The sequence below is a fragment of the Knoellia sp. LjRoot47 genome, from assembly GCF_964253435.1.
Lineage (GTDB): Bacteria > Actinomycetota > Actinomycetes > Actinomycetales > Dermatophilaceae > Knoellia.
Window position 1 is genome coordinate 1 of sequence record NZ_CAXUQS020000002.1, and the last position, 229,224, is coordinate 229,224.

Annotated in this window: 215 protein-coding genes, 5 tRNA genes, 1 pseudogene and 1 riboswitch (1 of these 222 only partly in view); of the genes and pseudogenes, 76 read left to right on the plus strand and 145 right to left on the minus strand. The window is 71.3% G+C overall.

Translation table 11 applies throughout. The features are described 5' to 3' along the window. Positions 1-9 precede the first annotated feature (9 nt). Positions 10-732, minus strand: coding sequence for a VOC family protein (locus tag ACSQ11_RS14705; RefSeq protein WP_436006825.1), 723 nt, complete (start codon positions 730-732; stop codon positions 10-12). 112 nt (positions 733-844) lie between these two features. Here ACSQ11_RS14705 and ACSQ11_RS14710 point away from each other — a divergent pair, with 112 nt between their 5' ends. The 3 genes from ACSQ11_RS14710 to ACSQ11_RS14720 all read left to right on the plus strand — a co-directional run bounded on the left by ACSQ11_RS14710 (position 845) and on the right by ACSQ11_RS14720 (position 2,881). After that, the gene (locus ACSQ11_RS14710) at positions 845-1,360 is read left to right on the plus strand and encodes a putative immunity protein (RefSeq protein ID WP_436006827.1); all 516 of its coding nucleotides are present in this window, start codon (positions 845-847) and stop codon (positions 1,358-1,360) included. A 34-nt stretch (positions 1,361-1,394) separates the two neighbouring features. Next, on the plus strand, positions 1,395-1,988 hold the full coding sequence (locus ACSQ11_RS14715) for a GrpB family protein (protein ID WP_436006829.1): 594 nt from the start codon (positions 1,395-1,397) through the stop codon (positions 1,986-1,988). A gap of 80 nt (positions 1,989-2,068) precedes the next feature. After that, entirely contained in the window at positions 2,069-2,881 is an 813-nt protein-coding gene (locus ACSQ11_RS14720) for a DUF72 domain-containing protein (RefSeq protein WP_436006831.1), read from the plus strand. Between the two features lie 19 nt (positions 2,882-2,900). Here ACSQ11_RS14720 and ACSQ11_RS14725 read toward each other — a convergent pair whose 3' ends face one another. Then, the gene (locus ACSQ11_RS14725; RefSeq protein WP_436006833.1) at positions 2,901-3,212 is read right to left on the minus strand and encodes a hypothetical protein; all 312 of its coding nucleotides are present in this window, start codon (positions 3,210-3,212) and stop codon (positions 2,901-2,903) included. Further along, a complete protein-coding gene (locus ACSQ11_RS14730; RefSeq protein ID WP_436006835.1) occupies positions 3,209-4,081 on the minus strand; it encodes a phosphotransferase family protein in 873 nt (290 codons plus the stop codon). The genes ACSQ11_RS14725 and ACSQ11_RS14730 overlap by 4 nt, the downstream gene beginning before the upstream one ends. Positions 4,082-4,364: 283 nt before the next feature. Here ACSQ11_RS14730 and ACSQ11_RS14735 point away from each other — a divergent pair, with 283 nt between their 5' ends. Both ACSQ11_RS14735 and ACSQ11_RS14740 read left to right on the plus strand, forming a co-directional pair. After that, on the plus strand, positions 4,365-4,775 hold the full coding sequence (locus tag ACSQ11_RS14735) for an N-acetyltransferase family protein (protein WP_436006837.1): 411 nt from the start codon (positions 4,365-4,367) through the stop codon (positions 4,773-4,775). A gap of 3 nt (positions 4,776-4,778) precedes the next feature. Then, positions 4,779-5,303 carry a nitroreductase family deazaflavin-dependent oxidoreductase gene (locus ACSQ11_RS14740; RefSeq protein WP_436006838.1) on the plus strand — a complete coding sequence of 175 codons (525 nt, stop codon included), beginning with the start codon at positions 4,779-4,781 and terminating at the stop codon, positions 5,301-5,303. 43 nt (positions 5,304-5,346) lie between these two features. On the opposite strand, the gene ACSQ11_RS14745 is transcribed toward ACSQ11_RS14740, so the two are convergent. From ACSQ11_RS14745 to ACSQ11_RS14765, 5 genes are all read right to left on the minus strand, one after another. Next, positions 5,347-5,658 (minus strand): DUF1905 domain-containing protein, encoded by a 312-nt coding sequence (locus ACSQ11_RS14745; RefSeq protein WP_436006840.1) that lies wholly within the window; start codon positions 5,656-5,658, stop codon positions 5,347-5,349. Between the two features lie 228 nt (positions 5,659-5,886). After that, complete coding sequence (locus ACSQ11_RS14750; RefSeq protein ID WP_436006842.1) at positions 5,887-6,678, minus strand: N-acetyltransferase family protein; 792 nt, start codon at positions 6,676-6,678, stop codon at positions 5,887-5,889. A gap of 8 nt (positions 6,679-6,686) precedes the next feature. Continuing rightward, entirely contained in the window at positions 6,687-7,310 is a 624-nt protein-coding gene (locus ACSQ11_RS14755; protein WP_436006844.1) for an L-threonylcarbamoyladenylate synthase, read from the minus strand. Positions 7,311-7,313: 3 nt separating this feature from the next. After that, the gene (locus ACSQ11_RS14760) at positions 7,314-7,778 is read right to left on the minus strand and encodes an OsmC family protein (RefSeq protein WP_436006846.1); all 465 of its coding nucleotides are present in this window, start codon (positions 7,776-7,778) and stop codon (positions 7,314-7,316) included. After that, on the minus strand, positions 7,775-8,320 hold the full coding sequence (locus ACSQ11_RS14765; RefSeq protein WP_436006848.1) for a DUF1697 domain-containing protein: 546 nt from the start codon (positions 8,318-8,320) through the stop codon (positions 7,775-7,777). The genes ACSQ11_RS14760 and ACSQ11_RS14765 overlap by 4 nt, the downstream gene beginning before the upstream one ends. Positions 8,321-8,346: 26 nt before the next feature. On the opposite strand from ACSQ11_RS14765, the gene ACSQ11_RS14770 reads away from it, so the two are divergent. Then, positions 8,347-8,958, plus strand: coding sequence for a histidine phosphatase family protein (locus ACSQ11_RS14770; RefSeq protein WP_436006850.1), 612 nt, complete (start codon positions 8,347-8,349; stop codon positions 8,956-8,958). Positions 8,959-8,998: 40 nt separating this feature from the next. On the opposite strand, the gene ACSQ11_RS14775 is transcribed toward ACSQ11_RS14770, so the two are convergent. Next, complete coding sequence (locus tag ACSQ11_RS14775; protein WP_436006852.1) at positions 8,999-10,480, minus strand: glutamate-cysteine ligase family protein; 1,482 nt, start codon at positions 10,478-10,480, stop codon at positions 8,999-9,001. Between the two features lie 143 nt (positions 10,481-10,623). Here ACSQ11_RS14775 and ACSQ11_RS14780 point away from each other — a divergent pair, with 143 nt between their 5' ends. Then, positions 10,624-11,802 carry an exonuclease SbcCD subunit D gene (locus ACSQ11_RS14780; protein ID WP_436006854.1) on the plus strand — a complete coding sequence of 393 codons (1,179 nt, stop codon included), beginning with the start codon at positions 10,624-10,626 and terminating at the stop codon, positions 11,800-11,802. Next, a complete protein-coding gene (locus ACSQ11_RS14785; RefSeq protein ID WP_436006856.1) occupies positions 11,799-14,951 on the plus strand; it encodes an AAA family ATPase in 3,153 nt (1,050 codons plus the stop codon). The genes ACSQ11_RS14780 and ACSQ11_RS14785 overlap by 4 nt, the downstream gene beginning before the upstream one ends. A 67-nt stretch (positions 14,952-15,018) precedes the next feature. Here ACSQ11_RS14785 and gcvP read toward each other — a convergent pair whose 3' ends face one another. From gcvP to ACSQ11_RS14835, 10 genes are all read right to left on the minus strand, one after another. Next, complete coding sequence (gene gcvP / locus ACSQ11_RS14790; RefSeq protein WP_436006858.1) at positions 15,019-17,907, minus strand: aminomethyl-transferring glycine dehydrogenase; 2,889 nt, start codon at positions 17,905-17,907, stop codon at positions 15,019-15,021. 74 nt (positions 17,908-17,981) lie between these two features. Further along, a riboswitch (glycine riboswitch) is annotated at positions 17,982-18,079 on the minus strand. 73 nt (positions 18,080-18,152) lie between these two features. Further along, positions 18,153-18,728 carry a MerR family transcriptional regulator gene (locus ACSQ11_RS14795; RefSeq protein WP_436006860.1) on the minus strand — a complete coding sequence of 192 codons (576 nt, stop codon included), beginning with the start codon at positions 18,726-18,728 and terminating at the stop codon, positions 18,153-18,155. A 146-nt stretch (positions 18,729-18,874) separates the two neighbouring features. Next, positions 18,875-19,375, minus strand: a complete 501-nt coding sequence (locus ACSQ11_RS14800; protein WP_436006862.1) for a bifunctional nuclease family protein — start codon at positions 19,373-19,375, stop codon at positions 18,875-18,877. Positions 19,376-19,392: 17 nt separating this feature from the next. Continuing rightward, positions 19,393-20,091 (minus strand): transcriptional regulator FtsR, encoded by a 699-nt coding sequence (gene ftsR / locus ACSQ11_RS14805; RefSeq protein WP_436006864.1) that lies wholly within the window; start codon positions 20,089-20,091, stop codon positions 19,393-19,395. Continuing rightward, positions 20,072-20,575, minus strand: coding sequence for an FHA domain-containing protein (locus ACSQ11_RS14810; protein ID WP_436006866.1), 504 nt, complete (start codon positions 20,573-20,575; stop codon positions 20,072-20,074). Before ACSQ11_RS14810 ends, ftsR begins: the two co-directional genes overlap by 20 nt. A gap of 89 nt (positions 20,576-20,664) precedes the next feature. Next, positions 20,665-21,054: a glycine cleavage system protein GcvH gene (gene gcvH, locus ACSQ11_RS14815; protein ID WP_436006868.1), complete on the minus strand. Its 390-nt coding sequence runs from the start codon at positions 21,052-21,054 to the stop codon at positions 20,665-20,667. A 22-nt stretch (positions 21,055-21,076) separates the two neighbouring features. After that, entirely contained in the window at positions 21,077-22,669 is a 1,593-nt protein-coding gene (locus ACSQ11_RS14820) for a DUF881 domain-containing protein (protein WP_436006870.1), read from the minus strand. Positions 22,670-22,679: 10 nt separating this feature from the next. After that, the gene (locus ACSQ11_RS14825) at positions 22,680-23,012 is read right to left on the minus strand and encodes a small basic family protein (protein ID WP_436006872.1); all 333 of its coding nucleotides are present in this window, start codon (positions 23,010-23,012) and stop codon (positions 22,680-22,682) included. After that, positions 23,009-23,920, minus strand: a complete 912-nt coding sequence (locus tag ACSQ11_RS14830) for a DUF881 domain-containing protein (protein WP_436006874.1) — start codon at positions 23,918-23,920, stop codon at positions 23,009-23,011. The genes ACSQ11_RS14825 and ACSQ11_RS14830 overlap by 4 nt, the downstream gene beginning before the upstream one ends. Next, on the minus strand, positions 23,917-24,519 hold the full coding sequence (locus ACSQ11_RS14835; RefSeq protein WP_436006876.1) for a CDP-alcohol phosphatidyltransferase family protein: 603 nt from the start codon (positions 24,517-24,519) through the stop codon (positions 23,917-23,919). Before ACSQ11_RS14835 ends, ACSQ11_RS14830 begins: the two co-directional genes overlap by 4 nt. Positions 24,520-24,555: 36 nt before the next feature. Here ACSQ11_RS14835 and ACSQ11_RS14840 point away from each other — a divergent pair, with 36 nt between their 5' ends. The 3 genes from ACSQ11_RS14840 to ACSQ11_RS14850 all read left to right on the plus strand — a co-directional run bounded on the left by ACSQ11_RS14840 (position 24,556) and on the right by ACSQ11_RS14850 (position 27,478). After that, positions 24,556-25,695: a MalY/PatB family protein gene (locus ACSQ11_RS14840; RefSeq protein WP_436006878.1), complete on the plus strand. Its 1,140-nt coding sequence runs from the start codon at positions 24,556-24,558 to the stop codon at positions 25,693-25,695. Then, on the plus strand, positions 25,692-27,314 hold the full coding sequence (locus tag ACSQ11_RS14845; RefSeq protein ID WP_436006880.1) for a phospholipase D family protein: 1,623 nt from the start codon (positions 25,692-25,694) through the stop codon (positions 27,312-27,314). Before ACSQ11_RS14840 ends, ACSQ11_RS14845 begins: the two co-directional genes overlap by 4 nt. 90 nt (positions 27,315-27,404) lie before the next feature. After that, positions 27,405-27,478: transfer RNA gene (locus tag ACSQ11_RS14850), tRNA-Pro, on the plus strand. A gap of 82 nt (positions 27,479-27,560) precedes the next feature. Here ACSQ11_RS14850 and ACSQ11_RS14855 read toward each other — a convergent pair. The 14 genes from ACSQ11_RS14855 to ald form a co-directional block, all read right to left on the minus strand. Then, positions 27,561-29,648 (minus strand): ATP-binding protein, encoded by a 2,088-nt coding sequence (locus ACSQ11_RS14855; RefSeq protein WP_436006882.1) that lies wholly within the window; start codon positions 29,646-29,648, stop codon positions 27,561-27,563. Beyond that, a complete protein-coding gene (locus ACSQ11_RS14860) occupies positions 29,645-31,102 on the minus strand; it encodes a glycosyltransferase family 2 protein (protein ID WP_436006884.1) in 1,458 nt (485 codons plus the stop codon). Before ACSQ11_RS14860 ends, ACSQ11_RS14855 begins: the two co-directional genes overlap by 4 nt. After that, positions 31,099-32,211 (minus strand): HEAT repeat domain-containing protein, encoded by a 1,113-nt coding sequence (locus tag ACSQ11_RS14865; RefSeq protein ID WP_436006886.1) that lies wholly within the window; start codon positions 32,209-32,211, stop codon positions 31,099-31,101. Before ACSQ11_RS14865 ends, ACSQ11_RS14860 begins: the two co-directional genes overlap by 4 nt. Further along, positions 32,208-32,591: a response regulator transcription factor gene (locus tag ACSQ11_RS14870; protein ID WP_436006888.1), complete on the minus strand. Its 384-nt coding sequence runs from the start codon at positions 32,589-32,591 to the stop codon at positions 32,208-32,210. Before ACSQ11_RS14870 ends, ACSQ11_RS14865 begins: the two co-directional genes overlap by 4 nt. Positions 32,592-32,733: 142 nt before the next feature. Then, positions 32,734-34,215: a ribosome biogenesis GTPase Der gene (gene der / locus ACSQ11_RS14875; RefSeq protein WP_436006890.1), complete on the minus strand. Its 1,482-nt coding sequence runs from the start codon at positions 34,213-34,215 to the stop codon at positions 32,734-32,736. Positions 34,216-34,266: 51 nt separating this feature from the next. Next, positions 34,267-34,956: a lysophospholipid acyltransferase family protein gene (locus ACSQ11_RS14880; protein WP_436006892.1), complete on the minus strand. Its 690-nt coding sequence runs from the start codon at positions 34,954-34,956 to the stop codon at positions 34,267-34,269. 50 nt (positions 34,957-35,006) lie between these two features. Continuing rightward, entirely contained in the window at positions 35,007-35,714 is a 708-nt protein-coding gene (gene cmk / locus ACSQ11_RS14885) for a (d)CMP kinase (protein ID WP_436006894.1), read from the minus strand. A gap of 60 nt (positions 35,715-35,774) precedes the next feature. Beyond that, a complete protein-coding gene (locus ACSQ11_RS14890; RefSeq protein ID WP_436006896.1) occupies positions 35,775-36,881 on the minus strand; it encodes a prephenate dehydrogenase in 1,107 nt (368 codons plus the stop codon). Next, complete coding sequence (locus ACSQ11_RS14895) at positions 36,878-37,801, minus strand: pseudouridine synthase (protein ID WP_436006898.1); 924 nt, start codon at positions 37,799-37,801, stop codon at positions 36,878-36,880. The genes ACSQ11_RS14890 and ACSQ11_RS14895 overlap by 4 nt, the downstream gene beginning before the upstream one ends. Further along, positions 37,798-38,454 (minus strand): SMC-Scp complex subunit ScpB, encoded by a 657-nt coding sequence (scpB, locus tag ACSQ11_RS14900; protein ID WP_436006900.1) that lies wholly within the window; start codon positions 38,452-38,454, stop codon positions 37,798-37,800. The genes ACSQ11_RS14895 and scpB overlap by 4 nt, the downstream gene beginning before the upstream one ends. Continuing rightward, on the minus strand, positions 38,447-39,391 hold the full coding sequence (locus ACSQ11_RS14905) for a segregation and condensation protein A (RefSeq protein ID WP_436006902.1): 945 nt from the start codon (positions 39,389-39,391) through the stop codon (positions 38,447-38,449). Before ACSQ11_RS14905 ends, scpB begins: the two co-directional genes overlap by 8 nt. Before the next feature lie 4 nt (positions 39,392-39,395). Beyond that, positions 39,396-40,328 (minus strand): ParA family protein, encoded by a 933-nt coding sequence (locus tag ACSQ11_RS14910; RefSeq protein WP_436006904.1) that lies wholly within the window; start codon positions 40,326-40,328, stop codon positions 39,396-39,398. Positions 40,329-40,420: 92 nt separating this feature from the next. Further along, positions 40,421-41,371: a site-specific tyrosine recombinase XerD gene (xerD, locus tag ACSQ11_RS14915; protein ID WP_436006906.1), complete on the minus strand. Its 951-nt coding sequence runs from the start codon at positions 41,369-41,371 to the stop codon at positions 40,421-40,423. A gap of 35 nt (positions 41,372-41,406) precedes the next feature. Beyond that, positions 41,407-42,522 (minus strand): alanine dehydrogenase, encoded by a 1,116-nt coding sequence (gene ald / locus ACSQ11_RS14920; RefSeq protein WP_436006908.1) that lies wholly within the window; start codon positions 42,520-42,522, stop codon positions 41,407-41,409. A 56-nt stretch (positions 42,523-42,578) separates the two neighbouring features. On the opposite strand from ald, the gene ACSQ11_RS14925 reads away from it, so the two are divergent. Then, positions 42,579-43,190: a hypothetical protein gene (locus tag ACSQ11_RS14925; protein ID WP_436006910.1), complete on the plus strand. Its 612-nt coding sequence runs from the start codon at positions 42,579-42,581 to the stop codon at positions 43,188-43,190. On the opposite strand, the gene hisS is transcribed toward ACSQ11_RS14925, so the two are convergent. Together hisS and ACSQ11_RS14935 are read right to left on the minus strand one after the other, a co-directional pair. Continuing rightward, entirely contained in the window at positions 43,153-44,499 is a 1,347-nt protein-coding gene (hisS, locus tag ACSQ11_RS14930; protein ID WP_436006912.1) for a histidine--tRNA ligase, read from the minus strand. The genes ACSQ11_RS14925 and hisS overlap by 38 nt on opposite strands. Then, entirely contained in the window at positions 44,496-45,197 is a 702-nt protein-coding gene (locus ACSQ11_RS14935) for an MBL fold metallo-hydrolase (RefSeq protein ID WP_436006914.1), read from the minus strand. Before ACSQ11_RS14935 ends, hisS begins: the two co-directional genes overlap by 4 nt. 57 nt (positions 45,198-45,254) lie before the next feature. On the opposite strand from ACSQ11_RS14935, the gene ACSQ11_RS14940 reads away from it, so the two are divergent. Together ACSQ11_RS14940 and ACSQ11_RS14945 are read left to right on the plus strand one after the other, a co-directional pair. After that, positions 45,255-46,043, plus strand: a complete 789-nt coding sequence (locus ACSQ11_RS14940; protein WP_436006916.1) for a peptidylprolyl isomerase — start codon at positions 45,255-45,257, stop codon at positions 46,041-46,043. Positions 46,044-46,045: 2 nt separating this feature from the next. Further along, positions 46,046-47,695 carry a DUF349 domain-containing protein gene (locus ACSQ11_RS14945; protein WP_436006918.1) on the plus strand — a complete coding sequence of 550 codons (1,650 nt, stop codon included), beginning with the start codon at positions 46,046-46,048 and terminating at the stop codon, positions 47,693-47,695. Between the two features lie 210 nt (positions 47,696-47,905). Here ACSQ11_RS14945 and ACSQ11_RS14950 read toward each other — a convergent pair whose 3' ends face one another. The 10 genes from ACSQ11_RS14950 to pdxT all read right to left on the minus strand — a co-directional run bounded on the left by ACSQ11_RS14950 (position 47,906) and on the right by pdxT (position 58,500). Further along, complete coding sequence (locus ACSQ11_RS14950) at positions 47,906-50,200, minus strand: RelA/SpoT family protein (RefSeq protein WP_436006920.1); 2,295 nt, start codon at positions 50,198-50,200, stop codon at positions 47,906-47,908. A 9-nt stretch (positions 50,201-50,209) separates the two neighbouring features. Beyond that, positions 50,210-50,770 (minus strand): adenine phosphoribosyltransferase, encoded by a 561-nt coding sequence (locus ACSQ11_RS14955; protein ID WP_436006922.1) that lies wholly within the window; start codon positions 50,768-50,770, stop codon positions 50,210-50,212. Between the two features lie 2 nt (positions 50,771-50,772). Beyond that, entirely contained in the window at positions 50,773-51,972 is a 1,200-nt protein-coding gene (gene secF / locus ACSQ11_RS14960; protein ID WP_436006924.1) for a protein translocase subunit SecF, read from the minus strand. Positions 51,973-52,030: 58 nt separating this feature from the next. Continuing rightward, positions 52,031-53,854, minus strand: a complete 1,824-nt coding sequence (gene secD / locus ACSQ11_RS14965) for a protein translocase subunit SecD (protein WP_436006926.1) — start codon at positions 53,852-53,854, stop codon at positions 52,031-52,033. A 1-nt stretch (position 53,855) separates the two neighbouring features. Beyond that, on the minus strand, positions 53,856-54,158 hold the full coding sequence (gene yajC / locus ACSQ11_RS14970) for a preprotein translocase subunit YajC (RefSeq protein WP_436006928.1): 303 nt from the start codon (positions 54,156-54,158) through the stop codon (positions 53,856-53,858). A 476-nt stretch (positions 54,159-54,634) separates the two neighbouring features. Continuing rightward, positions 54,635-55,822, minus strand: a complete 1,188-nt coding sequence (gene ruvB / locus ACSQ11_RS14975; protein WP_436006930.1) for a Holliday junction branch migration DNA helicase RuvB — start codon at positions 55,820-55,822, stop codon at positions 54,635-54,637. A gap of 11 nt (positions 55,823-55,833) precedes the next feature. After that, complete coding sequence (ruvA, locus tag ACSQ11_RS14980; RefSeq protein WP_436006932.1) at positions 55,834-56,439, minus strand: Holliday junction branch migration protein RuvA; 606 nt, start codon at positions 56,437-56,439, stop codon at positions 55,834-55,836. Then, positions 56,436-56,948: a crossover junction endodeoxyribonuclease RuvC gene (ruvC, locus tag ACSQ11_RS14985; RefSeq protein ID WP_436006934.1), complete on the minus strand. Its 513-nt coding sequence runs from the start codon at positions 56,946-56,948 to the stop codon at positions 56,436-56,438. Before ruvC ends, ruvA begins: the two co-directional genes overlap by 4 nt. 85 nt (positions 56,949-57,033) lie before the next feature. Continuing rightward, positions 57,034-57,792, minus strand: a complete 759-nt coding sequence (locus tag ACSQ11_RS14990; protein ID WP_436006936.1) for a YebC/PmpR family DNA-binding transcriptional regulator — start codon at positions 57,790-57,792, stop codon at positions 57,034-57,036. A 105-nt stretch (positions 57,793-57,897) separates the two neighbouring features. After that, positions 57,898-58,500 (minus strand): pyridoxal 5'-phosphate synthase glutaminase subunit PdxT, encoded by a 603-nt coding sequence (gene pdxT / locus ACSQ11_RS14995; RefSeq protein ID WP_436006938.1) that lies wholly within the window; start codon positions 58,498-58,500, stop codon positions 57,898-57,900. A gap of 63 nt (positions 58,501-58,563) precedes the next feature. On the opposite strand from pdxT, the gene ACSQ11_RS15000 reads away from it, so the two are divergent. The 5 genes from ACSQ11_RS15000 to ACSQ11_RS15020 all read left to right on the plus strand — a co-directional run bounded on the left by ACSQ11_RS15000 (position 58,564) and on the right by ACSQ11_RS15020 (position 63,897). After that, positions 58,564-58,812, plus strand: a complete 249-nt coding sequence (locus ACSQ11_RS15000) for a hypothetical protein (protein WP_436006940.1) — start codon at positions 58,564-58,566, stop codon at positions 58,810-58,812. A 74-nt stretch (positions 58,813-58,886) separates the two neighbouring features. Beyond that, positions 58,887-59,414, plus strand: a complete 528-nt coding sequence (locus ACSQ11_RS15005; protein WP_436006942.1) for a GNAT family N-acetyltransferase — start codon at positions 58,887-58,889, stop codon at positions 59,412-59,414. Beyond that, positions 59,411-60,670: a kynureninase gene (locus ACSQ11_RS15010; protein WP_436006944.1), complete on the plus strand. Its 1,260-nt coding sequence runs from the start codon at positions 59,411-59,413 to the stop codon at positions 60,668-60,670. Before ACSQ11_RS15005 ends, ACSQ11_RS15010 begins: the two co-directional genes overlap by 4 nt. Before the next feature lie 18 nt (positions 60,671-60,688). Next, positions 60,689-62,977 carry an FdhF/YdeP family oxidoreductase gene (locus ACSQ11_RS15015; protein WP_436006946.1) on the plus strand — a complete coding sequence of 763 codons (2,289 nt, stop codon included), beginning with the start codon at positions 60,689-60,691 and terminating at the stop codon, positions 62,975-62,977. After that, the gene (locus ACSQ11_RS15020) at positions 62,977-63,897 is read left to right on the plus strand and encodes a formate dehydrogenase accessory sulfurtransferase FdhD (protein ID WP_436006948.1); all 921 of its coding nucleotides are present in this window, start codon (positions 62,977-62,979) and stop codon (positions 63,895-63,897) included. Before ACSQ11_RS15015 ends, ACSQ11_RS15020 begins: the two co-directional genes overlap by 1 nt. 97 nt (positions 63,898-63,994) lie before the next feature. On the opposite strand, the gene ACSQ11_RS15025 is transcribed toward ACSQ11_RS15020, so the two are convergent. From ACSQ11_RS15025 to thrS, 9 genes are all read right to left on the minus strand, one after another. Further along, a complete protein-coding gene (locus tag ACSQ11_RS15025; RefSeq protein WP_436006950.1) occupies positions 63,995-64,561 on the minus strand; it encodes a hypothetical protein in 567 nt (188 codons plus the stop codon). Positions 64,562-64,750: 189 nt separating this feature from the next. Further along, positions 64,751-65,686 (minus strand): pyridoxal 5'-phosphate synthase lyase subunit PdxS, encoded by a 936-nt coding sequence (gene pdxS, locus ACSQ11_RS15030; RefSeq protein WP_436006952.1) that lies wholly within the window; start codon positions 65,684-65,686, stop codon positions 64,751-64,753. A gap of 21 nt (positions 65,687-65,707) precedes the next feature. Further along, positions 65,708-66,301, minus strand: coding sequence for a hypothetical protein (locus tag ACSQ11_RS15035; protein WP_436006954.1), 594 nt, complete (start codon positions 66,299-66,301; stop codon positions 65,708-65,710). Next, positions 66,301-67,491 carry a glycosyltransferase family 4 protein gene (locus ACSQ11_RS15040; protein WP_436006956.1) on the minus strand — a complete coding sequence of 397 codons (1,191 nt, stop codon included), beginning with the start codon at positions 67,489-67,491 and terminating at the stop codon, positions 66,301-66,303. The genes ACSQ11_RS15035 and ACSQ11_RS15040 overlap by 1 nt, the downstream gene beginning before the upstream one ends. After that, entirely contained in the window at positions 67,488-68,438 is a 951-nt protein-coding gene (locus tag ACSQ11_RS15045) for a phosphatidylinositol mannoside acyltransferase (RefSeq protein ID WP_436006958.1), read from the minus strand. The genes ACSQ11_RS15040 and ACSQ11_RS15045 overlap by 4 nt, the downstream gene beginning before the upstream one ends. Further along, a complete protein-coding gene (gene pgsA, locus ACSQ11_RS15050; RefSeq protein WP_436006960.1) occupies positions 68,435-69,076 on the minus strand; it encodes a phosphatidylinositol phosphate synthase in 642 nt (213 codons plus the stop codon). Before pgsA ends, ACSQ11_RS15045 begins: the two co-directional genes overlap by 4 nt. Positions 69,077-69,102: 26 nt before the next feature. Beyond that, positions 69,103-69,669: an HIT family protein gene (locus ACSQ11_RS15055; RefSeq protein ID WP_436006962.1), complete on the minus strand. Its 567-nt coding sequence runs from the start codon at positions 69,667-69,669 to the stop codon at positions 69,103-69,105. Positions 69,670-69,936: 267 nt separating this feature from the next. Beyond that, entirely contained in the window at positions 69,937-70,398 is a 462-nt protein-coding gene (locus ACSQ11_RS15060) for a GNAT family N-acetyltransferase (protein ID WP_436006964.1), read from the minus strand. A gap of 23 nt (positions 70,399-70,421) precedes the next feature. Then, positions 70,422-72,407: a threonine--tRNA ligase gene (gene thrS / locus ACSQ11_RS15065; RefSeq protein WP_436006966.1), complete on the minus strand. Its 1,986-nt coding sequence runs from the start codon at positions 72,405-72,407 to the stop codon at positions 70,422-70,424. Between the two features lie 163 nt (positions 72,408-72,570). Here thrS and ACSQ11_RS15070 point away from each other — a divergent pair, with 163 nt between their 5' ends. The 3 genes from ACSQ11_RS15070 to ACSQ11_RS15080 all read left to right on the plus strand — a co-directional run bounded on the left by ACSQ11_RS15070 (position 72,571) and on the right by ACSQ11_RS15080 (position 75,662). Next, positions 72,571-72,900 (plus strand): putative quinol monooxygenase, encoded by a 330-nt coding sequence (locus ACSQ11_RS15070; RefSeq protein WP_436006968.1) that lies wholly within the window; start codon positions 72,571-72,573, stop codon positions 72,898-72,900. Positions 72,901-72,974: 74 nt separating this feature from the next. After that, positions 72,975-73,727, plus strand: coding sequence for an N-acetyltransferase (locus tag ACSQ11_RS15075; protein ID WP_436006970.1), 753 nt, complete (start codon positions 72,975-72,977; stop codon positions 73,725-73,727). 18 nt (positions 73,728-73,745) lie between these two features. Continuing rightward, on the plus strand, positions 73,746-75,662 hold the full coding sequence (locus ACSQ11_RS15080; RefSeq protein ID WP_436006972.1) for an alpha/beta hydrolase family protein: 1,917 nt from the start codon (positions 73,746-73,748) through the stop codon (positions 75,660-75,662). Positions 75,663-75,754: 92 nt separating this feature from the next. Here ACSQ11_RS15080 and ACSQ11_RS15085 read toward each other — a convergent pair whose 3' ends face one another. Genes ACSQ11_RS15085 through ACSQ11_RS15095 form a run of 3 tightly spaced genes read right to left on the minus strand, consistent with a single transcriptional unit; the run spans position 75,755 to position 79,305 of the window. After that, positions 75,755-76,615 (minus strand): MaoC/PaaZ C-terminal domain-containing protein, encoded by an 861-nt coding sequence (locus tag ACSQ11_RS15085; protein WP_436006974.1) that lies wholly within the window; start codon positions 76,613-76,615, stop codon positions 75,755-75,757. Then, complete coding sequence (locus ACSQ11_RS15090) at positions 76,615-77,952, minus strand: 3-oxoacyl-ACP reductase (RefSeq protein WP_436006976.1); 1,338 nt, start codon at positions 77,950-77,952, stop codon at positions 76,615-76,617. Before ACSQ11_RS15090 ends, ACSQ11_RS15085 begins: the two co-directional genes overlap by 1 nt. A gap of 3 nt (positions 77,953-77,955) precedes the next feature. After that, positions 77,956-79,305 (minus strand): acetyl-CoA C-acetyltransferase, encoded by a 1,350-nt coding sequence (locus tag ACSQ11_RS15095; RefSeq protein WP_436006978.1) that lies wholly within the window; start codon positions 79,303-79,305, stop codon positions 77,956-77,958. 53 nt (positions 79,306-79,358) lie between these two features. Between ACSQ11_RS15095 and ACSQ11_RS15100 the strand changes: the two genes are divergently transcribed. From ACSQ11_RS15100 to ACSQ11_RS15110, 3 genes are read left to right on the plus strand one after another with little or no spacing between them, the layout of a single operon-like run. Continuing rightward, a complete protein-coding gene (locus tag ACSQ11_RS15100; protein WP_436006980.1) occupies positions 79,359-80,081 on the plus strand; it encodes a TetR family transcriptional regulator in 723 nt (240 codons plus the stop codon). Positions 80,082-80,084: 3 nt separating this feature from the next. Next, positions 80,085-82,097 carry an acyl-CoA dehydrogenase family protein gene (locus tag ACSQ11_RS15105; protein ID WP_436006982.1) on the plus strand — a complete coding sequence of 671 codons (2,013 nt, stop codon included), beginning with the start codon at positions 80,085-80,087 and terminating at the stop codon, positions 82,095-82,097. Beyond that, positions 82,094-82,804, plus strand: a complete 711-nt coding sequence (locus ACSQ11_RS15110) for a class I SAM-dependent methyltransferase (protein WP_436006984.1) — start codon at positions 82,094-82,096, stop codon at positions 82,802-82,804. The genes ACSQ11_RS15105 and ACSQ11_RS15110 overlap by 4 nt, the downstream gene beginning before the upstream one ends. Here ACSQ11_RS15110 and ACSQ11_RS15115 read toward each other — a convergent pair. The 8 genes from ACSQ11_RS15115 to ACSQ11_RS15150 all read right to left on the minus strand — a co-directional run bounded on the left by ACSQ11_RS15115 (position 82,783) and on the right by ACSQ11_RS15150 (position 89,734). Beyond that, positions 82,783-83,904 (minus strand): NAD(P)/FAD-dependent oxidoreductase, encoded by a 1,122-nt coding sequence (locus ACSQ11_RS15115; protein ID WP_436006986.1) that lies wholly within the window; start codon positions 83,902-83,904, stop codon positions 82,783-82,785. The genes ACSQ11_RS15110 and ACSQ11_RS15115 overlap by 22 nt on opposite strands. Further along, entirely contained in the window at positions 83,901-85,184 is a 1,284-nt protein-coding gene (locus ACSQ11_RS15120) for a class I SAM-dependent methyltransferase (RefSeq protein WP_436006988.1), read from the minus strand. The genes ACSQ11_RS15115 and ACSQ11_RS15120 overlap by 4 nt, the downstream gene beginning before the upstream one ends. Continuing rightward, positions 85,181-86,557 (minus strand): FAD-binding oxidoreductase, encoded by a 1,377-nt coding sequence (locus ACSQ11_RS15125; protein WP_436006990.1) that lies wholly within the window; start codon positions 86,555-86,557, stop codon positions 85,181-85,183. Before ACSQ11_RS15125 ends, ACSQ11_RS15120 begins: the two co-directional genes overlap by 4 nt. Positions 86,558-86,661: 104 nt before the next feature. After that, on the minus strand, positions 86,662-86,919 hold the full coding sequence (locus ACSQ11_RS15130) for an Ada metal-binding domain-containing protein (protein ID WP_436006992.1): 258 nt from the start codon (positions 86,917-86,919) through the stop codon (positions 86,662-86,664). A 209-nt stretch (positions 86,920-87,128) separates the two neighbouring features. Then, positions 87,129-87,202: transfer RNA gene (locus tag ACSQ11_RS15135), tRNA-Val, on the minus strand. Between the two features lie 72 nt (positions 87,203-87,274). After that, complete coding sequence (locus ACSQ11_RS15140; protein ID WP_436006994.1) at positions 87,275-87,778, minus strand: TIGR02611 family protein; 504 nt, start codon at positions 87,776-87,778, stop codon at positions 87,275-87,277. Further along, the gene (locus ACSQ11_RS15145; RefSeq protein WP_436006996.1) at positions 87,775-88,626 is read right to left on the minus strand and encodes an aminotransferase class IV; all 852 of its coding nucleotides are present in this window, start codon (positions 88,624-88,626) and stop codon (positions 87,775-87,777) included. The genes ACSQ11_RS15140 and ACSQ11_RS15145 overlap by 4 nt, the downstream gene beginning before the upstream one ends. A 52-nt stretch (positions 88,627-88,678) precedes the next feature. Then, positions 88,679-89,734: a chorismate-binding protein gene (locus ACSQ11_RS15150; RefSeq protein ID WP_436006998.1), complete on the minus strand. Its 1,056-nt coding sequence runs from the start codon at positions 89,732-89,734 to the stop codon at positions 88,679-88,681. A 44-nt stretch (positions 89,735-89,778) separates the two neighbouring features. Between ACSQ11_RS15150 and ACSQ11_RS15155 the strand changes: the two genes are divergently transcribed. The 6 genes from ACSQ11_RS15155 to ACSQ11_RS15180 all read left to right on the plus strand — a co-directional run bounded on the left by ACSQ11_RS15155 (position 89,779) and on the right by ACSQ11_RS15180 (position 94,943). Then, positions 89,779-90,813 (plus strand): AMP-binding protein, encoded by a 1,035-nt coding sequence (locus ACSQ11_RS15155; protein ID WP_436007000.1) that lies wholly within the window; start codon positions 89,779-89,781, stop codon positions 90,811-90,813. Then, a complete protein-coding gene (locus ACSQ11_RS15160) occupies positions 90,810-91,943 on the plus strand; it encodes a thiolase family protein (protein WP_436007002.1) in 1,134 nt (377 codons plus the stop codon). The genes ACSQ11_RS15155 and ACSQ11_RS15160 overlap by 4 nt, the downstream gene beginning before the upstream one ends. A 64-nt stretch (positions 91,944-92,007) precedes the next feature. Beyond that, entirely contained in the window at positions 92,008-92,490 is a 483-nt protein-coding gene (locus ACSQ11_RS15165; RefSeq protein ID WP_436007004.1) for a DUF6328 family protein, read from the plus strand. Between the two features lie 84 nt (positions 92,491-92,574). After that, positions 92,575-93,036 (plus strand): pyridoxamine 5'-phosphate oxidase family protein, encoded by a 462-nt coding sequence (locus ACSQ11_RS15170; RefSeq protein WP_436007006.1) that lies wholly within the window; start codon positions 92,575-92,577, stop codon positions 93,034-93,036. Next, the gene (locus tag ACSQ11_RS15175; protein WP_436007008.1) at positions 93,033-94,319 is read left to right on the plus strand and encodes an acetyl-CoA hydrolase/transferase C-terminal domain-containing protein; all 1,287 of its coding nucleotides are present in this window, start codon (positions 93,033-93,035) and stop codon (positions 94,317-94,319) included. Before ACSQ11_RS15170 ends, ACSQ11_RS15175 begins: the two co-directional genes overlap by 4 nt. Before the next feature lie 42 nt (positions 94,320-94,361). Continuing rightward, on the plus strand, positions 94,362-94,943 hold the full coding sequence (locus ACSQ11_RS15180) for a CBS domain-containing protein (protein ID WP_436007010.1): 582 nt from the start codon (positions 94,362-94,364) through the stop codon (positions 94,941-94,943). A gap of 2 nt (positions 94,944-94,945) precedes the next feature. Here the strand turns inward: ACSQ11_RS15180 and ACSQ11_RS15185 are convergent, their stop codons facing one another. The 5 genes from ACSQ11_RS15185 to ACSQ11_RS15205 form a co-directional block, all read right to left on the minus strand. Then, the gene (locus ACSQ11_RS15185; RefSeq protein WP_436007012.1) at positions 94,946-95,374 is read right to left on the minus strand and encodes a pyridoxamine 5'-phosphate oxidase family protein; all 429 of its coding nucleotides are present in this window, start codon (positions 95,372-95,374) and stop codon (positions 94,946-94,948) included. Then, positions 95,374-96,261: a universal stress protein gene (locus ACSQ11_RS15190; protein WP_436007014.1), complete on the minus strand. Its 888-nt coding sequence runs from the start codon at positions 96,259-96,261 to the stop codon at positions 95,374-95,376. Before ACSQ11_RS15190 ends, ACSQ11_RS15185 begins: the two co-directional genes overlap by 1 nt. 144 nt (positions 96,262-96,405) lie before the next feature. Next, on the minus strand, positions 96,406-97,050 hold the full coding sequence (locus ACSQ11_RS15195) for a response regulator (RefSeq protein ID WP_436007016.1): 645 nt from the start codon (positions 97,048-97,050) through the stop codon (positions 96,406-96,408). Positions 97,051-97,095: 45 nt separating this feature from the next. Continuing rightward, entirely contained in the window at positions 97,096-98,046 is a 951-nt protein-coding gene (locus ACSQ11_RS15200; RefSeq protein ID WP_436007018.1) for a universal stress protein, read from the minus strand. Positions 98,047-98,086: 40 nt separating this feature from the next. After that, positions 98,087-99,787: a GAF domain-containing protein gene (locus ACSQ11_RS15205; protein WP_436007020.1), complete on the minus strand. Its 1,701-nt coding sequence runs from the start codon at positions 99,785-99,787 to the stop codon at positions 98,087-98,089. 215 nt (positions 99,788-100,002) lie between these two features. Between ACSQ11_RS15205 and ACSQ11_RS15210 the strand changes: the two genes are divergently transcribed. Beyond that, entirely contained in the window at positions 100,003-101,043 is a 1,041-nt protein-coding gene (locus tag ACSQ11_RS15210) for a zinc-dependent alcohol dehydrogenase family protein (protein WP_436007022.1), read from the plus strand. A gap of 48 nt (positions 101,044-101,091) precedes the next feature. After that, entirely contained in the window at positions 101,092-102,069 is a 978-nt protein-coding gene (locus tag ACSQ11_RS15215) for a magnesium transporter (RefSeq protein WP_436007024.1), read from the plus strand. A gap of 55 nt (positions 102,070-102,124) precedes the next feature. Here the strand turns inward: ACSQ11_RS15215 and ACSQ11_RS15220 are convergent, their stop codons facing one another. Together ACSQ11_RS15220 and ACSQ11_RS15225 are read right to left on the minus strand one after the other, a co-directional pair. After that, complete coding sequence (locus tag ACSQ11_RS15220; protein WP_436007026.1) at positions 102,125-103,801, minus strand: SulP family inorganic anion transporter; 1,677 nt, start codon at positions 103,799-103,801, stop codon at positions 102,125-102,127. Between the two features lie 6 nt (positions 103,802-103,807). Beyond that, positions 103,808-105,514, minus strand: a complete 1,707-nt coding sequence (locus tag ACSQ11_RS15225; RefSeq protein ID WP_436007028.1) for a formate--tetrahydrofolate ligase — start codon at positions 105,512-105,514, stop codon at positions 103,808-103,810. 100 nt (positions 105,515-105,614) lie between these two features. On the opposite strand from ACSQ11_RS15225, the gene ACSQ11_RS15230 reads away from it, so the two are divergent. From ACSQ11_RS15230 to ACSQ11_RS15240, 3 genes are read left to right on the plus strand one after another with little or no spacing between them, the layout of a single operon-like run. Then, positions 105,615-107,306, plus strand: a complete 1,692-nt coding sequence (locus ACSQ11_RS15230; RefSeq protein ID WP_436007030.1) for a M20/M25/M40 family metallo-hydrolase — start codon at positions 105,615-105,617, stop codon at positions 107,304-107,306. Between the two features lie 41 nt (positions 107,307-107,347). Next, a complete protein-coding gene (locus ACSQ11_RS15235; RefSeq protein WP_436007032.1) occupies positions 107,348-107,791 on the plus strand; it encodes a hypothetical protein in 444 nt (147 codons plus the stop codon). Further along, complete coding sequence (locus tag ACSQ11_RS15240; RefSeq protein WP_436007034.1) at positions 107,784-108,110, plus strand: hypothetical protein; 327 nt, start codon at positions 107,784-107,786, stop codon at positions 108,108-108,110. Before ACSQ11_RS15235 ends, ACSQ11_RS15240 begins: the two co-directional genes overlap by 8 nt. 68 nt (positions 108,111-108,178) lie before the next feature. Here the strand turns inward: ACSQ11_RS15240 and ppk2 are convergent, their stop codons facing one another. The 7 genes from ppk2 to ACSQ11_RS15275 form a co-directional block, all read right to left on the minus strand. Beyond that, positions 108,179-109,006 (minus strand): polyphosphate kinase 2, encoded by an 828-nt coding sequence (ppk2, locus tag ACSQ11_RS15245; RefSeq protein ID WP_436007036.1) that lies wholly within the window; start codon positions 109,004-109,006, stop codon positions 108,179-108,181. A gap of 51 nt (positions 109,007-109,057) precedes the next feature. After that, the gene (locus ACSQ11_RS15250; RefSeq protein ID WP_436007038.1) at positions 109,058-109,519 is read right to left on the minus strand and encodes an SRPBCC family protein; all 462 of its coding nucleotides are present in this window, start codon (positions 109,517-109,519) and stop codon (positions 109,058-109,060) included. A gap of 46 nt (positions 109,520-109,565) precedes the next feature. Then, the gene (locus tag ACSQ11_RS15255) at positions 109,566-109,763 is read right to left on the minus strand and encodes a CPBP family intramembrane glutamic endopeptidase (protein WP_436007040.1); all 198 of its coding nucleotides are present in this window, start codon (positions 109,761-109,763) and stop codon (positions 109,566-109,568) included. Positions 109,764-110,083: 320 nt separating this feature from the next. Beyond that, positions 110,084-110,158: transfer RNA gene (locus tag ACSQ11_RS15260), tRNA-Val, on the minus strand. A gap of 17 nt (positions 110,159-110,175) precedes the next feature. Further along, positions 110,176-110,246: transfer RNA gene (locus ACSQ11_RS15265), tRNA-Cys, on the minus strand. Positions 110,247-110,269: 23 nt separating this feature from the next. Continuing rightward, positions 110,270-110,342: transfer RNA gene (locus ACSQ11_RS15270), tRNA-Gly, on the minus strand. Between the two features lie 76 nt (positions 110,343-110,418). Next, positions 110,419-111,552, minus strand: a complete 1,134-nt coding sequence (locus tag ACSQ11_RS15275; protein WP_436007042.1) for a YihY/virulence factor BrkB family protein — start codon at positions 111,550-111,552, stop codon at positions 110,419-110,421. A gap of 115 nt (positions 111,553-111,667) precedes the next feature. Between ACSQ11_RS15275 and ACSQ11_RS15280 the strand changes: the two genes are divergently transcribed. Next, positions 111,668-113,311 (plus strand): acyl-CoA dehydrogenase family protein, encoded by a 1,644-nt coding sequence (locus ACSQ11_RS15280; protein ID WP_436007044.1) that lies wholly within the window; start codon positions 111,668-111,670, stop codon positions 113,309-113,311. A gap of 30 nt (positions 113,312-113,341) precedes the next feature. Here ACSQ11_RS15280 and ACSQ11_RS15285 read toward each other — a convergent pair whose 3' ends face one another. Beyond that, positions 113,342-114,229 carry a polyphosphate kinase 2 family protein gene (locus ACSQ11_RS15285; protein ID WP_436007046.1) on the minus strand — a complete coding sequence of 296 codons (888 nt, stop codon included), beginning with the start codon at positions 114,227-114,229 and terminating at the stop codon, positions 113,342-113,344. Between the two features lie 52 nt (positions 114,230-114,281). On the opposite strand from ACSQ11_RS15285, the gene ACSQ11_RS15290 reads away from it, so the two are divergent. Then, positions 114,282-114,986 carry a dihydrofolate reductase family protein gene (locus ACSQ11_RS15290; RefSeq protein ID WP_436007048.1) on the plus strand — a complete coding sequence of 235 codons (705 nt, stop codon included), beginning with the start codon at positions 114,282-114,284 and terminating at the stop codon, positions 114,984-114,986. Between the two features lie 76 nt (positions 114,987-115,062). Here ACSQ11_RS15290 and ACSQ11_RS15295 read toward each other — a convergent pair whose 3' ends face one another. The 4 genes from ACSQ11_RS15295 to ACSQ11_RS15310 form a co-directional block, all read right to left on the minus strand. Further along, positions 115,063-116,061, minus strand: a complete 999-nt coding sequence (locus tag ACSQ11_RS15295) for an LLM class flavin-dependent oxidoreductase (RefSeq protein ID WP_436007050.1) — start codon at positions 116,059-116,061, stop codon at positions 115,063-115,065. After that, the gene (locus ACSQ11_RS15300; protein ID WP_436007052.1) at positions 116,058-117,476 is read right to left on the minus strand and encodes a dicarboxylate/amino acid:cation symporter; all 1,419 of its coding nucleotides are present in this window, start codon (positions 117,474-117,476) and stop codon (positions 116,058-116,060) included. Before ACSQ11_RS15300 ends, ACSQ11_RS15295 begins: the two co-directional genes overlap by 4 nt. Positions 117,477-117,630: 154 nt before the next feature. Continuing rightward, complete coding sequence (locus tag ACSQ11_RS15305; protein ID WP_436007054.1) at positions 117,631-118,803, minus strand: alpha/beta hydrolase family protein; 1,173 nt, start codon at positions 118,801-118,803, stop codon at positions 117,631-117,633. Further along, positions 118,796-120,937, minus strand: coding sequence for an ATP-dependent DNA ligase (locus ACSQ11_RS15310; RefSeq protein WP_436007056.1), 2,142 nt, complete (start codon positions 120,935-120,937; stop codon positions 118,796-118,798). Before ACSQ11_RS15310 ends, ACSQ11_RS15305 begins: the two co-directional genes overlap by 8 nt. 123 nt (positions 120,938-121,060) lie before the next feature. On the opposite strand from ACSQ11_RS15310, the gene ACSQ11_RS15315 reads away from it, so the two are divergent. Both ACSQ11_RS15315 and msrB read left to right on the plus strand, forming a co-directional pair. Beyond that, the gene (locus tag ACSQ11_RS15315) at positions 121,061-123,472 is read left to right on the plus strand and encodes an ExeM/NucH family extracellular endonuclease (protein WP_436007058.1); all 2,412 of its coding nucleotides are present in this window, start codon (positions 121,061-121,063) and stop codon (positions 123,470-123,472) included. 92 nt (positions 123,473-123,564) lie between these two features. After that, entirely contained in the window at positions 123,565-124,005 is a 441-nt protein-coding gene (gene msrB, locus ACSQ11_RS15320) for a peptide-methionine (R)-S-oxide reductase MsrB (RefSeq protein ID WP_436007060.1), read from the plus strand. 136 nt (positions 124,006-124,141) lie between these two features. Here msrB and hemQ read toward each other — a convergent pair whose 3' ends face one another. Continuing rightward, positions 124,142-124,870: a hydrogen peroxide-dependent heme synthase gene (gene hemQ, locus ACSQ11_RS15325; protein WP_436007062.1), complete on the minus strand. Its 729-nt coding sequence runs from the start codon at positions 124,868-124,870 to the stop codon at positions 124,142-124,144. Between the two features lie 4 nt (positions 124,871-124,874). Next, positions 124,875-126,302, minus strand: a complete 1,428-nt coding sequence (hemG, locus tag ACSQ11_RS15330) for a protoporphyrinogen oxidase (protein WP_436007064.1) — start codon at positions 126,300-126,302, stop codon at positions 124,875-124,877. Between the two features lie 131 nt (positions 126,303-126,433). Here hemG and ACSQ11_RS15335 point away from each other — a divergent pair, with 131 nt between their 5' ends. Continuing rightward, positions 126,434-127,432, plus strand: coding sequence for a DUF4349 domain-containing protein (locus ACSQ11_RS15335; protein ID WP_436007066.1), 999 nt, complete (start codon positions 126,434-126,436; stop codon positions 127,430-127,432). Here the strand turns inward: ACSQ11_RS15335 and hemE are convergent. Together hemE and ACSQ11_RS15345 are read right to left on the minus strand one after the other, a co-directional pair. Continuing rightward, positions 127,421-128,449: a uroporphyrinogen decarboxylase gene (gene hemE / locus ACSQ11_RS15340; protein ID WP_436007068.1), complete on the minus strand. Its 1,029-nt coding sequence runs from the start codon at positions 128,447-128,449 to the stop codon at positions 127,421-127,423. The genes ACSQ11_RS15335 and hemE overlap by 12 nt on opposite strands. Before the next feature lie 103 nt (positions 128,450-128,552). Further along, positions 128,553-129,386, minus strand: coding sequence for an EamA family transporter (locus ACSQ11_RS15345; protein WP_436007070.1), 834 nt, complete (start codon positions 129,384-129,386; stop codon positions 128,553-128,555). 67 nt (positions 129,387-129,453) lie between these two features. On the opposite strand from ACSQ11_RS15345, the gene ACSQ11_RS15350 reads away from it, so the two are divergent. From ACSQ11_RS15350 to ACSQ11_RS15375, 6 genes are all read left to right on the plus strand, one after another. Further along, positions 129,454-130,038 carry a DUF3000 domain-containing protein gene (locus ACSQ11_RS15350; RefSeq protein ID WP_147066004.1) on the plus strand — a complete coding sequence of 195 codons (585 nt, stop codon included), beginning with the start codon at positions 129,454-129,456 and terminating at the stop codon, positions 130,036-130,038. Further along, the gene (locus ACSQ11_RS15355; protein WP_436007073.1) at positions 130,038-131,363 is read left to right on the plus strand and encodes an HRDC domain-containing protein; all 1,326 of its coding nucleotides are present in this window, start codon (positions 130,038-130,040) and stop codon (positions 131,361-131,363) included. The genes ACSQ11_RS15350 and ACSQ11_RS15355 overlap by 1 nt, the downstream gene beginning before the upstream one ends. A gap of 229 nt (positions 131,364-131,592) precedes the next feature. Beyond that, positions 131,593-132,804 carry a thiolase family protein gene (locus ACSQ11_RS15360; RefSeq protein WP_436007075.1) on the plus strand — a complete coding sequence of 404 codons (1,212 nt, stop codon included), beginning with the start codon at positions 131,593-131,595 and terminating at the stop codon, positions 132,802-132,804. A 1-nt stretch (position 132,805) separates the two neighbouring features. Next, complete coding sequence (locus ACSQ11_RS15365; RefSeq protein ID WP_436007077.1) at positions 132,806-134,944, plus strand: 3-hydroxyacyl-CoA dehydrogenase NAD-binding domain-containing protein; 2,139 nt, start codon at positions 132,806-132,808, stop codon at positions 134,942-134,944. A gap of 110 nt (positions 134,945-135,054) precedes the next feature. Next, positions 135,055-136,590, plus strand: a complete 1,536-nt coding sequence (locus ACSQ11_RS15370) for a helix-turn-helix domain-containing protein (protein ID WP_436007078.1) — start codon at positions 135,055-135,057, stop codon at positions 136,588-136,590. Positions 136,591-136,597: 7 nt separating this feature from the next. After that, complete coding sequence (locus tag ACSQ11_RS15375) at positions 136,598-137,737, plus strand: class I SAM-dependent methyltransferase (RefSeq protein WP_436007080.1); 1,140 nt, start codon at positions 136,598-136,600, stop codon at positions 137,735-137,737. Between the two features lie 6 nt (positions 137,738-137,743). On the opposite strand, the gene ACSQ11_RS15380 is transcribed toward ACSQ11_RS15375, so the two are convergent. From ACSQ11_RS15380 to ACSQ11_RS15405, 6 genes are all read right to left on the minus strand, one after another. After that, positions 137,744-138,493 carry a 3-hydroxybutyrate dehydrogenase gene (locus tag ACSQ11_RS15380; RefSeq protein ID WP_436007082.1) on the minus strand — a complete coding sequence of 250 codons (750 nt, stop codon included), beginning with the start codon at positions 138,491-138,493 and terminating at the stop codon, positions 137,744-137,746. After that, complete coding sequence (locus ACSQ11_RS15385; RefSeq protein ID WP_436007084.1) at positions 138,486-139,517, minus strand: branched-chain amino acid ABC transporter permease; 1,032 nt, start codon at positions 139,515-139,517, stop codon at positions 138,486-138,488. Before ACSQ11_RS15385 ends, ACSQ11_RS15380 begins: the two co-directional genes overlap by 8 nt. Continuing rightward, positions 139,514-140,383: a branched-chain amino acid ABC transporter permease gene (locus ACSQ11_RS15390; protein ID WP_436007086.1), complete on the minus strand. Its 870-nt coding sequence runs from the start codon at positions 140,381-140,383 to the stop codon at positions 139,514-139,516. The genes ACSQ11_RS15385 and ACSQ11_RS15390 overlap by 4 nt, the downstream gene beginning before the upstream one ends. A gap of 45 nt (positions 140,384-140,428) precedes the next feature. Then, positions 140,429-141,679, minus strand: a complete 1,251-nt coding sequence (locus ACSQ11_RS15395; RefSeq protein ID WP_436007088.1) for an ABC transporter substrate-binding protein — start codon at positions 141,677-141,679, stop codon at positions 140,429-140,431. A 155-nt stretch (positions 141,680-141,834) separates the two neighbouring features. Next, a complete protein-coding gene (locus tag ACSQ11_RS15400; RefSeq protein WP_436007090.1) occupies positions 141,835-142,587 on the minus strand; it encodes an ABC transporter ATP-binding protein in 753 nt (250 codons plus the stop codon). After that, entirely contained in the window at positions 142,580-143,395 is an 816-nt protein-coding gene (locus ACSQ11_RS15405) for an ABC transporter ATP-binding protein (protein WP_436007092.1), read from the minus strand. The genes ACSQ11_RS15400 and ACSQ11_RS15405 overlap by 8 nt, the downstream gene beginning before the upstream one ends. Before the next feature lie 162 nt (positions 143,396-143,557). Between ACSQ11_RS15405 and ACSQ11_RS15410 the strand changes: the two genes are divergently transcribed. Beyond that, the gene (locus ACSQ11_RS15410) at positions 143,558-145,414 is read left to right on the plus strand and encodes a helix-turn-helix domain-containing protein (protein WP_436007094.1); all 1,857 of its coding nucleotides are present in this window, start codon (positions 143,558-143,560) and stop codon (positions 145,412-145,414) included. Here ACSQ11_RS15410 and ACSQ11_RS15415 read toward each other — a convergent pair. Then, complete coding sequence (locus ACSQ11_RS15415) at positions 145,396-146,322, minus strand: alpha/beta hydrolase (protein WP_436007096.1); 927 nt, start codon at positions 146,320-146,322, stop codon at positions 145,396-145,398. The genes ACSQ11_RS15410 and ACSQ11_RS15415 overlap by 19 nt on opposite strands. A 189-nt stretch (positions 146,323-146,511) precedes the next feature. Between ACSQ11_RS15415 and ACSQ11_RS15420 the strand changes: the two genes are divergently transcribed. Together ACSQ11_RS15420 and ACSQ11_RS15425 are read left to right on the plus strand one after the other, a co-directional pair. Further along, a complete protein-coding gene (locus ACSQ11_RS15420; RefSeq protein ID WP_436007098.1) occupies positions 146,512-147,045 on the plus strand; it encodes a hypothetical protein in 534 nt (177 codons plus the stop codon). A gap of 60 nt (positions 147,046-147,105) precedes the next feature. Continuing rightward, entirely contained in the window at positions 147,106-147,573 is a 468-nt protein-coding gene (locus tag ACSQ11_RS15425; RefSeq protein ID WP_436007100.1) for a hypothetical protein, read from the plus strand. Between the two features lie 382 nt (positions 147,574-147,955). Here the strand turns inward: ACSQ11_RS15425 and ACSQ11_RS15430 are convergent, their stop codons facing one another. The 11 genes from ACSQ11_RS15430 to ACSQ11_RS15480 all read right to left on the minus strand — a co-directional run bounded on the left by ACSQ11_RS15430 (position 147,956) and on the right by ACSQ11_RS15480 (position 158,063). Continuing rightward, on the minus strand, positions 147,956-148,312 hold the full coding sequence (locus ACSQ11_RS15430; RefSeq protein ID WP_436007102.1) for a YciI family protein: 357 nt from the start codon (positions 148,310-148,312) through the stop codon (positions 147,956-147,958). A 124-nt stretch (positions 148,313-148,436) separates the two neighbouring features. Further along, positions 148,437-148,718, minus strand: a complete 282-nt coding sequence (locus ACSQ11_RS15435) for a hypothetical protein (protein ID WP_436007104.1) — start codon at positions 148,716-148,718, stop codon at positions 148,437-148,439. Between the two features lie 80 nt (positions 148,719-148,798). Continuing rightward, positions 148,799-149,434: a DUF1345 domain-containing protein gene (locus tag ACSQ11_RS15440; protein WP_436007106.1), complete on the minus strand. Its 636-nt coding sequence runs from the start codon at positions 149,432-149,434 to the stop codon at positions 148,799-148,801. Positions 149,435-149,504: 70 nt separating this feature from the next. Beyond that, positions 149,505-149,879, minus strand: a complete 375-nt coding sequence (locus ACSQ11_RS15445) for a hypothetical protein (protein WP_436007108.1) — start codon at positions 149,877-149,879, stop codon at positions 149,505-149,507. Between the two features lie 28 nt (positions 149,880-149,907). Next, positions 149,908-150,060, minus strand: coding sequence for a hypothetical protein (locus ACSQ11_RS15450; protein WP_436007110.1), 153 nt, complete (start codon positions 150,058-150,060; stop codon positions 149,908-149,910). Between the two features lie 89 nt (positions 150,061-150,149). Continuing rightward, positions 150,150-150,326, minus strand: coding sequence for a hypothetical protein (locus tag ACSQ11_RS15455; protein WP_436007112.1), 177 nt, complete (start codon positions 150,324-150,326; stop codon positions 150,150-150,152). Between the two features lie 109 nt (positions 150,327-150,435). Next, positions 150,436-152,304 (minus strand): 1-deoxy-D-xylulose-5-phosphate synthase, encoded by a 1,869-nt coding sequence (gene dxs / locus ACSQ11_RS15460; protein WP_436007114.1) that lies wholly within the window; start codon positions 152,302-152,304, stop codon positions 150,436-150,438. Between the two features lie 172 nt (positions 152,305-152,476). Beyond that, on the minus strand, positions 152,477-154,093 hold the full coding sequence (locus tag ACSQ11_RS15465) for a M4 family metallopeptidase (protein WP_436007116.1): 1,617 nt from the start codon (positions 154,091-154,093) through the stop codon (positions 152,477-152,479). A 130-nt stretch (positions 154,094-154,223) separates the two neighbouring features. Next, positions 154,224-154,655, minus strand: a complete 432-nt coding sequence (locus ACSQ11_RS15470; protein ID WP_436007118.1) for a hypothetical protein — start codon at positions 154,653-154,655, stop codon at positions 154,224-154,226. Positions 154,656-154,715: 60 nt separating this feature from the next. Beyond that, positions 154,716-154,955: a hypothetical protein gene (locus ACSQ11_RS15475; RefSeq protein ID WP_436007120.1), complete on the minus strand. Its 240-nt coding sequence runs from the start codon at positions 154,953-154,955 to the stop codon at positions 154,716-154,718. A gap of 153 nt (positions 154,956-155,108) precedes the next feature. Continuing rightward, positions 155,109-158,063 (minus strand): helix-turn-helix transcriptional regulator, encoded by a 2,955-nt coding sequence (locus tag ACSQ11_RS15480; protein ID WP_436007122.1) that lies wholly within the window; start codon positions 158,061-158,063, stop codon positions 155,109-155,111. 140 nt (positions 158,064-158,203) lie between these two features. On the opposite strand from ACSQ11_RS15480, the gene ACSQ11_RS15485 reads away from it, so the two are divergent. The 6 genes from ACSQ11_RS15485 to ACSQ11_RS15510 all read left to right on the plus strand — a co-directional run bounded on the left by ACSQ11_RS15485 (position 158,204) and on the right by ACSQ11_RS15510 (position 164,853). Then, a complete protein-coding gene (locus tag ACSQ11_RS15485) occupies positions 158,204-159,907 on the plus strand; it encodes a nitrite/sulfite reductase (RefSeq protein ID WP_436007124.1) in 1,704 nt (567 codons plus the stop codon). After that, positions 159,904-160,620, plus strand: a complete 717-nt coding sequence (locus tag ACSQ11_RS15490) for a phosphoadenylyl-sulfate reductase (protein WP_436007126.1) — start codon at positions 159,904-159,906, stop codon at positions 160,618-160,620. The genes ACSQ11_RS15485 and ACSQ11_RS15490 overlap by 4 nt, the downstream gene beginning before the upstream one ends. Then, complete coding sequence (cysD, locus tag ACSQ11_RS15495) at positions 160,617-161,564, plus strand: sulfate adenylyltransferase subunit CysD (RefSeq protein ID WP_436007128.1); 948 nt, start codon at positions 160,617-160,619, stop codon at positions 161,562-161,564. Before ACSQ11_RS15490 ends, cysD begins: the two co-directional genes overlap by 4 nt. A gap of 79 nt (positions 161,565-161,643) precedes the next feature. Then, complete coding sequence (locus ACSQ11_RS15500; protein WP_436007130.1) at positions 161,644-162,993, plus strand: sulfate adenylyltransferase subunit 1; 1,350 nt, start codon at positions 161,644-161,646, stop codon at positions 162,991-162,993. After that, a complete protein-coding gene (gene cobA / locus ACSQ11_RS15505; RefSeq protein ID WP_436007132.1) occupies positions 162,981-164,189 on the plus strand; it encodes a uroporphyrinogen-III C-methyltransferase in 1,209 nt (402 codons plus the stop codon). Before ACSQ11_RS15500 ends, cobA begins: the two co-directional genes overlap by 13 nt. 136 nt (positions 164,190-164,325) lie before the next feature. Continuing rightward, complete coding sequence (locus ACSQ11_RS15510; RefSeq protein ID WP_436007134.1) at positions 164,326-164,853, plus strand: DinB family protein; 528 nt, start codon at positions 164,326-164,328, stop codon at positions 164,851-164,853. Positions 164,854-164,958: 105 nt separating this feature from the next. Here ACSQ11_RS15510 and ACSQ11_RS15515 read toward each other — a convergent pair whose 3' ends face one another. Next, a complete protein-coding gene (locus tag ACSQ11_RS15515) occupies positions 164,959-166,269 on the minus strand; it encodes a hypothetical protein (protein WP_436007523.1) in 1,311 nt (436 codons plus the stop codon). A gap of 55 nt (positions 166,270-166,324) precedes the next feature. On the opposite strand from ACSQ11_RS15515, the gene ACSQ11_RS15520 reads away from it, so the two are divergent. Next, the gene (locus tag ACSQ11_RS15520) at positions 166,325-166,579 is read left to right on the plus strand and encodes a hypothetical protein (RefSeq protein ID WP_436007525.1); all 255 of its coding nucleotides are present in this window, start codon (positions 166,325-166,327) and stop codon (positions 166,577-166,579) included. On the opposite strand, the pseudogene ACSQ11_RS15525 reads toward ACSQ11_RS15520, so the two are convergent. The 6 genes and pseudogenes from ACSQ11_RS15525 to ACSQ11_RS15550 form a co-directional block, all read right to left on the minus strand. Then, positions 166,567-166,785, minus strand: a pseudogene (locus tag ACSQ11_RS15525) (hypothetical protein); the annotation flags it as partial. The gene ACSQ11_RS15520 and the pseudogene ACSQ11_RS15525 sit on opposite strands and share 13 nt — an antisense overlap. Further along, positions 166,785-167,780, minus strand: coding sequence for a hypothetical protein (locus ACSQ11_RS15530; RefSeq protein WP_436007136.1), 996 nt, complete (start codon positions 167,778-167,780; stop codon positions 166,785-166,787). The pseudogene ACSQ11_RS15525 and the gene ACSQ11_RS15530, both read right to left, overlap by 1 nt. A gap of 188 nt (positions 167,781-167,968) precedes the next feature. After that, positions 167,969-170,767: an aconitate hydratase AcnA gene (gene acnA, locus ACSQ11_RS15535; RefSeq protein ID WP_436007138.1), complete on the minus strand. Its 2,799-nt coding sequence runs from the start codon at positions 170,765-170,767 to the stop codon at positions 167,969-167,971. A 46-nt stretch (positions 170,768-170,813) separates the two neighbouring features. Further along, complete coding sequence (locus tag ACSQ11_RS15540; RefSeq protein WP_436007139.1) at positions 170,814-171,713, minus strand: hypothetical protein; 900 nt, start codon at positions 171,711-171,713, stop codon at positions 170,814-170,816. Further along, the gene (locus tag ACSQ11_RS15545; RefSeq protein ID WP_436007141.1) at positions 171,710-173,014 is read right to left on the minus strand and encodes a class I SAM-dependent RNA methyltransferase; all 1,305 of its coding nucleotides are present in this window, start codon (positions 173,012-173,014) and stop codon (positions 171,710-171,712) included. The genes ACSQ11_RS15540 and ACSQ11_RS15545 overlap by 4 nt, the downstream gene beginning before the upstream one ends. Next, a complete protein-coding gene (locus ACSQ11_RS15550) occupies positions 173,011-175,020 on the minus strand; it encodes an APC family permease (protein WP_436007143.1) in 2,010 nt (669 codons plus the stop codon). The genes ACSQ11_RS15545 and ACSQ11_RS15550 overlap by 4 nt, the downstream gene beginning before the upstream one ends. Positions 175,021-175,083: 63 nt before the next feature. On the opposite strand from ACSQ11_RS15550, the gene ACSQ11_RS15555 reads away from it, so the two are divergent. Together ACSQ11_RS15555 and ACSQ11_RS15560 are read left to right on the plus strand one after the other, a co-directional pair. Further along, a complete protein-coding gene (locus ACSQ11_RS15555) occupies positions 175,084-175,746 on the plus strand; it encodes a potassium channel family protein (protein WP_436007145.1) in 663 nt (220 codons plus the stop codon). 25 nt (positions 175,747-175,771) lie between these two features. After that, complete coding sequence (locus ACSQ11_RS15560) at positions 175,772-176,458, plus strand: potassium channel family protein (RefSeq protein WP_436007147.1); 687 nt, start codon at positions 175,772-175,774, stop codon at positions 176,456-176,458. A 123-nt stretch (positions 176,459-176,581) separates the two neighbouring features. Here ACSQ11_RS15560 and ACSQ11_RS15565 read toward each other — a convergent pair whose 3' ends face one another. The 7 genes from ACSQ11_RS15565 to ACSQ11_RS15595 all read right to left on the minus strand — a co-directional run bounded on the left by ACSQ11_RS15565 (position 176,582) and on the right by ACSQ11_RS15595 (position 181,416). Then, the gene (locus tag ACSQ11_RS15565) at positions 176,582-177,301 is read right to left on the minus strand and encodes a DUF3159 domain-containing protein (RefSeq protein ID WP_436007149.1); all 720 of its coding nucleotides are present in this window, start codon (positions 177,299-177,301) and stop codon (positions 176,582-176,584) included. Beyond that, the gene (locus tag ACSQ11_RS15570) at positions 177,298-177,666 is read right to left on the minus strand and encodes an OB-fold nucleic acid binding domain-containing protein (protein WP_436007151.1); all 369 of its coding nucleotides are present in this window, start codon (positions 177,664-177,666) and stop codon (positions 177,298-177,300) included. The genes ACSQ11_RS15565 and ACSQ11_RS15570 overlap by 4 nt, the downstream gene beginning before the upstream one ends. Further along, positions 177,666-178,445 carry a DUF3710 domain-containing protein gene (locus ACSQ11_RS15575; RefSeq protein WP_436007153.1) on the minus strand — a complete coding sequence of 260 codons (780 nt, stop codon included), beginning with the start codon at positions 178,443-178,445 and terminating at the stop codon, positions 177,666-177,668. Before ACSQ11_RS15575 ends, ACSQ11_RS15570 begins: the two co-directional genes overlap by 1 nt. Then, entirely contained in the window at positions 178,442-178,936 is a 495-nt protein-coding gene (gene dut, locus ACSQ11_RS15580) for a dUTP diphosphatase (RefSeq protein ID WP_436007155.1), read from the minus strand. The genes ACSQ11_RS15575 and dut overlap by 4 nt, the downstream gene beginning before the upstream one ends. A 54-nt stretch (positions 178,937-178,990) precedes the next feature. Further along, on the minus strand, positions 178,991-179,290 hold the full coding sequence (locus ACSQ11_RS15585) for a DUF4193 domain-containing protein (protein WP_035914068.1): 300 nt from the start codon (positions 179,288-179,290) through the stop codon (positions 178,991-178,993). A gap of 157 nt (positions 179,291-179,447) precedes the next feature. Beyond that, positions 179,448-180,296 (minus strand): inositol monophosphatase family protein, encoded by an 849-nt coding sequence (locus tag ACSQ11_RS15590; protein WP_436007157.1) that lies wholly within the window; start codon positions 180,294-180,296, stop codon positions 179,448-179,450. Between the two features lies 1 nt (position 180,297). Beyond that, positions 180,298-181,416, minus strand: coding sequence for a ferrochelatase (locus tag ACSQ11_RS15595; protein WP_436007159.1), 1,119 nt, complete (start codon positions 181,414-181,416; stop codon positions 180,298-180,300). Between the two features lie 115 nt (positions 181,417-181,531). Between ACSQ11_RS15595 and sepH the strand changes: the two genes are divergently transcribed. Continuing rightward, positions 181,532-182,704: a septation protein SepH gene (gene sepH, locus ACSQ11_RS15600; protein ID WP_436007161.1), complete on the plus strand. Its 1,173-nt coding sequence runs from the start codon at positions 181,532-181,534 to the stop codon at positions 182,702-182,704. Positions 182,705-182,827: 123 nt separating this feature from the next. On the opposite strand, the gene ACSQ11_RS15605 is transcribed toward sepH, so the two are convergent. Genes ACSQ11_RS15605 through ACSQ11_RS15620 form a run of 4 tightly spaced genes read right to left on the minus strand, consistent with a single transcriptional unit; the run spans position 182,828 to position 188,016 of the window. Continuing rightward, the gene (locus tag ACSQ11_RS15605) at positions 182,828-183,508 is read right to left on the minus strand and encodes a thymidine kinase (protein ID WP_436007163.1); all 681 of its coding nucleotides are present in this window, start codon (positions 183,506-183,508) and stop codon (positions 182,828-182,830) included. 11 nt (positions 183,509-183,519) lie between these two features. Further along, positions 183,520-184,689: an alkaline phosphatase family protein gene (locus tag ACSQ11_RS15610; protein ID WP_436007165.1), complete on the minus strand. Its 1,170-nt coding sequence runs from the start codon at positions 184,687-184,689 to the stop codon at positions 183,520-183,522. Continuing rightward, on the minus strand, positions 184,686-185,303 hold the full coding sequence (locus tag ACSQ11_RS15615; RefSeq protein ID WP_436007167.1) for a DUF5998 family protein: 618 nt from the start codon (positions 185,301-185,303) through the stop codon (positions 184,686-184,688). The genes ACSQ11_RS15610 and ACSQ11_RS15615 overlap by 4 nt, the downstream gene beginning before the upstream one ends. 46 nt (positions 185,304-185,349) lie before the next feature. Further along, positions 185,350-188,016, minus strand: coding sequence for a bifunctional acetate--CoA ligase family protein/GNAT family N-acetyltransferase (locus ACSQ11_RS15620; protein WP_436007169.1), 2,667 nt, complete (start codon positions 188,014-188,016; stop codon positions 185,350-185,352). Positions 188,017-188,047: 31 nt separating this feature from the next. Here ACSQ11_RS15620 and ACSQ11_RS15625 point away from each other — a divergent pair, with 31 nt between their 5' ends. The 6 genes from ACSQ11_RS15625 to ACSQ11_RS15650 all read left to right on the plus strand — a co-directional run bounded on the left by ACSQ11_RS15625 (position 188,048) and on the right by ACSQ11_RS15650 (position 195,927). Continuing rightward, positions 188,048-188,680, plus strand: a complete 633-nt coding sequence (locus tag ACSQ11_RS15625; protein ID WP_436007171.1) for a nitroreductase family protein — start codon at positions 188,048-188,050, stop codon at positions 188,678-188,680. Positions 188,681-188,747: 67 nt separating this feature from the next. Further along, a complete protein-coding gene (locus ACSQ11_RS15630) occupies positions 188,748-191,186 on the plus strand; it encodes a DNA gyrase/topoisomerase IV subunit A (protein ID WP_436007173.1) in 2,439 nt (812 codons plus the stop codon). A gap of 218 nt (positions 191,187-191,404) precedes the next feature. Continuing rightward, positions 191,405-192,784, plus strand: a complete 1,380-nt coding sequence (locus ACSQ11_RS15635) for an ABC transporter substrate-binding protein (RefSeq protein WP_436007175.1) — start codon at positions 191,405-191,407, stop codon at positions 192,782-192,784. A 116-nt stretch (positions 192,785-192,900) separates the two neighbouring features. Further along, complete coding sequence (locus tag ACSQ11_RS15640; RefSeq protein WP_436007177.1) at positions 192,901-193,917, plus strand: carbohydrate ABC transporter permease; 1,017 nt, start codon at positions 192,901-192,903, stop codon at positions 193,915-193,917. A gap of 3 nt (positions 193,918-193,920) precedes the next feature. Continuing rightward, positions 193,921-194,874 carry a carbohydrate ABC transporter permease gene (locus tag ACSQ11_RS15645; protein WP_436007179.1) on the plus strand — a complete coding sequence of 318 codons (954 nt, stop codon included), beginning with the start codon at positions 193,921-193,923 and terminating at the stop codon, positions 194,872-194,874. Positions 194,875-194,904: 30 nt separating this feature from the next. Continuing rightward, the gene (locus tag ACSQ11_RS15650) at positions 194,905-195,927 is read left to right on the plus strand and encodes a LacI family DNA-binding transcriptional regulator (RefSeq protein ID WP_436007181.1); all 1,023 of its coding nucleotides are present in this window, start codon (positions 194,905-194,907) and stop codon (positions 195,925-195,927) included. Positions 195,928-195,990: 63 nt separating this feature from the next. Here the strand turns inward: ACSQ11_RS15650 and ACSQ11_RS15655 are convergent, their stop codons facing one another. Both ACSQ11_RS15655 and ACSQ11_RS15660 read right to left on the minus strand, forming a co-directional pair. After that, positions 195,991-197,490 carry an APC family permease gene (locus ACSQ11_RS15655; RefSeq protein ID WP_436007183.1) on the minus strand — a complete coding sequence of 500 codons (1,500 nt, stop codon included), beginning with the start codon at positions 197,488-197,490 and terminating at the stop codon, positions 195,991-195,993. 182 nt (positions 197,491-197,672) lie between these two features. Then, positions 197,673-199,820, minus strand: coding sequence for a DNA gyrase/topoisomerase IV subunit B (locus tag ACSQ11_RS15660; protein ID WP_436007185.1), 2,148 nt, complete (start codon positions 199,818-199,820; stop codon positions 197,673-197,675). A gap of 291 nt (positions 199,821-200,111) precedes the next feature. Here ACSQ11_RS15660 and ACSQ11_RS15665 point away from each other — a divergent pair, with 291 nt between their 5' ends. Both ACSQ11_RS15665 and ACSQ11_RS15670 read left to right on the plus strand, forming a co-directional pair. Further along, positions 200,112-200,330 (plus strand): DUF7455 domain-containing protein, encoded by a 219-nt coding sequence (locus tag ACSQ11_RS15665; RefSeq protein ID WP_147066777.1) that lies wholly within the window; start codon positions 200,112-200,114, stop codon positions 200,328-200,330. A gap of 10 nt (positions 200,331-200,340) precedes the next feature. Next, positions 200,341-200,838, plus strand: coding sequence for a DUF456 domain-containing protein (locus ACSQ11_RS15670; RefSeq protein ID WP_436007188.1), 498 nt, complete (start codon positions 200,341-200,343; stop codon positions 200,836-200,838). Positions 200,839-200,909: 71 nt separating this feature from the next. On the opposite strand, the gene ACSQ11_RS15675 is transcribed toward ACSQ11_RS15670, so the two are convergent. The 7 genes from ACSQ11_RS15675 to ACSQ11_RS15705 all read right to left on the minus strand — a co-directional run bounded on the left by ACSQ11_RS15675 (position 200,910) and on the right by ACSQ11_RS15705 (position 208,830). Then, positions 200,910-201,308, minus strand: a complete 399-nt coding sequence (locus tag ACSQ11_RS15675) for a DUF3040 domain-containing protein (RefSeq protein ID WP_436007190.1) — start codon at positions 201,306-201,308, stop codon at positions 200,910-200,912. Between the two features lie 112 nt (positions 201,309-201,420). Continuing rightward, positions 201,421-202,674, minus strand: coding sequence for a DNA polymerase IV (gene dinB / locus ACSQ11_RS15680; RefSeq protein ID WP_436007192.1), 1,254 nt, complete (start codon positions 202,672-202,674; stop codon positions 201,421-201,423). A 6-nt stretch (positions 202,675-202,680) separates the two neighbouring features. Beyond that, positions 202,681-203,457 (minus strand): class I SAM-dependent methyltransferase, encoded by a 777-nt coding sequence (locus ACSQ11_RS15685; protein ID WP_436007194.1) that lies wholly within the window; start codon positions 203,455-203,457, stop codon positions 202,681-202,683. 103 nt (positions 203,458-203,560) lie between these two features. Further along, complete coding sequence (locus tag ACSQ11_RS15690; protein ID WP_436007196.1) at positions 203,561-204,067, minus strand: iron chaperone; 507 nt, start codon at positions 204,065-204,067, stop codon at positions 203,561-203,563. 77 nt (positions 204,068-204,144) lie between these two features. Continuing rightward, the gene (locus ACSQ11_RS15695) at positions 204,145-208,014 is read right to left on the minus strand and encodes a DNA polymerase III subunit alpha (RefSeq protein WP_436007507.1); all 3,870 of its coding nucleotides are present in this window, start codon (positions 208,012-208,014) and stop codon (positions 204,145-204,147) included. 91 nt (positions 208,015-208,105) lie between these two features. Further along, positions 208,106-208,507: an SAV_6107 family HEPN domain-containing protein gene (locus ACSQ11_RS15700; RefSeq protein ID WP_436007198.1), complete on the minus strand. Its 402-nt coding sequence runs from the start codon at positions 208,505-208,507 to the stop codon at positions 208,106-208,108. A gap of 5 nt (positions 208,508-208,512) precedes the next feature. After that, on the minus strand, positions 208,513-208,830 hold the full coding sequence (locus ACSQ11_RS15705) for a DUF6504 family protein (RefSeq protein ID WP_436007200.1): 318 nt from the start codon (positions 208,828-208,830) through the stop codon (positions 208,513-208,515). A 117-nt stretch (positions 208,831-208,947) separates the two neighbouring features. Here ACSQ11_RS15705 and ACSQ11_RS15710 point away from each other — a divergent pair, with 117 nt between their 5' ends. Both ACSQ11_RS15710 and ACSQ11_RS15715 read left to right on the plus strand, forming a co-directional pair. Beyond that, the gene (locus ACSQ11_RS15710) at positions 208,948-209,469 is read left to right on the plus strand and encodes a YbaK/EbsC family protein (RefSeq protein WP_436007202.1); all 522 of its coding nucleotides are present in this window, start codon (positions 208,948-208,950) and stop codon (positions 209,467-209,469) included. 272 nt (positions 209,470-209,741) lie between these two features. Beyond that, entirely contained in the window at positions 209,742-210,140 is a 399-nt protein-coding gene (locus tag ACSQ11_RS15715; protein ID WP_436007204.1) for a nuclear transport factor 2 family protein, read from the plus strand. A gap of 91 nt (positions 210,141-210,231) precedes the next feature. Here the strand turns inward: ACSQ11_RS15715 and metF are convergent, their stop codons facing one another. Further along, on the minus strand, positions 210,232-211,119 hold the full coding sequence (gene metF, locus ACSQ11_RS15720; RefSeq protein ID WP_436007206.1) for a methylenetetrahydrofolate reductase [NAD(P)H]: 888 nt from the start codon (positions 211,117-211,119) through the stop codon (positions 210,232-210,234). Positions 211,120-211,275: 156 nt separating this feature from the next. Here metF and ACSQ11_RS15725 point away from each other — a divergent pair, with 156 nt between their 5' ends. Continuing rightward, positions 211,276-212,340 carry a polyprenyl synthetase family protein gene (locus ACSQ11_RS15725; RefSeq protein WP_436007509.1) on the plus strand — a complete coding sequence of 355 codons (1,065 nt, stop codon included), beginning with the start codon at positions 211,276-211,278 and terminating at the stop codon, positions 212,338-212,340. A gap of 211 nt (positions 212,341-212,551) precedes the next feature. Here ACSQ11_RS15725 and ACSQ11_RS15730 read toward each other — a convergent pair whose 3' ends face one another. Further along, positions 212,552-212,923, minus strand: coding sequence for an Rv2175c family DNA-binding protein (locus ACSQ11_RS15730; RefSeq protein ID WP_436007208.1), 372 nt, complete (start codon positions 212,921-212,923; stop codon positions 212,552-212,554). Positions 212,924-213,046: 123 nt separating this feature from the next. Here ACSQ11_RS15730 and ACSQ11_RS15735 point away from each other — a divergent pair, with 123 nt between their 5' ends. From ACSQ11_RS15735 to ACSQ11_RS15745, 3 genes are all read left to right on the plus strand, one after another. Then, positions 213,047-214,180, plus strand: coding sequence for a LysM peptidoglycan-binding domain-containing protein (locus tag ACSQ11_RS15735; protein WP_436007210.1), 1,134 nt, complete (start codon positions 213,047-213,049; stop codon positions 214,178-214,180). A gap of 62 nt (positions 214,181-214,242) precedes the next feature. After that, on the plus strand, positions 214,243-216,207 hold the full coding sequence (pknB, locus tag ACSQ11_RS15740; protein ID WP_436007212.1) for a Stk1 family PASTA domain-containing Ser/Thr kinase: 1,965 nt from the start codon (positions 214,243-214,245) through the stop codon (positions 216,205-216,207). A 1-nt stretch (position 216,208) separates the two neighbouring features. After that, positions 216,209-217,144 carry a DMT family transporter gene (locus ACSQ11_RS15745; protein WP_436007214.1) on the plus strand — a complete coding sequence of 312 codons (936 nt, stop codon included), beginning with the start codon at positions 216,209-216,211 and terminating at the stop codon, positions 217,142-217,144. 75 nt (positions 217,145-217,219) lie between these two features. Here ACSQ11_RS15745 and ACSQ11_RS15750 read toward each other — a convergent pair whose 3' ends face one another. The 5 genes from ACSQ11_RS15750 to ACSQ11_RS15770 are packed head-to-tail and all read right to left on the minus strand — an operon-like array spanning position 217,220 to position 222,463. Further along, entirely contained in the window at positions 217,220-218,284 is a 1,065-nt protein-coding gene (locus ACSQ11_RS15750) for a threonine aldolase family protein (protein ID WP_436007216.1), read from the minus strand. A gap of 4 nt (positions 218,285-218,288) precedes the next feature. Further along, entirely contained in the window at positions 218,289-219,641 is a 1,353-nt protein-coding gene (locus ACSQ11_RS15755) for a class II 3-deoxy-7-phosphoheptulonate synthase (RefSeq protein ID WP_436007218.1), read from the minus strand. Positions 219,642-219,694: 53 nt separating this feature from the next. Continuing rightward, positions 219,695-220,441 carry a response regulator gene (locus tag ACSQ11_RS15760; protein WP_436007220.1) on the minus strand — a complete coding sequence of 249 codons (747 nt, stop codon included), beginning with the start codon at positions 220,439-220,441 and terminating at the stop codon, positions 219,695-219,697. Next, complete coding sequence (gene macS, locus ACSQ11_RS15765) at positions 220,438-221,652, minus strand: MacS family sensor histidine kinase (RefSeq protein ID WP_436007222.1); 1,215 nt, start codon at positions 221,650-221,652, stop codon at positions 220,438-220,440. The genes ACSQ11_RS15760 and macS overlap by 4 nt, the downstream gene beginning before the upstream one ends. Further along, positions 221,627-222,463 carry a lysophospholipid acyltransferase family protein gene (locus tag ACSQ11_RS15770; RefSeq protein WP_436007224.1) on the minus strand — a complete coding sequence of 279 codons (837 nt, stop codon included), beginning with the start codon at positions 222,461-222,463 and terminating at the stop codon, positions 221,627-221,629. Before ACSQ11_RS15770 ends, macS begins: the two co-directional genes overlap by 26 nt. A gap of 163 nt (positions 222,464-222,626) precedes the next feature. Here ACSQ11_RS15770 and ACSQ11_RS15775 point away from each other — a divergent pair, with 163 nt between their 5' ends. Further along, entirely contained in the window at positions 222,627-223,250 is a 624-nt protein-coding gene (locus ACSQ11_RS15775; protein ID WP_436007226.1) for a hypothetical protein, read from the plus strand. Positions 223,251-223,495: 245 nt separating this feature from the next. On the opposite strand, the gene ACSQ11_RS15780 is transcribed toward ACSQ11_RS15775, so the two are convergent. Genes ACSQ11_RS15780 through ACSQ11_RS15800 form a run of 5 tightly spaced genes read right to left on the minus strand, consistent with a single transcriptional unit; the run spans position 223,496 to position 227,551 of the window. Then, positions 223,496-224,404, minus strand: a complete 909-nt coding sequence (locus ACSQ11_RS15780; protein ID WP_436007228.1) for an endonuclease/exonuclease/phosphatase family protein — start codon at positions 224,402-224,404, stop codon at positions 223,496-223,498. A 22-nt stretch (positions 224,405-224,426) separates the two neighbouring features. Beyond that, a complete protein-coding gene (locus ACSQ11_RS15785; RefSeq protein ID WP_436007230.1) occupies positions 224,427-225,389 on the minus strand; it encodes an ROK family glucokinase in 963 nt (320 codons plus the stop codon). Next, complete coding sequence (locus ACSQ11_RS15790) at positions 225,386-225,790, minus strand: hypothetical protein (protein ID WP_436007233.1); 405 nt, start codon at positions 225,788-225,790, stop codon at positions 225,386-225,388. The genes ACSQ11_RS15785 and ACSQ11_RS15790 overlap by 4 nt, the downstream gene beginning before the upstream one ends. After that, positions 225,780-227,051, minus strand: a complete 1,272-nt coding sequence (locus ACSQ11_RS15795) for an ArsA family ATPase (RefSeq protein WP_436007235.1) — start codon at positions 227,049-227,051, stop codon at positions 225,780-225,782. The genes ACSQ11_RS15790 and ACSQ11_RS15795 overlap by 11 nt, the downstream gene beginning before the upstream one ends. 47 nt (positions 227,052-227,098) lie before the next feature. Then, positions 227,099-227,551, minus strand: a complete 453-nt coding sequence (locus tag ACSQ11_RS15800; protein ID WP_436007237.1) for an SRPBCC family protein — start codon at positions 227,549-227,551, stop codon at positions 227,099-227,101. Positions 227,552-227,674: 123 nt separating this feature from the next. On the opposite strand from ACSQ11_RS15800, the gene ACSQ11_RS15805 reads away from it, so the two are divergent. Further along, a protein-coding gene (locus ACSQ11_RS15805) for an AMP-dependent synthetase/ligase (protein ID WP_436007511.1) crosses the window boundary here: on the plus strand, positions 227,675-229,224 show its 5' portion. 241 nt of this gene lie beyond the right edge of the window; 1,550 of the gene's 1,791 nt are visible here — the first part of the coding sequence; the start codon lies at positions 227,675-227,677; the stop codon falls past the right edge of the window.

Consider the following 229,224-nt stretch of genomic DNA (forward strand, 5'->3'; position numbering starts at 1 on the left):
GCGCGACGGTCAGGAGGTGACGACGTGGACCTCGTTGCCGTCCGGGTCGATGACGACGACGACGGCGCCGTCGAGACCACTGGACCCCGGCTGCAGGCTGGCACCGAGCGCGACGAGACGGTCGAGCTCGGCGTCAAGGTCGGTGTCGGAGACCGCGACCTCGAGGTGGAACCGGTCACGCCCCAGCCGCGGCATGAGCGGCGGACCGCTCCACGTGATCTTCGAGCCGCCCGTCGGTGACTGGATCGCGGTCTCCTCGTCCTGGTCCCACACGAGCGGCCAGCCGAGGAACTCGCTCCAGAACAGGCCGAGCTTCCGGGACCCGTCGCAGTTGATGCCGCCGATGACGCCCGTGTCGGCGAGGAAGCCGTTGCCGGGCTCGATGACGCACAGCTCGTTGCCCTCGGGGTCGGCGAGGACGACGTGCCCGTCGTCCTCGGTCTGCCCGATGTCGATGTGCTGCCCGCCGAGCTCGAGCGCCCGCGCGACCGTGGCCGCCATGGCCGCGTCCGAGGAGCTGGTGAGGTCGAAGTGGATGCGGTTCTGCCCGACCTTGGGCGTGTCACCCTCGCGGAGGACGATCCGGTATGCCGTGCCGTCGTGGGGGAGCGCATGGACTTCCCCGGACAGGTGTTCGACGAGCTCCCATCCGAGGACCCCGGCCCAGAACCGGCCGGCGGCCACCGGGTCGGAGCACTCGATGCTGATGCCGTGGAAACGTGCCGTCGCCATGGCGCCACCGTAGGGACGCCACGGACGGGGCCGCAACGCGATTTCGCGTGCCGCGACCCGTCGATCGCGCGGCGTCTAGGGTGCGAGGCATGCCCGGTGCCGAGGTCACGCGATGATCCTGCCCGCGGTGCGCGACCCGCGGCTCGTCACCGTCCGGCGCGGTGGCAGCCTCACCGACGAGGACCACCACCTGCTCGCGCTGTGGGCGGCCGACTGCGCCGAGCACGTCCTACCGCTCTTCGAGTCGGAACGTCCCACAGACCGAAGGCCCCGGCACGCCATCGAGGCGGTGCGGGCCTGGACGCGCGGGGAGGTCGCGATGATGGAGTCCCGGGCCACCGGGGGACACGCGATGGGAGCGGCCCGTGACCTCTCCGGCTCGGCGAGGCACGCAGCATACGCGGCTGGTCAGGCGGCCTGCGTCCCGCACGTCGCCGAGCACGACCTCGGCGCCGCGGCCTACGCGATCAAGGCCGTGCGTGCGACGGCGCGCGGAGATGACGGGATTGCCCTCGGGCGGCTGGAGCTCGCGTGGCAGCGCGAGCGGCTGCCCGCGCCGGTGCGTCAGCTCGTCCTCGAGGACATGGCGCGTCGCGACGACATCTGCTGGTCGGTGTTCGGTGCCTGAGGTCGGCGTCGAGGCCGACGGATAACCTGCGCGGATGGATGCACCGCAAGGATCGCGCAGACGACGACGTGCCGACGTCACCGAGATCGAGCTCGTCGGTGGCATCGAGCGGCGCGAGCTGCACCTGGCCGAGCACGACCCGGCGTGGGCCGGGTGGTTCGCCGACCACGAGGCGCGGATCAGGGGCGCGCTGGGCGACACCGCCCTGGCCGTCGAGCACATCGGCTCGACCTCGGTCACGGGACTCGCCGCCAAGCCGATCCTCGACATCCTCGTGACCGTCGCCGACATCACGGCGGACGAGGACTACGTCGACCCGTTGGTGACGGCCGGCTACGTCCTGCGGGTTCGAGAGCCCGGGCACCGGCTCGTGCGCACCGAGCAGCGTGACGTGCACGTCCACATCCTCGAGACCGGCGACCCGGCGGCGATCGACTACCTGCTGCTGCGCGACCACCTGCGCGCCGACCACGCGGACCGACGACTCTACGAGGACACCAAGAGAGAGCTCGTGACGCGCGACTGGTCCGACATGAACGCTTACGCCTACGCCAAGACCGAAATCATCGAGTCGATCAAGGCCCGTGCGAGGGCCCGCACGGACGCTTCCCCCGACCCCTCCGTATAACGCCGATAATCAACATTATGTCAAGTAGAGTAGTGGGGATGCCGTTTATGCACTTTCGCACTCCCCTCTAGGGTCGAACCGTGATCCGGATCGGGGTGTCGGGCTGGAGGTATGCCGGGTGGCGCGGCGACTTCTACCCGACCGGTCTGCGCCAGAAGGACGAGCTCAGCCACGTCGGTGAACGCATGTCGAGCGTCGAGATCAACGGCTCGTTCTACTCGCTGCAGCGTCCGACGTCCTACCAGCGCTGGCGCTCGTCGGTGCCCGACGACTTCGTGTTCGCCGTCAAGGGCAGTCGGTACGTGACCCACATGAAGGCGTTGCGGGACGTCGAGACGCCACTGGCCAACTTCTTCGCCTCCGGGCCGCTCGCCCTGGGTCCGACGTTGGGGCCGCTGCTCTGGCAGCTGCCGGAACGGCTCGTGTTCGACGAGGAGCTGGTTGCGACCTTCCTCGGGCTGCTCCCCCGAAGCCACGGCGAGGCGGCGACCCTCGCCGCGCGTCACGACGACCGGATCGTCGACGAGCGAGCGTTCACTCAGGCCGAGGTGACGGCTCCCCTGCGCCATGCGTTCGAACCGCGCCACGAGTCGTGGAACTCGCCGACCGCCCGAGCGCTGCTGGCAGACCACGGAGCCGCCCTCGTGCACGCCGACACCGCAGGGCGCTTCCCGACGATGGGCGACGGGACCGCGGACTTCCACTACGTCCGTCTCCACGGTGAGCAGAAGCTGTATGCCGGCGGCTACAGCGACGAGACGCTCGACGCCTGGGCGGGTCGGCTCGTTCAGTGGGACGCCGCGGGCGAGGACACCTACGTCTACTTCGACAACGACATCGACGGTCGCGCTCCGTGGGACGCGCTGCACCTGCTCGACCGGGTGAGCCCCTAAGGGCCGGCACTCCCCCGCCTCAGCCGAGGCCGCGGTGCGAGCTCCACATCTGCGCGGCTCGGGTGGCCGCGGCGTCGATGAGTGCTGCGAGCTCGGGTCGGTCCGGCACCCGGAAGGACGTGTATCCGCCACGTCCACCCGCCATCGGGCGGCCGTACGCCTTGGCGGCGACGTGCCCGTCCGGCAGCAACCGCACGTTGATCGAGGTCAGCAGGAACTCCTCGCCGCGGCGCGAGTCGTGCCACTGGAGCGACTCGGGAACGGTGACGTTGATCGCCAGCGCGCTGACCTCCACCTCGTCGGCGCCCGGGACGGCAGCCGAGTCGTTCATGACACCTCCTGCGTCGAGTCGTTGTGCTGGAGCGCGGCCACGAGCATCCTCAGCCCCTGCGCCTCGAAACCCTCGTCACCGACCTGGTGGGCCCAGGCTGCGGTCGAGACCGCCTCACGCAGGAGCTGTCGACGCCAGGCCCGGGGCTCCCTCGGGTCCGAGCCGTAGCCCTCGACGAACGCGCGCTCGAGGTCCGGTCTCCCGACGAACTGCTGGACGGCCAGCCGGGTCCAGTCGGTGTACGCCGGACGGAGGTCGGCCCGGCCGAGGTCGATGACCCGGACGGTGCCGTTGTCGACCACCCAGTTGCGCGGCTGCCAGTCGCCGTGCGTCGGCACGAGCACGGCGACGTCGTCGGACCAGCGCTCGACCTCGGCACGCACGCGCTCGACCTGGTCCCTCGGGATCCGGTGCGGACGGTCGAGCCACGCGAGCGTCCGCTCCGTCTCCCGCCCCTCGTGACCGGGGTCCTCGACGGCACTCTGGCCGTGCATCCGGGCCAGCAGCGCACCGGCCTGTCGGTAGGTGTCGGTCTCCCCCTCCGCCCCACTCCCCTGGACCAACGACCCCGGCACCCACTCGGTGACGAGGATGCGCGCGCTCTCGTCAGCGAACCGCAGGACCGGCGCCGCTCCCACCGAGGTCCACGGCTCGAGCCACTGAGCGTGAGCCCGGAGCTCACGCACGAGGTGGTGGTCGTCCGCTGCCGCAGCCTTGACGGCATACGTCCTGTCGTCGACCGCGACCTCGAGCACGACCGTGCTCGTGAGCCCCCAGCTGTGGTCCCGCACGACCTGCGCACCGGGCAGCCACGCGTCGAGCAACCCCAGCTGACGCGGGCTCAGCCGGGACCTCAGGGGATCGGGCACGGCGCACCCTCGCAGCACGGGCGGATGTAGCCGCACCCGTCACAGCGCTCGTGCGAGGTCTCCCATCGCATGAGACGGCCACAGTTCGGGCACGGTTCGGTGAGATCAGCCATATCGTCAAGCCTATGGGCTTCCGCGTCATCCCCTGGGACCTGACTCGTGGGACGGCTTCGCCGACCTCGTCGACCGCAACAGCGGCATCTTCGGGGGCTGCTGGTGCATCGGCTTCCACCTCGACCGCGGTGAGCGCGGCCTCGACCACCGCGAGGCCAGGCACGAGCGGGTGCTCACCGACCGCGCCCACGCGGCCCTCGTCGTCGACGACGAGGGTGCGGTCCAGGGCTGGGCCCAGTTCGGTGACGTCGAGGAGCTGCCCGGGATCAAGCACCGCAGGGTCTACGACCAGGACCCTCCCCCGGTGCCGGACTGGCGGATCACGTGCGTCGTCGTCGACAAGCAGCACCGCGGGCAGGGCGTGGCCCGGCAGGCGGTCGAGGGTGCGGTGGACCTCATCGCGAGGGCGGGCGGCGGTGTGGTCGAGGCCATCCCCGAGATGACAGCGGGGAGAGACGCCCCCGGCCGGTTCCTCTTCAGCGCCACCCTCGAGCTCTTCGAGGACCTCGGCTTCACCCGGGTGCGGCAGGTCGGCAAGCACGCGCGGGTCGTCAGCCGTCGGCTCGAGCCGGTGAGCTGAGCCGTGGGGCTGGCGAGCGACCTCGGCTACCACCACAGCACGGCCAACCCCGCGCAGGCCGCGGTGCGATGGCTCGGCGGGACCCGCGCCGGCGGCTGGGTGTTCTCACGCACCCTGCGCCACCTCGACACCGCGGTCTCACGCCTCACCGGTGGCCGACACAGCGCACCCGGCCTCCTGACGGGGATCGCCGTCCTCACCGTCACCACGACCGGGCGGCGCTCCGGAGCACGACGCACGAGCCACCTCATCGCCACTCCCCTGGCCGGTGACCTCGCCCTGCTCGGCACGAACTTCGGCCAGGAGTCCACCCCCGCCTGGGTCCTCAACCTCGAGGCAGATTCGGAGTGCACGCTGACCTACCGGGGACGCAGCATCCGGGCGCAGGCACGCCCCGCCACCCCCGCCGAGGTCGACGAGGTCTTCGCCCGGGCCGCGACGTTCTACGACGGCTACCGCCGCTACCGCTCGCGCATCAACGACCGCAGGCGGGTGCGCGTCTTCGTCCTCAGTGAGAGCGTCGGCTAGTCGAAAACCGTTGCGGCACAGCGCGACCCGCCGTCATCGGTGCTCAGACCACCAGGTCGACCCGCAGCTCCACGGTCACGACGTCGCCGAGCTCGACCTGCTCGGCACGCCGCACCCTGTCCTTGAGCGGGACGACGTAGCCGCCGTCCTTGGGCCAGAGCGACGTCGTCCACGACGTGTCGCCGATGCTCACCGCGACGGGCACCATCCCCCATCCGTAGCTCACGACCTCGGCGGCGTCGCGCACCTCGTCACAGAGCTCGTCCGGGACGGACACGAAGTGGTAGGGCGCCGGGCCGCGCCACTCCCACACCTCGGCCTCGAAGGCGAGCTCGACGACGTCCGACGCACCCATGGCGACCACCGTAGGACCTGCGGAGGACACACAGCCCTGACCCGGCATACCAAGTCTTGACTGGCGACAGACCCGATGCTGACCGGAGCGTTCCTAGGTTGGTGCTGCGATGCCGACCAGGTGATCAGGGAGTTCGTCCTCGGCAGCGCGTCGACTGCGCGATTTCCTCCCGCGCGGTCCGAAGTCACCGCCACCGGTACCCAGGGGCTCTGAGCCGGTGGGGGTGACTCACGTCCCGGGCAGGTCGAGCAGGTGCGCGCGCTCGTGGCCGATCGGCGTGAACCCCTCACGCAGCAGGAGCGGCAGCGACTCGCCACGTCGCGCCTTGGTGATCGCGGTGTGGCACCGCGTCGTCGCGGCGAGGTCGAGACGCGCGGCGAGCATCGCGGCATACACGCCCCGTCGTCGCGCGTGCGGGAGGACGGCCGCCCCGATGAGCGGTGCGACCTGCCACTCGAAGCCGACGCTCGCCCGACCCACAGGCTCCCCGTCGAGCCAGCCCACGACCCAGGCGCTGCGCGCGTGGTCGAGGTCGTCGAGGACCTCGGCGAGCCAGGCGTCGCGATCAGGTGGCACGGGGTTGTCGAAGACGGCGGAGCCGATGGTGATGACGGCGTCGAGACCGGCCGCGTCCTGCACGAGCGTCACCGCCACCCCGGGTGCGAACGCCGGGACGACGCCGTCGACGGCCCGGGCCACGCAGACCTGGTCCTCGGTCGTCGTGGCACCAGCGTCGAGGACGAGCTCCTCGAGACCCGCGGGGGTCGAGTCGTCGCGGAACCACCACTCCGCGCCGCGCGCTCCGCGCTCGCGAAGGTATGCCGTGAGGTCCGCGAAGAGGTCCGCCGGCTCGCGCTCGGACGCGGTCCAGTGCACGACGAACGGCCGGTCGGGGTCGTCCGGGTAGTGGCTGACCAGGGCCTCGTCGTGGGGAAGCGTCACGTAGCCGCGGCTCGGGACCACCCCGTGACGCGTCATCGCGCGCATCACGAGCTCGGGGAACGGCTGGTCCGAGGTCACCGACCCCGTCACTCCTCGAAGCGGCTCGGGTCACCAGCCCCCACGCGCACGACCTCGGGCAGGTCGCCCGAGAGGTCGACCACCGTCGTGGGCTCGCTGCCGCACTCCCCCGAGTCGATGACGACGTCGACGACGTGGTCGAGCTCCTCCTTGACCTGCCAGCCGTCGGTCATCGGCTCGCTCTCGCCGGGGAGGATGAGCGTCGACGTGAGCATCGGCTCGCCGAGCTCGGCGAGCAGCGCCCGGACGACGGGGTGCTCGGGGATGCGGACGCCGACGGTCTTCTTCTTGGGGTGGAGCAGCTTGCGCGGCACCTCACCGGTCGCCGGGAGGATGAAGGTGTAGGGCCCCGGCGTGGACGCCTTGACCGCGCGGAAGACCGAGTTGTCGACGTGGACGAAGTGCCCCAGCTGGGCGAAGTCGGCGCACACGAGGGTGTAGTGGTGCTTGTCGTCGAGCTTGCGGATGTCGCGGATCCGGTCCTTGGCGGACTGGTTGCCGAGCGCCGCGCCGAGGGCGTAGCCCGAGTCGGTCGGATAGGCGATGAGTCCGCCGTCCCTCAGCGTCGCGACGGCCTGGGCGATTGAACGGGGCTGCGGGTCGACGGGGTGGACGTCGAGGTAGCGCGCCATCGCTCAGTCCTCGACCATCGTGACCGGGGTCCCGAGCTGGACCGCTCGGGAGACGGTGCAGAGGCGGTCGTGCGACTGGGCGATCGCGCGTGGCAGCATCTCGCGGGCCTTGTCGCCCTCGGGTCCCTCGGGGAAGCGCACCCTGAAGGTCACCTCGAGGTCGGTCATGTGGTTGCCCTTGACCGGGTCCTTGGCCTTGACGCCGGTGCTCGTGGCGGTGAACTCGGTCGGCTCTGCGCGCTTGCTCGTGATGAAGTCGACGTCGATGGCGCTACAGCCCGCGATCGCGGTGAGCAGGAGCTCGACCGGCGTGAAGTCGTCGGTCTCGCCCGTGCCGATGTGGAGCGTCCCGCCGCGCACGTTGGTCACGTCGAACTCGCCGTGGGCGGTCCGCGACATGGTCACCGAGCGGTGGCCCGTCCCCGTGCCGCCCGTCTCCTGCGCGACGCCGTGCTCGGTGTCGGTCATGTGGTGCTCCATTTCTCGTCGATGGCGCGCACGACCTTGAGGTCGCGAGCCGTGAGTGGGGTGCCGGCGAGCCGCTCGAGCTTGGCCCCGGCGAGCTTGGACACGGTGAAGGCCGTGTCGATCTCGAGCAGGATGTCTCGCCCCACGACGCGTGAACGTTCCGGAGTCGCGTCGTATGCCGTGAGCGCCTGTGCCGCGTCCTTGCTCACCTCGCCCTTGGCGAACGCGACGTAGCGCCGGGCACCCTCGGCGAGCAGCGGCGGCGTGGCGTCGACCGCCTTGCGGAGCGCTGCGAGCTCGGACGGCGACCGGACCATGGTCGGCACCTCGAAGCCGCGCCACTCCCCCAGCAGCTCCTCGAGGGCCGCCTCGACCTTGGCCTGGGACCGCATCGTCGACGACAGGGCGATGTTGCCCGTCTGGATGTGGGTCTGGACGTCGGTGAACCCCGCGCCCTCGAGCCGTTCGCGCAGCTCGGCCATGGGCACCTTGTGGTGAGGACCGAGGTTGATCGCCCTGAGGAAGGCGAGGTGGCGCGGCATACCGGGATCCTGCCAGAGTGACGACCATGACCGGCGCACCCGCTGTCCCCGAAGGACGCATCGTCCTCGTCCGCCACGGCAAGACGGAGTGGAGCGAGTCGGGGCAGCACACCGGGACGACCGACCTGCCGTTGACCGAGCAGGGTGAGGCGGACGCGGCGACGCTCGGCGAGCGGCTCACCGGCTTCGACTTCGGGCTCGTCCTGTCCTCACCCATGCAGCGGGCACGGCGGACCGCCGAGATCGCCGGGTTTGGGTCGCGGGCCGAGGTCGACGACAACCTCGTGGAGTGGGACTACGGCGCCTACGAGGGCCGCACGACCAAGGAGATCAGGGCTGAGCTCGGCTACGACTGGGCGGTCTTCGAGCACGGCGTCGTGCCGGGGACCACGCCCGGCGAGACCGTCGAGGAGGTCGCGGCGAGGACATCACGTGTGCTGCTGCGCGCGGCGCCGGTGCTGGCGTCACGCGACGTGCTCCTCTTCGGGCACGGGCACGCGCTGCGCATCCTCGCGACGGTGTTCCTGCGCGAGCAGCCCCGTGGCGCGGCCAAGCTGCTGCTGGACGCGGGGTCGGTGAGCGTCCTCGAGTACGAGCGCGAGCAGCCGGCGATCAAGCTCTGGAACAGCCTGGGCTGAGGTCGCTCAGCGTGAGCGGCCGCCCGAGGCCGGGGCTCGGTCAGGGCAGCGGCCAGGTGTGGACCGGCTCGTTGGTGGCCATGTGCTCGGAGTAGAGCGCGAGCATCTGGTGCAGCGCCGTGCGCCGGTCGCTGCCTTGGTCCTCGAAGCGGCGGACCGCGTCGGTCTGCCACGTGGCCCCGTTGACGCCGGCCCGGGCGCGGGCCTCGATGATCCCGAGGAAGCGGTCGCGGACGGCCTGCGAGACTCCCCACTCCTCGAGGCCCTCGTGGGCGAGCGGCAGCAGGTGGCGCAGGACGAGCTCGTCGGCGCCGACCTCGCCGTAGCCGGGCCAGTAGAGCCGCGACTCGATGCCGTCACGGGCGCCCAGGTGGAAGTTCTCCTCGCACGCGGCGAAGCTCATCTTCGTCCAGACGGGCCGCTCGGTGGAGGCGAGCTTGCGGACCGCGCCGTAGTAGAACGCAGCGTTCGCCAGGGTGTCGGCGATGGTCGGCCCGGCCGGCAGCACGCGGTTCTCGACGCGGAGGTGGGGCCGGCCCTTGACGATGTCGTAGATCGGCCGGTTCCAGCGGTAGACCGTGCCGTTGTGCAGCCGCAGCTCGGCGAGGTCGGGCGCCTCCCCCGCCTCGAGGCGGGCCATCGGGTCCTCGTCGGTCGTCTCGGCGAGCAGCGCCGGGAAGTAGCGCGAGTTCTCCTCGAACAGGTCGAAGATGCTCGTGATCCACCGCTCGCCGAAGAACACGCGCGGGCGCACGCCCTGGTTCTTGAGCTCGATGGGCCGGGTGTCGGTGGCCTGCTTGAACAGCTCGATCCGGGTCTCGGCGTGCAGGCGCTGCCCGAAGAAGAACGGCGAGTTGGCCGCGAGGGCCACCTGCACCGGTGACAGCGCCTGGGCGGCGTTCCAGTGGTCGGCGAAGTCCGCGGGCGTCACCTGGAGGTGGAGCTGGACGCTGGTGCACGCCGACTCGGGTGCGATGGAGTTGCAGTAGGTCGCGACGCGCTCGCCGTGCGGACCGTGGATGTCGAGGTAGATGTCCTCGCCGCGCGCCACGAAGATCGAGTCGTTGAGGGCGGTGTAGCGGTTGTTGTCGCTGATCCAGTCGCCCTCGTAGTGCTCGGGCATGATCGTCGGCAGGATGCCGATCGACACGAGCCGCGAGCCCACCTCGCGGGCCTTGGAGTCGGCGGCGTTGAGCGAGGCCCGCAGGTCCTCCTCGAGCTCGAGGGCGGAGTCGCCGGGGAGCGGGCGCGGCGGGACGTTGAGCTCGATGTTGTACTGCGCCAGCTCGGTCTGGTAGCCGGGGTCGGCGATCGCCTGCAGCACCTCCGCGTTGGCGAAGTGCGGGTCGTAGTCGCCGTTGACGAGGTTGAGCTCGATCTCGAGTCCGGTCATCGGGCGCTCGAACTCGAACTGGTCCTGCGTGAGCATCCGCTCGAAGACGTCGAGGTTCTGCCGCACCTTCTCGCGGTAGCGCTGACGCTCCTCGCGCGTGTAGCTCTGTGCGCTGACCTCAGCACCCACACCCATCACCTCCGGTACTCGTCGGCCACGGCGCGGCTCGAACGCCAACTCAACCACCATCCGAGCACAGCGCGCGAGGGGAACGTGACCGAATCCGCGTTTCGGTCATCGGCCCTGTCGGTGCGCCCACCTAGCCTCGAACCGTGCGCATGATCCACACCTCCGACTGGCACCTGGGACGAGCGTTCCACCAGGTGGGGCTGCACCGCGCCCAGTCGGCCTACCTCGACCACCTCGTCGACGTGGTCCGCTCGGAGTCCGTGGACGCCGTGCTCGTCTCGGGTGACGTCTACGACCGCGCCCTGCCCGCTCCGGACACCGTGGCCCTGCTCTCCGACGCGGTCGAGCGCCTCATCGACGCGGGCGCGGCCGTCGTGCTGTCCAGCGGCAACCACGACTCGGCCATCCGGCTGGGCTTCGCCTCGCGTCTCCTCGAGAGGTCGGGCCTGCACATCCGCACGAGCCTCGACGACATCGGACGGCCGGTCCTGGTCAAGGGCGTCGCCGTGCACCCCCTCCCCTACCTCGAGCCCTCGCTCACGGCCGGGCCGCTCGGCGCCACCGAGCGCACCCACGCCGGCGTCCTGCGCGCGGCCATGGACCGTGTGCGGGCCTCGCTCGCCGACGGCGGGCACGAGCGTTCGGTCGTCATGGCCCACGCCTTCGTCACCGGTGGTGCCACGAGCGAGTCCGAGCGTGACATCTCCGTCGGTGGCGTCGCCGCGGTCCCGCCCGAGGTCTTCGACGGCGTCGACTACGCCGCGCTCGGGCACCTCCACGGCCGTCAGGAGGTCGGCGAGGGCGTGCGCTACTCGGGGTCCCCGGTCGCCATGTCGTTCAGCGAGGCCCGTCACACCAAGGGGTCCTGGCTCGTCGACCTGTCCGGCGACGACGCCGACGTCGAGTTCGTCGCCGCGCCCGTCGAGCGTCCGCTCGCCCTGCTCAGCGGCACGCTGGACGAGCTGCTGTCGGACCGTCGTCACGACGCCGCCGAGGACGCGTGGTGCCAGGTCACGCTCACCGACCCGGTGCGCCCGCTGGGCGCGATGGAGCGGCTGCGCGTCCGCTTCCCCCACACCCTCGACCTCCGCTTCGCGCCCACGGGCGCGGTCACGACGATGAGCGCGTATGCCGCCTCGCTCACCGAGCGCTCCGACCTCGCCGTCTGCTGCGACTTCCTCGCGCACGTGCGAGGTGGCCACGGCCCCGACGACGAGGAGCAGGCCCTGCTCGAGGAGGCCGTCGAGGGCGCCCGGCTGCGTCGGTCCGCCGCCGACGGCGAGACGGGCGCGACGACCTCACGGCGCTCGGGGGCGGCGTGAGGATCCACCGGCTCCGGGCCACGGCCTTCGGACCGTTCCCCGACGAGGTCACCGTCGACTTCGACACGCTCACCGCGGCCGGGCTCTTCCTCATCCACGGGCCCACGGGCGCGGGCAAGACGAGCCTGCTCGACGCCATCTGCTTCGCGCTGTTCGCCGACGTGCCCGGCGTGCGCGACCGGCGTGGCATCGTCAGCGACCACGCTGCACCCACGGCGACCCCGTCGGTCGAGCTGGAGTTCACCTGTGGCACACGGCGGTTCAGCCTCCACCGCTCGCCGGCCCACACCCGGCCCAAGAAGCGCGGCACCGGCACGATCGAGAATCCCGCGACCGTGACGCTCTCCGAGCACGACGGCGCCGGCTGGCGGGTGCTGTCCCACCGCAACGACGAGGCCGCCGAGGTCATCAACGACGTGCTCGGCATGGGCAAGGAGCAGTTCGCCAAGGTGGCGATGCTCCCCCAGGGCGAGTTCGCCGCCTTCCTCACGGCCAAGGACGACGAGCGCCGCGCCCTCCTGGAGAAGCTCTTCGACATCTCGAGGTTCGCCGACGTCGAGGAGTGGCTCGTCGGGCAGCGTCGTGAGAGCGAGGCCGCCGTCGCCAGCCTCCAGGCCGGCATCGACACCGACCTCGCCCGGCTCGGCGATGTCGTGGCGGCGGTCGGGCTCGTGGGCGACGGCGGTGAGGCGGCAGCGGACGGCTCGGCCCACCCCGACGGCGCCCCTGCCGCCGCGACGGACTCCCCCGAGGCGATCCGGGCCAGGCTCGACGCCCTCGGGGCCGAGCTCGACGGACAGCTCTCCGAGGCGATGGTGGCGCTCGACGTGACCGCCTCCGCAGAGGCCCTCGCCTCGGCCGACGCGGAACGTGCCCGGGCCACCATCGCCCTCCGCGCGCGAGCGGCCTCGGCCAGGTCCACCCTCGCGATGCTCGACGTCGCCGAGGACGACCTCGCCGCCGTGCGTGAAGCCCACGAGTCCGGGCGCCGAGCCGCGAGCGTGCGCGGCCACCTCGACACCGTCCAGCGGGCCACAGCCGACGCCGCGCGGCACGAGTCGCTGACCCAGGCAGCCGCGCGACGCGTGCTCGCCGTCGTCCCGGAGGCGGACGACCCGGCGACGCTCGTGGCCGATCTGCACCTGCACGACGACTCGGTGCGCGAGCTCGTCCGCCTCGAGGCACAGTCCGTGGCCCGGGCCGCCCGCGTCCGGACGCAGCAGCAGGCCGTCGACCAGGCCGGTGTCGTTCTCGAGACCGCCGACGCCGACCGCGAGGCTGCCGAGGCTGCTGCCTCCGAGGCCGAGGAGCTGCTCGCCGAGTCGGTCGAGGCCGGTGCCGCGCTCGACGGCGCCGCCGCGGCCGCCCGCGCCGCCGACCAGCGGGTCCGGCTCGCCCAACGCGTCGTGACCGACGAGGCCACCATCGCGAGTCTCGCCGAGGAGTCCGCCGCGGCACGCACCGCCGCCCAGGATGCCCGTGACCACGAGCAGGACCTCGTCGCACGACGGCTGGCGCAGATGGCCGCCGAGCTGGCCGAGGGCCTGGTCGAGGGGTCGTCCTGCCCGGTGTGCGGCTCGCACGACCACCCGGACCCCGCAGCCGGGACAGACCGGGTCACCCAGGCCGAGCTCGAGGAGGCACGCGAGCACCACGCCGCCCTCGTGGTGGCGCACCAGCACGCGGTGTCGACCGCAGCCAGCGCCGCGGCACTCCTCGCCGACGCCCTCGGGACGCTCGGTGTCGACTCTGTGCGCGAGCTCGACCTCGCCGCTGAGCGTGCCGCCGCGCAGGAGGCCACCGACCGGCACGACACCGTCCGCCGTCTGGCATCCCAGCGACCGGCACGCGAGCAGGCCCTGGCGGTACGGCGCGCCGACGTGGCTCGGATCGACGCCGCGGTCAGCGCCGCGCGACGTGATCTCGCCCGTGCGACGACCGTCGCGGAGGAGGAGCTGCGAGCCGAGGAGGCCGACCTCGCCGCCGTCCGCGAGCTGGAGCTCGCGCACGCGCTCTGCCCCTGCCGTCCCGCGCAGGGCGCCACCGGCGCCGCTGGCGACGACGCGACCGCCGCATCGGCGGTGCCTGCTCGTGGGGGTGCCGACGCGGCGGTGCCGAGCAGCGCCGAGGCCCTGGCCCGTCGCCACCACACCCTGACCTCCGACGCGTCGGCGTGGCTCGACGCCCTTGAGCGCCGGGTCACCGCGGCGGCACGCCTCGACGAGGCGTCGGCGGCGGCGACCGCGGCGGCGTACGAGGCCGGGTTCGACTCCGTCGAGGCGGCCGCCCTGGCCCTCGTTGCCCCCGCGACCCTCGAACGCCTCGGCGATCGGGTCCGCGACCACGACCGGGCCCGTTCCGCGGCGCTTGCCGTCCTCGACGACGAGGCCGTGCGCGCGGCCGAGTCCGCCCCCGAGCCGGAACTCGAGGTGGTCACCGCCGCCGCTCAGCAGGCGCGGGCTGCTCTGCTCGACGCCCAGTCCGACCGGACCCGGGTCGCAGCGGCCGCCAAGGCCTTCGCCACGGTGCGGGCCAGCCTCGTCGCCGGCCTCGACGCGGCGGGCCCCACGCTCGAGCGCCACCACCGGGTCAAGGACCTTGCCGACACCTTCGCCGGTGGCGGCGTCAACAACACCCTCCGGATGAGGCTCACCTCCTACGTCCTCGCGGCCCGGCTCGACAAGGTCGCGCAGCTCGCCAACGAGCGGCTGCGCGTCATGGGTGACGGCCGCTACCGGCTCGAGCACTCCGACCGGCTCGCCGCGCGCGGTGCCCGCAGTGGGCTGGGGCTGCGAGTGCTCGACCAGTGGACCGGCGTGACCCGCGAGACGTCCACGCTGTCCGGCGGCGAGGCCTTCATGGCCTCGCTCGCCCTCGCCCTGGGTCTGGCCGACGCCGTGCGCGAGGAGGCCGGCGGGTTCGACCTCGGCACGCTGTTCGTCGACGAGGGGTTCGGCACACTCGACGACGAGAGCCTCGAGCAGGTCATCTCCGTGCTGGACTCGCTGCGCGAGGGCGGCCGTGCGGTCGGAGTCGTCTCCCACGTCGGCGAGCTCCGCAGCCGGATCACCAGCCAGCTCGCCGTCCGCAAGACCGCGAGCGGGAGCACCGTCGCCGTCTCTGCCCCGGGCGCCGAGAGCGCCGCCTGAACGACACGCGCCGCGTGACCCGAGCGGGTCACGCGGCGCGTTCTCACGGCATACGGTGCCGTGAGGGTCAGTCCTCGAACGCCTCCGGCGGCGGGCAGGAGCAGACGAGGTGGCGGTCGCCGTAGGCGCCGTCGATGCGACGGACCGGCGGCCAGTACTTCGCGAGCGGGTCGACGCCCTTGGGGAAGGCCGCCTCCTCGCGCAAGTAGTCGACGTCCCACTCCCCCGCCAGCGAGAGCGCGGTGTGGGGAGCGCCGCGCAGGACGCTGGACTCGGCGTTGCCGGACGCACCCGCGGCGTCGATCTCGGTGCGGATGGCGATCATCGCGTCGCAGAAGCGGTCGAGCTCGGTCTTGTCCTCGCTCTCGGTCGGCTCGACCATGAGCGTGCCCGCGACCGGGAACGACATCGTCGGGGCGTGGAACCCGTAGTCGATGAGGCGCTTGGCGATGTCGTCCACGCTCACACCGGTCTCCTTGGTGAGCGGCCGCACGTCGAGGATGCACTCGTGGGCCACGAGCCCGTCCTCACCGGAGTACAGCACCGGGTAGGAGTCGCGCAGCCGGGCCGCGACGTAGTTGGCGTTGAGGACGGCGACCTCGGTCGCCCGGCGAAGGCCGGCGCCACCCATGAGGCGGACGTAGGCCCACGAGATCGGCAGGATCCCGGCCGAACCGTAGGGCGCCGCAGACACCGGGCCGACGCCGGTCTCGGGTCCGGCCTCCGGGTCGAGCGGGTGGTTGGGGAGGAACGGCGCGAGGTGCTCGCGCAGCGCCACAGGACCGACGCCCGGACCTCCGCCACCGTGCGGGATGCAGAAGGTCTTGTGCAGGTTGAGGTGCGACACGTCCGCCCCGAACCGGCCGGGCTGGGCGAGCCCGACGAGCGCGTTGAGGTTGGCGCCGTCGACGTAGACCTGGCCGCCTGCGTCGTGGACCATCGCGCAGAGGTCCTTGATGGTGTCCTCGAAGACGCCGTGGGTCGACGGGTAGGTCACCATGATCGCGGCGAGGTCGTCGCGGTGCTCCTCGACCTTGGCCTTGAGGTCGTCCATGTCGACGTTGCCGGTGATGGTGTCGGTCTTGACGACGACGACCTTCATTCCGGCCATGACGGCGCTCGCGGCGTTGGTTCCGTGCGCGCTCGCCGGGATGAGGCAGATGTTGCGCGCGGAGTCACCGCGCGAACGGTGGTATGCCGCGATGGCCAGGAGGCCGGCGAACTCACCCTGCGAACCGGCGTTGGGCTGGAGCGACACGGCGTCGTAGCCGGTGATGTCGCAGAGCCACTCCTCGAGCTGGCTCACGAGCGTGCGGATGCCCTCGGTCTGGTCGAGCGGCGCGAACGGGTGGAGGTTCGCGAACTCCGGCCACGTGATGGCGAGCATCTCGGTCGTCGCGTTGAGCTTCATCGTGCAGGAGCCGAGCGGGATCATGCCGCGGTCGAGCGCGAAGTCGCGGTCGGAGAGCCGGCGCAGGTAGCGCAGCATCGCGGTCTCGCTGTGGTGGCTCGAGAACACGGGGTGGGTGAGGTAGTCCGAGGTGCGGTCGAGCGCTTCGCCCCAGCCCGGCTCGGCGATGGCGACCGAGGTCGGCTCGGCGACCCCGAAGGCCCGGGCCACGCCGGCGACGTCATCGAGGTCGGTGGTCTCGTCGACCGACACGATGACGGTGTCGGCGTCGTGCCGCCAGACGTTGGTGCCCTCGGCCAGCGCCGCGGCGACGACCTCGTCGGACTTGCCCGGCACGGTGATCGAGAGGGTGTCGAAGCGCGGGCCGGCTGCGACGTCGACGCCGCCGTCCACCAGGGCCGAGGCGAGGGCCTCGGCGTGGGCGTGGATGCGCAGCGCGATGGCGCGCAGGCCACGAGGGCCGTGGTAGACGGCATACATGCTCGCCATGACGGCGAGGAGGACCTGCGCGGTGCAGATGTTGGACGTCGCCTTCTCGCGACGGATGTGCTGTTCGCGGGTCTGCAGCGCGAGCCGGTAGGCCGGCGCGCCGGAGACGTCGACCGAGACGCCCACGAGGCGGCCGGGCAGGGTGCGCTCGAGCCCCTTGCGCACGGACATGTAGCCGGCGTGCGGACCGCCGAAGGCCATCGGCACACCGAACCGCTGCGTGGTGCCCACGGCGATGTCGGCGCCCCACTCCCCCGGCGCGACGGCGAGGGTGAGGGCCATGAGGTCGGCCGCGGCGGTGACGAGCGCGCCGGCTTCGTGGGCGGCGTCGGCCAGGGCGCGGTGCTCGCGCAGGCGGCCGTGGAGGTCGGGGTACTGGACGACGAGGCCGAACACGGCCCGACCACCGGCGGCCTGCGCCAGCGCGTCGGCGTCAGCCACCTCGGAGAGGTCGGCGACGACGATCTCGATCCCGAGCGGGAGAGCGCGGGTCTGCATGACCGCGAGGGTCTGCGGGAACACGGCCTTGTCGACGAGCAGCACCGCGTCGGCCGCGGCCTTGCTCGAACGGCGCATGAGAGTCATCGCCTCGGCGGCAGCCGTCGCCTCGTCGAGGAGCGAGGCGCCCGAGGTGGTGAGTCCGGTGAGGTCGCTGACGACGGTCTGGAAGTTGAGGAGCGCCTCGAGCCGTCCCTGCGAGATCTCGGGCTGGTACGGCGTGTATGCCGTGTACCAGGCCGGGTTCTCGAGGACGTTGCGCTGGATGACGGGCGGGACGACGGTGCCGTAGTAGCCCAGGCCGATCATCGACGTGAGGACCGAGTTGCGACCCGCGAGGGCCCGCAGCTCCTTGACGACGGCGGCCTCGGACGCGGCCGGGGCGATGTCCATCGCCCGGGTCGCCCGGATCGCGTCGGGCACGGCGGTCGAGGTGAGGTCGTCGAGGCTCGAGCGACCGATGGCCGAGAGCATCTGCGCCACGGCCGCGTCGTCGGGACCGATGTGGCGGCCGGCGAACGCGGGCAGGTCGGTCGGGCTGAGCGTGGTGTCGGTCATGAGGTGAGGCTCCTGGCGCACGGGACGGGCACGGGCCTCCCCATCTGTCGCGGCCTGGGCCGTCTCAGAGGTGCCTGATCCGTGCGGTCCTTTGCGCCTGAGAGGTTCCGGGGAGTTTGCCCCTTCGGCGCCCCGGTCCCTGTCGGGCCGAGGACTCTCCCGCACGGTTTTTGCGGCGCGCTCAGGGTAACAAAACGGTGCGTGCCCCGGAGGGCACGCACCGCTGGTGGTCGTCGTGGCGTCGGTCAGGCGAGCCGGGCTGCGCGTCGTGCGCTGAGCTCGTCGTCCGGGTGCGCCGCAGGGGCCTCGTCGCTCGGGCGCTCGCTCGGCAGGTGCGAGAGGTCACCCTCGACCTCGCGCCACACCTTGCCGACGGCGATGCCGAAGACACCCTGTCCGCCCTGGAGCAGGTCGATGACCTCCTCGTCGGAGGTGCACTCGTAGACGGAGGCGCCGTCGCTCATGAGCGTGATCTGGGCCAAGTCGTCGACCCCGCGATCACGCAGGACCTGGACGGCCCCACGGATCTGCTGGAGCGAGACCCCGGTGTCGAGCAGCCGCTTGACGATCTTGAGCGCGAGGATGTCGCGGAAGCCGTAGAGACGCTGCGATCCGGAGCCGGCCGCGCCCCGCACGGAAGGCTCGACGAGCGCGGTGCGGGCCCAGTAGTCGAGCTGGCGGTAGGTGATCCCCGCGGCCTTGCAGGCCGTGGGGCCGCGGTAGCCCATCTCCTCGTCGAGCTCGGGCAGGTCGTCGGTGAACAGCAGACCCTGGGCCGCGACCGGCACATGCCCCTTGGGGTTCTCTTCGATGGCGTTCACGCCGGCCTCCTGCTGCTCCACGATGCGCTGTAACTACATGGTCGTCGTTCTCTTGAGGGCGACGCTAAGGGGCGGAGGGGCAGGGGTCAACTACCACTGGACCCTAACCTCACGCGTGTCGTGAGTCACTTCAGTAACACTCAGGCTCAACTAGACGGTTGCTGTCCCGTGTCGAAGTCGTCCGCCGAGACGTGGTCGAGGAACTCCTTGAACTTCTCGACCTCGTCGTCCTCCTGCTCTCCGGCCATGGCGACTCCGGCCTCGTCGAGCAGCTCCTCGGACGTGACGATCTCGACGCCGGCGCGCAGGGCCAGGGCGATCGCGTCGGAGGAGCGGGAGTCGATGCTCTGGCCGCCACCGCTCTCTCCCCCGTCGATGTCGAGGACGGCGTGGAAGACGCCCTCCTGCAGCGAAGTGATCCGGACTCGGTCGATCGAGTGGCCGAGGTCGGTGAGGACGTTCTTGAGGAGGTCGTGGGTGAGCGGCCGAGGCGGCACCACCCCCTGCTGGGCGTAGGCGATCGCGGCAGCCTCAGCAGCACCCACCCAGATGGGCAGGTAGCGGCTCCCGTCGCGCTCGCGGAGCAGGACGATGGGCTGGTTCGTCGGCATCTCGACTCGGACCCCGAGGACGTCCAATGGCTTCACTGCTCCACCGTACGTCGTCAGGGTCGAGCCAGACCACCCTTGACCAGGGCGGCGTGGAGCTGCAGGCACAGCCGCGCCACCTGGGCCTGGTCGGCTGCCCGTCCCCCGGCCCGCCGCGTGCTCATCGCCTGCTCCACGAGGCCCACCTCGCGGTCCGCGGCCGTCCGGAACGGCCGCAGGTGCCGCGCCTCGATCCCGTATGCCGCGAGGCCGGCGGCCGCGTGCGCCGCCTGGAGCTCGGTGGCGGAGAAGTGCCCGTCGGCGTCGCTGTTGAGCACACCGAAACCCTCGAGCGAGGCGATGACGTCGGGCTCCAGCCCGGTGGCCTCGGCCAGCTCGTCGCGCGTGAGCCGCACGACCCGCTCGCTCCGCAGCTCGGCCTCATCAGGGACGTCAGGGTCGGACGCGGGCCGCGGCGGACGGGGCCGGGCATCACTGTCGACCGCCGGCTCGAGACCACGGTCGATCGCGTCCAGAGACTCACGGATGACCTTGAGCGGCCAGAACCGGTCTCGCTGGGCACGCAGGACGTAGCGCAGGCGCTCGACGTCGCTCGCGGCATACGTCCGGTAGCCCGCAGGCGTGCGCGCCGGCTCGACGAGACCCTCGGCCTCGAGGAAGCGGATCTTGGAGATGCTGATCTCGGGGAACTCCTCGCGCAGGGCGTCGAGGACCTTCCCGATCGTCAGCGGGCGGTCAGGCCTGCTTGGCGGCATAGAAGACCAGGCGGTACTTGCCGATCTGCACCTCGTCGCCGGTCTGCAACGTCGAGTCGTCGATCCGCTCACGGTTGACGTAGGTGCCGTTGAGCGAGCCCGCGTCCTTGACCACGAAGCGCCCCTCGGTGCGCTCGAACGTCGCGTGCTGGCGCGACACCGTCACGTCGTCGAGGAAGATGTCGCTCTCGGGGTGACGACCCGAGGTGACGACGTCGTCGTCGAGAAGAAACCGGGCGCCCGTGTTGGGACCGCGCAGGACGACGAGGAGGGCGGTGCCGGGGCGCAGCGCCTCGACGGTCGCCTGGTCGGCACGGGTGAGGACATGCTCGCTCTCGTGGACGACCTCGGACTGCTCGAGCCCGGGGACCGCCTGGAACTGCATCGTCGTCGACGACTCCGGCTCGCGGGCAGGCGCCGACTCCCCCTGCTGCGGGGTCGGCTCCGATGCGCGATCGGGCGTGTCGCGACTCTGGTCACTCATCTGTGCGGCTCCTCATATCGTCTGGAGCACTCACCCTAGATGACCACTCGAGGGATGACTAGGCATCCGGGCCCGAGAGCACCTGCGAATCAGCTGAGCTGTTGCTGGTAGGCCTCGACGTCAAGGAGGTCACCGACGGCGGCGGTGTCGCTGGGGCGCATCTCGTACATCCAGCCCTCGCCGTAGGGGTCGGAGTTCACGAGCTCGGGCGAGGCGTCGAGCGACGCGTTGACGGCGGTGATCTCGCCGGCCAGCGGCGCGTAGAGGTCGCTCACCGACTTCGTCGACTCGACCTCACCACACGCGTCGCCCACGGCTACGGTGTCGCCGACGGCGGGAAGGCTGACATAGACGACGTCACCGAGCGCGTCCTGGGCGAAGGAGGTGATCCCGATCCGCACGGTGTCCCCGTCGGCGGAGCGCACCCACTCGTGCTCGGCCGTGTAACGCAGGTCGCTCGGGTACTCGAGGTCGCTCATCGGTGAACTCCTTCTGGTCCGGTCAGGACGTGGTGGGGCTGGGAATGGGTCGAGCGTACTGAGGCTCGGAAACGCTCTGCAACGCGGACACCGTGACCTCGTCCTTGGTCTCGACGACGGCCTCGCCGCCGACGCTCCGGACGGTGTTGGTGACGCCGCCGGGGATCTCCATGGCCGACGCCAGGGTGGACCCGTCGCCGATCGCGGTGATGACGTAGGGCGCCGTGACGGCCTTGCCGGAGATCGAGATCCCGCCCTCACCATCGGTGAAGTACGTGTTGGCCACGATCCGCACGTCGTTGATCTCGACGGCCTCGGCGCCTGCGTCGCGCAGCTCCTGCAGCGTGTCGAGCAGCATCGGGGCCGTCACCCCGAAGTCGGGGTCGCGGACGGTGAGGACGATGCCGGGCCCCTTCGCGGGCGCCGTGCCCGTCAGGATGGCGAGCGAGTCGAGGCGCTGCTGGGCTGCCGTGCGCGCCTCGGTGAGGCTCGTCGTGTCGCTCTGGAGCCGGTCGCGGGAGAAGCGCAGCGTCTGGATCTCCTCGGCCAGCCGGTTCCCGTCCTGGTCGACGGTGTCGAGGATGCGGATGAGCTCGTCCTCACGCAGGTCCTCCAGGCCCTCGATGGAGGTCTGGCGCACCTGTGCGGCGATGGCGAAGCCCAGACCGATCGCGAGCAGCGTGGCGAGGACGTTGGCCTTGGTCGCGCGCGGTCGCGCCGCCCGACTCAGCCGGCGCCAGGCTCGCTGTGACGTCGTCGTGGGGCCGGGGCGGCCGGGATAGGGCTGCGAGTCGTCGACCGGTGCGAGGTCGGTGTCGTCCCCGGCTGGGGCGCCGCGGTCGGGCTCCCCCGGCTTCTCGTGGCGCCCGTGCCACGTGCCGCCGGCCGACTCGGGTGCGTTCGCGCGTGCCGAGGACGCCTCGGTGACGGACCGGTCCTCGGGCTCGCGGGTCGGTTCGGCCTCGTGGAACGGGTCGGACTCGGGCGACGGGTCGGACTCGGGCGACGGGTCGGACTCGGGCGACGGGTCGGACTCGGGCGACCGCTCGAGGACGGTCCGGGGCGCACGAGCCGTCTCATGGACCGGGGCCGGCTCCGGCTCAGCCTCGACGGTCGCCTCGGGTTCGCGGACGGGGTGGGTCGCCGGACCGGTCACGTCGGCCTGCGCCTCCTCCGCCTCGCGGGCTGCGGACATCGCCTGGGCATAGATCTGCAACTCGGGCTCGGGCTCGTGTGCCGGCCGATCCTCGGAATCTCGCTCCACAGGCGACTGCGGGCCCGGAGTGCCCTGCGCGCGCTGCTCGGGCGCCTCGGACTCGGCAGGCTCCTCGACCTCGACCGGCGGGTCAACCCGGGTGGGCTGGTCGAACTCGGCCCCGGCGTCCTGAACCTCCGCGGGAACCCGACTGGGGGCGACAGCCTCGGTCTCCGCGGGAACCCGACTGGGGGCGACACCCTCGGTCTCCACGGGAACACCGGTCTCCGGTGCCTCGGTCTCCGGCGCCTCGGTCTCCGTCCCGGCAGGTGTCGGTCCGGGCCGCGCGGGCCCGCCCTGCCACGCCGAGGTGCCCCCCGGGCGGCGGGAGGCCTTGGACTTCTTCTTCTTGGGGCTCACGACGACCGGCTCAGGCGTTGAAGAGATGGCGACGGATCGAGGCCACGTTGGAGAAGATCCGGACGCCGAGAACGACGACGACACCCGTGGAGAGCTGGCTGCCGACACCGAGCTGGTCACCGAGGAAGACGATGAAGGCCGCGACGACGACATTGGACAGGAATGAGACCACGAAGACCTTGTCGTTGAAGATGCCGTCGAGGACCGCGCGGACGGCACCGAAGACCGCGTCGAGCGCGGCGATGACGGCGATCGGCAGGTACGGCTGGAGCCACAGGGGAACCTCGGGCTGCAGCAGGACACCGACGAGCACGCCGATGACGAGACCCAGGGCAGGAATCACGAGGGTTCTCCTTCGGGCGAGGGCGTGGCGGCGTCGTCGAGCCTAACCGCGGGCGTCGCGGCCCGGGTCCCCAGCGTCGCCGAGGCGGGGATCGTCACCTGCTTGCGCACCACGGTGCCCACCCTGATGCCGAACGAGTTCTTGAGCGTCGCGAGGTAGGTGCCGCCGCTGCCGTCGGCGAAGGTGGTCGGCATCTTCGACGGGTTGCCGATCGAGGTGATGACGTAGGGACGCTTGAGCGGCCGGTAGTCGACGAGGATCGCCTCGCCGGCGAAGCGGATCGCCGCGGTCGACGTGAGCCGCTGGCCGTTGACGGAGACCGCCTCGGCCCCGGCCTGCCAGAGGCTGTTGGTGATGATCTGCAGGTCGCGCGCGATGACCTTGCCGTCGGTCGAGCCCTTCTCGCCGCGCGGGTCCGAGTTGGTGCCCTCCCCCTCGTTGCTCGGCGCGTCGTCCACGGTGACGACGAAGCCCGGGCCCTGCACGGGGACGGCGCCGGCGACCAGCGAGAGCCGCTGGACCCTCTGAGCCAGCACCTCACTGACGTCGCGCAGGGTCTCGGCGTCGAGCGCGGCGATCTCGGACCGGAGCGCACCGGCCTGGGCCGCCTGCGTGTCGACCGACTTCTGTTCGCGCTCTATGCGCTCGATGAGGCTCGTCTTGGTGCGCTGCTTCGTCGTCTCGCCACCGCGCAGCTGCATCGCGGCGATCCCGACGAGGACACCGATGACCACGGCGAAGATGATGAGCGCCGGCGACCGCAGCCCGGTGGCCCGTGGCAGCCCCGCCTTCTCGCGCCGTTCGGCCGCCGCCGCGTAGCCGGGGTCGAGGGGTCGCTCGAGCATCGAGGTGATGAGCGTCATCGACGCGTCCGGCCGCCGGGCCGGACGGGGTGAGGCCGCACTCACGGGGCACTCCGGTCAGCGATGAGACGACGCAGCTGCACGGCATACAGGATCCCGGCGACCCAGTAGAGGACGGTGCCCCACCAGGCGAAGCCCCACCCGACCGGACGCATGAAGGTCGCGAGCCACCCGTCACCGTCAGCCATGAGGAGCGCCGGGAAGGCGTAGAGCAGGTTGAAGGTCGCAGCCTTGCCGATGAAGTGGACCGGCAGGCCAGTCCAGCCATGGCGCTTGGCGATGAGCACGACGACACCCATGAACGCCTCGCGCGCGAAGAGCACGACGACCAGCCACCACGGGATGATGTCACGCCACGCCAGGCCGACGAGGGTGGTGACGATGTAGAGGCGGTCGGCGATGGGGTCGAGCAGCTGCCCGACGCGCGAGACGAGGCCGAAGTGGCGGGCGATCTTGCCGTCGAGGTAATCAGTGATGCCGGACGCCATGAGGATGACGAGCGCGATCGCGTCGTGCTTGGTGGCGATGGCCCAGATGAAGGCCGGAACCCCGAGGAGCCGCAGCGCCGAGAGGGCGTTGGGCAGCGTGAGGACGCGGTCGACGGGGGCGCTGTCGGTCCCCCGCAGGCTCTCACCGGCAGTCATGTCCTCAGCCTATGTGGTCGTGTCTACAGTCAGGTCATGAGTTCTCTCCTGACGGGTGATGCGACGACGTGGCGGTCCCGGCGGACCGGGGTCAAGTGGGGTGTCTACGGCTCCGACGTCCTCCCGCTGTGGGTCGCCGAGATGGATGCCGAGCCGTGCGCGCCCGTCGTCGACGCGGTCACGGCGGCCATGAACCGCGGTGACACCGGCTACCCGCTCGGCGACGAGTTCGTCGAGGCAGGAGCCGCGTTTGCCGCGGACACCTGGGCGTGGGACGTGGACCCGCGCCGGACCTCACCCGTCGCCGACGTCATGATCGGGCTCGCCGAGATCGTGCGCGAGACCACCGACCCCGGTGGTCCCGTCGTCGTCTCGTCGCCGGTCTACAACGCGTTCTTCGACTTCGTCGACATGACCGGGCGCACGGTCGTCGACGCTCCCCTGTCCCCGGCCGGCCGCCTCGACCCCGAGGCCCTCGAGCGAGCGTTCGCGCAGGCCCGTGCGGGAGGTGGGCGAACGGCATACCTGCTGTGCAACCCGCAGAACCCGACAGGAACGGTGCACACCGCCGAGGAGCTCGAGACGCTCGCGGGGATCGCGGCGGCCCACGACGTCACCGTCATCGCCGACGAGATCCACGCACCGATCGTCCACGACGGGGCGTTCACGCCCTACCTCAGCGTCCCGGGCGGCGAGCGGGGCGTGAGCCTGCTGTCGGCGTCGAAGGCGTGGAACCTCGCTGGCCTCAAGGCCGCCCTCGTCGTCACCGGCGCCGAGGCGCCACTCGGCGCGACCCTGCACGAGGTGCACTCGCACGGCGCCAGCCACCTCGGCCAGATCGCGGGCATCGCGGCCTGGACCCACGGGCGCGACTGGCTCGTGACCGTCACCCACGAGATCGACGCGAACCGTCGTCTCCTCGCTCGCCTCCTCGCGGAGCGGCTCCCGCAGGTCGGGTATGCCGTCCCGGCCGCCACCTACATGGCCTGGCTCGACTGCCGCTCGCTCGGGCTCGGCGACGACCCGGCCGCGGTGTTGCGGCAACGCGGACGGGTGGCGTTCTCGTCCGGGCCGTCGTTCGGTGAGACGGGGCGCGGCTTCGTGCGCGTCAACCTCGCCACCTCGCCGGAGATCCTCACCGAGGCCGTGGACCGCATGGCCGGAGCGCTGGCATGAGCGGCACCCCCGGCTCCGACGTCACCCGCTGGCTGCTCACCGCCGACGAGCGCGACAACCCGCACACGACGATCGACGACCACCACCCGGGCGAGCAAGCCTGGTCCACGGGCAACCACGTGCGCCCGCTCGTCGACGGCGCGACCTACTTCGCCGAGCTGTTCGACACCATCGAGGCGACGCGCCCGGGCGACCTCGTCCTCTTCGCGGGGTGGCGCGTCGACGGTGACCAGCAGCTCACCGATGACCCGTCGAGCACCCTGCTCGAGGTGCTCGACCGCGCCGAGGACCGGGGCGTCCAGGTCCGCGGGCTCATCTGGCGCTCGCACACCGAGCAGCTCGACTTCTCGGCCGAGGACAACCGCGAGGTGGCCGAGGAGCTGGCCGACGAGGACGACGAGCACGCCGAGGTGCTGCTCGACATGCGGGTGCGCCGTGGTGGCTCACACCACCAGAAGTTCGTCGTGGTACGCCACGGCGACGACCCCTCGCGCGACATCGCGTTCGTCGGCGGGATCGACGTCGCACACTCGCGTCGCGACGACTCCGACCACCGGGGCGACCCGCAGCAGCAGGCGCTCGCGGACGAGTACGGCCCGAGCCCGGGCTGGCACGACGTCCACTGCGCCATCACGGGCCCGGCCGTCGCCGACGTCGAGACGGTCTTCCGCGAGCGGTGGGACGACCCCTCCCCCCTGACCCCGGCGTGGCACTCGCGGGTGCGCGACCGCCTCAGCAAGGTCAGGCACGAGCCGACCCCGTTGCCGGAACGCCTGCCGCCACCGCCACCGGTCGAGGGAGGGACCCACGTCGTCCAAGTGCTCCGCACCTACCCCCACCGCCACCTGCGCCGGGCCTACCCCTTCGCGCCGAAGGGTGAGCGGTCGATCGCCCGGGCCCACCTCAAGGCCATCGCCCAGGCCCGCCACCTCATCTACCTCGAGGAGCAGTACCTCTGGTCCTCGACGGTGAGCCGGGCACTCGCCGAGGCCCTGTCGGCGAACCCCGAGCTGCACCTCGTCACCGTGCTCCCCCACCGGCCGGACCTCAGCGGCATGGCCGAGCTGCTCCAGCTCGAGGGCCGGTTCGAGGCGATCAAGCAGCTCACCGAGGCGGCACCGGACCGCTTCGCGGCATACGGGATCGAGAACCACGCGGGCTGGCCGGTCTACGTCCACGCCAAGGTCGTCGTCATCGACGACTGGTACGCGACGATCGGGTCGGACAACGTCAACCGGCGGTCGTGGAGCCACGACTCCGAGCTCGCGGCGCTCGTCGTCGACGACGCGGGGACCGACCACTCCCCCTTCGCTCGCTCGCTCCGCCTGCGCCTCGCCGCCGAGCACCTCGACCGTCCTCTGGAGGGTTCGGAGCATGATGCGGCCATGGCCGACTGCGTGCCTGCGGGCGGTCTTTTCGCGGCCTACGCCGAGGCTGCTGCGCGGCTTCAGGCGTGGCACGACGGCGGCATGGTCGGGCAACGTCCGGCCGGGCGTCTGCGACCGGTGCGCGAACCCGACATCGGGCGCTGGCCACGACGTGTCCTCGAGGTGCCCCAACGCCTTCTCGGCGACCCCGACGGGCGCCCGTTCGAGCTGCGTCGACGACGCGACTACTGACCGGCGCCCGCCCGGGCGGACCGATTCGGTCCGGGCTGTGCGCATGGGATATGGTTTCGTTCGCTCGCGCGGCAACGCGGGAGCAAGCCACGGGCTGTGGCGCAGCTTGGTAGCGCACTTGACTGGGGGTCAAGGGGTCGCAGGTTCAAATCCTGTCAGCCCGACACACGAAGGGCGGTCCACCGACAGAGTCGGAGGACCGCCCTCGTGCATTCCCGTGTGCGCGGTCGTGGTGGCGGGGCTGACTCAGGCGCCTTGGCCGACATCGGCCCACTCCCGTACCGACGGGGCCGTCGCCTCATCGGTCCGGCTGATCGGCAGGACGAGGACGACGGTCGTCCCCTCGCCCTCGACCGAGTGCAGCTCGAGCTCGCCGTGGTGGGCCTCGACGATGGCCTTGACGATGGCCAGGCCCAGACCGGTGCCGGGGATGGCCTGCGACGTGGCGTTGCTGGCCCGGAAGAAGCGCGAGAACATCCGCTCCATGTCCGCCTCGGGGATGCCGATCCCGGTGTCGCGGCACTGCACCCGCACGCGCGTCGCCTCGACGACGGCGGTGATGGTCACCGATCCTCCCTGCTGGGAGAACTTCACGGCGTTGCCGAAGACGTTGGTCAGGGCCCGACCGAGCTGGAGCGCGTCACCCGACACGACGCAGCTCTCGGGCATGTCGAGGACCTCGAGCACCACCTCGTTGTCGGTGGCCTGCGGCTGGAGGTCCTGGACGACGTCGGCCACGAGGGCCGAGAGGTCGACCGGGACGAAGCTCGGGTCGAGCCCACGGGTCTCGATCCGGTTGAGCACGAGGACGTCCTCGATGAGGCCGCGCAGCCGCTTGGTGTTGCGCTCGATGACGGTGAGGGCCTTGACCTGGGCGGGCTCGAGCTCGCCGAGGTCGCCGTCCTCGAGCATCTCGAGGTAGCCGGCGATCGAGGTCAGCGGCGTCCGCAGCTCGTGGCTGACCGTGCCCACGAACTCGTCCTTCTGGCGGTCGAGGGCCTCGAGCCGCTCGACGTGCTCGACCTGCTGCGCCCGCCGCTCCTCCGCCACGAAGGCGCGGGCGGTGTGCGCCGTCGCCTGCTGGAGGGCGGTGCGTTCGTGCGCCGTCCACTCTCGGGGCTCCGGCGACACGAGCAGCATCGCGCCGATGACGCCGTCCCCGACCCCGAACGGGGTGCCGAGCAACGCACCGGTGGGCACCTGGTCGGCGATGCTCTGGATGAAGGGCCAGTGGCGCAGCTCGTCGTGCTCGAGGTCGGAGGTCTCGAGCAACCGGCCTGAGAGCCACATGCCCTGTGCGATGCTCTCGCGCGAGACGGGCGGCTCGAGGACCATCCGCGACTCGTCGACCGCGTCCGTCGGCCACACGACGGCGAGGCGCCAGGTGGTGCCGTCGTGGTCCCCCATGGGTGTCGTGAAGATCAGCGCCGTGGTCCCCGTCGCCTCGGCCAAGGTCTCCGCCATGAGCCCCAGGGCCTCTCGGCCGGTGACCCGGCCTCGCAGCTTCGTGGCCAGCCCGAGGGTGACCTCGCGCAACCGTAGGGCCTCCCGCTGGTCCTCCTCGAGCCTTCGCGTGGTCGCGGTGAGGTGGTTGAAGTTGGTGGCGAGGGCACGCACGTCGAGCGGTCCACGGCCCTCGTCGGCCCGGGCGCTCGGGTCGCCGTCTCGCTGCCGGTCCACGACGCGGCGTAGGGCCTCGATGGAGCCGCTGAGCGATCGGGCGATGCGCCAACCGGCCCACAGCGCGATCACCGAGGCGACGAGCGTTCCGCCGATGAGCAGGACCAGCGCGCTGCGGAGCTCGCTGGTCGACGCCTGGCGCGCCTCGACCCGCCGCTCGCGCAGGTCGCTGCCGAGCGCGTCGTTGGCCGCGCGCACCTCGTCGAAGAGCTGCTTGCCGGTCATGAGGTCGAGGTTGCCCCCGGCGTCGAGGCGACCCTTGGACTCGTTCGCGTAGATCCACCAGGCGTCAACGGCGTCCGCCTGTGCGCTGATTCGATCGGACCACTGTGAACGCTCCGGGGCAAGCGCTGCACGCATGGCTCGCTGCTGGGCCACCGACCTCTCCTGCGCGCCGTAGAAGGGCTCGAGCAGGAGAGGGTTGGTCGTCGCGTCGTAGGCACGCAGGCCGGTCTCGGCGTCGGTGAGCGTCTGGAGCAGCGACGCGTTGGCGTCGGCGGCGGGCCCGAGGACGACCGCGAGTCGATCGACGTGTCGGGACGCTCCCACGACCGCGGCCGTACCCGTGAGCAGAGCGAGCAGCATGAGCCCGACGAGGAGGAAGACCAGGCGCCTGAGCCGCTGGGTGACGCTGAGGTCGCCCGTGAGCTTCACGGCTTGTTCCCCTCGCCGAGCCCGACGCGCGTCATCGTGCCCCAGACCTGCTTCTTGCCACGCAGGCTGGCCCACCAGCCCTGTAGGCGCCACCAGGCGGTGAGCTGGCGGTAGCCGATGTTCTCGGCGATGGCGGCCATGAGCATGGTCCCGAGGTCACGCCACCGTGCGTACTTGCGGAAGGTCATCTCCTCGAGGGTCATCGCGGCGAGAGTCACGAGGATGGCGTAGCCGTAGGCGACAAGCATGAAGAGGATCGCGAAGGGGACGTTGATGACGTCGAGGGCGAGGCCGAGGATGACGAGGAGAAGCCCCACGAACTCGAGCAGCGGAGCGATGAGCTCGAAGAACCAGTAGTACGGCACCGCCAGCATCCCGACCTTGCCGTAGCGCGGGTTGAACATCATGTGCTTGTACTTCCAGAGCGTCTCCCAGAGACCCCGGTGCCATCGGGCGCGTTGCTTCTGCAGCACCTTGGCCGTCGAGGGAACCTCGGTCCAGCACACCGGCTCACCGACGAACTTCACCCGGTAGTCGCGGCCCTCGCGCTTGAGGTGCTGGTGCACCCGCATGAGGACCTCGAAGTCCTCGCCGATGCTCTCGGTGTCGAGACCGCCGACCTCGACGAGGACGTCGCGGCGGAAGACGCCGAAGGCTCCGGAGATGAGCACGAGGGCGCCGAGCCGTGACCATCCCGCGCGCCCGATGAGGAAGGCACGGAGGTACTCGACGACCTGGATGCGAGGCAGCAGCTGGCGCGGCATGCGCGGTTCGACGAGCCGGCCGGCCACGACACGGCTGCCGTTCGCGGCCCGGATGACGCCACCGGTCGCGACCATGCGCGTCGGGTCGTCGGCGAAGGGCACCGTGACGGTCATGAGGGCATCGGGGTCGAGGATCGAGTCGGCGTCGACGAAGACGAGGAGCTCGCCTGCCGCCGCGTTGATGCCGAGGTTGACCGCGTCCGACCGGCCCGAGTTCGACTTGCGGATGATCGTCAGCGGGGTACGTCCGTTGCGCGGGACGTGGACCGAGAGCACCTCGGCCTTGACCGGCACGTCACGCGGGATCTCGCGGTCGACCTCGACGAGGTCGAAGGCCTCCTTGAGGACCGCGAACGTCTCGTCCGTGCTGCCGTCGTCGACGCCGACGACGTCGTGGTGCGGGTAGCGCAGCGAGAGCAGCGACTGGATGGACTGCACGATCCCGGCAGCCTCGTTGTACATGGGGACGACGAGGGTGACCGGTGGCACGAACTCGCTCGCCACGCGCTCCTGGCGGCCTGTCTGCTCGACCCGGCGCAGGTGGTGCACGAAGTCCCACGCGGCAAGGGCGATGAAGATCAGGTAGGACGTGTTGATGAGGACGAAGTAGACGAGGACCGGCCACTGGACGGCGGCGAGGACGTCGATGACGACCTCGCGCAGGCCGGGGATGATGTCGTCGGGGCTCATCGGGCTCCTCGTTCGCTGTCGCGCAGGTCGAGCATCTGCAGCACCCCGGCGACCGCGGACCTGGCCGTGGGGGCCGCGTCGTCGTCGGCGGCCACGGCGCGCAGGGCGGTGCGTCCGTGCTCGGACTGGGACAGAGCGGCGGCGGCCGTCATGGCGAGCGACCGGTCGTCATCGGCGAGGACTCCGACCATCGCCTCGACGGCGATCTCGCCACCGAGGTCACCGAGAGCCCTGGCCGCGGCACGCCGGACGGCCGGTGGCTCGTGCGGGGCGAGCAGCCGGGAGATGACCTCGACGTCTCCGGGCCGGCCCACCGAGCCGAGCGCCTCGGTCGCGCTGACCCGGACCATGCGGTCGGGGTCGTCGGCGGCGAGACGGGTCAGCTGCGGTGCGCAGCTGAGGAAGAGGCTGTGGCCCGCCACCGCGGCGGCGACGTTGCGCACGCCGGGGTCGTCGTCGTCGAGGCCGACGGACACCGCGGCCTCGGACTGGACGCCCAACTGGGTGAGGGTTCCCATGGCGACGGTCGCCGGGACGCCCGGCGCGGAGCGGCGTTCGCGCACCGCGCGCAGCACCGAGGCCGCGGCGCTCGGGCCTGCATCGGGGCCGAGGGCGCCGATCGACCTGGCGGCCACGATGCGCACCTCCCCGGAGCGGTCGTCGAGCATGCGGACGAGGTCGAGGGTGAGCGCAGGGTCGCGCAGGAGGCCGAGCGCTCGGGTGGCACGGGCGCGACGCACGCTGGAGCGGGATCCGAGGGCGCGCCGTGCCTTGTCGATCGTGTCGCGCTCGCGCAGGACCTCGACGAGGTCCTCCGCCGGCGCGCCCCTCACCTTGGTGAGCAGGTCGATGACGGCACGGTCGAGGTCGGCGCCGGCCGTGCGGTCGGCGGCGAGCCGTCGTCGCGCAGCTCCTGACTCGTCCTCCCCCGCCCCCACGGCGAGCAGGTCGTGGCGCAACGGTGCGAGCCGCTGCCTGGTCGCCTCGCGTCCGCGGGCGATCCGGATCCGGCTCAGCACCACGACGCACGCCAGCAGCACGCAGAGGACCAGCACCCCGACGAGGACCTCGTCGAGGAAGTTCAGCGAGACCGGCGGCTGACCGGTCACTGAGAGCGCGCGACGAGGGCCGACACTCGGTGGACCAGCTCGCGGGGGCTGAAGGGCTTGATGAGGTAGTCGTCGGCCCCTGTCGAGAAGCCCATGTCGACATCGGTGTCGCGGGAACGCGCCGTGAGCAGCACGACCCGCACCCCCTTGAGAGCCTCGTCGGCCCTGACCTCACGCAGGACGTCGATGCCGGACAGCCCCGGCATCATGACGTCGAGCACCGCCAGCTGGGGCGGGTCGCGACGGATCTCCTCGAGGGCGTCGACACCATTGACACAGGCCCGGACGGTGTAGCCCGACTGGGTGAGCTTGAGCTCGACCAAGTCCCTGATGTCGTCGTCGTCGTCGGCTACTACTACCTGAACCCCATTGGGTGGCACGCGGACCCCTCTCGTCGAGCCACCAGCGTATAGCCCCGAACTAGTTACGGCTGGTAATTGACGATGAAACCACCATGGGTGTCGACGCGTGGCTCACGGTGCGCTCCGGACGGGGGTCGTCCGGCGAGGATCGAGCGACCGCTCAGCGCCGAGACCGCTTCTCGCGCACCCTCACCGACACCTCGAGCGGCGTGCCCTCGAAGCCGAACTCCTCGCGCAGACGACGCTCGATGAAGCGGCGGTAGCCGGCCTCGATGAACCCGGATGCGAAGAGCACGAACCGCGGCGGCCGCGTCGAGGCCTGGGTCGCGAAGAGGATGCGCGGCTGCTTGCCACCACGCACCGGGTGCGGGTGCCCGGCGACGACCTCGCCGAGGAAGGCGTTGAGGCGGCCGGTGGGGATGCGGGTGTCCCACGACTCCAGCGCCGTCTCGAGAGCGGGCACGAGGCGGTCCATGTGACGACCGGTCGACGCGGAGACGTTGACGCGCGGCGCCCACGGGATCTGGACGAGCTCGCGCTCGATCTCGCGCTCGAGGAAGTGACGGCGCTCCTCGTCGGTGAGGTCCCACTTGTTGTAGGCGATGACGAGCGAGCGGCCGGAGTCGACGACCTGCTGGACGACACGGATGTCCTGCTCGGTGATCTGGGTCGACGCGTCGATGAGCACGACAGCGACCTCGGCCTTCTCGAGCGCGGTCTGGGTACGCAGCGAGGCGTAGAAGTCGGCGCCCCGGGTCTGGTGCACCCTGCGCCGGATGCCGGCGGTGTCGACGAAGCGCCACGTCTTGCCACCGAGCTCGATGAACTCGTCCACGGGGTCACGAGTCGTGCCGGCGACGTCGTCGACGACCACGCGGTCGGACTTCGCCAGCTTGTTGAGCATCGACGACTTGCCCACGTTGGGGCGACCCAGCAGGGCCACCCGACGGGGGCCACCGCGCTGGTAGGCGCCGACCGCAGACTTCTCGGGCAGGACGTCGAGGATGGCGTCGAGCACGTCCCCACTGCCCCGGCCGTGCAGCGCCGACACCGGCCACGGCTGTCCGAGGCCGAGGTTCCACAGGGCAGCGGCGTCGGCCTCGGTGCGCTGGTCGTCGACCTTGTTGGCGACGAGGACGACGGGCTTGCCGGCGCGCCGCAGCAGCTTGACCACGGCGGCGTCGTCGTCGGTCGCACCGACCACGGCGTCGACGACGAAGAGGACGGCGTCGGCGAGCTCGACGGCGATCTCCGCCTGCTCGGCCACGCGCAGGTGGATGCCCTTGGCGTCGATGGCCCAGCCGCCGGTGTCGACGAGCGTGAAGCGCTTGCCGGTCCACTCGGCGTCGTAGGCCACGCGGTCACGGGTCACACCGGGCACGTCCTCGACGACCGCCTCGCGACGCCCGATGATGCGGTTGACCAGGGTCGACTTGCCCACGTTGGGGCGCCCGACGACGGCGACGACGGGGACGGCACCCTCGTAGGCCTCGCTGTCGACGGAGCCCTCGCCCCGGTCGACGAGCGCGAGGTCCTCGTCGCTCAGCTCGAAGTCGTCCAGGCCAACACGCAGGGCATGCGTGACGGACTCGTCCAGTGACCCGTCGTCGGTCACGGTCTCGTCGGTCTCGGGGGTGTTCATGGCATCCATTCTCCCAGAGATCGCGTCATGCTCCGTCCGGCGCCGGGTCCGTCAGTCCCAGACGTCGGGCGGCACGTCGGTGGGCAGTGCGATGCCGTGCCGGTCGCTCGCCTCGCGGACGTGCTCCGCGAGCGAGACCCGGATCTCCTCGGCCGCCCGCTCCAGGCGCACCCGACCCGGTATGCCGGCAGCCCGCGAGACCGAGACCGGCTCGCCGAAGTCGACGACGAGCCTGCTGCGGAGCCTCGGCCACGAGGACGCGAGGTCCCCGGTGGCCCGGGTGCCGAGGCAGGCGACGGGGACGACGGGCGCGTGCCCCTGGAGCGCCAGCCACGCCACCCCCTTGCCCGCCTGTGCGAGGTCGCCTCGCCCCCTCCCACCCTCGGGGAAGATGCCCACCACTCCCCCGCGCTCGAGCACCCCGAGCGCGGACGTCAGCGCCGTGCGGTCACCGCGACCCTGCTCGAGCGGGATCTGGCCGGTGAGGTGCAACAGCGGGCCGACGCCGAGCTCGAAGGTCGAGGCGAGGACGAGGAAGTGGGACGGGCGGGGCGCCATCGCGAGGACGACGGCACCGTCGAGGTAGCCCGTGTGGTTGGCCGCGAGGATGACCGGACCGGACGCGGGGACCCGCTGCGCGCCGGACGCGTGCGCGGCATACAGGGAACGGACGAGACCCTGGCCGACGCGGTGGCCGAGCGTGGCCCGCCATGGTGCGGGACTGAGGTTCTCGTGCGTCACGGGCGGTGACGATAGTCCACGCCCGACGGACGAGAGGAGGTTCGGGCGGGTCAGTCCTCGGCGTGCCCTGCGAGCGAGGCGACGACGGCGAGGACCGCCTCGACGCTCTCGTCGAAGTCCAGGTCGGAGGTGTCGACGGTGACGACGCCGTCGGCCGCGACGGTGAACTGCGAGACCGCCGAGTCGTCACGGTCGCGGCGCAGGACCTGGTCGCGGGTCGCCGCGATGGCCGCCTCGTCGGCCGAGCCGTGGACCTCTGCGGAGCGACGACGGAGCCGGGCCTCCTCGCTGGCGGTGAGCAGCAGTCGCACGAGCGCGTCCGGCGCGACGACGGTGGTGATGTCACGTCCCTCGGCGACGACTCCCCCGGTCTCCTGCGCGATCGCGGCCATCCGGTCGCGCTGTGCCTGCTGGAGGATCGGGCGCACGCCGGTGTTGGTCGCGACCTTGGAGACCTCGGAGCTGATGGCGGTGGTGCGGATGTCGGCCGTGACGTCGGTCCCGCCGACGACGACCCGCTGGTCCTCCGGATCGGTCGAGAGCTCGAGCGGCAGGACCTGCGCGGCGGCGACGACGGCGCCCTCGTCGGTGAGGTCGACGCCCTGGTCGAGGCACCACCAGGTGAGGGCGCGGTACATCGCCCCAGTGTCGAGGTAGCCCACCCCGAGCTGCGCCGCGACCGCTTTGGAGACGCTCGACTTGCCGGACCCCGAGGGGCCGTCGATGGCGATGGTCAGGGGGGCGGGCTCGCGCGTCATGGCGGTCAGCCTAGGTGGTCCCACGGCGGGTCCGGTGCTCCGGTCGTGGCGCCCGGCGCCTCAGCCGTGCAGCCGCCAGCCGCGCTCCTCGAGACCCTCGGACAGCGCGGCCGCCGAGCCCGGGACGACGTCGATCTCGGCGAGCCCGAAGGCCTGCCCGAGGCCGTGGTCGAGGTGGAACTCCTCGATGTTGGTGCCGATCGACCCGACGTCGGCGAAGAGCCGCCCGAGCTGTCCCGGCTCGTCCGGGATGAGCACCCGGACGGTCGTGTATGCCGTCGGCGCGGCTCCGTGCTTGCCGGGGATCCGCGCATGGCCGGCGTTGCCGGCGGCGATGGCGCGGGCAAGCGTGCCCCGGGCGCCGGGGGGGTCGTCGTCGGTGCCGAGCGCGTCGAGAGCCGCGATGACGCCGTCGAGGTCGGTGGCCAGCGCCGTGAGGACGTCACGCACGGCGTGCGCGTTGCCCGAGAGGATCTGGGTCCAGAGGTGCGGGTCGCTCGCGGCGATGCGCGTGACGTCGCGCAGACCCTGCCCGGCCAGCGCCACCGACGAGTCGGCGAGGTGCTCGAGCCGCGCCGCGACGAGGCTGGCGACGAGCTGCGGCACGTGCGACACCGACGCCACGGCGGCGTCGTGGTCGGCGGGGTCGAGGGTGACGACCGCGGCCCCGACGCTCGACGCCACCGAGCGCACGAGCGCCACGGCGACCTCGGACGTCTCGTCGGTGGGCGTGAGCACCCACGCCCGCCCGTGGAAGAGGTCGTGCCGGCCGGACACCGCACCGTTGCGCTCGCGGCCCGCCATGGGGTGCGAACCGCAGAAGCGCGAGAGGTCGGCGCCGCGCGACCGCAGTGAGTCCAGGATCGCCACCTTGACGGACGCGACGTCGGTGACGACGGCCTCGGGCCAGCGTTCGAGCGACTCGGCGACGCAGGCCGCAGTGACGTCGGGCGGCGTCGCGACGACGACGAGGTCGGGCGACAGTACGTCCGACGCGGCACCGGGGGTCTCGCCCGCACCGAGGTCACGGGCCAGCGCCGCATTGGTGCTCGAGATGTCCTCGAGGGTCACGACGCCACCGGCGCGCGTCAGGGCGAGCCCCAGGCTCGTCCCGATGAGGCCGGTGCCGACGACGTGGACCCGGGGAGTGTCCGGCGCGTCGGTCACATCCCCGCCGCGGTGTAGAGGTCGCCGACCTCACCCTTGGTGAGCCGGCGGAACTTGCCGGGCTTGGTGTCGCCCAGCCGGATCGGTCCGACCTGGGTGCGCACCAGCGACAGCACCGGGTGGCCCGCCTCGGCGAGCATCCGGCGGACGATGTGCTTGCGCCCCTCGTGGAGGATCACCTCGACGATCGCCTTGCCGGGCTGGCTGTCGACGACGCGGAACGAGTCGACCTGCACCGGACCGTCCTCGAGCTCGATGCCCTCGCGCAGCCGCTTGCCGAGGTCGCGCGGGACCGGCCCGCGGATCTGGGCGAGGTAGGTCTTGAGGACGCCGTACTTCGGGTGCTGGAGCCGGTGAGCGAGGTCGCCGTCGTTGGTGAGGAGCAGCAGGCCCTCGGTGTCGGCGTCGAGGCGTCCCACGTGGAAGAGCCGCTCCTTGCGGTCGCCGAAGTAGTCGCCGATGTCGATCCGGCCGAGCTCGTCGTTCATCGAGGTGACGACGTTGAGCGGCTTGTTGAAGGCGAGGTAGACGCGCGACTCGTCGAGCGTGACGCGGACCCCGTCGACGTGGACGACCTGGTCGGCGTTGATCCGCACGCCGAGCTCGGTGACGGCCTGGCCGTCGACCTCGACCCGGCCCTCGGAGATGAGCTGCTCGCAGACCCGTCGGGATCCCACGCCCGCGGAGGCGAGGAGCTTCTGGAGGCGTATGCCGTCGGGGTCGTGGACGTCGACCGCCTTCGCCTTGGGGCGCTGGGGCAGCGAGGTGGGCTGGCTCTTCTTGGTCGTCCCGACACCGCGGGGACGACCGGCGCCACCACCGGCACCGGCGGGCGCACGACCACCCTGGGCAGGGCGGCCACGGCCGCCACCGGACGGCTTCTTCGCGGGTCCGCCGCGTCGGCTCTGCGGCGGGGTCATGACCGGCCGCTCTCTGCGATCTCGTCGAGCACGTCAACCTCCGGGAGGTAGGGAGCAAGGGCTGGTAGGTCGTCGAGCGACTGCAGTCCGAGCCGCTCGAGGAAGTAGGACGTCGTGCCGTAGAGGTTGGCGGTCGACTCCTCCTCGGACCCGACCTCCTCGATGAGGCCACGGGTGAGGAGGGTGCGGATGACGCCGTCGACGTTGACGCCGCGGACGGCCGCGACACGCGAGCGTGACACGGGCTGGCGGTAGGCGATGACGGCGAGGGTCTCGAGGGAGGCCTGGGTGAGCTTGGCCTGCTGGCCATCGAGCAGGAACTTGCTCACGACCGGCGCGTACTCGGGACGGCTGTAGACGCGCCACCCTCCACCCACCTGCCGCAGGGTGAAGCCACGCTGCTGCGCGGCATACCCCTCCTCGAGCTCGGCGAGGGCGGTCTCGACGTCGGGCACGGGGACCTCGAGTGCGGACGCGAGGGCGAGCTCGGTCACCGGCTCGTCGACGACCATGAGGACGGCCTCGACGGCGCTGCGCAGCCCGCCCGGGAAGTCGCCGACGTCGAACGCGAGCTGGTCCTGGGGAACGTCCTCGACGACGCCCTCCTCGAGGACGCCGTCCGCTGGCGGGTCGGTCACGGGTGTGTCAGTCATGGTCAGCCTCTCGCTGATCGGTGGTGGGTGCGTCGCCTCGTGGCGCGTCACCCTCGGCCGCGACGACGTCGAGGGGCAGCGCGTCGTCGTCGGCCCCCTCGGCCGGTGCGGCGTCGTCGAACTCGTCGTCGACGTCGATGTCGCCCTCCATCGAGCCGGTCCAGCGCACGGTGAGCTCGCCGAGGGCCTCGACCTGCTCGAAGGTGATGGCCGACTCGCGGAAGAGCTCGAGGAGCGCCAGGAAGCGCGCCACGATGACGAGCGTGTTGTCGGCGTCGCGCACGAGCGCGCGGAACGACGACGTGCCGTCGCGGCGCAGGCGCTCGCCGATGATGCTCGCCTGCTCGCGCACGCTCACGGCGGGCGCGTGGAGGTGGGTCAGGCCGACGGTGTCGGCGACCTTGGGGGTGAGTGCGCCGGCGGCGATCATCGCGAGCTGCTCCGGCGTGATCGTCATGATGAGCTCTGGAAGGAGCTTGGCGAACTGCGGCTCGAGACCCGCCTGGCGCGCGGTCATCCGCGCTGCCGTCGACATCCGGTCGTCGAAGGTGCGCGCGATGTCCTTGAACGCGCGGTACTGCAGCAGCCGGGCGAAGAGGAGGTCGCGCGCCTCGATGAGTGCGAGGTCCTCCTCGTCCTCCGGGCCGACCTGCGGCAGGAGCCGGGCAGCCTTGATGTCGAGCAAGGTCGCGGCGACGAGGACGAACTCCGAGGCCTGCGACAGGTCCCAGCCGTCACCGCCCTTGGCCTGCTCGGCCTTGATGTGCGCGATGAACTCGTCGGTGACCTTGGCGAGGGCGATCTCGGTGATGTCGAGCTTGTGCTTGGAGATGAGACCGAGGAGCAGGTCGAACGGACCCGAGAAGACGTCGAGGTGGACCTCGAAGGCCGTCGTCGCTGCCCGCCTCGTGAGAACGCCGCCGGGGGCCTCGGTCATGGTGTCAGGCTGCTCCGCCACGGGCGATGAGCTCCCTTGCGAGCTGACGGTAGGCGCCGGCCCCCTTGTGGGTGGAGTCGTAGGTCGTGATCGGCTCCGCGGCCAGGGTCGCGTCGGGGAACTTCACCGTGCGGCTGATCACGGTGTGGAAGACGCGGTCGTCGAAGTGCTCGACGACGCTGGCGACGACCTCGCGCGAGTGCAGGGTGCGCCCGTCGTACATCGTCGCGAGGATGCCGTCGACCTGCAGGCGCGGGTTGAGCCGGTCGGTGATCTTCTCGATCGTCTCGACGAGCAGCGCCACGCCGCGCATGGCGAAGAACTCGCACTCGAGCGGGATGAGCACACCGTGGGCCGCCGTGAGGGCGTTGACGGTGAGCAGCCCGAGCGAGGGCTGGCAGTCGATGAGGACGACGTCGTAGTCGTCGAGGACGGGGCGCAGGACGCGGGCGAGGATCTGCTCGCGGGCGACCTCGCCGACGAGCTGGACCTCGGCGGCCGACAGGTCGATGTTGGCCGGGATGACGTCGAGGCCCTCGACCTTGGTCTTCTGGATGACGTCGCGCACGTCGTGACCCCGCTCGGTGAGCAGGTTGTAGACGGTGACGTCGAGCTCGTGGGCCGGGATGCCGAGGCCGACCGACAGGGCGCCCTGCGGGTCGAAGTCGACGAGGAGGACGCGTCGGCCGTACTCCGCCAGGGCCGCACCGAGGTTGATCGTCGTCGTGGTCTTGCCGACGCCACCCTTCTGGTTGCACATGGCGATGACCCGCGCCGGGCCGTGGCTCGCCAGGGGCGCCGGCTCGGGGAAGGTCGGCAGCGGACGGCCGGTGGGTCCGACGGTGCCGACGGCCGCGTCCTCCGTCCCGGGCAGGTGTCCGTTGCGGCTCGCGGTGTCGCTCTGGTCGTGGGTCCGGGTGTCGACGGACTCATCCATTGAGGTCACCACGGCATCGATGTCTGACGAATCCATCTCTCTCCCGAACTGGCGTGCACGCGGTCAGCATCCCGCTGATCGGGACGACACTATCAGCGGGCACGCGGGTGGCTCTGGGCGTAGACCTCGCGCAGCTGCTGCACCGTGACGAGCGTGTAGACCTGCGTCGTCGTGACCGACGCGTGCCCGAGCAGCTCCTGCACGACGCGGACGTCGGCACCGCCCTCGAGCAGGTGGGTCGCGAACGAGTGGCGCAGCGTGTGCGGTGACAGGTGACCGGACAGCTGGGCCCGCTCGGCCGCCGCCCGCAGGATGGACCACGCGCTCTGTCGCGACAGGCGCGAGCCGCGCTGGTTGAGGAAGATCGCCGGCGTCCCGCGCCCCTTGACGGAGAAGGTGCCCCGCCCTCGGACCAGGTATGCCGTGAGCGCCTCCTTCGCGTACGACCCGAGCGGCACGAGACGCTGTTTGCCGCCCTTGCCCTCGAGACGCACCACACCCGAGTCGAGGTCGACGTCGTCGACGTCGAGCCCGATGGCCTCGGAGATGCGGGCACCGGTGCCGTAGAGCACCTCGAGCAGCGCCCTGTCGCGCAGCGACGCCGGCGTGTCCCCCACCGCTGCGGCGTCGAGGAGTCGCTCCACCTCGCCCACACTGATCGCCTTGGGCAGGCGCGACGGCGGTGGCGGGGGGCTCACCGCGGCCGCGGGGTCGGTCTCGACCTCCCCCTCGAGCGCGAGGAAGCGGTGCAGCCCGCGGACCGCGACGAGCGTGCGGGCTGCGGAGCTCGCGGCGAGCGGTGGGTGCTCCTCGTCGCCCTCGCGCAGCCGCGCGAGGAACTCGCTCACCTGCAGCTCCCCCACCCGCGCGGGGTCGTCGACGCCGATCGAGGCGAGGTATGCCGTCCACCTGCCGAGGTCTCGCCGGTACGCCTTGAGCGTGTTGGCCGACACCCCGCGCTCGACGTCGAGATGGGTCAGCCAGGACCGGACAGCACGGTCGACCCGGGTGGCCCTCCTTGCGTCCGGCGCGGTGGGGGTCATGACCTCCAGCCTGCCGGACGGGAGTGGTGCGCGGCTCAGCCGAGCACCTCGGCGAGCTCGCGGGACTCGAGTCCGTGGGCCTCGGCGACGGGTGCGCACACGATGTCGCCGGCGTGCGTGTTGATGCCCAGCGCCAGACCCGGGTCGCGACGCGACGCGTCGAGCCACCCCTGGTCGGCGAGACGCACGGCATACGGGAGGGTGGCGTTGGTCAGGGCCCAGGTCGAGGTGTTGGGCACGGCACCGGGCATGTTGGCGACGCAGTAGAAGACCGAGTTGTGGACCTCGTAGGTCGGGTCCGCGTGGGTCGTCGCGTGCGTGTCCTCGAAACAGCCGCCCTGGTCGACGGCGATGTCGACGAGCACCGAGCCGGGCTTCATCTGCGACACGAGCTCGTTGGAGACGAGGGTGGGTGCCTTGGCGCCGGGGACGAGCACGGCACCGATGACCATGTCGGCCTCCATGACCTGCTGCCGGATCGCCAGCGTCGAGGACGCGAGCCCGTGGACGCGGTTGTTGTAGCGCCAGAAGCTCATCCGGAGCTTGTCGAGGTCGGTGTCGAGGAGCGTGACGTCGGCTCCCATGCCGAGGGCGATGTTGGCGGCGTTCTGGCCGGACACGCCGGCACCGATGATGACGACCTTGGCGTTGGCGACACCGCCGACACCACCCATGAGGACTCCGCGGCCACCCTGCGGCTTGGTGAGCGAGTAGGCGCCCACCTGCGGAGCGAGGCACCCCGCGACCTCGGACATCGGGTAGAGCAGCGGGAGACCGCCGGAGGGCAGCTGGACCGTCTCGTACGCGATCGCGGTCGTGCGCTTGGCGACGAGCTCCTTGGTGAGCGGCTCGTCGGCAGCGAGGTGGAGGTAGGTGAAGAGCGTGAGGTCCTCGCGCAGCCGGTGGTACTCCTCGGCGATCGGCTCCTTGACCTTCATGACCATCTCGGAGTCGCCCCACACGTCGTCCGCGTCGTCGACGATCCGTGCGCCCTGCGAGACGAACTCGTCGTCCGTGATGGACGACCCGAGGCCGGCGCCCTTCTGGATGAGCACCTCGTGCCCGTGGGTCACCAGCTCGTGCACCCCCACTGGCGTGATGCCGACCCGGAACTCGTTGTTCTTGACTTCGCTGGGGATGCCGATGCGCACCGATGACTCCTTCGTCGTGGTCGCGGTGGATGTGCCGCAGTGCGAGTCTAGGGCGCGTGAAGCTCTATGCAGACCTGCCCGGACGCCGCCTCGCGCAGATCCTCGCCGACCTCGGCATCGTCGCCTGGGTGGTGCTGTGGGTCTGGGTCGGACGCCGCGTCCACGACGTGACGATGGCGCTGGCCGAGCCCGGTCGCCAGCTCCAGGGGGCGGGAGCCGGCTTCCGGGAGAAGCTCAACGCAGCGGGCGACGGTGTCGACGACCTGCCGGTGCTCGACGACCGCATCGCCGGGCCGTTCCGGTCCGCGGCCGGCGCCGGCACCGACATCGAGAAGGCCGGCACCGACCTGGTGAGCGCGGTCGAGCGGTTCGCGGTGCTCCTCGCATGGACGACGGCGCTCGTGCCGATCCTCATCGTGGGGATCTGGTGGGCGTTCGCGCGGGCGAGGTTCGTGCGCCGGGCCTCGGCGGCCCAGCGCTTCATCGACGCCGACGACGACCTCGACCTCTTCGCCCTGCGTGCCATGGCCAACCAGCCCATGGCCACGCTCGCGAAGGTCTCGTCCGACCCCAGCGGCGCGTGGCGCCGCGGTGACCGCGAGACCATCCGCGCCCTGGCCCTGCTCGAGCTCAGGGACTCGGGACTGCGGCCTCCACGGACGGCGTGAGGTCCTGCGCCGGCGGCTCCCACGACTGCGGGTCCGCGTCGACCTGGTCGCCGGAGCGGATGTCCTTGACCTGGTGCTCGACATCGCCTGAGCCCGGGAACCAGACGAACGGGATCCCGCGCCGGTCGGCGTAGCGGATCTGCTTGCCGAACTTCGCGGCGCTCGGCGCCACCTCGCACGGGATGCCGCGACCGCGCAGGGCCTTGGCCACCGCGGCGGACTCCGCCCGCGACTCCTCCTCGACGACGGCCACGAGCACCGCCGCCGGGGTCGCCCTCGACGCTGTGACGAGCCCCTTGGACAGGACCAGGCCCAGCAGCCGTGAGACACCGATCGAGATGCCCACACCGGGGTAGGTCGTCTTCCCGTCGCTCGCCAGGGCGTCGTAGCGGCCGCCGGAGCAGAACGACCCCCACGACTCGTAGCCCTCGAGCTGGGTCTCGTAGACCGTGCCCGTGTAGTAGTCGAGCCCGCGGGCGATCTTGAGGTCGGCGACGAGGGCGCCCGGGGCGTTGTCGAGGCCGCTCTGGATGACCGCGGCCAGCGCCTCGAGGCCCTCGTCGAGGGTCGCGTGCTCGACGCCCAGCGCACGGACGCGGTCGACGAACGACAGGTCCTCGGTGCGGATCTCGGCCAGGGCGAGGCACTGGTCGGCCTGCTCGGGCGTGCGGCCGGCCTCGACGAGCAGCGCCTTGACCTTGTCGGCGCCGATCTTGTCGAGCTTGTCGACGATCCGCAGCGTCCCCGCGACGTCGTCGATCCCGATGCCCCGGTAGAACCCCTCGGGAATCTTGCGGTTGTTGACCTGGATCGTCATCCGGCCGATCGGCAGCCGGGCGAAGACCTCGGCGATGACGAGCGGCATCTCGGCCTCGAAGTGCGGCGCGAGCTCGCCGACGTCGACGACGTCGATGTCGGCCTGGGTGAACTCGCGGTAGCGCCCCTCCTGGGGCCGCTCCCCACGCCAGACCTTCTGCACCTGGTAGCGGCGGTAGGGGAAGGCGAGCTTGCCGGCGTTCTCGAGGACGAAGCGCGCGAAGGGCACGGTGAGGTCGAAGTGCAGGCCCAGCTCGGGCTCGCGCGAGGAGCGCTCGGCGCCCGCGTCGGCGAGACGGGTGACGCCGTAGATCTCCTTGTCGGCGTCGCCGCCCTTGCCGAGCAACCGGTCGACCGGCTCCACGGCGCGCGTCTCGAGCGAGGTGAACCCGTGCAGCTCGAACGTCTCGCGGATGACGTCGAGGAAGTGCTGCTCGACGATGCGCTCGGACGGGAGGTACTCGGGGAAGCCGCTCAGCTTGGTGACCTTCACGCCGTCAATCCTTGCAGGTAGGGGTTGGAGCTCCGTTCACGCCGCATCGTCGTCGCGGGTCCGTGCCCGGGCAGGACGAGCGTGGAGTCGGCCAGCGGGAGCACGACGTCGCGCAGCGACCGCTGCATCGCGGAGCCGTCGCCGCCGGGTAGGTCGGTGCGGCCGATCGAGCCGGCGAAGAGGACGTCGCCAGAGATCATCGTGCGATCGAGCTCCTCGGGCGCCCGGACCCCTTCGGGAAGGCTCTCGAACCCGAACATCACCGACCCCTCGGTGTGGCCCGGGGCGTGCAGGACGTCGAGGTCGAGGCCGGCGAGCGTGAGCGCCTGCCGGTCGGTCACCTCGACGACGTTGTTGGGCTCGGACCACGTGGCCTTCGAGCCGAACTGCTGCTCGAGCATCCCGACGATGCCGGGGCTCGCGGACCCGAGCGGGTCGGACAGACGGTAGCGGTCGTCCGAGTGGATGTATGCCGCGGTGTCACCTCCGCAGACCGGCGTCACCGAGTAGACGTGGTCGATGTGGCCGTGGGTGAGCAGGACCGCCGTCGGCTTGAGCCGGTGCTCGGTGAGGACCTCGCGCAGGGTCTCCTCGATGCCGATGCCCGGGTCGACGACGACGCACTCCTGCCCCTCCCCCGTCGCGAGGACGTAGCAGTTGGTCCCGAAGGCCGCGGCGGGGAAGGCGATGGTCAACACACCGCAGAACCCTAGTCGGGTGCGCGGACGGCATACGGCCTCCCTAGACTTCCGCGGGTGACGAAGAAGCAGGAGCGCGACCGGGCACGGCGCCGATGGGAGAAGCAGCAGGCCACGGCCGCTGCGCGAGCCGCGAAGCGCGACCGCACGAGGCGGGTCGCGGCGATCGTCGCGACGGTGGCCGTCGTCGCTGCGCTCGTCGGTGGGCTCGCCATCGCCCTCAGGCCGGACGAGCCGGACAAGCCCCAGCAGACGGCAGCAGGGTGCGAGCAGCCGCCGGCGCCGCTCGGCACGGCGGCCAAGCTCGACCTCCCCGACAAGGCGACGGCCAAGGGCGCGATGTGGACGGCGACGCTCACGACGAACTGCGGTGACATCGTCCTCGACCTCGACGGCGCCAAGGCGCCGCAGGCCGTGGCGTCGTTCATCCAGCTGGCCAGGGCCGACTACTGGCTCCGCTCCCCCTGCCAGCGCCTCGGCGTCGGTGACGGCTTCAAGCTGCTCCAGTGCGGCGACCCGACGGGGACCGGTCAGGGGAACCCCGGCTACGGCTTCGGCGTCGAGAACGCCCCGAAGGACGGCACCTACCCGCGCGGCTCCGTGGCCATGGCGCGGACCCAGGACCCGGCCAAGGGCAACGGCGGGCAGTTCTTCCTCGTCAACGGCGAGACGAGCCTGCCGGACCCGAACGGATACACGATCTTCGGCACGATCACCAAGGGTTTGGATATCGTCGACAAGGTCGCCGCAGCGGGTGTCCAGCCCGGCGGCGAGTCGGAGACCATCGGTGCCCCCAACGCACCCATCAGCATCCTTCGGGTTGCGGTGACAGAGAAGAAGGCATAGCCGTGAGCGACGAGACGACGAGCACCACCCCCGCGGACGCACCCGGGCAGGAGCAGGTCCCAGCAGCTGCGCCCGACGGCGCGGCGGAGGTGACGACGTCGCACGAGGCCGAGGCGTCCGAGGCGCCGGTACCGGAGCAGGAGACCAGCGCTCCGGTCGAGGAGACCCCTGCTGCGGCTGAGCCCGAGGGTGCCGAGACGCCCACCGCCACCGAGGAGCACACCGACGCACCGGAGGCGGTTGTCTCGGACCCCGAGCCCGCCACGTCCCTCCCCACGCCCGCGACCCCGGCGCCTGCTCCCGCGGCGCCCAAGCCGGCCGCGCCCTCACCCGCGGCGCTGGCCTCGCGGATGGCCGCGCGCCCGACCCCGCCCGTGACGCCGGTAGTCCACGAGCACTCCGAGTCCGCGCGGTTCGGCCGGGTCGACGATGAGGGCCATGTCTTCGTCACCGTCGGCGACGAGGAGCGTGAGGTCGGTTCGTACCCCGGTGCCACGCCGGACGAGGCACTGCAGTACTTCGCCCGCAAGTACGACGAGATCGCCGCGTCGGCCGAACTCCTCGAGCAGCGGCTGGCCAACCCCGATGTCTCCGCCAAGGAGGTCGGCGAGGGCCTCAACACCCTCAAGCAGCACCTCGCCGACGCCCACGTCGTCGGTGACCTCGCCGCCCTCGACACCCGCGTCGCGGCCATCGAGACCGGCCTCGTCGCCAAGCGCGAGACCGAGCAGGCCGCCCGGGCGCAGGCTCGTGCCGCGGCAGCGGTCGAGCGCGAGGCCATCGTGGCCGAGGCCGAGGCCATCTCGGGCCAGGACCCCGAGCAGACCCAGTGGAAGCAGAGCGGTGAGCGCATGCGCGCCCTGCTCGACCAGTGGAAGCAGCACCAGCGCGGCGGGGCCAAGCTCGACAAGCCCACCGAGAACGCGCTGTGGCAGCGGTTCAGCCACGCCCGCAACCATTTCGACAAGGGCCGGCGCAGCTACTTCGCGCAGCTCGACTCCTCGCGCGCGGAGGCACGCGGCACCAAGGAGTCGCTCGTCGCCGAGGCCGAGGCGCTGTCCACGAGCAAGGACTGGGGCCCGACCGCTCGCGCGTTCAAGAACCTCATGGACCAGTGGCGCCAGGCAGGTCGCGCATCCCGCTCCGAGGACGACGCCCTGTGGGAGCGCTTCAAGACCGCTCAGGACGCCTTCTTCAACGCCAAGGACGAGGTCTCGGCCGCGGAGGACGAGGAGTTCCGCGCGAACCTCGCCGTCAAGGAGGAGCTGCTCAAGGAGGCCGAGCAGATCCTGCCCGTGACCGACCTCGACCAGGCCAAGGCACAGCTGCGCGTCATCCAGGACAAGTGGGACGCCGCGGGCAAGGTCCCCCGCGCCGACATCGACCGCACCGAGAAGGCCATCCGCCGGATCGAGACGGCGGTGCGGGAGCAGGAGGACAAGAAGTGGAAGTCCTCCAACCCCGAGGTCGCCGCCCGCGCCAACTCGCTCGTGACCCAGCTCCGGTCCTCGATCGAGTCGATCGAGGCCGACCTCGCCAAGGCCACAGCCTCGGGCAACGACCGCAAGGTCAAGGACCTCACCGCCAAGCTCGAGTCGCAGCAGGCGTGGCTCGCGCAGGCCGAGGCCGCCGGCGACGAGTTCGGCTCCTGACCCTCACCTGACGTTCAGTGGCGCGCCCCGGCTTCGGCTGGGGCGCGCCCTCGCGTCGTCCGTGCCGCGCTAGCGGCCCTCCACCCTGCGCGCCACCTTCCGTATGCCGTCCGCCTCACCTTCATCGGGCGCGCAGGCTTCCGGGCCGACGCACGTCCCGGACGACGCCACAGGCGCTCCGTACGCGAGGCCGTCCCGACAGAAGGAGCGTCAGGTCTGGGTGATGCGGTAGGCGTCGAAGACGCCACCGACGTTGCGCACGGCCTTGATGACGTGGTCGAGGTGCGAGGGGTCGCCCATCTCGAAGGTGAACTTGAGGGCTGCCACGCGGTCACGGGACGTCTGGACCGAGGCGCTGAGGATGTTGACGCCGCTCTCGGAGAGCACGCGGGTGACGTCGGACAGCAGCGCCGAGCGGTCGAGGGCCTCGACCTGGAGCTGGACGAGGAAGACGCTGTTGGAGGTGGGTGCCCACTCGACGTCGATGATCTTGTCCTGCTGGCGCAGCAGCTCACCGGCGTTGGTGCAGTCACGGCGGTGGACCGAGACACCCATGCCGCGGGTGACGAAGCCGAGGATGTCGTCGCCGGGGACGGGGGTGCAGCAGCGGGCGAGCTTGATCCAGACGTCCGACATGCCCTTGACGACGACCCCTGGGTCGCCGGCGCGGCGGCGCTTGGTGGAGATCGGGCGCGGCATCGTGACCTCGGCGAGGTCGTCGCTCGACTCCTCACCGCCCTGGGCCGCGACGAGCCGGGCCACGACGTGCTGGGCGCTGACGTGCCCCTCGCCGATCGCGGCATACAGACCGTCGATCCCGCTGAGCCGCAGCTCCTCGGCGACACCGGTGAGGGACTCCACGGACGACAGGCGCGACAGCGGCAGGCTGCGCTTGCGCATCGTCTTGACCAGCGCGTCCTTGCCCTGGTCGATCATCTCCTCGCGGCGCTCACGGGTGAACCAGTGGCGGATCTTGTTGCGCGCCCGCGCCGACTTGACGAAGCTCAGCCAGTCGCGCGACGGTCCCGCTCCGTCGGCCTTGGAGGTGAGGACGTCGACGGTGTCGCCGTTGTCGAGGCGCGACTCCAGCGGCACGAGGCGGCCGTTGACCTTGGCACCGATGGTGCGGTGGCCGACCTCCGTGTGCACGGCATACGCGAAGTCGACGGGAGTCGACCCGGCTGGGAGGCCGACGAGCTGGCCCTTGGGGGTGAAGACGTAGACCTCGCTGGCGTTGATCTCGAAGCGCAGGGACTCGAGGAACTCCCCCGGGTCCGCGGTCTCCTTCTGCCAGTCGAGGAGCTGGCGCAGCCACGCCATGTCGTTGGCGCCGGTGTTGCTCGTCGACGGTGAGTCGGTGCCGGCCGGGCTCTTCTCCTTGTACTTCCAGTGCGCGGCGACGCCGTACTCGGCGCGGCGGTGCATCGTGTGCGTGCGGATCTGGATCTCGACCGGCTTGCCCTCGGGACCGATGACCGTCGTGTGCAGCGACTGGTACATGTTGAACTTCGGCGTCGCGATGTAGTCCTTGAAGCGGCCGGGCACCGGCGTCCACCGGGCGTGCATCGCGCCCAGTGCGGCGTAGCAGTCCCGCACGGTGTCGACGAGGACGCGGACCGCGACGAGGTCGTAGATCTCGTCGAAGTCGCGGCCGCCCACGATCATCTTCTGGTAGACGGAGTAGTAGTGCTTCGGGCGGCCGGTGACGGTGGCCTTGAGCCGGGCCGCGCGCAGGTCTGACTCGACGCTCTCGCGCACGGTCGCGAGGTACTCCTCACGGGCCGGGGCACGCTCGGCAACGAGCCGGACGATCTCGTCGTAGACCTTGGGGTAGAGGGTCTGGAACGACAGGTCCTCGAGCTCCCACTTGATGGTGTTCATGCCGAGCCGGTGCGCCAGCGGGGCGTAGATCTCGAGGGTCTCTCGGGCCTTGCGCTGCGCCGACTCCTTGGAGACGTAGCGCCACGTGCGGGCGTTGTGGAGCCGGTCGGCGAGCTTGATGACGAGGACCCGGATGTCGCGCGCCATGGCGACGACCATCTTGCGCACCGTCTCGGACTGCGCGGCCTGGCCGTAGGTGACCTTGTCGAGCTTGGTCACGCCGTCGACGAGCATGGCGATCTCGGCGCCGAAGTCCTTCTCGAGCTGGTCGAGGCCGTAGTCGGTGTCCTCGACGGTGTCGTGGAGCAGTGCCGCGGCCAGCGTCGGGGGGGTCATGCCGAGCTCGGCGAGGATCGTCGTCACCGCGAGCGGGTGCGTGATGTAGGCGTCGCCGCTCTTGCGCATCTGGCCCTCGTGGGCACGCTCGGCGACCTCGTAGGCCCGCTCGATGACCGAGACGTCGGCCTTGGGGTGCGTCACCCGCACCGTGGTCAGCAGCGGCTCCAGGACGGGGTGGGCCGAGGGACGGGCCGAGCCGAACCGGGCGAGGCGGGCACGCGCGCGGGCGCGGTTGGAGCCAGCTGCCCCACTGCGCACCGGGATCGGCGTGGTCTCCTCTGCCATGGACGGAGTCTAGGCGTCCGCCGCGCCGCCGACGACATGCAGGGAGTGCACCGGCCGCTCGCCGAGAGCCTCCCGGCCGCCGAGGAACGCCAGCTCGACGACCGTGGCGAGCTCGACGACGTCGGCGCCGCAGTCGCTGAGCAGGTCCCAGGCCGCGATCGCGGTCCCACCGGTGGCGAGCACGTCGTCGACCAGAACCACCCGCTGACCGGGCGAGACCGCGTCGGCGTGGATCTCGATGGTCGCCGTGCCGTACTCGAGGTCGTAGGTCCGCTGCACGGTCTTGCCGGGCAGCTTTCCTGCCTTGCGGACGGGGACGAACCCGACCCCGAGCTCGAGGGCCAGGGCCGCGCCGACGATGAAGCCTCGTGCCTCGACACCGGCCACCGCGTCGACCGTGCCGTCCGAGTCCGTATGCCGTCGCGCCAGGGCGCGGATCACGTCACCGAACGCGTCGGCGTCACCGAGCAGCGGCGTGATGTCCTTGAACACCACCCCCGGCTTCGGGAAGTCGGCGACGTCCCGCAACCGGCTGGCGACGAGGTCGCTGATCGCCTCGGGTTCGGTCATCGTTACTTGCGACGCGACTTCGGAGGGCGCTTGGGCTGGTTGCGCGGTCCGGACTGGGCGTACTTGTGGACCTGGCGACCCGTGATGGTGGCCGACTCCTCGTCGTGGGCCATCGGCGCGCCCGAAGGGACGCCGTCGCTCGAGGGCTCCATCCCGGCCGACGTGGCACCGGCAGCACCGGCAGCACCGGCACCGGCGGGGGCCACCGCCATCTCCTTGGCGCGCTTGGCCTCGGAGCGGGCAGACCGCTTGTCGAGGTCGACGACCGCCGCGTCCTTGGTGCGAAGGCTCACGAGGAGCGGCGTCGCGAGGAAGATCGAGGAGTACGCGCCGACGAGGATGCCGATGAAGAGGACGAGGGCCAGGTCGAGGAGCGTGCCCGGACCGAGGAACAGGGCACCGACGACGAGCACCGCGAGGATCGGCAGGACGCCGATGACCGTGGTGTTGATCGACCGCACGAGCGTCTGGTTCACGGCGAGGTTGGCTGCCTTGGCGAAGCTCATCCGGCCGTTGGCGAACGCCTCGTTGGTGTTCTCCCGCACCTTGTCGAAGACGACGACGGTGTCGTAGATCGAGTAGCCCAGGACGGTGAGGAAGCCGATCATCGTCGCCGGCGAGACCTCGAACTTGCTGAACGAGTAGATGCCGACGGTGATGATGAGGTCGTGCACGAGCGCGATGAGCGCCGCCGCCGCCATCTTCCAGTTGCGGAAGTAGATCGCGAGCACGCCGGCCACGAGCACGAGGAAGATGATGAGCGCGCGCAGCGCCTGCTTCGTGACCGAGTCACCCCACGAGGGGCCGATGAAGGTCGCGCTGACGTTGTCCTCGTTGACCGAGAAGGTCTTGGCGAGCTGGGTGCGGACGTTGGCGCTCTCGGCGTCGTCGAGACGCTCGGTCTGGACCCGGACGGTGCCGGCGCCGAGCTTGGAGACGCGCACGCCCTGGGAGTCGTCGGCCGCACCGAGGGCGTCACGGGCCTTGGACTCGTAGTCGCCCGGGACCGACGAGCTCGTCACGCGGAACTCGGAGCCACCGCTGAACTCGAGGCCGAGGTTGAGCTTGTTGATGCCCAGGCCCGCGATCGCGATGGCCATGAGGACGAGCGAGACGATGTAGTAGGTCTTGCGCTTGGGGACGACCGGGATCGACTTCTTGCCGGTGTAGAGGTCGTTGCCGAGGTCGGCGAAGCTGATCATCGGGGTCCTCGCAAAGTATCGGAGTGACGCAGGAGCGCAGAACTTTGTGGGGTGATGTTCATGACCGGCTCCCTTCGGGGGCCGCGACGCGGGGCGGGTTCGTCGTGAACCGGCCGCGGCCGGCATACGAGGTCTTCTTCACGGCACCGAGCTTGTCCGGGTCGAGCCCAGACATCGGGTGTCCGCCGCGGAAGAACTTCCGGCGGGCGAGCAGCGTGACGAGCGGGTGCGTGAAGAGGAAGACGATGAGGATGTCGAGCAAGGTCGTCAGACCGAGGGTGAACGCGAAGCCGCGCACGCTCGAGCTCGCGAGGACGTAGAGGACGATCGCCGCGAGGAAGTTCACACCGTCGGCGATGAGGATCGTGCGCTTGGCGCGGTCCCAGCCGGTGGCGACGGCGCTCTCGAGCGAACGGCCCTCGCGCAGCTCGTCACGGATGCGTTCGAAGTAGACGATGAACGAGTCCGCGGTGAAGCCGATGGCGACGATGAGGCCGGTGACGCCGGCCATGTCGAGCCGGTAGTTGTGCGACCAGCCGAGGATCGTGATCGCGAGGTAGGTGAGGACACCGGCCGCGAGGATCGAGGCGATGGTGACGAACCCGAGCACGCGGTACTGGAGCAGCGAGTAGATCGTCACGAGCAGCAGGCCGACGAGGCCGGCGTAGAAGCCGTAGCGGAGCTGCTCGCTGCCGAGGGTGGGGCTGATCTGCTCACGCGTCTGCAGGTCGAACGAGATCGGCAGGGCACCGAACTTCAGCTGCTGGGCGAGGTCGCGGGCCTCGGTGATGCCGAAGCCGCCGGTGATGCTGGCCTTGCCGTTGGGAATGGCCTCGTTGAAGCTCGGGGCCACGATGACGCGCGAGTCGAGGGTGGCCGCGAGCTGGTTCTGCGGCTGCTGCAGCGGCACCATCTTGCGGGAGATGTCGGCGTACTGCTTGGCGCCCTCACCGTTGAGGGCCAGCTGGATCTCGACCGTGCTGGTCTGCTGGCCGTTCTGGCCGACCTGGTAGCCCGCGCTGGCGTCGGAGATCTTGTCGCCGGAGACGACGACCGGGCCGAGGATGTACTTGGCCGCGCCGTCCGCGTCGCAGGTGACGAGCGGCTTGGTGTCGTCGTCGACGAGGTTGGCGAGCGCGTCCTCCTTGGAGCAGTCGAGGGCGGTGAACGCGGCCGTGAGCTCGGGGGTGATCTGCTCCAGGCTCAGAGGGTCGGTGGCCGTGCCGCCGGAGGCGCTGGCGCTGGGGCTCGGTGAGGCGCTCGGGCGCGGGGACGCGCTCGTGCCGGCCGAGGCGCTGGGGCTCGGCGACGGGCTGGCCTCGGTCGTGAACGCGCTTGGCAGCGCGGAGTTGTTGGTCGCCGACGGGGCCGGGCTGGCCGCGGGGACGCTCGCCGACGGCGAGGGAACCGGGACGGCCGAGCCGCTCGGGCTCGGGCTGGCGGAGCCGCTGGGCGACGGCGAGGCGGAGGGCTGCGCCTGCGGCGAGCCGGCCGCGATCGCGAGGACCGGGCGGAACTGGAGCTGCGAGGAGCGACGGATCGCGTCCTCGGTGCGCTTGTCGGGCGTGCCCGGCATGCTCACGACGATGTTGCGACCACCCTGAGTGGTGACCTCGGCGCCGGCGACGCCACCGGCGTCAACGCGCTGGACGATGATGTCGCGGGCCTGGGCGATCTGCTGCGCCGAGACCTGCTTGCCACCGGTCACGCGCGGCTCGAGGATGATCTGCGTGCCGCCCTCGAGGTCGAGGCCGAGCTTGGGGGCGTAGCTGCCGTTGCTGAACTGGTTGGCCCCGAAGAGCAGGCCCATGAGGGCGATCGTCAGTACGGCCATGCCGGCGAGGGCACGCCGGGCGAACTTCAGGTGGCTCATCTGCGCCATGTCAGTCCACCTCGGGCGTGGCGTCGGCGGGGCGCTCGGCGCTCGGCTGCTTCATGCCGACGGCGCGACGGTCGACCGTGACCTGGACGCCGGTGGCGATCTCGAGGGTCACCACCGCGTCGTCGAGCGTGAGGATCGTGCCGTAGAGGCCCGAGGTCAGGACGACCGCGTCGCCCACGGACAGGCCTGCCTGGAAGGTCTGGACCTCACGCCCGCGCCTGCGCTGGGTGAACATGAGGAACGCCAGCAGCAACAGCGGCAGGGCGAGCACGAGCAGGTTGCCGAAGCCGGCACCGGAATTCATGAGAGTCCTTCGAGTGTGGGTGCGGGCCCTCATCGGGGCCGGGCGCGTCAGCTGCCCGGTCGTGGCCGGGCAACCGGGTCAGCATAGGTGACGTGGTCACTCTCGCCAACGCGTGACACTCCCCCGTGGTGCCCGCTCATCCACCCCAGTGGTGCTCTCCGCGCCATCCACCCGTGCGGAGAGTGTCTTTGCTCCCGCTCACGACGCACAGACACCCCCATGCGCTCCAGCCCTCCGACGCACAGGCCGGTTGCGTCACCGACTGACGCGAATGGGGGTGTCTTTGCGTCCGGGGGTGGATGCAAAGACACGTCTCGGACGGACAGGGTGCACGAGGCCCGGTTCGCGCGGCTGTGCGCCGCCCGTCCGACCTCGCGGGCCAGGGAGACGAGCGCGTATGCCGTGCGGCGATTCCGTGTGCGCCGTTGCGTATGCCGTGCGGCGATTCCGTGTGCGCCGTTCCGGATGTTGCGGGGTCAGCCGCCGAGGCGGCCGCCGCCCTCGTTGAGGGGCAGAGCCTCCTGCGTGGCGACGTCGCGGGGCGGGGTGAGGCCGAGGTGCGCCCAGGCCTTGGGCGCGGCGGCCCGTCCGCGCGGGGTGCGGACCATGAAGCCCTCACGCACGAGGTAGGGCTCGGCGACCGTCTCGACGGTGTCGGACTCCTCACCGACCGCGATGGCCAGCGTCGACAGCCCCACCGGCCCACCACCGAAGCGGCGGCACAGGGCGTCGAGCACCGCGCGGTCGAGTCGGTCGAGGCCCGCGTCGTCGACGTCGAACAGCGACAACGCCTCGTGCGCCGCCTCGAGGTCGACGTGCCCCGACCCGTGCACCTGCGCCCAGTCGCGCACGCGGCGCAGCAGCCGGTTGGCGATGCGGGGTGTGCCACGCGAGCGACCGGCGATCTCCTCGATACCGGACTCGTCGGCGTCGACCCCGAGCAGTCCTGCCGAGCGGCGCAGGATCGTCGTGAGGTCGCTCGCGTCGTAGTAGTCGAGGTGCCCGGTGAACCCGAAGCGGTCGCGCAGCGGTGCGGGCAGCAGCCCCGACCGGGTCGTGGCGCCCACGACGGTGAACGGCGGCAGCTCGAGCGGGATCGCCGTCGCACCCGGGCCCTTGCCGACGATGACGTCGACGCGGAAGTCCTCCATGGCGAGGTAGAGCATCTCCTCGGCCGAGCGCGACATGCGGTGGATCTCGTCGAGGAAGAGCACTTCGCCCTCGTCGAGCGAGGACAGCACCGCGGCGAGGTCACCGGCGTGCTGGATCGCGGGACCGGACGTGATCCGGATCGGGCGCTCGAGCTCGGCCGCCACGATGAGGGCGAGCGTCGTCTTGCCCAGACCGGGCGGACCGGACAGGAGGATGTGGTCGGGGACGCTCCCCCGCCGCCGGGCCGCCTCGAGGACGAGCGAGAGCTGGTCGCGCACGCGGGTCTGGCCCGGGAACTCGGAGAGACGCTTGGGTCGCAGCGCCGCCTCGACGACGCGCTCGTCGTCGCTGTCGGCCCCCGCGTCGACGATCCGCGCCGTGGCGTCCAGCGAACCGTCGCCGTAGCGACCCTCGGCATCCACCTCGCCCGAGTCGGATGCCTCGACGATGTCGGACCGGAAGCCGCGCACGCTGCCGCCGGGGTCGTCCTCGCTCGTCGACGTCGGTCGCATCGCGGGGCCCGTCATCGGCCGAGCTCGCGCAGGGCCATCCGCAGCAGTGCGGCCACGGAGGCGTCGGGGTCGGCGGACGCCGAGACGGTGGACACGGCATCGGACGCCTGCTTGGTGGACCAGCCCAGACCCACGAGCGCCTCGGCCACCTGGTCGCGGCGCTCGTCGCCGGAGGGCGCGACTGCCGAGGCGACGTCGGCACCTACGGGGGCGGACGGCATACCCACCTTGTCCTTGAGCTCGAGGACGAGACGCTCCGCGCTCTTCTTGCCCACGCCCGGGATCTTGGTGAGCGTCGCCAGGTCACCGGCACGCAGCGCGGCGCTCACCTCGTCGGGGGTGAGGACGGAGAGCATCGCCAGCGCGAGCCGCGGGCCCACGCCCGAGACGGTCTGCACGGTCTCGAACATGTCGCGCTCCCCCGCCGAGCCGAACCCGAAGAGCGTCAGCGAGTCCTCGCGCACGACGAGGGTCGTCGCCACCGTGACCTCGGCGCCCGTCCGCACGTCGGCCACGGTGCGCGGGGTGGTGTGGACGAGCATCCCGACTCCCCCGACCTCGACGACGAGGCGGTCGAGCCCGACGTGGCTGACCCGGCCCGACAGCGACGCGATCATCGCGCACCCGCCCTGGCGAGGGCGTCGAGGCGGGCGGTCGCGGCACCGCGCCACAGGTGGCAGATCGCGAGGGCGAGGGCGTCGGCCGCGTCGGCCGGTCGCGGTGGCGCGTCGAGCTTGAGGATGCGGGTCACCATCGTCGTCACCTGGGCCTTGTCGGCGCGACCGGAGCCGGTCACGGAGGCCTTGACCTCGGTCGGGGTGTGGAAGACCACCGGGATGTTGCGCTTGCCCGCGGTGAGCAGGGCGATGGCGGTGGCGTGGGCGGTGTTCATCACCTGGGTGACGTTGGTGTCGGCGAAGACTCGCTCCACCGCGACGACGTCGGGGCGGAACTTGGCGAGCCAGCCGTCGACCTCACGCTCGAGGAAGATCAGGCGCTGCGACGCCTCCGCGTCGGACGGCGTGCGCACGACGCCCACCGCCACCATCGAGGCCCGGCCGGCGCGACCGTCGACGACGCCGAGCCCGCACCGGGTGAGGCCGGGATCCATGCCGAGAACGCGCACGCGCGCCGCCTTCCGAGAGAACCGAACAGGTGTTCGGTGCCACGCTACACAGCGCGTGGGAGGGCGGCGCGCAGCAACACGCAGGTCACTCCTCGTCGCCCAGCTCCGCCAGCACGTCGTCCGGGATGTCGCCGTTGGCGAAGACGTCCTGGACGTCGTCGGAGTCCTCGAGGGCCTCGATGACGCGGATCATCTTCTTGGCCCCGTCGAGGTCGAGCGGCACTTGGAGGTTGGGCACCCACGAGGCCTCGGCCGAGTCGTAGTCGATGCCGGCGTCCTGGACCGCCTTGCGGACGGCGACGAAGTCGGTGGCCTCGGAGATGATCTCGAAGGACTCGCCGAGGTCGTTGACCTCGTCGGCACCGGCCTCGAGGACGACCTCGAGGATGTCGTCCTCGGTCTTGTCGCCCTTGGGGACGACGACGACGCCCTTGCGGTCGAAGACGTAGGCCACCGAGCCCGGGTCACCGAGCTGGCCACCGTTGCGGGTGAGCGCGGTGCGGACCTCGGCGGCGGCGCGGTTGCGGTTGTCGGTGAGGCACTCGATGAGGATGGCGACACCGCCGGGCGCGTAGCCCTCGTAGGTGATGGTCTCCCAGTCGGCGCCGCCGGCCGTGGCACCCGAGCCGCGCTTGACCGCGTTGTCGATGTTGTTGTTGGGCACCGAGCTCTTCTTGGCCTTCTGGATGGCGTCGTAGAGCGTCGGGTTGCCGGTCGGGTCGCCGCCCCCGGTGCGGGCCGCGACCTCGATGTTCTTGATGAGCTTGGCGAAGAGCTTGCCGCGCTTGGCGTCGATGGCGGCCTTCTTGTGCTTCGTGGTCGCCCATTTGGAGTGGCCGGACAAGGTGTCTCCTCGTGCTGTGAACGTGCAGGACTCGGCGTCGATCCTATGTCGTATGCCGTCCGCACCCGTCGCGACGCCATCGTGGGGTTCCGTCGTGGCGCGGTCTCAGGCGTGACGGACGACGTCGACGAAGAGCTGGTGGAAGCGGTGGTCGCCGGTGACCTCGGGGTGGAAGCTCGTGGCGAGGACGTTGCCCTGCCGGACCGCGACCGGGTGGTCCGCTCCCCCGACATCGACGCTGGCGAGGACCTGGACGCCCTCGCCGACCTCCTCGACCCACGGGGCGCGGATGAACACCGCGCGCACCGGCTCCGGGCCGAGCTCGCGGATCCGCAGGTCGTCCTCGAAGGAGTCAACCTGGCGGCCGAACGCGTTGCGGCGCACGGTGATGTCGAGCCCGCCGAGCGTCTGCTGGTCGCGGTGGCCGTCGAGGATGCGGTCGGCGAGCATGATCATCCCGGCGCAGGAGCCGTACGCGGGCATCCCGGCGCGCAGCCGCGCCACCAGCGGGTCACGCAGCTCGAAGATGCGGACGAGCTTGTCCATCGTCGTCGACTCACCACCGGGGATGACGAGGCCGTCGATCTGCTCGACCTCGCTGGCACGACGGACCGCGATGGCCCGGGCACCTGCCGACTCCAGTGCCCGGACGTGCTCGCGCACGTCGCCCTGGACGGCGAGGACTCCGATGGTGGGTTGCGGGCTCACGCCCGGAATCGTACGTGCGCCCCGCGGCCGAGCAAGACGGTCCCGCCGGCCTAGGGTGGACCGATGACGACACCAGCGACCGGGGACCAGAACGCCGACCAGCTCATGGAGGCGAAGGTCGAGGCGTTGCAGGCTGTGCTCGACCGGGTGCTCTCGTGGCGGGAAGGCGCTACCGAGGGCACCGTGCGCGAGGAGCTCGACTCGGCGCTCGACGAGGCCGGCATCGACCTCGGGGAGCCCGCGCGCGAGCGCATGGTCGAGCACATCCACGAGGGCAACGAGCACGTCGACGTCCGCACGTTCCTCGACTGAGGAGCCGGAGACCAGGCCTCGAGCCTTCGGCGCCGGTCGTCCGCAGGGCCGCGCGGACGGCATACCGTTCTCACGTGCCCGTCACCACTCGCCCACGTCTGTCCAACGACCTGCCCACCCTCGTCAGACTGCTCGGTGAGCAGCAGCCGGCGACGTCGTACCCGCAGCGCTGGCCCCTCCCCTATCCCGCCGAGGAGTTCATCGTCCGGCCCGGCGAGCTGGTGGCGTGGGTCGCCGTCGACGACGGCGAGGTCGTCGGGCACGTCTCCGTGACCGCCCTGCCGGACGGCCGCATGGCGACGGAGTGGGTCGAGGCGACCGGCCGGCCGCACGAGGGGCTGGCCGAGGTGTCGGTGCTGTTCGTCGCCGGCGGCCGGCGGGGGTCCGGCATCGGTGGGCTGCTGCTCGACGTGGCGCTCGCCGAGATCCGTCGGCGTGGGCTCACCCCGATGCTCGACGTCGTCGGCGAGGACACGAGCGCGGGCCTGTTCTACCGGCGGCGCGGGTGGCGGACCGTTGGCCGGGCGCGCCCGGCGTGGCTGCCCGACCACCGGCCGGACCTCGCGTTCATGCTGCTCGCGGATGAGAGGCTCGGGTCATGAGCCACACCGCCACGACGGCCTCCACACCGGAGACCCTGCGAGCCCGGGCCGTGGAGCTCGACGCCGAGCACGCCGCCACCGACCGGCGCGATGCCTTCGTCCTGCCCGACGGGGTGGTCTACCTCGACGGGAACTCGCTCGGCGCCCTGTCCGTCGCCGCCCGCGAGGCCACGGCCGACGCCATCTCGCGGCAGTGGGGCGAGCAGCTCATCCGCGCGTGGAACGAGTCGGGCTGGTGGACCGCGCCTGAGCGCGTCGGCGACCGGATCGCCTCGCTCGTCGGAGCGCCGGCCGGCTCGGTCGTCGTGGGCGACTCGACGACCGTCAGCCTCTACAAGGCGGTCCACGCGGCGGCGCGCCTGCGGCCGGGTCGCACGGTCGTGCTCACCGACCCCGACTCCTTCCCCACCGACGTCCACGTGACCCGCGGCGTGTGCGAGCAGCTCGGCCTCACGCTCGAGCTCGTGTCGCCTCGGGACGCGGTCACGAGGCTCGAGGGCTCCGACGACGTGGCGCTCGCGTCCTACTCGCACGTCGACTACCGCACCGGCGAGCTCTGGGACCTCGCGGCCATCACCACGGCGGCACACGACGCCGGCGCGCTCTCGTGCTGGGACCTCTGCCACTCGGCGGGAGTCGTCGAGGTCGGGCTGGCGGTGGGCCGGGCCGACTTCGCCGTCGGGTGTGGCTACAAGTACCTCAGCGGCGGGCCCGGCGCCCCGGCCTTCATCTACGTCGCCCCCGAGCACCTCGCCGCCTTCACCAACCCGATCCTCGGCTGGAACGGCCACGCGACCCCCTTCGCCATGTCACCCGACCACGTGCCCGCCGACGGCATCACCCGGGCCCGGGTCGGCACTCCCCCGGTGCTCGGGATCGCCGCGCTGGAAGGCGCGCTCACGGCATACGACGGGTTGGACATGGGCGACGTGAGGCGACGTTCGCTCTCGCTCACCGGCTTCTTCGTCGAGTGCCTCGACGCGCTCGGTGTCGACCTGCCCGTCGTCACGCCGCGAGACGAGACGCGCGGCTCGCAGGTGAGCCTGCGGCACCCCGACGCGTATGCCGTGGTGCAGGCGCTCATCGCCCGCGGGGTCATCGGTGACTTCCGCGAGGCCGACATCGTGCGCCTCGGGTTCGCGCCGCTCTACCTCTCGCACGAGGACGCGCTCGCGGCGGCCGTGCACCTGCGCGACGTGCTCGACGGGCGTGAGTACGAACGTCCCGAGTTCGCCACGCGTGCAGCGGTCACCTGACCGGGAGAGGATGGGGCCATGGCACGCAGAGCACCCAGGCAGGACGTCGGCGACGCCGACCTCGAGGTCGACGAGCGACGGACCACCGCCGCCGGGGTGCCCGCCGTTGCGCGCGCACTTCAGATGTCGGTCGGGCAGATGGGGACGGTCCGTTCGGCCCGCACCCTCCTCCGGCTCAACCAGGACAAGGGTTTCGACTGCCCGGGGTGCGCGTGGCCGGACCCTGCACCGGGCGCGCGCCACGTCGCCGAGTTCTGCGAGAACGGCGCCAAGGCCGTGGCGGAGGAGGCGACGCTGCGCCGGGTCGAGCCCGACTTCTTCGTCGAGCACTCGATCGACTCGCTTCGCGGGCGGTCCGACCACTGGCTCGGGCAGCAGGGCAGGCTCACGACGCCGATGCACAAGCCCGAGGGCGCCGCGCACTACGAGCCGGTGACCTGGGAGCGGGCACTCGAGATCGTCGCCCGGCACCTGTGCGAGCTCGACAGCCCCGACGAGGCGATCTTCTACACGTCCGGGCGTACGAGCAACGAGGCCGCGTTCGTCTACCAGCTGTTCGTGCGTGAGCTCGGCACCAACAACCTGCCGGACTGCTCCAACATGTGCCACGAGTCGAGCGGGACCGCGCTGCTCGAGACGATCGGCATCGGCAAGGGCACGGTCTCGCTCGACGACCTGACCTGCGCCAACCTCATCCTCATCGCCGGCCAGAACCCCGGCACCAACCACCCACGGATGCTGTCCACCCTCGAGCAGGCCAAGGCCGGTGGCGCCCGGATCGTGTCGATCAACCCGCTCCCCGAGGCCGGGCTCAAGACGTTCCACAACCCGCAGACCGTGCGGGGCGTCGTGGGCAGCGGCACTCCGCTGGCCGACCGCCACCTCGGCGTCCGGCTCGGCGGTGACCAAGCACTCTTCCAGGCCGTCGGGCACCTCCTCCTCGAGCGCGGGGCGGTCGACGAGGCGTTCGTCGCGGAGCACACGACCGGCTTCGAGGCGTATGCCGCGGCACGGGCCTTCGTGGACTGGCCGGCGACACTCGCCGCGACCGGGCTGACCGAGGACGAGATCCGTGGGCTCGCCGACGACGTGGCCAGTGCCTCGCGCGTCGTCGTCTGCTGGGCCATGGGCATCACCCAGCACCGGCATGCCGTCGCGACGATCCAGGACATGCTCAACGTGCTGCTGCTCGGCGGTCACATCGGGCGCGAGGGTGCCGGGGTCTGCCCGGTCCGGGGCCACTCCAACGTCCAGGGCGACCGCACCATGGGGATCTTCGAGCGGCCCGCGCCCGGCTTCCTCGACGCGCTCGACGCCGAGTTCGGGATCCGGGCGCCCCGCGAGCACGGCGTCGACGCCGTCGACACGGTCCGGGCGCTGCGCGACGGGCGCGCCAAGGTCTTCTTCGCGATGGGCGGCAACTTCGTCCGGGCGATGTCCGACTCCGATGTCACCGAGTCGGCACTGGAGCGCGCCGAGCTCACCTGTCACGTGTCGACCAAGCTCAACCGGTCGCACGCCGTCACCGGTCGAGAGGCGCTCATCCTGCCGACGCTGGGGCGCACCGAGCGCGACGACCAGCTCACCGGCGAGCAGGTCGTCACGGTCGAGGACTCGATGGCGATGGTCCACGCCTCACGCGGAAGGCTCGCTCCCGCCAGCGACACCCTGCTCAGCGAGGTGGCGATCGTCTGCGAGCTCGCGCGCCGCACCCTGCCCGGGTCCCGGGTCGACTGGTCCGGGCTGCGCGGCGACTACCGCCGAATCCGGTCGCACATCTCGCGGGTCGTGCCGGGGTTCGACCGCTTCGAGGAGCGCATCGCCGAGCCCGGCGGCTTCCAGCTGCCGATCCCTCCCCGGCAGCGCGAGTTCCAGGTCGACGGCGGTCGGGCCCGGTTCACCGTGCACGCGATGGAGTACCCCGCGTGTCCCCCGGGGCGCCTGCTCCTGCAGACCATCCGCAGCCACGACCAGTACAACACCACGATCTACGGGCTCGACGACCACTACCGCGGGGTCAAGGGCGGGCGACGGGTCGTGTTCGTCAACCCGGTGGACCTCGCCGAGCTCGGCCTCACCGACGGGCAGCTGGTCGACATCGTGTCCGAGTGGCGCGGGGTCGATGGTGATGCGGTGCTGACCGAGCGCCGGGCCGAGGAGTTCCGGGTGGTGGCATACGACACGGCACGCGGGTGTGCTGCGGCGTACTTCCCCGAGACCAACGTGCTCGTCCCCCTCGACTCGACGGCCAAGGGCAGCAACACACCCACGTCGAAGGCGGTCGTCGTCCGCCTGGAGGCACGCTGATGGGCCGGCTCACCTCACGCCACAAGGTGGTGCGGATCGACCTCGACGGCGAGGCCACCCGCTCCATCGACACCATCGCCGGCGAGGAGCCGCTCGAGATCAGGCTCAACGGCGCCACCTTCACGGTGACGATGCGCAGCCCGGGCCACGACGTCGACCTCGCGCACGGGCTGCTCCGGGCGGAGGGCGTGATCTCGGGCCGGGACGACGTCCTCGCCGCTCGCTTCTGCTCGGACCTCGACACCCTCAACGTCCTCAACCTCGACGTCCCCGGCCGCGGCGGCGAGCTCGCCGTGACCTCGACACGCAACCTCGCCTCGCTCGGCGGGTGTGGGCTGTGCGGCACCACGGCCGTCGACGCGGTCGACGCCGTCGTCGCACGCCGACCGCCGGAGGTGCTCTGGGAGGCGCGGACCGTCGCCGCTGCGCTCGAGGAGCTGCACTCGCGGCAGACGGTGTTCGCCAAGACCGGTGGTGTCCACGGCGCCGGGCTGGTGGTCGCTCCGGCCGAGGTCGCCGGTGCCGGTGACGCCGAGGGGTCCGGTGTCGCCGAGGGGTCCGGTGACGCCGAGGGGTCCGGTCACCCCAGCGGGGCGCGCACCGCTGACGACGCCACGGCCTCCCCCGGGCTCGCCCTGGTCCGCGAGGACATCGGGCGTCACAACGCCGTGGACAAGGTGCTCGGCGCAGCCCTGGTCACGGGTGTCGCGACCGAGGGCGGGCTGCTCGTCGTGTCGAGCAGGGCGAGCTTCGAGATCGTCCAGAAGGCCGCGGTGTCCTGCATTTCGGTGCTCGCGTGCGTCTCGGCGCCGTCATCGCTGGCGATCGAGGCGGCGGACCGCCTCGGGGTGACGCTCGTGGCGTTCGCCCGGGGGCGGCGGATGAGCGTCTACACCCACTCGCACCGCATCCCCCACTGACACGACGGCTCGCGACGCCGACCGCGCCTCACGACGTGGGAGATCCCGCGTTCCGAGGCAGGATGCGCGCAACGAGCCAGGTGCGGGCCGGCGCAGGTCAGCCGGGCTCGATGGTCGCGCCCGCCTTGTGCAGCAACCAGAGCAGCTCGTCGGCGTGGCGGCGCTGCCCGGCATTGGCCAGCGAGTTGCCGAGGGGGATCTCGATCGGCTCGTGGCTCACCGTGAGGTTGAGCCGCCCGGTCTGCTCGGAGTCGATCCACACCTCTGCCTGCGAGAACACGCTGTGCAGTCCGGCCCGCAGGTGGGTGACCGGCACCAGCCAGGTCGGCGTCGCCACCCCGGCGACGTGGAAGCCGAACCAGCCGTTCTCGAGGTGCACGACACCGCTCACGCCGTCCTGCTCCCGGTGTCCCCGGGGTGTGACCCTGGCGTTCCACTGGCCCACGGGGCTCGGCCCGATCGTCGACGGGACGCGACCCGCGGCCCACGCCGCCGGCGCGGTCGTCAACGGGACCCGGGGCACCCGCGACCTGACGTAGAGCGCGAGCAGGCCGAGGCCGACGAGGACGGGGAGCAGGGTGCCGAAGAGACCGAACCCGCCGAAGAGCCACTCGGCCGGGTGCGGCACCGGCGACCCGTCGATCCCACGACCCATGCTCGTCATGGGCAGAGGTTAACGGCGCCCGGTCCCCCGCCTGCGGAGTTTCGCGAGACCGCCGGCGGACGGCATACGGCGTGCAACGGATGGCAGACCGCCGCCGCCGTCCCGGTGCGGGACGGCGACGGCGGTCTGTGGGGTGTCGGGGTGGTCAGCGCCGGTGAGCACGGCGGCTCGACGAGGAGCCGCCCGGCGTCACCAGCCGCGCTCGGCCAGGCGGTGCGGCTCGGGGATCTCGTCGACGTTGAGGCCGACCATGGCCTCGCCGAGACCGCGCGACACCTTCGCGATGACGTCGGGGTCGTCGTGGAACGTCGTCGCCTTGACGATTGCCTCGGCACGCTGCGCCGGGTTGCCGGACTTGAAGATGCCCGAGCCGACGAAGACGCCCTCGGCGCCGAGCTGCATCATCATGGCGGCGTCGGCCGGGGTGGCGATGCCGCCGGCGGTGAAGAGGACGACGGGGAGCTTGCCGGCCTGCGCGACCTCCTTGACGAGCTCGAACGGCGCCTGCAGCTCCTTGGCCGCGACGTAGAGCTCGTCCTCGGGCAGGCCCCGCAGGCGCAGGATCTCGGCGCGGATCTTGCGCATGTGCGTCGTGGCGTTGGAGACGTCGCCGGTGCCGGCCTCACCCTTGGAACGGATCATCGCCGCACCCTCGGTGATGCGGCGCAGGGCCTCGCCGAGGTTGGTCGCACCGCAGACGAAGGGCACGGTGAAGTTCCACTTGTCGATGTGGTTGGCGTAGTCGGCCGGGGTGAGGACCTCGGACTCGTCGATGTAGTCGACACCGAGAGACTGCAGGACCTGGGCCTCGACGAAGTGGCCGATGCGGGACTTGGCCATGACGGGGATGGAGACGGCCTCGATGATGCCGTCGATCATGTCGGGGTCGGACATGCGCGACACCCCGCCCTGGGCGCGGATGTCGGCCGGGACGCGCTCGAGCGCCATGACGGCGACGGCGCCGGCGTCCTCGGCGATCTTGGCCTGCTCGGCGTTGACGACGTCCATGATGACGCCGCCCTTGAGCATCTCGGCCATGCCGCGCTTCACCCGGGTCGTGCCCGTGTGGGAGGTGGTCGTGGAGGCTGCGGAAGCGGTCGTGTCGACGGCGCTGGTGTCACTCATGCGCGCAAGTGTAGGACCGGCTCAGTCGACCACTGCAGGGGGAAGGTCGTCGTCGAAGTCGACCCGGTGCGGCAGGGCTGCGTGACCCGCGAGACGGAACACGCGCACCACCGCCTTGCGACGCACACGCCGCACCTCGCGGACAGCGTCGTTGTGGAAGCGGCGGGCCAGCTGCACCCTCAGGGCGGTCGACTCGACCCTGGCCAGACCCAGTGCCCCCGGGCTCTCGGCGTCGCTGCGCAGCGCCTCGACGGTCTCGGCCGTGAGCACCGCCCGGAGCGCCTCGGTGAGGTTGGTCTCGGTGTCCTCGCGCCCCGCGAAGGTCTGGCCGTCGAGCGGGTCCTGGCTCAGCGGCTGGTGGGTGTGGCGTTCGAGCGCCTCGCTCGCGGCGTCGGCGAGGAGCAGCGACGTGGCCGGGTCGACGGCGCCGCTCGTGGCGAGCTCGAGGCTGGCCTCGGCGCGCCGCACGAGCTGGGCGTCGAGCGCCGACACGGCGCCCTCGACCTTGGCGTGCAACCGGTCGAGCCGGGCCGCGGAGTACGAGAGGTACCAGGCGGCCCCGAGCAGCACCAGCGCGACCATCGTCGCGACCTGCAGGACGTCGATCTCGGTCATCAGGCCTCACCTCTCGCCGGCCAGCGCAGGCGGCCGAAGAGTCCGCTGCGGGTCAAGGACTCCGTCGGGGAGTTGTCGGCACCCTCGATGACGGTCTCGTAGACGGCCATGACCCGTTGGGCCACGACGTTCCAGTCGAAGGAGCGCGCCCGGCGCAGCCCGAGGTCGCGCAGCCTACGGCGTTCCTCCGGGTCGCGCACGAGCTCGATGACGGCGTCGGCGAGGGCGTCACCGTCGCCCACCGGGAAGGTCCGTCCGGCGGGCCCCTCACCGAGCACCGCGACGAACGCCTCCAAGTCGCTGGCGAGCACGGGCGACCCGGCGGCCATCGCCTCGACGAGGACGATGCCGAAGCTTTCACCGCCGGTGTGCGGGGCGACGTAGAGGTCCGCCGAGCGCAGCAGGGCGACCTTGTCGTCCTCGGAGACCGCCCCGAGGAACTCCGTGGCCGCTCGCACCCGCGGGTCGAGCGTGGCGGCGATCTCGTCCACCTCGCCGGGCCCGGCGACCACGAGCCGCGCGCCGGGGAGGGCGTCGAGGATGCGGGGCATCGCGGAGACGGCGACGGCCAGGCCCTTGCGCGGCTCGTCGATCCGTCCGAGGAAGGCGAGCGTGGGACGGTCCACGGTGCCGGACCACCGCGTCGTCGCGCCGTCGGGCGTGAAGCGGCTCGTGTCGACACCGTTGGGGATGATGTAGGCGTCACCTCCCAGGTGGCGGCGCACCGTCTGCCGCGCCTCCTCCGACACCGCGATGCGCGCCCGGATCTTCTCGGTCGACGGCCGCAGCAACGGGTTGGCCGCGTGCATCGCGCGCGACCGCAGGTTGGCGGTGTGGAACGTCGCGACGACGGGCTCGGCCGACGCCCACAGCGCCATGAGCGAGGCGCTCGGCGTGATCGGCTCGTGCAGGTGCAGCACGTCGAAGTCACCGTCCTCGAGCCACCGGCTCACGCGCGACGACGTCACCGGGCCGAAGGTCAACCGGGCCACGGACCCGTTGTAGCGCACCGGGACCGCGCGTCCGCACGACGTGACGTATGCCGGCAGCTCGGCTTCCGGGTCGTCGACCGGTGCGAGGACGCGCACCTCGTGACCCTCGGCGAGGAAGAACTCGGCGAGGTCGCGGACGTGGAACTGCACGCCCCCGGGCACGTCGAAGGCGTAGGGGCAGACGAGGCCGATCCTCATCTCGCGCCTGCCCGGGCGAGGCGCTCGAGATCGAGGTCCTTGGTGAACACGGGCTGGAGCATGTGCCAGTCGGCGGTGGAGGTGCGCACGGTCTCGCCGAGGGCGTCGGCGCACGACTGCGTCATGGCGGCGACCTTCTCGCGGGTGGTGCCCGACTCCGGCACGGGCACCGCGTCGTGGAAGGTGATGACGATGCCCCAGCCACCGTCACGGCGCTCGTGGCGGATCGAGACGGGGTGGAGCGGGCGCCGTCCCGCGAGGGCGAGGGCGGCCGGACCTGCCGCCATCCGCGCCGGCTCGCCGCAGAACTCGACCTCGACCCCGTCGCGCGAGAGGTCGCGGTCGGAGAGCAGCGGGATGAGCCCACGCTCTCGGGCGGCCTCGCGCAGCAGCGGGAAGGGTGCCGGTCCCCCGGTGAGCGGATGGATCGTCATGCCGAGCCCGGTGCGGAACGCGAGGAACTCCTCGAAGACCTCCTCGGGCTCGAGGCGCTCGGCGACCGTCGTCACCGGCCCGAGGTGCACCGCACCCCAGGCACCGGCCAGGTCCCAGTTGCCGAGGTGGCCGAGGAAGCAGACCACCGAGCCGCCGGCACCGAGCACCTCACGGATGGGCCCGTCGCCCTCGACCCGGACCCGGGCCGCGAGCTCGGCGGGCGTGAGCACCGGCAGCCGGAACGCCTCGCAGTAGTAGCGCATGTAGGCCCGCATCCCCTGACGCACCAGCGCGTCGAGCTCGGCGTCACCGAGCTCGGGTCGCACCGTCGCGTAGTTGGCGCGCATCCGCGAGCCCCCTCCGCGGGCGACGGTGAGGTCGGCGATCCGGTCGAAGAGGGCGTATGCCGTGCGCTCCGGCATACGACGGATGAGGGACCAGCCGACCCGGAAGCCGGCCACGGTCACGACGTCGGTGGCTCGGGAGACCACTGCTCCGGGGAAGCGGCTCACGCGACGTGGAGGGCCTGCCGGCGGACCTCGAGCATCCGCTGCACGACGGTGATGAAGCTCGCGAGGGCGAGCAGCGCGAGGACGACGGTGAGGAAGATCTCGGGCACGAACCAGCCGACGAACCCCGTGATGACGAGGACGGCGACGAGGCGCTCGGCGCGCTCGGCGATGCCGACGTTGGCCGTCATCCCCAGGCCCTCGGCGCGCGCCTTGGCGTAGGACACGACCATGCCCAGGATGAGGCAGGCGAGGGCGAGGGCGGCCATCACCCCGGGCCGCACCTGGAGCCAGCCGTCGGACCGGAGGTGCTGACCCCCGGCGTAGAAGAGGACGAGGCCGCCGAAGATGGACGCGTCGGCCACCCGGTCGAGCGTCGAGTCGAGGAAGGCGCCCCACGTGCTCGACCGGCCCGATCGGCGGGCCATGATGCCGTCGACGGTGTCGGAGAAGACAAAGGCCGTGATGACGAGGGTCCCGATGAGGAACTCCCCCTGCGGGTAGAAGACCAACGCACCGAGGCTGACGCCGAGCGTTCCCACGATCGTCACGACGTCAGGGCTCACCCCGAGCCGCAGCAGGAGCGAGGCGAGCGGGGTGAAGAGCTGTGTGAAGAAGGGGCGCGCGTACTTGTTGAGCATGGTGGCGCCAGCCTAGTGGGCGGCGCTCACTCCCCCGGCCAGGCCGCGGCGAGTCGGGCCCGCGCGTCCTCGAGCAGGACGGGCAGCGCCTTGGTCTGGCCGACGACGGGCAGGAAGTTCATGTCGCCGCCCCAGCGCGGGACGATGTGCTGGTGCAGGTGCGCGGCGACGCCGGCGCCCGCGACGTCCCCCTGGTTCATGCCGATGTTGAAGCCCTGGGGTCCCGAGGACTGCTGCAGCGACCGGATCGCCGACTTGGTGAGGGCGGTGAACTCGGTGGTCTCCTCGTCGGTGAGGTCGACGTAGAGGGACACGTGCCGGTAGGGGCAGACGAGGACGTGACCGGGGTTGTAGGGGAAGAGGTTCATGACGACGTAGCAGTGCTCGCCGCGATGGACGATGAGCCCGTCCTCGTCGTCGCGCTCGGGGGCGGAGCAGAACGGGCACCCGTCGCCGGCGTCCCGGGAGGGCCGCTCCCCCGTGATGTAGGCCATGCGGTGCGGGGTCCAGAGCCGGTCGAAGCCGTCCGGGACCCCGACGAGCTCGTGCTCGGCCTCGGTCGGGATGCCGTCTCCGGGGCTCTGGTCCGTCATGCGACCGATCCTAGACAGGACCGCTGGCGAGCCCGAGGAGGCCGTCACGTGGTGAGGGGGTGCGGCGCTCCGACCCCTGCACCGGAACGCCGAACCCCTTCACCACCTCAGACGTCGCTGAGGTGCCGGAGGTTGTCGTCCCGGAGCAACGTTCTCGAGGTCTGTGGACATCTGCCGCAGGAACGCCGTCGCGTTGTGGGTTTCCGCCAGCCGTCAGTCGTCAGCGGCCAGCCGCCGGGCCTGGCGGCGGACGCACCGTGAGCCGGGTCAGCGGTCGTCCGCGCGCCACTCCATGAGGGAGTCCGGCGGCTGCGTGAACCCCGCGCGGGCGTAGAGCGAGCGGGCTCGCGGCGCTGCGTTGAGCCGTATCCGGGACACGCCGTTCTCGGCACACCACTCCCTGAGCGCCTCGAGCAGACGGCCACCGAGACCGGCGCCACGCGCGTCGGCCGTCACGAAGAGCAGCGAGACGTAGAGCCAGCATCCGTCGGGTCGCCGCGAGCTCGGCAGCTTGGTGACGACCGACGCCGTCACCATCCCGAGAGGACGGCCGTCCGGGGCCTCCGCGAGGAACGTCACGCGTGCCCGGTCGGCCAGCCACGCGTCCGCGTGGCGGTCGAGGAACCCGGGCTCGACGACGGCCCCGCACTCACGGTCGTCCTGCAGCGTGAGCGCCGACACCGCGAACGCGTCACGGGGCTCGGCGAGGCGGATCGCGACGTCCTCCACTCGACCCACCTCGCCGACCCCGGTCAGACCTGGGCGCGGGACTCGACCGCGGCGAGCACCTCGGCGATGGCGTCGGCGACCGGCACACCGTTCTTCTGCGAGCCGTCGCGGTAGCGGAACGAGACGGCGCCCGCCGCCCGGTCCTCCTCGCCGGCGATGAGGATGAACGGCACCTTGGACTTGCTCGCGTTGCGGATCTTCTTGGGGAACCGGTCGTCGCTCTCGTCGAGCTCGATCCGGATGCCCTTGGCCTTCATCTGCTTCAGGACGTCCCAGAGGTAGTCGTTGTACTCGTCGGCGACGGGGATACCGAGCACCTGGACCGGGCTGAGCCACACGGGGAACGCACCGGCGTAGTGCTCGACGAGGACACCGATGAACCGCTCGATCGAGCCGAACTTCGCCGAGTGGATCATCACGGGCTGCTGGCGCGAGCCGTCGGACGCCTGGTACTCGAGGCCGAAGCGCTCGGGCTGGTTGAAGTCGTACTGGATCGTCGACATCTGCCAGGTGCGCCCGATGGCGTCACGTGCCTGGACCGAGATCTTCGGGCCGTAGAACGCGGCGCCACCGGGGTCCGGCACGAGGTCGACGCCGTACTTGCCGGCGGTCTCCTCGAGGACCCTGGTCGCGGTCTCCCACTGCTCCGCCGACCCGATGAACTTGTCGGCCTTGTCGCCGTCCTCGTCACGGGTGGACAGCTCGAAGTAGTAGTCGTCGAGGCCGAAGTCCTTGAGCAGCCCGGTGACGAAGTCGAGGAGGTGCTCGACCTCGGCCGGCGCCTGCTCCGGGGTGACGTAGGAGTGCGAGTCGTCCTGCGTCATCGCCCGCACGCGGGTCAGGCCGTGGACGACGCCGGACTTCTCGTAGCGGTAGACCGAGCCGAACTCGAAGAAGCGCAGCGGCAGCTCGCGGTAGGAGCGCCCGCGCGAGCGGAAGATGAGGTTGTGCATGGGGCAGTTCATCGCCTTGAGCCGGTACTCGGCGTGCTCGAGCTCCATCGGCGGGAACATCGTGTCGGCGTAGTAGGGCAGGTGTCCCGAGGTGTGGAACAGCCCGTCCTTGCTGATGTGCGGGGTGCCGACGTAGTCGAAGCCCTCCTCGATGTGGCGCCGGCGGACGTAGTCCTCCATCTCGCGCTTGATGACGCCACCCTTGGGGTGGAACACGGCCATGCCCGAGCCGATCTCGTCGGGGAACGAGTACAGGTCGAGCTCGGCCCCGAGCTTGCGGTGGTCGCGCTTCTCGGCCTCGGCGAGACGGTCGAGGTAGGCCTTGAGATCGTCCTTGGTCGGCCAGGCGGTGCCGTAGATGCGCTGCAGCTGCGGGTTCTTCTCGGACCCGCGCCAGTAGGCGGCGGCGCTGCGCATGACCTTGAACGCGTTGCCGAGGACCTTGGTGGTGGGCACGTGCGGCCCGCGGCACAGGTCGCCCCACGCGCGGGTGCCGTCACGGCGGACGTTGTCGTAGATGGTCAGCTGGGCGCCACCCACCTCGACGTCGGCGCCCTCGGCCTTGTCACCGGCGGAGCCGCCCTTGAGCCCGATGAGCTCGCACTTGTAGGGCTCGTCCTTGAGCTCGACGAGAGCGTCGTCGTCGCTGATCTCGCGCCGCACGAAGGTCTGGCCCTCGTTGACGATCTTCTGCATGACCTTCTCGAGGGCCTTGAGGTCGTCCGGGGTGAACGGCTCGGCCACGTCGAAGTCGTAGTAGAAGCCGTCGCGCACGGGCGGCCCGATGCCGAGCTTGGCGTCCGGGTTGACCTGCTGCACGGCCTGGGCGAGGACGTGGGCGGCGCTGTGCCGCAGCACATCCAGCCCGTCCTGCTCCTGCGCGGTCACCGGCTCGACGACGTCGCCGTCGGCGAGGACGTGCGCGAGGTCGCGCAGCTCGCCACCGACCCGGGCGACGAGCACGTCGCGCCGGCCCTCGAAGAGGTCGCCCGCCGTCGTCCCCGGGTCCACCGATCGCTCGTCTCCGGCGACGTGGACGCTGATCTGGGATGACACAGGCTTCTCCTGGGGTGGGAACTGCGGAAGGTATGCCGTGTGCGGACGTCCCGACACGGCATACCGATGCTATCCGTCGCAAAACGGCGGGCGCGACGCAGTTCCGGGCGCGCTCGATAGGCTCGGCAGCGCCGCACGACTCCCCCACTGCAGGAGGCACCCGTTGATCTTCATCACCGCCCGGTTCCGCGTCCGCCCCGAGCACGCCGACCAGTGGCCCGAGATCTCGCGCTCGTTCACGGAGGCCACCCGCGCCGAGCCGGGCTGCCTGTGGTTCGACTGGTCGCGCAGCCTCGACGACAGCACCGAGTACGTGCTCGTCGAGGCGTTCCGTGACGACGAGGCCGGGGCGGCGCACGTCGGGTCCGAGCACTTCCGCACCGCCCAGCAGGAGCTGCCTCCCCACCTCGCGGAGACGCCGCGCATCGTCAACGCCACCGTCGCGGGCACGGATTGGTCCGAGCTCGGCGAGATGGCCGTCGACAGCGACTGAACCGCCCGGCTCACGCGGGCGCGGCCGGACAAAACCGGGTGCGCACGGGGTTCCGCCAGCCCTACCGTCGGGGCATGGACCTCGTCATCGCCAGCCTCGAGGAGCGCCCGGACCTCGCTCCGCTGCTGCGGACGTTCGACGACCCGTGGCCGGAGTTCATGAAGTGGGACCCGGTGAGCGACCAGTACTACTCGCGCGCCGCCACGACGTTCGCGCCGTGGACTCTCGTCGCCTGGGACGCCGACGACCCCGGGCGGCTCGTCGCGAAGTCGCACTCGATCCCGTTCGCCATGGGCGAGGACCTCGGCCGGACGACACTCCCGGACGACGGCTGGGACGGTGTCATCACCTGGGCCTGGTACGACGAGGTCGCCGGCCGCGAGCCCACGCACGTGTCCGCGCTCGAGGTCGCGATCCGGCCCGACCTCCAAGGCACCGGACTGGCCTCGGTCATGCTGGAGGCCAAGCGCGAGAACGCTCGTCGCCGCGGCTTCCACGACCTCGTCGCACCCGTGAGGCCGAGCCGCAAGCACTTCGTCCCGCGCCTTCCGATGACCGACTACGTCCGCCGGCTGCGCGAGGACGGGCTGCCCGAGGACCCGTGGCTGCGGCTTCACGTCCGGATGGGTGCGGAGGTGGTGGGGGTCTGCCCCCGTGCCATGACGATCTCGGGGACGCTGGCCGAGTGGCGTCGCTGGACGGGGCTGCCCTTCGACGCCAGCGGCGACGTCGAGGTGCCGTTCGCGCTCAACCCGGTGCACGTCAGCGTCGAGCACGACCACGCGGTCTACGTCGAGCCGGGTGTCTGGGTGCACCACCACATCTGAGCACCTAGGTTGTCGGGCATGACAGCGCTGCCCTTCGGCTCCTGGCCCTCTCCCCTGTCCCCCGCCTCGCTCACCGCGGCCACCCGTCGCCTCGACGAGGTGCGCGTCGACGGCGACGACACCTACTGGGTCGAGTCCCGACCGTGGGAGGGCGGACGCGACGTGCTCGTCCGCCACGTGGGCGCGACCGACGAGGTCGTGGACGTCGTCGGTGAGGGTGTCAACGTGCGCTCCCGGGTCCACGAGTACGGCGGTGGAGCGTATGCCGTCCGCTCCGGGACCGTCGTCGTCGCGACGATGCCGGACCTGCGCGTGCACGTCGTCGAGGGCGACGGGGCGCTGCGGGCGATCACCCCGGAGGGTGGCTTCCGCTACGGCGGGCTCGTGCTCGGAGACGAGTTCGCCCTCGCCGTGCGCGAGGACCACTCCGGTGACGGCGAGCCCATCAACACGCTCGTCCGGCTCGAGCTCGACGGCGACAATGCCGACGGGGGCGTCGTGCTGTGGGAGGGCTCGGACTTCGTCTCGCGCCCCGCCCTGTCGGCCGACGGGTCCCGGGTCGCGGTCGTCACCTGGGAGCACCCCAACATGCCATGGGACACGACGACGCTGCGCGTGGCCGACGTCGGCTCCGCGTCCCGTGCGGTTGGAAAGGGTGGCGGGGGCGGCCTCGCCTGGGACGTCGTCGCCGGTGACGAGAACGTGTCCGTCGGTCAGCCGCAGTTCGCCGCGGACGGTGCGCTGTGGTTCGTCTCGGACGAGTCGGGTTGGTGGAACCTCAAGCGGCACACCGCTTCTGGCGTCGAGGCCGTGCACGAGGTCGCAGCCGATCTCATGACGCCCCAATGGGTGCTGGGCGTGAGCGACTTCGCCCTCCTCGACGACGGACGGGTGCTCGTCCACTGGTGGGCCGACGGCGTCGGCCACCTCGGCATCCTCGACCCCTCCTCCGGCGAGATCGCCGACATCGACGTCGAGGGCGTCCAGTTCGACCAGCTCCAGGCGGTCGGCGCCGAGGTGGCGTTCCGCGTCGGCACCCTGACGGACCTGCCCGTCGTCGCCCGCGGCCCGGTAGGTGGCCCCTTCGCCGTGGTCCGGAGCAGCCGCGACGAGGGTCTCGACCCGGCATACGCCAGCACCGCGCAGCGGTGGACCTGGCCCAACAGCGACGGTGACCCGGTGCACGGTGTCTTCTTCGAGCCCACCCACCCCGACGCCACCGGTCCCGAGGGTGAGCTGCCGCCGCTCCTCGTCTTCGTCCACGGCGGGCCGACGTCCGCCACCGAGGCCGGGCTGCAGCTCGCGCGCGCCTTCTGGACGACGCGCGGTTTCGCCGTGCTCGACGTCAACTACTCGGGCAGCACGGGGCACGGGCGGGCCTACCGCGACCGGCTGCTCGGTCGCTGGGGCGTCATCGACATCGACGACGTCGTCACGGGTGCCCGGTCGCTGGCGGAGTACGCCCGTGTCGACGGCGACCGGCTCGCGATCCGAGGCGGGAGCGCCGGTGGCTACACCGTGCTGCGCGCGCTCACGACGAGCGACGCCTTCGCGGCCGGCACGAGCTATTTCGGGGTCGCCGACCTCGAGGCGCTCGCCACCGACACGCACAAGTTCGAGTCGCGCTACCTCGACCGCATGGTCGGTCCCTACCCGGAGGCCAAGGACGTCTACGTCGAGCGCTCCCCCGTGCACCACGCCGACAAGGTGCAGGGCGCCGTGCTCCTGCTCCAGGGCGGCATCGACGAGGTCGTGCCCCAGGCGCAGGCCGAGGCGATGGCCGCGGGGATGCGCGCAGCCGGTGAGGAGGTCGAGCTCGTCATCTATCCCGACGAGGGCCACGGCTTCCGCGCCGCGTCGGCCATCGAGGACTCGGTGTCGCGCGAGCTCGCCTTCTACGGCCGCGTGTTCGGCTTCACCCCCGCCCTCGACTGATTGCCCCACCCCGAGGCATCCGAACGACTGATTGCCCTTGCGTGAGGGCTTCGCACCTCACGCAAGGGCAATCAGTTGGGGGTCGGGCCTCGTCAGGCGTGGGGCGTGTCGAGGGTGAGCACGAGGTGCTCGGTCTCGGGCTTGCGGGTCGACCGCAGGCCGGCGACGACCGGCGACTGGCTGCGGTCGACGACGAAGTCGACCGTGCCCGGCAGCAGCACCGGCTTCTTGAACCACACGTGCGAGGTGCTCGGTCCGTTGACCGACCGTCCGAGGGCGGCGAGCACCCGGGCCGAGGTCCACATGCCGTGGGCGATGGCCTTGGGGAAGCCCATCGCCTTCGCCGTGAGGGCGTGCATGTGGATCGGGTTGACGTCACCGGACACGGCGGCGTACTGCCTGCCGAGGTCGCCCGGGAGCGACCACTGCGCGGCGGCGACACCCGTCGGGATGGCCGGCGACTCGGCACCACGCTCGGCGTCCGGGTTGCTCTTGCCGCGCGCGAGGTAGGTCGAGCGACCGCTCCACACGGACTCGCCGGCGACGGTGACCTCGGTGACGAGGTCGACCTGCCGGCCCTTGGGGTGCTCGCGCAGGCCCTCGGCCGACACCGCCACGTCGAGGACGTCGTCGGCGGTGAGCGTGCGTCGCACCGTGATCGCGTTCTCGACGTGCACGAGCCCGACGAGCGGCAGCGGGAACGTCTTGCGCGCCATGAGCTCGGCCTGCAGCGGGAACCCGAGGATGTGCGGGTAGGTGTGCGGCAGGACGTCGTCGACGCCGAAGCCGCACAGCCGCTGGTAGTCCATGAGGTGCTGCCGGTCGACCGTGTGACCGGTGAGCACGAGCTCGCTGGCCGGCAGGGTCGAGCCGGACTTCTTGCCTGCGATCGCGGCCCGCACGAAGACCTTGGCTAGCGAGGGCGCGGTCTCGAACCGCTCCTGCTGCACCATCAGGCGCCCATGAGCATCTGACCGCAGACCCGCACGGTGTTGCCCGTGACAGCGCGGTTGGCGTCCCAGGCGAAGTAGCCGATGGTCTCGGCGACGTCGACGGGCAGGCCGCCCTGCGACAGCGAGTTCATGAGGCGACCGACCTCGCGCGTGGCGAGCGGGACCTTGGCGGTCATCTCGGTCTCGATGAAGCCCGGCGCGACCGCGTTGACGGTGACGCCCTTGTCGAGGACCCGCTTGTCGGCGGCGAGGGCCGACGTCATGCCGATGACCCCGGCCTTGGAGGCGGCGTAGTTGGTCTGCCCGCGGTTGCCCGCGATGCCCGCGATCGACGAGACGTTGACGATGTGGCCGCCCTCGTTGATCGCCGGGACGAGCGCCTCGTTCATCCGCAGGATCGACAGGAGGTTGACCTGGAGCACGGAGTCCCACCGGTCGGCCTCGGTGTTGGCGAGCAGCTTGTCGCGGGTGATCCCGGCGTTGTGCACGACGATGTCGAACCCGCCGTGACGCGCCGCGGCGTGCTCGACGATCTTGGCTCCGGCGTCCTCAGCCGTGACGTCGAGCTGGAGCGCGGTGCCACCGAGGCGGTTGGCCACCTCGGCGAGCGGGCCACCGGCCGCGGGGACGTCGACGGCGATGATCGTGGCGCCGTCGCGAGCCAGGGTCTCGGCGATGGCGGCACCGATGCCACGCGCGGCGCCGGTGACGACCGCGACCTTGCCGGCCAGCGGCTGGTCCCAGTCGGCCGGGGCGACGACGTCACCCACCGGCTCGCTCACGTGGAAGACCTGCGCCGAGACGTAGGCCGAACGACCAGAGAGCAGGAAGCGCACGGTGGCGTCGACACCGGCGTCGGCACCCTCGGCGACGAGGACGGTGTTGGCCGTGCCGCCGCCGCGCATCTCCTTGCCGATCGAGCGGACGATGCCCTCGACGGCGCGCCGGGCCGCAGCCTGGGCGACCGAGGTCGCGGACTCCGGCGGGCGCCCGATGACGATGACCCGACCGGTTGGGGCGAGCGTCTTGAGTGCCGGCGAGACGACCGCACGCAGGGTCTCGAGGTCGGCCGGCGTCTCGATCGCGGTGAGGTCGAGCACGACCCCGGCCACCGACGTCGACGGCTGCGAGGCGACCGTGACACCGGCGTCGGCGAGCAGGTGGCGAACCCGCTCGGCGACGGGGCCGTCGCCGTGGCCCGCGACGAGCACCTCGCCCGGGACGAGCGATCCGCCGAGCTTGTGACGACGCAGCCGGGTGGGTCGCGGCAGGCCCAGTGTGGTGGCGAGCTGCTTGCCGATGCCACCGCTGACGAACTGTCCGTAGTTGAACGCCATGGGTCAGGCTCCTTCGAGGATCGCGACGACGCCCTGGCCACCGGCGGCGCAGATCGAGATGAGGCCGCGGCTGCCCGGGCCCTTCTCGTGCAGCATCTTGGCGAGCGAGGCGACGATGCGGCCACCGGTGGCCGCGAACGGGTGGCCGGCGGCGAGCGAGCTGCCGTTGACGTTGAGCCTGCTGCGGTCGATCGAGCCCAGCGGCTTCTCGAGACCCAGACGGCCGCGGCAGAAGTCCTCGTCCTCCCACGCCTTCATCGTCGACAGCACGGTGGACGCGAAGGCCTCGTGGATCTCGTAGTAGTCGAAGTCCTGGAGCGAGAGGCCCTGGCGCGCGAGGAGGCGCGGCACGGCATACGCGGGAGCCATGAGCAGGCCCTCGTCGCCGTGGACGTAGTCGACTGCGGCGACCTCGCCGTCGACGAGCCACGCCTGGACGGGGAGGTTGTGCTCGGCGGCCCACTCCTCGCTGCCGAGGAGGACCGCGGACGCGCCGTCGGTGAGCGGCGTCGAGTTGCCGGCGGTCATCGTCGCGCCCTCGCCCTTGCCGAAGACCGGCTTGAGCTTCGCGAGCTTCTCGACACTGGAGTCCGGACGGAGGTTCTGGTCCTTGGCGAGGCCGAGGTAGGACGTCATGAGGTCGTCGAAGAAGCCGCGGTCGTAGGCCGCGGCGAGGTTCTGGTGGCTCGCGGCCGCCAGCTCGTCCTGCGCCTCGCGGGTGATGCCCCATTTCTTGGCGGTGATCGCCATGTGCTCGCCCATCGACAGTCCGGTGCGCGGCTCGGTGTTGGCCGGGGTCTCGATGCCGAGGTCGGTGGGACGGATGCGCAGGGCGCTCTTGGCCATGTCGACCGTGGTCTTGGAGCGGTTGATCCGCAGCAGCTTGCGACGCAGCTTCTCGGTCACCATGATCGGCGCGTCCGACGCGGTGTCGACGCCGCCGGCGATGCCGGACTCGATCTGGCCGAGCTTGATCTTGTTGGAGACGAGGAGCGCGTTCTCGAGACCGGTGCCGCACGCCTGCTGGACGTCGTATGCCGTCGTCTCCGGCGCGAGGCTCGACCCGAGGACCGCCTCGCGCGTCAGGTTGAAGTCGCGGCTGTGCTTGATGACGGCGCCACCGACGACCTCACCGAGACGCTCTCCGGCGAGACCGTGACGGGCGACGAGGCCCTCGAGCGCGGCCGTGAACATGTCCTGGTTCGACGCGTTCGCATAGGGCCCGAACTGCCGGGCGAAGGGGATGCGGTTACCGCCGAGGATCGCGGCGCGGCGGGGACTGGTTGGTGTCACCGGGGACTCCTGAAGGTCTGTCGGAGGGAGGACGACGTGGTCGCGTGGGACGCGCCACATATCCGGTACTGACGGTAGCAGGTATCGCCTTCCACCTGCTACGGTCCGATCTTGTGACCGGCACCACGAAGACGCAGCGCGACGAGGCGGTGGACGGACGGAGCAGTCGGTGGGAGAGCCACCGGGCCCGTCGTCGGACCGAGCTCGTCGAGGCGACCCTGCGCGCCATCCGCGCGCGCGGCGCCGGGGTCGGCATGGACGACATCGCCTCGAGCGCGGGCACGTCGAAGACCGTGTTCTACCGGCACTTCACCGACCGGGCCGGGCTCTACTCGGCCGTGGCGGAGCGGGTCAACCGGATCATCCTGCGCGACATCACGAAGGCCGTCGGTGACCTCAGTGCGTTCTCCGGCAGCGCCGCCCGGCGCTCCGCCGAGCCGCGAGCCCTGCTCGGAGCAGCCGTCGACGCCTACCTGTCCTTGGTCGAGACCGACCCCGAGGTCTACCGCTTCATCGTCAACGCTCCCCTGGTCCCGCCGTCCGAGCGCACCGAGACCATCGACCTCGCGTCGACGGTGAGCCGTGCCATGGGCGTCCAGATCGGGTCGCTCATCGCTGTCACCCTCGCGGGCGCCGGCCGCGGCACCGAGCCGGCCGAGACATGGGGTCACGCGGTCGTCGGCATGGTCCGCGCGGCCGGGGACGAATGGCTGCGGTCCGGGGCGGCTGCCTCGGGCACCTCGCGTGAGACGCTCAACGAACACCTCACCGAGCTCATCTGGGGCGGACTCTCGTCGGCCTGGCCGACCGAGGACGCCACACCCGACAAGGAGTGATCCGTGGACGACCTGAACCCGGACGAGGCCAGCACGATGACGGCCGAGACCACCGCCGCCCAGACCGCTGAGCCCGAGACCGACCTCGCGGCCGAGCTGTCGCGGATCCTCGACGGACGCTGGGGCGACGTGCGTCGTCGTCTGCGGGCCCACGACGACGTGTCGCGCTTCGCCCCTCCCACGAAGCCGCTCTCGATGGAGGAGCACCGCTCCTTCACCACGCGGCAGCTGCTCGCCCTGACGGACGAGGACTTCGCCTCGGCGGGCCTGGCCAAGGGCATGGGCGGCACCGGTGACTTCGGGGCGTCGGTGACCGCATTCGAGATGCTCGGCCACGGTGACCTGTCGCTGCTCGTCAAGGCCGGCGTCCAGTTCGGCCTGTTCGGAGGGGCGCTGGCGAACCTGGGCACCCAACGGCACCACACGGCATACGTCCCCGGCATGTTGGACGGCTCGCTCCTCGGCTGCTTCGCGATGACCGAGACCGGGCACGGGTCCAACGTCCAGCACCTCGAGACCACGGCGACGCACGACCCGTCGACCGACGAGCTCGTCATCCACTCCCCCAGCCCCGGTGCGCAGAAGAACTACATCGGCAACGCGGCCCGCGACGGGCGGATGGCGGCGGTGTTCGCGCAGCTCGTCACCGCCGACGGCGAGTCGCACGGCGTCCACTGCGTCCTCGTGCCGATCCGCGACTCGAGCGGTCGCCCGGTCGACGGCGTGACGATCGGTGACTGCGGCGCCAAGGGCGGCCTGCCCGGTGTCGACAACGGGACGCTCGAGTTCGACACCGTCCGGGTGCCCCGGTGGAACCTGCTCAACCGCTACGGCGACATCTCCCCCGACGGGACCTACACCTCCCCCATCGACAACACCTCGCGGCGGTTCTTCACCATGCTCGGCACGCTCGTGCGCGGGCGGGTGTCGGTCGCCGGTGGTGCCGGCGCGGCGACGCGGTCGGCACTCACCCTGGCGACGCGCTACGCCCTGCACCGTCGGCAGTTCGCGGCGCCGGGTGGCTCCGAGGAGCTCACGCTCATGAGCTATCGCGCGCACCAGCGCAAGCTGCTCCCGGCCATCGCCCGCAGCTATGCGCTCATGCTCGCGCAGAACGACCTCGTCGCGATGATGCACGAGGTCGCCGGACACGAGGGCGACGCTCCCGAGGAGCGCCAGCGCGAGCTCGAGGCGCGCGCGGCGGGCATCAAGGCCGCGGCGACCCGCCACGCCACCGACGCCATCCAGATGTGCCGTGAGGCGTGCGGCGGCGCGGGATACATGGCCGACAACCGCCTCACGGCCCTCAAGGCCGACACCGACGTCTTCACGACGTTCGAGGGCGACAACACCGTGCTGCTGCAGCTCGTCGCCAAGGGCCTGCTCACCGAGTTCCAGGAGACGTTCGAAGACAACTCGCCGCTCGCGATGATCGCGTTCGCGTCGCGCTTCACCGCCTCGTCGATCCTCGAGAAGACACCTGCGGCCGGGCTCATCTCCAAGCTCATGTCGCGCGCACCCAGCAGCGACGAGGACGGCGCCGAGCGCCACCGTGGCCGCCAGGTCGCCCTCTTCGTCGACCGCGAGAAGCACCTCCTCGAGGGCGTGGCGCTGCGGCTGTCCAAGGCGGCGAAGGCCGAGCCCGCCGATGCGTTCCGGATCTTCAACAACGCGCAGGACCACCTGCTCGCGGCGGCCGAGGCGCACATCGACCGCGTGCTCCTCGAGGCGCTCTGCGCTGCCGTCGAGGACTGCGAGGAAGGCGCCACCAAGGAGCTGCTGGACGACGTCACCGACCTCTTCGCGCTGTCGACGATCGAGAGCCACCGCGGCTGGTACCTCGAGCACGGGCGGCTCACCCCGGTCCACTCCAAGGCCGTCATCCACGACGTCGGGGTCCTGTGCAAGGACCTCGCGCCGCACGCCCGCACCCTCGTCGACGCGTTCGCCATCCCCGATGCGTGGCTCGGCGCCCCGGGCCTGCTCGACCCCCTGCCCACCGGGACCGACGCGTGAGCGAGGCGCCCGAGCCGCACGAGGCGCCCGAGCCGCACGAGGCGCCTGAGCCGCCCGAGGTCCCGCCGAGCCGGTGGTCCCTGGCGGGCGAGGGCACCCACGGCTACGGCGCCCGCTTCGCCGAGCTCGTGGCCGGTGGTGAGGACGTCGACGGTGAGGCGCGTCTGGCCGATGCCGTGGCGCCCCGCGGCGCGCGCATCCTCGACGCCGGCGCCGGCATGGGCCGCGTGACCGCCGCCCTGCGCGCCCGCGGCCACGTCGTCACGGGGATCGAACCGGACCGCACCTTGGTCGCGCAGTCCGAACGGACCTACCCCGGCATCGGGCTGCTGCCGCTCGACATCCTCGAGACGACGCCGGAGGTGCTGGAGGCACACGGGCGAGCCACGGCATACGAGCTCGTCGTCGCGGTCGGCAACGTCTTCATCCTGCTCGCGGAGGGCACCGAGCAACGAGCCCTGACGATGCTGCGCGGCCTGCTCGCCCCCGGCGGGCGGATGCTCATCGGCTTCCACCTGTCGTCGGGTCCGGCGGGCAGCCGCAGCTATCCGCCCGAGGAGTTCCAGCGCGACGTCGAGGCGGCCGGGCTCGTCGTGGACCTGCAGGCCGGCAGCTACGAGCTGCACCCGGCGAACGCGGAGTATGCCGTGTGGCTGCTCAGCGTCGCCGCGTCACCCGGTGGAGATCACTCGGCGGGCGGCGCCTGACCGACGCTGGCGCGCATCTCGTCGGAGGCGTCCCAGTCGTTGGCCTGCATGGCCGCGACCACCGTGTCGTCGCGGACCCACCAGGCCCGGAACGGCCCGCTGAAGTCTCCACGGGTGATGACGCGGTCGTAGCCGTCGGGCCCCGTGTGACCGAAATACTCCATGCCGAGGTCGTACTGGTCGGTGAAGAAGTAGGGCATCCGGTCGTAGGGCTCGGCCGCACCGAGGATCGTCGCCGCCGCCGCCTTGCCCTGCTCGATGGCGTTGTCCCAGTGCTCGACCCGCACGCGGCGACCGAGCACGGGGTGCTGCTCGTTGGCGATGTCGCCGACGGCGAGGACGTGGTCGTCGGAGGTGCGCAGGAGCTCGTCGACGAGGACGCCGTTGTCGACGTCGAGCCCGGCGGCCTCGGCCAGAGCCGTCCGCGGGGCAGCACCGATGCCGACGACGACGAGGTCTGCCTCGGCGAGGTCGTCTGCCGTCACCGAGGTCCCGAGACGCAGGTCGACACCGTGCGACCGGTGGAGGTCGGCGAAGTGCTGGGCGACCTCGGGTCCGAGCACCGCGAGCAGCGGGAGGTCGGCGCTCTCGTGGACGGTGACGGCTGCCCCGGCGGCGCGGGCGGCGGAGGCGACCTCGAGCCCGATCCAGCCGGCACCGATGATGTGCACCCTGGCGTCACTGGTGAGCGACTCCTTGAGGGCCAGCGAGTCCTCGACCGTGCGCAGGTAGTGCACCGGCCGGCCCGCCTCGTCGGCGAGCCGGAGGCGGCGGGGCTCGGAGCCGGTCGCGAGCACCAGCCATTCGTAGGGCTGTTCGCCGGCACTCGTGACGACGCGGCGCCCGGCGAGGTCGATCGTCTGGACCTCGACACCGGTGCGGACGTCGATGTCGTGCTCGCGCCACCACGCCTCGTCGTGGACGAAGGCGGAGTCGGCCTCCTTGTCGCCGAGGAGGACGGCCTTGCTCAGCGGCGGCCGCTCGTAGGGCAGGTGCTCCTCGACGCCGTAGATGACGACCTCGCCGTCGTAGCCCCGCTGCCGCAGGGTCTCGGCGACGTTGGCGCCGGCGAGCCCGGCGCCGACGATGACGACGCTCATGACGCCCACCACGGCCGCAGGGGCACTCGTGGCAGCGCTGACTCGTCCGGCCTGACGGCGAGCACCTGGTGCAGCTGGACGACGTTGCGCTCGAAGCCGCGCCGGCAGCCGGCGAGGTAGAGGCCCCACACCTTGGCGGTGCCCTCTCCGACCTCCTCGACGCACTCGTTCCAGTGCTCCACGAGGTTCTCGCTCCACCCCGTGAGGGTCAGGGCGTAGTGCTCGCGCAGGTTCTCCTCGTGCAGGACCTCGAAACCGGTGTCCTGCATCGTCGTGATGATCCGTCCGGAGCCGGTGAGCTCGCCGTCGGGGAAGATGTAGCGGTCGATGAACGCGCCGGTGCTCTTGGGCCGGTTGTCCGGTCGGGTGATGCAGTGGTTGAGCACGAGTCCGCCCTCCTTGACGTGGGTGAGCATCCAGCGGAAGTACGCCGGGTAGTTGCGCACCCCGATGTGCTCGGTGATCCCGATCGACGAGATGGCGTCGAAGCCGCTCTCGGTGACGTTGCGGTAGTCGTCGTGGCGCACCGAGGCGAGGTCTCCCAGACCCTCGCGCTCGATGGCCTCCTGCGCCCAGGTGGCCTGCTCCTTGGAGAGGGTGACGCCGAGGGCCCGGACACCTCGGCGGGCGGCGTAGCGGACCATGCCGCCCCAGCCGCAGCCGATGTCGAGCAGCCGGTCCCCGGCCTTGAGCCCGAGCTTGTCGAAGACGAGGCGGTACTTGTTGTCCTGGGCGTCGTCGAGGTCGGTCTCGTGGTCGGGGAAGACCGCGCAGGTGTAGGTCATCGTCGGTCCGAGCACGTGCTCGTAGAACCGGTTCGAGACGTCGTAGTGGTGCTGGATCGCCTCTCGGTCACGGCTGAACGAGTGCCGCAGGCCCTCGGTGACCCGACGCCAGCGCGGCAGCGCCTCCTGCCGTGGCGGTGGCGGCGGTGTCAGGCCGCGCGGACCGAGCACACGGGCGAGGTCGAGGACGAGCCGCGGGTCGGGCCGGCGGAAGTGCAGTCGCTCGAGGTCGACGAGCACGTCGTAGGGGTTGCCGGGGTGCACGCCCTCGACGACGAGGTCGCCCGTCGTGTAGGCCCGGGCCATCCCGAGGTCCCCCGGCGCCGTCGCGAGGTAGGAGACCGCGCGGTGGCTGGCGATGTGCAGGCTGCGCTGGGCGCTGTCCGGTCCGGTCTTGGACCCGTCGTATGCCGTGATCCGGACGGGGAGCGGCCCTCTCACCACCTCGTCGACGAGGTCAGCGATCGTTCGGGTCTCGCGGGTCGTGCTGGTCATGCGTGTCGCACCGCCTTGTCGTAGAGGTGGGGGAAGCGTCCGGAGGGGTCATGGGTCGCCTTGAGGACGGCATACGCGTCTCCGCCATAGAGGGCGTCGAACTGCTCGCGCGTGTAGAAGGACTCGGAGTAGAGGGACTTGTGGCCGTGCAGCTCGTCGACGCGCCGCTCGATGGCGCGGTTGGTCGCGCCGGGCTCCCGGCCCGGGACGCTGGACCAGAAGCCGACGTTGACGTAGGTCTCACCGGGGCGCAGGGGGTAGAGGTCCCAGGTCCGGTCGCTGCGAAGTCGCAGCGGGCACAACCAGATCGGCTCGATCGGCACGGTGTCGAGGAACCAGTGGAGGAACTCGGCGGTGTGCTCGAGAGGGATCTCGACGTCCTGGACGACGCGCTCGCGCGGCGGGTTGCCCTTGCGGGCCTCCATGCGGTCGGAGAAGTGGGTGCGCTGGTCGAGGGCGACGAGCTTCCAGTAGGCGCTCGAGCGTCGCCACCGCTTGGGCCACAGCCGGCGGACACGAGGGTTCTGCGCACCGAAGGCACGCGAGCACCAGAACCAGTCGGTGTCCCAGCGCCAGAGGTAGTCCAGCGTGGTGAGCAGGTCGCGCCTGGGCTCGGTGCCGTCGTGCTGGATCGACCGGTAGAAGATCTGCTGGCCGGTGTAGTCGCTCGTCGCACCGTCGTCGTCGCTGTGACGCGCGAGGGTGAGGTAGGCCTCGTCCGCGCTGAAGACGACGCCGTCGACGAAGTCGACCCGCTCCCCCTCGTGCTCGCGGGTCGCGACGACGTCGGCGATGGCGGCGCAGAGGGCGTCGAGGTCGTGGAACCGCACGTGGCGCAGGGCGACGTACCGCTCGACGGGTTCGAGCTCGATGAGCAGCCGGGTCGCGTAGCCGAGCGAGCCGTAGGAGTTGGGGAAGCCCCGGAAGAGGTCCGCGTGCTCGTTGTCGGGCGTCGCGGTGACGATCTCGCCACTGCCGGTGAGGATGTCCATCTCGAGGACCGACTCGTGCGGCAGCCCGTTGCGGAACGACGACGACTCGATACCGAGCCCGGTCACCGCGCCGCCGAGGGTGATCGTGCGCAGCTGCGGGACGACCAAGGGCATGAGGCCATGCAGGAGCGTCGCCGCGACGAGGTCCTCGTAGGTGCACATGCCGTCGACCTCTGCGGTCCGCCGTCCGACGTCGACGACGCGGACGCCGGTGAGGCCGGTGGTGTCGAGTCCCGGCGTGCGGGTGCTCGCGCGCTCGCGGAAGAGGTTGGAGGTCCGCTTGGCCAGGCGGACCCGCTCGTTCGGCGGGATGGCGGCGAAGCTGTCGAGCAGCCGCTGCTCCCCGGTCGTGCGTGCGAGGGCGGGGAGGGTGCGCTCCATGTTCCGCACGTTACGCCTGTGGTGCGACACCCGTCTGCCGACTTCCCGCAGGACGGACATCCCGTATGCCGTCCGCCCCCGTTCGGCTCGTCCGCTCGGCTCGGTCAGGCGGTGGCGTCACGCCAGTCCCGGTACTTCTCGGGCAGGCAGGTGTGGCACGGCCGGAACCCAGCAGCGACGGCCGTGTCCTCGTCGGCGAAGAAGACCCGGTGCGTGACGTACTTGCCCTTGGCGATCCACCGCAGCGCGCCCGGGCAGTCGAGCCTCCCGTAGACCTTGGTGCGTCGGTGACCGCCGAGCGTGCCCGGTGTCGCTGACTCGTACGGCTGCCCGTCGCGCCCGAGGAGCGTGTAGGTCGTCATGCCCTCAGCCTCGCATCGACTCCACGAGATCGGGCGGACGGCTCTTCTTTGCGCTCCACACGTGCCGTCCACCCGATCTCGACGTCGGTGGACGTGAAGGCGGGCCCCATCACGGGGCGCCCGAGCTTGTGAGGGTGGACGTGAAGGCGGGCCCCATCACGGACACAAGAAGGACCTGCTGGCGCGCCAGCGCCAGCAGGTCCTTCTTGTGGACGTGAAGGGACTCGAACCCCTGACCTCTCGCGTGTGAGGCGAGCGCTCTAACCAGCTGAGCTACACGTCCGGCGCCCGTCGCGAGGCGGGCTGGATGAGGATACCCGTCGCCTCTCCCGTCGACGAAATCGGGGCCGACGGGTCAGATGCGGGCGGTGGTGCGCATCCAGTTCTCGAGCCCGTCGGGGAAGAACCCCGGGATCCCGGAGAAGTGGAACGTCAGCCACAGCACGGTGGCGATGAACGCGATGCCGACGATGCCGGCCAGTGCCTTGACGGCGGGGTTCTGGCGCTTGATCCACCCCTCCCAGGCGCGCACGTACCGCTTGACGAACTCGAGGACGCTCTGCGCCCGCTCGAACTCGGTCGCCCAGATGGCCAGGCCACCGATGACGATGAGCCAGCCCGGCCCGGGGAACGGGATGAGCAGGATGCCGACGACCACGACGACGAGCCCGAGGGCGAACACGCCGATGCGGTAGACCTTGGCCGACGTCGGGTTGGCGCGGATGCGCCGGCGCCAGGCCCAGTCGTCGTCCTCGGAGTCGACGAAGACGTGGTGGTCCTGGTGCTCCGGTCGGGACTCACCGGTGGCCGCGGCCTCCGCGGGATCCGGCGACTCGTCACGCAGGTGCGACTCGCTCACGGGTCGATCCCGAGGTCGGCCTCCGCGGTGCGCCAGATGTCGACGACCTTCGCGGTGACCGGGCCGGGAGCCGGGGTCAGCTGGCGGTCGTCGACGAGGTGGACGCCCTGCATGTCACGCGAGGAGTTGCTGATGATGACCTCGTCGGCGCTCTGGAGGACGTCGAAGGGCAGCGCCTCCTCGACGACCTCGAGCCCGGCCTCGCGGCACCACTCGATCGCCAGCTCGCGGGTGATGCCCGCGAGGCAACCGCTGTCGAGCGGGGGGGTGCGCAGGACGCCGTCGGTGACGACGAAGACGTTGGACGCCGTGCCCTCGCACAGCTCGCCGCGGGTGTTGGCGAGGAGTGCCTCCTCGGCCCCGTTCGAACGGGCGTGCGTGATGGCGATGACGTTCTCGGCGTACGACGTCGTCTTGAGCCCGGCGGTGGCGGCACGTTCGTTGCGCACCCACGGGACGGTGACGACGGCGGCGGACGGGGCGTGCGCGGAGGACGGCGTCGACGCGATGACGATGGTGGGCGGCGAGTCGTGGCGGTCCGAGCTGAGCGGTCCTGCGCCGGCGGTGACGGTGATCCGGACGCGACCGAAGGCGATCGGGTCCTCGATCGACAGGACCTCCTTGACGCCCTCGCGCACCACGGCGTCGTCGATCGGTGGGAGCCCCAGCCCCGAGAGTGTGCGACCGAGACGACGCAGGTGCCGCGTCATCGCGAACGCCTCACCCTTGACGATCTTGCACGTCTCGAAGGCTCCGTCCCCGACGGTCACCCCGTGGTCCAGCGCCCGTATCGACGGGACGTCCGCGTCCACGACCTGACCGTTGACCCACACCCGGATATCGCTCATGGGTCGAGCATCGCAGATGTCACCTGCGCGCCCCATGAGGACATCCCCCGAGTCAGCCCTGAGCCGGGCCGCCGGGACGCCCCCGCACCTCGCCACGGGCCAGGGCCATGAGCCGCCGTGCCTTGAGCTGGGTCTCGCGCAGCTCGCCCGTCGCGTCCGACCCCCACGTGATCCCGGCACCCGTCCCGAACCTGAGCGCACCCGCGCCCGAGCCGTCCCGCTCGACCCAGAACGTCCTGATCCCGACGGCGAGGAGAGCCTCGTCCCGGTCGGCGTCGATCCAGCCGATCGCGCCGCAGTAGGGGCCGCGCGCCACCGGCTCGAGGTCGGCGATGGCCTGAAGCGCCGTGTGCTTGGGCGTCCCCGAGACCGACCCCGGCGGGAACGACGCGTCGAGCAGCTCGCGCCATGACGCCCCCTCGCGCAGCTCTCCCGACACGTCCGACACGAGGTGCACGAGCCCGGGGTGCTGCTCGACCCTGCACAGGGCGTCGACGCGGACGGTGCCGGGACGGCATACGTGCTGGAGGTCGTTGCGGACGAGGTCGACGATCATGACGTTCTCCGCGTAGTCCTTGGGCAGCATCTCCTCGGTCGTCGGCGCGGTGCCCTTGATCGGGCTCGACCGCACCGTGCCGCCACGTCGCTCGAGGTAGACCTCGGGTGAGGCGCACGCGATCTCGAGACCCGCCTCCGGGATGTCGAGCGTCGCGGCATACGGGGCCGGGTTGCCCTGTGCGAGAACGTCGCCGAGTGCCCGGACACTCACCTCCGCATCCACCGCGGAACTGAGGACGCGACACACGTTGACCTGGTAGACCGTGCCGCGCGCGATCCGCCCGCGGACCTCCTCGACGCCCGCGACGTATGCCGTGTCGTCCAGGCTCGCGGTCCACTCCCCCTCCACGCCGGACCAGTCCACGACAGCGGCGGCGCCGCCCGAGGAGCGGCGGACGGACGCCATGCGCACCGCGGTGAGGTCGCCCTCGAAGGTGATGACGACGGCCCAGAATCCCAAGGTGACGTCGTCGATGTCGTGGGTGACCGCGTCGATGCCGCTCGCCTCGATGACTCCCCCGTCCAGGGAGCTGAACCTCGCCCACGCCACGGCGACGATCGTAGGGGGTGGCCCGCGTGTGAGACCGTGGCCCCGTGCGTGAGAGTGCGGCCCGGGCGGCCCTGCGGGCGATGGGGGTGCTGCGTGAGCGCGACGGTCGCTCCTGGCTCGAGCTCACCACGTCGGGGACGAGCGCCGCGCCACGCACCGTGCTCCGGTCGCTCGCGTCCTGGGAGGACAGCTTCGGCCACGTGAGCCGGCTGACCGGGATCACCGACGACGACCGGGTGCTCGTGCCGGCACCCCCGAGCGGGTCGATGTTCGCGTTCGCCCACGCCCACGCCGCGCATGTGGGTGCGGAGGTCGTCGCGCTCGACCGCTGGAGCGTCACGGACGCCGCCGCTGCCCTCGCGGCGTGCACCGCCGCGCACCTCACGCCGGGCATGCTCGCGGCCCTTCTCGAGCGGGACCTCGGGACCCTGCGGACCGTCGTCTGTGCCGGCGCGAGCCTCCCCGAAGTCGTCCGACGGCGCGCGCACTCGGCAGGTGTCACGGTCGTCGACTACTACGGCGCGGCCGAGCTGAGCTTCGTCGCGATGCGGGTCGGGGCGCGGCTCGACCCCTTCCCCGAGGTCGAGGTCGACCTGCGCGAGGGCGTCGTGTGGGCCCGGAGCCCGTGGCTCGCCGAGGGCTATGCACCGGGGCAGACCGGTCCCCTGCGACGCGACGCCGACGGGTTCGCGACGGTCGGCGACCGGGCCAGATGGGACCCCGACACCGGTCTCGTCGTCCTCGGTCGCGGCGACGACGTCGTCACGACCGGTGGGGTGACCGTGCTGTGCGCCGACGTCGAGAACGCCGTGCGCTCGCTCCCCGAGGTCGAGGCCGTGGCCGTCGTCGGCACACCCCACGGCGGGCTGGGCGAGGTCGTCGAGGCCGTGGTCGTCGGCACCGGCGCCCTCGACCTCGGCATCCTCCACGAACAAGCCTCCGCCCTGATGACCCGCAGCCACCTCCCCCGACGCTGGCACCACTGGGACGCCCTGCCGCTCACCGCCGCCGGCAAGCTCGACCGCGCCGAGGTGCGCGCCCGGCTGCTCGCCGCCGCCCGTCCCGAGGAGCCTGCGTGAACGACACCACCCCCGTCATCGTCGCCGCCCGCCGCACCCCGATCGGCACGGCCGGACTGGCCCTCACGGACGTCGACACGACCGGCCTCGCCGCACCCGTGCTCGACGCCCTCCGGGCCGACCTCGACCACGCACCCGACCATGTCGTCCTCGGCAACTGCATGGGCGCCGGCGGCAACGTCGCCCGCGTCGCCTCGCTGGCCGCCGGCTTCGACGTCGCCGTCCCCGCCCTCACGGTCGACCTGCAGTGCGGGAGCGGCCTCGCCGCGATCACGACTGCGGCCGCGTTCGTGCGCGCGGGCATGTCGGAGGTCGTCCTCGCAGGCGGCGTGGAGAGCGCCAGCACGGCACCGTGGCGCATGTGGCCCCCGGTGGATGGTGCTGTGCCGCAGCGCTACTCGCGTGCGCCCTTCGCTCCAGCCGACATCGGCGACCCCGAGATGGGCGCCGCTGCGGACGAGGTCGCCTCGCGCTGGGGCATCACCCGAGAACGACAGGACGCGTATGCCGTCCGCTCCCACTCGCGCGCCGCCGCGGCTCGCGCCGCCGGGTGGTTCGACGACGAGCTCGTACCCCTCCCGCAGCTCGACCGCGACGAGCGCGTCCGGTCCAGCCTGAGCACCACGACGCTCGCCCGGCTCCCGTCCGCCTTCACGCCGGGTGGCACGGTCACCGCCGGCAACGCGTGCGGGATCAACGACGGAGCCGCCGCGGTCGCGGTGGTGAGCCAGGCACGGAGGCGGGCGGACGGCATACCGGGTCTGGCCTGTCTCGACTGGGAGACAGTCGGGGTCGACCCCAACCTGCCCGGCGTCGGACCCGTTCCGGCGATCCGGAACCTCCTGCGTCGCAACGGGACCACCCTCGACGACGTCGGCGTCATCGAGGTCAACGAGGCCTTCGCCGCACAGGTGCTTGCCTGCTGCGACGACCTCGGGCTCGACGACGAGAGGGTGTGCGTCGAGGGCGGTGCGTTGGCGCTCGGACACCCGTGGGGCGCCTCCGGTGCGGTCCTCGCCGTCCGCCTGTTCAGCCAGATGGTGCGTCGTGACGGCCCGGAGCTCGGGCTCGCCGCCATCGCCGTGGGTGGTGGCCAGGGCGTCGCGGTCCTCGTGCAGCGGGTGGGCTGACCGCCGCGAGTGTCCGGGTCCTGCGCGGCACATGTGCAGGACCCGAAGTGGGTACCGTCCGGTCATGGAGCCGGCACCGCGAGACCAGGACCGCGACGAGACCCCGACCGAGCGCTTCGACCGCAACTGGGACGAGCTGCTGCAGGAGCTGCGTGTCACGCAGACCGGGGTCCAGGTCCTCGCGGGCTTCCTCCTGACGATCCCCTTCCAGCAGCGGTTCACCGAGCTGACCTCGACGCAGCGGACGGCATACCTCCTCGCCCTGGCCACGGCGGTGGTGGCGACGACGCTGCTCGTCGCGCCGGTGAGCGCCCACCGCCTGCTGTTCCGGCGGCGGGCGAAGCAGGAGCTCGTCCGCTTCGCCGACCTGGCCGCCCGGGCCGGCCTCCTGGCGCTGGCCGTGAGCGTCGTCTCCGCGACGTTCCTCATCTTCGACGTCGTCCTCGGACGGGGAGCTGCCGTGTCCGCCGGTGCGGTGGCCCTCGCGCTCTTCGTCGTGAACTGGCTCGTCCTGCCACTCGTCGTGCGGAGCCGGCTCGACACCTGAGCCCGCGCCGGCCGCTGTCGCCCACCGCGCGGTCCGGGACCTTGGGCCCTGTGCGGTGGGGCCGGCCGTCGACACCCTGAGGTCATGGACACTCACGGAGGCGCAGACGACCCCGGCAGCGGGACCGGGACGAGTGGAGGCACGCGACCGCTGAGCACCGAGGAGTCGTGGGACCTGCTGCGCCAGTCGGTCGTCGGACGGCTCGCCGTCATCCACGACGGCGCGCCCGACATCTTCCCGGTCAACTACGCGGTCGACCACGGCACCATCGTCATCCGCACGGCGGGCGGGACGAAGTACGAATCGGCCCGCAACCAGCCGGTCGCGTTCGAGGTCGACGGCTACGACGTCGACGTGGCCGAGGCCTGGAGCGTCGTCGCGCGGGGTCGCGCGGTCGAGGTCAGGGACGTCGACGACTCGATCGCCGTGATGTCGCTGCCGCTGCTCCCGTGGGCGGAGGGCTCCAAGCCCCACCTCATGCGGCTGCTGCCGGACACGGTCACGGGTCGGCGGATCCACGTCGTCGGTGGGGTGCGCCGCGCGTGATCGCCTCGACGACGACCGCGCTGTCGGCCGCGCTGCGACGTGCGGCCTGGCGCCTCGACCGCCCCCTGAGGGTCGTCGCGGGTGGCAACGCCTCGGTGCCGTGGACGCTGCTGCGGGTGCTCGACGAGTCCGTCCACGACTACGAGCTGTTCATGCTCAACGCGCCCCACGGCATACCGTCGCGTGACGGGGTCACGTACGTGACGCCCTTCGTCGGACCGGGGATGCGAGGGGTCCCTGGCCTGTCCTACCTGCCCGCCCGTCTCTCGCACGTGCCCGCGCTCTTCCGCTGGTCCTTCGTCCCCGACGTCGTCCTCGTGACCGTGTCGTCACCCCGGGGCGTTGGCGAGGTGTCGCTCGGCGCCGAGGTCAACGTCCTCCCGGCCGCCATCGACGTGTGCCGTGCCACCGGCGGTCTCGTCGTGGCCGAGTCGCGCCCCGACGTGCCGTTCACGTTCGGCGACTCCGAGACGACCCTGACCGACCTCGACATCGTCGTCTCGGTCGCCGCGACGCGCGGCGCGGCGCGGACACCTGCCGCACGCTCCGCCGAGGTGGAGCGCATCGGTGCGCACGTGGCCTCGCGGGTCTCGTGCGGCGCCACGCTGCAGCTCGGCATCGGTCTCATCCCCGACGCCGTCGTCCCCCGGCTCACGCACCTGCACGGGCTCGGGGTGTGGAGCGAGATGGTCTCCGACGGCATCCTCGACCTCGACGACGCCGGCTCCCTCGACGCCGGGCGACCGGTCGTCGCGTCGTTCGCCGCCGGCAGCCCGAGGCTCATGGGCTGGCTCCACGAGAACCCGAAGGTGCGGATGCTGCGCACCGAGACGGTCAACGACCCCGGGCGGATCGCAGCCAACCCGGCCATGACGAGCGTCAACACCGCCCTGTCGGTCGACTTGTTCGACCAGGCCAACGCCAGCCACATCGGGTCACGCCTGCACTCCGGCTTCGGCGGGCAGTGCGACTTCGTCGTCGGCGCGATGGACTCAGCGGGAGGGCAGTCGGTCATGGCGCTGCGGTCGTGGCACCCGCGCGCCGAGGTGTCGTCGGTGGTCGGGCTGCTCGAGGCGCCGGTGACCTCGTTCCAGCACACCGCCGTCATCACCGAGCAGGGCATCGCCGAGATCTGCGGATGGGACTCCCAGACCCAGGCGCAGCACCTCATCGACGAGGCGGCGCACCCCTCGGTGCGCGACGAGCTGTGGGAGGAGGCCGAGGGACTCGGCCTCGGCGCGCTGCGACGCGCCGGGGCGAGGACCTTGTCGCGGCAGGGCTGAGACCAGCAGGCTGGGTACACCTGACGAAGGAAAGGAACCGCGATGCTGGTGTCCGAGGTCATGACCTCCCCCGCGCTCTCGCTCCCGGTCTCGGCCACGCTCGACGACGTCGTCGAGCTGCTCGGCGGTTCGGGGATCAGCGCGATCCCGGTGGTCGACGAGGCGGGGCGCTGCGTGGGGATCGTGTCGGAGGCGGACGTCCTCAGGCAGCCACTCCCCCGGGACCCGCGCGCCCACCTGTGGACGACGTCGGCGACCAGCGGGCCCTCACCCAGCCTCGACGAGGTCATGACGAAGGACCCCACGTGCGTGGCGCCCACCGACGACTGTGCCGACGTCGCCGCCCTCTTTGCACGCTCGGGGTTCAAGAGCATGCCCGTCGTCGACGACGACCGGCTCGTGGGGGTCGTGAGCCGCAGCGACATCCTGCGGGCGATGTCGGTGTCGAGCGCCTCGCTGGCGGACGCGGTCTCCAAGGCCGTCACGAGCGTCGGTATGCCGGAGCGCACCGTCACCGTGCAGTCCGGGCACGTCGTCGTGACGCCTACGGGCGACGGTCTCGATGACGCGGTCGTCGCGGTGGTGTCGACCGTCCCCGGGGTACGCAGCGTTCGGCTGGGCTGAGGTCAGGACGCTCGCAGCTCGCGACCCGTGATGGCGTCGGGACGGATCCGGACCCACACCGACAACGCCGGGTCACCGATGGTCCACGGCGCCCGGTCGCGGCTCTCGACGTCCGCGACGGCCGAGTCGTCGTCGAGGAGCGAGGCGGTGCCCGTGACGGTGACGCTCCACCCGGACCTCGTCGAGACGTCGTAGTCGTCGACCTCGTAGCTCATCGGGTCGTGGTCGGCGGCCGCCTCGATCTTGCTGCTACCGCTCGTCCTGAAGCAGACGTCGCTGCCGTGCATGACGTGGTGGACCGGGAGCAGGACGACCTCGCCGTCGTGGACGAAGGCCACCCGCCCGATGACGGTGGCGCCCAGGCGTTCGAGGCACTCGTCGGTACCCATGACCCGGAGGCCGCTGTGGTCCGTGGCTGCGTCGGTGTCCATCACGCCTCCCGGTGCTCGGCGTGGATCACTGCAAGGGGGCACGGACGGTCGCGGTGGAGCAGCCCCTGGCTCACCGACCCGACGAGCAAGCCGACGAAGCCTCCATGTCCCCGGCTGCCGACGACGATGAGCCGGGCGCCCTCTGACTGCTCGAGGACCGCTTCGACGGGCAGGTTGCGGCGGAGCACGGTGCGGAGCTCGACGTCCGGGAACTTCGCGGCCCACGGCGCGACCGCCTCGTCGAGCACCGACCGGTGGTGCTGCTCCAGCTCGGCGATGTGCTCGGGACGCAGCCACGCCGTGTCGAACGTGTCGGGGACGTCGAGTGTCCAGGCGTGGACCGCGACGACCGGGGCCTCGAGCTGGGTGGCGCGGTCGAAGGCGAAGGCGAGGGCCGCGTCGTTGGGTGACGACCCGTCCACGGCGACGACGATCGGTGCCCGGGTGCTCGCACCGGCATGCCGGTCGACCACGACGACCGGGCAGCGGGCGTGCGCCACGACCTGGGCAGACGTGGAGCCCTCGACCAGCTCGCCGAGCAGCGAGTGGTGGTGTCGGCCGACGACGACCATCTCGGCGTCCTCGGCGGCCGTCACGAGGACGGCGGCGGGAGTGCCGACGACCGACTCCGTGACGGTCTCGACCGTCGTCGACAGCTCGGTCACACGCTGCTTCGCCCGCACGACGACCTCACGGTCGAGGTCCTCGGGCCACGGTGCGGCGGGACCGAACCCGGGCGCCGTCGACCACAGCATCCCGCGGGCCACGACGACCTTGAGCGGACGGTCGAGCCGTTCGGCCTCGCGGACGGCCCACTCGAGGGCGATCTCGCCCTCGGGTGAGTCGTCGTAGCCGACGACAACGGGGCGGGTGGTCTGGGCGTCCATGGCTCCTCCTGCGCTGGTGGCTGCTGCTGCGTTCCCAGCCTCGCCAACACCCGCGCACACCCACAGGGCCCTAGGTCCCGAAGGCTCTGCCCCGAGCGGATGTCTTCGTCGCCGACGCTCTCCACCGCCGCGGCGTTCGCGCCGTCAGCCGGAGCTCGAGCCGTTCGACCCGTGCTTCGTGACGTAGATCGCGGCCTGGGTGCGACGCTCCAGCCCCATCTTCGCGAGCACCGACGTGACGTAGTTCTTCACCGTCTTCTCGGCCAGCGACATGGTCTCGCCGATCTGCCGGTTGGTCAGCCCTTCGGCGATGTGCTGGAGGATCCGGCGCTCCTGCGGCGAGAGCTCGGACAGCCGCGGGTCGTCGACGTCGTGGCCCCACTGCTTGCGCAGCCGCGCGACGACGCCCTCGTCGAGGAGCGACTCACCGCCGGCGACCCGCCGGATGGAGTCCACGAGCTGCGTGCCACGGATGTCCTTGAGGAGGTAGCCCGCGGCCCCCGCCATGACTGCGGCCCGCAGGGCCTCGTCGTCGTCGAACGAGGTCAGGACGATGCCGGCGACGGTCGGGTCCACCGAACGCACGTCACGGCACACGTCGATCCCGGATCCGTCCGGGAGACGGGCGTCGAGGACCATGACGTGCGGGCGCAGGGCAGGGATGCGCCGCGTCGCCTCGCCGGCGCTGGCGGACTCACCCACCACCTCGATGTCGTCCTCGATCTCGAGCAGCTCACGCAGCCCTCGGCGGACCACCTCGTGGTCGTCCAGCAGGTAGACCCGGATCATCGACATCCTCCTCGTGGTTCGGCCCATCGTAGGGTCCGCGCCGGCTCAGATCCCACGGCTTCGCACGACCGCCACCGGGAGCTCGGCCCGTCGCAGGACGCTCCGGCTCACAGAACCGAGCATGAGCCCAACGAACCCACCACCGCCCCGCGCACCGACGACGAGCAGCCCGGCGTCAGTGGCCTCGGCGAGCAGGACCTCGGGCGGGCTCCCCTGCGGTGTGCGCGTGGAGGTCGGCACCTCCGGGTGGTCCCGTGCGACGACCGCCAGCGCAGCCGACACGTTCGACACCGCGCGGTCGTACTCCTCACCCGCTGGGCCGGCGCCGGGCGCCGACGGGCCCCACAGCTCCGCCAGCCACGGCTCCACCTCGCGCCCGGACCAGGCCGAGACCACGACGAGCCCGACCCCGGCCGCTGCGGCGGCGCGCGCCGCGAACTCGACGGCCCGAAGCGAGGCTCGCGACGTGTCGACGCCGACCACCACGGGGCTCCCCTGCCCCAGCCCGAGGCGTCGCTCCCCCTGGACGACGACCACGGGACAACGCGCGTGGGCGCTCAGGGCGAAGGACACCGATCCCAGGCTGGCGTCTGGGCGCTCCGCCCGGCTCCTACGCCCGACGACGACCAGGTCCGCCGTCTCCGAGAGCGCGACGAGCTCGGCGGACGGTCGCCCGATCGCCCCCACGCTGCGCACCTCGAGCTCGTCGTGACCGCGTCGGGCCAGCGCCGCGCCCCGGTCCGCGACCCGCGAGACGGCCCGGCGCAGCGCACTGACGTCGGGACCCTGGCCCCGGCGTGCGTCGGTGGGGAGCAACGGGTCGACGGCGCACGCGACCATGAGCCGGCAGCCCTGCACGTCGGCCCAGTCTGCGGCCCACTCCAGCGCGGCCGCGGCCTCGGGGGTCTCGTCGTAGCCGACGACGACCGTTCCCTCGGGCCGGGTACCCACGTGAGCGTGGGGGGCGAGGACGGTGTCGGGGTGCAGCTCAGCCATGGCACGACTCTGCGTCGGGCCACTCGCCCTCGACAGGGAACTAGGTCCCGTTGCTCCTCGGCGCCGGGACCAGGGGCACCCGCCACTCGAGCGTGGCCCCCGAGTCCGAGCCCGAACCCACCCGGAACGTGCCACCGCGGCCCTCGGCCCGGCGGGCCAGGTTGCCGAGCCCGGATCGCACCACCCCGTCCGGAAGCCCTCGCCCGTCGTCGGACACGACCACGCTCACCTCGCCGCCGACCTCGACCTCGACGCTCACCGACGAGGCGGAGGCGTGTCGTGCGACGTTGCTCAGCGCCTCGCGCACCACTGCGAGCAGCTCGGCGGAGACCGCCTCGGGGACGTCGGCGATCGGTCCCGACATCCGCAGCTCCGGCGAGAACCCCAGGGTGACGGCCGCGTCCCCGCACACGGTCGCGATCTCCGCGCTCAGCGGCCGTCCGCCGGGGACCCGGTGGAGGGCGAAGATCGTGTGACGGATGTCGGAGATCGCCGCGTCGAGCTCGTCGACGGCCCGGTCCAGCTTGGCGCGCACCTCGGGAGGGCTCACCGGCGCAGCGGACTGCAGCGACATCCCCGTCGCGAAGAGCCGCTGGATGACGTTGTCGTGCATGTCGCGCGCGATGCGGTCGCGGTCCTCGAGCAGCTCGGACCGGGCGCGGTCGGTGCGAGCGCTCGCGGCACCCAGCGACACCGCCAGGCCTTGGCCGAGAACCTCGAGGTGGGGGCGCAGGTCGATGGGCTCCTCACCCTCCCAGTCGACGACGAGCACCCCCATCGGGCTCTCCCCCAACGCGATCGGGACCGACGTCCTCGCAGCCGCAGGGTCCCGCGGCTCCGAGTGCGCGGGCTCGAGCATCGACGCCAGCACCCTCGGGTCGCGGACGACGTCTCCCGTCGCCCAACCCGTCGGGGCGTCGCTCGCCACCGCCGCGACGACGACGTCGGACCCGTGGCGCAGGGCAACGGCGCAGGAGGTGGCCCGAGCCAGGTCGCGCACCCGCGTGGTGACCTCGCGGAGCACCTCGGACTGCGCGGTGCCCGCGAGCAGGGCCTGGGTGGCGTCGCCGAGCACCTCTCCCCAGAGCTGCTGCGTACGGGCGTGCTCGTAGAGCCGCGCGTTGTCGATCGCCACACCGGCCGCGGCCGCGAGCCCGCCGAGGATCGCCTCGTCGTCGTCGCTGAACTCCGGGGCCGAGCGCTTGTCGGTGAGATAGAGGTTGCCGAAGACCTGGTCACGGATCCGTACCGGCGCACCGAGGAAGCTCGTCATCGGTGGGTGGTTCGGCGGGAAGCCGTAGGAGTCGGGGTGCTCCCCGATGTTGCTCACCCGCTGCGGGTGCGGGGTCCTGATGACCATGCCGAGGAGGCCGTGCCCGCGCGGGAGGGGTCCGATGGCGGCGCGCTGCTCGTCGGTGACCCCGTGGGTCACGAACTCGACGAGCTCCTCACCGCTCGGACCGAGCACGCCGAGCGCGCCGTAGGTCGCATCCACGAGGTCGCACGCCGCGACGACGATGCGGTGCAGCACCTCCGCGAGCTCGAGGTCCGAGCTCACCGCGATGACGGCGTCGAGCAGCGAGCCCAGGCGCTCCTGCGAGATGCGCGCGCTGAGCGCACGGGCCCTGAGCTCGTCGACGAGGTCATCGAGCTCGAGCGACGACAACGGCCATCTCTGGCCCCCACCGTCGGGGACCTCGCCAATTGTCGACGCCGGCTGCGGGGAACCGAGCTCAGTCACGTGTCGATCGTATGGGCTCGCCGCTTGCGTCGTTCGGCGTTCCCGCACGACCCGTCGTATGCCGTCCGCCCACCTGCCGCTCCCGGTGCACCACACAGGGTCGTCCGCAGTGTGTGTGCTCGACGCACAGAGGGACTTCCGACCCTGTCCGGCGGGCGTGCCCCGCCGTGAACTGGTCCCGTGCGGCACCCGGCCGCCTCGGAAGGAGCTCGACCATGAAGGCACTCGTCTACCACGGCCCCGGACAGAAGGCGTGGGAGGAGGTTCCGGACCCGACGATCGTCGACGACACCGACGCGATCGTCAGGGTGGACGCGGTGACCATCTGCGGCACCGACCTGCACATCCTCAAGGGAGACGTCCCCGCCGTGACGGACGGCAGGACCCTCGGGCACGAGGCGGTCGGCACCGTCATCGAGGTCGGCTCCAGCGTCCGCAACGTCAAGCCCGGCGACCGGGTCCTCGTCTCGTGCATCACGTCCTGCGGTGCCTGTCGCTTCTGCCGTGAGGGCCGCTACGGCCAGTGCCTCGGTGGCGGCGGGTGGATCCTCGGCCACCTCGTTGACGGCACCCAGGCCGAGTTCGTCCGTGTCCCGTTCGCGGACACCTCCACCTTCGCCATCCCCGACGGGGTGAGCGACGAGGAGGTTCTCATGCTCGCCGACATCGGTCCGACGGGCTACGAGGTCGGCGTGCTCAACGGGCGCGTCTCCCCGGGTGACACGGTCGTCGTCGTGGGCGCGGGCCCGATCGGACTCTCGGTGATCATGGGCGCCAAGCTCTTCAGCCCGGCCCGGATCGTCGCGGTCGACCTGGCGGACTCCCGCCTCGAGGCAGCCAAGCAGTTCGGCGCCGACGTGACCGTCAACCCCTCCCGCGAGGACGCGGTGGCGATCGTGCGCGGCATGACCGAGGGGCTCGGCGCCGACGTCGCCGTCGAGGCCGTGGGCGTCCCCGAGTCCTTCGAGCAGTGCACCGCCCTGGTGCGCCCGGGCGGTGTGGTCGCCAACGCCGGAGTCCACGGGGTCCCGGCAACGCTCCACCTCGAAGACCTCTGGATCAAGGACGTGACGATCACGACCGGTCTCGTGGACACGTTCTCGACGCCGACGCTGCTCAAGCTCGTCGCGAGCCACCAGATCGACCTCGCGCGGTTCGTGACCCACCGCTTCGCCCTGGACGAGTTCATGGAGGCCTACGACGTGTTCTCGGCCGCTGCCGACACGCACGCGCTCAAGGTCGTCCTCACCCGATGACGGTCGCCCCGACCTCGGGGCGGTCACGGCGCAGAGCGGTGGGATGCCATGCCACGTGAGCACGCAGGGAGCTCGGCGCCCCGCGCCGCTCTCCGGCACGCGACGCTCGCGGTCCCCCGGACCTCACCGGGCGAGCAGGTGGACCACCTGCTCGCCCGGCTGCGTGGCGACCCGGTCGCCGCGGCGGAGTGCGTCGCGGTGTTCGAGGGTGAACGGCTCGTCGGGATCGCCCGCACCGGCGCCCTCGTGGCTGCCGGCCCCTCCGCGCGGGTGCGGGAGGTCATGGACCGCAACCCGCCGACCGTCTCACCATCCACCGACCGGGAGCCGGCGGCCTGGCGAGCCGTCGAGGCCGGCTGGTCCACGGTCGCCCTGGTGGACGACGCAGGTCGCTTCCAGGGCCTCATCCCGTCGGAGACCCTGCTCGCGCTGGTCCACTCCGAGCACGACGAGGACCTGGCCCGGCTGGGTGGCTTCGGCGGCTCGGCCGCGGCTGCCCGCTCGACGAGCGTCGAGCCGGTCGTGCGGCGGCTGCGTCACCGGTTGCCCTGGCTCGTCGTCGGACTCGTCGGTGCCCTGCTCGCTGCCGGGATCGTCGGCGGCTACGAGGAGACGCTGCGCGCGAACGTCCTCGTGGCCTACTTCCTGCCCGGTGTCGTCTACCTCGCCGATGCGGTCGGCACCCAGACCGAGGCCCTGGTGATCCGCGGGCTCTCCCTGGGCGTGAGCATCCGGCAGGTGGTCCGGCGCGAGGCCATCACGGGTGCCGTGCTCGGCGGCCTGCTCGGCGCGATCGCGCTCGTCGTCGTGGCGGCGGTGTGGCGCGACCGACACGTCGCCGTCGCCGTGGCGCTCGCCATCCTGGGAGCCTCCCTCATCGCCACCCTCGTGGCGATGGCCCTCCCCTGGCTGTTCCACCGCCTCGGCACCGACCCCGCCTTCGGGTCCGGCCCGTTGGCCACCGTCATCCAGGACGTCGTCACGGTCGCGGTCTACTTCCAGCTGTCCAGCTGGATCGTCCGCTGACAGGAACGCCACCGGGCTGCCCGGGGTCCCGACGACCCCTGTCGCACTCGTGCACTCACGACCTGCCCTGCGTCGGGTGCTCCGACGACCACGCGGCATACCCCTTGACCGCGGACGGCAAGGTCATGAAGATCCGGTCCTCCCCGACGCGGTCGACGAACCCGCTGCGCTCCAGGTCGGCGCGCAGCTCCTGCTTGACGCGGCCCAGCGCGAGGACGACTCCCCGCCGGCCGAGCTCCTCCCTCAGGTCCTCGAGGGTGTCGGACGCCGTCACGTCGACCGTGACGTTGGCCTCCATGTTGAGCAGGAGCCATCGGGTGGGCGTCGGCGCACCGTCGACTGCGGCCAGCGCCCGGGTGACGAAGTCGTGCGCGTTCGCGAAGAACAACGGCGAGTCGTAGCGGTAGACCACGAGGCCGGGCACCGGCCGCGCCGACGGGTAGTCGTCGACGTCGTGCATCCCCGCCACCCCCGGAACGTAGCCCAGGACCCCGTCATGGGGACGGGTCACGCGGTGCAGCAGGTCGAGCAGCGACAGCACGATCGCCACGAGGACCCCGGGCAGGATACCGGCGACGAGGACAGCGGCCGTGGTGCCGAGCGCGAGGACCCCCTCGGTGCGCCGGAAGGCGAAGATCCGCCGGAACTCCGCGACGTCGATGAGCCGGACCGCGGCATACACGACGAGAGCCCCGAGCGCGGCCGTCGGGAAGAGCGCCAGGACCGGGTTGGCCACGATGACGGCGAGGACCACCGTCACGAGGGCCACGAGCGAGTTCGTCTGGGTCCGGCCCCCACTCGCGGCGACGATGGCCGTGCGGCTGCCGCTGCTACTCACCGGGAACCCCTGTGCCACACCGGTGGCCAGGTTGGCGACGCCGAGTGCGAGGAGCTCCTGCTTGGCGTCGAGCCCGGCATCGTGACGCGGCGCGAAGGCCCTGCCGGTGAGGATGTTGTCCGTGTAGGCGACGACGGCGATGCCCAGCGCCGCGGGCAGCAGGGACCGCAGGTCGGCCACGCCGAGGTCAGGGAGGCGGGGCAGCGGCAGCTCGCGCGGCACCGGGCCGACGACGGCGACTCCCCGCTCCTCGAGGCTCAGGAACGCGACTGCCGCCGCCGACCCGAGCACGCCCAGCAGTGGCGTGGGGGCCCGGGGCATGAGCCTCGACACGACGAGGAGGAACGCCAGCACACCGAGGGCCAGGACGACGGTGGGGCGGTGCACCTCGTCGAGGTGCTCCACGACCGACGTCACCTCGGCGACGGTGCTGTCCCCGGTGACGACGAGGCCCGTCACCTTGCCGAGCTGGCTCACGACCATGAGCGTCGCGACGCCTGCCATGTAGCCGACGAGCACCGGTCGTGAGAGCAGCTCGGCGAGGAAGCCGAGCCGCAGCAGCCAGGCCAGCAGACAGAACCCGCCCACGAGGACGGCCAGTCCGGCGGCGAGCGCGGCGTACCGCACCGGGTCCCCGTCGGCGAGCCCGCCGAGCGCGACCGCGGTCATGAGCGCGGTGGTGGACTCGGGCCCCACCGCGAGCAGCCGCGAGGACCCGACGAGGGCATAGACGACGATCGCGGTCCCCGCCGCCCACAGTCCGGTCACCGCAGGCAGGCCCGCGACCCCGGCATACGCCATGACCTGGGGGACGAGGTATGCCGCGACGGTCACGCCCGCGACGACGTCACCCCTGAGCGACGACCGGTCCCCGATCCCCCGGGCGGCGCGCACGGCCGGTCAGAAGAGCCCGACGACGTTGCCGTCGGGGTCGAGATCGATGGAGGCGGCCGCAGGATGCCTGGGCAGGCCCGGCATCGTGCGCATCTCGCCGCTGAGGGCGTAGACGTAGCCGGCGCCGGCGGCGACCCGCACCTCCCGCACCGGCAGGCGCCAGCCCTGGGGGTCCCCGCGCAGCGTCGGGTCCGACGAGATGGACAGGTGCGTCTTGGCGATGACGACGGGGAACTCGCCGTAGCCCAGCACCTCGAAGCGGGCGAGATCCCTGGCCGCCACGTCCGAGAAGTCCACTCCGTCGGCGCCGTAGACCCGCGTCGCGACGGCCTCGATCTTGTCGCGAAGAGGGGCGTCGAGCTCGTAGGTGTGGCGCAGCTCGTGCGGGTCCGCGCACGCCTGCGCGACGACCGTCGCGAGGTCGGTGGCGCCCTTGCCCCCGTCGACGACATGGGTCGACACGGCGACCCGGGCACCGGCCTCCTGGGCCGCCTGCGCGACCACCGCGAGCTCGGAGTCGTGGTCCGTGGGGAACGCGTTGACGGCGACGACCGGTGGGATGCCGAAGGACCTGACGATCTCGATGTGCCGACGCAGGTTGGCCGTTCCGGCGCGCACGGCGTCCGGGTCCTCGAGCAGCATCTCCGGCGGCAGGGGCCGTCCCGCGACCACGGTGAACCGCCCCGAGTGCGCCTTGAGCGAGCGCACCGTGGCGACGAGGACTGCGGCGTCCGGCGCGAGCCCGGAGACCCGGCACTTGAGGTTGACGAACCGCTCCGCCCCCATGTCCGAACCGAAGCCCGCCTCGGTGAGGAGGTAGTCACCCGTGCGGATCCCGATCCGGTCGGCCACGACCGACGAGTTGCCGGTGGCGATGTTGCCGAACGGTCCGGTGTGCACGAGGACCGGTGTGTTCTCCGTGGTCTGGAGGAGGTTGGGCATGAGGGCGTCCTTGAGGATCACGGCCATCGCCCCGGCGGCGTGGAGGTCCTCCGCGGTCACGGGGCGGCCGCGGGTCGTGAACCCGACGACGATCCGTCCCAGCCTGGCGCGCAGGTCCGCGAGCGACGACGCGAGCGAGAGGACGACCATGACCTCGCTCGCCGCGGTGATGTCGAACCCCGACTGGCGGGGGACGCCGTCGATCCGGGCACCCAGGCCCTCGACGATGCTGCGCAGCGCGCGGTCGTTGACGTCGAGCACCCTGCGCCACGAGATGTTGCGCGGGTCGATGTCGAGCTCGTTGCCGTGGTGGAGCGAGCTGTCGAGCATCGCCGCGAGGAGGTTGTGCGCGGCCGTCACGGCGTGGAAGTCCCCGGTGAGGTGGAGGTTGAGCGTCTCCATCGGCAGCACCTGGCTGAACCCGGCCCCGGCGGCGCCGCCCTTGATCCCGAAGGTCGGCCCCATGGACGGCTGGCGCAGCGCGAGGGTGGCCCGGTGGCCGAGCTGCGCCAGCCCTTGGGCGAGACCGACCGCGGTGGTCGTCTTGCCCTCGCCGAGCGGGGTCGGGGTGATGGCTGTGATGACGACGTAGCGCGCCCGAGAACGGTCGGCCAGGTCCTGCTCGGCGGCCAGCGACACCTTGGCGACGTGCCGCCCGTAGGGCTCCAGGCGTTCGAGCGGTATGCCGGCCGCCCCGGCGACCGCCTCGACCGGCTCGAGGTGGGCGGCTCGCGCGATGTCGAGGTCCGAGGGCGGGGCGGCACTGGTCATGGCACCACGGTCCTCCTCCTCCCCCGATGCGTCACGGGACGTAGGGCCCGCCGCGCACCCCCCGACGGGCTATGGCCCCCTGCTCACGACGTGCCATAGCGTGAAGAGGATCAGCGTCGGGCTCCACACCCGACCCACGACGAAGTGGATGATCATGACCGAACCGCGTCGAGCCAGGACCCGAACGACCCGCATGGCGGCCCTTGTGGCCGTCGCCGCCCTCACGACCGCCCTGACCGCGCAGACCGCGTCGGCCAAGCCGTCGGAGGCGTGCACGAACCGCAACAACAACACGTACCAGAAGCTTCTCGAGTGCGTCACCGTCGACGGTGTGCGCGCCCACCAGGCCGCACTGCAGAAGATCGCCGACAACAGCAACGACCCGGTCTACCCGGGGACCCGCGCTGCGGGAACCGTCGGCTACGACCGGAGCGTCGACTACGTCGCCGGCCTCCTCCGCAAGGCTGGCTACCAGGTCACGCTCGACCCGGTCGACGTCACCTTCAACTTCCCGGCGAATCTCCGCCAGCTCACCCCGGCGCCGCCTGACGACTACGAGACCGGCGTCTTCACCGGCAGCGGCTCGGGTGAGGTCCAGGGCAACGTCATCCCCGTCGACATCGACCTCACGCCGACAGGAGGGTCCACGAGCGGTTGCGAGGCGGCCGACTTCGCCGGGCTCGACTTCAGCGGCCCGAGCGACATCGCGCTCGTGCAGCGCGGGACGTGCTTCTTCGGCACGAAGGCCTACTACGCCGAGCAGGCCGGTGCCGAAGCCATCGTCATCTTCAACGAGGGCAACACCCCGGAGCGTTCCGGCCTCATCGTCGCCGACGGCACGAGCATCGACGAGCCGATCCCCGGTGCCCCCGGACCGATCACCCACGGCATCCCGGTCGTCGGAGCGAGCTTCGCCGACGGTGCGCTGCTCGCGCGACCCGGCTCGACGGCATACGTGCTCGTCCTGCCCGCCGAGACACGCAACGACTACAACGTCATCGCCGAACTCCCCGGACGCAACACCGACAACGTCGTCATGGCCGGCGCCCACCTCGACAGCGTGATCGAGGGGCCCGGCATCAACGACAACGGCTCGGGCTCCGCCGCGCTGCTCGAGACGGCCCTCAAGATGGCCAAGCTCACGCCGGAGAACACGCTGCGGTTCGGGTGGTGGGCCGCCGAGGAGCAGGGCCTCGTCGGGTCGGCCGACTACGTCAACGGCCTGTCGGCCGCGGAGCGCGACCGGATCGCGATGTACATGAACTACGACATGGTCGGCTCGCCGAACGACATCTTCATGGTCTACGACGCCGACGAGTCGACGTTCGAGGCGCCCGTGCCGGTGCCGGCAGGGTCCGCGGCGATCGAGGACGTCTACGAGTCGTACTACACGAAGGTCGGTGAGCCGTACGACGACACCGAGTTCTCGGGTCGCAGCGACTACGAGGCCTTCATCAACGCCGGGATCCCGTCGAGCGGGCTCTTCACCGGTGCCGAGGAGATCAAGACGGCCGAGCAGCAGGCCATCTGGGGCGGCACGGCCGGTGACGCCTTCGACCCGTGCTACCACGCGGCCTGCGACACCTATGCCAACGTCGACCTCCACGCACTCGAGGTCAACAGCGACCTCATCGCCTTCGCGATGCTCACCTTCGCGTACTCGACCGAGTCCGTGAACGGCGTCCCCGGCAAGAAGGTCCCCGGCCCCGCGTTCACCCTCCCGGCCCCGGCCGGACCGCAGGGCACCTTCGCCGGCGAGGACGGAGGCCTCGCACACGGTTCCGGCGGCTGACGCCGGCCCTTTCCTCGACGGCCCCCGACGCGCACCGCCGCGTGTCGGGGGCCGTCGACCTTCCCGGTATGCCGTCCGGCCTCGAGTTCCGGGACCTTGGCCCTGTCGGCGAGGGCCACGGCCGCGGTGCACTGGTGCAGGAGGTCGAGGTCATGGGTGCGAGATGGCGGGCGGTGTGGGTCGCAGTCGCGGCCGTGCTGGTCCTGGCGGCGTGCGCCGCTGCGGGCAACGAGGACGCGGGAACGGCCACGGGTCAGCCGGGCTTCTGGCTCGGCCTGTGGCACGGGGTGATCAGCCCGATCACGTTCATCGTGTCGCTGTTCCGCGACGGCGTCGGGATCTACGAGGTGCGCAACTCGGGTGCCTGGTACGACTTCGGTTTCATGCTCGGTGTCTCCTTCGCCTTCGGGTCGACGGGACGTGCCGGTGCCGGCTCGTCCCGTCGCCGCGAGTCCTCGCGAGCGGGTCGTGGCGACCATGGGTGAGTGGCAGGAGCGTCGACCGCCGCGCGCGACCACCGTCGTCGGTGCGCTCTACCTCGTCGCCTCGGGGAGCCACGTCGGGCTCGTGAGCGCGGACCCGTCTGTCTACGAGTCGTTCGCCGCGAGAGGGCTGTTCGCGTTCGTCCGCTCTGGTTGGACCGACATCGTCATGGCCTCGCCGCGCCCGTGGATCTATGCCCTCGCAGCCGGCGAGGCGACCCTCGGAGCGCTCCTGCTCAGCGGCGGGCGCGCGGCGCGCGCCGGCTGGATCGGGGTGCTCGCCTTCCACGCCCTGCTGCTCCTGTTCGGCTGGGGGTTCTAGCTGTATGCCGTCCCCGCCGGCGCATTGCTCGCCTGGCTCGCGCATCGCGACTGGCCGGGGTTGGGGCGTCAGTCGGTCGAGCGGGAGCCGAGCGTCGCACTGTGGTCGGGCACGTAGGTCGCCTGCTCTCGGGGCGGGCGCTCGTACCCGCGCGGCGCAGGACGGTCGGGCAGCACCAGGGTCGGCGGTGGCACCTCGACGTAGGGGATCGTCGAGAGCAGGTGGGCGATCATGTTGAGGCGGGCACGCTTCTTGGAGTCGGACTCGACGACGTACCAGGGTGCCTCCGGGATGTCGGTGTGCACCATCATCTCGTCCTTGGCGCGGGAGTAGTCCTCCCAGCGGGTGATCGACTCCAGGTCCATCGGTGAGAGCTTCCACTGACGCATCGGGTCGCTCAGCCTCGACCTGAAGCGGCGTTGCTGCTCGGCGTCACTCACCGAGAACCAGTACTTGCGCAGGAGGATCCCGTCCTCGAGGAGCAGCCGCTCGAAGATCGGGCACTGGTGCAGGAAGCGCCGGTACTCGTCCGGCGTGCAGTAGCCCATGACGCGCTCCACCCCGGCGCGGTTGTACCAGGACCGGTCGAACAGCGTGATCTCGCCGGCGGCGGGCAGGTGCTCGATGTAGCGCTGGAAGTACCACTGGCCCTGCTCCCGCTCGGTCGGCTTCGGCAGGGCGGCGATGCGGACGTTGCGCGGGCTGAGGTACTCGGTGATCCGTTGGATGGTGCCGCCCTTGCCTGCGGCGTCGCGTCCCTCGAAGATCACGACGATGCGCTGCCCTTCGGCCTTGACCCACTCCTGGACCTTGACCAGCTCGGCCTGGAGGCGGAGCAGCTCGCCCTCGTATGCCGTGGTGCTGAGGGACCCGGCGTCTCGCGCAGGCGATGCCATGCACCGATCGTAGGGCGGTGCCCGTACGGCCGCCTGACTCTGGGCGAAACCTCAGTCGGTGACGAGGTCCTCGATCCGCTCGAGCGTCCTCTCCATGTTGCGCCGGGTCGTCGTGGCCATCCGGCGGACCGCCGGTCGACCGGGCCACGCCTCGGTGCTGATGTCCCACGTCTCCCGGACGAGAGTGCCGGCCTCGACGGGCTCGAGCTCGTAGCGCCACGTCCGGCCGGTGAACAGCAGCGAGAGGGGGAACGGTGCGAGGGTGCGCCAGGCGATGCGGCGGTCGTCGACGAGCTCGACCACCTCGTTGCGCGTCGAGTACCTCGCGCCCAGCTTCATGTCCATCCCGAACGAGTCGCCCAGCCGCAGCCGCCGCCCGCCCGAGCGTGCCCGCTGCACCGTGCCCGAGCCGTCGATGTCGAGGTGCCGGGCCGGGTCGACCAGCAGGTCGAAGATCTCGCCGGCGGAGGCGGGGATGAGTCGTTCGACGCTCACGCTGTCACGGTCGGTCATGGGGCTCAGGCTACGTGCGGCCCGAGCGGCGCCCTGCCTCGGGCCGTCACCACAGGCCGTACACGTCACCGGCTACGGCGCTGGCCACCACGCCCACGAGGCCTTGCTCGGTGTGCAGCATCCCGAAGAGAACCGACGACCCCACCACCGATGCCCCGAGCCCGGCAGGCCCCCGACCGAGGAGCTCGGTCAGGCGGGTGAGCAGGTAGCCCCGGAAGGCGACCTCCTCACCCAGCGCGGCCACGACCCACCCGGCGACGAGGTCTGCTCCGGGCAGACGATCACCCGGGGAGCACTCCGCGGTCTGTCGGCCGGGTGGTACACCCCCTTCGTCGGCAACACTCCCTACGTCGAGACCGCCTTCGAGCAGAAGGTGACAGCGGGCCGCCCGTCCTACACCTTCAGCGTGGAGATTCCGCGCTACACCTACGCGCGCGACTCCGCCGGCATCTACCGCCGGACCGCGACGACCGCCTGGGTGACGTACAAGCTCTGACGCCGCACCACGGCATACGCACGACGAAGGCCCCGGATCGCTGTCGCGGTCCGGGGCCTTCGTCGTGCTGGTGGGCGATACTGGGTTTGAACCAGTGACCTCTTCCGTGTCAGGGAAGCGCGCTACCACTGCGCCAATCGCCCGTGAGGGGTACTACTCGAGGTGGAGACGGGATTTGAACCCGTGTAAACGGCTTTGCAGGCCGCTGCCTCGCCTCTCGGCCACTCCACCATTGAGGGGTGGCTAACCCTCCGAGCGGATGACCGGGTTCGAACCGGCGACCTCAACCTTGGCAAGGTTGCGCTCTACCAACTGAGCTACATCCGCGCGACGCCCGAAGTTTCCTTCCTGCGTGCGGAGAGAAACTTAACCGATCCTGCGCGTGAACTCCAAACCGGCTCGGTCAGCGGCCGGAGCCGACCCTGATCCGGGGGATGACGAGGGTCTCGTCGTCGCTGATCGGGGTCAGCGGACGCCGGGCCGCCTGCCGTATGCCGTCCAGATCGAGGTCGTCGTCGACGTCGCCGTCCGCGGGCTCCGCGTCGTCGTCCACTCCCCCGCCGGCGGTGCCTGCGGCGGTCGTCGGCGGCGGCGTGGCGGGACTCCGCTTGGACCTCACCCACTCCGCCACCCGAGTCCGCAGGCTGCGCTGGTCCTCGGACGGCCAGAGGTTGCGGATGCCGGCGTTGAGGGCGGCGCCGATGAGGACGGCGATGGCGAGCATGTAGAGCCAGATGAGCAGGACGATCGGCGCGCTCAGCGGGCCGTAGATCGACGTCCCCCCGAGCGAGGCGGCGATGGAACCACGCACCGCGAACGACGCCACGACCCAGATGAGGAGGGTGAGCACCGCCCCCGGGACGTCGTGGGTCCACGGGCTCCGGACCGGCGTGGACACGTGGTACAGGCTCGTGAACGCCGCGATGACGAGCAGCGAGACGACCGGCCAGTAGAGCAGCGTGAGGAAGTCCAGCCGCTCCGGGAGGAACTGGCCGAGCAGCGTCGGCCCGATGAGCACGAGTGGGATCGTGACGATGCCGACGAGCAGCGCGACGACGTAGAGCGAGAAGCTCAGCACGCGCGTCGGCACGATCCCGCGCACGCCCGACTGGCCGTACATGATCGAGACGGTGTCGACGAGGACGTTGAGGGCACGCGACCCCGACCACAGCGACAGGACGAACCCGACGGAGATGAGGTCGAAGCGCCCCGCCGTGAAGACGTCGTCGACCGTGGGAGCGAGCGTCGTGGAGATGACGTCCGTCGTGAGGAAGCGCCCGGCGAACTCCGTGATCCCGTTGCGGACGGTCTCGACGGTGTCCGTGCCGAGCCAGCGGCCCACGTAGCCGACGCCACCGAACAGCCCGAGGACGAGCGGCGGCAGCGACAGCAGCGCGAAGAACCCGGCCTCGGAGGCGAGCCCCGTGACCCGGTAGCGCAGGCAGATCCGGATGGTCTCCACCGTGAGCCTGGCCAGCGCCTCGACGGCAGGGAACCGCGCCAGCCAGCGCCGGAGGCGTCGCTTCGCGTCGGTCACCCGTTCACGCTAGCCGCCCCACCTGCACGGACCCGACCGTGACACGGCCCGGCGGCGGACACGAGCCGGTCACATCTGACCCGTGCGCCCCGTGCCACGGGCTAGCGTTCGGGCCGTGCACACCCATGACGTCGCGAACCAGGTGCCCGACTTCACCGGGCACGACCTCTTCGGTACCGACGCCGTCGCCGTCGAGGCGGTGCAACGGTGGGGTCGGCCCGAGGACGTCCCCCGGCTGCACGCGCTGGGCGAGCTTGCCGGCAACCCCCTGACCCAGGCGTGGGCCGACGACGCCCACCGCGACATCCCTCGGCTGCGGACCCACGACCGCACCGGGCAGCGCGTCGACGAGGTCGACTACTCCCGCAGCTACCACGACCTCATGCGGGTCGCCGTCGGCCATGGGCTCACCGCCGAGGCCTGGACGCAGCCGGCCGACAGCGGCGCACACCTGCGACGTGCCGCCGGCTTCGTCACGTGGTCACGTGCCGAGGCGGGTCACCTGTGCCCCGTCTCGATGACGTATGCCGCGGCGCCCGCCCTGCGCTCGACGCCCGCCCTCGCGGACCGTTGGGTCCCGCTGCTCGCCTCGCGAGACTACGACCCGGCGTTGCGGGCGTTCGGCGAGCGGACGTCGGCGATCGCCGGGATGGGAATGACGGAGAAGCAGGGCGGTTCCGACGTCCGCGCCAACGCCACTCGGGCCGAGGCCTTTCCGGGCGGGCCCATCGAGGGTGGTGACACCTACCGGCTCACCGGCCACAAGTGGTTCTTCTCGGCCCCCATGAGTGACGTCTTCCTCGTGCTCGCGACGACGGCGGCCGGCGTGACGTGCTTCCTCGTGCCGCGGATCCTCGACGACGGGACCCGCAACGCGCTCCGCCTCCAGCGCCTCAAGGACAAGCTCGGCAACCGCTCGAACGCCTCCTCCGAGGTCGAGCTCGAGGAGGCGTGGGCGGTGCGGGTCGGCGAGGACGGGCGGGGCATCCGCACCATCATCGAGATGGTCTCCTCGACCCGGCTGGACTGCATCCTGGGCTCCTCGGCGACGATGCGGGAGGCGGTGACGCGCGCCCTGCACCACGCGCGCCACCGTTCGGCCTTCGGAGCCCGGCTGGTCGAGCAGCCCCTCATGCGCAACGTCCTCGCCGACCTCGCCCTCGAAGTCGAGGCGGCCGAGCTGCTCGGCCTGCGGATGGCGCACGCCGTCGACGCCGGCGAGAGCGACCTCGCCCGGCTCGGGGTGGCGCTCGGCAAGTTCTGGGTGTGCAAGCGGACGCCGCCGGTCGTCGCCGAGGCGCTCGAGTGCCTCGGTGGCGCCGGGTACGTCGAGGAGAACGGCCTTGCCCGGCTGTACCGCGAGGCGCCGCTCAACTCCATCTGGGAGGGGTCGGGCAACGTCGGTGCGCTCGACGTCCTGCGCGCCATGACCCGTGAGCCGGCGACGGTCGCGGCCCTCGCTAAGGAGCTGTCCGCCGCGCGCGGCCACGACCGGCGGCTCGACCGGGCCATCGACGCCGTGCCCGGGCTCGTCGCGATGGCGGCGACCGACCGCGGGCCGTGGCAGGCGCGCCGGATCGTCGAGCACCTGGCGCTGACCCTCCAGGCCTCGTTGCTCACCCAGCACTCCCCCACCGTCGTGTCCGAGGCGTTCATCGCCGGGCGGCTCGACGCGGACGGGCACGGCGCGACGTTCGGGTCGCTGGACGACCTCGGCGCGGCCGAGGTGACGCAGATCCTCGACCGCACCTTCGCCTGACCCCATTCGCCGTCGCTGCAGGGCAGCGGTTCAGGGCATCTGGGACAAGCGCCGCTGTTCGGCCTCGACGTCGAAGTCGGCCTCCGGCCACTGCGGGTCGAGCGCCTCGAGGTGCTCGAGCACGAGGTTGGTCACGGCGAGCCGGGCGTACCACTTGCGGTCGGCCGGGACGACGAACCACGGCGCGACGTCGGTCGAGCACTTCTCGATGGCGACCTGGTAGGCCTCTTGGTAGTCGGCCCAGTGGGCCCGCTCGTCGAGGTCGCCCGGGTTGTACTTCCAGTGCTTGTCCGGTCGGTCGAGCCGCTCGGCGAGCCGCGCCTTCTGCTCGTCGCTGGAGACGTGCAGCATGACCTTGACGATCGTCGTGCCGGACTCGACGACCGAGGCCTCGAAGTCGTTGATCTGCGCGTAGCGCCGCGACCACTGGCTGCGCGGGACGAGGTCGTGGACGCGCACGATGAGGACGTCCTCGTAGTGCGAGCGGTCGAAGACGCCGATGTCGCCCGGGCTCGGCAGGGCGTTGCGGATACGCCAGAGGAAGGGATGCCTCTTCTCCTCGTCGCTCGGCGCCTTGAACGCGGTGATGTCGACACCCTGCGGGTCGAACGACCCGACGACGTGTCGCATGATCCCGCCCTTGCCCGAGGTGTCCATGCCCTGGATGACGAGCAGCACCGAGCGGGTGCCGCCCCCACGCGACTCGGCGTAGAGACGCTCCTGCAGCTCGGAGAGCCGGTCGGCCAGACCCTCCATCGCCTTCTCGCCGCCGGCCTTGTCGCCGTCGAAGCCCGGCGTCGCGCGCGGGCTCAGCGCAGCGAGGTCGAAGCCCTCACCTGCGCGCAGCGCCTGGGTGAAGGTCGCCTGCTCGGTGCCCTTGCCCGTGCCGGACTTCTTGTCCCTGCTCTTCTTCGCCATCCCGGCATCCTGTCAGCCGTCGGACCCACCGTGGGGTGACAGACTCGACGTCGTGCGCCTGCTCCTCGACACGCGATCCGCCGCCAGCCCCTCCAGCCTCGCCGGTCAGGGCAGTGAGGTCGGCGACGACGACCTGACCCGACTCTATGCCTGGCCCTCGGACGGGGGCGTCCGAGCCAACTTCGTCAGCACCCTCGACGGCTCGGCGGCCGGGGGCGACGGCCGCAGCGGGTCGATCAACACCGACGCCGACGGACGCGTCTTCCACCTCCAGCGCGAGCTCGCCGACTGCGTCCTCGTGGGCGCGGGAACGGCACGGGCAGAGGGCTATCGACGTGGCGCGACCCCGATCTTCGTCGTGAGCGGTCGTGGGCACCTGCCCGAGTCACTCTCCGAGGGCGAGGGCAGCGTCGTCCTCGTGACCTGCGCGTCCTCCGGCCTCGAGCCGAGCGACGAGGTCTGGGTCGAGGGAGACGACGACGTCGACCTGCGTACCGTCGTGGCCCGCCTGAGAGATGCCGGTATGCCGTGCATCCTCGCCGAGGGCGGTCCCTCCCTCTTCCACGACCTCCTCGCCGCCGGGCTGGTGGACGAGCTCGCGCTCACGATCGCTCCCCGGCTCGTCGGTGGCGACGCCACGCGGGTCGTCGCGGGCACACCGCTCGACGGCGCCTCCGGGCTGGACGCCGAGATCGGCCACCTCCTCGAGGAGGACGGGTCACTCCTCACCCTCTGGCGCATCACCCCCGTTGCCTGAGTCGACTTATTGCCGCGGTGGGACGGCGAGCGCGAGCGAGCTGTCCCACCGCGGCAATAAGTCGCGTGTTCCTGGGTCAGTCGGTCGAGGCGAGGAGCTCGAGGGCGCGGAGCCGGTTGTCGAGGCCGGGCGCCGCGTTGGTCACCATGAGCTCGTCGGCCTGCGCGTGCTCGGCGAAGCGCTCGAGGTAGTCGCGCACCGTCGTGATGTCGCCGACGGCCGAGTACGTCATCATGTGCCGGGCCTGGGCGGCCACCGGCGAGTCCATGAGGGCGTCGACGGCAGCGTCGTCGAGGCGGCCGGCATACGCCGGGACGCGGGAGGCGAGCGAACGCACGCGTGAGCGAAGCACGGAGGCGGCCAGCGCCTCGGCGTGCTCCTGCTCGTCCGCGACGACGACGTTGAGTGCGGCGATGGCGTACGGCTCGGGGAGCTGCTCGGAGGGCCGGAACTCGCGGCGGTAGACCTCGATCGCCTGGACGAGCGCGTCGGGTGCGAAGTGGCTCGCGAAGGCGTAGGGCAGACCGAACCGGGCCGCGAGCTGCGCGCCGAACAGCGAGCTGCCGAGGATGTAGAGGGGCACCTTGGTGCCCCGCCCCGGGATCGCGTTGATCGTCGGCACGAGGCTCTCGTCGGAGAGGTAGCCCTGGAGCTCGAGCACGTCGTCGGGGAACCGCTCGGAGGCCCGCGGGTCAGCGCGCAGCGCGCGCATCGTCACCTGGTCGGTGCCGGGCGCGCGACCGAGCCCGAGGTCGATCCGGTCCGGGTGCAGCTCGGCGAGCGTGCCGAACTGCTCGGCGATGACGAGCGGCGAGTGGTTGGGCAGCATGACGCCGCCCGAACCGACGCGGATGCGCTCGGTCCGGGCAGCGACGTGCGCGAGCAGGACCGCGGTCGCCGCCGACGCGATCGAGGGCATGTTGTGGTGCTCGGCGAACCACAGCCGCTCGAACGTGCCGAGCGAGTCGGCCTTCTGCGCCAGCGTCACACTCGTCTCGAGGGCCTCGCCGATGGGCTGGTCGCGGCCCACCGTGGCGAGGTCGAGCAGCGAGAGCCGCGGTCCTGCGGGGCTCACGCGAGGACCGCCACGCGCTGCTCGTCGCGGGCCTCGGCGGAGTCCGTCTCGTCCTCGTCGAGCTCGAGCCGGGTGTCGGCGCCACCGAAGGTGTTGGCGTCGTAGACCGACTGGTCGAGCAGCCCGTTGCGCTTGGCCACGATCGTCGGGATGAGCGCCTGGCCGGCCACGTTGGTGGCGGTGCGGATCATGTCGATGATCGGGTCGATCGCGAGGAGCAGCCCGACGCCCTCGAGCGGGAGGCCCAGGGTCGACAGGGTGAGGGTGAGCATGACGACCGCACCGGTGAGGCCCGCCGTGGCAGCCGAGCCGACGATCGAGACGAACGCGATGAGCAGGTAGTCGGTGACGCCGAGGTCGACGCCGAAGAGCTGGGCGACGGTGATCGCGGCGAGTGCGGGGTAGATCGCGGCGCAGCCGTCCATCTTGGTCGTCGCACCGATCGGCACGGCGAACGAGGCGTAGTCACGCGAGACGCCGAGGTTGTGGGTGACGACGCGCTGCGTGAGCGGCAGGGTGCCGATCGAGCTGCGCGAGACGAACGCGAACTGGATCGCCGGCCAGGCACCGGCGAAGAACCGCACCGGGTTGAGGCCATTGGCCCGCGCCACGATCGGGTAGATCACGAGCAGGACGATGGCGCAGCCGATGTAGACGTCGGCAGTGAAGATCGCGAGCGGCCCGATGAGGTCCCAGCCGTAGTTCGCGACGGCGGAGCCGATGAGCGCGGCCGTACCGATCGGCGAGAGCTTGATGACCCACCACACGAGCTTGCTGAAGATCTCGAGGGCGCTGCGGGTGAGGTCGACGAACGGCTCGGCCTTGGCGCCGACGGCGAGCGCGGCGGCTCCGATCGCCAGACCGAGGACGACGAGCTGGAGGATGTTGAACGACGGGCTGGAGCTCAGCGCGCCGCCGTCCTCCGCGGAGGTCGACACCTCGAGACCGAGGAAGTTGCCCGGGATGATCGAGGTGAGGAAGTCGAGCCAGCTGCCGGTGTGGTCCGGAGCGGCACCGGCCGACGTGTCGAGCGTGGCGTTGGCGCCGGGGTTGGTCACGAGGCCGAGCGTGATGCCGACGACGACCGACGCAGCGGCGGTGACGGCGAACCACACGAGCGTCTCGCCCGCGAGCCGGGCCGCGTTCGTCACCTGCCGAAGGTTGGCGATCGAGACGATGATCGCGGCCAGCACGAGCGGGACGACGATGACCTTGAGCAGCTGGACGAAGATGCCACCGACGGTCTTGAGGGTCTCGGCGAGCCACGCTTGGTCGAGCTGGCGGGCGAGGAAGCCGAGGACGACGCCGACGGCGAGACCGATGAAGACCTGCGCCCAGAAGGGCAGGCCCGGACGCTTGGCGCGGGGTGAGGGTTCGGCCGCGGGCGCGACCGGCTCAGGGGTGGTGCTGGACATGACGGACTCCTGGGAGGAAGGGATGTGGGGCGGAGGCGGTCAGCGGCGACAGCGGTCGCTGGCGTCGAGCCTCAGGTCCACATGCAGACGCCGCCACAGGGCAGGAGTCATCGTCGGGGTGCACACAGGGGCGGCAACCGGGCCCGCGGCGGAACTATTCCCCGCTGACGAAATCGGTGACGACGCGTTCCCACCGCTCAGGATCGGTGTTCCACTCCTTGCAGTGGCGGGCCACCCGCCACTCCTCGAACGTCACGAGGTCCGGCCGTCGGGCCGCCAGCGCCCTCGACGGGCCCACCGGCACGAACTCGTCGTCAGCCGAGTGGATGAGCAGGATCGGGTGGTGCAGCTCGTCCGCCCGCCGCACCCAGTCGGTGAGGGCGACGTCCACCGATTCGTGGACCCCGACGAACCGCTTGCCCCAGGCCCGCCCCATCATCGAGCGCGAGAGGGAGCCGACGCCCTTGGGCAGCCGGTGCAGGTGGGCGTGGTGCGTGAGCACGTCGCCCCAGTCGATGACCGGGCCGTCGAGCACCACCTTCGTCACGACGTCGGCCGTCGGCGAGCGATCGAGGAACTGGAGCACGATAGCCCCGCCCATGGACCACCCGACGAGGAGGACCTCCCGGGCACCGGACCGGACGGCGTGCTCGACCGCCGCCTCGAGGTCGCGCCACTCGCTGAGGCCGAGGTTGTAGCGACCGTCGGGCCCGGCTGGCACGTCCTCGTCGTTGCGGTAGGTCGGGACGAGCGAGGTCCAGCCGGCGGCGTGCAGGGTGGGCAGCGCCCGCAGGGTCTCCTGTCGCTGGGCGCCACGACCGTGCACGAGCACGGCCCAGCGCGTCCCCGGACCGCCGGGCGCCGGGACGAGCCAGGCCGGCATACGACCGAGCTCTCCCTCGAAGGTGACCTGTTCGGTGGGCAGGCCGAGGGCCTGCTCCGGTGTGCCCACGTAGTGGTAGCCGTTGAAGCGGGCACCGCCGGGTCGCAGCTGGCCGGCATCGACGCCGAGGACCTCGCGCTCGACCGTGCCGGCCGCGACGTCGGTGGACGTCGGGTCACCGATGCGGACGTGTCCACGCCCGCCGTCGAGCCACAGGCCGTAGCGCCCCGGCACGACCGTCTCGTCCGTCGCCGACAGCAGGACTCGCCCGTCGCGGACCTCGAGGATCTCGGTGTCGTCGGGCCGTTGCCTCTCGGGCGTGAGGACGCGACGCGCGAAGTATGCCGCGGCCGCCAGCGAGCCGGCCGCGCTCGCGAGCGTCGTGGTCGCCCCCACAGCGGCCGCGGCGACGGCGGCGCGTCGCAGGCCCTTGGCCTCAGCCATCGAGGACGTCGGCGAGTTCGTAGGACACAGGCTCTTCGAGCTGGGAGTAGGTGCACGACTCGGGATCGCGGTCCTCGCGCCACCGCACGAACTGCGCGGTGTGCCGGAAGCGCACGCCCTCCATGTGGTCGTAGCGGACCTCGACGACGCGCTCGGGGCGCAGCGGGGTGAACGACAGGTCCTTGCCCGCGGCCCACCGGGACTGGGCGGCGTTCTGCGGTGTCCGGGTGCCCTCCTCCTGCTTGGCCCACGCCCACGGGTGGGCGTCGAAGTCGGTGACGAGGGGCTGCAGCTCCTCGAAGAGCTCCTTGCGCCGCGCCATCGGGAACGCACCGATGACCCCGACGCTCGCGAGCGTGCCCTCGTCGTCATAGAGCCCGAGAAGCAGCGAGCCGATGAGGTCGTCGCCGCTCTTGTGGGTGCGGTAGCCGGCGACGACGCAGTCGGCGGTGCGCTCGTGCTTGAACTTGTGCATCGTCCGCTTGTCGGGCTCGTAGGTGCCGTCGAGTGGCTTGACCATGACGCCGTCGAGCCCGGCGCCCTCGAACTGCTCGAACCACTGCCGCGCCTCGTCGGGGTCACGGGTGGCACGGGTGAGGTGGATGGGCGCCTCGACCTCGGCGAACGCCTTCTCGAGCTCGGAGCGACGGACGGAGAACGGCTCACCCATGAGGTCGCGCTCCCCCAGCGCCAGCAGGTCGAACGCCACGAAGCTCGCAGGTGTCTCTGCCGCAAGCTTCTTGACGCGGCTCGCCGCCGGGTGGATCCGCTGCTGGAGCAGGTCGAAGTCGAGCCGGTCCTCACCCGGGCGCACGAGGATGATCTCGCCGTCGACGACGCACTTGTCGGGGAAGTTGGCGAGCACCGCCTCGACGACGTCCGGGAAGTAGCGGGTCATCGGCTTCTCGTTGCGGCTACCGATCTCCACCTGGTCCCCGGAGCGGTAGATGATCGAGCGGAACCCGTCCCACTTGGGCTCGTAGCTCACGTCGCCCTCGACGAGCTTCTTGGACGGCTTGGCGAGCATGGGCGGGATCGGCGGCACGACCGGCATACCCCACTGCTCGCGCACCTCGGCGTCGCGCTCGGCCTTGGGCTTCATGTAGTCCTCGTCGGCGCGGTCGGTGCGCCGTTTGCTCGGCTGCACCCGCGGCGGCTCTCCCGGCATCTTGGGGTAGTCCGGGGGGAAGTTGAGCTCGCCGAGGCCGCGTTCGACGTCGGCGTCCCAGAGCGCGAGGGCCGGCCCGATGTCCCCGACCGACTCCCCCATCTCGGCCCAGGCGTCGCCTCGGTCGGCGAGGATACCGGGCACCGTGAGCACGGTGAAGTCGGAGGGTGTCACCGAGGTCAGCTCGGCCCAGCCCACGGGCATCGACACCGGCGCACCCGGCAGCGGCCGCGGGCTGTAGGCCGACGCGATGGTGCGGTCGCGACAGGCCTGGTTGAAGTCGACGAAGACCCTCTCTCCCCGCTCCTCCTTCCACCAGCTCGTCGTCACGAGGTCCGGCAGGCGGCGCTCGAGCTCGCGGGCGATCCCGATGACGCCGTGCCGCACGTCGAGGAACTCGTGCGTCGGCTTCACGCGGGCGAAGACGTGCACCCCGCGGTTGCCCGAGGTCTTGGCCCACCCGGTGAGTCCGAGCCCGGTGAGCAGCTCACGCAGGGCGAGCGCGGCCTCGACGGCGTCCTCGAACGAGCGACCCGGCTGCGGGTCGAGGTCGATCCGCAGCTCGTCGGGATTGTCGTTGTCGGCGGTGCGCACCGGCCACGGGTGGAAGGTGATGGTGTTCATCTGCACCGCCCACACCGCCGCAGCGGTCTCGTCGACGACGAGCTGCGCGTGCCTCCGGCCCGACGGGTAGCGGCACGACACCGTGCGGATCCAGTCGGGCATCCCCTTCGGTGGGTTCTTCTGGTAGAACTCCTCGCCGTCGATCCCCTCCGGGAACCGTTGCAGCGTCACCGGCCGGTCGCCGATCGCGCGGACCAGCGGCTCGCCCACCGCCTGCACGTATGCCGCGAGGTCGCCCTTGGTGATCCCCTCATCGGGCCACATGAGGCGGTCGGGGCTGGAGAGCCGGACCTCGCGGGTGCCCTCGGGTCCGTCGATCTCGATCGTCGTCGCGCCCGTCATGAGCACACCCTAGTGAGGCGGCTCGAAGAGTTTGCCCAATGCTGACGTGAGGACTACATACAAAACTGTGCAAACGGCATACGGTCGGGGCGTTCACTCCCTGCACCCCTGAAGGGCTCCTTCATGTCCGTGTTCTCCCGCAGAGCCTGCGCCGTCGCCGCAGCACCACTCGTCGCCCTACCGCTCGCCGGGGCCACCGCCCTGTTCGCCGCGGCCCCCGCCAGCGCCGCGTCCACGACCGTCGTCATCTCCGAGGTCTACGGAGGTGGCGGCAACTCCGGCGCCCCCTTCCAGAACGACTTCATCGAGCTCGGCAACCGCTCGTCCTCGGGCGTGAGCCTCGCCGGTTGGAAGGTCGAGTACTTCTCCGCCGCCGGCGGCTCGGGTGGCGCGACGACGCTGTCCGGCAGCATCGCCGCGGGCAAGACCTTCCTCATCAAGCAGGGTGCGGGCGCCGGTGCCGGCGCCGCCCTGCCCGAGCCCGACGCCTCCGGCACGCTCAACATGAGCGCCACCAACGGCCGGGTCGACCTCGTCGACCCGAGCGGCGCGCTCGTCGATCGCATCGGCTTCGGCACCGCCAACCTCTCCGAGGGCACCGCGACCCGGTCGCTGTCCAACTCCACCTCGGCCGCCCGCAACGCCACCTTCACCGACACGGACGACAACGCTGCGGACTTCACGGTCGGCGCGCCGACCCCGCAGGCCTCCGGCGGTGGCGGCGGCACCGACCCCGAGCCCGAGCCCCCGACCGCTGTGTCGATCGCCGAGATCCAGGGCACCGGCGCGGCCTCCCCGATGCAGGGCAAGCAGGTCCGCACCCGGGGCGTCGTCACCGCCGTCTACCCGACCGGCGGGTTCAACGGCTTCTACATGCAGACCCCGGACACCGGTGGCACGACCGACGCCACGCCCGGCGCGTCCGACGGCATCTTCGTCTTCGGCACGACCGACGCCACGATCGGCCAGTGCCTCGACGTCACCGCCACGGTCACCGAGTTCAGCACCCTCACCGAGCTCACCAAGCCGACCCTCACGGCCGCGACCGGCTGTGCTCCCGTGACGCCGACGCCGCTCGCGACCCTCCCGGCGACCGACGCCGAGAAGGAGCAGTACGAGGGCATGCTCGTGCAGCCCCGGGGCACCTACACGATCACGAACAACTACGGGCTGAACCAGTACGGCCAGGTCGGTCTGGCGGTGGGCGACGAGCCGCTCTACACGGCCACGGACGTCGTCCTCCCGGGCGCCGCTGCCACGGCATACGAGGCCGAGAACGTGAAGAAGTACGTCACGCTGGACGACGGCTCGAGCTGGGACTACATCCGCAACGCGACCGCGCAGGACTCGCCGCTGCCCTACCTCTCGCAGACCGAGCCGATGCGGACCGGCTCGCAGGTGACCTTCGGCAAGCCGGTCATCCTCGACTACCGCTTCCAGTGGAACTACCAGCCCACCGGCCAGATCGTCGGCTCGACCGACGCCGACGACCCGGTGACCACCGAGAACGACCGCGAGGTCACGCCTCCCGCCGTGGGAGGCGACATCCGCCTGGCGACGTTCAACGTCCTCAACTACTTCACCGACCTGGGCGAGACCGAGGACACCTACAAGAACTGCCCGTTCTACGCCGACCGCGACGGCACCCCGGTGACGACGAACTTCTGCGAGGTCCGCGGTGCATGGACCCCGCAGGCGTTGAGCGACCAGCAGACCAAGATCGTCACTGCGATCAACGGGCTCGCTGCCGACGTCGTCTCGCTCGAGGAGATCGAGAACTCGGCCGGCATCAGCTACCTGCCCGGCCAGCCGCGGGACAAGGCCCTCGCCACCCTCGTCACGGCGCTCAACGCCGCGGGCGGGCAGTGGGCCTACGTCCAGTCGCCGTCCGTGGTTCCGGCCAACGAGGACGTCATCCGCACGGCGTTCATCTATCGCAAGGACCGCATCCAAGCGCTCGACGCGTCGCAGATCCTGCTCGACCCGGCCTTCGCCAACGCCCGCTACCCGCTGGCGCAGAAGTTCAAGGCCAAGAACGCCGGCTCGCCGTTCGTCGTCATCGCCAACCACTTCAAGTCCAAGGGCTCGGGCGTGGACGACGGCACCGGTCAGGGCAACTCCAACCCGTCGCGCGTCGAGCAGGCCAGGGCCGTGAGCACCTGGGCCAACACCGTCTTCGCGGACGAGGCCGTCTTCATGGTCGGTGACTTCAACGCCTACGCGATGGAGGACCCGGTGCGCGAGATCGAGGCCCGCGGTTTCACCAACCTCGGCAAGACGTTCGAGCCGACGTCGGCGAGCTACCAGTTCGACGGGCGCCTGGGCTCCCTCGACCACGGCTTCGCCAACGCCAAGGCCCTCCGGATGGTCACCGGCGCCGGTGTCTGGGACATCAACGCCGACGAGTCGGTCGCGATGCAGTACTCGCGTCGCAACTACAACGTGACGGACTTCTTCGCCGCCACGCCGTACTCGTCGTCGGACCACGACCCGCTGGTCATCGGCCTCGACGTCAAGGGCCGCGGCCCCCGCTGACGACCCGTACCGCAGGGCGCGTGAGCGCCCGAAAGCCTGAACCGCGAAGGCCCTCGGGAACGATCCCGGGGGTCTCGTGGTTTGCTCATGACATGGAGTCCACCAACCACACGTATGCCGTCACCAAGTCCGACGAGGAGTGGCGCTCCGAGCTCAGCCCGGAGGAGTACGCCGTCCTGCGCCAGGCCGGGACCGAACGCCCCTACACGGGCGAGTACACCGACGCCAAGACCGAGGGCGTCTACTCGTGCCGGGCCTGCGGCGCGGAGCTCTTCACGTCGGAGACCAAGTTCGACAGCCACTGCGGCTGGCCGTCCTTCTACTCGCCGCTCGCCGGCGACTCGGTCCAGTTCCTCGAGGACGCCTCCCTGCCCGGCCGTCCGCGCACCGAGGTCCGCTGCGCCACCTGCGGCAGCCACCTCGGCCACGTCTTCGAGGGCGAGGGCTACGACACCCCGACCGACCAGCGGTTCTGCATGAACAGCATCGCCCTCACCCTGCGCCCGACCGACGGCGCCGGCGACAACGCCTGACCCACCCGTCGTCGCGGCCAGCGGCGCACAAAACCACGAGGGGCGCACCCATGGGTGCGCCCCTCGTCACGTTCTGCGCCGGTCGTGCCGGTGCGACGCCCACCCGGCCGCCCCCAAAGGCGCCGCCGGCCCGGGCTCAGCGCTGGCGGGCGATGAGGTCGGCGACGGCGACGCGCGGGCCCGTGAAGAACGGGACCTCCTCGCGCACGTGCAGCCGGGCCCGCGAGGGCCGCAGGTCGCGCATGAGGTCGACGATGCGGTGCAGGTCGTCGGCCTCAAACGCGAGGATCCACTCGTAGTCGCCGAGCGCGAACGACGAGATCGTGTTGGCCCGCACGTCGGGGTAGTCGCGCGCCATCTGGCCGTGCTCGCGCAGCATGTCGCGGCGCTCGGCGTCCTCGAGGAGGTACCACTCGTAGGACCGCACGAACGGGTAGACGCAGATGTAGTCGCGCGGCTCCTCACCGGCGAGGAACGCCGGCACGTGGCTCTTGTTGAACTCCGCCGGACGGTGCAGCGCCGCGTTGGACCACACCGACGACAGGTGCCCGCCGAACTCGGTGCGCAGCAACCGGTGGTAGGCGTCCTGGAGGTCCTCGATCCGCTCGGCGTGCCACCACACCATGAGGTCGGCGTCGCCGCGCAGGCCCGCGACGTCGTAGAACCCGCGCACGACGACGTCGCGCGACTCGAGCTCCGCCACGAGCTCCTCGACCTCGGCAGCCATCGCGGCCCGGTCGCCGTCGCCGAGCCGCTCGGTCACCTCGAACACCGACCACATCGTGTAGCGGATCGACTCGTTGATCTCGCGCATCCGCGCGGGGCTGGGCTTGCTCGGGGCGGGACGACCGGTCGGGGTGCTCATGGCCTCATTCTCGCGCCCGCCCCGCCAGCCCATCGAGGTGGGTGGTGGTCGCCTCGGCCGCGAGCCGCGCGGACGCGATGACAGCCGGGATGCCGACGCCGTCGTAGGCCGCCCCGGCCACGGCGATCCCCGGTACCTCGGCCACTGCAGCGCGCACGCGGGCCACCCGGTCGACGTGGCCGACGGTGTACTGCGGCAGCCCGCCGCCCCACCGCTGCACCTGGCTGTCGACGACGGTGAGAGGAGGGGCGCCGACGGCCTCGGCGATCTCGAGCGCCGCGAGCGCGACGAGGTCGGAGTCGTCCCGCTGGAGCGTCGCGTTCTCGCCCGCTCGCCCCACGGACGCCCGCACGTATGCCGTCCCGTCCCCTTCCGCGGCCAGCCACCCCCACTTGGCCGAGCTGAAGGTGCTGGCCTTGATGCCCCGGCCGTCGACGGGTGGCACGAGGAAGCCGGAGCCCGGCCACGAGGAGACCTGGGCCGCCGGGACCGCCAGGGTGATGACGGCGACCGACGCCATCTCGATCTCGCCGAGCGGTGCCGCGGCCGCCGGGGCGACCCCTCCGAGCAGTCGGGATGCCGCGGGCGGCGGAACGGCCACGACCACGGCGTCGGCCTCGACGAGGCGAGGCCGGGTCGTCGGGCCGGTGAGGACGGACCACCCCTGGGCCGTGCGCTCGACACCTCGCGCGATGACCCCCGACTCGATGACTCCCCCGCGCGCCACGACGTCGGCGGCGAGCAGCTCCGGCAGCCGCCCGACGCCTCCGCGCAACCCGACGAACGGCGGCCGCGACCTGCCCACCTGCGGGTCGACCGCCGGCTCGGCGAGCAGCGAACCACCGCTCGCGGCCGTCGCCCACACGGCGGGCATCGTCGCGCGCAGGGACAGCTCACGGGACCGGCCGGCATACACACCCCCGAGCAGGGGCTCGACGAGACGGTCGACGACGGCGTCACCGAGCCGCGCCGCGACGTAGTCGCCGACCGAGACGTCGTCGCCCACCTCGGGCGCCTCGGACTCCGCCCGCATCCGGTCGGCCTCCTCGTCGGTGAGCAGACCCGACACGTCGGAGCCGGCGAAGGGGATGCCGATCCTGGTGCGCGGCAACGGATGAAGCGCACCCCGCGACCACACGCGGGCCGATGTGGTCGTGGGGCTCACGACGTCGGACAGGTCGGCGAGCTCCCCCAGCAGGTCGACCGCCTCGGGTCGTACGGCCAGCATCGCCTCGGCACCGACGTCGACGAGGTGACCGGCGATCGACTCGCGGCGCAGCTTGCCCCCCACTCGGTCCGACGCGTCGAGGACGACGACCCGGGTCGTGGGGCGGGCGACGAGCAGGTCACGCGCGGCGGTGAGCCCGGCGAGACCTCCCCCGATGACGACGACGGTGCGGACCGTGGGGTCGATGCTGCTCTCTGGGGTCACCTCGCCACTCTCTCACCGGCCGTCACCACATCGTGACCCGAGTGTGCGGAACCGGTGACCGCCCGGGAGGAGTCTCACCCTCGACAGGCACACCGCCGTGCCGGGGCAGCCCGGAGGAATGGAGAGACACCATGAGCACCCACCTTCCTCGCCGGCGACGTCGTCGGGCCCACCGCGTCGTCGGCGCGGCGCTCGCCGGGCTGCTCACCCTGGGCGCACTGGGCGCCTGCAGCGGTGGCGGCGACGACTCGGCGAGCACCAGCGCGGGTGGCGACTCCGGCACCAGCGCGCAGCAGGACTCGGCAGGCAAGTCCGCCGACGGCGACACGGGCGGTCGTGCAGTCGACGCCGTGTCCCCCGAGTCCGCGCGTGCCAGCGCCGGGCAGAAGCTCGTTCGCCGCGCCAACCTGCAGCTCAAGGTGGGCTCGCTTCCGGGTGCGGCACAACGGATCCGCTCGATCGCCGCCCAGCAGAGCGGTGTCGTGGTGAGCGAGGAGCTCTACTCCGGCGAGCGCGGCGACACCTCCGGCTCGATCACGATCAGCGTGCCGTCCAGCTCGCTCGAGTCGACCATCTCGCTCATCGAGAAGGTCGGTGACGTCCAGTTCCGCAACAGCTCGAGCGAGGACGTCACCGGAACCTACGTCGACACCCAGGCACGCGTGACGTCGATGACCGCCAGCGTCGCCCGGATCCGTGACCTGCTCGCCAAGGCCTCGACGGTCAACGACCTCGTCGCCCTCGAGAGCGAGCTCTCCCAGCGCCAGGCCGAGCTCGACTCGCTCACGGCCCAGCTCGACAGCCTCAAGGACTCGGTGACGATGTCGCCGATCTCGATCACGCTCTCGACCGACGACTACGAACCGGTCGCCGCGGGCGGGTTCCTGTCGGGCCTGCGGTCCGGGTGGAAGGCGTTCGTCACGTCGGCCGCGGTCCTCGCGACCGTCGTGGGCGCGGTCCTGCCGTTCGCGGTCGCCATCGGGCTCGTCCTCGTCCCGGTGCTCTGGTGGGTGCGTCGTCGCCGGCTCGGGGCCGCGCCGCTCGCCGCCACGGCCGGACCTGCCGGACCCATCGGACCGTTCGGCCCGGCGGGACCCTCGGGACCGGTGCCCCCGGGGTCAGCGGGCTGAGTGCTCGTGCACGACCTCGACGATCCTCGTGAGGACGTCGGGGTCGGCGTGCGGCGGGACGCCGTGGCCGAGGTTGAAGATGTGGCCGGGGGCGACGCGGCCCTCGTCGACGATGGCGCGCACCCGGGCCTCGAGGACCTCCCAGGGCGCACCGAGCAGAGCCGGGTCGAGGTTGCCCTGCACGGCATACGAGTCACCGAGGCGTGCGACGGCATCGGTGAGCGAGACGCGGTAGTCCACGCCCACGACGTCCGCGCCGGCCTCGCCCATGAGGTCGAGCAGCTCGCCGGTCCCGACGCCGAAGTGGATGCGCGGCACGCCGAGGTCGGCCACCGCGGCGAGCGCTGCGGTCGAGTGCCTCTGCACGTATGCCGTGTAGTCGGCCCGCGGGAGCGCGCCCACCCACGAGTCGAAGAGCTGGATGGCGCTGGCGCCGGCCTCGACCTGCGCCCGGAGGAAGGCGCCGGAGATCTGGGCGAGTCGCTCGCAGAGGTCGTTCCAGAGCTGCGGGTCGCCGTGCATGAGCGCCTTGGTCCGCTCGTGCGTCTTGGACGGTCCACCCTCGACGAGGTAGGAGGCGAGGGTGAAGGGCGCCCCGGCGAAGCCGATGAGGGGGGTGCTGCCGAGCTCGGCGACGAGGCGCTGCACCGACTCGGTGATGTCCGGGATCATGTCCGGCGTGAGGTCGGGCAGCCGGTCGAGGTCGGCACGGGTCCGGAACGGCTCGGCGACCACCGGTCCGGTGCCGGGGACGATGCTGAGGTCGACCCCCACGGCGGCGACCGGGACGACGATGTCGCTGAAGAAGATCGCGGCGTCGACCTTGTGGCGGCGCACCGGCTGGAGCGTGATCTCGGTGACGAGGTCGGGCGTGCGGCACGCGTCGAGCATGTCCGTGCCCTCGCGCAGCTCGCGGTACTCGGGCAGCGACCGACCGGCCTGGCGCATGAACCACACGGGGGTGTGCGGGACCGGCTGGCGGGTGGCGGCAAGGACGAGCGGGCTGTCGGCGATCACGGCGCGATCCTCTCATCCGCGCACCGGCCCCCCGAACCCCGCTGATTGCCCCACGGTGAGGCGCCTCGCTGCGCTCCTCGCCTCACCGTGGGGCAATCAGTCGTCAGAGGGAGATGACGGCGGCGCCGGCGAGGGCACAGAGGACCCCGACCTGCTGGATCGCGCGCAGCCGCTCCCGCAGCACGAGCCGGGCGAGCAGGATCGTGGCGACGGGGTAGAGCGAGCCGAGCACCGCGGCGATGCTCACCTGCCCGCGCGAGGACGCGGTGGCGTAGAGCGCGTTGGCGAGCAGGTCGGCCGAGCCGATGAGGGCGAGCTGCGGGAGGTCCGCCCGGCGGGTGCCACCGACCGAGCGCGGCACCAGCGCCACGACGACGAACATCGTCACCGACGTGGCGCGCATCCCCCAGAGCGCCATGAGCAGGGACTCGCGCGCGGCCCGGTCGAGCGAGAACAGGGCCGTGCCGAAGGAGACCGCCGCGATGCCGGCCAGCAGGACCGGACGCGGTGACACCGCACCGGAGAGCTCGGGCCCGGACGCGAGGACGATGCCGATGACGGCGACGAGGATGCCGACCCACACCCACGACGACGGGGTCTCCCCCGTGGCCACGCCCAGCACCACGGGGACGACGACACCCATCGAGGCCACCGGCGCGACGACACCCATGGTCCCGCTCGCGAGCGCGGTGTAGAACGCGACGAGCCCCGTGGCGCCCGCGAGCCCCGCGAGCATCGCCCAGGCGAGCCACGCGCCGAACTCCGGCGGGTGCCCGAGAGCGAGCCGGACGAGCAGGACGCACGACAGGAGGACCAGCGCCAGCCCCTGCGTCACTCCCACGACGGCGATGGCCGGGAGGCGTTTGGCCACGAGCCCGCCGAAGAAGTCCGAGGTCCCCCAGACCGCCGACGACGCGAGCGCGAGGAGGGAGAGCACGCTGGCAGCCTAGGGCGACCGGCGTGCCCTGCCCCGCGAAGCCCGCCTCCCGGCATACCCTCATGGGGTGGCAACACGCTCCCTTCCCGGCCGCGAGTCCCCGGAGTTCACCGCGGCGCTCGAGGCCCTGAGGCACGTCCGGTTGCGTCCCGAGGTCCGGATCACCGAGGTGCCCGCCCCCCAGCGCATCGCGCCGTATGCCGTCGCCCTCACCGCCGACGTGCTCGGCTCCGCCGGCGACGACGAGGAGCTCGCGTCGGGTCGGTTCGTCCTCCTGCACGACCCGTCGGCGCCCGAGCCGTGGGGTGGCGAGTGGCGCGCGGTGACGTTCGCCCGTGCCGAGCTCGAGCCCGAGCTCGCCGCCGACCCCCTCCTCGGCGAGGTGGGCTGGACCTGGCTCGTCGACGCCCTCGCGGGCCGCGGCGTCGAGGCGACGGCCGAGGCCGGCACCGTGACGCGGGTCGTGAGCCAGAGCTTCGCCGGGCTGTCCGACCGCCCGGCCAGCGTCGAGATGGAGGTCCGCGCGTCGTGGACGCCGATCGGCCCCGACGCCGGCACCCACCTGCTGGCCTGGTCCGACCTCCTGTGCACCATCGCGGGCCTCCCCCCGCTGCCCGAGGGTGTCGTGGCCCTCCCCGGGCCGCGGCGCTGATGGGCTCCGACAGCACCGGCCCCGACGCCACGGTCGCGACGCGCGCCGACGACGCGCCCGCCGACGACTCGGCCCCTGACATGAGCACCGACGCCGACGCACCCGAAGCCGCGCCCGACGCCCCGCAGACCCCGCCGCCCATCCCGCTCGACGAGCCGGCCGAGGGCGTGCCCCACGTCGTCGAGACCGAGCGCGGCCTGAGCGAGGCGGCCGCCGCCATCGCCGCCGGCGAGGGGCCCGTCGCCGTCGACGCCGAGCGGGCGTCGGGCTACCGCTACGGGCAGCGCGCCTACCTCGTCCAGGTGCGGCGCGAGGGTTCAGGCACCTGGCTCATCGACCCCATCGCCTGCCCCGACCTCAGCCCGCTCGACGACGCGATCGGACGTGCGGAGTGGATCCTGCACGCCGCGACGCAGGACCTCGCCTGCCTCGCCGAGGTGGGCCTGCGCCCGCGCCAGCTCTTCGACACCGAGCTCGCCGCCCGCCTGCTCGGCCTCCCCCGCGTCGGGCTCGCCGCCGTGGTCGAGCACTACCTCGGGCTCGCCCTGGCCAAGGAGCACTCTGCCGTCGACTGGTCGACCCGTCCGCTGCCCGAGCCGTGGCTGCGCTACGCCGCTCTCGACGTCGAGGTCCTCACCGAGCTGCGCAACCTCATGGGTGTCGACCTCGCCCGACAGGACAAGTCCGAGTGGGCCCGTCAGGAGTTCGAGTCACTCCTGTCGTGGAAGCCGACCGAGAAGGTCGACCCGTGGCGGCGCACCAGCGGCATGAACACCATCCGCAGCCGCCGCGGCATCGCCGTCGTGCGCGAGCTCTGGTTCACCCGCGACGACATCGCCCAGGACCGCGACACCTCGCCCGGCCGGGTGCTGCCGGACGCTGGGCTCATCTCGATCGCCGCCGCCGCGCCGACCTCGGTGTCGGACCTGCCGAGCGGTCACCGCGCCATCAACCGCTACGGCCGCCAGTGGGTCGCGGCGGTCAAACGCGCGGAGGCCCTCGACGAGGCCGATCTCCCGCAGCGGACCCTGCGCTCCGACGGCCCGCCGCCCGCGCGCTCGTGGGCCGACAAGGACCCGGTGGCCGCGGCGCGGCTGACGGACGCCCGAGCCGAGCTCACGGCATACGCCGAGCAGCACGAGATCCCCGTCGAGAACGTCTGCTCGCCCGACCCCCTGCGCCGTGTCCTCTGGCGACCGCCGGCCACGCCGGACGCCGACGGCTTCACCGAGGCCCTGCTCGGGCTCGGCGTGCGCCAGTGGCAGGCCGACATCGTCGCGCCGATGCTGGCCCGGGCCGTCGAGGCCCACCCCGACGCCGACTGACGGCCCCTTGCGTCTGCGGAAGTGGTGGCTCTAGCAACCGAAGTCGCAGACGCAACGTATGCCGTCCGGCTGCGTCTGCGGAAGTGGCGGCTCTAGCAACCGAAGTCGCAGACGCAAGCGGGTCGGTGGGTGAGGTGACGGCTCTCACGGCCGACCGGCATACCCGACTAAGCGGGCGCTTAGTAGCCTGAGCGGAGCATCACCCATCTCCGACCAGAGAGGCCCCAAAGTGCCCCGCACCCTGAGTGAGGTCGTCTTCGTCGACGGCGTGCGCACCCCGTTCGGCAAGGCCGGCGAGAAGGGCATGTATGCCCAGACCCGCGCCGACGACCTCGTCATCCGCTGCATCCGCGAGCTGCTCAAGCGCAACCCCCAGCTCCCCAAGGACCGGGTCGAGGAGGTCGCCATCGCCGCGACCACCCAGACTGGCGACCAGGGCCTCACGCTCGGTCGCCTCGCCGCCCTGCTCTCGGGCCTGCCCAACACGACCCCGGGCTACTCCGTCGACCGCATGTGCGCCGGCGCGATGACCGCCGTGACCAACGTCGCGAGCTCGATCGGCTTCGGCGCCTACGACATCGCCATCGCCGGCGGCGTCGAGCACATGGGCCGCCACCCCATGGGCGAGGGCATCGACCCCAACCCACGCCTGCTCGCCGAGAAGCTCGTCGACCAGTCCGCGCTCTCGATGGGCAACACCGCCGAGAACCTCCACGACCGGTTCCCGCAGCTCACCAAGGAGCGTTCCGACGCGTATGCCGTGGGCAGCCAGACCAAGCTCGCGAAGGCCTACGAGGCCGGCAAGATCCAACCCGACCTCGTGCCGATGGCGACCCGCCACTCCGAGCGCGGCGCTGGTCTCGCCACGAAGGACGAGCCGCCGCGCCCCGGCACGACCGTCGAGGAGCTCGCCGGGCTCAAGACGCCGTTCCGCCCGCACGGCTCCGTGACCGCCGGCAACGCCGCAGGTCTCAACGACGGAGCGACCGCGTGCATCCTCGCCTCGGAGACCGCCGCCGAGGAGCTCGGCCTGCCGGTGAAGATGCGGCTCGTGTCGTTCGGCTTCGTCGGCGTCGAGCCCGAGGTCATGGGCATCGGACCGGTCCCGGCGACCGAGAAGGCCCTCGCCAAGGCCGGGCTCACCATCGAGGACATCGGGCTGTTCGAGCTCAACGAGGCGTTCGCCGTGCAGGTGCTCGCCTTCCTCGACCACTTCGGCATCGCCGACGACGACCCGCGCGTCAACGAGTACGGCGGCGCCATCGCCACCGGCCACCCGCTCGCCTCCTCCGGCGTACGCCTCATGACCCAGCTCGCCCGCCAGTTCGAGGAGCACCCGGAGGTCCGCTACGGCCTCACCGCGATGTGCATCGGCATCGGCATGGGCGGCTCCGTCATCTGGGAGAACCCGCACCACGCCGACTACGGGAAGGACGCCTGACATGGCCGACACCACCACCCTCGACGCTCCGGCGGCCGTCGATCGCGCACCGCGGGGCGAGGTCGTCACCCGCGCCCTCGTCCACGACGTCGCTCTCCCCGGCGACGGGGGCACCCTCGCCCTCGTCACCCTCGACAACGGCTTCGACCACACCAAGCCCAACACGTTCGGCCCCGAGGGCATCGCCGGCCTCCACGCCGCCGTCGACACCCTCCGCCAGCGCGCCGAGGCCGGCGAGATCCAGGCCGTCGGGATCACCGGCAAGCCGTTCATCTTCGCCGTCGGCGCCGACCTCTCCGGTGTGCCGACGGTGAGCAGCCGCGACCAGGCGCTCGAGATCGCCCGGGCCGGCCACGCCGCGTTCGCCGCGATCATGGACCTGCCCGTGCCGACCTTCGCGTTCGTCAACGGCGCCGCGATGGGCGGAGGCGTCGAGGTGGCACTGTCGTGCGACTACCGGACGATCAGCGCCGGAGTCCCGGCGATCGCCCTGCCCGAGACCTTCCTCGGCCTCGTGCCGGGGTGGGGTGGCTGCTACCTGCTGCCCAACCTCGTCGGCCCCGCCAACGCGCTCAAGGTCATCATCGAGAACCCGATGAACACCAATCGCATGCTCAGCGGACCCGCCGCCGCCAAGCTCGGGCTCGGTGACGTCCTGCTCGAGCCCGCCGACTTCCTCGAGGAGTCGATCGCGTGGGCCGCCCGCGTCATCTCCGGCGACATCACCGTCGACCGCCCCGAGGTCAGCCGTGATGAGGCCGAGTGGGCCGCCGCCCTCAAGGCCGCCAAGGGCCTCGTGCTCGCCAAGACGGCCGGCCGCTCCCCCGGTCCGCTGCGTGCCCTCGCGCTCGTCGAGGCCGCCCGCACCTCCACCCGTGACGAGGCCTTCGCCGCCGAGGACGAGGCACTGGCCGACCTGCTCCTCTCCGACGAGCTGCGCGCCGGGCTCTACTCGTTCGACCTCGTGCAGAAGCGGGCCAAGCGCCCCGCCGGCGCACCCGACAAGGCGCTCGCCCGCAAGGTCACCAAGGTGGGCGTCGTCGGCGCCGGCCTCATGGCCAGCCAGCTCGCCCTGCTCTTCGCCCGCAACCTCAAGGTGCCGGTCGTCATGACCGACCTCGACCAGGAGCGCGTCGACAAGGGCGTCGCCTGGGTCCATGGCGAGATCGCGACGTCCCTCGAGGCCGGCAAGATCGGGCGCGACCGCGCCAACCACCTCACCGGGCTCGTCACCGGCTCGACGAGCAAGGACGGCTTCGCCGACGCCGACCTCGTCATCGAGGCGGTCTTCGAGGAGATGTCGGTCAAGAAGCAGGTGTGGGCCGAGGTGGAGGCCGTCGTCTCTCCCGAGTGCGTCCTCGCCTCCAACACGAGCTCGCTCTCGATCACCAAGATGGCCGCGGACCTCCAGCACCCCGAGCGCGTCGTCGGGCTGCACTTCTTCAACCCGGTCGCCGTCATGCCGCTGCTCGAGATCATCCCCGGTGAGCGGACCGACGACGCGGCCCTCGCCACGGCGTTCGCCACCGGCAAGGGCCTGAAGAAGACGACGATCCTCGTCAAGGACTCGGCGTCGTTCATCGTCAACCGCCTCCTCGGCCGCTTCATGGGCGAGTTCAGCCGGATCGTCGACGAGGGCACGCCCGTCCCTGTCGCCGAGAAGGCGGTGGCCGGTCTCGCGCCGATGCCGCCGTTCGTCCTGCTCGGCCTCGTCGGCCCGGCCATCGCGCTGCACAACAGCGAGACCCTCCACCGGGCGTTCGGCGACCGGTTCCACGTCTCGCCGAACCTCCAGAAGATCGTCGAGATGAAGAAGCCCGGCTACTACCAGATGGTCGACGGCCGCCCCGTCGTCGACCCCGAGGTCGAGGCCGCCCAGGTCGCCCCCGAGAACCCTGTCGAGCTCGACGCCGCCCAGGTCCGTGAGCGTGTGCTGTCGGTGCTCGCCGAGGAGGTCGGCCTCATGCTCCAGGAGGGCGTCGCGCAGGCCCCCATGGACATCGACCTGGCGCTCATCACCGGCGCCGGCTTCCAGTTCTGGAACGGCGGGCTCACCCCGCTGCTGGACCGCGAGGGCATCTCCGAGAAGGTCGTGGGACGGCGCTTCCTGCCCGCTGGGGCGGCCAGCGTCCCGGCCTGACGACGGGAGGTGGGCGGACGGCATACCTGACCTGCAGGTATGCCGTCCGCTCCGCCTTTGCCCGACCACGCTGGCTTGCGTTATCTCACATATGACATACGCTGGAATGCATGACTGAGTCCAGCTACCTCACTCGAATCGGGACCCTCATCCGGGACGCCCGGCGCCACCAGGGCCTGACCCAGCACGAGCTCGCCGACAAGCTCGGCACCAGCCAGAGCGCGGTCGCCCGCATCGAGCAGGGCCGCCAGAACCTCAGCCTCGAGATGCTCGCCCGTGTCGGCGAGACGTTGGGCAGCGAGTTCGTCTCCCTCGGCCACAGCGGCCCCCAGCACCTGCGGATCGTCGGCGGCACCAAGCTGTCCGGCTCCATCCCCGTCAAGACCAGCAAGAACGCCGCCGTCGGCCTCCTCTGCGCCGCCCTGCTCAACAAGGGCCGCACCACGCTGCGCAATCTCGCGCGCATCGAGGAGGTCAACCGGATCATCGAGGTGCTCACCTCGATGGGCGTCAAGGTCCGCTGGCTCGAGGGCACGAGCGACCTCGAGATCATCCCGCCGGCGACCCTCGACCTCGCGTCGATCGACGTGGCCGCGGCCCGTCGTACCCGCACCGTGATCATGTTCCTCGGTCCGCTGCTCCACCAGTTCGACACGTTCTCGCTGCCCTACGCCGGTGGCTGCGACCTCGGCACCCGCACGGTCGAGCCGCACCTCATGACCCTGCAGTCGTTCGGTCTCGACGTCGCGGCCACGCACGGCTTCTACGAGGCCAAGGTCGACAAGAACACGCGCCCCGAGAAGGCCATCGTCCTCACCGAGCGTGGCGACACCGTGACCGAGAACGTCCTCTTCGCCGCGGCCCTGCACCCGGGCACCACGGTCATCCGCAACGCCTCCTCGAACTACATGGTCCAGGACGTCTGCTTCTTCCTCGAGAAGCTCGGTGTGACGATCGAGGGCATCGGCACGACAACCCTCAAGGTCACCGGCTGCGAGAGCATCGACGTCGACGTCGACTACTCCCCCAGCGAGGACCCGATCGAGGCCATGAGCCTCATCGCCGCAGCCGTCGTCACCGAGTCCTCGATCACCATCGAGCGCGCGCCGATCGAGTTCCTCGAGATCGAGCTCGCGACCCTGGACGGGATGGGTCTGCAGTACGAGATCTCGGACGAGTACCTCGCCAAGAACGGCCACACCCGGCTGGCGGACCTCACGATCCTGCCCAGCCAGCTCACCGCGCCGATCGACAAGATCGCGCCGATGCCCTTCCCGGGCCTCAACATCGACAACCTGCCGTTCTTCGCGCTCATCGCCGCGTGCGCCGAGGGCACGACGATGATCCACGACTGGGTCTACGAGAACCGCGCGATCTACCTCACCGAGCTCACCAAGGTCGGCGCCCAGGTCCAGCTGCTCGACCCGCACCGCGTCATGATCACCGGCCGCACCGCCAAGTGGCGTCCGGCCGAGGTCATGTGCCCGCCGGCGCTGCGTCCCGGCGTCGTCGTGCTCCTCGCGATGCTCGCCGCCAACGGCACCTCGGTGCTGCGCAACGTCTACGTCATCAACCGCGGCTACGAGGACCTCGCCGAGCGCCTCAACGCCCTCGGCGCGACCATCGAGATCTTCCGCGACATCTGACGCGGCGGTGACCGACTCCACCGAGATCGACTTCGGCGACCTGCGCCGCTGGCCCGACGTCGAGGCCAGCAACCTCCAGGCGTGGGACGCGACCGACCGGCTCGTCCTCGACGAGGCCGGACCGCTGCCCGACGGGACTGACGACGTCGTGGTCATCGGCGACACCCACGGGGCGCTGACGCTGGGAGCACTCGAGCGTGGCGCCTCGCGGGTGCGCGTGCACCAGGACGGCGTCCTCGGTGAACGGGCGCTGGTCGCGAATGCCCAGCGTCGTGGTCTCGGCCACGACGGATCCCGTATGCCGTTCGCCCACCACCGCCTCGACGTGTCACTCGTCGAGGGGGCGCGGGTCGTCCTGCTCCAGCTCCCGCGATCGCTCGACGAGCTCGACGAGATCGCCCAGCTGGTCGCGGCGCACGCCGGCCCGGACGTCCGGGTCGTCGCCGGCGGGCGCGTCAAGCACATGTCGCGCACCATGAACGACGTTCTCTCGCAGTCGTTCCAGCACGTGCAGGCGAGCCTGGCCCGACAGAAGTCCCGCGTGCTGCACGCGTCCGCTCCCCGCGCGGACGTGTCGTCGTCGTGGCCGCGACGAGAGCGCCACGACGACGCGCGACTCACCGTGGTCGCGCACGGCGGCGTCTTCGCCGGGACGTCGATCGACATCGGCACCCGGCTGCTCCTCGAGCAGATCCCCGCGATGCGCCCGGCCGAGCGCGCCATCGACCTCGCCTGCGGCAGCGGTGTCGTGGCGTCCGCACTGGCGCTGGCCCGCCCGGACCTCCACGTCCTCGCCACGGACCAATCCGCGGCCGCGACGGCATCGACGCGCGAGACCGCGGCCGCCAACGGCGTGAGCGACCGCGTCGAGGCGATCCGCGCCGACGGGCTCGAGACGGTGGAGTCGGCCTCGGCCCAGCTCATCGTGCTCAACCCGCCGTTCCACATCGGCGCCGCCGTCCACACCGGCCTTGCCGAGCGGCTGTTCGCCGACGCCGCCCGAGCCCTCGAGCCGCGCGGTGAGCTCTGGTGCGTGTGGAACTCGTCGCTGCGCTACCGCCCGATCCTCGACCGGATCGTCGGCTCGACGAAGCAGGTCCACCGCACGAGCAAGTTCACCGTGACGTCGAGCCGCCGCCGCGCCTGACCACGCTCAGTGGGCGGTCCAGCCGCCGTCCATCGTGAACGAACTGCCCGTGATCGAGTCCGATGACGGGCCGCAGAGGAACGCGGCGAGGTCGGCGACCTCGACCGGCTCGATGAGCCGCTTGACGGCGACCGGCGTGAGCATGACCTTCTCGAGCACGTCGGACTCCGGTATGCCGTGTGCCGCGGCCTGGTCCGCCACCTGCTTCTCGACGAGCGGGGTGCGCACATAGGCCGGGTTGATGCAGTTGCTCGTGACGCCCCTGTCGCCGGACTCGAGGGCCACGACCTTGCTCAGCCCCTCGAGGCCGTGCTTGGCGGCGACATAGGCCGCCTTGTAGGCACTCGCGCGCAGCCCGTGCACGGACGAGACGTTGACGACGCGACCCCAGCCCCCGGCATACATGTGAGGGAGGCAGGCACGCACGAGTCGGAACGGTGAGAGCAGCATGATCCGGTGGATCCGCTCGAACTCCTCGACCGGGAACTCGTGCACGGGTGCGACGTGCTGGATGCCGGCGTTGTTGACGAGGACGTCGACGTCGGTGGGCAGCTGCTCGTGAGCGCCGAGGTCGGAGAGGTCGACCACCCACGGGATGACGCGGTCGCTGCCGACGCGCGCGACCAGCTCGTCGAGCGCTCCCCTATCGATGTCGACGGCATGGACCTTCGCTCCACATGAGGCGAACCGCTCGACGACGGCGGCGCCGATGCCGCTGCCGGCCCCCGTGACGAGGGCGGTGCGCCCGTCAAGCATCGCGACGACCGGAGGACGTGCGGCTAGCCCGGGCGCGGGCGATGAGGTCCGCGCCGGTGCCCCAGATGCCCTTGCGGAAGAGCAGGACGATGAGCACGAAGATCGTGCCGGTGATGATGCCGATGCCGTTGAAGCCCGAGGATGCGAGCTGGTCCTCGAGGAGGACGACGACGGCGGCGCCGAGCGGGCCACCCCACAGGGTGCCGATGCCGCCGAGGACGGTGATGAGCACGACCTTGCCGGAGGTCTGCCAGATGAGCTCCTGGAGCGAGGCGAAGCCGTGGCTCACCGAGAAGACGCCACCGGCGAGGCCGGCGATGCCCGCGGAGATGACGAACACCATGATCTTGTAGCGCTCGACGTCGTAGCCGAGGGCACGGGCACGTGCCGGGTTGTCGCGGATGGCGAGCAGCACGCGGCCGAAGGGCGACGACACCGTGCGCCAGGCCGCGAACGCGCCGAGGAGGATGAGCGGCAGCGCGGCGTAGTAGAAGTAGAACGGGTCGGTCTCGACGAGCTCGATCCCGAAGAACGACTTGGGGATTCCCTGCAGGCCGTTCTCGCCGCCGGTGAGGTCACGAGCCTGGTTGGCAAGGAAGAAGAGCATCTGCGCGAAGGCCAGCGTGACCATCGCGAAGTAGATGCCGGTCCGCCGCACCGCGAGGTAGCCGGTCGGCACGGCAAGGACCATCGCGACGAGCGCGCCACCGAGGACGGCGACCGGGAACGGCAGGCCGCTACGGATCGCGATGAGACCGGTGACGTAGGCCGACGTACCCCAGAAGGCGGCGTGCCCGAAGCTCAGCAGGCCGGTGAAGCCGAGGAGCAGGTCGACCGAGATGGCGAACAGGCCCCACGCGAGGATGTCCATCGCGACCGGCGGGTAGATGTACCAGGGCAGGGCGAGCACGACGAGCAGTGCCAGGACGAGCAGCCCGGCCCGCAGAAACGGGTTGAGCTTGCGGTCGGGTGCTGCCGACGCCGCGGTCTCGACCCGCGTGGTGTCGGTGAGCTGGGCGCTCATGAGGCCTCCTCGCGGCCGAAGAGTCCCGCCGGGCGGACGAGGACGACCGCTGCCATGAGGACGAAGATGAGGACCTGCGCGAAGGACGGTGCGTAGGCCTGGCCGTACGCCTCGACGAGCCCGACGAGGAACCCGGCGACGACTGCGCCGAGGATCGAGCCGAGCCCGCCGATGACGACGACGGCGAACAGGATGATGATGAAGTTGCTGCCCATGTCGGCGGTGATGGCGCGGAACGGAGCCGCGAGGACTCCCGCCACACCGGCCAGGGCGATGCCGAAGCCGAACACCGGCGTGACCCAGCGCCCCACGTTGATGCCGAGGGCGCGGGTGCGCTCGGCGTCCTCGGTGGAGGCGCGGACGATCATGCCGATCCGTGTCTTCGTGAGCAGCAGCCACACGGCGACGCAGAGCACCACCGAGAAGAACGCCGCGAACAGCTGGTAGCTCGACAGGCTCAACCCGCCCACGTTGATCCGCCCCTCCAGTCCGGCCGGCAGCTGGTACGGCAGCCCGGAGACGCCGTAACGGCGCTTGACCAGGTCGACGATGAGCAGCGTGAGGCCGAACGTCAGGAGGAAGTTGTAGAGCGGGTCGAGCCCGAGGAGCCACCGCACGAGCAGCCGCTCGACGAGGATCCCGAAGAGGAACAGCAGGATGGGCACGATGACGAGCGCACCCCAGAACGGCACGTCGGCGACGTCGAGGAGGACGGCCGAGCCGACGGCCCCGAGCATGTACATGGCGCCGTGGCTGAAGTTGACCACCCCCATGACGCCGAAGATGACGGCCAGCCCCAGGGCGGCGAGGGCGTAGAACCCGCCCGTCGCCAGACCCTGCAGCGTGTACTGGATGAATGCGCTCATCGCCTACCTCTGATGACCTCTAGGAGTTCCGGTGGAGTCGGGTGCTCACATCGAGCAGCCGGACTCCGCCTCCGGCTTGAAGGCCTCGGCCGCGGGGATGGTGGCGACGATCTTCTCGTAGTCCCACTCCTCCTTGACCTCGGACTGCGGCTTGACCTCGGCGAGGTAGACGTCGTGGATGACGCGGTGGTCGCCCTTGCGGACCTCGCCGTTGCGCAGGAAGACGTCGTCGATCTTCTTGCCCTCGAGCTTGGCGACGACGTCGTCACCGGTGTCGGAGCCGGCCTCCTGGACGGCCTCGAGGTAGTTGAAGGCCGCGGAGTAGTTCGCGGCGTGTGCGAACGACGGGCGGGTCTTCGTCTTCTCCTGGAACTTGTCGGCCCAGGCGCGGTTCTTCTCGTCGAAGTTCCAGTACCAGGCGTCGGTGAACGTCACGCCCTTGAACTGGTCGGCGCCGAGGCTGTGGATGTCGGTGATGAACATCAGGCCCACGGCGAGCTTGATCTGGTCGCTGATGCCGGCCTGGTTGTACTGCTTGACGAAGTTGATGAGGTCACCACCGGCGTGCATGGTGCCGATGACGTTCGGGTTCCCCGTCGCGGCCTTGGTGATGTAGGTGGCGAAGTTGTCGTTGGGGAACGGCGTCGGGATCTTCTGGCCGACGGTGCCGCCTGCCTTGGTGACCTGGCCGTCGAAGGACTTGGTCATGTCCTGGCCGAACGCGTAGTCGGGGTAGACGACGTTCCAGTTCTTGCCACCGTTCTTGGTGAGCGTGGCGCCGGTGCCGTGGGCGAGCATGTAGGTGTCGTAGGCCCAGTGGAACGTGTACTTGTTGCACTGCGCGCCGGTGAGCGCGGTCGTGCCGGCACCGATGTTGATGTAGACCTTCTTCTTCGTCTTGGCCTGCGTCGCGACGGCGAGGGCCGCGGACGAGGTCGGGACGTCGAGGATGATGTCAGCCTTCTGGCGGTCGTACAGCTCCTGCGCCTTGGTGTTGGCGATGTCGGGCTTGTTCTGGTGGTCGGCGGTGACGACCTCGATGTTCTTGGAGACCGCGTCGTCCTTGTGCTTGGCCTTCCAGTCCTCGACGGCCATCTTCACGGCCTCGACCGAGTTGGGGCCGGACAGGTCCTTGTAGACACCTGACTGGTCGTTGAGCACGGCGAGGACGATCTTGTCGTCGCTGATCTTGCCGCCGCCGGAGGACGGGCCGCCGCCGGCGCTGCCGCAGGCGGAGAGCAGGAGACCGGAGCCGGCCACCATGGCCGCGAGGGTGGTCATTCTGGTGTGTCGCATGTTCCCCTCCTGGGGTGTGTATGCCGTGCCCGGCGGTCTGTGTTCGTCGTGCGGTTGTCGTGTGGTGCGGTCTGCCGCAGGGGTACGGCGCCGCGGGGTGAGCGTGGGTGTGAGCTGGTGCGGGATGCGCGGACGCGCAGCCGTGCGGACTCGGCCTACATGCCGAGGTGCTGGAGGAGCTCCTTGGTGCGGGAGCGGAACTCCTCGTTGGGGAGGCTCTCGACGATTTCCCCCTGGGCGAGCAGGTTGTGGCGGTCGGCCACCGTGCCCGCGAAGCTGACGTTCTGCTCGACGAGGAGGACGGCGACGCCCTGGCTCTTGATGTCGCGGATGATCTCGCCGATCTTGTTGACGATGACGGGGGCGAGGCCCTCGCTCGGCTCGTCGAGGAGGAGCAGCCGCGAGCCCGCACGCAGCGGCCGGGCCATGGCGAGCATCTGCTGCTCACCGCCGGAGAGCTTGGTGCCGGGGAAGTCGCGACGCTCGCGCAGCACCGGGAAGTGCTCGTAGATCCGGTCCAGGCTCCACGCCGACTCCTTGTCGACGACCGGCGGGAGGCTGAGGTTCTCGGCGACGGTGAGGGTGGCGTAGATGCCGCGGTCGTCGGGCACCCAGCCGAGTCCGGCGCGGGCACGCTTGTCGGCGGACCTGCCGTCGAGCGTGGTGCCGTCGAGGGACACCGAGCCACGGACGTTCTTGTGCAGGCCCATGATCGAGCGCAACAGCGTCGTCTTGCCGGCGCCGTTGCGGCCGACGAGGGTGACGACCTCACCGGGAGCGACGTCGAGCGAGACGTCGCGCAGGGCCTGGGCCTCGCCGTGGAAGGCCGAGAGGTTGTCGACGGTGAGCAGCGGTGCGGTCGTCGTCGCCGATGACGCGGTGGTCGTCGTGGTCGTCTGGTCAGCCATGCTCGCCTCCGGCGTCTCCGAGGTATGCCGTGATGACACGCTCGTCGTTCCTCACCTCGTCGTAGGTCCCCTCGGCGAGCACCTCGCCGGACTGCAGGACGGTGACGCTGTCGGCGAGCGAGCCGACGACGTGCATGTTGTGGTCGACGAAGACGACGGTGCGTCCCTGCGAGGCCTTCTTGACCAGCGCGATGGTGCGGTCGACGTCCTCGAGGCCCATCCCGGCGGTCGGCTCGTCGAGGAGCAGGAGGGTGGGGTCGTTGGCCAGGGCGAGCGAGATCTCGAGGGCGCGCTTCTGGCCGTAGGCGAGCGAGCCGGCGGTGACGCCGCTGCGGTCGGCGAGGCCGACCTCGTCGAGGAGCTCCATGCCACGGGCCTTGAAGCGGCTGAGCTGCTTGCGCGAGGACCAGAACCGGTAGCCGAGGCCGGTCGGCGACGCCAGTGCGAGCTCGAGGTGCTCGAGCAGCGTCATCTGCTCGAACAGGCTCGTGATCTGGAAGGATCGGGCGACGCCCATGTGGGCGATCTGCTCGGGCTGCTTGCCCGCGATGTCGTCGCCGCGCAGCAGAATCTGGCCGGACGTCGGTGACAGGAAGCCGGTGAGGAGGTTGAACAGCGTCGTCTTGCCGGCGCCGTTGGGGCCGACGAGCGCGTGGATCGTGCCCTCGGCGACGTCGAGGTTGACCGCGTTGACGGCAGTGAACCCGCGGAAGTCCTTGGTCAGGTCGACCGTCCTGAGCATGGCCGTCCCGGACGGGGCCGCGGACGTCGCCTTCGGGGACGGGGACGTCGATGCGCGTGGACTCACCAGCACCTCCTTGTGCTCCGCACCGCAGGAGTTCTGCAGGCGATGAGGCATCACCCTAGGGCGGGCCTCGCGCGGACCTCATGGGGTCCCGCACCACTGTCTGGCCGCGGTCGTGGTTCGCCGCACCATGCAACCTGCGCAGCGGGCCCCTAGGATCGGCGCATGCACGACGACGTGGATGCAGGGACGCGCCTGCTCGAGCTGCTCGCCTCCGGGGCGTCGACCGCCGACCTCGCCGCGCTCGACGTGGACCCGCACGCCCGTGACCTGGCCCTGCGCATCGCCGGTGCGTTCGACGTCCAGCGCCGCCGCGAGCAGCAGCTCGCCGCCCTCGTCGACACCGCGGGCGAGCTGGCGTCGATGAGCGATCCCTCCGTCGTCCTCGACGCGATCGTGCGTCGCGCCCGGGCCCTCATGGGGACCGACGTCGCCTACCTCACGCTCTACGACCCCGAGCACGAGGACACCTTCATGCGGGCCACAGCGGGGTCGGTGTCCGCACAGTTCCAGGTCGTGCGGCTCGACTTCGGCGCCGGTCTCGGCGGGCTCGTGGCCCAGTCCCGCAAGCCGTACTGGACCGCCGACTACTTCGACGACGCCCGCTTCAACCACACCCGCTCGATCGACGGCGCAGTCGGCGACGAGGGCCTCGTGGCCATCTGTGGCACCCCACTCATCGTCAAGGACGAGTTCGTCGGCGTGCTCTTCGCGTCCAACCGGACGCCGCGTCCGTTCACCCACGACGAGGTGGCCCTCCTCGGCTCGCTCGCGGCGCTCGCGGCGGTGACCATCGTCCAGGTGCGGGCGGTCGAGGAGTCCTCGCGCACGCTCGCCGCGCTCTCCGAGGCGACCGAGAGCGTGAGCCGGTATGCCGCGGGCATCGAGCGCGCCGCCGCAGCACACGACCGCTTCGCCGAGATCGTCCTCGAGGGCGGTGGGGTCGACGACCTCACCGAGTCCCTCTCCCAGCTCCTCGGCGGGTGGGCGCTGCTGCTCGATGACGACGGGGTGCCCCGCAGCGTGGCCGGCGAGGCTCCGACCGGCGACGCGCTGCACGCGCTGGCTGCCGACGTGGTCGAGCGCGCCGACGGCGGACGCCTCTCCCGCCTCGACGGCGACGTCTGGGCGATCGGCATCACGGCGACGGGCGAGCCCATCGGCTACCTCGCCATCGGTGACGTCTCGACGATGGACGACTCCGACGAGCGCACCGTCGAGCGGGCGGCGGTCGTCACCGCGCTCGTCCTGCTCGGGGAGCGCAACCGCGCGGAGGCCCGTCAGCAGCAGCGCACCGACCTCGTGGCCGGGCTGGTCGGTGGCCACGGGGACGCGGGGGTCCTCGTGCCCGCCGCACGCTCGGCCGGCCTCGACCTGCGCGAGCCGACGTGCCTGCTCGCCGTGCGCCGTGACGACGGCGGGCCGGCACGGTCGCTCGTCCTCGCCGTCAACGCCGCACTCGGTGGACAGGCCCTCGTGGGCGAGGTCGACGGGCACGTCATCACCCTCGTCGCCGGTGACGAACCCGGCTCTCTCGCAGGCGAGCTCGCCACTCGGCTCTCCCGCAGCCACGCTGTCACGGTCGGCGCGGCCGGGCCCGTCGACGAGTCGGACGGAGCGGTGCTCGCCGGCCTCGCGGAAGCCCACACCGAGGCTGTCCGGACAGCTGAGGCACTCGTCGCGCTGGGCCGTCGCGGCGACGGCGCGTCCGCGACCGACCTGGGGTTCGCGGGACTCATCGTGGGCACGCGACCCGAGGTCACGGCATACGTCGACTCCGTCCTGGGGTCGCTCGTCGACTACGACGACGCGCGGGGCACGGACCTCGTCGGGACGCTCGAGGCATACTTCCTCGCCGGGTCGAGCCCGCGCCACGCGGCGACGAGCCTGCACGTGCACACCAACACCGTCGCCCAGCGGCTGGAGCGGATCACGCGGCTCGTCGGCGACGGCTGGCAGTCACCCGAGCGGGCGCTCGAGCTCCAGCTCGCGCTCCGGCTGCGTCACCTCGTCGCCAGCTGACGGTCCACGGCGTCCGCGAGGCGCGTGATGGCGGACGCCTCGAGGATGACGGAATAGTGGTTCGAGTCCGGGACAGGGGTCGTGCGCAGGGCGGGCGGCAGCTGGAGTGCGCGCAGCCGGGCCTCGTCGTAGAGCCCTTGGGGTTCGTCGAGCAGGCCACGCTGCGCCCAGAGCACCTCGGTGTCGACTCCCTGCTCGACCGCGCGGTGCACCGCGGAGAGGGTGTCGGGGTCGGCGAGCACGTCGCGCCCGTCGGCCCGCACGGCGTCGAGGACGCAGCTCGAGTGCCACCCGTCCCCGGACTCGACGAGGTCGTGGTCGAGGTATCGACGCAGCCACAACCCACCCGGCCCGGCGAGCAGCGGCCCGACCGCCGGGTGGCGCCGCCAGAACGCGAGGTGGTCGTCCGGCGAGTCGAACACCATCGACAGCCGCGTCATGGCCGGCCCGATGACCGCGGTGAGCGCGGCGTCGACGTCCCGGCTGGCGGGAGCCGGGAAGCCGAGGCCTCCGTCGACGAGGACGAGGCCTCGATAGCGGCCAGGGACCTTGGCTGCGGCCGAGGCGGCGACGAACGCACCCATCGAGTGCCCGACGAGGACGGGGTGACCGCCGAACGCGGACGCGATGGCGGAGGTGTCGGCGGCGTGTGTGGCGATGCCATAGGGGCCCGGCACAGCGCTGCTCGCGGCGCGGCCGCGCAGGTCGGGTGCGAGGACACGGATGTTCCCGACGCCGTGGCGGCGGACGAGCTCGTCGGCGAGGGCCTGCCACGCAAGGCCGTTGGCGGTGATCCCGTGGAGTGCGAGGACGACCGGCACGTCGGCGCGCGAGGCGCCCGGAGTGAGGTCGTGCACCCCCAGGGTGCCGGTGTCCACCTCCACGGTGAAGGCCGGGTCGACTCGCACTGGCTCACCTCCGCGTCCCGGGCCGGCTCGGCGCCGCCCCCGGCGAGCACCGTATGCCGCCCGCTCCCCCTGGGCTCATGGGTCCCGGCCCCACATCCGGTCGAGTGTTGTGTGGCTCGCCCCCCGCTGCACCACGGCTCAAGGCGTCACGCAGGCCTCACCTATCGTTCTGCCATGCGGCAGGAGCTCATGGATGAGGTCGTCGAGACCGACTACGGCCAGATGGACCTGGTGTGGTCCGAGCAGGGCGGGTTCGACGGCGACGTGGAACGCTACTTCGCCGGCCAGACCAACGGTCTCGTCGGGGCAGGGGACTCGAACGGGGTGTACTTCCACCTGGGGCGGCGCTCTGGGGGTTCGCGTGTCCAGATCGCCCGGTTGGACTCACCGCCGGCGGAGCCCGGCGATCTCTGGGAGGACGTCGTCGAGGTGTCACTCGTGGTGCCCTCACAGCGAGCGGTCCGGATGACATCCTGGGCCGCGGAGTCCACGTGGGACCTGGCGGTGCCGGCGGGCGCGTACCGACTCCGAGTGAGCGCTCACGGGCGTGACGCCGGCGCCACGAACGAGTTCGCGGAGGACATGGTCGACCGCTACCTGCTCGAACTCTGGCCGGCGCCACCGGAGCCGGACGCGATCCTGCGCGTCGGCAGTGACGATGCTCGGTCCTGGCATGCGGAGTGGGGCTCACGTCGGGATGAGGAGAGCACGCACGTGCCGTGACCGTGAGCTCGTCCTGACGAGTTCCGGGCGGAACGGGTGGTGCTGCGGCAGTCTGTCGACGTGAGCGACAACTGGATCCGCCTCATCCCCACCTCCCCCTCGTGGCAGCCTGACCCTGCGGCAGCCGAGTCCGCCGTCGAGTGTGTGCTCGGCCTGTTCACCGGTTCCGGCGCCTCGGTCGGCGATGTCGAGGCCCGGTTCCAGGACGAGATCACGCTGATCGACTCCGGCGTGAACACGGCCTCCTTCACCTGTGCCGCCTGCTCGACGGTGACCGAGGTCGACTGGGTCTTCACCATCGTCGACGAACGATCCGACAGGCTCAGCGACCTGGACGTCCACCTGCCGTGCTGCGGCGCCGGTGCCAACCTCGACAACCTCGACTACGACTGGCCCATGGGTTTCGCTCGCTTCGAGATCGCCGTGCTCAATGCCAGCCGAGCGAGGTATGAGCTCGACGGTTCCGAGCTTCGCGAGGTCGGGGAGGTGCTGGGACATCCCGTGCGTCAGGTCCTCGCCCACTACTGACGGAAGTCCAGGAACCTCATGAGGTCGAGGTTTGCCACCGTCTCAGCGATCTGTCGCGGGCTGTTCCCTAGTTGTTCTCGATGTCCACGTCGGCTCCGGCAGCAAGGAGGACCCGAATCACGGCTCCGTCACCTTCGCGGACGAACCTGCGACGTCGGCGAGGTTCGCATCTGCACCCGGTCGAGCAGAGCGGCCACTCGTTCCGCGTCCCCCTCGAGCGCCGCGTAGTGAAGAGGCGACCGGCCGGCGCGATCACGATCGAGGGACATGGCCGCTCTGGTGGCAGAGGATCGGTGACGATCTGCGCCACCCTCGCAAGGGCGTCACATCGTCACCTTGGGCACGGACGCCGCGGAGCCTCGCCGCGTGCACTGTCGCGCGGTCAGAACTCCGCGATCGGCCGGATCTCGACCACGGGGTGTGCCCTGGTCAGCACCTGCGCAGCGTCCACGAGCGCGTCGTACTCGTCACAGCTGACGATGAAGAATCCGGAGATCTGCTCGGCGGACTCGGCGAACGGGCCCTGGGTGACCATGACGCTCGAGTCCCCTCGGGCTGTGAGCGTGCGCGCCTCGCGACTGTGAGTGAGCCCGGCACCACCCGTGATCGCTCCGCCCCGGCTTGTGAGAAGTCGGCTGAACTCGGCGTCGATGTCGAACGTGGCCTGGTGATCGGCCTCGGTGCCGGCCTCCCACTGTGCCTCGTTGTCTGCGGGGAACATGACGACGTAGTCGGTCACGGGGTTTCCTTTCAACGGTGGACGGACATGAGGATGACGAGCGGAGCACGACGTCTTCGACAATCTGCGTGCATGTTTCCGGGACGTCGCGCCGGGCGCGCATGCCGCGGACGGCGCACGCGGCCTAGCTCCGCAACCGTCGTCGCAGGACTCTGGCGTAGTCGTCGTGCTCGAGGCCGGCGGACACGAGCACGTCGCGCCAGTCCGTGCGAGCCAGAGCCACCATCTCAGCGAACCCGCGCACAGAGCCACGCGCGCCCAGCAGCACCGCGGCTTGGATCCGCTCCGGATCCTGACCACTGTCGATCGACTCCGGGAGCACCTCCAGCTCGTCGGCCATGTCCCGTGCTGCCGTCCCGAAGTCCGCCTCGAGCCGACGGCGCAGACGCGGGGTGAGCTCGACCATGGACCGAGCCTCGCACGATCCGCGACCACCCGTGCCGCGCAGGCGTGAGCGGGCATCACGTGTCCCCGGGCGGCGGACCGTCAGTTCGCGCTGGCCAGCCCCACCACGAGGTTGATGGTGGCGGCGACGATGACCGTGCCGAACAGGTAGGAGAGCAGGGTGTGCCGCAGCACTAGGCGCCGCACCTCAGGGGTCTTCAGCGCGGTGTCCGAGACTTGGTAGGTCATGCCCAGGGTGAACGACAGGTAGGCGAAGTCGGACAGCCTCGGTGGGTCCTCGCCGTTGAAGTCGATGCAGCCGGGCTCGTTGACGAGGTAGTGACGGGCGTAGCGCAGGACATAGGTCGTGTGCAGCGCCAACCACCCCGCAGCCACGGCGAGCACGCTGAGGAGCCCCTCGAAGACTTGACTCGACGCACCCCCACTGCCGTCACCGAGCAGCATCAGGGCCACGGCCCCGAGGCTCGCGAGGGCGGCGATGATGACGATGACGTCGGTCTCGGTTCTCCCACCTTCAGCGCCCTCGAGCATGCCGGCCGTCGCGGAGGCGTCGAGCCGAAAGGCCAGGCGCAGTACGGGGATGCAGAAGGCGAGGGCGCCCACGATCCAGCCCACGAGGAGGTGGGCGGGCCATTGCGCGCCCGCGGGCAACGGCACCAGCAGGCCTGCGAAGAGGAGGACTCCGCCGACGGCCAGATGGATCCGGGTGCGTCTCACGGGGCCACGTTAGGCCTTCGGCCCACCCGCGGGCGGGCACACGGACAGGAGCCGCGCCCCGCCCCGGGAGTCAGCGATCGACGCTCCAGGACGTCCCGGAGGGTGGCTCACCGTCGTCGATGATCGAGCGCACCGCCGCGACGGCGTCAGCGAGAGGGATGGTGTCCGAGTCCTCGTACGTGTCCTCCTGTCCGGTCTCGAGGACGTAGCCGTCGCTCGAGCCGGCTGCACCCGGCGAGACGGCGTGCTCGCCGGCATCTCCCTCACCGTCCATCAGGACGACCATCGCGCGGACTCCGTTGGACACGACGCTCAGCAGCCGCCCCCGGTCACTGTGGAAGTACGTCGTCAGCCGACCGTCGTCGACGTGAGCGGAGACGAGAGCCGCCGCTTCGGCTCCGTCGAGCGTGTGCGCGTCATCGAGAAGGCTCCACGTCTCGGGCATGGGCCCAGGCAAGGGGTGCTCGACCCGCTCAGGGACGCAGGAGGAGCGCGACCGCGACGAAGAGCATCAGCACCACGGCCGCCGCCAGATGGTCGCGGACAGGGTGCGTCGGGTGCTCGTCGAGGTCCAGCCCGCACATCATCCCCACGCGGGGCGGTGCAGCAGGTGAAGGAGCAGCCATGGCGACCTCCGGTCCTGACGCCGTGTGGCGTCGTCGCTCCAAGGCTACGGCTGTCCGTCGGGCGACGTGCCGAGAGCGGGTCATCCGCTTCAGCGCTTGCGACGCCCGAACCAGTCGAGGATCAGCTGGGCGACGCGCATCACCTGGCTCGGGTCGCCGCCACCCGACACCGCATGGGTGCCGAGGAAGTCGGCGTTGGGATCGCGGCGCGGTCGCTCGTAGTCGGCATTCGACTGCCCCGGCAGTCGCTTCTCTGGTGCAGCCATGACGTCCCCCTCGATGTCGTGGCTGCGACCCTACGCGCCACGAGACCGCCGCGCTCGGCGACGCGCGTCCGAATCCCCTCGGACCCGCGACGAGAGTAGCCAGTCAGCGTCAGCGCAGCGTGTCGTGGAGCTTCTCGGCGATGGCCTCGGGGGTGAGCCCGACACGGTCGAGCACCTGCCCGCGCGAACCGTGGTCGAGGAACTCGCGCGGCAGACCGAACAGGTCGACCGGGACGTCGGAACCGCTGTCGCGCAACGACTGCACGACGTGCGACCCGACTCCCCCGGACACCGAGTTGTCCTCGACGACGGCGACCCGATCGGACGCGTCGGCCAGTTCGCCGAGCACCGGGTTCACGGGCAGCGCCCACACCGGGTCGACGACCCGAACGCGGAACCCCTCGGCACCGAGCTTGTCGGCCACGGTCAGCGCGGTCGCCGCCATCGACCCGACCCCGACGAGCAGCAGGTCGACGGCACCATCATCAGGCTCGGCCAGCACGTCGACTCCCGACACCGACCGCACCGCGTCGATCGAGTCCCCCGCAGACCCCTTGGGGAAGCGAATGACCGACGGCGCGTCGGAGATGTCGACGGCCGCACGAAGGGCCAAGGGAATCTGCGCCCCGTCGCGCGGCGCCGCCAGGTGCAGCCCCGGGACGACCCCCACGATCGACATGTCCCACATGCCGTGGTGCGAGGCGCCGTCGGGCCCGGTGACACCCGAGCGGTCGAGCACGAACGTCACCCCGGCCCGGTGCAGCGCGCAGTCCATCAAGAGCTGGTCGAAGGCACGGTTCAAGAAGGTCGCATAGATCGCGACAACCGGATGCAGGCCGGCATACGCGAGTCCTGCGGCCATCGTCGTCGCGTGCTGCTCGGCGATGCCGACGTCGAAGGTGCGCTTCGGGAAGCGCTTCGCGAAGGCGTCGAGCCCGACGGGGATCATCATCGCGGCGGTGATGGCGACGACGTCCTCGCGCTCCTCTCCCAGCTCGACGAGGGCGTCGCTGAACTCGTCGGTCCAGCTGCGGCCCGAGATCTCGAGCGGCAGGCCGGTCTCGGGGTTGATGACGCCGACGGCGTGGAACTGGTCGCTCTCGTCGTTGACGGCCGGGTCGTAGCCCTTGCCCTTCTGGGTGATGACGTGGACGAGCACCGGACCGCCGAAGGACCGGGCGCGGCGCAGCGCCTGCTCGAGCGCGGCCTCGTCGTGGCCGTCGACCGGGCCGATGTACTTGAGGCCGAGGTCCTCGAAGAGACCCTGCGGCGCGACGATGTCCTTGATGCCCTTCTTGACGCCGTGGAGCGTCTCGTACATCGCTCCACCGACGACGGGGGTGCGGTGCAGGGTGGACTTGCCCCAGTCGAGGAACCGCTCGTAGCCGCGGGTCGTGCGCAGCGTCGCGAGGTGGTCGGCGAGACCGCCCCGCGTCGGGGCGTAGGAGCGCTCGTTGTCGTTGACGACGATGACGAGCGGCAGGTCGCGCTCGGCGGCGATGTTGTTGATCGCCTCCCAGGCCATGCCCCCGGTGAGCGCTCCGTCACCGATGACGGCGACGGTGTGGCGGTCGCGCTCCCCCGCGACGACACGGCCGGCGGCGATGCCGTGGGCCCAGGACAGCGAGCTCGACGCGTGCGAGCTCTCGACGACGTCGTGCTCGGACTCTGCGCGGCTCGGGTAGCCCGAGAGCCCACCCTGCTTGCGCAGGCCGGAGAAGTCGTGGCGCCCGGTGAGGAGCTTGTGGACGTAGGACTGGTGGCCGGTGTCGAAGACGACGGCGTCGCGCGGGCTGTTGAACACGCGGTGGATGGCGATCGTCAGCTCGACGACGCCGAGGTTGGGGCCGAGGTGACCGCCGGTGCGGGAGACCTCGTCGACGAGGAAGGTCCGGATCTCCCCGGCCAGGGCGTCCAGCTCGGGCCGGGTCAGGGCCTTGAGGTCGTCAGGTCCCTGGATGCGCTCCAACACGCTCACGCGCTCTCCCTCTCGGTGCCGATGTCCATCCGGAAGAGTCTAGGTGCTCGCGCGCGCCGCGCCGGGCACGGTCGGCCTCTCACGCCACACTCTCACCGGACGCACACGAACCCCACACCTCGCGTCGAGATGTGGGGTCCGTGCGCCACCTGCCTCAGGGCCAGCAGGGGGCCTACTTCACCGAGACGGCGTCCCAGGTGCTCGCCACGGTCGCGGCCTGGGTCGACGAGGCGCCGTAGAGGTCGCCCGCCGCCTTGATGGTCGCCGCACGCGCGCCGGAGTAGTTCGTCGACGACGTCATGTAGACGGTGAGCGCGCGGTACCAGATCTTGGCCGCCGCGTCCCGGCCGATACCGGTGACGGTCGAGCCGTTGCACGTCGTCGAGCTGTGGGCGACTCCACCGATGGTCTTGGCGCCCGAGCCCTCGGCAAGCAGGTAGAAGAAGTGGTTGCCCACGCCCGAGGAGTAGTGCACGTCGAGGTTGGCGACCGACGAGCTCCAGCAGTTGACCGACTTGCCGTCCGAGCTCGGGTTGTCCATGCGGCGGAACCCGAGGCCCTTGGCGAGGTCGAACTCCTCACCGATGAGGTAGTCGCCCGGGTCGCTCGCGTTGTTGGCGCTGAACTCGACCATCGAGCCGAAGATGTCGCTCGTGGACTCGTTGAGACCGCCCGACTCCTTGGAGTAGGTGAGGTTCGCGGAGTTCTCGGTGACGCCGTGGCTCATCTCGTGGCCGGCGACGTCGAGCGAGACGAGCGGACCGAACGAGGTGCCGTCACCGTCGCCGTAGGTCATCTGCTTGCCGTCCCAGAACGCGTTGACGTAGTTCGACCCGTAGTGCACGCGGCTCGGCGAGCCCTGCCCGGTGTTCCAGATGCCGTTGCGGCCGTGGGCGTTCTTGAAATAGTCCCACGTGCGGGCCTGCCCGTATGCCGCGTCGACCGCGGCGCTCTGCCGGTTGGCGTTGGTGCCGTTGCCCCAGACGTTGTCGGCGTCGGTGAAGAGCGTCCCGGTGGAGCAGCCCATACCGAAAACCGTGCACAGGGCGCTGTCGGTCTTGTTGGCCATGTCGGTGACCTGCGAGTTGCCGCGCGTCGCGTCCTTGAGCTGGAAGGTCGAGCCCGACTGGGTCGTCTGGATGGTCACGCTGCCGCTGTAGAGCGAGGAACCAGTGCCGTCGGCCTCGTGGATCTCGTCCGCCGCGCCGCGGACCGCGCCGGTCGTGGCGTCGACCCACGTGTGCAGCCGGCTCGGCGTGCCGCTCGCCCGGACGCCGCTCGCCCGGACGTCCCAGACGAGGCGGGGCGTGCCATCGGTCGCGTCGACCGCCAGCGTAGGTGCGGCCTTGTCGAGGGAGACACCGGCGGGGAGCGTGGGGCGGGTCGCGGTGCGGGCCTTCGCGGCGCTGATGCCGGGCGTCGTCGAGACACTCACCGGAGCCTTGAGCGTCTGGCTCACCGAGTCGGCGGCACCGTCGGCGCCGAGGTGCGCGACGAGGTCACCACCGAGGACGGGCAGCCCGCGGTACGTGCGGTCCATCCGGACGTGGCTCGCACCCGAACGCTCGCCGACGGCCTTCGTGGCGACGAGGTCCTCGGCGACCGAGAGCCGGACGAGACCCGGTGCTGCGCGCAGGGCCTGCTCGGCGCGCGCACCGACGGCGGACACGTCGAGCTGGCGGAGCGGACCGACGGGGTCGGCCGGGCGGGCGGTCGCCGCGGGGACGGCGGTGGCCAGGACTGCTGAGCCTGCGGCGAGGCAGGCGAGGGCGGTGAGCGATCGACGCATGGGGAGGTCCTTGTCGTGTCGAGAGCGCCGCGCGATGCGGCACAACCTCCTCATCACAGCCGCTCCCTCCGCAGCCACGGAAGGGACTTGGACAACTTCTTACTCAACGTATACCTCGGTCAAGAGCACCTCAGAGACGTGGCACGAAGGTGTGCCCCTGCATCGCCTCGAGCAACAGCCCTGCGGCCCGGCGCGCGGCCAGCAGCCGCGCGCCCTCGGCCTCGAGCGCCGCCAACGACGCCGCGATCCCCTCGGGGTCGACGTGGTCGGCGAGGTCCACCCGAAGCCCTCTGTATGCCGTCCGCATCGCTCCCAGCTGCGCGTCCAGGTGGTGCGTGGTCACCCAGGCGAGGGCGATCGGGTGCCGGCGCCACACGGCATACATGCGGTAGTCCGACGGGCAGTGGTCGAGCAGCCACCCGACCGCGGGCACCTGCCAGCCGGGCGCCTCCGGAGGGGGTACCCGGTCGGGCCACCCGGGTGGACCCGGTCGCCGCACCCCGCCGGGCGCGCCGGGGCTCGCCGCACGGCGCAACGGGGGTGGCGCCAATGGGTCGAACATGTGTTCGATGATAGAGCACGGTGCGACGTCCATCTCGAGTGTTCCGCCGCCACTATGGTCTCAGTACTCAGGAACCCACGCGGGTGCTGGGACGCCGTTGCCGGTGAGGTCGTCGCACCTCACGAACTGGGTGCCCACGCGCTCGAGGGGGCACCGGTCGGAGGAGTCCTCGACGGTGGCGACGAACGCCTCGCCGGGGTCCGGCCGCGCAGAGGCGGACAGGGTCGTGGCCCCCAGCAGGAGCAACGTCGTGGCAGCCACGGCGGGGATCCGCCGAGTGAGATTCGAGCTGGTGTTCATGGGAGTGTCCTTGGTGTGGAGGTGGTTCTTCCGACCTCTTCACCCTCCCGGCGGCCGACCCTCAGGGGCATCAGGACACCTGCCTCAGGTCTCGGCTCCCGACCCTCAGATCCGGTACCCCAGGACCCTGCCCGGCACGGACCGAGACGTCGTTCAGTCGCTGTCGCCCTGGCGGTGTCGGTGCGCCAGGTCCGCCAGCTCGATGCGGCTTGACGTACCCGTCTTCCTCAGCACGCTGGACGCGTGGCTGCTCACCGTCTTGGCGCTGATGAAGAGGCGGGCCGCGATCTGGGCGTAGGTCTCCCCCGACAAGAGGCCGTCGAGGACTTCGCGCTCTCGCACGGTCAGCGGAGGGCTGGCCGGCAGCACGGGAGTCGACCGCACCATCGCCGACTCACCCGGGTCAGGAACCAACAGATCGACGTGGGCCTGCTCGGCCAGAATGGTGATGTCGCCAGCCAGTGGTGAGGCTCCCAGGTGGATCGCCATGCGCCGCGCCGTGGCCAGTGCGGTCGTGGCCCTGCTCCTGTCGAGCCGGTGGGTGAGCAGGTGGCGAGCCAAGCAGAACAGGGCCCGCGCGTGCTCGTACTGCAGGCCGGCCTCCTCGGTGGCGGTGCATGCCGCCTCCCACAGCTCCGCCACCCCCGTCTGCACCTCCTCACACTGCGCACGTTGGGCTGAGTGGAGGGCACTGAACGCGTGGCGCACCGCGTCGGGCGTCGCGCCAGACGCAAAGGGAGGCGGGTCGGTGCCGCGAGCCGCCTCGATCCGCTCGAGGTGGGTCAACGCGGAGCGTCGTCCATCGGTCCCGGGGTCGAGCTCGATCAGCTGGGTCGCTGCCCGAGACGCGAGCTGGAGCAGCTCGTCCGCAGATGCGGGGTCGATCTGCGCCTCCTCAGCCATGTAACGGTCGATCAGTTCGAGCGCTCGGAGCGGATCACGCATGGCGATGCTGACCTGGATCTGGGTCCAGCCCAAGACGTCGCCACCGGGCCATGTGGGCATGAGCTCTTCAGCCCGGCGAAGGTGCAGTGCGGCCGCGTCGGCGTTGCCCTCGTGGGCCGTGATCAACGCGGCGACGCAGCGGGTCATCCCAGCGGACTGAGCGCCGCGTGCGATGGTGAGTAGCTCGCGAACCATAAGCCTCAGGTGGTCCCAGCGGCCCAGGGCGAAATTCCACCAAGCCGCGTTTCCATCCGCCCATGCGGCGTAGTCGAACTGGCCGGCATCGAGCAGGGCGGCGTACACGCGCTCCCCCATCTCGGCGGCGTCCGCATATCGCCCGGCCCACTGGTAGGTGTTGGCGAGAAGGATCGCGGACCTGGACATCAGCTGCGGGTCACCGAGCTCAGTCGCAAGCGCCAGGGCCCTCTCGGCGTCAGCGATGCCCTCGGCCTTCCTGACCTGTGCTCGGGTGCCCAGTGCCCAGACCATGGCCGCAGGGCTGTCAGTCGTCTCGGCGAGCTGCACGGCCATCTGGGCGTGCTCGCCGGCCGCTGCCACGCCGTTGACCAGCTCCGCGAAGGCCAGGTGCGCAAACGCGATGGACCGCTCTGGCGCATGCGGATTCCCGGCGGTTAGTGCGAGGACTTCCCGGGGTATGTCGAGCGACCCCAAGTTGGAGCCCAATACGGCCAGACCTCGCACGAAGTGCAGATCCAGCAGGATCCGTGAGGCCTGCAGCGGGTGCTGGGAGCGATCCACCCTCGCCAATGCGGCTTCGTAGTGCCGCATGGCTCCACGATCGTCACCGGCGGAGTCGCACGCGCGTGCTGCACGGAGCAGAAGGTTCAGCTCGTCGACGCTTCCGGCCACCTCCTCGGACACCTCGGGCAACAGTGACACAGCCACGGACAGATGACTGGCCACCTCCTCCCAGGCGAGAACCAGCTGGGCCTCATCGGCGGCACGGACCGACCAGTGGAAGGCCCGGTCATGGTCATGGGCCGCGTCGTAGTGCAACGCCAGCGAGTTGGCCCGGTCCCGTTCCTGGACGGCGACGGCCGCCTCCCACGCGGCAGCGAGCTCTGCGTGGAGACCTGCCGCCTCCCACTCGTTCAGGCTGCCGGCGATGGTCTCGGCAAGGAGTGGATGCCTGAACCAGATGGCACCCGACTCCGTCGTGAGCGTGATGCCCTGCACCGAGGCCTCGTTCACTGCCTCCGCGGTGCCCTCGGAGTCAACTGCGTGACGGGCAGACAGCTCCCGCAGGACGGCGAAGGCCACGGGCGCGCCAGCGACGGCGAGGAGCTGCGTCACCTTCCTGCCGGGGGACGACAGTCGGTGCCACGAGGCCAACAGCGCGTCGGCCAGACGTCCACCCGACGACGTCCCTCCTGGACCTTTCGCGCGGGAGTCGTCGATGAGGAGATCTGCCAGGTAGGGATTGCCGCCCGAGCGCCGAAGGATCTCCTGAGCCATGCCGGCGTCAGCGTCGGTTCCGCCTCGGGACAGGACCATCTCCTCCACCGACCACGCGTCCAGCCTGCCCAGCGGCAGCCTGCTCACCGACGGCAGCCGGTCGGCATCGGCCAGCCACCCGTGCAACCGGTGGCCGTCATCCAGATCCGTGTCCCGATAGGTGGCCAGGATGGCCAGTCGTTGCCCGGGGGCGAACCCGGCAACGAGGTAGGACAGGACATCCAACGAGCTGGGGTCGGCCCACTGGAGGTCATCGACGACGAGAACCGTGGGGCGGTCGGTCTGCAGAGACTCCAGCACCGCCCCGATCTGGAGCAGCGCCACACCCCTCGGCCGGTCGCTCAGCGCGGGGATCAGGTCGTCGAGGCGACCGACGGGGCTCAACTTCTGAGGCAGGTCACTCGTGCTGGTCCGCAACCAGTGGGTCAGCGCCTGGGTGAAGGGGACGTAGCTCGTCACGTCAGAACCGAATCGAAGGCACAGACCGAGCAGGAGGTGGGCTCCCTCGGTCTCGGCCGATTGGGCGACCTCACGCACCAGGCTCGTCTTGCCGATACCTGCTTCTCCGTGAACCAGCACCAACCCGGGCTCGCCTGACACGGCGCGGTCCACGACCGACCGGAGGACCGCGCGCTCACGCTCCCGGCCCACCAGAAGCGGCTGACCACCCACGATTCGATCATCCACCCACCGCCGCCTCAGCGCAGGAGCCCCCGACATCTCGGCCCTGTCCACGGCGGGTCACATCGTGGACCACCCTCGGCAGTGCCATAACCCACTCTTATGCTTCCCATCAGCATTGGCACCCATTGAGGATCGAGGAACCCATGACGAGCGTCGACTCCGGCAGCCGCGCCCTGCGGCCGCCGCGCACCGGCCGGTCCCACGGTCAGTGGGCCGTCGACGGCCGGGAGCCGCTCAACCCCAACGAGACGTTCAAGGCGCAGGACAACGGCCTCAACGTCCGCGAGCGTATCGAGCAGACCTACGCCCTCGAGGGGTTCGACTCCATCCCCGGCGACGACCTGCACGGCCGCTTCCGCTGGTGGGGCCTCTACACCCAGCGCAAGCCCGGCATCGACGGCGGCCGCACCGCCCAGCTCGAGCCGCACGAGCTCGAGGACACGTTCTTCATGCTCCGCGTGCGCACCGACGGCCAGGTCCTCTCCCCCGAGCAGCTGCGCGTCCTCGGCGGCATCTCCACCGACTTCGCGCGCGAGAGCGCCGACATCAGCGACCGACAGAACATCCAGTACCACTGGATCGCAATCGAGAGCGTGCCCGAGGTGTGGCGCCGGCTCGAGGCCGTCGGGCTCCAGACGACGGAGGCCTGCGGCGACACCCCCCGCGGCTTCCTCGGCAGCCCGGTCGCCGGCGTCGCCGCCGACGAGATCATCGACCCGACCCCGGTCATCCGCGAGATCACGTCGCGCTGGCTGGGCGACACCGAGCTGTCCAACCTCCCCCGCAAGTTCAAGACCGCGATCACCGGGCACCCGAGCCTCGACGTCGTCCACGAGATCAACGACGTCTCGCTCGTCGGTGTCGTCCATCCCGAGCTCGGCCCCGGCTTCGACCTCTGGGTCGGTGGCGCGCTCTCGACCGCCCCGCGCCTCGCCGAGCGTCTCGGCGTCTTCGTCTCCGAGGCCGACGCCCCCGACGTGTGGCACGGCGTCATCTCGATCTTCCGCGACTACGGCTACCGCCGGATGCGCACCAAGGCGCGCCTGAAGTTCCTGCTCGCCGAATGGGGTCCGGAGAAGTTCCGCCAGGTGCTCGAGACCGAGTACCTCGGCCGCGCACTGCCCGACGGTCCCGCGCCCGCCCCGGCCAAGGGCCCCGGGGACCACATCGGCGTGCACGCCCAGAAGGACGGACGCTTCTACGTCGGTACGGCGCCGGTCGTCGGCCGGATCAGCGGCACCATCCTCACCCGGCTCGGCGACCTCGTCGAGCGGGTCGGTGGTGACGGCGTGCGGCTCACCGCCCACCAGAAGCTCGTCATCCTCGGCATCCCGCAGGACGGCGTCGAAGAGCTCGTCGCCGGCATCGAGGAGCTCGGGCTCACCGCGACCCCCAGCCCGTTCCGACGCAGCACCATGGCCTGCACCGGCATCGAGTACTGCAAGCTCGCGATCGTCGACACCAAGGACACCGCGACAGCCGTCATCGCCGAGCTCGAGCAGCGCCTCGCCGGCATCGAGCTCGACACGCCGATCTCGCTGCACGTCAACGGTTGCCCGAACTCGTGCGCGCGCATCCAGACCGCCGACATCGGCCTCAAGGGCCTCATCACGACGAACGACGCTGGCGACAACGTCCCCGGCTTCCAGGTGCATCTCGGCGGCGGTCTTGCCTCCCCCGAGCGTGACGAGGCCGGTCTGGGGCGCACGGTCCGCGGCCTCCGGGTGCTCGCGACCGACCTTGCCGACTACGTCGAGCGCATCACCCGCCGCTTCCTCGAGCAGCGGGTCGACGGCGAGTCCTTCGCCACCTGGGCCCACCGCGTCGACGACGAGGAGCTGACATGAGCACCCTGACCCGAGCCGGCACCAGGCGCAGCGAGGAGGAGCTCCGGGCGCTCGCGCTCGAGGGCGCGGCGCTGGACGACACCGATGCCGTCGCCGTGGCCAAGTGGGCCGCCGAGACCTTCCCCGGCACCTTGGCCGTCGCGTGCAGCATGGCCGAAGGCGTTCTGCCGCACCTCATCTCGCAGCACGCGCCCGGCGTCGACGTCCTCTTCCTCGAGACCGGCTACCACTTCTCCGACACCCTCGGCACGCGCGCACGTGTCGCCGACGAGCTCGACGTCACCGTCGTCGACGTCCTGCCCGAGCTCACCGTCGCCGAGCAGGACGCGAAGTACGGCCCGCGCCTGCACGACCGCGACCCGGCTCTGTGCTGCGCGATGCGCAAGATGGAGCCGCTGGCCCGCACCCTCGGCGGCTACGAGGCATGGGCCACCGGTGTGCGTCGCGACGAGGCGCCGACCCGTACCCACACGCCGCTCGTGACGTTCGACGAGAAGCACGGCCTGGTCAAGGTCAACCCGCTCGTCACCTGGTCGCTCGACGACGTCACCGACTACGCCATCGAGCACGGTGTCCCCGTGAACCTCCTTCTCTCCGACGGGTATCCGTCGATCGGCTGCGAGCCGTGCACCCGCCGGGTCGCCCCCGGCGAGGACCCTCGGGCTGGCCGCTGGTCGGGCCTGTCCAAGACCGAATGCGGGATCCACACATGAGCGCCTCCCTCACCGACCGACCCGTGAAGACCGCCGTCGCCGACGGCGCGCACGTCCTGAGCCAGCTCGACGCGCTCGAGGCCGAGGCGATCCTCATCATCCGTGAGGTCGTCGGCGAGCTCGAGCGACCCGTCCTGCTCTTCAGCGGTGGCAAGGACTCGGTCGTCATGCTCCACCTCGCCACCAAGGCGTTCTGGCCGGCGCCGATCCCCTTCCCTGTGCTCCACGTCGACACCGGCCACAACTTCCCCGAGGTCCTCGAGTACCGCGACGCCACGGTCGAGCGCCTCGGTTTGCGCCTCGAGGTCGCGAGCGTCCAGGACTACCTCGACGACGGACGCCTGCGCGAGCGCGCCGACGGGCTGCGCAACGCCCTGCAGACCCAGCCGCTGCTCGACGCGATCAACGAGCACCGCTTCGACGGCGTGTTCGGCGGAGGCCGACGCGATGAGGAGAAGGCCCGAGCCAAGGAGCGGATCGTCTCGCTCCGCGGCGAGTTCGGCCAGTGGGACCCCAAGAACCAGCGCCCCGAGCTCTGGAACCTCTACAACCCCCGTCACCGGCCCGGCGAGCACGTGCGCGCCTTCCCGATCAGCAACTGGACCGAGCTCGACGTCTGGAGCTACATCGAGCGCGAGGACATCCCGCTCGCCTCGCTCTACTACGCCCACGAGCGCGAGGTCTTCCAGCGAGACGGCATGTGGCTCGCGGTCGGGCCGTGCAGCCAGCCGCGCGACGACGAGCCGGTTCAGACGCGCCTCGTGCGCTACCGCACCGTCGGCGACATGTCGTGCACCGGTGCCGTCGAGTCCCCCGCCCGCACCAACGCCGAGATCGTCCTCGAGGTGGCGGCCTCCACCCTCACCGAACGCGGCGCCACGCGCGCCGACGACCGGATCTCCGAGGCCGCCATGGAGGACCGCAAGAAAGAGGGCTACTTCTGATGCACCCCACGACGTTCTTCGCTCCTTCGGCCCACGCAGAGCGTGGGACCCGGCTCCGATCCTTCGCGAGGACCCCGCAATGACAGCACCGTCCGCCACCGCCGTCCCCGCCACGGGCACGCTGCTCCGCCTCGCCACGGCTGGCTCGGTCGACGACGGCAAGTCCACCCTCGTCGGCCGCCTGCTCCACGACACCAAGTCGGTCCTCTCCGACCAGCTCGCCGCCGTCGAGCGCGTCTCGCGTGAGCGCGGGCTCACCGCAGCCGATCTCGCGCTCCTCACCGACGGCCTGAGGGCCGAGCGGGAGCAGGGCATCACCATCGACGTCGCCTACCGCTACTTCGCGACCGCCCGGCGCTCGTTCGTCCTCGCGGACTGTCCCGGCCACGTCCAGTACACCCGCAACACCGTGACCGGCTCGAGCACGGCTGACGTCGTCGTGCTCCTCGTCGACGCACGCAAGGGCGTCCTCGAGCAGACCCGGCGCCACCTCGCCGTCACGGCCCTGCTGCGGGTCCCCCACGTCGTCGTCGCGGTCAACAAGATCGACCTCGTCGACTTCTCGCAGGAGGTCTTCGACCGGGTCAACGCCGAGGTCCAGCAGGTGGCCCACGAGCTCGGCGTCGAGGAGGCCACCGCGATCCCGGTGAGCGCCCTCGACGGCGACAACGTGGTCGAGCGCTCGGCGCGCACCCCGTGGTATGCCGGGCCCAGCCTCCTCGAGCTCCTCGAGGAGGTCCCCCCGTCCGACGACCCCGCGCACGAGGCCTTCCGGATGCCGGTCCAGCTCGTCATCCGCCCGCAGGGCGCCGCGCGCGACGAGGCTCACCGCGACTACCGGGGGTATGCCGGCCAGGTCGCCTCGGGCGTCGTGCGCCTCGGCGACGAGGTCGTCGTGCTCCCCTCCGGGACCCGATCAACGGTCACCGGCATCGACCTCGGTGAGCGGAGCCTCGACGAGGCGTTCGCACCGCAGTCGGTGACGCTGCGCCTCGCCGACGAGATCGACATCTCGCGCGGCGACGTCATCGCTGCGGCAGCCGGTGCACCCCAGCCCACCCAGGACCTAGAAGCCGTCGTCTGCTGGCTGGGCGACGCACCCCTGCGACCCGGTCAGCGCTACCTCCTCAAGCACGGGTCGCGCACCGTGCAGACCGCGGTGCGCACGCTCGATGGCGCGCTCGACCTCGACAACCTGCACGCCATCCCGTCACAAGCCCTGTCTCTCAACGACATCGGCCTCGTGTCACTGCGCCTGGCATCTCCGGTGCCGGTCGAGAACTACTCGACGTCACGCCGTGGCGGCTCCTTCCTCCTCATCGACGCCCACGACGGTCGCACCCTCGCCGCCGGCATGGTCGGAGCGACCCTGCCCACCGCGGCCGACGCGCCCACCACACCCGAAGGTGACGAGGCATGGGAGATCTGAAGGGCGCCCTGCCCGTCGTTCTCGACCTCACCGGTCGGCTCGTCGTCGCGTTGGGTGGCGGACCGGTCACCGCCGGTCCCCTCCGCTCGTTCCTCGAGGAAGGCGCCGACGTCCGCGTCGTCTCCCCGTGGGTCTGCGAGGAGGTGCGGGATCTTCTCGCGGAGCACCCGGGACGGCTGACCTGGGTCGCGCGCGACCACGAGGGGCCGGCGGACCTCGACGGCGCCTGGTTGGTGCACACCGCGACCGGCGACCCGCTCGTCGATGCCGCCGTCCGCGCCCAGGCCGAGGCCCTGCGCATCTGGTGCATCGACGGTCACGACACCGGCGCCGGCGACGCACGCATCCCGGCACGCACCCGTGTCGACACACCTGACGGCACCGTCACCGTCGGTGTCGACGCAGCGGCAGACCTCGCACTCGCCGACACCGTGCGCGACGGCATCGACCTCGCTCTACGCACCGGCGGCCTCGACCTCCGCTCCCGCCGGGCCGGGGACACCGGTTGGGTTGCCCTCGTCGGTGGCGGGCCGGGCGCCGACGGCCTGCTCACGACGCGTGGGCACGAGCTCCTCGCGTCCGCCGACGTGGTCGTCATCGACCGCCTCGCGCCCCGGGGCGTCGTGGCCCGCCTGCCGGTGTCCGTGCGGGTCATCGACGTCGGCAAGACGCCCGGCCACCACCCCGTCCCGCAGGACCGGATCAACGAGATCCTCGTCGAGGAGGCCGCGCGCGGCCACGGCGTCGTCCGCCTCAAGGGCGGCGACCCCTACGTCCTCGGCCGCGGAGGCGAGGAGCGGCTCGCGTGCGAGGCGCACGGCATACCCTGCGAGGTCGTTCCGGGTGTGACCAGCGCGGTCGCGGTCCCGGCGGCCGCCGGCATCCCGCTGACGCACCGCGGGGTCGCGAAGGCGTTCACCGTCGTGTCGGGGCACGAGCAGATCCCGACCCTGCCCCCGGGGAGCGATCACACGCTCGTCCTGCTCATGGGCGTCTCCACCCTGCGCTCGAGTGCGGACGCGCTCATGGCGACCGGGCGGCCCGCGACGTGCCCCGTGGCGATCGTCGAGCGCGGATTCCTGCCCGACCAGCGGGTGACGATCGGGACCCTGGCCGACATCGCCGACACGGCGCTCTTCCGTCGGGTCGAGTCACCGGCGGTCGTCGTCATCGGCGACGTCGTCGACCTGGCCTAGCGCTGACGCCGGCTCAGCCGATGACGACCTCGAGACCCGGTGCGTCGACCTCGACGACCCTGCTCGTCCTCCCCAGCTCCCTTCACCCGTGTCGTCATCCCGTGACGACGTCGCCACTCGCAGGTAGCGTCCCGTCATGGACACCGAACGCGCGGACCTCATCGAGTCCCTCCGGCAGCACCGACGCTTCCTGCGGTTCACCGCGCAGGACATCACCGACGAGCAGGCCCGCGAACGCACCACGGGGAGTGAGCTGACCCTCGGTGGGCTCATCAAGCACGTGGCGGCCACCGAGGACGAGTGGGCGCGCTTCATCGTCGACGGCCCGCGCGAGACGCCGGACGTCGACTGGGACAGTATCGACTGGAGCAACCCGCCACCTGAGGTCAAGGCCTTCATGGACTCGCACCGGATGACCGAGACCGAGACCATTGCCGGCCTCCTGGCCGACTACGAGCAGGTGGCTGCGCGCACCGACGCACTCGTCGCGTCCTTGCCAGACCTGGACGCCACCCAGCCACTTCCCGTGGCCCCGTGGTTCGAGCCCAGCGCCGTCCGCAGCGCCCGCCGGTCGATCCTCCACATCATCGCCGAGACGGCCCAGCATGCCGGGCATGCCGACATCATCCGGGAGTCGCTCGACGGTCAGAAGACGATGGGCTGACCGTTCCGCCTGCTGCGCAGCACCACTGCCGGGGTCGGTGCGGGAGGGCACCGGCCCCGGCAGTGGTCGACCACGGTCAGTGGCCGCCCACCGGGTCCCACGGCGTCAGGCGAGGACCTCCCGACGTCGGCCGGCACCAGCGCGGAGCAGGCTTCCGAGCGCGAACAGAGCCAGAGCAGTTCCGAGCAGCAGCGTCAGCTCGGTGCCGGTCTGGGCCAGCTCCCCCATCGACGCGTTCGCCGTGGCGCCGAGCGAGGCACGCACAGCAGCGGCACCGCGGCTCGGAGCCGAGGTGGCGTCGTCACGGCCCTGGGTCGGGTCCAACGACGTGGCCGGGTCCGTGGGGTCGGTCGGCACGGTCGGATCGGTGGGGTCGGTCGGCACCGTCGGGTCCGTGGGCTCGGCCGGCACGGGCGGGTCCGTGGGTTCCGAGGGGACGGTCGGCGCCGTTCCGCCAGGGGCGGTCGTCGAGCCTTCGCTCGTCGCCTCACCCACCACCGACACTGCATTGCCACCGATGGTCACCGGCGCGGTGACCGGGATCCCCACCTGGTTCCCACCGAGCACGGCGTCACCACCAGAGGTGCTACCGCCACCAGCAGGAGCCGGGGACGACGTGGACACGGCGCCGGTGCTGCTGGCGTCACCGAGCACGGAGACGGCGTTGCCTCCCGCGCTGACGGGGACGGTGACGGGCACGAGGACCTGGTTGCCACCCGCGGTGGCGTCCTCACCCGAGGTCGACTGCGATGCAGGCGCCCCACCGTTCGTGCCGGATGACGTGGTGGCGCCCGTGCTGCTGGCGTCACCGAGCACCGAGACCGCGTTGCCGCCGGCACTGACCGGAGCCGTCACCGGGGACGTCACCTGGTTGCCGCCGAGGACCGAGTCGCCACCGCTGGTGCTCGCGCCACCGCTGGTGCTCGCGCCACCAGCACTGCCACCCGATCCGGCACCCGAGCTGGTCGAGGCACCGTCGCTGTCGGCGTCACCCAGCACCGAGACCGCGTTGCCGCCAGCACCGACCGGAGCCGTCACCGGGGACGTCACTTGGTTGCCGCCGAGGACCGAGTCGCCGCCACTGGTGGTCGCGCCACCAGCGCTGCCACCCGATCCGGCACCCGAGCTGGTCGAGGCACCGTCGCTGTCGGCGTCACCCAGCACCGAGACCGCGTTGCCGCCGGCACCGACCGGAGCCGTCACCGGGGACGTCACCTGGTTGCCGCCGAGGACCGAGTCGCCGCCACTGGTGGTCGTGCCACCGCTGGTGCTCGCGCCACCAGCACTGCCACCCGATCCGGCACCCGAGCTGGTCGAGGCACCGTCGCTGCCGGCGTCACCCAGCACCGAGACGGCATTGCCACCGACGGTGACCGGAACGGAGATCGGAGCCGCGACCTGGTTTCCGCCAGCCACGGAGTCGCCACCCGATGTCGAGGACGGCGCGGCGGTGCGCCCGCGAGAACCGGACGTGGTCGTGCTGGACGTGCTCTCGGCGTCACCGGTCACGGAGATGGCGTTGCCGCTCACCGTCACCGGCACCGACACCGGCGCGGTGGACTGGTTGCCACCCCCGGCCGAGTCCGTCCCCGAGGTCGAGGGCGGAGCAGTGCTGCTCCCTCCCGAACCCGCCTTCGTGGTGCTCGAGCTGCTGCCCGAGTCACCGGTCACGGAGATGGCGTTGCCGCTCACCGTCACCGGCACCGACACCGGCGCCACCACCTGATTTCCTCCGAGGAGACTCTGCGTACCGCTGGTGTCGTCCGCGTGGGCCTGTGCGGAGAAGAGGATCCCCCCGCCGACCACGAGGGAGATCTGGAGCCCTCGTCTCATGAATGCGTGCATGGTCGTTCCTTTCCAGAGTTGATGCGTGGACGCCCGCACGTGCGGGCACTGCTCGGACGGCGCGCTCGAGACGCGCCGGAGCGGCATCAACCAGGTCGGGAACCCGGCTCGAGGACAGGGCCGGACGTCAGCGCGTGGAGGCGTGACACCGTTGCGGACGAGACCAACTGGGGCAGGACGACGACGAACGGTGCCAGGGCGAGGTCCGCCCCTCCGCCCGCCGAGGACCGAGCTGACGATCCGCTCGCGCCACCGAGAAGGGCGGAGGCGGGCCGGGGACCAGCCGGCGCGGGGCCCGGCTCCCCCGCCGGCGCGGCCGACAGGGAGGCGTCGATCGCACCGGCAGGACTGTGGGCCGAGACCTCGGGGACGTGAGAGGCCACGGGCGTGCCGGCGAGATTGGCGACTGCCGCGGGCGCCGCAGCGCTCAGAGGACGAACCATCGACGCGGCCGAACCCGGCTTCACTGACGTGGGAACAGGCGTCGAGTCCGCCTGCAGCACAGGCGAACTCACCGGATCGATCGCGACAGGCGCAGTGGGCGCCACTGGAACGACGACCTCGACGATGTCTTCCACCTCGGGCAGCTCGACGACCGGCTCCGAAGCCGGCGAACCGACGACAGGGACCACGACAGTGGCAACCTCGTCGACCACCTCGGACGTCGCGGGTGCAACGGCCTTGACGGTCTCCAACGTGCGAGCAGTGGTGTGCGACACCGTCTTTGTGACCGTCTCCAGCGCAGTTCGGGGCGTCACGTCAACGGCACGGACGGGCTTGCGCACGACACCGGTGACAGCCGCGACGGGAGCCTCGACGAGCTCGTCCACGGCAGCCACGGGAGCGACGGGGGCCGCAGGCGTCGCGGGCGCCTGCGTGGTGGTGGCATTCACGGCGCGGGTGGAGGTCTCGAGCACCTGCTCGACCGTCGGCACCGACGCGGTCACCTTCCCCAGCAGCCCCGTGTCGTCGGCACGGGCGTTCGTCCAGGACGCGAGGGCGAAGCCGCAGACGATGAAGCCGGCACAGATCAGCAGCCTGCTCAGGCTGGAGCAACGGGACCACGCGGTCAACGACTTCACCCCCCGACGGAACTAGTCCAAGACTGGTTCCTTCCCACTTCAGCGCACCTGTTGACCGGCTGGCAACCCCCCATTCGGGTGGTTTGACCCAGCGCACCATGGGTAGGAGCGACGGCCGCCACACGAGAGACGCCGGTATGCCGTGGGCTCACGGCATACCGGCGTCGTCGTCTGTGCGACGGGTCTCGCTACTTCACGAGCGACCGAAGGACGTACTGGAGGATGCCACCGTTGCGGTAGTAGTCGGCCTCACCGGGAGTGTCGATGCGCAGGACGGCGTCGAACGAGACGTCCTCACCACCCTCCTTCGAGGCGACGACCTTGACCGTCTTGGGCGTGCGGCCCTCGTTGAGCTCGGTGACACCGGTGACCGAGAAGGTCTCGGTGCCGTCGAGGCCGAGCGACTCGGCGTTCTGGCCCTCCGGGAACTGCAGCGGGAGCACGCCCATGCCGATGAGGTTGGAGCGGTGGATGCGCTCGTAGCTCTCGGTGATGACGGCGCGCACGCCGAGGAGTGCGGTGCCCTTGGCGGCCCAGTCACGCGAGCTGCCCGAGCCGTACTCCTTGCCGGCCAGGATGACGAGCGGGGTGCCCTCGGCCTGGTAGTTCGCCGACGCGTCGAAGATCGTGCTCTGTCGCCCTCCTTCAGTGAAGTCGCGGGTGAAGCCACCCTCGACCCCGTCGAGCAGGAGGTTCTTGAGGCGGATGTTGGCGAACGTGCCGCGGATCATGATCTCGTGGTTGCCGCGTCGCGAGCCGTAGGAGTTGAAGTCCTTGCGCTCGACGCCGTGGTCGGCGAGGTACTTGCCGGCGGGGCTGTCGGTCTTGATCGCGCCAGCAGGGCTGATGTGGTCAGTCGTGACCGAGTCGCCCAGCTTGGCGAGGACGCGGGCGCCCTCGATGTCGGTGACCGGCGTGGTCTCCATCTGCATGCCGTCGAAGTACGGGGGCTTGCGGACGTAGGTCGAGTCGGCGTCCCAGTCGAAGGTGTTGCCCTCGGGGGTAGGCAGGCCCTGCCAGCGCTCGTCACCGGCGAAGACGTCGGCGTAGTCGTCGGTGAACAGCTTCTGGCTGATCGCACCGGCGATGGTCGCCTCGACGTCGTTCGGGCTGGGCCAGATGTCCTTGAGGAACACGTCGTTGCCGTCGGTGTCCTTGCCCAGCGAGTCGGTCTCGAAGTCGAAGTCCATCGTCCCGGCGAGGGCGTAGGCGATGACGAGCGGCGGCGACGCGAGGTAGTTCATCTTCACGTCGGGGTTGATGCGTCCCTCGAAGTTGCGGTTGCCCGAGAGGACCGAGACGACGGCGAGGTCGTTGTCGTTGACGGCCTTGCTCACCTCGTCGATGATCGGGCCCGAGTTGCCGATGCACGTCGTGCAGCCGTAGCCGACGAGGTGGAAGCCGAGCTTCTCGAGGTAGGGCCACATACCGGCCTTCTCGTAGTAGCCCGTGACGACCTTGGAGCCCGGCGCCATCGACGTCTTGACCCACGGGGCCACCGACAGACCGCGCTCGACGGCGTTCTTGGCGAGCATCGCAGCCGCCATCATCACCGACGGGTTGGACGTGTTGGTGCAGGACGTGATCGAGGCGATGGCGACGATGCCGTGGTCGACCTCGGTCGACTGTCCGTTGATCGTCAGCGCGACCTTCTTGGTCGGACGGTCGGAGCCGCTGCCTTGGTCGGCCGGCTTGTCTCCACCGTTCTGACCGTCGGGCGAGCCCTGCGGCGTGGGGTCGCTCGCGGGGAACGAGCTCGCCGTGCCGTCGTCACCCTCCTCGTGCGAGACGTAGGTGGGGAGGACCTTGCGGAAGGACTCCTTGGCGTCGGACAGCGCGATGCGGTCCTGGGGACGCTTCGGGCCGGCGATCGACGGGACGACCGTCGACAGGTCGAGCTCGAGACGCTCGGAGTAGCGCGCCTCGGGCTGGTCGGGGCCGGCGTTGAGCCACAGGCCCTGCTCCTTGGCGTAGGCCTCGACGAGGGCCACCGACTCCTCGGAGCGACCGGTGAGGCGGAGGTACTCGAGCGTGACGTCGTCGATGGGGAAGATCGCGCAGGTCGAGCCGAACTCAGGGCTCATGTTGCCGATCGTGGCGCGGTTGGCCAGCGGGACGGCGGAGACGCCCTCGCCGTAGAACTCGACGAACTTGCCGACGACGCCGTGCTTGCGCAGCATCTCGGTGATCGTGAGGACGACGTCGGTCGCCGTGGCGCCCTGGGGCACGGACCCAGAGAGCTTGAAGCCGACGACGCGCGGGATGAGCATGGAGACGGGCTGGCCGAGCATGGCCGCCTCGGCCTCGATGCCGCCGACGCCCCAGCCGAGCACGCCGAGGCCGTTGACCATCGTCGTGTGGCTGTCGGTGCCGACACAGGTGTCGGGGTAGGCGACGGTGCGACCGTCGACCTCGCGGGTCATGACGGTGCGCGCGAGGTGCTCGATGTTGACCTGGTGCACGATGCCGGTGCCCGGGGGGACGACCTTGAAGTCGTCGAACGCCGTCTGGCCCCAGCGGAGGAACTTGTAGCGCTCGTTGTTGCGCTCGTACTCGATCTCGACGTTGCGCTCGAAGGCGTCCGAGCGACCGAACACGTCGATGATCACCGAGTGGTCGATGACGAGCTCGGCCGGCGCGAGCGGGTTGATCTTCTCCGGGTTGCCGCCGAGGTCGGCGACGGCCTCACGCATCGTGGCGAGGTCGACGACGCAGGGAACCCCGGTGAAGTCCTGCATGATCACGCGACCCGGCGTGAACTGGATCTCGGTGTCGGGCTGGGCGTTCTCGTCCCAGCCGCCGAGGGCGCGGATGTGGTCGGCCGTGATGTTGGCGCCGTCCTCGGTGCGCAGGAGGTTCTCGAGGAGAACCTTGAGGCTGTAGGGAAGCGTCTCGCTCCCCTCGACCGCCGCGAGGCGGTAGATGTCGTAGGCCTTGTCGCCCACCTGGAGTTCGCCGTGTGCCTTGAAGCTGTCAGTGCTCGTCACGAGCCTGCTCCCTTCCGCGCGTCATCGCGTGTGTCGGTCCACCGAGTTATCTTGACGTCAAGATACTAGTCGAGGAGTCCTGCTGTCCAACCTTCCCACGCCGCATCCGGTAGTGGAGACGCAGTGCCCGCGCCCGCCCGACGCGCAGCTCGTGGTCGGTGCGCAGCTCGCCCCGGTCGTCGACGTGGACGACGAACTCCTCGTGGATGGGGGCCCTCGCAGCCCACGCCGCGCCGCTCGCGCCGTGCACGACGACGTAGGCCCCGTCTCCCCCGAACGCACGGCTCGACGACGACAGGACGAGTGCGCCGTCGGCCCGCACCTCGGGTCGCAGGAAGACCTGGACGTTGCCCTTCTCGAGCGGGAACGTCACGTGCACGCTCGGGCGCGCGGAACCGGGAAGCGAGCGGACGGCATACGCACCGCTGAAGAGGAACTGACCCGTCCGGCGCAGGCGACGCAGCCACGCCGCGGACACCTGTCGGCCGTCACCGTCGACGATACCGACGATCTCGCTGTCGATGCCGTGGCTGACGTCGAGCGGCTGCACCGGCAGGGCGAGCTGCTGGAGGCGGCGCCCGAAGAGGTGCTCGACGAGCATGCCGCCCGGCTGGAAGAGGGCCGACCAGCTCGACCACGCGTCCATCGTCCACGCACCGGTGTGCTCGTAGAAGTCGCGCACCTGCGGCGACAGCGCGTCGGCGCGGAAGCCCGGCCCGTCGAGCACCGCGAGGTCGGGGACGAGGCCGCGCTCACTGTCGCGCTCCACCGTCCCCGAGGCCGCGGCGGCCGCGGCGTCCAGCCACGACGGTCCGATGACCCCCGCTTCGGCCGCCGGCGCCCGCAGCCAGGCATGCTCACCGTCGAGGTCGACGCGTCGGCCCACGGTCCGCCAGAAGGCTCGCGTCCCAGCGTCGAGGACCCGGTATGCCGTGTCGGCCGTCACGCGGGTGACCTCTCGAAGATCGCGACGCACTCGATGTGGTGCGTCATGGGGAACGCGTCGAACGACCGCAGCGACGTGAGCGCGTAACCCTTGTCCTGCAGGTATGCCGTGTCGCGCCCGAGCGCGGACGGGTCGCACGCGACGTAGGCGAGGGCACGCGGACGCAGCGCCACGACCGCGCCGACGACTGCCTTGCCGGCCCCGGTGCGCGGGGGGTCGAGGACGACGACGTCCGCGGTCGGCGGCAGCTGGCTGTGCGGCCGCCGCGGCGCACTGCGGCGACGCCCCTTGCGCGACCCCGCGACACGGCCCGTGGACTCCACGCCGAAGACGTGGTCGACCCGGCCCTGGATGTAGTGCACCCACGGGGTCCGCTCGACGTTGAGGCGGGCCTGCGCGACGGCGACCGCGTCGGACTCGACGGCGACGACCTGACCGGACGGACCCACGGCCTCGGCCAGCGCAGACGCGAACACGCCGACGCCGGCATAGAGGTCGAGGCAGCGCTCGCCCTCCTGCGGCTTCAGCCCGTCGATGACGGCGTCCACGAAGGTCGCGGCCGCACCCGGGTGGACCTGCCAGAACCCACGGGCACTGACGTCGAACTCACGCGAGAGCGCCTGTGCCGCAACGGTCTCGGTGACGACAGGCGCGTCGGCCTCGTCGGACGGCACCCTGACGACGACCGTGGGTCCGTCGGTCGGCGCGACGACGTCAACGGCCTTCTCCCCCGGCCAGTGCCCCTGCAGGACACCGGTACCGATCACGCGCTCGTTGGCGATGAGGCAGTCGTCGACGGGGATGAGGTCGTGGCTTCGGTGCCGTCGCATGCCCGCGCGACCGGCGGCGTCGACGGCGAACTCGGTGCGGGTGCGCCAGCGCAGACCCTCGGCGTCCCCCGGCACGGGCTCGACGACGACGTCACGCTCGACGTGGGCCAGGCGTCGCAGCTGCTCCTCGACGACCTCCGCCTTGAGACGTCGCTGCTCCGGGACCGCGACGTGCTGGAAGTCGCAGCCACCGCAGAGGCCGGGACCGGCATACGGGCAGGGAGGTGTGACGCGCGCGCTCGAGGCGTCGAGGACCTCGAACGCGTCGGCACGCAGGAAGCGGTCTCCGGGACCGCCCTCGGTGACGCGCACCCGGACCTGCTCTCCGGGCAGCGCGTGCCGGACGAAGAGGACGCGGCCCTCGTGGCGTGCGACGACGAAGCCGCCGTGCGCGATCGGCCCTGCCTCGACCTCGACCTCGTCGCCGACCGTGAGCGCGTCCGCGGGAACGGGAGCCTGCGCCTCGCTCATCCCTCTCCGCGCCGGACGTCGCCGGCGACCGGGCCGTCGAGGCGCTCCTCCATGCCGGCCGAGGAGGCGAGCTGCCAGGGAACGCTCGAGACCATGACGCCGGGAGTGAAGAGCAGTCGGCCCTTGAGGCGCAGGGCGCTCTGGTTGTGCAGGGCCTGCTCCCACCAGTGGCCGAGGACGTACTCGGGGATGTAGACGACGACGATGTCGCGCGGGCTGCCCGACCGGATCGACTTGACGTAGTCGACGACCGGACGGGTGATCTCGCGGTAGGGGCTGTCAAGGGCCTTGAGCGGGAGCGGGATCTGGCGCCGGTCCCACTCGGCCTGCAGCGCCTTGGTCTCCTCGGGGTCGACGTCGACCGTGAGGGCCTCGAGGATCGAGGGTCGCGTCGCGCGGGCGTAGGCGAGGGCGCGCAGCGTCGGCTTGTGGATCTTGGAGACGAGCACGATGGCGTGGACCCGCGAGGGGAGCATCTGCTGCTTGGTGTCGGTCTCCTCGACGCGCAGCTCGTCGCGGACGCGGTCGTAGTGCTTGCGGATGCGCGTCATGAGCAGGAAGAGCAGGACCATCGCGGCGATGGCGTAGCCGGCGCCGTGGGTGAACTTCGTGATGAGCACGACGACGAGGACGGTGCCCGACATGGTCGCGCCGACGGCGTTGATCGCCCGGCTGCGCATCATCCGGGCCCGGGCCATGGGTGACTTCTCGAGCCGCAGGTCGCGGTTCCAGTGCCGCACCATGCCGATCTGGCTCAGGGTGAACGAGACGAACACGCCGACGATGTAGAGCTGGATGAGCCGGGTGACCTCGGCGTCGTAGAGGAGGACGAGGCCCGCCGCCGCAGCAGCCAGGATGATGATGCCGTTGGAGAAGGCCAGCCTGTCGCCGCGCGTGTGCAGCTGCCTGGGCAGGAAGCCGTCGCGGGCGAGGATCGAGCCCAGCACCGGGAAGCCGTTGAACGCCGTGTTGGCGGCGAGCACGAGGATGAGGCCCGTCGTGATGGACACGAAGAGGATGCCGAGGTCGAAGCCGGAGAAGACCGCCTTGGACACCTGGCCCATGACGGTGTCCTGGACGTAGCTGTCGCCGACCGGCGCCCCGTCGCGCAGCAGCTGACGGGAGGGGTCCTCGGCGAAGTGGACGCCGGTCCACCGCGACAGCGTCACCATCGACAGGAGCATCGTGACGGACATGGCGCCCATGAGCACGAGCGTGGTGGCGGCGTTGCGGCTCTTGGGCTTCTTGAACGCAGGGACGCCGTTGGAGATGGCCTCGACACCGGTGAGCGCCGCACAGCCGGACGAGAAGGCGCGCAGCAGGAGGAAGACGAGCGCGATCCCGCCGATCGTCTCGTAGCCCGCCTCCGGTGCCAGCTCGAGCGGCGCACTCTCGGCGTCGGGCAGCGTCCCGGTCAGCTGGCGGTAGAGCCCGACGAGCGCCATGCCGAGGACGGCGACCATGAAGAGGTAGACGGGGATCGCGAACGCGGCACCGGACTCGCGGACACCGCGCAGGTTCATCGCCGTGAGCAGCCCGATGATGACGACGGCGACCACGGCCTCGTGCCCACGGACGAACTCGAAGGCGGACGCGGCGTTCTGGACGCCCGAGGAGACGGACACCGCGACGGTGAGGACGTAGTCGACGAGCAGTGCGCTGCCGACCGTGAGCCCGGCCTTGGGTCCGAGGTTGACGCTGGCCACCTCGTAGTCGCCGCCGCCCGAGGGGTAGGCGTGGACGTTCTGCCGGTAGCTGAGGATGACGACGACCATGACCGCGACGACGGCGAGGGCGATCTTCCACGAGCTGGTGAGCGCCAGGGCCCCACCGGCCATGCCGAGGGTGAGCAGGATCTCGTCCGGGGCGTACGCGACGGACGAGAGCGCATCGCTGGCGAAGACGGGGAGGGCGATGCGCTTGGGGAGGAGGGTCTCGCCCAGTCGGTCCGAGCGCATCGCCCGGCCCAGGATGACGCGTTTGACCACGCGACCAGAGGAACTCACGGCGCCACTCTATGCACCCGCGCGCCCCCTCGCTGCCCTCCCCGGCCGGTGTAGCGTCTGAGCGTGCATTTCGTCATCATGGGCTGCGGCCGCGTGGGCGCCTCACTGGCCAGGGCGCTCGAACGTGCCGGCCACGAGGTCGCCATCATCGACCAGGTCGAGTCGGCGTTCCGCCGGCTCGGCGCGGGCTTCGAGGGGCGTCGCGTCGTCGGCGTCGGCTTCGACCGCGACACCCTGCGCGAGGCGGGGATCTCCGAGGCCTACGCCTTCGCCGCGGTCTCCAGCGGTGACAACTCCAACATCCTCGCCGCCCGGGTGGCGCGCGAGAAGTTCGGCGTCGAGAACGTCGTGGCGCGCATCTACGACCCCGGTCGCGCCGAGATCTACCAGCGCCTCGGCATCCCCACCGTCGCCACCGTGAAGTGGACGAGCGACCAGGTCCTGCGCCGCCTGCTTCCCCAGGGCCACGTCCCCGAGTACACCGACCCCAGCGGACGCGTCGTCATCGCCGAGATGCCCGTCAACGCCGCCTGGGTCGGACGCCGCATCGTGGAGATCGAGGAGGTCGTCGGCGGTCGGGTGGCCTACGTCAGCCGCCTCGGCGACGGGATGCTTCCCACGACCGACACGGTCTACCAGGACGGCGACCTCATCCACTTCTCGCTCGACCGCGCCCGCCTCGCCGAGGCCGAGCGGATCCTCGACGCCGCTCCCCCGGCTCACTGACCTCACGACACCCAAGGACAAGCACATGCGCGTCGTCATCGCCGGGGCAGGGAGCGTGGGCCGCTCCATCGCCCGCGAGCTCATCCGCAACGGCCACCAGCTGCTCCTCATCGACCGCGAGGCCGACGGCGAACGCGTCGCCAAGGTCCCCGACGCCGCGTGGCTCCAGGCCGACGCCTGCGAGCTCACCGCACTGACCGAGGCCGGGGTCGCCGACTGCGACGTCGTCGTGGCCGCGACGGGTGACGACAAGGCCAACCTCGTCGTCTCGCTCCTCGCCAAGACCGAGTTCGGCGTCCCGCGCACGGTCGCCCGCGTCAACAACCCCAAGAACGAGTGGATGTTCGACGACGCCTGGGGCGTCGACGTGGCCGTGTCCACGCCGCGCCTCATGACGGCCCTCATCGAGGAGGCCGTGTCCGTCGGCGACCTCGTGCGGATCTTCGAGTTCCAGCAGGGCCACGCCGCCATGGTCGAGATGACCCTTCCGGCCGGAAGCCCGTATGCCGGCACTCGCGTCGGCGACATCGCCTTCCCTCCCGACACGGTCCTCACCGGCATCATCCGCGGCGGGCACCCGATCGCACCCAGCCGCGACGACGCGCTCGAGCCGCTCGACGAGCTGCTCTTCATCACGACGACCGACGGCGAGTCCGACCTCGAGTCGATGCTCAGCCCGGGGACTCGCCAGAAGCGCGAGATCGACGACTGACTGCCCCACCAGCAGGGGCCGGCTGTGCAACTGCTTGCCCCACCAGGAGGCTTCGCCTCGCGGTGGGGCAATCAGTTGTAGAGCGACCGCCCTCGCCGTGGGGCAATCAGTTGCGGAAGGTGGTCAGTCGGCGTCGGAGGTGCGAGCAGCCGTGTCACGCACGGCCTCGAGTTCTTGGGGGGTGCTGCCGCGGACGAGCAACCAGCCCATGACGGCGACGCCGCCGATCCACAGCGGCCAGCCGAGGACGATCTTGGCAACGCCGAGCGCCTCCACCTGGGCGGCGAGGTAGAGCGGGACCTGGATCGACAGGCGGACGGCATACAGGGCGACGAGCACCCAGGTGAGGCGCGAACAGACCCGGACCATCCCGGAGTCACGACGCCAGCCGAACGGGTCCTCGGCGGCCTTGGGGTCACCCGCGCCGACGAGGAAGCCGACGACCGGCCAGCGCACGAGGATCGAGATCAGGGTGCCGATGAGGTAGCCGCCGGACAGCAGCATGCCCGGCAGGAAGGCGTCCTCCGCCTTGCCGCTGCGCATCGCGAAGAACGCCGCGATGCCGGTCGCGAAGACGGCCCCGAGGACGTGCTGCAGGCTAGACCGCTGCACGAGGCGGGCGACGGCGAGCACGACTGCCACAGCCACGGCGCACCAGACGGCGAGCGTGAGGTCCTGACGCCACGACCAGACACCGATGAAGGCGACCGTCGGCAGGGCGGTCTCGATCGAGCCCCGCCAGCCCCCGAGGGCGCTCGACAGGCGGTGCCGGATGAGCTCCTCGACGGTCTCGGCGTTGGCGCGGTCGGTCGGCGTCACCTCGGGGGTCACGTCGCGACTCACTTGGTCGGGACGATCTGGTAGGTCGGGTTGAAGATCGTCGGCTGGCCCTTGACCTTGGCGATCCGGCCCTCGGCGGTGAGGAAGACACCGGGGTCGATGCCCGCGATGCGGCGCCGGCCCACCCAGACGAGGTTGACCGACCGCTCGCCGTCGAAGAGCTCGGCCACGAGGACCGGCACGCTCTGCTTGGGCGGGATGGTGATGCAGCGGACACAGCCCGCGACCTTGGCGGGGCGCCGCTCGACGAGCTCGCCGGCACACGCGACGGCGGCATCGGGGTCGGACAGCGTGCGCTCGCGGATCTCGGCCGCCTCGAGCTGTGCGTCGGTGCGGGCGAGGTCGCGGATGCGCTCCTTGAGACCCATCACCTCACCTCGGTGATCTCGGGTCCGCGTTCGAAGGGGTTGAGGTCGTCGGTCGACGTCGGACCGCCGTCCGGGGCTCCCGGCGCCGCGGGCATCGGGGTGGCCTCCTCCTGCGGCAGGCGCAGCGGCAGCAGCTCGCGCGGAGCCATCGGGTCACTGCCTCGCACGACGACCGTCTCGCGGAAGACCTCGAGCAGAGGGGCCGCAGCCGCGTCGTCGATGGCACCGCGACCGGAGATGACGCCGCGCAGGAACCAGCGCGGGCCATCGACGCCGAGGAAGCGGGCCGGGGCGAAGACCGTGCGGCCGTCGGGTCCGGCGCTCGGCATGCGGGTGCGCAGCTCGGTGCCGAGCGGGCCGTCCTCGAGGTCGGCGGTGCCACCCTGGGTCTCGATGGCCGCGCCGATCTCGGTGCGGATGTCGGCCCACACGCCGCCCGAACGGGGCGCGGCGAAGGCCTGCAGCTGGAGGGCGGACTCGCCGAACACGGCGGTCGCAGCCACGACGTGCTGCTGCTCCTGGTCGATCTCGAGACGGAGCTCCATGCCCTCGGCGCCGCGGATGCGCAGCGCGCCGAGGTCGAGCCGGCCGTCGTCGTCCTCCACCTCGGTGGCGTCGTAGGGCCCGGTGCTGCGGTCGACGGGCGCGTCCGGGATCACCTCGGGCGGGGCGTCGGCGTCGGGGTCGGCGTCCTCGGTGCCGTCGACGGCGTCGAGCCCGGTGTCGGTCCCGGAGTCAGCGGTGTCCGCGTCGTCCTTGCGCCGGCGAAAGATGCTCACTGCGTGGTCACTTCCTCGAAGGTTGGGTGGGGGGTCGTGCCGAATCCCCCGGTGGATCCATGTCCAGTGTCCCCCCGGACGCTGTCCGGGAGCGAGTCGGCCTCGGAGAACTCGGCGTGCACATACTCCTGCACGACGAGCTGGGCGATCCGGTCGCCCACCTCGACGGTGAACTCCTCACGCGGGTCGAGGTTGACGAGGTTGACGAGGATCTCGCCGCGGTAGCCCGAGTCGACCGTTCCGGGCGCGTTGACGACGGTGACCCCGTGCCGGGCCGCGAGCCCGGACCTCGGGTGCACGAGACCCACCGTGCCCGGCGGCAGCGCGATCGCGATGCCGGTCGGGACGAGCGCCCGCTCCCCCGGTGCGAGCGTCACGCTCGCGACCGCGGTGAGATCGGCGCCCGCGTCGCCGTCCGAGGCGTATGCCGGGACGCGAGCCTGCGGGGACAGCTTCCGGAAGGCCACCGGAACGCGAGAAGGGCCAGTCACGGGGACTGACCCTATCTCGGTCTCAGGCCCTCGCGGACCGCTCGTCGGCACCGGTCAGGCGGCGCACTCGCTGCAGATCATCTGGCCGTTCTTCTCCGACGCCAGCTGGCTGCGGTGGTGCACCAGGAAGCACCGTGAACAGGTGAACTCGTCGGCCTGACGCGGGATGACCCGCACCGACATCTCCTCGCCCGAGAGGTCGGCTCCCGGGAGCTCGAAGCCCTCGGCCTGCTCGGTCTCGTCGACATCCACACTGGAGGATCGCTTGTCGTTGCGACGGGTCTTGAGCTCCTCGATGGAGTCCTCGGACAGCTCGTCGTCGGTCTTGCGTGGCGCGTCGTAGTCAGTCGCCATTGCGCTCCCTTCAAAAGTCCTTGGGTCAGTTCCGGAGGCAGTTCCGGGACGCTGACGGCCCTGCTTCGCCCAGTCAACGCATGGACTGTCGATTTTGTGCCCGTGCGAGCGGCGATTGTGCACCATCGATGCGATCTCCGCCACAGCGGGGCCGAGACTAGCCGTGCAGGTGCCTGCGGGTGCCGTCTTCGACAACATTCGAGAAGGCGGCGCGCAGACCCGGGGCGCACGCCCATGTGAGGGCCTCGCCCGGCCCGTCGAAACCGCCGACCACGGCTCCGGCCTCGACGGCGACGAGCCACCCTGCGGCGAGGTCCCACGGGTTGAGCCCGGTCTCGTAGTAGGCGTCGACCCGCCCGGCGGCGACCGAGCAGAGATCGAGGGCCGCGCTGCCGGCGCGCCGGATGTCGCGGACCTGCGGGAGGAGGTCGAGGACGAGGCGCCCCTGGCGCTCACGGCGCTCCGCGGCATACCCGAACCCGGTCGCGACGAGGGCCTGGTCGAGCGAGTCACACGCTGTGGGCGACAGCGGTCGCTGGTCGTCGCCGCGGACGAGCCGGGCACCGGCCCCCGCCCGAGCGCCGAAGAGCTCGTCGGTCACCGGGTTGTAGACCGCGCCCGCGAACGGTCGCCACCCGCCGGGCACCGACGGGTCCCCGACGACGGCGGCGACGGACACGGCATACGCAGGTATGCCGTAGAGGTAGTTGACCGTGCCGTCGATCGGGTCGATCACCCAGGTGATGCCGGACGTGCCGGTCGCTCCCCCGTCCTCCTCGCCGAGGACGGCGTCGTCGGGGCGGGCCTCGCGCAGCCGGGCCAGCAGGTGGTCCTGCGAGGCCTGGTCCATGGCCGTGACGACGTCGGTCGCGGTCGACTTGGTGGCGGCGACCTCGACGGCGTCGGGCCGCTCGTCGACGACGAGGCGTCCGGCGGAGCGGGCGACGTCGGCGGCGAGGGCCTCGAGGGCAGCCGCGAGCGCGTCGTCCGGGAGCGCGAGGTCCACGTCAGTCCCTTCCGCAGAGAGCAGGCCGGGCCGTGCGGAGGTTGGGGCAGCAGCCGCTGTCGCAGACCGAGGGTCGGACGTCCCCGCCGTCGGCCTGCGCGGGCACGACGAGCTCGTCGCGCGCCTCGGCCGCGCGCTCCTGGACGAGATCGACCAAGGCCTCGACGAACAGGGGGTGGGTGCCGGCCGTGGGGACCCGGGCGAAGCGCACGCCGACCCGGTCGGCGGTCTCCTTGGCCTCGCGGTCGAGGTCGTTGACGACCTCCATGTGGTCGGACACGAACCCGATCGGAGCGACGACGACGGTGCGGATCCCCTCGCCGACGAGCTCCTCGATGCGGTCGTTGACGTCGGGTTCGAGCCACGGGGTGCGTGGGCTGCCGGACCGGGAGCAGAAGACGAGCTCGTGCTCGAGCGACGTGCCGGTGCGCTCGGCGAGGCCCTGGGCCACCAGGCGACCGGTGCGCAGGTGCTGCTCGACGTAGAGGTTGCCGTCGCCGTCGCCGGGGCCGGAGGTGTCGTCCATGGCGTTCGGGACGGAGTGCGTCACGAAGAGGAGGCGGGTCGTCACCGGGTCGAGGTCCTCGATCGCCTCGACCGTCTCGACGAGGTGCTCGGTGTTGACCGCGACGAACCCGGGGTGCAGCGCGTAGGGCCGGATCTTGTCGATGACGAGGTCCGCGGCAGCGATGCCCAGATCGTCGGTCGCGGCGGCGAGGTCCTCGCGGTACTGGCGACAGCCGGAGTACGAGGAGTACGCCGAGGTCACGACGACGCAGAGGCGCAACAGCCCCTCGGCGCGCGCCGCACGCAGCGTGTCGGTGACGAACGGGTCGCTGTTGCGGTTGCCCCACAGCACCGGGACCTGCGAGCCGCGCCCGGCGATCTCGGTCTCGAGCGCGGCGAGGAGCGCGCGGTTCTGGTCGTTGATCGGGCTGCGGCCACCGAAGTGGTGGTAATGCGTCGCCACCTCCTGCAGCCGCTCCTCGGGGATCTCGCGCCCGGCGGTCACGCGACGCAGGAACGGCATGACCTCGTCGGGCGCCTCGGGCCCACCGAAGGAGAGGAGCAGGACGGCGTCATAGGGGGCGAGGGCGTCCTCGTCGGACTGGATCGACATACCCATAACCTAACGAGCCGCGGATCAGTCCTCACGCCCGGCGTGGGCTGCTTTGGAACAGCGGTCCGAGGTGGCACAGTCGAGGGTGACCAGACCACAGCTCGGGAGATCACTGATGAAGGACCTTCGTCTCATCGGCGTCCACGAGGACGGCGACCACGTGCTCCTCTCCGACGTCGAGGGCCAGCGCTACCGGGCTCCCCTCGACGAGGCCATGCGGGCGGCGGCCCGCCGTGACCGGCCCCGCCTCGGTCAGCTCCAGATCGAGATCGACGGGGGCCTGCGCCCCCGCGACGTCCAGTCCCTCATCCGTTCCGGACTGTCGACCGAGGAGGTCGCCGACCGTGCCGGCTGGACGGTCGAGAAGGTGCAGCGCTTCGAGGGCCCCGTCCTCGCCGAGCGCGAGTACGTCGCCAACCAGGCCCGGGCCTGCGTCATCGGCACGACGCGCGTCGCCTCCGGGCCGAGCGCCGGCTCGATGACCGAGCAGACCCTGGGCTCGCGTGCCGACGAGCGCTTCAAGGAGCGCGGCGTCCCGGGCGAGCTCGTGCGCTGGGACTCCGCCCGCCTCGACGACGGTCGCTGGACCGTCACCGCGACCTTCCCCGCCGGGGGGCGCGAGCGGGCCGGCGCCTGGACGTTCGACCCGCGGCTCAAGTCGCTGCTCGCCACCAACGACGAGGCCCGATGGCTCAGCGAGGAGGCCAGCAGCGACTCCGCCATCCCCACGCCCCACATCGCGACGACCGCCAACCCGGCGAGCGCCGTCTTCGACGTCGAGGCCGAGGGTGGGGTCGACGACCCGCGCCCCGCCCGCCGCGACTCCGCACGCGAGCCGATCGACCTCATGGCGGCCATGCGCGAGCAGTCCAACCGGTCGCGTCGTGGCCGCGGCCGTGGCCGTCCCACCCCGACGCGCACCCCCGGCGACGAGTCCCCCCGCGAGGACGCCCTGCCGCTCGAGGAGCTCGCGGTCGACCCCTCCGAGGCGTCCGAGCCCCCCGCAGCCCGGGGCAAGCACCCGGTCTCGGCCCACCTCGACGAGCGGGCCGACGAGCCCGCGGACTCCGACGAGCTCGACGATCCGTCCTTCGAGACCGACGAGGGCTCGGATGACGACCTCTCGGCCGACGAGACCGCGCAGGAGCCCGTCGTCGAAACCCTCAAGCCCGCGGAGCCGGCCCCGACGCCGGCGCGCAAGAGCGCGGGTCGCAAGAACGGCCGCAAGAGCGTGCCGAGCTGGGACGACATTATGTTCGGCGGCGGCCGGGGAGCCAGCAGCTCCTGACCGCTCCCCGCGCTCGTGCGGGGCCGTGGGACCGCCCGCAGGGCCTACACACCTGACCGGTCGCACGGCGAGAGTCGAGGCGCTCGGTGGGCGGACGGCATACCGGCGCCTGCCCCGAGCCAGTCAGCCGCGGGGCGGCACCGGGCAGACGTCGAGGTCGTCGAACGGCAGGACGTCGGGAGTGGCGGAGGCCAGCCGCGCGGCGTGGCTGCTCATCCGTCGCATGTAGTGACGGCGGCACAGCACCTCGTACTCGACGAGGGTGTCGCTGGCGGCCGCGGTGTCGCCGACGACGACCTGCTCGCCCTCGACGACCATGACGCCGTCGATGATGCGGGCGTTGTGGGTGGCGCGCCCACCGCACCAGCAGAGTGCGGCGACCTGGAGCACCTGGACCCGGTCGGCGAGCTCGAAGAGGCGCTTGGAGCCCGGGAAGAGCTCGGTGCGGAAGTCGGCCGTGATGCCGAAGCAGTTGACGTCGATGCCGAGCTCGTCGACGATCCGCGCGAGTTGCTCGATCTGCGCGGCGGTGTAGAACTGGGCCTCGTCGCAGATGAGGTAGTCGACGCGCTGGGCGTGCGTGAGGTGGTCGACGACGACGTCCCAGAAGTCGAGCTCGTCGCCGACCTCGTGCGCCTGCGTGGACAGGCCGAGCCGCGAGGACAGCACCGACTCGCCCATGCGGTCGAGCTTGGTGAAGATCAGCCCTACGCGGGACCGCGCCCGGTGGTTGTGGTCCATCTGGAGGGCAAGGGTCGACTTGCCGCAGTCCATCGTTCCCGAGAAGAAGACGAGCTCAGCCACGAGGCGACACCCTATGTGGAGCGGGCCGCGACATGGAACATCGGCACGGGCACCTCGTCGTCGGTGAGCGAGCCGTGCAGCCCGACGAGCGCGAGGAGCTCGGGCCGGTGGTGGCGCGAGTCGACGACGGCGTGGTCGTCACGCATGGCGACGACGACGTCACCGATGCGCGGCAGGTGCTCGTCGTGCACGGCGCCGAACAGGCCCTGCGCCACGGCCTCCTCCTGGGACAGCACCCACGCGAACTCGCCGATGCGGGCGCGCCAGGTCGTGAGGACGTCGTCGACGGCGCCGGGCTCGCAGTAGAGCTGCGGCGCCCGCGGTTCACCACCGGAGTGCCGCACCCCCGCGGCGAGCTCGGCGTCGTGGGCGAGGTCGAGGCGGTGGGCCATCGGCACGTCGACCATCCCGTGGTCGGCCGTGATCGTCAGCGAGCAGTCGTCGGGCAGGCCGTCGGCGAGCCGGGCCAGGGCGCGGTCGATCGTCTCGAGCTCGTCGCCCCACTGCCACGACTGGCACCCGTGAACGTGCCCGACCTTGTCGAGCTCACCCCAGTAGAGGTAGGTCAGGGTGCGCTGGCGGGTCCGGGCGTGGGCGAGGGTCGCGTCGACCCGGGCGTCGAGCGACTGGGCCGCGACGAACCGCCCGCCCCGCAGCGCCGCCCGGGTCAGCCCGGAGCCGTCGAAGAACCCGGGGCCGATCCGGACCACGTCGAGGCCCGCGCCCGCAGCCCGCTCGAACCACGTCCGGCGCGGCTGCCACCGCTCGGGTACCGGTCCGTCCTCCCAGGACAGCTCGTTGAGCAGCCGGTCCTCGCCGGGGACGAGCACCTCGAAGCCCACGAGCCCGTGCGAGCCCGGCGTCATCCCCGTCCCGAACGACCCCATCGACACCGGCGTCGTCGACGGGAAGCCCGACGCGATGCGCCGACCCTCACCGAAGTGCGAGCGCAACCACGGTGCGTGTCCACCCCGCCGCCGCAGCAGGTCGTAGCCCAGGCCGTCGACGAGCACGACGACCGCGCTGCGCGCCGCTGGCAGGACCCATCGGGCCCTTGGCGCGTCGTCGAGGGCCGACGACGCGAGCCCGAGCGCCGAGACGACCGACGGGAGGACATCGCCCAGCCCGCCCTCGCCGTAGGCCGGCGCGGGCGCCGACGCGCCGGCCACGCCCGACGTCACTCGCCGAGCGATGCCGAGAGAGCGTGGGCGAACGAGATCGCCTGCTGCAGCGCCGGGTCGCCGTCGGCGGTCGCCGAGACGCGCAGCGCGATGTCGTCGCTGGAGATGGTGCCGTCGTAGCCGTGGTCGGCGTCGCAGCCGGGCTCGCCGCAGGTGGCGGGGAGCAGGTCGACCCGGCTCACCGCTCCCCAGCCGAGGGTGAGCGTGAGCTCACGACCGAGCGAGCCGGGGACGTAGTTCTGGGGGTCGGCGACGACGTGGGTCAGCATGACGCCACGCACCGCGGACAGCGGGATGCTCTCGGTCGTCGCTGTCGCGACCTCGCCCTCGGCCGTACCCGCGCCGTCGTCGGCTGCCCCGCCTGCGCCCTCGTCGGCGTGGTCGTCGGCGTGCGCGATGACGAGCCGCGACGAGGTGAGCACGAGGACGGTGACGTGACGACGGATGACGTCGCGGTCGAACGTCGTCTCGAGGTGCACGAGGTGCGAGCGCACCTGCTCACCGGCCAGGGCGGCCGAGACCACGTCGGCGACGAGCGCCGGGTAGTAGCCGGCCCGCTCGATCGCGTCGGTGAGGTCACCCGGCAGGGTGGGGACGTCGAACGAGCGCTTCATGCCCCCATTCTGCCGCACGTCGCGGGACCGACCGCCCGCGTCGAGCTCAGGTGAGCGATCGCCGCCCGGGGTCGGCGCGACGCGCCACGGGCGCGACGGTGACCTCGGCGCCCAGCACCTGCACGCCGCCGGGGTGGGCGTTGACCGGGTTGAGCCGGAGCGAGACGACCTCGGGCATGTCGTCGCTGATGACCGAGACACGGGCGATGAGGTCGGCGAGCGCCGCGCGGTGCACCGGCGTGGACCCGCGGTGCCCGTGGAGCACGGGCGCGGCCTTGACCGACGAGATGAGCTCGGACACGGCGACGTCGGTGAGCGGCGGGATCCGGTGGGCGATGTCGTCGAGCAGCTCGGTCGGCAGACCGGACACCCCGAAGCTCACGACCGGGCCGAACAGCGCGTCCTCGTCGGCGGTGACGACGCAGGCCACGCCGGGGGTCGCCATCCGCTGGACCTCGAGCTGGCCCGCCGCCAGGGGCGAGAGCCGCTCGTGGAGCGAGGCCCACGCCTCGCGGACGGCGTGCTCGGACCCGAGGTCGACCCGCACCCCGGTGACGCCGCCCTGGTGGCGGAGCATGGGCGCGGTGGACTTGAGCACCACGGGGTAGCCGATGTCGTCGGCCGCGGCCACGGCCTCGTCGACCGTCCCCGCCTTGCGGGAGGGCCAGACCTCGATCCCGTATGCCGTGAGCAGCGCGGCGGTCTCGTCGGGGTCGAGCCGGCGCCCCTCGGGGCTCACCGAGAGCACCGTCTGGACGACGTCCTCGGCGACGCGGCGGTTGATCCCTGCCGGCGCCACCGGAAGGCCGTGGTCCTTGTTGCGCCACTCGGCGTACTTCGTGGCCTTGGCGAGCGCATAGGCCGCGTCCTCGGGCATCGCGTAGATCGGGATCGCCTGGCCCGTGTCGCCACCCTCGTCCATGGACGTGGACGAGTCGACGCCGCGCATCCCGAGGAAGGTCGCGACACACGTCTTGTCGGAGCCCCGCGCGGCCATCCGCACCGCCTCGGTGACGTCCTCGTCGTGCGCGACGATCGGCGGGATGAAGCACGTGAGCACCGAGTCGACGTCCGGGTCGTCGAAGGCGCGCGCGAGCGCCTCGCGGAACTCCTCCACGGTCGCCTCCGACGGCAGGTTCACCGGCCCGTGCGTCACGGTGAGCCCGCGTCCGGCCACCGCTCCGGCCGACAGCGCCCCGAGGGCGGCCGAGTTGCCGACGATGGCGATCCGGCGTCCCGCGGGCAGCGGCTGGTGCACGAGGAGCTGGGCGACGTCGAACATCTGGTGCACGTTGGACACCCGGATGGTGCCGGCTTGGCGGAGCATCGCCGCGAAGACGGCCGGCCGGACCTTGGTCGAGCGGACCCGGTGCCCGGGCGGGACGCCGTAGGAGGAGACACCCGACTGCACGACGATGACCGGCTTGATGATGCCGAGGTTGCGCGCGATCCTCGAGAACTTGCGTGGGTTGCCCATCGACTCGAGGTAGAGGCCGACGGCGTGCGTCTCGTCGTCGTCGATCCAGTACTGCATGAGGTCGTTGCCGGAGACGTCGACGCGGTTGCCCGCCGAGGCGAAGACCGAGATGCCGAGGTTGCGACGGGCCGCGGACGCGAGCACCGCGATGCCGAGAGCGCCCGACTGCGCGAAGAGACCCAGGTGGCCCGGCGGCGGCATCGACGGCGACAGCGAGACGTTGAGCGAGAACTCCTTGTCGGTGTTGATGAGGCCGAACGAGTTGGGCCCGACGATCCGCATGCCGGAGCCCCGCACTCGCCGCACGAGCTCGGCCTGGAGCTCGTCGCCCTCTCCCCCACCCTCGCCGAAGCCGGAGCTCACGACGAGCAGCGCACCGACGCCCGCGGCCGCGCAGTCGTCGACGACCTTGAGGACCTTGTCGGCCGGGACGGCGACGACCGCGAGGTCGACCGGACCGGGGACGTCACCGATCGTGTCGTATGCCGTCCGCCCGAGGATCGTGCGCGCCTTGGCGTTGACGGGGTGGGCCTGTCCCGTGAACCCCGCGTCGAGGAGGTTCTTGAGGAAGTGGTGCCCCATCGACTTCTCCGAGCGCCCGGCGCCGATGACGGCGACCGTGCGCGGGCGCAGGATCCGGCTGACGCTGATCGCCTCGGCGCGGTGCTCGCGCGACATGGCGACGGCCTTGGACCGGTCGGTCGGCTCGATGTCGAAGTGGAGGGCGACGACGCCGTCCTCGACCTTGCGGGTGACCTCGTAGCCGGCCTCGGAGAAGACGGTGAGCATCTTGCGGTTCTGCGGCAGCACCTCGGCGGTGAAGCGGGTGATGCCGAACTCCTGGGCGATGGCCGCGAGGTGCTCGAGCAGGACCGACCCGACGCCGCGCCCCTGGTAGTGGTCGCTGACGTTGAACGCGACCTCGGCCGACCCGGGCTCGATCCGGTCGTAGCGACCGATGCCGATGATGTCCTCGCGCAGGGTGAGGACGAGGGCCACCCGGTCCTCGTAGTCGACGTGGGTGAAGCGGTGGACGTCCTTGTCGGACAGCCGCTTGAGCGGGGCGAAGAACCGGAGGTAGATCGACTCCTCCGACTGCCGCGAGTGGAACTCGTGGATCGCCGCCTCGTCCGTGGGCCGGATCGGCCTCAGGTGGGCGACGCTGCCGTCGCGCAGCACGACGTCGGCCTCCCACTGCACCGGGTAGCCCGGGGGGAGCTCGACGTCCAGGGTCATGCCGCCATCGTTCCACGAGACGATGTGGGGCATGGAACTTCTCGACGCGGTGTCGCGCCGTCGGATGGTGCGGCGCTTCGACCCCCAGCGACCCGTCCCGCTCGAGACCATCACCCGGCTCGTCCGGCTGGCGCAGCATGCCCCCAGCGCGGGCCACACGCAGGGCTGGGACGTCCTCGCCCTCGTCGAGCCCGCGGACCGGGCGCGGTTCTGGGAGGTGAGCCGCGAGCGCGACGACGGCCCGTCGAGCGCCTGGCTGCGCGGTGTCTCGGCAGCGCCGGTCCTGCTGCTCATGCTCTCGGACCGGACGGCATACCTCGACCGCTATGCGGAGCCGGACAAGGGGTGGACGGACCGGTCGCTGGACCGCTGGCCCGTGCCGTACTGGGACACGGACACGGCGATGGCCGCCATGGTCGTCCTCCTCGGTGCCGTCGACGCCGGGCTCGGCGGGCTCTTCTTCGGCGTCCCGGGTCCGCGGCACGAGGCCGTGAAGGCGGCGTATGCCGTCCCTCCAGACCGGCGCGTCGTCGGCGTCATCGCGTTGGGTCACGAGGCGCAACGGGTGCGCAGCCCCTCGCTGCGGCGGGGCCGCCGGCCGCTGGGTGACGTGCTGCACCTCGGGCGGTTCGGCGAGTCGGCGACGGCACCGTCGGACGGCTGAGTGAAGATGGAGTGATCGCCCACGACCCGTCGTGGGACCACCCGACAAAAGGCAAGCCCGAACCTCCATGGCCAAGCGCACGACGACACCGCCCGAAGAGATCGCCGAGAACATCGTCGACATCGACGTCGGGCTCGAGATGCAGAACGCCTTCCTCGAGTACTCCGTCTCGGTCATCCACTCGCGCGCCCTGCCCGACGTGCGCGACGGGCTCAAGCCCGTGCAGCGCCGCATCCTCTACTCGATGAGCGAGATGGGGCTGCGCCCCGACCGCGGGCACGTGAAGTCCTCGCGCGTCGTCGGCGACGTCATGGGCAAGTACCACCCCCACGGCGACACGGCGATCTACGACGCCCTCGTGCGCATGGCCCAGCCGTTCACGATGCGCCTGCCGCTCGTCGACGGCCACGGCAACTTCGGCTCGCTCGACGACGGGCCCGCGGCCTCGCGCTACACCGAGGCCCGCCTCGCCCCGGCCGCGCTCACGATGACGGCCAGCCTCGACGAGGACACTGTCGACTACGTTCCCAACTACGACGACCAGCTGCTCCAGCCCGGGGTGCTGCCCGCGGCCTACCCCAACCTGCTCGTCAACGGCGTCGCCGGCATCGCCGTCGGCTTCGCGACCAACATGCCGCCGCACAACCTCGTCGAGGTCGTCGGCGCCGCCCGGCACCTCATCGCCCACCCCGACTGCAGCCTCGACGACCTCATGAAGTTCGTCCCCGGGCCCGACCTACCGCTGGGCGGGAGGATCGTCGGGCTCGACGGCATCCGCGACGCCTACCTCACCGGCAAGGGCACCTTCCGCACCCGCGCCACCGCGCGCATCGAGAAGATCACCCCGCGCAAGTCCGGCATCGTCGTCACCGAGCTGCCCTACCTCGTCGGCCCCGAGAAGGTCATCGAGCGGATGAAGACCCTCGTCCAGGGCAAGAAGCTCCAGGGCGTCAGCGACGTCAAGGACCTCACCGACCGCAAGCACGGCCTCCGGCTCGTCATCGAGGTCAAGAACGGCTTCAACCCCGAGGCGGTCCTCGAGCAGCTCTACAAGCTCACGCCGATGGAGGACTCGTTCGGCATCAACAACGTCGCGCTCGTCGGCGGCCAGCCACAGACCCTCGGGCTCAAGGACCTGCTGCGCCACTACGTCGATTTCCGCATCGACGTCGTCCGCCGACGCACGGCCTTCCGGCTGCGCAAGGCCCAGGACCAGCTCCACCTCGTCGAGGGTCTCCTCATCGCGATCCTCGACATCGACGAGGTCATCCAGCTCATCCGTGGCAGCGAGGACACCGCCACCGCGCGGGCCCGCCTCATGGACGTCTTCGACCTCAGCGAGACGCAGGCCAACCACATCCTCGACCTCCAGCTCCGCCGGCTGACGAAGTTCTCGCGGCTCGAGCTCGAGCAGCGCCGCGACGAGCTCCAGAAGCAGATCGAGGAGCTCGAGGCCATCCTCGGCGACGAGAAGCTGCTCCACCGCACCGTGTCGAGCGAGCTCGCCGAGGTCGCCAAGAAGTACGGCACGCCCCGTCGCACCGTCCTGCTCGAGTCCGCCGGCAACCCGGTGAGCACCGCCGCACCCCTCGAGGTGAGCGACGACCCGTGCCACGTGCTCCTCTCCTCGACCGGCCTGCTCGCCCGCACCTCCACCGCCGAGCCGATCCCGGCCGAGGGCCCTCGCGCCAAGCACGACGCCGTCATCGCGGCCGTGCGCACCACCGCCCGCGGCGAGGTCGGCCTCGTGACGAGCCTGGGCCGGATGATCCGGATCAGCGCGCTCGAGCTCCCGACCCTGCCCCCGCTCGGTGGCGCCCCCTCGCTGTCGGGCGGCGCCCCGCTCGCGGCCTACGTCGACCTGCCCCGCGGTGAGGAACCGGTCACCGTGGTCTCGCTCGACCCCGACGGCCCAGGTCTCGCCCTCGGCACCGCCCAGGGCGTCGTCAAGCGGGTCACGCCCGACCAGCCGAAGTCCCACGACTGGGAGGTCATCTCGCTCAAGGACGGTGACCGGGTGGTGGGTGCCGGGCAGGTCGTCACCGGCGACGAGGACCTCGTCTTCGTCACGACCGACGCCCAGCTGCTCCGCTTCTCCGCGTCGGCGGTCCGGCCCCAGGGGCGCACCGCCGGGGGCGTGGCCGGGATCCGGGTCACCCCGGGCCAGTCGGTCGCGTTCTTCGGTGTCGTCGACCCGAGCCGCGAGGGTGTCGTCGTCACCGCGAGCGGGTCGGCCGACGCGCTGCCGGGCACACAGCCCGGCGCGATCAAGGCCACCCCCTATGCCGAGTACCCCGCCAAGGGCCGTGGCACCGGCGGCGTGCGGGCCCACCGCTTCCTCAAGGGCGAGGACACCCTCGTGCTCGCCTGGGTCGGAGCGACGCCGGCCCGTGCGAGCGGTGCCGGTGGAGTGGCGATCGAGCTCCCCGAGGCCACTGGTCGCCGCGACGGCTCCGGCGTCCAGGGCTCCTCGGTGATCACCGGCATCGGCGCACCCCCCGCGTGAGGGTGCGCGGGTCCCACGCTCTGCGTGGGCCCGGCACACGCACGTATGCCGTCCACGCGTGACCGTCTTGGCCCTCGTGTTACAGGATCGTGACCGGACAATCTCGGAGAACTGCTGACGCGCGGATGTAACCGCTTTTACACTGCGAGCGGATCACCCTCAGCGTCGAGGTCCAGCGATGGCCACGGCGCGTCCACTGCAACAGATGGAGGCGGGCAATGGCCCTCACAACACAGCGCCGTTCGGCGAAGGTCTTCGCGACCCTCGCGGCGGTCTCTCTCGGACTCGCCGCCTGCGGCGGGTCCGATGACGGTGGCAGCGACGACGCCGGTTCGGACTCGGGCGCCACCAAGATCGACTGCTCGGTCTACGAGAAGTTCGGTGACCTCAAGGGCAAGGAGGTCACGGTCTACACGACGATCGTCGCTCCTGAGGACGGGCCGCACATCGCGTCCTACAAGCCCTTCGAGGACTGCACCGGCGTCAAGATCAAGTACGAAGGCTCGCGCGAGATGGAGGCCCAGCTGCCCGTCCGCGTCAAGGGCGGCAACGCCCCCGACATCGCCTACCTCCCGCAGCCCGGTCTGCTCAAGACCATGGTTGCCACCGGCAAGGTCATCCCGGCTCCGCCGGAGACCGAGGCCAACGTCGACAAGAACATGCCCGACTGGAAGACCTACGGCACGGTCGACGGCAAGTTCTACGCCGCTCCGCTCGGCGCCAACGTCAAGTCGTACGTCTGGTACTCCCCCTCGGTCTTCAAGGACAAGGGCTACGAGGTCCCCAAGACGTGGGACGAGCTCCTCACGCTGACCGACAAGATCGCCACCGACGACCCCGACTCCAAGCCGTGGTGTGCAGGCATCGAGTCCGGTGACGCCACCGGCTGGCCGGCCACCGACTGGGTCGAGGACGTCATGCTCCGCACGGCCGGCCCCGAGGTCTACGACAAGTGGGTCGCCCACGAGATCCCGTTCAACGACCCCGCGGTCGCCACGGCCCTCGCCGAGGTCGGCAAGATCCTCAAGAACCCGAAGTACGTCAACGGTGGCCAGGGTGACGTCAAGACGATCGCCTCGACCTCGTTCCAGGACGCCGGTCTCGCGATCCTCGACCAGGGTGGCTGCTACATGCACCGCCAGGCGTCGTTCTACGCGGCGAACTTCCCCGAGGGCACCAAGGTCGCCGAGGACGGCGACGTGTGGGCCTTCTACCTTCCCGCCAAGGACGAGACCAGCAAGCCGGTCCTCGGTGCCGGTGAGGTCACCGCGGCCTTCCGCGACGCCCCCGAGGTCAAGGCGTTCCAGACCTACCTCTCCTCCACGGAGTGGGCGACGGAGCGCGCCAAGACCTGTGGCACCGGCGGCTGCCTCACGGCCAACATCAACGTCGACCCGGAGCTTCTCAAGAACCCGATCGACAACCTGTCCGCGAAGACCCTCACGGACAAGAGCGCGACCTTCCGGTTCGACGGCTCCGACCTCATGCCGGGCGCCGTCGGCGCGGGCACGTTCTGGAAGGGCATGACCAACTGGATCACCGGGCAGGACGACAAGGCGACCCTCGACTACATCGAGAACTCCTGGCCCAAGTCCTGACCTGATCCGCTGCGGGCCGCCGAGCCGGCCCGCGGCGACGGTCACACGCCGGGGTGGGGTGGGTTCCACCCCACCCCGGCTTCCTTTCCTGCACCCTCACCCCTGGAGGTGGAGTCATGGTCGCGACCCTGCTGAGTGCCGCGCCGTCCGGAATCCCGGAGCCCTTCCTGCGTGCCGAGAGCACGCTGGGCAAGTTCCTGCTCATGTTCTTCGCGATCGCCTTCTTCGCCGCCGTGTTCGGGCTCGTCCTCCTGCTGGCCTCCCTGTTCAAGGGCCGCAAGGGTGAGCAGGCGCAGGGCGCGCTCTTCGCCTTCCCCGCGGTCTTCCTCCTCGCGGTCGGCCTCATGTACCCCGCGATCCTCACGATCATCCAGTCGCTGCGCGGCAAGTCCGGAGAGGGCAGCTTCTCCGTCGACAACTACAGCGCGCTCTTCACCCAGCCCGAGCTGCTCATCGTGCTGCGCAACACGGCACTGTGGGTCATCCTCGTGCCCTTCCTCGCCACGTCGATCGGTCTCCTCTACGCGATCCTCATCGACCGGGCCCGCGGCGAGGCGTTCGCCAAGGCACTGATCTTCCTGCCGATGGCGATCTCCATGGTCGGCGCGAGCATCATCTGGAAGTTCGTCTACCAGTACAAGCAGACCGAGCGACCGCAGATCGGCCTGCTCAACCAGATCTTCAAGATGTTCGGGCTCGAGACCCGGCAGTTCCTTTTGGACGCACCGCTCAACACGGTGATGCTCATCATCGTCATGGTGTGGATCCAGGCCGGGTTCGCCATGACCATCCTGTCGGCGGCCATCAAGGCCATCCCCGACGACATCATCGAGGCCGCCCACCTCGACGGCGTCTACGGCTTCCGGATGTTCCGCTACATCACCCTGCCGAGCATCCGCGCAGCCCTCGTCGTCGTCCTGACGACGATCGGCATCGGCACCCTCAAGGTCTTCGACATCGTCCGGACGATGACGGCCGGGCAGTTCGAGACCTCCGTCGTCGCCAACGAGTTCTACAACCAGAGCTTCCGCTACGACGCGCCCGGACTCGGCGCGGCGATGGCCGTGCTCCTCTTCGTCCTCGTCATCCCGATCGTCACCTACAACATCGTCCAGATGCGCAAGGAGGCCTGAGTCGTGAGCACCCTGCAACCGGCAGCCACGCCCGAGTCGTTGAGCGACGAGGCCGTCACTCCCCCCACCAAGGTCAAGAAGCCGAAGAAGTCAGCCGCCGGCGACGCGGCCAGCGCCCTCAACTCGCGCTGGGCCAGCCTCGTCGCTGTGGTCATCGCGGTGCTGTGGACGACCCCGACCGTGGGTCTGCTCGTCACCTCGTTCCGCACCCAGCGCGACATCAACAAGAACGGCTGGTGGAACGCCTTCGCCAACCCCGGATCGTTCACCCTCGAGAACTACCGCCAGGCCCTGGAGCCCGGCAGCTCGGCGAGCTTCACCCAGTACTTCATCAACACGGTGGTCATCACCGTGCCGGCCGTGCTGCTGCCGATCTTCCTGGCCTCGCTCGCGGCATACGCGTTCGCCTGGATGCCGTTCCCCGGGCGCAACGCGCTCTTCGTCGCGGTCTTCGCACTCCAGATCGTGCCGCTCCAGATCGCGCTCATCCCGTTGCTCGACATCTACACCAACAAGCTCGGGTTCGGGGCGTCCTACTGGAGCGTGTGGATCTCGCACACGATCTTCGCGCTACCACTGGCGACGTTCCTCATCCACAACTTCATGCGCGAACTTCCAGGTGAGCTCATGGAGGCGGCCCGGGTCGACGGCGCGGGGCACGTGACGATCTTCTTCAAGATCCTCCTGCCGCTGCTCACGCCGGCGATCGCGGCGTTCGGGATCTTCCAGTTCCTCTGGGTCTGGAACGACCTGCTCGTCTCGCTGATCTTCCTCGGTGGCACCCCTGAGGTGGCACCGGTGACGGTCCGCGTGGCCGAGCTCGCAGGCACCCGTGGCAGCGCCTGGTACCTGCTCTCCGCAGGTGCGTTCATCTCGATGATCGTCCCGGTCATCGTGTTCCTCGCGTTGCAGCGCTTCTTCGTCCGCGGCCTGCTCGCTGGTGGTCTGAAGGGCTGACCGATGCCCGCCCCCGACCGCCGTCGGCGGATGAGCACCATCACGGATGTCGCGCGGGAGGCCGGGGTCTCCGTGGCCACGGTCTCCCGCGCGCTTCGTGGGCTCGACAGGGTGAGCCCGCGCACCCGTGAGCGGGTCTTCAAGGTCGCCACCGAGCTCGACTACGTCGCCAGCCCGACGGCCACCTCGCTCGCCTCCGGACGCACCCAGGTCGTCGGCGTCGTCGCGCCCTTCCTCACCCGGTGGTTCTTCGCAACCCTCGTCAGCGCCATCGAGAAGACGCTGCGCCGCCACGGCCACCACGTCCTCCTCTTCGACCTCGAGGACGAGTCCTACGACCGGCGCCTCCCGCTCTCGCAGAACATGCTCTGGAAGCGCGTCGACGGGGTCATCACCCTCAACCTGCCGATGACCGACGACGAGCTCGAGCTCGTCGACCGGCTTGGCCTGCCGCTCGTCGCGATCGGCACCCCGGTCGCCGACCGTCCCAACGTCCGCATCGATGACGCCCACGCGATGCGCCTGGCCACCGAGCACCTCGTCTCCCTCGGCCACGAGCGCATCGCCTACGTCGGCGCGGTCCCGTCCAACGTCGCCCACATCCAGACGCCCCAGGCCCGGCTCGACGCGTTCCGCGACGTCATGCGCAGCCACGGCCTGGCCGAGCACAAGCAGTGGATCCTCGGGTCCGACTGGACCGCCGACAGCGCCGCGCACGACACCCGCACGCTCCTCGCCTCCCCCGACCGCCCGACCGCCGTGGCAGCCGCCTCGGACGAGATGGCGATCGGCGTCATGGCTGCCGCCCGCGCCCAGGGCCTGCGCATCCCCGATGACCTCTCGGTCATCGGCATCGACGACCATGCCCTGAGCAACGTCCTCGGTCTCACGACCGTCCGTCAGGACGTCGCGTCGCAGGGCCGCCAGGCGGCCGAGATCCTGCTCACCGCACTCGGGGTGGACGCTCCGGGTGGCGCGGCGACGGAGGTGGTCGTCGACACCGAGCTCGTCGTCCGCCACAGCACCGCTGCCCCACCCACGACCCGCGACTGATTGCCCTGGGCGAGGGAGGAGCCCCGTGACGACCTCGGCCAAGGGCAGTCAGTCGGGGTGCGCTCAGGTGTGGTGGGCGTGGTCCGGGTCGTCGAGCTCCTCCGGGTCACGCATGTAGGTCTTCTTGGCAAAGAAGAACCGGTTGACGACCCAGGTGAGTGCCCAGAGCACGACGCCGACGGCGAGCAGGCCACCGGCGATCTTGTACTGCTCCTGCTGCTCGTCGCTGCGGGCCCAGGGGCCGGCGAGGAACGCACAGAGCGCGGCACCGAGGTAGGGCAGGATGCTCGGCGCCCGGAAGTGGCTGTGCGACACCGAGTCCCGTCGCAGGACGAGGACGGCGATGTTGACGACGGTGAAGACGCAGAGCAGGAGCAGCGCGGTCGTGCCACCGAGCAGCGCCACGGTGCTCGCGCCCTCCTCGCTGCCGTTGGCGCGCACGACGTAGATGATGAGTCCGAAGGCGATGACGGTGGTGAAGAGGATCGCCGCCCACGGCGTGCGGCGTGACTTGTGCACCTTGCCGAGGAAGGGCGGCAGGACCTCCTGCTTGGCCATGCCGTAGAGCAGCCGGCTCGCCATGAGCATGTTGATGAGCGCCGAGTTGGCGACGGCGAACATGCCGATGAACGGGAACACCTTGTCGAACGGGAAGTTCGGCGCCCCCGCCGCGACCACCTGTGTCAGCGCCGACCCCTCGTCGGGGTTGGAGAGCGTGCCGACGGGCACCAGGGCGACGGCCGTGATGGAGACGAGGACGTAGATGAGGCCGGTGATCCCGAGGCCGGTGAGCATCATCTTGGGGAAGTTCTTGGCAGGCTCGTGCGTCTCCTCGGCCATGTTGACCGAGTCCTCGAAGCCGACCATCGCGAAGAACGCGAGCGACGTCGCGGCCGTGATGGCGAAGAACGTCGACTTGTCGCTCGGGGACTCGAACACGACGGTCCGCGAGAAGTCCGCCTTGCCCTGGGTCACGGCATACAGGCCGATGAAGATGACGAGGAGCAGACCGGAGAGCTCCACGAGGGTGAGCACGACGTTGGCCTTGACGCTCTCGCCGACGCCACGGAAGTTGATGGCCGCGACGAGGGCCATGAAGCCGAGGGCGATCGCGAGCAGCGGAGTCGAGCCGGCGGGCCACGCGTCGGTCTGCCCGAGGCCGTCGCGCAGGAAGCCGGCGAACGCGTTGGAGGCGGTCGACGCGGACGTGATGCCCGAGCACATGACGGCGAAGCAGACGATGAACGTGAAGAAGTGGATCCCGAACGCCTTGTGCGTGTAGAGCGCCGCACCGGCCGCCTGGGGGTACTTCGTCACGAGCTCGAGGTAGGAGAAGGCGGTGATCGTCGCGACGATGAACGCCACGAGGAAGGGCGCCCACGCGGCACCGCCGACCTCGCCGGCCACCGAGCCGGTGAGTGCGTAGACGCCGGTGCCGAGGATGTCACCGACGATGAACAGCAGGAGGAGCTTGGGCCCCATGACCCGCTTGAGCTCGGTGTGCCCCTCCCCGGGGGCGTCGAGGACGTCGGTGCCGCGACGGTCGTCGGTGGAACCACTCATGTGTTGCCCTCCCATATCAGGGGCACCGGGTTGCCGACGCCTGTTCCGGCCCACTGTGTCCCACATCACCGCCGAGGGCAACGACAGACGCGCCCGTATGCCGTGCGGACCCGGATCGGGACCACACGGCATACGGGCCGGTGGGGCGGGGCGAAGAGGTTCGGGAGGGAGCCCTGACGGGGTCAGGCGTCGATGCGCTCCCGGTCGAGCTTGGCCGACCCGGCGACGATGAAGTCACGCCGTGGGGCGACGTCGGTGCCCATGAGGAGCTCGAAGATCCGCTCGGCGTTCTCGGCGTCGGCCATCGTCACCTTGCGCAGGGTGCGGTGGTGCGGGTCCATCGTCGTCTCGGCGAGCTGGTCGGCGTCCATCTCGCCCAGACCCTTGTAGCGCTGCATCGGCTGCTTGATGTTGCGCCCCCGCTTGGTGAGCGACGCGACCGTCTTGCGCATCTCACCCTCGGAGTAGGTGTAGATGAGCTCGGACTTGCGGGCACCGGCCCCGGCCACCTCGATGCGGTGCAGTGGCGGCACGGCGGCGTAGACCTTGCCCGCCTCGACGAGTGGGCGCATGTAGCGGAAGAACAGGGTGAGCAGCAGCGTGCGGATGTGGGCGCCGTCGACGTCGGCGTCGGTCATGATGATGACCTTGCCGTAGCGGGCGGCGTCGACGTCGAAGGTCCGCCCGGACCCCGCTCCGATGACCTGGATGATCGCCGCGCACTCGGCGTTGCCGAGCATGTCGGTGAGCGAGGCCTTCTGGACGTTGAGGATCTTGCCGCGGATCGGCAGGAGCGCCTGGATGTCGGAGTCGCGGGCGAGCTTGGCGGTCCCGAGCGCGCTGTCGCCCTCGACGATGAACAGCTCGGTGCGCTCGACGTCGTTGCTGCGGCAGTCGGCGAGCTTGGCCGGGAGCGACGAGGTCTCGAGCGCGTTCTTCTTGCGCTGGGTCTCCTTGTGCAGCCGCGCGCTGATCCGCGACTTCATCTCGGCGGTGACCTTCTCGAGCAGCATCGCCGCCTGCTGCTTCTCGCCGCGCTTGGTCGAGGTGAGGTTGCTCGTGAGCTCGCGCTCGACGACCTTGGCGACGATGGCGCGCACGGCGTTGGTGCCGAGCACCTCCTTGGTCTGTCCCTCGAACTGGGGCTCGGCCAGGCGGACCGTGACGACGGCGGTGAGCCCGGCGAGGATGTCGTCCTTGTCGACCTTGTCGCTGCCGACCTTGAGGCGGCGGGCGTTGACCTCGAGCTGCTTGCGGAAGACCTTGAGGAGCGCCTGCTCGAAGCCGGCGAGGTGGGTGCCGCCCTTGGGCGTGGCGATGATGTTGACGAAGGAGCTCACCTTGGCGTCGTAGCCGGTACCCCAGCGGACGGCGATGTCGACCTCGCACTCGCGCTCGACGTCCTGCGGCGTCATGTGCCCCTTGGAGTCGAGCACGGGGACGGTCTCGGTGAAGTTGCCGGTGCCCTGGAGGCGCCAGACGTCGGTGACCGAGGGGTCGGGCGCGAGGAACTCGGCGAACTCGCTGATGCCGCCGTCGTGGACGAAGACCTCCTCGTGCGGGCCGCTCTCCCCCGCCGTGCCCGGCAGCCGTCGCTCGTCGCGGATGACGAGGGTGAGGCCCGGGACGAGGAAGCTCGTCTGCCGGGCGCGCGCGACGAGGCCGTCGTAGTCGAACTCGGCGTCCTTGAGGAAGATCTGCGGGTCGGCCCAGTAGCGGACGCGGGTGCCGGTGGCGCCGCGCTTGGCCTTGCCGACGACGGCGAGCTCGCTGCTGCGCTCGTAGGGGGTGAACTCGTGGTCGGGGCTCTTGTCGTGGGTCGCGACATCCGGGAAGTAGCCGGGCTCGCCACGGCGGAAGCTCATGGCGTAGGTCTTGCCACCGCGGTCGACCTCGACGTCGAGGCGCGACGACAGCGCGTTGACGACGGACGCGCCGACACCGTGGAGGCCACCGGAGGCGGTGTAGGAGCCGCCGCCGAACTTGCCACCGGCGTGCAGCTTGGTGAAGACGACCTCGACGCCGGTGAGACCGGTGCGGGGCTCGATGTCGACGGGGATGCCGCGGGCGGTGTCGCGGACCTCGACGGACCCGTCCTGGTGCAGGATCACGTCGATGCGGTCGCCGTGGCCTCCGAGGGCCTCGTCGACGGCGTTGTCGATGATCTCCCAGAGGCAGTGCATGAGGCCGCGGCTGTCGGTCGACCCGATGTACATGCCGGGCCGCTTGCGGACCGCCTCGAGCCCCTCGAGGACCTGCAGGTGGTGCGCGCTGTAGTCGGACGTCGACTTGCTCGTCGCGGCCTTCTTGGCGGTGGAGGTGGGGCTCATGCGTTCCTATCGAGGTCGTGCCGTCGGTGCCGGGATGACGACGTCGTATGCCGTGTGCCGGCTGTGTCCCGTCGTGTCGCCCGGGCGTCCGCCTCAGGCTAGCTCCGCCCTCCGACGACCCCGACGAGGCGCGCTGTCATGACCCTCGGCAAAGATCGTCGTCTGCATCGGAAAGGTCACATCACGAGCGCCTCCCGCCCGGGAAGAGTTCGGCGTGTTTGACTGTTGCAACGCTTGACGCCCACGCAACCGCCGTGGGCGTAACTGACGAGATCAGCCGAGGAGGCCGATGTGACGACCGCACTGGCACCCACCCTGACCGCCGCGGACCGCTGCGACCGCTGTGGTGCCCAGGCCTATGTTCGCGCGACGCTCCACGTCGGCGGTGAGCTGCTCTTCTGTGCCCACCACGGCCGCGAGCACCTCCCCAAGCTCCGCGACCACGCGGAGATCGTGGACGAGAGCGACCGACTCACGGAGCCGCCCGCCGTGGCTGACATCGACGTCTGACGTTCCGTCCGTGAACCTCCTTCCGGAGGGCACCGACGTCTGGGTGCCGGCGATCCTCATTCTCGTGGGGATCGTCGGCATCGTCGTTCCGGTGATCCCCGGGCTGCTCGTCGCCGTGCTCGGCGTGCTCCTGTGGGCCTACGAGACCGGGGGCGCCACTGCCTGGACGTTCTTCTTCGTGTGCCTCGCGATCTACGTCGCGGGCGTCGCCATCCAGTTCCTCGTGCCCGGCCGACGGCTGCGCCGGCAAGGGGTCAGGACCTCGACCCTGCTCCTCGCTGTGCTGCTCGGCATCGTCGGCATGTTCGTCATCCCGGTCGTCGGCTTCTTCGTCGGTTTCGTGCTCGGGATCTATCTCGTGGAGCACGGCCGCAGCCGTGACCGGGTCCAGGCGTGGGCCCGCACCAAGCACGCCCTCAAGGCGATCGCCCTGAGCATGGGCATCGAGCTCTGCGCCGGCCTGCTCATCGCGACGACCTGGGTCATCGGCGTCCTCGCGACCCGCTGACCCGCTGTACACCCCACGACGTCGCAGTTCCCAAGAAGGTCGCGGCGAGCGAGTGCGAGGACGGTGGGGCGTCAGTTCCAGTTGTCGCGGCCGCGACGGTCCCAGCGGTCGTCGAGCTTGTCCATGAAGCCGGAGCCGCTCTTCTGCTTGCGACCCGAGGCCGCCGGTCCGGTCGAGCCGTCGTCACGCACGACGGCGAGCTTGCCACCGCGACGCGGGGGCGTCAGGGCGAACGCCACCGAGGCCACCATGACCGCGAAGCCACCCGCGCCGACCCACATCGTCGTGTTGATGCCCACGAGCACGAGTCCGAGGCCGACGAGCACACCAACGACACCGATGATCCATCGGAGGCGGGTGGGGCCGCCACGACGCGACCCTTCCATGCTCGAGGCGAACTTCGGGTCCTCGGCAGCGAGGGCCTGCTCCAACTGCTCGAGCATCCTCTGCTCGTGCTCCGAAAGCGGCACGGCGTCCTCCAGGTGTGCGGCGCATGGGTTGCGGCCTCATTGATGATCTTCCACCAAGGTCAACGCGCGGCGCTGCGGTTTCGTTGCTTCGCCAGCGTATCTGCTGGTTCTCTCAGGATAGGTCGCGATCGTCCCGCGCGGTAGATCGGCCCCGGTCGATCAGGCTGGCCGGTCTCACCGACCCCGCGCCGAACCTCGCGCTGGCCCGGTCGACTGCCCGGTCTGCCTCGCGCCAGCCGTGGTCGGCCTCGCCGAGCATCCCCTGGATGGGGGCCGTCTCGATCCCCACGAGCTTCTCCATCCGCACCCCGACGAGCCGGATCCGGGCCCGCTGGAGTCCGAGTGCGTCGAACAACGAGGTGGCCGTCTCGTAGATCTCGCGGCTGGTGTCCGTGGGCTCGCGCAGCGTGCGGGCGCGCGTGATCGTCGTGAAGTCCGAGAACCGCACCTTGATCGAGACGGTCCGCCCGGTCATCCGGGCTCCTCGCAGCCGCGCGGCGACGCGGTCACTCAGCCGCAGCAGGTGGCGGTGGATCTCGCGTGGGTCGTCGATGTCGTACTCGAACGTCTCGTCGGCGCCGATGCTCTTCTCGCGGTGCTCGCGCTGCACCGACCGCGGATCGCGCCCCCACGCGAGCTGGTGGAGGTGGTTGCCGGTCGCCTCGCCGAGACCGCGCACGAGTGTGGGCAGTGGCGTGTGGGCGATGTCGGCCACGGTCCGCAGCCCGAGCCGGAGCAGCTGCTCCTCGGTCTTCTCCCCCACACCCCACAGGGCGCCGACCGGGAGCTGCTGGACGAACGGGATGACCTCGTCGCGTGGGACGACGACCATACCGTCGGGCTTGGCCAGCCCGGACGCGATCTTGGCGACGAACTTCGTCGAGGCGACTCCGACCGAGCAGGTGATGCCCTGCTCGTCGTGGACGGTGTCGCGGATCTGGGCGCCGATCGCGGCCGGCGAGCCGAGGCGACGGACCGCTCCCGAGACGTCGAGGAAGGCTTCGTCGAGGGAGAGCGGCTCGATGTCGGGGGTCACCGCACGGAAGGTCTCCATCACGGCGGCCGAGATCGCGGCATACAGGCGGTGGTCGGGCGCGAGGACGGTCGCCTGCGGGCAGAGTCGACGGGCGCGGGTCATCGGCATCGCCGAGGCGACGCCGAAGCGGCGCGCCTCGTAGGTCGCCGAGAGCACCACGCCGCGGTTGCCTCCACCGATGATGACCGGTGTCCCGACGAGCTCCGGGTGCGAGAGCAGGGTCGCCGAGGCGTAGAACGCATCCATGTCGACGTGGAGGATCGTGCACCCGGTGTCGTCGGGCGGCTCGCTCGACGAGCGCTCTGGGAGGCTGAACTGGCGACGGCTCATGGCCGCTCAGGCGCGCGTGGCGATGACGTGCAGGGACGTGCCGAGATCGGCGAGCACGGCGAACTCGGGGTGCGACACCACGGCCCGCTCGAGGTCGAGCAGGGCGGCGCGGTCCGCGTCGGAGTCGACGAGGGCCGACGGGACGAGGTCGCTGAAGATCCGTATGCCGTGTGCCACCGTCGGCGTGAGGCCGGCGGACTCGAGAAGGTCGAGGACCGCGCCGCGGTCGAAGCGCCGTGGCACCGGGTCGGCGTCGCCCCAGCGCCCGTCGGCGCGGTCGAGGGCGGCGCGGGCCTGCGCGAACTGCCCGGCGAGGGCGCGGGCGATGACGGCGGCCGAGCGCTGGGGTACGACGAGGCTGAGGACGCCGCCGGGCGCGAGCACCCCCGCGATGAGGCGGAGGGTCGCCCCGGGGTCGTCGACGTACTCGAGCGTGGCGTGGCACAGGACGAGGTCGGGGCGGTCGCGTCCGACGAGCGACTCGAGGGTCTCGGCGTCGCCCTGGACGGCGCTGACCCGCGAGGACGCCTGCGCCTCGGCGGCACGGCGCCGCAGCGAGGCGAGCGCGTCGGGGCTGGGGTCGACGACCGTGACGTCATGGCCGGCGACGGCGAGCGGGACGGCGAGCCCGCCGGTGCCGCCACCGAGGTCGATGACGCGCAGCGGGCGGGCGAGCTCGGCGCCGCGGGCCCGCACGACCTCGTCGACGGCCGTCCACATCGCCGCGGTGCGTGGCGAGGTCGAGACGCCGGTGCGGCGCGCGGTCGTCGCGTCCTGGCTCACGGGTGCACCTCGTAGTCGTCGGGGCCGTGTCGTGGCGGCCGGGCGTCGCGCGGACGATGTCCCTCGCGTCCCGCAAGCCTAGTTGCCGCGCACGACAGCGGCCTCAGCCGACCGCCTTGGTGACGAGTGTCGCGATGAGCTTCTCGTCGGCCTTGCTCAGCGTGGTGATCGCGTAGGCGGTGGGCCACATCGAGCCGTCGTCGAGCCGTGCCTGCTCGTTGAACCCGAGCTCGGCGTAGCGGGCCCCGAACTTCGAGGCCGCCTTGAAGAAGCAGACGGCCTTGCCGTCGGCGTCGGCGTAGGCCGGCATGCCGTACCAGGTCCTGGGCATGAGCTGGGGTGCGTGCTCGGTGACGATGGCGTGGATGGCCTCGGCGAGGACCTTGTCGGCCTCGGGCATCTCGTCGATCTTGGCGAGGAGGTCGGCCTCGCCCTTCTCGCGGTCCTTGGCGCCCTTGGCCTCGGCGCGCAGCTCCTTGGCGCGCTCCTTCATGGCGGCGCGCTCGTCGGCGCTGAACCCGTCGGACTTGGCCTTCGTCGCGGTGGCCTTGGTGGCGGTGGCCTTCTTCGTGGCGGTGGAGGTCTTCTTGGCTGGTGTCTTGGTGGTCATGTCCTCACGGTAGGGGCGCTCCGAGGCCGGTGCTTCTCGATTCCTGATCGCTTCGAGGACAGGGCCGCGAGTGGTCCTCAGTGGCCCGAGCTGCCGGGGCTGGAGTGCCACAGCTTGCGCGGTGAGGTGCCGTGCTCGGGTACGACGACCGACGCCACCCGGTGCCCGTCGCTCGTGGGCGACCCCGCCGGCTTGATGTCGGCGTAGGGCGACTGCTTGAACCCCGACGCGTGGACGAGCACCCGGCGCCGGCCGCCGGTGTCGGCCTCGCGCTCCCCCGCCTCCGCCCTGGCCATCGCCTCGGCGTCGGCGCTCTCGAGGGCACGCACCACCGCGGAGTGGCCGCCGTCGCGCCAGGCGTCCCACAGCCCGGCGAGCTCCCAGGCACCCGTCGCCCGCACCGAGATCCCGCGGGGACCGGTGCGCCGGACGACCCCGCGCACGAGGAGGAGCCACGAGTGGAAGACCGTGGCGGCATACGGGCCCTGGACGTCCTCGAAGAAGGTCGCGTCGACCGGACCGGTCGCGTCGTCGAGGGTGAGGAAGACGACACGGCGCCCAGAGCGGATCGGCGGGGTCTGGGTCGCGACCTTGACCCCGGCGATCCACACCTCGCTGCGGCTGCGGGCCGTGAGGAGGTCCTTGCTGCGGACCACCCCCAGCGCGTCGAGCATCGGGCCGTAGAACTCGACGACGTGGGCCGACGCGTCGAGCCCGAGGACGTCGAGCTCGGCGCGGACCCGCTCGGTGCCGGTCATCTCGGGCAGGCCGGTGCCGGGGGTGAGCTCGGGCCGGTCGCCGAGGTCGAGGGTGAGCTGGACCGACTGCTCGGCGGCGGCGACGACGGGGCGGGCGGCCTGCGACTGCGCCGCGGCTCGTTCGCGCACGAGGTCGGCGCCCGGACGAGGTGGCGGGACACGCCGTCGCGAGGACCGTCCGGTGCTCGCACGCTCCCACCGGTCGAGCTCACCGACGTGGAGCAGGAGGTCGCGGCGGGTGATGCGGCCCCGACGACCGAGCCCGGAGCCGGTGGCGCCGATGCCGTGCATCGCGTCGAACGCGCCGGCAAGGACGAGCCGCTCGACGACGGGACGGCTCACCGTGGCGCGGGACCAGAAGTCACCGAGGTCCGAGTAGGGCTGTCCGGCAACGATGCTCGCGACCTCGGCGTCACTGATGCCCTTGACGTCGGTGAGCGAGAGCCGGATGCCGTAGTCGCTCGCGTCGGGCAGGTCGGGGTGCACCGGCACAAAACTGACACCACCTCGCTGTGCCTCATCAAGTCGTTCGATGCGGTAGGTGTCGCCGGAGCCGTTGACGTCGAGGCCGAGCACGGCGATGCCGAGCGAGCGGGCGTCGTCGAGGATGAGCCGCTTGGGATACATGCCCGGGTCGTGGGTGAGCACCCCGGAGAGGAACGCCGCCGGGTGGTGGGTCTTGAGCCAGGCCGAGTGGTAGGTCGGCAGCGCGAAGGCGGCCGCGTGGGCCTTGCAGAAGCCGAACGACGCGAACGACTTGAGCACCTCCCAGATGCGGTCGACGTCGTCGGGGGCGTAGCCGCGGGCCCTGGCCGCCGGGCGCCACCACGCCTCGATGTCGAGCTGTCCCTGCGGGGTGCCCATCGTGCGCCGCACCTCGTCGGCCTGGGCGAGGGTCACGCCGGTCGTCTCGGCGACGATCCGCAGGACCTGCTCGTGGAAGACGACGACGCCCTCGGTCTCGGCGAGCGCCGGCTCGAGCGTCGGGTGCAGCAACCGCCGCTTGGACCAGCCGTGCCGGCTCTCGAGGAACGGCGTGATCATGTCGGACTTCACCGGCCCGGGACGAAAGAGCGAGATGTCGATGATGAGGTCGCCGAAGCGCTCGGGCCCGAACTTGCCGATGAGCTCGCGCTGCCCCGGGCTCTCGATCTGGAAGCAGCCGAGGGTGTGGGCGGTCCGGATGAGCCGGAAGGTCGCCTCGTCGTCGAGCGGCACCTGCGCCTCGTCGTCGAGGTCGACCTCGACCCCGTCGACTCGGCGCACCTCGGCGACGGCGTGGGCCATCGCCGACTGCATCCGGATGCCGAGGACGTCGAGCTTGAGCAGCCCGAGCGTCTCGACGTCGTCCTTGTCGAACTGGCTCATCGGGAAGCCCAGCCAGCTCGCCTCGACGGGTGTCCGGTCGAGCAGCCCGGCGTTCGAGAGCACGACCCCGCAGGGGTGCAGGGCGATGTGACGGGGCAGCCCGTCGAGGCGCTCGACGAGCTCGAAGAAGGTGTCGAGCCGGGGCGCGTCCAGCCCGCGGGAGCGCAGCTCGGGCAGGTCGGCGATCGCGCTGCGCGCGTCACGGGCCCGGATGTGCGGGAACGCCTTGGCGATCTCGTCGACCTCGATGGGTGGCATCCCGAGCGCGGCGCCGACGTCGCGAATCGCGTGGCGCACCTTGTAGGTGTCCATCATCGACACGCACGTCACCCGCTCGCCGCCGAAGCGGTCGAGGATCGCCTCGTAGATCTCGGTCCGTCGTGCCGACTCGACGTCGACGTCGATGTCCGGCAGCTCGGCGCGCAGCGGTGAGCAGAAGCGCTCCATGAGCAGGTCGTGCCGGATCGGGTCGATGCCGCTGATACCGAGGAGGTAGTTGACGAGCGACCCGGCGCCGGAGCCGCGCGCCGCCACCCGTACGCCCCGCTCCCTGATGAGGTCGGTCACCTCGGCCACGGTGAGGAAGTAGGTCGGGTACCCGAGGTCGGCGATGACACGCAGCTCGTCGTCGAGACGGGAGAGCACCGTATGCCGTGCGCCGTCACCGATCCCGGGGTAGCGGCCGCCGACGGCGGCCCGGCACCGCTGCGTGAGCACCTGCTGCGGGTCCACGCCGGCGTCGATGCCGAGGATGCCCGGCTCGGGCAGGTGGACGGCGCCGATGCCGAGGTCGGCCCGGGCGTCCTGGACGCACTCGTCGGCGAGCGCGAGGGTCGCGCCGACGAGCTGGGCGGCGCGACCGTTGTCACCGGTGACCTCGAGGGCCCGTACCCACATCTCCTCGCTGCTCGCGAGGTGTCCGGCGTCGGTGACCCGGTCGAGGTGGCGTGAGTCGAGGACGACGAGGCGACGAGCCGCGTCGAGGACGTCGACGGTGCGCACCCCGTCGCGGTCGGCGTGCCGGACCGCCGCGGTGAGGACGGCGGGGACCCGGGCCTCGTCGGCGAGGGCGAGCATCCGGCGGGCGTGGACCCGCGACCCCGGGGTGCCCTCGGGCCCACCGTTGCCGACGATCTCGACCGCGAGCGCCTCGGGTGGCAGGAGCGTGCGCCAGGCCTCGAGCCGGGCCCGGGCCTCGGTGGTGCGGCGCGCGAGGACAGCCCGGCCCACGTCGGAGTCGGGTCCGAGCAGGACCCGCAGCCGGCTCGGCTCCTGCCCCGACTCCCCAGCTCCGGCTCCCCCGGCCCCCTGTGCCCTCGCCACGTCGGTGTCGAGAGCCGACGCTGAGGTTGCGAGCGGGTCGCGGGAGCCCCCGCGGCACCAACGGGCGACGAGCCGGGGCAGCGTGACAGGAGTGCCTCGCTCGCCGCGCAGGTGGGTGTCGGTGACGAGGCGGCACAGGGCCGCCCACCCCAGACCGCGGTCGACCCCTGCGCCGCGACCTCGGGCGAGCACGGTGACTCGTGGCAGGCGCAGGTCGACGACGGCTCCCCCTCGCACCGGGGTGCGGACCCGGGCCGGAGGGCGCCCCGGCCTCGGCTCCTCCCCGACGGCGAGATCGACACCCAGGATCGGGGCGAGGCCGGCCCGGCCGCAGGCCATCGCGAACCGGACCGCGCCGTAGAGCCCGTCGCGGTCGGTGAGCGCGAGCGCCGGCTGCCCGTGCTCCGCGGCGCGCTCGACGAGGTCCTCGGGCGTCGAGGCCCCGAAGCGCATCGAGAAGCCGGAGGCGACGTGGAGGTGGACGAAGTCGGGGTTCACTCCCACCACCGACTGATTGCCCCATTGGGCCCCTTCGAGCACCGCCGCACCTGGGCTGGGACGGGCCCAATGGGGCAATCAGTCGCGGCCATCAGGCGGTCTCGCGGGCGGCGGCGAGGCGGTGCACGGCCGGGTGGGCGGACGGCATACCGAGGGCCGAGGTGACGTGACCGACGAAGGTCTCGGCGGCCCGCAGCAGGTCATCGGCCTCGCGCACCGAGACCCGGCGGGCGTGCGACTCGACCTCTTGGCGGTGCACGGCGGCGAGGGCGAAGAAGTCGGCCCACTCACCGAGCTCGGGGGCCTGGCGGGCGAGGAGCGGCCAGAGGTCCTGCGGACCGGTGCGGCCCTGCCGCGCGACGAGGGCGGCCGCGGCACGCATCGAGGCATCCTGGGAGGCGACGAAGCGGACGGCGGCCAGCTCCGCGGCATACGCGTCGGCGAGGCTCTGGCGGGACTGCTCGAGGAGCGCGAGCGCGGGACCGGCACCCATGGCGCTCAGTCCTGGGCCCGGAGCAGGACCCACGGGTCGCTGCAGCCGTCGACGGAGTCGGACGCGAGGTCGTAGACACCCGTGCCCGCGGCGCTGCCGGCCTCGACCCGCCAGACGTGCCGCTCGGGACGTTCGCCGAGGTCACCGAGGTCGCGCCACCACGAGCGGCGCTCGCTCCAGTCGTCGAGGACGTCGCGGACGACGAGGATGCGACCGCGCCAGACGAACGCCCGCGGCCTCGGACGGAGGGCGAGCGCACCGTCGGCGGTGGGCAGCGCCGCCTCGACGCGCACCTCGACGGGTTCTTCGTACCGGCGCACCACGACATGGCCTCCTCAGGGCAGGATGGGGTGAGGTGAGAATGTTCGTCGAACACCTGTTCGAACACCTCCACTGTACAACCGTCGGACGCGGGGGCGTCAAGCCCCTACGCTGACGCCATGACCGAGCCCGGCGACCCCGTGTCGGAGCGTGACCTCAGCGAGCACCCGTCAGTGGCGGTCGTGCTGAGCACGCTTGCGGCACACCATGTCCGGCCGGTCGTGCGCTACCTCCCGGACGCGGTCCGCACCGCCCGCGCCGCCGCCGATGCGCTCGGTGTCACCCCCGGCGAGATCGCCAACTCGCTCGTCTTCGCCGGACGCGGCCACGACGGCAGCACCGAGCCCGTCCTCGTCCTCGCCTCGGGCGGCCACCGCGTCGACCAGGACCGGGTCGCCGGGCTGCTCGACCTGGCCGGGCTCGACAAGGCGACTCCCGAGGAGGTGCGTGAGTGGACCGGCTTCGCCATCGGCGGGGTCGCGCCCGTCGGGCACCCCACTCCCCTGCGCACCGTCGTCGACGTCACGCTCGGCAGCTTCGACCACGTGTGGGCCGCGGCCGGGCACAGCCACTCCGTCTTCCAGACCACCTACGACGAGCTGCTGCGGATCACGAGCGGCAAGTCCATCGAGGTCGACTGACCCGCCGGCGCGCGCCCCGGCCGGGCGCGAGACGGCCGCGTCGCCCGGAGCGTGGACGCGACGGACGCGACGGACGCGAGACGGCCGCGTCGCCGGAATGACGAGCGCCCCTCCACCCTCATCGTCCCGGCCACGCGGCCGCAGGGCCCACTCTCCCTCCCGACGGATGGGGTCGGGATCCGTACGGATACTCAGATCAGGACAGCTCGGGGTACTCAGGTCCTCGAGCCCGCCCGACCCGCGGTGTCGGCGCCGGGGACGATGATCCGACCATGGACACGAACGCCACCGACGAGTCGACGGAGACCGACGCCTCCGCCGCCCTGCTCCTCACCCGCTTCGCAGACGCCATCGACGCCCAGGACTGGGAGGCGCTGGACACCCTCCTCGCCCCCGGGTTCCGGGCTCGCTACGCCCACACCGGCGAGACGTTCGACCGGGCCGGGTTCGTCGCCGTCAATCGCGACTACCCCGGGAACTGGCGGCTCGAGCGGGAGCAGGTCGTCGACGCCGGAGACGAAGCGGTCCTGCGAGCCACGGTGAGCGATGCCACCGGGACGAGCGACGAGGTCCACGTCGTCGCCACCTTCGCCGCCGCGAGCGGCGGGGTGCTCACCTCGGTCACCGAGGTGTGGGCGCAGGTCACCGCGGCCGACCCCGACCGGCGCTGACCGCCGTCACGACGGCGGTCGGCGCCGACGCCGAGTGCGACCTCGCCCGACCGACACCCGCACCGCACCGCACCGCACCGCACCGCACCGCTCAGTGAGCGCTGGTCGACAGTCCGAGGTTCTCGTGGACCTCGAGCGTCGCGGTGGAGCGGTTCATCGTGATGAAGTGCAGCCCCGGCGCACCCTCGGCCAGCATCCGCTGGGCCAGCTCGGTGGCGATCTGGACCCCCACCGAACGCACCGCGTCCGGGTCACCCGACACGGCTTCGAGCCGGTCGACGACGGCACGCGGCAGCGGCGTGCCCATGAGCTGCGCCATCCGGGTGATCTGCTTGAGGTTGGTCACGGGCATCAGGCCCGGCGTGATCGGCAGGTCGCGACGCTGCGCCACGCGGTCGCGCAGCCGGAGATAGCTCTCGGCGTCGAAGACCATCTGCGTGATGGCGAAGCTCGCACCGGCGTCGGCCTTCCTCACCATGACCTCGACGTCGTGGTCGAGGTCGGGCGACGCGGGGTGCACGTCGGGGAACGCGGCGACACCGATCGTGAAGTCACCGAGCGTGCGGACGAGACCGACGAGGTCGGTCGCGTGGTCGAGCCCCTCGGGGTGGGCGACCCACTCGCCACCGGGGTCACCCGGCGGGTCGCCGCGCAGGGCGAGGATGTTGCGGACCCCGGCCGCGGCGTACTGCCCCACGACGCGGCGGATGTCCTCCACCGAGGCGCCCACGCAGGTGAGGTGGGCGAGCGGCGTGAGGGTGGTCTCGCGGGCGATGCGCTCGGTGACCCGCACCGTGCGGTCCTGGGTGGTCCCACCGGCGCCGTAGGTCACCGACACGAAGTCGGGCCGCACCCGCTCGAGACGGCGGATGGCGTCCCAGAGCACCGCCTCCGACGTGTCGTCCTTCGGCGGGAAGAACTCGAAGCTCACGGAGGGTCGCTGACCTGCGAGGAGCGCGGGGATCGACCGGGGTGGCATAGGGGTGAGATTAGTCGAGCGCCCAGGCCGTAGGCTCGTGGCTCACACACCGTGAGATGGCAAGGAGTGTTCGTGACCAGCCCGTTGGACGAGCTCGCTCGTGGCGAGGACGCGACGCGTCGCGAGGCAGCGACGACGAGCAGCCCGTTGGACGAGATGGACCTGCGCGCCCGCGTGCAGTCCTGCATCGACCAGGAGCTGCGGACCCAGGCCACCGTCCTCGACGAGCTGGGTCCCGACGTCACCGACCTCCTCGACCGGATCGGCTCGCTCCTCGCCGGGGGCAAGCGCCTGCGCGCCGCCTTCCTCTACTGGGGCCACCGGGCCGCCGGCCGCCCCGACTCCGACGAGCTCGTGCGCCTCGCGACGGCGATGGAGTTCTTCCAGGCCGCCGCCCTCATCCACGACGACGTCATGGACGACTCGGACACCCGACGCGGTATGCCGGCCGCCCACCGTGCGCTCGCGGCCGTCCACACCGAGCGTGGCTGGGGCGGGGACGACGAGCGGTTCGGTGTCGCCGGCGCCATCCTCGCCGGCAACCTCTGCCTCACCTGGACCGACGAGCTCGTCGCGACGAGCGGCCTGCCGGCCGGCGACCTCGCTCGCGGCCGCGAGGTCTTCGACCGGATGCGCACCCAGCTCATGGCGGGACAGTTCCTCGACGTCGTCGACTCGGTCCGCCCGTGGGACGACCTGCCCTCGGCCGAGCGGATCGAGCGCGCGCAGCGGGTCATCCGCTACAAGAGCGCCAAGTACACCGTCGAGCACCCGCTGCTCATCGGCGCCACAGCGGGCGGGCTGCCCGACTCCGACCTCGCCCACCTGTCGTCCTACGGCCTCGACCTCGGGCACGCCTTCCAGCTTCGCGACGACCTGCTCGGCGTCTTCGGCGACCCGGAGTCCACCGGCAAGCCCGCGGGCGACGACCTGCGTGAGGGCAAGCGCACCGTGCTCATCGCGCACACCCTGAACGGCGCCGACGACGCCGGTCGCCAGCTGCTCCGCAGCCACCTCGGCAACCCGGACCTCGACGACTCGACGGTCGACCACCTCCGCGCCGTCATCACGGCCTCGGGTGCCGTCGACGCCGTCGAGGACGAGATCTCGACCCTCGCCGCCCGGGCCCGCACCTCGCTGGCCGCAGCCACGGGCATCTCCCCCGAGGCCCGCCCGGTCCTCGACGCCCTCGTCGAGATCAGCACCTCCCGCACCGCCTGACCCGAGGTCACCTCACAGCAAGCGAGCCGCGTGGTGCGAACCGGAGCCGAGAAGGCGACTGGTCCACGGGAGCCGGCACAACGTCGAGGCGCCGCTGGCTGGGCCTGGCGGGAGCGCGGAGCGCGCTCAGCGCGCGGAGTGCGGATGGGACTGCGGCGCATCGATGTTGCGCGGGCGACCCCAAAGGCGACCGAAAGGCATACGAGAAGGACTAGAAGGCGAGCTCCATGGCGCGGCGGCGCACCTCGGTCTTGAACCCGCCACGCAGCGCGTCGATCGGCGCGCCCTCGACGGGCAGGGTCGCGTCGGGCGTGAAGAGCCAGCGCAGGACCTCGTCGTCGTTCATGCCGCCGTCGCCGAGCACGGTGAAGGTGCCCTTGAGTGCGGAGAGGATGCCCTCGTCGTCGAAGAACTTCGCCGGAACGGACACGACGCGGCGCTCACCGACACGGGCGGCGAGCACCTCGCGGTCGTCGATGAACCGGCGCACGTCGGCCAGCCGGACGCCGAGTCGCTCGGCGATGTCGGGCACGGTCAGCCACTCGCCGACGAGGGTCTCGAGCGGAATCTCCTGGTCAGTCACGGGGGTCAGCGTGCCACACCTCTCGCGCAGACTAGTCACAACGGCTACTCTGGCATCGCCTGCCACAGGAGACTCACAGACAACACGACGTCGGCCCTCGTCGTCGCGGAAAGGACGGCCTCCATGGTCATCGCCCTCCCCCCGGCGACCGTGCCCCCGGCTGCGGTCATCCCGACACATGCCGTCAGCCACAGCACTCCAGCCCCCCACGGCTGGACGACGTACACGGTGCGCAGCGGTGACACGCTCATCGGTCTCGCCGCGACGTTCCGCACCACCCCTCGAGCGCTCGCCGTGAAGAACGGCATCAGCGACGCGCGCCGCCTCTGGGCCGGCTCGACGATCCAGGTGCCGGCCCGCCCGAGCGCCACGGCCAAGGCCGCCCCGCGCGCGACGGCTCGGGCCACGGCCACCCACACCGTCCGGGCCGGCGAGACCCTCTACGACATCGCCGCGCGCTACCGGACCACCGTCCCGGCGATCGCCAAGGCGAGCGGCATCTCCCCCCGCTCCTTCATCTTCCCGGGTCAGCGCCTGCGCCTGTCGACCAGCGCCGCGCCCGCCACGCACTCCTCGGCCAAGGCCATCGCGCCGGCCCGGGCGACCGGCGCCGGCTACGTGGTCCGGTCCGGCGACACCCTGAGCGGCATCGCGGCCCAGCACGGCCGCACGGTGTCGGCGCTCGTCAAGGCCAACGGCATGCGTGGCACGACGATCTTCGCGGGCCAGCGGCTCGTCATCCCCGGCAGCGCCGTCCGCAAGGCCAGCCCGAAGGCCCTGCCGAACTCGTTCGCGGGCCGCACGTACCCGCAGAAGGTCGTGCAGAACGCCGCGCGCAACCGCGCGATCCTCGCCCACCGCCACACCCCGACGAGGTCGCAGACCAAGGCGCTCATCACGGCCACCGCGCGCCGTCACGGCGTCGACCCCCGACTGGCCCTGGCGATCTCCATGCAGGAGTCCGGCTGGAACCAGAAGCAGGTCTCGGTGGCCAACGCCGTCGGCATCATGCAGGTCATCCCCTCCGCCGGCGACTGGGCATCCTCGCTCGTCGGGCGCAAGCTCGACCTGCTCGACCCCCAGGACAACGTCACCGCCGGTGTCGTCATGCTGCGCGCCCTCACCCGGATGGCCGCGTCCGAGGACCAGGCCGTCGCGGGCTACTACCAGGGCCTGGCCTCCGTGCGCTCGCGCGGGATGTTCACCGACACCAAGGCCTACGTCGCCAACATCAGGGCGCTCAAGGGCCGTATGTGACACCAGCGGGGTCGGGCACCGGGGTCCACGGGCTGCCCCCGGGCAGTCCGTACACTCGTCGGGTGTCCACCGCCCCCACCGACGACCTCGTCGGCGAGACCCTCGACGGTCGCTACCGCGTCCTCGAGCGCCTGGCCGACGGCGGTATGGCCTCGGTCTACCTCGCCCTGGACACCCGCCTCGATCGTGAGGTCGCGCTCAAGGTCATGCGCCCCCACCTCGCGCAGGACGAGTCGTTCCGCTCGCGCTTCCACCGCGAGGCCCGCTCCGCGGCGCGGCTGTCGCACCCCGGGGTCGTCGCGGTCTTCGACCAGGGCGAGGACGCCGGGCGGATGTTCCTCGCGATGGAGTACGTCCCCGGCCAGACCCTGCGCGAGGTCATCCGCGCCGAGGGGTCGCTGACGCCGAGGGCCGCCATCGACATCATGCTGCCCGTGCTCGACGCGCTCGCCGCAGCGCACCGCGCCGGGATCATCCACCGCGACGTCAAGCCCGAGAACGTCATCCTGCGTGAGGACGGCGCCGTCAAGGTCGCCGACTTCGGGCTGGCCCGGGCGGTGACGTCCCACACCGTGACGTCCTCGTCGGGCCTGCTGCTCGGCACCGTGTCCTACCTGTCGCCCGAGCAGGTCGAGCGCGGGATCGCCGACGCGCGCAGCGACGTGTACGCCGCGGGGCTCCTCCTCTTCGAGATGCTCACCGGCTCCAAGGCCTTCGACGGCGACACCGCGATCAACGTCGCCTACCAGCACGTGCACGCCGGTGCGCCGCGCCTGCGAGACCGCGACCCCGACGCCCCGGAGGTGCTCGACGAGCTCGTCGCGACGGCGACCTCGCGCGATCCCGACGAGCGTCCCGTCGACGCCGCCGCTTTCGCGACGCTCCTGCGCACCGCCCGGCGCGAGCTCAGCCCCACCGAGCTCGACGAACGCCCCGACGCCGACGAGGCCGGCGCTGCTGCCGCGGTCGTCACCCGCACGACGGCGCTGCCGGTCGACCGCTCGGCGGCCCGCGGTGCGGCGGCCCGCGGTGCGGCGACCCGACCGACCACCTCGCTGCGCGACCAGGTCCGCGGCGCTCCCCCGGCCACCGCCGGCGGTGCGGTCGCCCGGACCTCGGGCGGCGGTCCGCGGGGACGGCGTCGAGCCGTCTGGCCCTGGATCCTCGTCGTCGTCTCGGCGGCGATCGCCTCGGCCACCGCCTGGTTCTTCATCGCCGGCCCCGGTGCCCCGACGGTCGTCCCGGCCGTGGTGGGCAAGCCGGTCGTCGCGGCCGAGTCGGCCGTGCGTGCGCAGCACCTCGACCCCACGCGCCGCGACGGCTTCAGCGAGACCGTGGCCAAGGGGGTCGTCATCTCGACCACGCCCAAGGCCAACGCCGAGGTCCGCCGCGGCACCGCCGTGACGCTCCTCGTCTCCAAGGGTCCCGAGCGCTACGTCGTGCCCCCGCTCGCCGGCCTGAGCGCAGCGGAGGCGACCAACAAACTCGGCGAGGTCAACCTCGCCCTCGGCAAGGTCAGCGAGACCTTCGACGAGAAGGTCCCCGAGGGACAGGTCATCGCGACCACCCCCAAGGCCGGCACCCCCCTCAAGCGCGGCACCGTCGTCGCCCTCACCGTGAGCAAGGGCCGCCAGCCGGTCACCGTCACGAACTTCACGGGCAAGCCGCTCGACTCGGCCAAGACGGCGCTGCGCAAGGACGGCCTCGTCGTCGAGGTGTCCGGCGAGGAGAACAGCGACACCGTGCCGTCGGGCTCGATCATTCGACAGGACCCCTCGGGCGGCACCCTCTTCAAGGGCGACAAGGTCACCGTCGTCGTCTCCAAGGGCCCCGTCCTCGTCACCGTCCCGGGCGGCCTCATCGGCAAGCAGTTCACCGTCGTCCGGCAGATCCTCACGACGGCCGGGTTCAAGGTCACCGAGAGGCAGGCCATCCCCGGCATCAACTTCGGCACGGTGCAGGGGCTCAGCCTTCCCGAGGGGTCGCAGCAGCCCAAGGGCTCCGAGATCGTCGTGACGACGGTCTGAGGTGGGCGCACCTCCCTCCCCCGTCCACGACGGGCGCGCTCGTCTGGCCGTCCTCCTCCTGCTCGCCGTCACGGCGGTGTGGGGATCGACGTTCTTCCTCATTCGCGACCTCGTCGAGCACGTCCCCTCGGCCGACTTCCTCGCGGTCAGGTTCGGCATCGCGGCCGTCCTCATGTTCGTCGTCTTCCACCGCCAGACGCTTGCCCTGACGCGTCGTGAGCTCACGCTCGGCGCCGGTCTCGGCGTCCTGTATGCCGTGGCGCAGCTCCTGCAGACCATCGGCCTCGAGACGACGGCCGCGTCCGTGTCCGGGTTCCTCACCGGGACCTACATCGTCCTCACGCCGGTCCTCGGCGCGCTGCTCCTGCGCGACCACGTCCCGAGGGCCGCCTGGGTCGCCGCGGTCATCGCCATGGGGGGCATCGGCGTCCTCTCGCTGCAGGGACTCGCCATGGGGTTCGGGGAGTCGCTCACGCTCGGCTCCGCGGCGATCTACGCCCTGCACATCCTCGCGCTCGGCCGCTGGTCCACCGCGTCGACCGCGCTGGGGCTCTCGACCGTGCAGGCCGCCGTCATCGCGCTCGTGTGCCTCGTCGCCGCGGTCCCCGACGGCGTGACCCTGCCGGGCTCCTCGGGCCAGTGGGCCTCCCTGCTGTACATGGCCGTCGTCGCCGGCGCCGGCGCCCTCATCGCCCAGACCTGGGCGCAGGCCCACCTCACGGCGACCCGGGCGGCGATCGTCATGGCGATGGAGCCGGTCTTCGCGGCGTTCTTCGCCGTGCTCTTCGGCAACGAGGCGGTGACGTGGCGACTGCTCGTCGGTGGTGGCCTCGTGCTCGCCGCGATGTACCTCGTCGAGCTGCGGGGCGGCACCCACGACGGGGGCGTGTCAGCCCTTGAGGACCCGCCGGCGGAGATCCTCCACCACGACGTCTGAAACGCGCGACTGATTGCCCTTGGGTGAGGAGTGAGCGCAGCGAACGCCTCACCCAGGGGCAATCAGTCGTGGACGTCAGCGAGAGAGCAGGTCGGTGAAGACCTCCGCGGCGGCGTCCGTACCGGCGTCGTCGACGTCGAGGTGCCAGACGAGGCGCACGCCCTGCGGGCCTGCGGCATACGTCCGTATGCCGCGTGCTCCCGCCGCGTCGACGAGCTCGGCGGGTGCCCAGCGGGTCTGCGACAGGTCGAGCATGACGATGTTGGTCTCGACGAGCTCGGGAGTGACGACCGAGGGCGCCACCGCACCGACCGCGGTGGCGAACCGAGCAGCGCGGGCGTGGTCGTCCGCGAGGCGTGCGACGTGGTGGTCCAGGGCGTGCAGACCGGCTGCGGCGAGGATGCCGACCTGTCGCATGCCGCCCCCGAACCGCTTGCGCCAGATGCGTGCTCGCGCCATGTCGTCCGCTGAACCCACGAGCACCGAGCCGACCGGAGCGCCGAGACCCTTGGACAGGCAGACGCTCACGGTGTCGAACTCGCGGCCGTAGTCGGCGAGCGGGATGCCGGTCGCGACATGGGCGTTCCAGAGGCGCGCGCCGTCGAGGTGCATCGCGACACCAGCCTCGCGGCTGGCAGCGCGGACCTCACGGATCGCCTCGAGCGGCTGGATCGTGCCACCGCCGAAGTTGTGCGTGTTCTCGACGACGATGAGTGCCGTGCCGACCTGGTAGGGACCGGCGCCGGTGCTCATGAGACCGAGCGGCGCCGACGGCTCGAGCCGTCCTCGTGTCGCGGCCCACGAGCGCGAGGAGATGCCCGAGAGCACCGCAGCCGCACCGAGCTCGGCCCGCAGCACGTGCGCGAGGGAGTCGGCGATGACCTCCTCGCCGGGCTCGACATGCAGCCTCATGCCGAGCTGGTTGGCCATCGACCCGGTGGGCGTGAAGAGGGCGTCCTCGTGCCCGAGCAGGTCCGCGACGCGCCTCTGGAGCTCGGTGACCGTCGGGTCCTCGCCGAAGACGTCGTCACCGACGGGGGCCTCCGCCATCGCCGAACGCATGGCCTGCGTGGGCTGGGTCAGCGTGTCCGAGAGCAGGTCCGCGACCCAGCGGGACGGCATACCGGATTCGTCGTTCACCACGTCAGTCGCGACTGAGCATCTCGGCGACGAGGAACGCGAGCTCGAGCGACTGCTGGTGGTTGAGCCGCGGGTCGCACACCGTCTCGTAACGCTTGTTGAGGTCGGCGTCGAGGATCTTCTCGGAGCCACCGATGCACTCGGTGACGTCGTTGCCGGTGAGCTCGACGTGGAGCCCGCCGGGGACGGTGCCGAGCGACTGGTGGACCTCGAAGAAGCCGCGGACCTCCTCGACGACGTCGTCGAAGTCGCGCGTCTTGTAGCCGGACGCCGACTCGAAGGTGTTGCCGTGCATCGGGTCGCAGATCCACGTGACCGCGGCACCGCTGGCGGTGACCTTCTCGACGATCGGCGCGAGCGACTCGCGCACCTGGCCGGCACCCATGCGGGTGATGAAGGTCAGGCGGCCGGGCGTGCGCTCGGGGTCGACGAGGTCGATCATCCGCAGGAGGTCGTCGACCTGCGCCTTGGCCGAGACCTTGACGCCGATCGGGTTGTGGATCCGGCTCACGAAGTCGAGGTGGGCGCCGCCGAGGTCGCGGGTGCGCTCGCCGATCCAGATGAAGTGGCCCGACGTGTCGTAGAGGTTGCCGGTGCGCGAGTCGACGCGAGTCAGCGGACGCTCGTAGTCGAGGATCAGCGCCTCGTGGGCGGCGAAGAACTCGGTCGTGCGCATCGCCTCGAAGTCGGCGCCACAGGCCGCCATGAACTTCATCGCCTTGTCGATGTCGCGGGCGAGCTTCTCGTAGCGCTGGTTGGCGGCGTTGGCGACGAAGCCGCGGTTCCAGTCGTGGACGTGGCGCAGGTCGGCGAAGCCTCCGGTGGTGAACGCGCGCACGAGGTTCAGGGTCGCGCTGCTCGCGTGGTAGGCACGCACCAGCCGCTGCGGGTCGGGGTGGCGGGCCTCGGGAGTGAACTCGAAGTCGTTGACCATGTCGCCGCGGTAGGCCGGCAGCGTCACGTCCTCGCGGGTCTCGGTGTTGCTGCTGCGCGGCTTCGCGAACTGGCCGGCCATGCGACCGACCTTGACGACGGGGACGGACGCGCCGTAGGTGAGGACCGCCGCCATCTGCAGGATCGTCTTGATCCGGTTCTTGATGTTGTCGGCGGTCGCGCCCGCGAACGTCTCGGCGCAGTCGCCACCCTGGAGGACGAACGCCTCACCGGCGCCCGCCGAGGCCATCCGGTCGCGCAGCACGTCGCACTCACCCGCGAAGACGAGCGGCGGATAGGTCGAGAGCTCGGTGACGGCCGACTCGAGCGCGGTGGCGTCCGGCCAGACCGGCTGCTGCGCAGCGGGCAGGTCGGGGGTCGCTTCGAGGAACGTGCTGAGGTCGGGGCCGATGGTCGTGCTCACGCGACCAAGGATAGGCGCGTCTCGTGATGTGGCCTGCGGCGCCCGTATGCCGGTCAGCCGCCGGTGCCGCCCGGCGCGTCCTCGAGCCCTCGCGCGAGCGCGAAGCGGACGAGCTCGACGCGGTTGTGGAGGTGAAGCTTGCCGAGCGTGTTCTGGACGTGGTTCTGGACGGTGCGGTGCGACAGGACGAGCTCGGCGGCGATCTCCTTGTAGGACATGCCGGTCGCGACGAGGCGCAGGACCTCGGTCTCGCGGTCGGTGAGCTCGGGGATCGGGCGGTTCGTGGGCGCCGGAGTCGCGTCGGCCCCGTCGTCGCCCGCGGCCATCCGCCGGAACTCCCCCAGCACGAGGCCCGCAAGACCGGGAGTGAAGACCGCCTCGCCCCGCGCCGTCGCGGCCACGGCGTCGACGATCTCCTGTCCCGAGGCCGACTTCACGAGGTAGCCGGTCGCACCGGCCTTGATCGCGGCGAGGACGTCGAGCTGCTCTCCGCTCGCGGAGAGGATGAGGACGCGGGTCTCGAGGTCGCCGAGCGCCCGGCACACCTCGTCGCCGCGCAGTCCGGGGAGGTTGAGGTCGAGGACGAGGACGTCGGGTCGGGTCGCCCGGGCCCGGCGCACCGTCGACGGCCCGTCGGCGGCGGTCGCGACGACGTCGAGCCCGGCCTGCGCGAGGTCGCGCTCGAGCGCGCCCAGCCACAACGGGTGGTCGTCGGCGACGAGCACCCGCGTCCGCACGGAGGCACCGCCGTCGGCCGTCGCACCGTCGTGTGGGGTCGTGGCGGGTCGGTGGTCGGTCATGCGGTCTCCTCGCGGGGAACGGTGATGACGACCCGGCAGCCGGCGCCGGGTCGGGTGATGACGTCGGTGGTCCCGCCGAGGTCGCGCACACGCCCGACGATCGACTGGCTCATGCCGAGCCGGCCCCGCTCGGAGGCCGAGAGCAGGTGGGCCGGCTCGACGCCGACCCCGTTGTCGCGCACGGTCACGGTGACGGTGTCGCCGTGGTCCTCGAGGAGCAGCCAGGCCCGCGCGTCGTCGCCGGCGTGCCTCGTGACGTTGTCGAGGGCGGCGGCGACGGCCGCGTCGAGCTCCTCCGCCCGGGCCTGCTCCAGCGGCACGGGGCCGCCGGGCAGCGAGACGCTCACCCGTTCGCCTTCATGGGCACCGAGGAGCTGGCGCAGGTCGCGCCGGATCTCGCCCTCGACCGAGGCCGCGAGCCGGGGCCCGAGAACCTCCTGCGACACGAGCCGCCTCAGCGCGCGCTCCTGGTCGGCGGCGAGCGCACCGAGCTCGGCGCCCTGTCCGCCGATCTCGTCACCACGGCGGTGGATGAAGGCCAGCGTCTGCAGGACGCCGTCGTGGACGACGCGCGCCAGCCGCTCGCGTTCGCGGAGGCGCTCGCGCTCGGCCACCACCTGCTCGTAGCGGTGCAGCCCGGCGCGGCCGAGGTCGACGGCGAGCCCGATGAGACCACCGAGGAGGAAGAGCAGGAGGATGTTGTGCCAGGTGCCGCCGTTCGGCGTGCCGATCTCGACGAGGTCGGCGACGGCGATGATGCCCGCGACGACCAGCCCGCCCTGGCGACCGTGGAGGACCGCGGCGCCGACGACGCCTCCAGCGGCCCACATCGTCGGCAGCGTCAACGTACCCGCGGCGACGTCCTCGGGATGGTCGGCGAGGAGCGTGGCGAAGATCCCACCCACCGCGAGCGCGACCTCGATCGCGAGCAGCCACGTGGTGCGGCGCCGGAAGACGAGCAGCAGCAGGCTGAACCCCATGAGCACGGCGATGACGGTGAACGCCACCCACGGGCGGAGCATGTTCTCGTAGCGACCCCAGACGAGCACCCCGGCATACAGGGCCGCCATCGGGCGGAACCAGTCGAGCCCGCGCGAGAACGCCTCGACGATGACCGGCTCGGTGCGGCCCGTGCGCACCGAGGTGTCGACGATGCCGAAGAGCGCCCCCCGGCGCCCCGAGGACTCAGCCGGCACGCTGCTCGTCGGCACCCCGGGTCCCGTCGGTGGTCTCGGGTGCGCCCTCGGGGGCGCTCTCGGCGGCGTCGAGCTCGCGCTCGAGCTCGTCGACGGCGCGGCCGGGCTTGGCGGCCTCGGCCTGCTCTCGCTGGAGGATCCGCTTGGCCCGGGTCATCCGGTCCTTCATCGACCCGGCATACATGTCGACGTACTCCTGGCCCGAGAGCTCCATGAGGGCGTACATCACCTCGTCGGTGATCGAGCGCAGGACGAAACGGTCGTCCTCCATGCCCTTGTAGCGGGAGAAGTCCAGCGGCTTGCCGATGCGCACACCGACCCGCATGACCTTGGGGATGACCTTGCCCGTCGGTTGGGCCTTGTCGGTGTCGATCATCGCGACGGGGATGACGGGGACCCCGGCCTCGAGGGCCATCCGGGCCACACCCGTCTTGCCCTTGTAGAGGCGGCCGTCGGGCGAGCGGGTCCCCTCGGGGTAGAGGCCGAGGAGCTCACCGCGGCGCAGGATCCGCAGACCCGAGTTGAGGGCGGCCTCGCTTGCCTTGCCGCCCGAGCGGTCGACCGGGACCTGCCCGACGCCCTTGAAGAACGCAGCCGTGAGGCGTCCCTTGAGACCCACCCCGGTGAAGTAGTCGGCCTTGGCCAAAAACGTCATGCGCCGGGGAACGACGAGCGGCAGGAAGATCGAGTCGGAGAACGAGAGGTGGTTGCTGGCGAAGATGGCGGCGCCGTCCTCGGGGATGTTCTCCTCGCCGTCGACCCATGGCCGGAACAGGATCCGCAGGATCGGTCCCAGGAACACGGTCTTGAGCACCCAGTAGAACACCAATGTCCCTTCCGTCGATTCGCCATGACTCTAGTGCACGACCCGCGGCGTCCCGCCGGACTAAACAGGACCCGGCGCGCGTTGCCGATGACGTTCGGGTCACCGGCGACTCCTGCCGTGGGACCATGTGTGCAGTTCGTCCCAGAGACCCGTGAGGCCACCCATGAACGACCGTGACATCGATGCGGAGTTCGACGCGATCGTCGCCCACTGGGACGACGACGCCGCGACACCGCCACCGCCACGGACCGTCCAGGACATCACCGCGGCGTATGCCGTCCTGTCCCGTCCCGAGACCGACCCGGGTGACGCCGTGGCAGGCTCCGAGGACGAGCCCGAGACCGACACCGAGTCCGGTGACGACGCCCGGTCGGGGCAGGCTCCGGCGGACACTGCCGGGCCCAAGCCCGCGCCGCAGGCGTGGCCTCTGACGGCGCCGTCCGCTCCCGCAGGACCCCGGCCCGAGGTGACCCCGGACGCCTCGGACAGTGCCGAGCCCGAGGCCGAGGCGTGGCGCCAGGGCCCGAGCACCGCCGACGAGGACGACCACTTCGAGCCGCCGGCCGTCACGCTTCCCCCGGGTGAGGACCTCGGATACTGGGGCGCGCTCCTCGGACTCATCGGCGGGCCGCTCCTCCTGCTCTGGGTGGTCGTGTCGCAGCCGTTCTACGCCGGCTGGTGGACCCTTGGGGCCATCCTCCTGTTCTTCGGTGGCTTCGCGCTGCTCGTCATGCGCGACCCGAGCGACAGAGACCCCTGGAGCGACGACGACGGCGCCCGCGTCTGACCGATGCCCCGACGGCTCCGGCGGCGGGCGCGCGGGCGCGTCGCCCACCGCAGCGGTGGGGGCCGCCGATCTCGGTGACCTCACCCGCCCCACTGTCGGGTCCTGCCCGCACGGGCACGTCGATCTCGCCCGGATGCGTCGACATGGCGCCTCAACGCCGCGAGGTCGACATGCGGCTGCGAGGTCGACCCGACGGTGGGACCGTCCGGGACGTGCGCCGGTCCGGACCCGCGACAGGCCGGAGCTCAGTCGGGGCGCGCCGCCCGATCGGCCCCGGACCCGGATCCAGGCGCGGATCCGGATCCAGGCGCCGAGCCGGATCCAGGCGCGGACTCGGGCTCGAGCACGGCGGGCGCCCGATCGGCCCCTGACACCGCGGCGCTGTCGGCGGCCTCCGCCTCGGCCTCCTGCACCATCTCGTCGGTGACCGACTCGCTCGCTCGCGCGGAGGCCTCGTCGGCGCGCTCCTGGACGTCCGTGGGCTCGCCGAGGCGGATGTCGACCCAGGTGGGGCGGTGGTCGCTCCCCGCGACGAGGTCGGCTTCGGGGAGGTCGAGCTCCACGTGCGGCTCGACCTGCAGGCCGGCCGACGCGAAGATCACGTCGAGCACCTTGCGCGGACGGGCGGCGGGGAAGGTCGGCGTCATCGGCGACACGGGACGCATCACCCCGGCGAACGCCTTCCAGGCCTGGCCCGACTCGTTCTCGTTGAGGTCACCGGCGAGGACGACCTCACCACCGACGTTGACGGCCTGGAGGATCACCCGGGCGTGGGCCGCGCGCTCGCGGGCGTCGAGGCTGAGGTGGACGCTCGCGACGGCGATCGGCTCGCGACCGGGCGCCGCGACCCGAGCGAGCGCGAAACCGCGCGTCCGCTGGAGGAAGGCCACGCGCAGCCGCTGGTGACGCGACTCGACGACGTCGACCCGCAGCGACGTGAAGATCGTCGTCCCGCCGCTCCCCCGGTGCCGCCCGGACCAGGACATCCCGCAGTCGCGGGCGAAGTTCGCCACGCGCCGCGTGGAGAACAGCCGACGCGGCACCTCCTGCAGGCAGAGCACGTCCGGGTCGATGGCCCGCACGACGCGCGCCGCGGCATACGGGTCCTCGAGGAAGTCGCGGGTGTTGTAGCTCGCGACCCTGATGGTCGTCACGTCCTGCCCGCCACGACCGGCGTCACGCAGACGACTCGTTGCGGGCCAGGTCGGCGGCGCCGATGAGCCCCGCCTCGTTGCCCAACCGGGCCGCGACGATCTGCGCCTCGGGGCGGTAACCACGTCCGGTGAGCCGACGGCGGAAGTTCTCACGTGCCGGGCCGAGCAGCAGCTCGCCGGCCGCGGACACGCCACCGCCGATGACGAAGGTGCCGGGGTCGAACGCTGCCGCGAGGTTGGCGATGCCGATGCCGAGCCAGTGGCCGATCTCGGCGAGCAGCTCCGTGGCGGTGGCGTCACCGTCGCGGGCGGCCTCGGTGACGATCGGACCGGTGAGCTCGTCAGCACGGCCGTCGACGCGGGCGGCGAGATCGGTGGCGACCGGCGAGTTCGCGAGGATCATCGCCCGCGCCTCGCGAACGAGCGCGTTGCCCGAGGCGTACTGCTCCCAGCAGCCCCGGTTGCCGCACTCGCAGCGCTGGCCCTCGGGCACGACCTGCATGTGCCCGAACTCGCCCGCGATGCCGTAGCGGCCACGGATGAGCTCGCCGTGCATGAGGATCGCACCGCCGATGCCGGTGCCGAGGTTGACCATGACGACGTCGGACTCGCCCTGCGCCGCGCCGAATCGCCACTCCGCCCAGCACGCAGCGTTGGCGTCGTTCTCGACGAGGATCGGCGTGTCGATGCGCTTGCTCAGCGCGTCGCGCAGCGGCTCGTGGCGCCACGACAGGTGGGGGGCGAAGACGACGGTGGCACGGTCGGCGGCGACGAACCCCGCCGCGCCGATGCCGACCGCGGCGACGTCCGGCCGCTGCGAGCGCAGCTCCTCGACGACGTCGACGATCGTGTCCTCGACGACACGGGGGCGCTTGGACCGGTGGGGCGTGTCACGGCGGGCGCGGACGAGGACGTTGCCCTCCTCGTCGACGACGCCCCCGGCGACCTTGGTCCCGCCGATGTCGATGCCGATGGCCAGGCTCACGGGGTGTCCTCCTCGTCGACGACGGTGATCGGTTCGGTGCGAGGCGTGCGGTCGGGGGTCGCGGGCCGCTGCGCCGCGCCCGGACCGGACGACTCCGTATGCCGGGTGGCTAGGTCCGCGAGCAGCGTCGCCGCCGTGGTCGCGAGGTCGGCGAGCCGGCCCAGGGTTTCGGGGCTCACCCCGCGCAGCGCCGACACCGAGCGGCACACCGGGCACCACGTGCACGTCTCGGCGTCGCCCATCGCCACATGGACGTGCTCGCCGCCGTCCGCACCCGGCGCGGCGTCCGGGCTCGGGGTCTCGTCCGGCCGGGACTGCGGGCGTCCCAGGGCCTCGAGCAGCCGTGCTGCCTCCTCGGCCACGGAACCCACTGCGGCGTCGAGTCGCGCGTCAGCGTCCACGGGGCCACACCTCCTCATCACGAACGAAGCGCACCCGGAGCTCTCCGGAGCGCACCCCAGCATTCTTGACGATGCAGCGCCGGAGCACCGAGGGCAACGCGATGACCCTGCGCACACCACCCACGTCGACGACGAGGTCGTCGGCCCGCCGGGCGAGCTCGACGTCGCCCGACCGCGCGAGCGGCAGGGGCAGGACGAGCACGAACTCGTCGCCGTCGGCCTCGACCTGAAGGCCAGCCATGCGGACCGGTGCGTCGATCGGGGCGAGCTCTCCGTCGAGCGCCGTCGTCTGCCCGGCGAGGTCCGCGAGCGCGTCGGCGCCGGTCGGTTCGCCGGCAAGGTAGGGCGCGACCAGGACGGGTGTGCCGTGGAACGACGAGGTGATCGTCGCGAGCCCGGCGGACTGCGCGGCGTTCCACGCGGCCCGCCACGGGTCGTCGTCGACGGGGATGACGCGGTTCACGACGACCGCGTCGACGGCATACCCGTGCAGTGACAGCGAGGTGAGGATGCGACGGGCCTCGGCGATGACGACGTTCTCGGGGGTGAGGACGATGCGGACGCTCGCGCGCTCGGAGGTGAGGAGGGCGCGGACGTTTGCCATGTGGGCGCGCCACGTCGTGACGACGTCGAGGACGTCACCGTCGGGCAGGGGCAGCCCGGCGGCCCGCGCCGCGGCGGGACGCATCGCGGTGAGCAGCCGGCGCTGGGCGGGCAGCAGCCGGTCGAGGTGCCAGCCGAGCACCTCGGGCAGGGCGAGGAGCCGCAGGGTCTCGGCCGTCGGGGCGCAGTCGACGACGATGACGTCCCACCGGCCGCTCGTGGCGTGGTGCCCGAGCGTGAGCAGGGCGCTGATCTCGTCGGCTCCCGGAAGGGCCGTGAGCTCCTCGGCCACCACGGGGTCGACCCCGACCGAGTCGAGGACCGTGAGGAGGTAGTCGCGCAGGGTCCCCCAGTCGGCGGCGACGCTCGTGCGTGACCCGACCGCCTGGGCATGGAGGCGCTCCTCGACCGGCAGCGTCTGCTCCCACGTCGGGGAGGTGCGCAGGTCGACGTCGAGGGCGTCGCCGAGGCTGTGCGCCACGTCGGTCGACATCACGAGGGTGCGGCGGCCGGCGCGGGCCGACTCGACGGCCAGTGCGGCGGCGGTCGTCGTCTTGCCGACACCACCCTTGCCGGTGACGAGGACGACGCGGGGACGCGTCACCGTGTCTGGCCCGTCGTGATCGGGGCTGACGGTGGGGTCGGAGACGTCGGACACGACGGACACGTCCGGGGGGACGTCGGCGTCAGCGGGGTCGGTGGCGCTCAGGCGAGGGACTCGACGCGCTTCTTGAGCTCCTTGAGAGCCGTGTCGATGATGAGCTTCTCCGCCTTGCGCTTGAGCATCCCGATCATCGGGATCTTCACGTCGACGGCAAGGGCGTAGTCCACCTTCGTGCCGCCGTCGGCCGAGGTGAGCGTGTAGGAGCCGTCGAGCGCCTTGAGCACCCCGGCCCGCACGAGCTTCCACGAGACGAGGCCCGAACCGTCCTCGGCGATCCCGTCCCAGTCGTACTCGAGGACGTAGGTGTCCTTGACCGCGCCGGCGTCGAGGACGTACTCGACCTGGTCGGCCCACCCGTCGCCGTCCTCGCTGAGGATGCTCACGCTCTTGACCTGCTCGGCCCAGTCCGGATAGGCCTCGAAGTCGGCGATGACGTCGAGCACGGCGCCCGGCTCGGCCGCGATGGAGATGGAGGAGGACGTGCTTTCTGTCATGGGCGCAGGCTACCCAACACCCCCTACCCCTAGGATCGGGCCACGGCAGATGTCGCATCGGCCGGACAACCACTGGTGACCACGCCCGACGATGTCGTCGATCGGTCGGTGAAGGAGAGCACGTTGCACGAGAAGTCCACTCCCGCACTCGCCCCCGCCACCACCGAGGGCAGCCTGGCCGACCTGCCGGCCCGGCACCGACGCGACAACCCCACCAGGGCCGCGTTCGCGGTGCGGTCGGGCACCGGCTGGAGTGACGTGTCGGCCAAGGACTTCGCCGACCAGGTCGAAGCCCTCGCCAAGGGCTTCCTCGCCGCGGGCGTCGCCCCCGGCAGCGCCGTCGGCATCATGAGCCGCACCCGCTACGAGTGGACCCTCACCGACTTCGCCCTGTGGACCGCGGGCGCCATTCCCGTGCCGATCTACGAGACCTCCTCCCCCGACCAGGTCGAGTGGATCCTCAAGGACTCCGGCGCCGTCGGCGTCGTCCTCGAGACCGAGAAGCACAAGAGCGCGCTCGTCGGTGTCTCCGGCAACCTGCCCACGCTCGAGCACAGCTGGGTCATCGACAACGGCGACCTCGACACGCTCGCCTCGTCCGGTGCGGCCACCGACGACGCCGCGCTCGAGGCCGCCCGAGCCGACGTCGACCGCACCTCGACCGCGACGATCATCTACACGTCCGGCACCACCGGCCGCCCCAAGGGGGTCGAGCTCACCCATGGCAACTTCCTCGACCTCACCGAGAACACCGTCGAGAAGCTCAAGGACGTCGTCGCCAGCGAGGGCGCCTCGACCCTGCTCTTCCTCCCGCTGGCCCACGTCTTCGCCCGGTTCATCGAGGTGCTCTGCGTCGCCTCGGGCGCTCGGATGGCGCACTCGGCGGACATCAAGACGCTGCTCGACGACTTCGCGTCCTACCAGCCGACGTTCATCCTCGCGGTCCCGCGCGTCTTCGAGAAGGTCTACAACTCCGCCGAGGCCAAGGCCGTCGCCGGCGGCAAGGGCAACATCTTCGCCAAGGCCGCCGACACCGCCATCGCGTGGTCCGAGGCCAACGAGGCCGGCTCGGTCGGCTTCGGGCTCCGCGCCAAGCACGCCGTCTTCGACAAGCTCGTCTACGGCAAGCTGCGCGACGCCATGGGCGGCAAGGTCCAGTACGCCGTGTCCGGCGGCGCCCCGCTCGGCACCCGCCTCGGCCACTTCTTCCGCGGCATCGGCGTGACGATCCTCGAGGGCTACGGCCTCACCGAGACCACGGCCCCGATCACCGTCAACCTGCCCGAGCGGCTCAAGGTCGGCACGGTCGGCCCGCCACTGCCCGGCACGACGGTCCGCATCGGCGAGGACGGCGAGATCCTCGTCAAGGGCGTCAACGTCTTCAAGACCTACCGCAACAACCCCGACGCCTCCGCCGAGGCCATCCGCGACGGATGGTTCCACACCGGCGACATCGGCGAGCTCGACGAGGACGGCTACCTCAAGATCACCGGTCGCAAGAAGGAGATCCTCGTGACCGCCGGCGGCAAGAACGTCGCGCCCGCCGTCCTCGAGGACCGTCTCCGCTCGCACCCGCTCGTGTCCCAGTGCATCGTCGTCGGTGACCAGAAGCCGTTCATCGCGGCGCTGCTCACGCTCGACGAGGAGATGCTCCCCATGTGGGCGAGCAACCA

Coding starts and splice junctions, on each gene's coding strand:
- ACSQ11_RS14705 (WP_436006825.1), bottom strand. CDS start 732: ATGGCGACGGCACGTTTCCACGGCATCAGCATCGAGTGCTCCGACCCG.
- ACSQ11_RS15000 (WP_436006940.1), top strand. CDS start 58,564: ATGACGACACCAGCGACCGGGGACCAGAACGCCGACCAGCTCATGGAG.
- ACSQ11_RS15125 (WP_436006990.1), bottom strand. CDS start 86,557: ATGGAGCGCACCCTCCCCGCCCTCGCACGCACGACCGGGGAGCAGCGG.
- ACSQ11_RS15370 (WP_436007078.1), top strand. CDS start 135,055: ATGACTGAGTCCAGCTACCTCACTCGAATCGGGACCCTCATCCGGGAC.
- ACSQ11_RS15185 (WP_436007012.1), bottom strand. CDS start 95,374: ATGGACACCGACGCAGCCACGGACCACAGCGGCCTCCGGGTCATGGGT.
- ACSQ11_RS15180 (WP_436007010.1), top strand. CDS start 94,362: ATGCTGGTGTCCGAGGTCATGACCTCCCCCGCGCTCTCGCTCCCGGTC.
- ACSQ11_RS15690 (WP_436007196.1), bottom strand. CDS start 204,067: ATGACCACCAAGACACCAGCCAAGAAGACCTCCACCGCCACGAAGAAG.
- msrB (WP_436007060.1), top strand. CDS start 123,565: ATGGAGTCCACCAACCACACGTATGCCGTCACCAAGTCCGACGAGGAG.
- dinB (WP_436007192.1), bottom strand. CDS start 202,674: ATGAGCCGTCGCCAGTTCAGCCTCCCAGAGCGCTCGTCGAGCGAGCCG.
- ACSQ11_RS15435 (WP_436007104.1), bottom strand. CDS start 148,718: ATGGTCGAGCTCACCCCGCGTCTGCGCCGTCGGCTCGAGGCGGACTTC.
- pdxS (WP_436006952.1), bottom strand. CDS start 65,686: ATGAGTGACACCAGCGCCGTCGACACGACCGCTTCCGCAGCCTCCACG.
- ACSQ11_RS15035 (WP_436006954.1), bottom strand. CDS start 66,301: ATGACCGAGATCGACGTCCTGCAGGTCGCGACGATGGTCGCGCTGGTG.
- ppk2 (WP_436007036.1), bottom strand. CDS start 109,006: ATGGCATCGCCTGCGCGAGACGCCGGGTCCCTCAGCACCACGGCATAC.
- ACSQ11_RS15130 (WP_436006992.1), bottom strand. CDS start 86,919: ATGACGACCTACACGCTCCTCGGGCGCGACGGGCAGCCGTACGAGTCA.
- ACSQ11_RS15095 (WP_436006978.1), bottom strand. CDS start 79,305: ATGTGGCGCGTCCCACGCGACCACGTCGTCCTCCCTCCGACAGACCTT.
- gcvH (WP_436006868.1), bottom strand. CDS start 21,054: ATGAGCGACCTCGAGTACCCGAGCGACCTGCGTTACACGGCCGAGCAC.
- ACSQ11_RS14725 (WP_436006833.1), bottom strand. CDS start 3,212: ATGAACGACTCGGCTGCCGTCCCGGGCGCCGACGAGGTGGAGGTCAGC.
- ACSQ11_RS15400 (WP_436007090.1), bottom strand. CDS start 142,587: ATGGCTGACCAGACGACCACGACGACCACCGCGTCATCGGCGACGACG.
- ACSQ11_RS15450 (WP_436007110.1), bottom strand. CDS start 150,060: ATGGCTGCTCCTTCACCTGCTGCACCGCCCCGCGTGGGGATGATGTGC.
- ACSQ11_RS15700 (WP_436007198.1), bottom strand. CDS start 208,507: ATGGGTGCCGGTCCCGCGCTCGCGCTCCTCGAGCAGTCCCGCCAGAGC.
- ACSQ11_RS15485 (WP_436007124.1), top strand. CDS start 158,204: ATGACGAGCGTCGACTCCGGCAGCCGCGCCCTGCGGCCGCCGCGCACC.
- ACSQ11_RS14745 (WP_436006840.1), bottom strand. CDS start 5,658: ATGGGTGCGTCGGACGTCGTCGAGCTCGCCTTCGAGGCCGAGGTGTGG.
- ACSQ11_RS15145 (WP_436006996.1), bottom strand. CDS start 88,626: ATGAGCGATATCCGGGTGTGGGTCAACGGTCAGGTCGTGGACGCGGAC.
- ACSQ11_RS15300 (WP_436007052.1), bottom strand. CDS start 117,476: ATGTCCAGCACCACCCCTGAGCCGGTCGCGCCCGCGGCCGAACCCTCA.
- metF (WP_436007206.1), bottom strand. CDS start 211,119: ATGCCACCCCGGTCGATCCCCGCGCTCCTCGCAGGTCAGCGACCCTCC.
- ACSQ11_RS14755 (WP_436006844.1), bottom strand. CDS start 7,310: ATGGCGCGCTACCTCGACGTCCACCCCGTCGACCCGCAGCCCCGTTCA.
- ACSQ11_RS15055 (WP_436006962.1), bottom strand. CDS start 69,669: ATGACGGACCAGAGCCCCGGAGACGGCATCCCGACCGAGGCCGAGCAC.
- ACSQ11_RS15080 (WP_436006972.1), top strand. CDS start 73,746: ATGACAGCGCTGCCCTTCGGCTCCTGGCCCTCTCCCCTGTCCCCCGCC.
- ACSQ11_RS14955 (WP_436006922.1), bottom strand. CDS start 50,770: ATGACCGAACCCGAGGCGATCAGCGACCTCGTCGCCAGCCGGTTGCGG.
- ACSQ11_RS15715 (WP_436007204.1), top strand. CDS start 209,742: ATGGACACGAACGCCACCGACGAGTCGACGGAGACCGACGCCTCCGCC.
- ACSQ11_RS15500 (WP_436007130.1), top strand. CDS start 161,644: ATGACAGCACCGTCCGCCACCGCCGTCCCCGCCACGGGCACGCTGCTC.
- ACSQ11_RS14835 (WP_436006876.1), bottom strand. CDS start 24,519: ATGACTGCCGGTGAGAGCCTGCGGGGGACCGACAGCGCCCCCGTCGAC.
- ACSQ11_RS15465 (WP_436007116.1), bottom strand. CDS start 154,093: ATGCGTCGATCGCTCACCGCCCTCGCCTGCCTCGCCGCAGGCTCAGCA.
- ACSQ11_RS15760 (WP_436007220.1), bottom strand. CDS start 220,441: ATGACCGACCACCGACCCGCCACGACCCCACACGACGGTGCGACGGCC.
- secF (WP_436006924.1), bottom strand. CDS start 51,972: ATGATCAGCTTCGCCGACCTCGGCAACGACCTCTACACCGGCAAGAAG.
- ACSQ11_RS15020 (WP_436006948.1), top strand. CDS start 62,977: ATGGGCCGGCTCACCTCACGCCACAAGGTGGTGCGGATCGACCTCGAC.
- ACSQ11_RS15010 (WP_436006944.1), top strand. CDS start 59,411: ATGAGCCACACCGCCACGACGGCCTCCACACCGGAGACCCTGCGAGCC.
- ACSQ11_RS15040 (WP_436006956.1), bottom strand. CDS start 67,491: ATGAGGATCGGCCTCGTCTGCCCCTACGCCTTCGACGTGCCCGGGGGC.
- ACSQ11_RS15190 (WP_436007014.1), bottom strand. CDS start 96,261: ATGGACGCCCAGACCACCCGCCCCGTTGTCGTCGGCTACGACGACTCA.
- ACSQ11_RS15335 (WP_436007066.1), top strand. CDS start 126,434: ATGAGCACCCACCTTCCTCGCCGGCGACGTCGTCGGGCCCACCGCGTC.
- ACSQ11_RS15090 (WP_436006976.1), bottom strand. CDS start 77,952: ATGGCGTTCAACTACGGACAGTTCGTCAGCGGTGGCATCGGCAAGCAG.
- der (WP_436006890.1), bottom strand. CDS start 34,215: ATGAACACCCCCGAGACCGACGAGACCGTGACCGACGACGGGTCACTG.
- ACSQ11_RS14810 (WP_436006866.1), bottom strand. CDS start 20,575: ATGAGTGACCAGAGTCGCGACACGCCCGATCGCGCATCGGAGCCGACC.
- ACSQ11_RS15420 (WP_436007098.1), top strand. CDS start 146,512: ATGGATGAGGTCGTCGAGACCGACTACGGCCAGATGGACCTGGTGTGG.
- ACSQ11_RS14715 (WP_436006829.1), top strand. CDS start 1,395: ATGGATGCACCGCAAGGATCGCGCAGACGACGACGTGCCGACGTCACC.
- ACSQ11_RS15800 (WP_436007237.1), bottom strand. CDS start 227,551: ATGACAGAAAGCACGTCCTCCTCCATCTCCATCGCGGCCGAGCCGGGC.
- pgsA (WP_436006960.1), bottom strand. CDS start 69,076: ATGCTCAACAAGTACGCGCGCCCCTTCTTCACACAGCTCTTCACCCCG.
- ACSQ11_RS15635 (WP_436007175.1), top strand. CDS start 191,405: ATGGCCCTCACAACACAGCGCCGTTCGGCGAAGGTCTTCGCGACCCTC.
- ACSQ11_RS15630 (WP_436007173.1), top strand. CDS start 188,748: ATGGCCAAGCGCACGACGACACCGCCCGAAGAGATCGCCGAGAACATC.
- ACSQ11_RS14895 (WP_436006898.1), bottom strand. CDS start 37,801: ATGACCCCGCCGCAGAGCCGACGCGGCGGACCCGCGAAGAAGCCGTCC.
- ACSQ11_RS15640 (WP_436007177.1), top strand. CDS start 192,901: ATGGTCGCGACCCTGCTGAGTGCCGCGCCGTCCGGAATCCCGGAGCCC.
- ACSQ11_RS15615 (WP_436007167.1), bottom strand. CDS start 185,303: ATGAAGCGCTCGTTCGACGTCCCCACCCTGCCGGGTGACCTCACCGAC.
- ACSQ11_RS14765 (WP_436006848.1), bottom strand. CDS start 8,320: ATGCCGCGCCACCTCGCCTTCCTCAGGGCGATCAACCTCGGTCCTCAC.
- ftsR (WP_436006864.1), bottom strand. CDS start 20,091: ATGCCGCCAAGCAGGCCTGACCGCCCGCTGACGATCGGGAAGGTCCTC.
- ACSQ11_RS15570 (WP_436007151.1), bottom strand. CDS start 177,666: ATGGGTCTCAAGGAGCGCATCCGCGACCTCGCCCGCACCGACGCACAG.
- cmk (WP_436006894.1), bottom strand. CDS start 35,714: ATGACGCGCGAGCCCGCCCCCCTGACCATCGCCATCGACGGCCCCTCG.
- ACSQ11_RS15240 (WP_436007034.1), top strand. CDS start 107,784: ATGGGTGAGTGGCAGGAGCGTCGACCGCCGCGCGCGACCACCGTCGTC.
- ACSQ11_RS15120 (WP_436006988.1), bottom strand. CDS start 85,184: ATGACCAGCACGACCCGCGAGACCCGAACGATCGCTGACCTCGTCGAC.
- ACSQ11_RS14760 (WP_436006846.1), bottom strand. CDS start 7,778: ATGACCGACACCGAGCACGGCGTCGCGCAGGAGACGGGCGGCACGGGG.
- sepH (WP_436007161.1), top strand. CDS start 181,532: ATGAAGGACCTTCGTCTCATCGGCGTCCACGAGGACGGCGACCACGTG.
- ACSQ11_RS15170 (WP_436007006.1), top strand. CDS start 92,575: ATGGACACTCACGGAGGCGCAGACGACCCCGGCAGCGGGACCGGGACG.
- ACSQ11_RS15385 (WP_436007084.1), bottom strand. CDS start 139,517: ATGAGCGCCCAGCTCACCGACACCACGCGGGTCGAGACCGCGGCGTCG.
- ACSQ11_RS14710 (WP_436006827.1), top strand. CDS start 845: ATGATCCTGCCCGCGGTGCGCGACCCGCGGCTCGTCACCGTCCGGCGC.
- ACSQ11_RS14910 (WP_436006904.1), bottom strand. CDS start 40,328: ATGGATGAGTCCGTCGACACCCGGACCCACGACCAGAGCGACACCGCG.
- hemQ (WP_436007062.1), bottom strand. CDS start 124,870: ATGAGCACCCCGACCGGTCGTCCCGCCCCGAGCAAGCCCAGCCCCGCG.
- ACSQ11_RS15545 (WP_436007141.1), bottom strand. CDS start 173,014: ATGAGCGAGGCGCAGGCTCCCGTTCCCGCGGACGCGCTCACGGTCGGC.
- ACSQ11_RS15285 (WP_436007046.1), bottom strand. CDS start 114,229: ATGGCGAAGAAGAGCAGGGACAAGAAGTCCGGCACGGGCAAGGGCACC.
- ACSQ11_RS14950 (WP_436006920.1), bottom strand. CDS start 50,200: ATGGCAGAGGAGACCACGCCGATCCCGGTGCGCAGTGGGGCAGCTGGC.
- ACSQ11_RS15015 (WP_436006946.1), top strand. CDS start 60,689: ATGGCACGCAGAGCACCCAGGCAGGACGTCGGCGACGCCGACCTCGAG.
- ACSQ11_RS14905 (WP_436006902.1), bottom strand. CDS start 39,391: ATGACCGAGGCCCCCGGCGGCGTTCTCACGAGGCGGGCAGCGACGACG.
- ACSQ11_RS14770 (WP_436006850.1), top strand. CDS start 8,347: ATGACCGGCGCACCCGCTGTCCCCGAAGGACGCATCGTCCTCGTCCGC.
- yajC (WP_436006928.1), bottom strand. CDS start 54,158: ATGAATTCCGGTGCCGGCTTCGGCAACCTGCTCGTGCTCGCCCTGCCG.
- ACSQ11_RS15735 (WP_436007210.1), top strand. CDS start 213,047: ATGGTCATCGCCCTCCCCCCGGCGACCGTGCCCCCGGCTGCGGTCATC.
- ACSQ11_RS15595 (WP_436007159.1), bottom strand. CDS start 181,416: ATGTCGATCCAGTCCGACGAGGACGCCCTCGCCCCCTATGACGCCGTC.
- ACSQ11_RS15625 (WP_436007171.1), top strand. CDS start 188,048: ATGGAACTTCTCGACGCGGTGTCGCGCCGTCGGATGGTGCGGCGCTTC.
- ACSQ11_RS15585 (WP_035914068.1), bottom strand. CDS start 179,290: ATGGCGACTGACTACGACGCGCCACGCAAGACCGACGACGAGCTGTCC.
- ACSQ11_RS14840 (WP_436006878.1), top strand. CDS start 24,556: ATGAGTTCTCTCCTGACGGGTGATGCGACGACGTGGCGGTCCCGGCGG.
- ACSQ11_RS15250 (WP_436007038.1), bottom strand. CDS start 109,519: ATGACCGACCGTGACAGCGTGAGCGTCGAACGACTCATCCCCGCCTCC.
- ACSQ11_RS15390 (WP_436007086.1), bottom strand. CDS start 140,383: ATGAGCGCATTCATCCAGTACACGCTGCAGGGTCTGGCGACGGGCGGG.
- ACSQ11_RS15410 (WP_436007094.1), top strand. CDS start 143,558: ATGCACGACGACGTGGATGCAGGGACGCGCCTGCTCGAGCTGCTCGCC.
- secD (WP_436006926.1), bottom strand. CDS start 53,854: ATGGCGCAGATGAGCCACCTGAAGTTCGCCCGGCGTGCCCTCGCCGGC.
- ACSQ11_RS15165 (WP_436007004.1), top strand. CDS start 92,008: ATGGAGCCGGCACCGCGAGACCAGGACCGCGACGAGACCCCGACCGAG.
- ACSQ11_RS14860 (WP_436006884.1), bottom strand. CDS start 31,102: ATGAGCCCCGACGACATCATCCCCGGCCTGCGCGAGGTCGTCATCGAC.
- gcvP (WP_436006858.1), bottom strand. CDS start 17,907: ATGACCGACACCACGCTCAGCCCGACCGACCTGCCCGCGTTCGCCGGC.
- ACSQ11_RS15355 (WP_436007073.1), top strand. CDS start 130,038: ATGGGCTCCGACAGCACCGGCCCCGACGCCACGGTCGCGACGCGCGCC.
- cobA (WP_436007132.1), top strand. CDS start 162,981: ATGGGAGATCTGAAGGGCGCCCTGCCCGTCGTTCTCGACCTCACCGGT.
- ACSQ11_RS15620 (WP_436007169.1), bottom strand. CDS start 188,016: ATGACCCTGGACGTCGAGCTCCCCCCGGGCTACCCGGTGCAGTGGGAG.
- ACSQ11_RS15215 (WP_436007024.1), top strand. CDS start 101,092: ATGCCACGTGAGCACGCAGGGAGCTCGGCGCCCCGCGCCGCTCTCCGG.
- ACSQ11_RS15470 (WP_436007118.1), bottom strand. CDS start 154,655: ATGTTCGACCCATTGGCGCCACCCCCGTTGCGCCGTGCGGCGAGCCCC.
- ruvA (WP_436006932.1), bottom strand. CDS start 56,439: ATGATCGCGTCGCTGTCGGGCCGGGTCAGCCACGTCGGGCTCGACCGC.
- ACSQ11_RS15445 (WP_436007108.1), bottom strand. CDS start 149,879: ATGCCCGAGACGTGGAGCCTTCTCGATGACGCGCACACGCTCGACGGA.
- ACSQ11_RS15560 (WP_436007147.1), top strand. CDS start 175,772: ATGCGCGTCGTCATCGCCGGGGCAGGGAGCGTGGGCCGCTCCATCGCC.
- ACSQ11_RS15200 (WP_436007018.1), bottom strand. CDS start 98,046: ATGGCTGAGCTGCACCCCGACACCGTCCTCGCCCCCCACGCTCACGTG.
- ACSQ11_RS15725 (WP_436007509.1), top strand. CDS start 211,276: ATGGACCTGCGCGCCCGCGTGCAGTCCTGCATCGACCAGGAGCTGCGG.
- ACSQ11_RS15650 (WP_436007181.1), top strand. CDS start 194,905: ATGAGCACCATCACGGATGTCGCGCGGGAGGCCGGGGTCTCCGTGGCC.
- ACSQ11_RS15075 (WP_436006970.1), top strand. CDS start 72,975: ATGGACCTCGTCATCGCCAGCCTCGAGGAGCGCCCGGACCTCGCTCCG.
- ACSQ11_RS15210 (WP_436007022.1), top strand. CDS start 100,003: ATGAAGGCACTCGTCTACCACGGCCCCGGACAGAAGGCGTGGGAGGAG.
- ACSQ11_RS15085 (WP_436006974.1), bottom strand. CDS start 76,615: ATGGTGCAGCAGGAGCGGTTCGAGACCGCGCCCTCGCTAGCCAAGGTC.
- ACSQ11_RS15475 (WP_436007120.1), bottom strand. CDS start 154,955: ATGAACACCAGCTCGAATCTCACTCGGCGGATCCCCGCCGTGGCTGCC.
- ACSQ11_RS15225 (WP_436007028.1), bottom strand. CDS start 105,514: ATGACCAGTGCCGCCCCGCCCTCGGACCTCGACATCGCGCGAGCCGCC.
- scpB (WP_436006900.1), bottom strand. CDS start 38,454: ATGACTGACACACCCGTGACCGACCCGCCAGCGGACGGCGTCCTCGAG.
- ACSQ11_RS15115 (WP_436006986.1), bottom strand. CDS start 83,904: ATGAGCGTCGTCATCGTCGGCGCCGGGCTCGCCGGCGCCAACGTCGCC.
- ACSQ11_RS15710 (WP_436007202.1), top strand. CDS start 208,948: ATGACCGAGCCCGGCGACCCCGTGTCGGAGCGTGACCTCAGCGAGCAC.
- xerD (WP_436006906.1), bottom strand. CDS start 41,371: ATGACCCCCACCGCGCCGGACGCAAGGAGGGCCACCCGGGTCGACCGT.
- ACSQ11_RS14845 (WP_436006880.1), top strand. CDS start 25,692: ATGAGCGGCACCCCCGGCTCCGACGTCACCCGCTGGCTGCTCACCGCC.
- ACSQ11_RS15490 (WP_436007126.1), top strand. CDS start 159,904: ATGAGCACCCTGACCCGAGCCGGCACCAGGCGCAGCGAGGAGGAGCTC.
- cysD (WP_436007128.1), top strand. CDS start 160,617: ATGAGCGCCTCCCTCACCGACCGACCCGTGAAGACCGCCGTCGCCGAC.
- ACSQ11_RS15655 (WP_436007183.1), bottom strand. CDS start 197,490: ATGAGTGGTTCCACCGACGACCGTCGCGGCACCGACGTCCTCGACGCC.
- ruvB (WP_436006930.1), bottom strand. CDS start 55,822: ATGCGACCGACGTCGACGAGCGAGGACGACCCCGGCGGCAGCGTGCGC.
- ACSQ11_RS15365 (WP_436007077.1), top strand. CDS start 132,806: ATGGCCGACACCACCACCCTCGACGCTCCGGCGGCCGTCGATCGCGCA.
- ACSQ11_RS15310 (WP_436007056.1), bottom strand. CDS start 120,937: ATGACGGGCGCGACGACGATCGAGATCGACGGACCCGAGGGCACCCGC.
- ACSQ11_RS15395 (WP_436007088.1), bottom strand. CDS start 141,679: ATGCGACACACCAGAATGACCACCCTCGCGGCCATGGTGGCCGGCTCC.
- ACSQ11_RS15380 (WP_436007082.1), bottom strand. CDS start 138,493: ATGCTTGACGGGCGCACCGCCCTCGTCACGGGGGCCGGCAGCGGCATC.
- ACSQ11_RS15315 (WP_436007058.1), top strand. CDS start 121,061: ATGTCCGTGTTCTCCCGCAGAGCCTGCGCCGTCGCCGCAGCACCACTC.
- ACSQ11_RS15305 (WP_436007054.1), bottom strand. CDS start 118,803: ATGGCTGAGGCCAAGGGCCTGCGACGCGCCGCCGTCGCCGCGGCCGCT.
- ACSQ11_RS15510 (WP_436007134.1), top strand. CDS start 164,326: ATGGACACCGAACGCGCGGACCTCATCGAGTCCCTCCGGCAGCACCGA.
- ACSQ11_RS15775 (WP_436007226.1), top strand. CDS start 222,627: ATGAACGACCGTGACATCGATGCGGAGTTCGACGCGATCGTCGCCCAC.
- ACSQ11_RS15455 (WP_436007112.1), bottom strand. CDS start 150,326: ATGGCTGCACCAGAGAAGCGACTGCCGGGGCAGTCGAATGCCGACTAC.
- ACSQ11_RS15195 (WP_436007016.1), bottom strand. CDS start 97,050: ATGATCCGGGTCTACCTGCTGGACGACCACGAGGTGGTCCGCCGAGGG.
- ACSQ11_RS15025 (WP_436006950.1), bottom strand. CDS start 64,561: ATGACGAGCATGGGTCGTGGGATCGACGGGTCGCCGGTGCCGCACCCG.
- ACSQ11_RS15660 (WP_436007185.1), bottom strand. CDS start 199,820: ATGAGCCCCACCTCCACCGCCAAGAAGGCCGCGACGAGCAAGTCGACG.